Below are 230,686 nucleotides of genomic sequence, written 5' to 3'. Positions count from 1 at the left end.
ATACTTTATATACTCTATTCAACATCATTCTACAAAGGCCTGCATAGATCCAACAATATAGAAAGCTCATTATAAATATCGATAATATAATTTTTATATCCAAAGTTGTATGAACAGTAGGACCTAATACAGGAAAGCGAAAAATATCAAGAACGATCATAATACCTAAAAGTAAACATATTGCTGAAAAGGAAACAACCCAAATCCTCCTCTTGAATTGTATAAAGGATACTCCTAACGCTATACCTAATAAACCTGTAGTAAAGGGAAAGACAATCAGTTCACTTGGCTCAATAATAAATAGCAGGAAAATAGTTAGAATATAAGAGAATATTCCCTCACGAATAGAATAACAAATGGCTAGAAAGATCGGCAGCGTCGCAAATGGACTAATAAATAACCCAATACCGGGAATTAAGTTGCCTGCAGATTGAAAAATAGCAGCAAGTGAACCGAGTAATGCTGTAATGACTAATCTTTTTGCTGGCGTCATCTTTCTTTTATGAACAACATTCGTACCATGAGCGATCATCGGTTGATACCAATAGTTTCTAAAGTGATTCATCAAAATCCCCCTAAAGATATCTAATTATACAGTGGACGATTATATAATGAATAATTCCGATGATTCTGAGAGCGTCTATCATATTAAGGAACGATTTCAAAAATAGTACCTTTGTTCAAATCAGTTACTTTCATAGAACCGTAAACTCCTAAATATAATCTAGTTTGATCCAAATTTGTTCCCAAACTCATAAAATAAGCTGCCTGCTCACCGAAATCATAATGGGTTTCAATAACATGAAAGTCATTATGTTTACCATGCGTACCAGCTCTAGAATAAGCTAACGCACCTTTTACTGAAGACTGCGATTTTTCTTTTTTAGCCAGATCAGTAAACACAATACTACCAGTCAAACTAGGAATTGCAGTTCCCATATATGGTTGAACGCCAGTAAGTGAAGTTCCTTCAAATTTATCTGATCTGGAATCTTTATGATAATAACTAATTAGAGGCTGTATACGCTGCACTGATGTTTCTATAGTTTCATTATAATAAGCCATTATTCTCTCATCTAAAGTTGGATTCTCAGAACAGTGCCTTATAAAAGAAGTCGGTAATTCTCCTTCCCATCCTCTCCACCCAAAATTAATAAATCCATATTGATTAGGTGTATCTCTCATTAAATGGGTTTGAACGATTTCGGTAACTGGTATTGGTTTATATAGAACAAAAGAAAAAATAGACTCTACAATATCTTGTCCGACGTTACCGGCATATTTGATATGTTGATTATGAAACCTTTGAAATGAAATACCTGTTATATTACGAACACCTTTTGCAATTACTGTAAGTGTTTCTTGTATGGATAAAGAAAGTTCATTAAAGCGTGTAACTACTGGAGAATTGGTTATGAATGTATCTCTACTTACATCGATTTCAATTATTTTACCCGCTATTTCTAAATCATCCTGGCTTAAATTAAAAGGATCATAGCCTGAACCACCATCTCCATTTGTAAAAACAAGTTTTCCAGTCTCAGGTGAAAAGTTTAAGCTGTTTACGCCGTTATGATTAAAAAATGGCCTTCTTATATTAAGTAAAGTTCTTCTTTTTTGAGATTTACCGTTTGATTGTAAAATCCACTCTTCAATTGTATCGATATGATCATATTGAGTATCTCTATTTGTCCACTTTAAGTTTAAAGTTTTCTCGTCACAAGGATTCGGTTTAAATTGTTTTGAAAGCGCTCCCGGTCCTTGAGCCCCAGCTACTGAATAATGAATATAAAATAAGCCATTATGATTAAATTGCGGATGAAACGCTAGTCCTAGTAAGCCGCGTTCATCATAACCGCTACTAGCAACACCTTCTTCAAATGTGCCTAATTTAATAATTCGGTGACGAATATTTAAAAATGTCTTTATATCTCCGTCTCCTATGTAAAAAACCTCTCCTAATTGGGTTGCGATAAATAGTCTTTCAACTGATTCTCCTGGAAGTATTGCTGTTTTTATGACAGTCGGTAAATTTATGTTATGAACGATCGGCCGTAAATGAATCTTAACTTGTGTCAATTAACTGTACCCCCTTTTTTATTCTTTTAACGAATTTCGGTTTGGTAGTAGTCGAAAAATTTCGATAAAATAGCTGTATGAAGCTCTTTGATAACTTGATATATAACGTTGCAGGAAGAAAATAGCTTGCGAAAACCAAGCCATTCCGTTCCTGCGTAAAATATCAACCGTACCAAGAGTAGCATCCAAGCGTTGGTCATCTAGGGATGGAACGCCCCGAAGTAACGCTCAGGGAGACGAAAGGTTACTTTCGTCGTGGAACTGAGAAGCTCCCACTTCAAGCTTTGCTAAGTGGTGAATAGTTCACTAGAAGAATATGATTAGATTAGTTCAATTAGTCTCAAAACTATAACTATAGAGAAGGAATCGTAATATCCCTTTTCATATAAGTCTGTTTTCAGGAAATGTTAAACACTAATTCTAACATCTATTAACTTACATACCTTTTTATTACATTTTTTGATATGATAAAAGTATAAAATACAAATTAGGGGGACAATCCATGGCAATCTTACTACAAATCATCGTACCACTTATATGTGCAATATACTTATTTACCCTCTATCGTAATAGTACTATTGGAAAAGCTGCTTTTCTCTTAGCAGTCATGATAGGAATTTTCGGTTTAGAGAATATCTTTCAATATGCTAGTTTAACAGATCATGCTGTATATCCGTATTGGGGAAGTTTGAAGGCTGTAATATTTATTTTATCCGTGGTGTTTTTATTCAAAAGAACCCCCACTTCATATAGTAATTAAATATAAATAGACGTATCGCCAGCATTTCGGAGAAAAAACACGCTAAGTAAATTTTGACAAGAAAAAAACAGTTTTCTTACGTTAAAGGTACACATGTTTATGAACAATAAATTTGTTTTTTTTAATGAAGAACCGGCATCATAAACCTGCATTATTAATGTAGAATAGTGATGTCGGCTCTTCATCTACTAAACTAATAGGTTAGGGAATAAATGATTCAAATTTATTTAAAGCTTATTTTTGGGAAGAGGTTATGCAATGAGAGCGCCATATCAAGTATTAGTATTTCCTTATATGATAACTGATGATTCTATTCAATATGCTATTTTTAATCGAAGTGATTATGGTTATTGGCAAGGAATAGCTGGTGGTGGAGAAGATGGTGAGACTCCTTCTGAATCAGCAAAACGGGAAGCGTTTGAAGAGGCTGGTATTTTAAGAGAATTCCCTTATATAAAATTAGATTCTGTGTCTTCACTACCAGTAGAAGATGTAGTTGGAGAATTTCTTTGGGGAGATGATGTTTATGTAATAAAAGAATTTTCTTTTGGAGTTAAAGTTCCTACAAAAACCATTTCATTATCCAAAGAACACTTGAATTATAAATGGGTGTGCTTTGAGGAAGCAGTAAGGCTTTTAAAGTGGGATAGTAACAAAACCGCATTATGGGAATTAAACAAAAGATTATTAAAACAATTACAGTATTAGCTAACAAATGTGTCATTCAATCTCTTTTTATATTACTTATTTCTATAATACTATACATTATTAAGGTGCATAGTATTATAGAAATAATACAGTTTTACGCTTTAAGCGATGTGATCCCTATGTTGCTTAGCGTGGTTCTTTTTCCAATTCTCTGGCAGTAACCATAATAGGAATCCAAATTTCACTTTTCTGATTTTTACTAGCTAGTATTTCAGGTCCTTCTGCAAGTTGATAGGAAGAAGAAGGTAGCCACTCAGAATAGATTCGCTTCCAATGTTCTTCAACTTGTTGCCAGTCTCCATCTACTTCAAAAATAACCCATAATAGAGGAGGAACTTCTAATGTTGCATATTCCTTTATCTTTTCATTTTTTGTAGTAACCGCTCCTATATACTGTTCAAAAGTTGCCTTCCCGTTATCGTGTTCTGCGTAATTAACCGTTACATGTACAAGACCAAAGGGTTCATTGGTAGCAAGGGATTCTAATTCTTTCATTGTCGTCTCACTAATAGCTGTAAGCATATCTTCATAAGTAGGTGAAAGAGTCTCATTCACCACTTCAACATTATATTTAATTCCAAAAACCTCAAATCCTTCTTTTTTGACAATTCGATAATTCATTTCAATACCTCCCTGAATCGTTAGTTGAAAGGCCATTCTTGGATATGCTTTCAAGTTCTGTTCCAACTTCCGTGCTAATGATGGAGTAACACCATGAAAACTTTGAAACGCTCGTGAAAAGGCATCTGGAGAACAATAGCCATATTTAATTGCAACATCAATTACTTTTACATTAAGGTCTTTCAGTTCTAAGGCTGCCATCGTTAATCGACGTCTACGAATATACTCAGATATTGTAATACCCGAAAGAAGAGAAAAAAGCCGTTTAAAGTGATACTCCGAAAAGAAAGCTTTGCTCGCCACTTCTTTTAAATTAATATAGTTATCCAAGTTCTCTTCAATATAGTTTAATGCCTCATTCATTCCTTTTAACATATCCATAAAATAACCTCCCTTGTTACTAACTTAACAATAATCATTACATGAAACCCGACATTTTATGCTCAATTCTGTCGGTTACATAAACACCTAAGTTGGAATTGCTACACTTTTTTAATCAATATGTCGTTTGTTAACTTCAATCGTAATGAACTCCGGCAAATAGCTGGGAGTACATCCTCTTGCTACTATTACATCTTTGTAAAGACCCGTTTTCTCACCAAGTTTAATACAACGTGCACGATTCTTTTCATCATAAACGCCTATCCAGCCTGCGGTGAAGTTCATAGCCCATTGAACTTCCGGTTCTTCTTGCATAATATTAGCTTCTAATGCAGATAGCAAGTCTGCTGTGTTATCAGGCGGTGTTTGCCCAGTCCATCTCAAGCGCCCTTGATAATACCAAAAAGCTCGCCTTTGAAGAGCAGAAGGACTATTTTCCCATGACTCCATCAATGCAATTTTCTTCTTGTCTTTGGTGAGCTGATTAGCCATTAACCAATCCATTAAGTTATTTCGCTCATTAAAAGTGTGAGTTTGCATATCCTTATCAAGCTTATTTAGCACATCTTGTGAAAGAAGTTTTTTGTCCATAATTAAGATTGCTAATAGCCTGGGCAAAAACTCTTCGGTTGACCAAAGTTCCATAGCTAGTTCGTGATCTTTTTTAATGTCCTTCGCGATTTTTCGTAAGTCGCCTAGCTTAGTTTTACTATCGATCTGAGATAGAATGTTTTCTGCTTTTGAAGAGCGTTTTATTTCTGTATCTTTTTTTTCATTCATTTTATACAACTCCTTTATTTAAACACTGTTTCATAATATATCCTTGACGGGATATATCAAGAACTTAATTTCATTATAAGTCTTATTGCAAACGTTTTTTCATTTTGAGGGAAATTCGTCTCCTTAACTTGATTGCGATGTATGGTGACCCCTAACAATTAAGAAAAAGCTGATTTTATACATAGAAATAAATATAAGTCTATGACCTATTTTTACACGTATCTCAGCTGTACCCCAATTATACTCATCATATCTCGCCCACTTTTTCATCTAAATATTTCAAACACTCTTCCATTTTATCTTTTTTATATAAATTTCGCGATTTAAATCAATTGTCTTCAATTAACATAACCATCTTATTTGTAGTCAACGATGCATATTTTTAATGGGAGTAATTAAAAATATTAGCTTGATGGGTATGTCGTGCTACTCCAAATAAAAAAAGATTAGGAGCGAATCCTAATCTTTTTTTATTATTCAATTGCACCCGCAACGTCATAATCGTTTAAATCTAATTCAATTGTTTGGCCAAGTGCTAGTTTAGCTAATTCTGATCCTAAATATGGGCCGGCAGTTAAACCTGAAGCACCTAATCCGTTCGCAATGAGAATACCTTCAAAGTTAGGTAGTGGCCCAATAACAGGTAAGAATCCTGGTGTAAATGGTCTAAAACCAACTCTCGTTTCAAACATAGTACCATCTTCTAAACCAGGTGCAACTGTTAACGCTTTATGGAATACTTCATGTAAACCACCTGCTGTTACACGATGATCGAAGCCAGTTTCGTTTTCATGGGTAGCTCCAATTACGACATGACCATTGTCAAACGTTAAAATGTATTGATCGTTTGGAGGCATAACAACTGGCATATTCTCTGTTGCTGTATTTTCCGTTTGCAGGTGAACAATTTGTCCTTTTTGGAATGTAACTAAGAAATTGATCCCTAATGGATTTAATATTTCATTCGCCCATGCGCCTGCAGTTACAATTACCTTTTCTGCTACCATTATTTCGTCATTTACTTTTACTCCAGTAATATGATTACCTTCACGGACTAATATTGCATCGCCTTTAATAAAAGTTGCGCCATGTTTTTTCGCAGCACTTATTAATGCGTTACGTAATGATCTTCCGTTTACTCGTGCAGCGCCACTAATATGAACAGAACTGTATTCTTCTGATAATGCTGGGAATAATTTTTTCGTTTCTTCAGCTGATAAACGTGTAATTTCTCCGATCTCTGGTGCATCTTCACGTCGTTTATAAGCCCGTTCTTCCATTTTATCTAACTTTTTCTCATCAGTATGTAAACTAATTGCACCTACACGTTTGTATCCTGTATCCGTTTCACCGTCTTCTTCTAATTGCTGAATTAAAGAAGAATAGTAACGCGCACCGCCTTTAGCGATTTTATACCACGCTTTATTACGACGCTGTGAAAGCCATGGACATACAATACCAGCTGCTGCATCAGTTGCTTGACCTAATTGTTGGCGATCCACGATAGTAACGTTCGCACCTGCTTTAGCAAGATGATAAGCAGTAGACGCCCCTAAAATACCAGCTCCAACTACAATATACGATTTCATTTCAAACACCTTTTCTCTTTTGCTAATTATTTAAATATAAGAACATACTTTAGTATACTGAAAGGAATTCTTATTTCAATGTGCTAAGTGTAATTAATTGTTGCATCATTGTGACTTTCCTAATCGTTATTTTTTCTTCTTACGGAATAGTTCAATTGTTTTATAGCCTTGTGAAAGGATTTCAATCATTTTCTCAAGACGTTTATCGCGTGTTTTTTCTTGTTTTACAGAAAATAAATTACGTGCCCAATCTTTTTGATATCCAGGTGTTAAACTTTGATAAAACGTAAGTTCATTTGGATGATTAGCCAATAATGCTTCAACATCTTTAATACGATCTGCATAATCAGCAACACATTGACTCATAGCAGGCGTTTTCTTCTCTTTTTTCTTTTCACGCTTTAAACCTACAACAGTAAAGACATCGTCCATACTTACCATTCGTGCAAATTTAATATCACTTTGTCCTACATACCCATCTTCACCAACGTTTAATGCTGGAAACATTTCATCACGGTGAATAAACGTACTATATCGAGAATTACCTTTTTTCGGATACGCGAAGAATATGTAGCCTTTTTCAATTAGTAATTCTTCATTACTAATAATAAAATTCGTTTGTTTCACCATTTCATCAAGTGTTTCTACAAAAACAAAAATGGCATCGTGACCTTTGGAAAATGCAGTTTCTTCCCCGGTAAAAATGTCATAATCACTAGGTTCATTAATTACGACCATATTTGTATACTTATTAAGTTTCAATTTATCAATAATTGACATAAAAATCTTCCTTTACATTCAAAATTCATTGTTTATAATTTTTCATACTGTTCTAGTGTATTATATCTAATTAGAAAATCAAACTTTAATAGTAGTTTTAAAATAAAGTTAATAAAATAGCCGACTCTGCGTAAGAACCGGCTAGCTATTCGTTACATCACAACTCAATAGCAAATAAAGTATATAAAAGCTCTCTATATTGATCTTCTGTAATTTCACGTTTTACTTTTTCACCATGAATGATTTCAGTTAAACTAGTATTTGTTAAAGAAACATGGCCAGAGTCCGTTAATTTGACTGCAATTGGGCCCTTATTGAAAATAGATTTCTCATCTTCTATTACTCTTCTTTGAACATCGTTCACTACTGCCTCATCAATGATACGATTATAAAAAGCATGACAAACTTTCCACTCTCCGTCCGTATCTTTTCTTTCTAGAACGTAATTTCCTTTACTCGTGTCTCTTTTTTTCACTCGATACGTACCGTTTTTAGTGGAAACAGACTCACCAGTAAAAGGTACAGGGATTAAAGGTACTAATGAAGCAATACCTACATCAATTAAGTATTGTTCATTAGCATAATTTAAAATAATCGTTATATGCCCATCCTCAAGTGCCCATGCGTTTATATCATTTTTATATACAGTACCAAGTGCAAGCTGTACATCATAACCACAATCTTGTAAAAAGTAGTAAAAAAGAGTATTTAATTCATAACAAAGTCCGCCGCGGGATGTAGTTGAAATTTTATTCTGTAAATTTTCCATAGTAATTATATTCGCATTACGTGCTATAACATCTAAATTCTCAAATGGTATAGTGTGTGCAAATGCAAAAAGAATTGTATTTAATTCTTCAAACTTCACTTCAGTACGGTTTGTAAGATTCAATCTTGTAAAAATCTTATGTTGTAGACTTGTCATAGTCAGCACCCCTTAACATGTATAAGTTAAAATAGTATATGCTGATTGTAAATTTTATGGGGTACTGAAACAATGTACATTTCGTTTAACTGTACCGGTACAAAAAATCTAACTCGCAAGATTACTTAAGAAAAGAAGTTACAAATACAAATGTAATAGTTTGTCTTTAGGTAAATGATTATGATCACTTAAATCAACAAAATATTGAAGTTGCCACATTTGGCTCTTTTTAGCTTGGTTGCTAACAGGAGTATCCCAAACCGGGTAAACTCTCATAGCCATCTTTCCTTTTTGACTTTTCGTTTTCAATATTTTTTCTTTAAGTAGAATTTCTTTAGGGAAAATAAATTGTCCTAGTTTATTATCATCTAAACAAGTGATAACTAATAAGTCAGGAGCAGCGTCATAAGAAAATGCTTGATTTTGCATATTGTCATCTTTTTCCCAAAAAGAAACAAATTGCCCAATTTTATTAGGGGTAATTTTTGATATTCTAAAACGAATACTTTTATGATTTAAGTGAAATAAACATCCTGCATATTCTGCGTTTTGCTTTTCTTCTTTTAGATTCGTAATCATTAAATTGTTAGGTTTGTAAACTAAATTGTTTAAATTTCGGATTGTATCATTAAAATTGTACAAGAAAACTCCCCCTTTATTCATTTCTTAGTTTACCACAAACATTAGTTCTTATATGTTGTAAATAATTTGCTATGTGAAAAAGAGGGATATTTTACTGAGGTATTATTACTTTAATGTACTTAGTTTTTCAATTGCTTGTTGTTCAGTTGCTAAGTAAAAAATGTCTTTCCCTTTATTGCACTCATAAATAAAATCCTGTAAGCTTTTACTAGTATACATAGAGAAATCTCCAATGATAGCGATCTTTACCTTGTAGTTTATAAACTTTTGAAGAATATCACCAGCAAGGCGTGTTTTTAGGTCAAAAAAACTTTCGCTTATTAATGATTTGTCAATAATAATATGTTTCGCATCCACCTCATATTGAACTGTTGCCATAATATCCAATGCCGTTTGAACATCGGATATTAGTACCTTCTCATTTCTTATGACCGCAATATTGATTCCATCGATTACTACTTTCTTTATTTCCATAGTCCCACCCCTTTATAATTTACACAGTATGAGTAAAATTGTTTTACAAAACTTCGTATTAATCATAGATTAAATTAGCCGCAGCTATTAAAATCGCCTCTATTTTTTTATTGTAAATATATATTTTTTATTACTAATACGGTCAATGAAATTAATGATAGTTTTTCTTTTTTATATTTTCGAATATATATATGAAATTACTTTTACTTGTTATAAAAATATTGTGGAGTAACATAACTTAACAAACTATCCAAAGTGTTAATCTCGGCATATGGTTGTATTTTGGTAGTATTCTTGATTTTCTGAGGGTTAAACCACACGCCTTTTATATTTGCGTTTTGAGGACCAGCAATATCCTTTTCTAAGTCATCTCCAACAAATAATACATCATCTGGTTGCACATTAAGCTTATTTAAAGTTAGTTCGAATATACGCTTATCAGGTTTACTAAACCCCACTTCTTCAGAAATAATAATTGTTTCAAAGTAATTATTTAAATTTGTGTTAATTATTTTAGCCGTTTGCCTCTGCGTTGATCCATTTGTTATAATTCCAACTTTTAAGTGCTTCTTTATGTGATTTAAGAAATGAATAGTATTTTGGTCTATCGAAAAACATTTAGGGAAATTTTCATTCCAAAAATCTTGGATATAATTGCGCGATAATCTATATTTCGGCGCGAATTCATCAAATAATGATTCTAAAACTATCGTTTTATCACTACTGCCATATTCTCTTTTATCGTATTCTTTGAATTTCTGTAGCATATTGTTTTTGATTGTATCACTAACATCCTCATAACACTTTTCTAAAACTAATAAAAACAGATTATCTACTGCCTTATCTCTATCAAGTAACGTATCATCTAAATCAAACAGCATCGCTTTATAACCCATCAAATAATTTCACAACCTTTCTCACATGATTTAAATAATCCGTAGTTCGCACCTTAGGCCTTTACTAAATTAGCAAAAAAACTCCAAAGTTTGTGGCATACGCTCTAGAATTTCGCTGGCTTCTTTTATCTTTAAATTCATCTCCCTTCTATTAAAACTTCGAAAGTGTATTTTCAAAAAATTAAAAAACTTCACACATTTTACATTATTATACATTATTTTTTCGTAAATATTAATCGTTCAGCATTTTATATGATAAGTTTTTTCAAGCACACAAATATTTCTCCATAAAAAGGAATATGGGTAATAGTACTTTTTTATGGAGAATATAAAATCTTGAAAATCGAGTTAATACGTTAAACGTCCTATGAAGTTTCCTACTGTATCTCCACATAAACTACAGATAGTACGGCTATAATGACTACCAGAGGTGATATTATGAAAAACTATCATATCCTCGTGGTTGAGGACGATCAAGAAATTCAGGAATTAATTAAACAATTTTTAATGACCCAACAATATACAGTGGTAGTTGCTTCAGATGGACTAGAGGGTATGACACAATTTAATAAGCAATCCTTTGATTTAGTTCTTCTAGATGTAATGATGCCCAATTTTAATGGATTTGAAGTTGCTAAAATGATTCGAAATCAGTCAAACATACCAATTATTATGCTAACTGCGTTAGAAGAAGAGGAAGATCAAATGAAAGGGTTCGATCTTGGGATTGATGATTATATAACAAAACCCTTTTCGTTTCATGTTTTGATTAGACGAGTCGAAGCTGTACTTAGAAGAAGTTATGATGAAAATGTAAATAATCATTTGGTATTTAAAGAAGTGCGCATTGATGTTGATGCATATAGAGTATATGTAAATGATGTTGAAATTTTGTTAACGACAAAAGAGTTCGAAATTCTACAACTACTATTTCAAAATGAGAGAAAAGTACTGACAAGAGAAAATATCGTAGAAAAAGTTTGGGGATACGATTATTTTGGGGAAACACGAATAATAGATACACATATTAAAAACCTACGTAAAAAACTAGCTATCCCCTATATTAAAACAATTAAGGGTATTGGTTATAAAGTTGATGAATAAAATTTTAAAAGTCATGAAGATGAAGCAAATTACTTATAAACTCTTTATGACTACATCTCTCATTTTGTTATCCTTTGCAGTGTTAATTTATTTGACTTTATATTTCTTTCTCCCTACGTTTTATGAGCAATACAAAACAGATCAACTTCAAACAGGGATAAAAGATATAATTGATAAGTCCAAAGATCTTACGTTTCAAGATGCGATACCACTTTTTGATGAATACGCAAAAAAAAATAACGCGATGCTTTCGCTTCAAAATAAAGAAGGAGTAATTATTTACTCGCCTTCATTTTCTTTTATTCAAAGTGGTACACAAACAACAGTAGTTACTAAAGCCACACGATTTGAGAATGCAGGTACCATTAGCAATTCATATAATGTTACGGAACCAATTCAATTCCAAGATGGTAGTTTAACGCTTGTGGTGTTCGCAACATTTCAACCGATTGATGAAGCTTCGCAGGTATTAGTGCGCTTTCTCCCCTATATTAGTATCATCGTGCTCGTAATTGGTATAGGGAGTGCTTATTTCTATTCCAGATTTATTACAAAGCCACTTATTTATATTAATGAGGGTGCACAAAAGATGGCAAATTTAGATTTCTCCGAAAAAATTGAGGTTCGCTCTACAGATGAGTTAGGAGAATTATCTAATAGTTTGAATGACATGTCTATTAACTTACAACAAGCTATGTTTGATTTGAAAAAAGCAAATGAACAATTAAAAAATGATATTGAAAAAGAAAGAGAAATAGAAACAAAACGCAGAGAGTTTTTTGCCATTGTAGCACATGAATTAAAGTCCCCTCTTACTGTAATGAAAGGATACTTAGAAGGGATGATATACAATATTGGCCCTTATCAAAATCGTGATCAATATTTAAAGAAAAATCATCAAATTATTGAAAGTATGGAACAACTAGTTCGTGAAATTTTAAGTATGTCAAAGTTAGAACAACACACTTTTAAACTAAAAATAGAAGAAGTTAATCTTTCAAAGTTAATAGGTACAATCACAAAAGATCTCGAATTTTTCGCTTCTCAAAAAAACATCCAAATAATAAAAGAAATTGACTCTGACCTTTCTGTTTATACAGATCGTGTCCTTTTTGAAAAAGCATGTAAAAATATTATCCATAATGCAGTTATGTATTCACCACATAATGAAAAAGTCTATATAAAGTTAAGTGAGGATCCTAAACAAGGTCAAATTAAAATGCAAATTATAAATACAGGTATCAATATTAAAGATGAAGATATACAACAAATTTTCAAACCATTTTATCGAATTGAAAAATCTAGGAATCGAAATACCGGAGGAAGTGGTTTAGGTCTATATATTGTTAAACAAATTCTTGAAAGAATAGATATAAAGTATTCTATAAGAAATATGGAACATAGTGTGCAATTTAGCATGCGTATTCCATTATCTAAATACAAAAACAAACAAACTCTCCTTTAAATAGGACGAGTTTGTTTGTTTTTGTAGTAAGTATAAACTGATTAACAGGCTTTTCATTTAATGATATATGCTACTTCTTAAATTACGATTGTCATAAGTAGTGACAAACTGTATTCAATTTAAATATTCACCTTCTACTATAACAGCAAAAAAACGAAATTTCGCTTAGCAGCAAATTAGATTCTCTTATTTGAGATGCATTTCATCTATGCAACTGAAAAGGAAGATGAAAAATGCATATTTGCCTCCATTTTTCAGATTAATTTGGAATTCTTTTATGATAAGCTATATGTAAAGATTAAACATAAAACATAAAGGATGATTCGTATGCAAATAAGACCAAAGATAAGTGAATATAACTCCTATTATGCAACGTATACCAAATTGGTATCAGACGGAAATATCATACATATTCTAGAACAACAAATGAAGGAAACGAATCTATTATTAAAGAGAATTTCTGATAGTGAGGGACTTTTCCGGTATGCTCCTACTAAATGGAGCATAAAAGAAGTAATCGGTCATATAGCAGATACAGAACGTATTATGGCGTATCGATTGCTATCTATCGCTCGAGGCGAGACAGCAGAACTTCCAGGCTATAATGATGATATGTATGTTCTTAGAGCTGCTTTTGATAAGCAATCTATGCAAGATCTTCTTGAGAATTTAATAGTTGTTCGCCAATCTACCCTGTATTTACTTAGGAGCTTAGATAAAGAAGCTTGGTCACAAAGAGGAAATGCGAATAATTCTGAAGTTACAGTTCGTGCATTAGCATACATCATTGCTGGTCATGAGCTTCATCATCTTCAAATTATAAAAGAACGTTACCTTGGTTCTGATGCATATCCAGCAAGTTAATATTTGAAGAAAAAGAATCCTATTTATATAGGGCTCTTTTTCAGTATATATAAAGAATTAGCACTTAAAGCCATGGACAATTAAAATTCACCACAGAATATTTAAGTTATCCCCTTTATCAGTACATAATTTCCTTCAGGCTGATATACTATAAACACAATAGTTCTGGAAAGGTGATGATATTATGTATGAACAACAAAATAATAGAGATAGAGATCAAAAAATGATGTTTTCTATGCAGGGAGTTCCCTCAAATAAAATTAACATGAATCAATTACCTAAATGGATTAGAATTTTTGGCTATTGTGCGTTTGGTTGGATAATAGTATTTAGTTTAATTATGATTGTAGGTTTAATTCTGCAATAACTATACAGATACACAGTTAAACGGGACAGCATTTAGATTATATATCTAGGTAATGTCCCGTTTTTTATGTGTGATTATCCCATGATATAGGTAACCAATTATAATAAAAAGAACTTGTAGAGTATCCTACAAGTTCTTTTTCAACTATTATTAAAACGGGAACAACAAACTATTTTAACATTCAGTACAGGGAGACCATTTTGATTATGGCTTGATTTTATTATATATCAAATATAAGCTTTTGAAATAGATGGTTTTTGAAAATTATGTGAATTAAAAAGCTAAGATATTTGTATTAGATTTGGTTTACGACCAACTTCTTCTTACTTAAATACACTGCACGATCGGATTTTTTAGCAACTTCCTGTGAATGCGTTACAACAATAATACATTTATTCTCTTTATGTGCAAGTTCTTGAAACAGTTCTATAATATCCATTGCCGTTTCTTCGTCGAGGTTTCCTGTCGGTTCATCTGCAATCAGTAAATCAACATTACAAGATAGTGCTCGAGCAATTGCTACACGCTGTTGTTGCCCACCACTTAGTTGCAAGACGTTACGTTTCGCTTCCACTTCAGTGAGTCCTACTTTCTCTAATAATTCTAATGCCCTTACCGTCTTATTTTTCACTTTGACACCTGTGATTTCCATTGCTGTTAAGACATTTTGAAGAGCTGTCATATAAGTAATTAAATTATAAGATTGGAAAATTACAGATACATTTTGATTACGGTATCTATCCAAACCAATTTTTCGAATATCTTTGCCATTATACAGTACATAACCATTTTTAGGGACATCCAGTCCACAACCTAAGCTTAGAGTTGTAGTTTTACCAGATCCAGATGGTCCTAAAATCGTGTAGAAATGCCCTTTTTGAAAAGAAAAGTTGACATTTTCTAGTATTGCTACATTTTTCCCATTACTTTCATAATAATAATCCAAATTTTTAAATTGTAAAATCGTTTCCATATTAAGCCTCCTTATTCATCTTTTAAAAGAATTTGTTTTGGATTTAAACGTAGAATAGATAATGACGGAAGAAGCGTTGCTATTATAGCAATAGCTAGTCCAAGCCCCCCCATTTTCCCTACATCTTCTCCTGTTACACTTACATCAATTTTATCAATTGGATCCTCTTTTTGATTTTGTAGCGTACCACCAGGTCCAGACATCATTACAGTACTATTTCGCGTGGTGTCCGTTTCTTCGCTTGCTGTAGCAATTTCACTCGAAAGTAAATTATCCCCGATATATTGAGAAACCTTAGCTCCTGTTGTTATGGATAATCCAAATGCTAAAATAGCGACACATACTACTTCTACTACGAACTGCGCCATCAGTTTCCATTTTTTCTCTCCAATTGATAACAGAATTCCCATTTCCTTACGACGTCCTTTAATTGATAGCATAATGATTAACCCTAATATAATCGCACCTGCAATTGATACAATATAAATAATCATTTGAGAAGTAGAAGAAATATTTTCGATAGGACCAATCATTTGTTTGTACAATGAATCATGTGCATCTAATTTATAATAATTAAAATCAATATCAGATTTTGTTGCTTCTTTTTTAAATACATCAATGTATTGTGGATCATTCAAGAAATACACGACTTGAACACTACTTATCCCTTGATCTACTTCTAATTTTTTCATAGTTGAATGCGGCATATATAGTTTATTAGCTGGATCCATTATAGGAGGGGCCTGTTGACCCATTGCTTGCTCATTTGTTTCGTAAATACCGATAATTTCAATCTCGAGGGTTTCCTTCTTATCCCCTGATTGTACTTTTACTTTGTCTCCTACTTTCAAATTGTTTAATTCTGCTAATCGTTTTTCCATTAAAGCTACATTCTGATCTTTCATCTGTTCTGTAATTGGTTTCCCATCAATGATTTTACTTTTGCCGTTTTCAAAGCTTTCTTGTAATGCAGTCTTGCGAACTCCCTCAATCATAAAAGAAGCATTCATATCTATTTCTGTACGGGAACTTGAACCGCCTCGTACAGCCGCCATCCCTGCTTTACCTTTTCCCTCTTCTTCTCCTTCTGAAGCTCCTACTAGTTTAAGTCCATCCGAGATTCCGAAAGTATTGCTTATGTAATTATAGTCTTTTACATATTTTGACTCCGCTAATTGATCTGCTTCTTTTGTGTTAAGCTTCGGTGGATTAGGCATCTCTCCAGTTTCACGAGCTTGTTGACCTAATTTATCGAAATCAAGACTCAAAGTAACATCTGCACCTAGTTTTTTTCTTGCAGCATCCGCCGCTTTTTTTGATGCATTTTGGATTGTGAACCCTGAAAGAACCAAATTTGTAACAATCAGAAATACTGCCATCAAAATTAATGATGTTCCTATCCTTTTTTTCATACTGAGAATTGCACGTTTCATAAAATTCATTTTTTCTTACCTCCTTGATAACTTGTATTCTATATAGGTTATCTAGAGTCTATATGGAGCTAATCGGTAGTTTATCTAGAGATATAAGGAGTTTATGTGTAGTTATTCAATGACCTGGTCAAGAAAAAATGGAACACAAATTCAAAACGCAATCGTTTTTGAATATTGGTAAGGAGGTAGTCAATTTAAGGAACTTTAGATAGAGGTTAAGCTTCATTGAATAATAGCATATAGATCCATGCTTATTATGTAACTTCTATACAACAAATAAAAAGCACCCTATTTGAATGGTTATATGTGTGTTTGTTAAATATGAAAATTCATTAAAGATTTGTACTGTTCTCCTATATTAATGCCTGCCCATAAGTATTTCCCTGAATTATATATTAAGGAATGAAAATGTATTAATCCTTTCCGAATATGAATTCGAACAGGTATCCCTTGTAATATGTCATTAAAATAAAACGGATTACCTCTTGGTTCAATTAGAAAACTAAGTGTAAATAACTACAACTACATGAAAACACTTTACTCCTAAATCAATCACTTGTATTACTGGTTGCATGAAAATCCTTCTTGAGAAAGGTTTTAATTTCCGAATATTCTGTTGACTGCTAAGACATATCCAATTTACAATTTAATTGTGGTGTTCTTTCACAATTAAACTACTTAGAATCCACTTCATTTATTTGAAAACAATTACAAATAGAGGTGCTAAAATGAAAACTAGAGTAAATCCAGAATTATTACAAGGGTTAGAAATGTTTCCGGATCTCGATTTACGCCCGGAAAACTTGCAATCAATCAGAGAAGGAATAGCTCAAATGAGACCACCTACCGTTGTTGATGACTCCCTTTCTTTAACAGATAAAGTCATTGTTGGACCTGATGATAATCCGTTACCATTAAGAATTTATCGTCCAAAATCAAATCATGAACCTTTACCTGTCTTATTATGGATACATGGTGGTGGTTATATCTTAGGGTCTATAGATGATAATGATGATACTTGTATGAGGTTTGTAAAAGAAGCTGGCTGTGTGGTCGTTTCTGTAGACTACCGCTTAGCACCTGAACACCCTTATCCAGCACCAATTGAGGATTGTTATTCAGCTTTAAAATGGATTGCTGATAATGCAAATTCATTAAACATTGATTCAAATCGAATTGGGGTTGCAGGAGTAAGCGCTGGCGGTGGACTAACAGCAGCATTATCATTAATAGCCCGAGATCGAAAATATCCTTCAATTTGTTTACAAATGCCACTATATCCAATGATTGATGACCGAAATAATACACCTTCAGCGAATGAAATTAAAGAGGGATTTGTTTGGAACCAAAAGGCAAATGAAGCTGGCTGGAAAATGTATTTAGGAGAAATGTATGGAACGGATCAAATCCCTGCCTATGCAGCGCCTTCTCGAGCTGAGGATTATAGTGACTTACCGTATACTTACACATTTGTTGGTCAATTAGATCCATTCCGAAGCGAAACATTAACCTATGTAAGCAAACTAGCGCAAGCTGGTGTTGATGTCGAGTTTCATTTATATCCAAATGCCTATCACTGGTTTGAAGGGTTAAATCCAAATGCCGATGTATCTATTTATGCTGTGAACGAAATAGTACAAGCAATAAAAACTGGGTTCAAACGAGTATCTAAGGTTGAGGCTTAATCCCATTACAAGAGAAACACTCATAAATAGTATACATTTGTGAGTGTTATTTATCATTTAAATATAATAGCCGATTCTCATTTAAAATCGGCTATTAATATGTAAAATTCACCTAATATATCAAGGTTGAGAAACAGATATAAGATGTTTAGGCGATGTGTTTATTTCCTCTGCTAATGCTTTTATGTTCATCATGATTTGAAGTATTTCTTCTTTTGTTGTCCTTGGGTTGATAGAGCAAAGTCGAATTACTACTTTTTCTTTTAATTTAGTCGTACTTAGCATAGCAAATCCTCTCTGATTAATTTCTTCCACCAATTTTTTGTTTATTTCATGAATTGTATCTGTAGATGTTAGCTCACATGGAATATAACGAAAAGTAACAATTCCTAACTGTGCAGGTGTTACCACTTCCCAATCTTTTTCTTTCCTTAAAAACTCTTCAACTTGTTCAGCCAACATAATGCCATGATCAATTGCCTCGCGAAAAGCTGTGACTCCAAATACTTTAAAAGAAAGCCATACCTTTAATGCCCTAAATCTACGAGAAAGTTCAATTCCACGCTCCCCAAAATTCACCTTTTCTTCTATATTAGTTTCCGTATCCTTAATATACTCTGGAATCATACGGAATGTTTTACTTAAATATTGGCTATTTCGAATGAGTACACAACCAACATCATAAGGCTGAAAAAGCCATTTGTGCGGGTCTAACGTTAAAGAATCGGCACGATGAATTCCACTTAACAACCCTCTTCCTTTTTCGCTAAGAATTGCTGCAGCCCCATAAGCCCCATCCGCGTGTAGCCATATATCTTCATCACCACATAGATCAGCCAATTCATCGAGGGAGTCCACCGCTCCGCAATTCGTTGTCCCTGCATTAGCAATAACACAGAATGGTTTTTTCCCTTTTAATCGATCTTCTTTTATTTGCTTTCTTAAAGTACTAACTGAAATTTTTAAATCTTCATCTGTCTCAATTCGGCAAATTTGATGCTGTTTAAAACCTAATACTTTAAGTGCTCGATCTACAGAAAAATGAGTTTGGTTAGAAAAATAAACAATCGCATTTTCTATGTCATTATTCAACTTGACCTGTCTCGCTACAGTAAGTGCAGTCAAATTAGCCATGGAACCGCCACTGACAAATAGTCCTTCAGCTGAATCAGGAAATCCTAGCATTGATTTTAACCAGTTAATTGTCGTTAATTCAATTTGTTCAGCACCTGCACCTACTATCCAAGCTGTAGGAAATACATTAAACCCACTTGCTAAAAAATCTGCTAATACACCAACATAATTATTAGGACCTGGCACAAAAGCCATAAAATGAGGATGATCCACATGAGTAATTTGATTAAACACATTGTTATTAAGAAAATGAAGTAATTCTTTTGGATTAGATCCGTTTTCCGGAATCGTTTCAATTAGCTTGTCTCTAAAAATATTACTATCAATTGTTTCCGAAACTGGTTTACTTTTTAAATGATTCATATGATCAACAATTAAGTCAACCGCTTGATATCCTAACTGACGCATCTCTTCGGCTGATAACTGCAAGTTTTTTGTCATTTGGTTTACTCCTATTCTATTTAAAAAGGCGAGTTCTTGCTCGCCTTTTCACTTTTTATAATTTGTAATCACCGATTGCCTGTATTGGATTTTGAAGAATCATGTTGATTAACCGATGGATGTGATTTAATATTTCCTGTATTTTCTCCGCTTCATATACGGTTTGATCATATCCAAACTTTATTGTAAGTTTTTCTTCAGGGAAGCACATAATTCCATACTTTACATGCGGCTCATCAACAACTTCGTAATCTGTGATGGCAAAATGTCTGTTTTCATTTGAAGAAAAGATTGCTGGATTAGTTGGATAGTTTTCAAAAACCCAAAGATGGTCAGTCAACTCAGCTTTTAATTCACTTTGCTTTTGTATATCAACAAATGAATAGTATGCATACTCATTACATTTCAATGTTTCTAGCTGTGCTTTTTGCAGGAGGTCCACAAAAGATTGCGTTTCTGTCCATGCTAGTCGGATAGGCAAAACATTTGTGAACAGACCGAACATATTTTCAATTCCTTCTACTTCAGGAGGTCTGATTGATACGAGATTAGGTAATACTACTTCTCTCGTTCCATTGTATTTGCCAAGCAATATTCCCCATACAGCTAGTAATGCCGTATTCATAGTTATATTATTTTTAGTTACAAACGTCTGTAACTGACTAGTCAAATCCTTATCTAATGTTAAGTCCATAAATGTGAAGTTTAATTCTTCACTTTGAGTTGGTACTTTCTTTTTAGGAATACTAATTTTTCGATTGTATCCTGATAAATAATCCCGCCAAAAATGACGTGCTTTCTCATGATCTTGTGCTACAGTCCAATCTATGAATGTCTCAAAAGGTTTTACCATAGGTAACCCCGCCGTAGTGCCCGCATTTATTGTTTCATAGAGCTGGAATAATTCGTCTATCAAAATGCTGACGCTCCAACCATCACATAATAGATGATGGGAACTCCAAACTATCTTATGCTCGTTATTACCTAGTTGGAATATACAGAGACGTGTCATAAGTTCATCATTTTTGAATCCTCGACTTAAATTTTCATTCATCCACTGTTTTAGGAATTCTTGCTGTTCTTGTTTCGTCATCTCAATCAAGTTTTTTATCTCTGAAATTATTTGAACATCATATAGAACAGCTTGCCAAGGTTGTGCTTGTTCATCTTGCACAATTATTGTTCTTAAAGAAGCATGACGATCAACTAATTGTTGGAAACACTGAATAAAGAGTTTAATATCCAGCTCCCCCTCAAGTGCCCAAATTGTTTGTTCAAAATATGCATTTGTATCAGGTTCATTCGTAGCATGTTCATAAATAACTTCTTGGAAAGGTGCTAACGGGTAAATACGTTCTATTTTTATATCCGGCATTTTTTCTTGTATTTTGGTAAGTGTATGTTGATTAAGTTTTTTATCTTTAACATTTAGTAATGTAGCTTTATTATCGTTCATTATGTTTACATCATTTGTTTGTGAACTTGAAAAATGGTCTAGCTTTTTAACAAATTGAACCATGTCCCTTAATATAGGAAATGAAAATAGATTTTTTGGTTCAAGCTCAAATCCTTGTCGATACAGTCTGACGGACACTTGAATCGCTTTTATCGAATCTCCACCTAAGGCGAAGAAATGATCATTTACTCCAACTTGATCTATTTTGAGTACTTCTTGCCAAATACTAGTTAATATTTTTTCCATTTCAGTTTTTGGAGCAATAAATACTTCATTTTTTTGTTTCTCTGGAGTAGGGAGCGCTTTTCTATCTAATTTCCCGTTTGGAGTCAGGGGTAATTGGTCCAAATAAACAAAATAAGAAGGAATCATGTAATCTGGCAAGTGATCTCGCAAATGCTTTCGTAGTTCTGTTGTACTAATATTTTGCTCAGTTACCACATATGCAACTAAAAATTTTATTCCGTTCTCATCTGTTTGATCAATTACGACAGCATGTTCGACTTGTTTATAAGTTAGAAGACAATGAGAGATTTCTTCTAACTCTACTCGATATCCTTGAATTTTCACTTGGTAATCTTGGCGGCCTAAAAATTCAATATATCCCTCAGAATGCATTTTTCCACAATCTCCTGTTTTGTATATAAGACCAAAATCAGGATGTGACACAAACGCTTCATTTGTTTTCTTTTCATCATTTAAATATCCTTTAGCAAGGCCCACTCCCCCGATATATAAATCCCCAATTACACCAACAGGGCACATTTTCTTTTCATAGTTCAACACATAATACGTTTGATTTGCCAAGGGCATCCCGTATGGAATACTATTCCAATGTGATTCCACCTGTTTGACCGGATAATAAATTGACCAAATCGATGCTTCTGTTGCTCCTCCTAGTGAAACTACTTCTGCAATCGGAAAATGTCGTTTTATTTTTTCTGGTAAAGAAAGTGGAATCCAATCCCCACTATGTAAAACTAAACGCAAAGAAGAATGTTCAAAATGAGAACCTACTTGATCCAATGCCAAATCCATGATTGCAGGCACTGTATTCCAAATTGTAATCCCTCTACGCTCGACGGTACGGATTAATTCTTGCATGTTTCTTGGATCACGAATCATTACCAACATTGCACCTGTGCTTAAAGTTCCGAAAATATCGTATACAGATAGGTCAAAACACATGGAAGAGATACCAATAATACGATCATCTTCATTTACCTCATATTTTTGATTTATGTCTTGAATAGTATTTGTAACCGCTTGGTGAGTAATAATTACTCCTTTTGGTTTCCCTGTACTTCCTGAAGTGTATATAATATAGGCAATATCTTCTGGATCAGCAATAGCGGGCATATCTTCTGTTGTATAAAATGACAAATGATTTTCTTCATAAAGACTAGGTTCTAATAAAAGTTTGCATGAGCTATTTTTTAAAATATATGTTTGACGATCTAAAGGATGATCGGGATCAATCGGAACATAAGCGGCACCTGCTTTTAAAATACCTAGCATATTAACAATTGTGTCAACTCGCCTTTTTGCTAACAGACCCACTTTGTCACCTAGACCAATGCCTTGCTCTTTTAAGAAGTGGGCAATTTGATTGGAGCGTTTATGAAGTTCCGAGTATGTTAACCATTCTTGTTCAAATACCACTGCTACTTCATCTGGTGTACGTTTTACTTGGTCTGTAAATAATTGATACAGAGTAGTTGAAGGTATTTTTTCTGTTGTTTCATTGTATTGCTCAATTAAAGTTTGATCCGATTCTTTCATCTGCAAAGATGTTACATCGCTTTGTTTCACCAATTGTTCTAATAAGTCAACAAATTGGGAAAACATTGCTTCTATCACATCAACATCAAACAACTCTTCAACATAGTTCCAGCTAATTAATAACTCTCCATTTTTTTCAATTACTACATTATCCAAATACACTTGTGGAGTTCGAGCATGAATATAGCGAAGAGAACCAAGTTGTTCCCAAGAGAAAGCACCTGCACCTGCTAACATCGAGGTGAAAACGATTGGCATAACTGCTTTTGGCGTCATTTGGTGATATCGAGTAAAATCTCGAATAAAGTTAACTCCATCGTAATGACGATGTTCAAGACCATCTAATAAAGTAGATTGCGTTTCTTTTACTCTAGTAAAGAAAGTTTGCTCTGGTTTTACATCAACATCCAACAAAATAAGCGATGTGAAATCTCCCACAATCTGCTCTACTTCATCATGAACAGGATAACGGTTAAATACAGTCAAATTAATTGCCAATTTACGTTGATTACTCCAATATGCCAACACATCACCATATATTGTACAAAGTAGAGCGGAAGGAGTTACCTCTTTCTCTTGTGCTAACTTTCGTAGCTTTGTCCATTTTTCATTGTCCAGGATCTTAGTAAGTGATTGGAATTTAGGAGTAGCAATTTCTGCTGGATCCTTTTTTAACAGCAAAGAAGGTGCAAACGGAAAGTCAGGAAGCTTACTTGTCCAATAATCTTTTGCTGTTTTATATTCTTCGCTTTGTTCCATTTCATCATAGATAAACATGTAATCTTGAAAATCAAAAGATAGAGATTCTAATTTTTGATTTGGTTTATAATAATAATGCAACAAATCCTGTCCAACAATGTTCATGCTTGCTCCGTCCATTAATAAAGCATCGTATCGAAAACATAATAAATACGTGTCTTCTTTTAAAAGAAAGGCTTTTAATTCAAACAATGGCCATTGCCCCAAAGGGAATACATGGTTAGTCATTCGAGAACGCTCTTCTTGTAAGCGAGCATTTTGATTCCTATTATCTAAATCTATGAGACTCACTATTTCAATCTCGTAATCAGGAACGCTTTGTAATATTTGCTGTTTTCCCTCTGGTAAGATTACAGCTCGCAACATTGGATGACGATGAATTACCTTTTGAAAACTTTTTGAAAGACGATTGATATCCAATACTGTTTCATATTCAAAATATGTTTGAGGTGAAATACCACTTAATTCAAACTGTGAATTCCGTCCTAACATATACGCTGTCTGAACTTCTGTTAAGGAAAATGGCTTAGACAAATCTTTAACATGAGTTGGTCTACTTTCAAAATTTTCCTCTTTATGCTCTAACTTTACACAAGAACTCAGTTGAGCGATTGTAGGGTGCTTAAAAAAATCTGTTGTACTTATTTTTAAGCAGTCTTTTCTTAATAAATTAATTACCTGAAGTGCTTTAATGGATTCTCCTTTTAATGCAAAAAAATTATCATGAATACCGATTCCCTCAATCTCCATAACTTTTTCCCATGCACGCACTAATTTTTGTTCAATTTCATTGCGCGGGGCAACGTATGGAATTGATACATAATTCGTTTGTGTTATATCCAATAACCTTTTTCTATCCACTTTTCCATTTGGATTCAATGGAAGCTCTTCTACCTGAATCATTTTTTCAGGAATCATAAACTCAGGTAATTTATCACTTAAATATTTTCTGATTTCACCAAAAGACACCTTGTTATCCGATACATAGTAAGCAGCTAATAATTTCCTATTTCCATACACTTGATCAACAACGATAGCTTGATTTACTTCTGGGTATCCCCTTAATTGAGTTTCGATTTCTCTTAATTCAATCCGATACCCCCGAATTTTTACTTGATGATCCATTCGACCTAAATATTCAAGTTCTCCATTAGGCAACCAACGAACGAGATCCCCTGTATGATACATCATTTCTCCTGCCGTAAAAGGGCTCGGTACAAACTTTTCATCTGTCAGTTTATTTTTACCAAGATACCCTCGTGCTACCGCTACGCCAGCAATGCAGAGTTCACCGGGAATTCCAAATGGTTTTAATTGGCCATACTTATTCAATATATAGGAATGATAATTCGGATTAGGTTTGCCAATCGTAACTTCCTTGGAAGTGCTCAAGTCTTTTACTGTTGCGCAAATGGTTGTTTCTGTGGGACCATAAATATTTAAAATTGTCGCTTCACTGATACAACGAATTTTTTCAACCAAATCAATGGAAAATGCTTCTCCTGCTAATAAAATAGATTTTAAATCTTTTAGAAAATTTGCCCCTTCTGGATCACTCAAAATCACTTCCATTCGCGATGGCGTTGATTCCCATAAATCCACCTTATGTTTTTTGACCAAATGAGCCAATTCTTTTGTTGCAAACTGGTCCTCTGTAGCAATTATTACTTTTGAACCTTGCGTTAAAGGAAGACATATTTCTAACAAGGAAATATCAAAAGATGCACTAGCAAGAAACAAGAATGATTGATTATCCTTTACTTTTTCTCTCATTACATTTAAAAAATGAACTAGAGATTTTTGTTCTATCAATACCCCTTTTGGATTTCCTGTCGATCCTGATGTGTAAATAACGTAAGCCAAATCATTAGGATTATGTTCTCGTAATAAATTACTTTCTTCACCTTGGAAAAGATATTCTTTATCAAGATACAGTACTTCACCCGTAAATTGTGGCAATACTTCCCCTGTTCGCTTACTAAGTAAACATTTTGCTTGACTATCTTGTAACATATATTCAATTCGTTCAGTTGGGTAGTTAGGGTCGATTGGTAAATACGCTGCTCCTGCTTTTAAAATCCCCATCATACCAATAATCATTTCTAATGACCGATCTACCATAACGCCAATAATACTTTCTTTTGAAACACCTTTACTTTGAAGAATAGAAGCCAATTGATTCGCTTTCTTATTCAATTCTCTATATGTCAAAGATTGATCATTACAAACAACAGCAATTTGATCTGGAGTTTTTAATACTTGCGCTTCAAACAAATCTTGAAATGATTGAAACAAGTCTATGCCCGTTTGAAAAGTATTCAATCCTTCTAACAACTCTTTTTCTTCTTCTGCAATAATACAAATATCTTTCAATGCCAAATTCGGGTTTTGTGAAACTTGTTTTAAAACATAACAATACGAATTTACAAACTGTTGCAAAGAAGAGAATGAATGGGACTTACAAGAAATTTGAATTTCAAATTCATTATGTATTTCATTCCATTTTCTTCGTATCCATAGGGCTAAATTATTCTCTGCGTATTCTTCTAGCGAATTTTCATTATGTAATCCTTCCATCCCGATAACAATTTGAAAAGGAGTTAAATTGTGTTTAACTAATAATTCAGAGAGCGGATACTCCTGATTTTCATACCCGAATAAAGTCGTTTGTTCAATCTCATTTACTAATTGTTTAAAGGTGTGATGCGGATGGATTTCACTTCCTAAAGGAATCAATTTATTAAGATTCTCACTTTGTTCAAGATTCTTTTCAATTATAGGAATACCAATAGTAATTCTTTCTTGATCTGTATAATGTGCCAAACAAACCCTTAAAGCGGCTTGAAACCAGCTAAATAATAATAAATCTTGAGACTTACTTACTTTTTGTATACTTTTACTAAGCTCTACATTCACTATGACTTGAACGTACTCACAAGGTGTTTCTTTATTTAGTTGGTAATCGCTATTAAATACAGAAAAATCGAGAACCTCGGAAGATAATTGCTCCTTCCAGAACGCTTCTACTTCTTTATTTTCATGAATCGAACTTCGATCTTTAATATGCATTTTTATCTTTATCCCCCTAATATTCATTTCTTCTACTCGTTAATTTTCAAACCAACTTCAAGCCCATGAAGAAACACTTGATGGTTATCCAAACATAAAAATTGCTGAATCTCTTCAAATTTCATATGACCAACTGAACAAACCCCTAAATTTAATGTCTCAGCAACCATATTTAAGGTAGCAGTGATAATGCCTGACTCAATACAAGCAAATAAATATCCATCTGAACCGTATTTTGGGATGGAAGCGTTCGCATTATAAACCAAATAAACTGAGAAGGCAGATTGAGTAAATAAATCCTGATTAATTAACTCATGATCACTTTTGATTACTTGATCAATGTTGTTTACAATCACAAGACTATTTTTTGATGGGTTATAATAATAAAACCCAGCTTTCATACCCTCTATACGTTTTGGTTTTACATAAACAAAGATATCAATGGGATAGAGCCCGCCTGCACTTGCGTAATGATAGTATATTTTTTCTTCCCTAACCTGTTTTAGAGTTGATGTGAATTGGGAAAATTCCGAAAAACTAATATGTTTTTCCATATCAAATTGACGACAAGACCTACGTTTCTTGATTATAGTGGGTAGCTCATCTGTTGTTTCAAGTTGAATTTCGGTTGACCGTGCAGTAACGTGCGTGCGATTTAATTGTTCACTAATATACTTATCTAACTCTTCTTTAGAAAAGCGAATTTGGTCGCTATATGGATTTGGAAAAATTTTTTCTTGTGAAGAAAATACTTCTCTTGGGTGTAATATGTTACTTACTAACACACGATTTTTTATCATAAGCTCTATGGTTTTTTGTGTCTCTTCTACATTTCCTAACGAAAAGCGCTCTATTAGTTCACTAATTTTCACACCTTTTTGAGCCATAAAATAAAAATCAGGAAACCACTCAGACAGAATACCTGTGAATCTCATTTCCCCTATCAAAACTTCATTATGCAGCGTCTTCCAATGCTTAATAGGAGACCAATAATAAATTTGCTCGCTCATGTACTCCTCCATAAATGTTTAACTTATTTTTACAATACGCTTTTCCAAACTACAAAAAATCATCATTTCTCTCATGGTGGTTATAACATGTACTTCAAAGGAATTTTGGGATAATGAAATAACATTTTTCTCATTATTTTTTTTATTTCATCATAAAAAATGATTTTTTATTAGACATTTCACATCCTTTCCCACAGTATTCCTATAAGGTATAAACCATTTAAAACATTGGTAATATTCATTTATTTCCAATGTGAAATTATTGTAATGGATTGGAGAGCAGTTGAATATAGTTATTAAATCAAATAATATTGAGAAAGTTTTACTTATTATAGTAATAAAATTTTATAATGCGATTTATTACAAATAGATTAAGAAAAGAGTTTTAAATTTTTCTTAAGAATTTAGTGTAAAAATATAACATACTATTACATACAAGTGAGTTAATTACATATCATATTCAAAATAGAGAAAAGACACCCTTCAAGGTGTCTTTTCTCTATTTTGATTCCATATATTTTTTACGCCTTTGTTATTTTTAAACGATTTGTAGGAATTAATACAACTTGAACATCTAGCTTGTTATATGTTCAAATATATAATAAAAATTATATAAATTACGAATGGATTTCAGATAATTTTATCAATAAATGCAAAGATCACTTCTCCCCTACTGTTATAATAGCGATAACTTATTGCTTATTTTTTTATTGAATTTTAATATAATTACAGTATGTGAAATTATATTGCATTAACTTTAAAAGTGGAGCGAGAATAACCTTTACTTCACTTTTTTTTCATTTGCAATCCTTATTAAATTTGCTCAATTCAGTATTTATTTCCATATTCTTCGCTTTTATTTAATCGGTTTTTCTGATTTTAAAACTAATGAACTTAATGCAGGAACTTTAATTTTATTGTCATGGACAACATAAAGTGGTTTACTTCCCGCCTGCTTCCCGTCTACTAGTACTTTCCAAGGACCTTTCGATGGAAGTGTTATTTCAACCGCTTCTCTATTTGCATTGTGAGCCACCGTAAAGTATTCATTTTTATTCCCCTCTATTGTATAAGCTACAGTGTTTTTCGGGGCATCAATAAATGATACATGTGTTTTTATTTGCTCTACAGATGTCATTCGAAAAGCTGAGTACTTTTTGCGTAATTCTATTAAGCCCTTCATATAATCTACTTCATTATTAAACGATGCACGGCGCAACCAGTCCATCTGGTTAATTGAATCTGGAGATTTGTAACTGTTATGATCACCATATTTCGTACGCATAAACTCTTGTCCTGCATGTAAGAATGGAATGCCTTGTGATGTTAATAAAATCGAAGAAGATAATTTATGCATTTGTTTTCGCACTTCTTCACTGTCACCTGGATTAGTCAACTCAAGTTTATCCCATAATGTATGATTATCATGCGCTTCCACATAAGTTAGCACCTGCTCCGGGTCTTGATAAGTCGACGAATTTGTATCGTAGTCAATGCCTGCCATAATACCTTTTTTAATACGGTCTTCCATATTTTCCTTTCCATTTACAAATCCATTTTCTTTTTCCTCAAATACGCTACCTTTCAATCCATCACGTATATTATCGTTAAAATGTGCAATCCCTTTCATTTTCTCTGCATTTTTTTGATTTGCTTTCAAATCAGCTGCAAGAGGTGTATTTAAATCCCAGCCTTCTCCATGCAGTATAATAGAAGGATCAATTCGATTAACAGCTTTACGTATTTCATTCATCGTTTCATAATCATGAATACCCATTAAATCAAAACGGAATCCGTCTAAATTGTATTCTTTTGCCCAGTATGCTACAGAATCGACCATAAATTTCCTCATCATTTTTCGTTCTGAAGCAGTATCATTTCCTACACCGGTTCCATTTGCAAATGTTCCGTCTTCATTGTAACGATAATAATAACCTGGAACTAACTTATGAAAATTAGATTCAGCAGCATTATACATATGGTTATATACTACATCCATCACAACGCGAAGATTATTATCATGCAGTGTTTGAATCATTTGCTTTAATTCAGTTATTCGAACAGTTGGCTCATATGGATTTGTAGAATAGGATCCCTCTGGAACATTGAAATTTTTCGGATCATATCCCCAGTTATATTGTGGTTCGTTTAAGTTCTCTTCATTTACTGAAGCATAATCAAATATTGGTAAAAGCTGAACGTGTGTTACACCAAGATCTTTCATATGATCAAGTCCTGTTTTCACACCTTCAGGCCCTCTTGTTCCTTTTTCTGTTACACCTAAATATTTCCCTTTCTGTTTAATGCCACTTTCGGGCTGAATAGAAAGATCACGTACATGCAATTCGTAAATAATAGCATCTTCCGGATTTTTAAATTTTGGCTTTTTGTTTGCTTTCCATTTTTTCGGATTTGTTTCTTCCAAATCAACAACCGCACCTTTATCTCCATTTACAGAAGCAGCACGCACATACGGATCAACGGCCTCAGTCCATTTATCACCAATTTTCACCTTATACGTATAAAAGAGACCTTTTTGGTTCCCTTTAAGTTCTGCTGCCCAAGTTCCCTTTTCACCTTGTTGCATGTTTATTTCAGTACCTATTTTATCGCTCCATTTTTTATATGTAACTAACTTTGCTTCACTTGCAGTAGGAGCCCATACACGGAACCTCGTATGTTGCGGCGTATATATATTACCTAAATCGTTACCAGCATAATAAAATAAATTATCAAATTCCTCACTACGAATGACTTTACCGATTTCAGTATTCGTATCAGCTACGTTTTCAATTTTAACTTTGTATGTCTGTTTTAAATCAATTTTCTGCTCCGTAATTATTTTAACTTTATTAGTAACATTTCCATTGTTTATATCATAAGGACTAATATTCTTAATTTTAATGCCTTCAATTTCAATATTTCGTTCCTTAATATTAAACGGGACATTAGTCGTTACAGTAATTTCATTGAAACTATCAATAGTTGCTTTTTGAATTGATAGATCCGAAGAAGGCTTAGAGTTATATACTTTTTCATCACCCGAAAGAATCCATACTTCAGCACGACCGTCCTTTATATTTTCAATCCAACGATCGCCACCATCTTTTTCCCACTCATTTGTACGAATGATAAATCCTACACGATTATAGTCACCATCTATATTCATCTTAGCGTACTTTCCAAATTCATCTTCACCAGTAAATTCATATGATTTACCATTTGCGTTTTCTCCCCAAACCCAAAGGTTCCAGTCTTTTGTATTTCCAGACTGCTCTTTGTAATGAATGATAACTTCAGTTGTTTTCGAATTTGAAACTGCCTTTACACTTGGAAACGAGAAAACAGATGATAACATAACGATTATAGTAAGTAATAAAACTGATTTGTTAATTAATCTTTTTGTAATTTGCACCACATACACCCTTTCTTCAAATATTACTAGCGATTTATTATGCTTACACTGAATAACACTACTTAAATTAATCTAGAAATCTCTTTTAATTCACCTCCATATTGGCTATTTTCACGTATGTATTTCAATGACCTTTTAATACGAAAACGTTTGCATTAATAGTTAAAAAAATAGATTTGTGTATGCCCTCATATATTTGTAAATGCTAAAAGGTCAGGGAAATCATTTTAAAGCAATCGTTTGTTATCGCTTTCATTCTATAGCACTTACCACCAAGAGGTCAATATATTATTAATTTTCAGTTTTTAAATTTAATACTTATATATTTATCGCAACTTATTGAAGATAGACAGCTTTATTATCGCTTAGTAAGTTTATTTTCACTCATACATTGCTGCATAAAAAACAGCTACTATCTTTAAAATGACAGTAGCTGTTTTTCATAATGTAATAATATATGAATGATAACTATATTTCTAACTTACTTAATTTTTGCTGCATCAAATGCCTTTTGAACTGCTTGAACTTCAGCTGTATTTGCTCCATATTTATTCGTTGCCACTCGAATACATGCTGATCGTAATTCTTTGAAATTAGAAGTCATGTTTAACTCATCTGTATTTGCATAATAGAAGATATCAAACATTTTATCTTCACCAATCCCTTTAACAGTTACTCCGTTATGAGTTCCACCTTTTGCAATGAGATACGCAACTTTATTAATAATGCTTGAATTAAAATGAACCCCACCTTGATCCCATCCATTAAAATCATTAAATTCACTGTAATCATCTGGATAAGGTACTCCAAGTGAAGATGGAACAGAAGCCGGATTTTCCATATCACGGAAAACAGATCCAGTTTGTTCTCCCATCGTCCAGTTAAAGCTTCCATTATTTACGTATTTCTCAATAGATGTTCCCATAATATCAGATAGCGCCTCATTAATCGCACCAGATTCACCGTAATATTCAAGATTAGATTCGCTAGAAGTAACAGCATGTGTAAATTCATGTCCAGCTACGTCATATGCTTTAACAATAGGATCACCATATACAAGCATACTTCCATTATTAGCACTTAATGCATTCTGCCAATTCTTCGGATCATTCGTCTCTTCAGAATCCCAAGCGTGTACAACTGAAACTACCTTTTGTCCCTTATTATCAAAGCTATTACGCTTGTATTTATCTTTATAAAAATCAAATACTTTTGTTGCTAAGTAATGAGCACTTACCGCTTTTGGATCGTTAAATGTTGCCGAAGTACTAGTCGCTAATGTACCAGGATAATAGCTTTCTTCTTTAGTAATATCTCTGTAATTCACATCATATGTTTCAATTCCTTGCCCTCTTGTATAATCAGCAAGAGCATATTTGCCATTACTTTGTTTAGAGATACCAAATGAACGAGAAATACCTAAATCATCTTTTCCTGTTCCGGTTAATGATGTAAGACTGCTTTGTTTACTTTTCTTTAAAGCTCCAACTAGTTTGTCACTGGCCTTTAAGTTAGATTCTTGTACCATATTTTTTAACATATCACCATTTTGTGCATTTACTAAATAAGTACCAGAAACATAGTTTGGTGTTGCAGCTTCAAAGGTAACTTGGTATGCATTTTTAGCTTGTCCATTATTTTCATCAACAAAAATAACCTCTTTAACTTCTGGCTCAGTAATAAACTTGATATCGTTCCCGTACTTCGTATAAATAAATTGTCTTGCTTCATCTTTTGATAGATTAATAGGTTTTTTCAATTCTTCTTGTTTTAAATTTTGCGCGCTATCACCTGAAACACTTTTAATAACACCATTATTATCTACATGTGCAGTTAATTGATGGCCATATACTTCTTTTCCTTCGTATGTTTGCTGCATACGTACAAGTGTAGTTCCATCATACGAACCACGTTTTTGAAGGACTTTATAATCTACTCCTGCTTCTCCATTGACTTGTTTTTGGGATAGAGCTTGCTCTGTTTTCTCCTTAAGTGCATCCTTTACTACATTTTCTGGTGCCTTTTGTGACGGTTGTGTAAGTTCACCCGAACGGAACGATTCCTCCTGAATTTGAACTTGTAGCTGATCTGTTTCCTCTGCATGACCTACCCCATATGGTGCCACAGCTGTTAAAGCTAATCCTGTTGTTAATGCTACCTTAGTTAATGTCTTTTTGTTTTTCATTATTTCACCTCGTATAATTTTTGAAATAGAAAGCTTGTACAAAGTATACTGTCTATTACTGTCGGAAAAAAGAGAAAATACACAATTTATGTAACATTATGCAAAATTACATAAATTGTGGTCAATATTATAAATAATGAACGGAACACATATGTACATTAATTTGAATAAAAAAAGAGTCCTTTTAGGCGCTCATCCAATTGGTTAATTATTAATTATCTATATTCATTCTAATAAAAGTACACTTACATCTAAATAACAACATAAAAACCCACTCTTTACTATTTTAAGAGTGGGTTTAATGTTATTAAAATAACAATTACTATAAGAAACCTTATAATTTATATTTTTTTAGTAATCCTACTAAGTTTTTTGTAAAATTCACCTTTCGTTTTTATATGCTTAAACTGATTTGGATTAATATTTGCTTTTTGTGAGAGTGCTACAATCTCTTCTTTTGTAATTGAATCTTTAGTATTTATAGATGCTATATTTGTATATTTCCCATCTTCAGTTTTTGGAATTTCTAAAATCCCTTTATTTACAAGATCCACTACAGCCTTATGCTCTGAAGAATGTGTATTCACGCCAGTAATTTTCCAATTTTGCATAACTTTTGGTGTGTAAACACCGTTCTTTACCTCTTTTAAATATGTAATAGCAAGGTTACGAATGGTTCCACCAGTTTCCCCGAATGCATTCTCTTGTTTAGATGACCAAATTTGTTCAAACTTACGCCCCTCTAAAGCTCCCCCTTTTGCCTGAAGAGCCTCCATTCTATATGCATTCATTCCTAGCGTCATAACATCGTTCGGTTTGATTGGTTTATTTGTACGAATAGAACGTAAATTTGTAATTCTACTTCCATATGGTTTTGTTAAGTCAATTTCATATTTTACGCCTCCAAAGAAATCATTCGTACTGTATTTAGAAGCACGACGGGTTTTATCAAAGCTAACTGTTACATCTCCGGCACGAGATGAGTTAAAGTACCCTGCCGCCCATTCCATATAGTCTTTTAAGTCTTTCCCAGTTACCTTATATACCGTAATTTCACCCAAAGCATATTGATAATTATATGCAATATCTTTTTTCTTAATAGGACCTACATCCAAACGAGCATTATCGTTATCAATTTGATGGGCTACTACATCTGCTTTGCTGTAGTAGAGCATGACTTCATGAAAGAAATCCGATAAAGGTGTTTCTTGAATCTGAACACTTGGAATACCCTTTATTTTATTTTCAGGAACAAGATTTCTACCCTTTAATTGAGCGACTACAACATTTGCATCTCCTCTCGCATACTCATGAAAAGGTGTTAGTGTTTCCTCAAGTGTAGGATCAGATAATATCATTGTTCCATCAGCATTTTTTACAGGTATAGCGGTAGCAGTTTTATCTTTTAAAACCAACTTTCCATCTTGCTTTGTAAAAGTAAGGTCAATACGTGAAATATGTGTTCCATATTTATCTGGTTCTGTAATAATTACGCCATTTACAACTTCTTTTTTTACAAGTTTATGCATATGAGCCGCAAAAATAGCACTTAGTTCCGGACAAGCATTTGCAATATCTTGAACACCAGTACCAGGGATACCATTCTCATTTTCTAGTCCCATATGCATAACTCCTACCATTACATCTACTTTACCTTCTAATTCTTTAATTGCCTTTTTTGTCTCTTCTACCGGATTTTTCACCACTAGACCATCTAAATGATCGGTTCCTTTTTCAAAGTCACTAATCATTGGGGTATTCATACCAATAATCCCGACTTTAATTCCACCTTTTTCTACAATTGTATATGCAGGAAGAAAGCGCTCTCCATTTTCCTTATAAATATTACCTGCTAACGTTTTTCCTTTATATTGCTCACTAACTTTTTTCAATGTATCTAATCCAAAGTTGAATTCATGATTTCCAAATGCCCAGGCGTCATATCCCATTATATTCATCGCTACCATCATTGGCGATTGTGGCTTATCGTTGAATAATTCTACTGAGTTTCCTTGAATTGTATCCCCGGCATCTACTAATATGGTATTTGGATTTTCTTGACGGACCTTCTTTATAACCGTATAAAGCTGCGTCAAACTTCCACTCATATTTGCTCCATCAAGTGCATAATCCCAAGGCATAAATCTACCATGAATATCTGCAGTACCTAACAATGTAATATTAACTTCAGATTCCTCAGCCATAGAGATATTTGGTTTGGCTGTTACTGCTGTTACAAGAAGCATAAGAATAATAAAATAGCATACATAGTTCTTCCATTTCATTTTTTGCATAATAACAATATTTCTCCCCTTTTTGTACTTTCATAAAGTTGCTTGAACTTTAAAAATGTAACTTATTATTCGGAAAAATTCAACTACAAAAGATAATTTTGGAGGTGGTTCTGCTGTGAAAATATAGAGAATAAAATGCATATCCCCCCTAGCAGAATAGTATTTACTTCTTCCTCTAACGTGTGAAGAGCGCTAAACCAACGGTAGATGTATATGTACTGTCAAAATTATGGACATATAACTCATTTCCGGAAATCATTATAACTTAAAGATATAGTGTGTAATGCTGATTACATTTTCGGATTTCATTGCTAATTTATTTCCTTCTAAATGAAAATGCTGAGATCACTTCCAAAAATAATAACCCCGTTCTTCATTTAAGACGGGGTTACACTTATACAGTAATTCGGATTCAGTTTTTTTTGAATGTTCGTTTCCTATTCAAGAATAAAATCTGCTAGTTTCGTATTTTCTTCTGCTTATTGGCTGCTTTCAACTAAATTCATCATAATTTTAATCAAGACTTGTATTTTATCACTCGAACCCTTGATGCTATCCTAAATCGCTCAATAAATAGATAATAATTTTTACTTTTCAACTTCACAAAGCAATTTGACCTCTTTGATTTGTTCTATATGACGCTGTTCATGCAAATAGATTAATTCTATCCACTGATCAAGAAGTAATTCTCCAAGAGCTGGATGCATCACTGATTTTTTTGCCAATTTAGATTCATCTTCTATTGTACTGAGAAAACGCATCAATTCTTTTCTAGAGTCGTTTAACAAATCAATCATTTGCAGCACTTCAAATGGTTCTATACTTGGTTCAATCATTTCTGGTGCTATAAATTTTATCGATCTATCTAATACAATAGTATGAATTTCTTTACGCTCATTTTGGAAACTATCCATCTTTTTTAATCCTGACGAAATAACCGTTATAACTCTATCATCTAATAAAACTAAGTGATGACAAACTTGTGCTATACTCCATTTATCCTTATCTGGTTTTCTATTAAATTGAGCATCACTTAACAAAGTAATTTCCTCAAATAATTGATTTCTCGTTTCATAAAACTTGTCCTTTACAAATATATTCATGTGAATTCTCCTTTCATTAGAACCTATATACTTAGATTCCTGCGTTAGAAATATTCTCTATAGAAGAAAGATTTTCCTTCACTACTATTTCAATCGAATCTTTTCTTGCTTTAATAGTTTCTCTAATTCACGACTAAAGATATGAGTTTTCTCAACATCCTTGAAGATTTCCTTATGGTTATCATGTGCTACAGCTACACCATAATACTTTCCACGGAATCCTTTCAATACAACTACATAAAACGTTCCTAATTATCAATCTAGCATTAAATAAATGTAAAAAATGCCCCTATTCATTCATTTTTCATGCGTATGTATGTACATTTGTTAATTTATTCGATATATTATGTATATTGAATGATTACGAAAAGCTTATTGGTCGCTAAAAAACACCTTATATTTTTATATCCGAGAAAACTACAAAATGTATAAAATTCCATTTGTCAAATGAATTTAATGCGGAAGGAGGTTTGTGGTTACTTCATCGGGATATAATAATCAGTTTTGAACTGATAAAAATATAGGAGGCGACATAATGTTTCGTACGATTTCAAATTTCATGAGAGTAGCTGAGATAAGAAACAAAATTCTTTTTACGCTAGCGATGCTAATCGTTTTTCGAATTGGCACGTTTATTCCAGTTCCTCATACTAACGCAGAGGTATTAAAAGTACAAGATCAAGCTAACGTTTTAGGTATGCTAAACGTATTTGGCGGAGGAGCACTGCAACACTTCTCAATCTTTGCTGTAGGTATTACACCTTATATTACAGCTTCCATCATAGTACAATTACTACAAATGGACGTTATACCTAAATTTTCGGAATGGGCAAAGCAAGGAGAAATGGGCCGTAAGAAATCAGCTCAATTCACTCGATACTTTACAATCATTCTCGCATTCATACAAGCCATTGGGATGTCTTATGGTTTTAATAATATAGCAGGTGGACAATTAATAACAGATCAAAGCTGGACTACATACTTATTTATTGCGACAGTTTTAACTGCAGGTACTGCATTTTTACTTTGGTTAGGTGAACAAATTACCGCTAACGGAGTTGGTAATGGTATTTCGATGATTATCTTCGCAGGACTTGTAGCGGCAATTCCAAATGTTGCGAACCAAATTTATTTGCAACAATTCCAAAATGCAGGCGATCAATTATTCATGCACATCATAAAGATGGTCTTAATTGGTCTTGTTATTTTAGCGATAGTTGTTGGCGTTATTTACATACAACAAGCTGTGCGTAAAATACCGATTCAATATGCAAAAGCTGTTTCAGGAAACAATCAATATCAAGGAGCAAAAAACACTCATTTACCGCTTAAAGTAAATAGTGCTGGTGTAATTCCAGTAATCTTTGCTTCCGCATTTTTAATGACGCCGCGTACAATTGCGCAGCTCTTCCCTGATTCAGGCGTCTCAAAATGGATAGTTGCAAATCTTGATTTTGCACATCCAATTGGAATGACACTTTATGTCGGCCTTATCGTTGCTTTCACATATTTCTATGCATTTATTCAAGTAAATCCTGAACAAATGGCTGAGAATTTGAAAAAGCAAAATGGATATGTACCTGGTATTCGCCCTGGTAAATCAACAGAACAATATGTAACGAAAATTTTATATCGATTAACATTTATCGGTGCAATTTTCTTAGGGGCAATTTCGATCTTACCGCTCGTATTCACGAAAATTGCTACGTTACCACCTTCTGCACAAATTGGTGGTACAAGCTTACTTATCATCGTCGGTGTAGCCCTTGAAACGATGAAGACTTTAGAAAGTCAGCTTGTGAAACGTCATTATAAAGGGTTTATAAAAAAAGTAAATTAAGTAAAAAAACACAGTTGGTTATTTTTCCAACTGTGTTTTTAATTCTACTACCTTCAATTTCCCCACCAATATGTCAACCACTTTCTCCAAGTTCACTATTTTTTCTTCTAAAGCTTGAATTCGTTTATCACTATCGCCTACATCATTGTTTTTAAAATTATTAGTAGAGCCTTTGAACTGCTCCCCTATTTCAGGAATTATATTATCAATAGTAGATTTTGATTTTTCACCATTATCGGTTGCATATGTATTTGCTTTCAATTCAAATTGCAGTTCATATGTATTTCCAGTTAACTCTTTAGCTATTTCTGAAATTAAATTTTTATAAGAATGCTCAACCCATCCCTTTTGGAATTCATTTTCAAAATAAATGATCAATGAATTTTCATTTATTCTGGCTGTCGTTTCTTTAACCCATGTTTCATATGAAGGTCTTGAAATTATTAATTGCATTTTACCTTTTATTTCATTCCAAATTGTATTGGTCTCTTCTTGTATGGAAGTAAGTGGATTATTTCGCACGTGATGAATCTGCGCTATAGAAGTAGTATTTGATTTTATTTCAAACCAAATTTGATATTCTTCATTAGTAATTTTCTGTACGGTACTTGAAATTATATTTTTATACTCACCTTCAAGCAAATCACGATGAAACGCATCCTTACAAAAGATTATTAATGTATTATCTTCTATAGTAGCATTTGTATTTCTAACCCAGGTTATAAATGTTTTCTCTGCTAATTTTGGCCTTAACGCTTTCTTTACTTCATCCCAGCTATTTAGCCTTTTTTTTGGAACATCTTTCAACTTTGATGGTTCGTCATTACATAGATCAAACTGAATTTCAAACGTCGTATTAAACATTTCTCTTAATGTATGAAATACTAATTCTTTGTAGTGAGATTCTAATCAGTCACGAGCAAATTCATTTGGACAGTCAACTCCCCCCACTGAGATGAAACATTTCCGTGGGGGCTTGAGTTAGAACGTTAGGTCTTTTCGTCTATCGCTAGACAGTTGACGCTCTAGCATTCATGCCACCTTACGGTAACACCCCAAGTATGTTTTTGGTTGGTACTGGCAACGAACGATTGTTTTCCCACTTGCACCACCCTTTCGAAAAAGAGCAATTCTTCCTTATGGAAGAAGCCACCACTCAGATGAATCCGGTGTGTGCTACAAGCCCCGACAAGTCGAGTACACATGGATGGTTGACGCACCCACTAAGCTATGCGCGAAACAACAGCCTTACGTTTTTGCACTTCTAATAGAATCGGCGTTTTCACTTTGAGATTGTCATCCAATTCTACAACTCTTGATTTTTGCAATGTATTCAATGCACCATTAATATCAGCATGGATACATGTTCCTGCTTTACTTTGGTACAGACCACGAGTGATTCGTTTGCCACTAAAGCGATACGTCCTATCTTCCTTAGACCAAACTGGAACCGGATCTTTGTCTAGGAAACTGGCTTTTGAAGTATAGCTTTCTTCTTGTTTCAAAAATCGGACGCCTTCTTTTACACATTTATTCTCAATTGCTGCTATCAGTTTATGAAACGGAATTTGAACAAATGTTTGATTATTCTTTTTCCCCATATCAGATTTTTGTTTCCAACCAGCGTTATACCCTACGACAACCGTGTCTATGCCAAATGCTTTCACTTTTTTAAACAACAGGCCTACCGTTTGTGAAATGTAACCATTTATTTGTCTTTCGCGTTTATGCCAAAGTGCAGCCATTTGATTCGTTACAACTCGTTTCGAAAGTCCATTTCCCATATTTTTCAGTTGGAGATTACGTATCATTTTATTGAAGTACTGGTTAATAGATTTCAATTTTTTTCCATCGATTAAGAAGGTATCACCTGTATTTGTCACGCAACTTACTAATCTATCTACACCTAAATCGCAACTCAAAGCGTTACTTGTGGTCGTAGATTGTTTCTTCATTTGAGAAACGTGCACTTCATATGTGTAATGCACCTCAAAGAACCGACCTTCTTGCTTCGGTACAATCTCAATGTAGGAGATTTTTTTATTTCTTAAGTTTTTAGGCATACGTATTTTAATGGAACCGAATTTTTTCCTGAATGCCACATTCATCGGAATCATCCAATATCCGTTATCATCCAATTTTGGAACTTGATAGATTTCAATGATTCGTTTGTCAGTTGGACGAGAATAATTCGGAAATTTAGGACGCCCTGTGAACTTCTCAGGATTTTTCTTCCACTGTTCCAACGCTTTAAAAAAGCTATTCACTTCTGCATATAAGGCTCTACGAATCGCCTGAACAGAGTTTGATTGAATGCCCCAGTAATTCGTATCGGCTTGCATGGCAGTGTCCACTTCTTTTACAGTAGCCATTTTATTATGGATCAAATAACTTTGTTTAATGGTATACAATCCAACATTTCGCAATGCTTTTGAACTATGTGACATACGCTGAAGTAAGCGAAATTCTTTAGCTGTGAGGCAAGCTCGTCCGATATTTTGTTTCTGCGTAAATCGTTGCATGGTTTCTTTTTTCTTTTGTTTACGTAATACTTTCACGGCTTTCTTTCTAGCCATTGTTTTCACCACCTTTCTTAGAGCGTTCATTAAAATTATTCATTACTTTTGACAAAGCAATATTTGGAACAAAATATGAACATGTTCTTCATCGTAATTCCTTTTGGCTCAAGTAATAAAATGATTATTACTATCCAATTTCGTTGTCTTACGATATATTCCTTCCTTATCTACGGCAGATTATATCGTAAGACAAAAAACAAATATTCGCTCTCAAAAAATTTTTATATACGAGACAAAAGAGTTCAGTCTTCCTTCTTTTGGAAATTCATCGCCACCTGATTTGTTGAGTTTCACCCGTAACACAAATCAGGTGCGTCTTCTTGCCGAAAGGGATAAAATTAAAGTAGCCCTATTTTATACAGAGCTGCTTCTTTATACAACTACATTTCCTTCTCAAATAATTTCCCTTGTTTGAAATAGCTCCGGAGTGTGGATCGATTAGCTAAAAATACACCAACCAAAATAAAACAAGCACCTATTCCCATTGTAGGGTTTAAAGGTTCTCCTAATATGATATATCCTACTATAATAGCAATTAATGGTGATACATATAACCACGTGGATGGGAATACAGGATTTGTTTTTGATAAGAGCCAATAATATAATCCGTGCCCACCAATTGATCCGATAAAGATAAGATATAAAATAGGCCACTGTACACTCCATGAAGCTAATACAGATATATTCGGTTGTTCTACTATGACGGATACGATTAGTAATAATACCCCTCCGTAAAACATTTGAATACCATTTATGAGAAATGGTGATACACTTTGTAAATCCGAAAGTATTTCTTTTGAGCGAATAGAGCCTATTCCGTAAAATAACTCTCCTATTATTAAAACAAAACAAGCGATACTCCATATGAAACTTAATTCTTGGTGCATTCCTGGTAAAGAAACAAAAACAACACCTATTAGTGCAATAATTAAAGCTAGCAATTGCTCCTTTTGTAATTTTGTCTTATTTCTCTTTGCCTGTAATAACAAAATCATCATCGGTCCCGTTGCAGAAAGCACAGCAGCTAACCCTGAAGAAATATATTTTTCCGCCCAGTACAATGTTGCGAATGTCATAAACGTTAAACAAAATCCAGCATATATAATACGTTTTGAAAATACATATGGCATAATTTCTTTTCGCTTTAACTTAAATATAATCATCAGAATTACGCCCGCTAAAAAGAAACGAATTCCTGCTGAAAATAAAGGGGGTGCTCCTGCTTCAATTCCAATTTTTATCGTTAAAAATGTTGTTCCGAAAATAATACATACTAAAATATAATTGAATATGACCATTTTGCTTCCTCCTTTTTACTCTTACCATGAGTATAGAAGGTATCGTGTATAACAGTGTATCTATGTATATAACAGTTACCTAAAATCATAGTTGATTCTATATATATTTTTCGCTTTAATAAAATAAAAACGAAAAAGGTGAAGCCATGAAGATTGTCCTTCGTAAAGAATCCAACATACCGTATTACAAGCAAATATATATGCAAATCGTTGAAAGAGTACAAAGTGGCATGCTCTCGCATGGTGACTCACTTCCATCTTTACGCTCTATGGCCGAAGATTTGCAGATTAGCCTATTAACTGTTCGTAAGGCATATAAGCAATTAGAAAAGAAAGAATATATACGCATCCAGCAAGGTAAAGGTGCTTATATACATAAACATGTAAAGAAAGATTTCAAACCAATTCCGTATAAATGGCAACAAACAAAAACGATTAATGTTATGCGATCTCAATATGCAATAAATCGGCACCGGAAATATTACGATTTTTCACAAGCGGTTTTATATCCTCGCTTATTACCAAATCCATTCTTGGCAGATGAAATGCATAAAATACTTAATAAAGACCAGATGATCCTAGCAACGTATGGGCCAATTCAAGGTGATTATGAACTGCGAGTTGAAATAGCAAATTACTTACATGAACACCAGAATTTAGTGACCGATCCATCTCAATTATTAATTACAAGCGGCGCACAACAAGGAATTGATTTAATTGCTCAAACATTATTAAAACCTGGTGATATTATATTAGTGGAAAGTCCTTGTTACAGTGCTGCACTTGATATTTTCATCAATAAAGGTGCTAAAATTATACCAGTTTCTCTTGATAATCATGGAGTTCGCTCCGACTTAATCGATGATATTTGTCAAAGTAAAAATCCCGTATTATTGTATACGAATCCAACTTTTCAGAACCCAACAGGTACAGTAATGAGTAAAGCACGGAGAATAGAACTTTTAGAACTAGCAGAGTTATATGAGTTTTTTATAATTGAAGATGATTCTTTCGGAGAAATATATTTTGAGGGTGCTACTATTCCCTCTCCTATCAAAAATTTTGATACGAACGGCCACGTAATATATATAAAAGGATTTAGTAAAACGTTAGCACCAGGATTGCGTATCGCATCTATTATTGCCGATGGGCCTATTTTTGAATGGTTATATGCTGTAAAAGGTTCAATGGATATCGGTAGTCCTTTATTAACGCAAAAAGCACTCCTTCCTTTTTTACGTGCAGAACGTATGAAAAACCATTTAGAAAAATTACGTACTGCTTTACAAATTAGACGTGATATAACGATTGATATGTTATCACCACTTAAAGAATTACGATTTGAAATACCAAATGGTGGCTTTAATTTATGGATTACACTTCCGGATTCGATAGATCCCTTTACCTTATTACAAAAAGCAAATGAAGTAGATGTCTCTTTTTTACCAGGAACAGCTTGTCTATTAAATACCGATATAAATAATAACAAATTACGGATTAGCTATTCAATGTTAAATGAAAAAGATATGTTGATTGGTTTAGAGAAATTACATGATACAATACGAAACTTTATATTATAGAGATAATATTACATGTCCAATAAGAAATACTATCCAAAATGAAAATGTGACTTTTGGGATAGTATTTCTTTCTGAGTTTTTTGTGGTTCAACTTCACTTTCTCTACAAGCCACTATCTTCATTATCCTCTGACTTTCATTACAATTTTACCTCTAACATGTTGACCTTCACTCAAAATATGAGCTTCTCTAACCCCCTCTTCATTAAAAGGCACAACTTTACTTATAATTGGTTTTATTTTTCCGTGTACAATTAATTTTGATAATGCTTCTAATTGCTTTCCATTTGGTTTTAGCCATAAAAATCCTGATTTTATCCCTTTTACTTTTTGAATTGGCTCATGAACAATCGAAACTAACACACCACCAGATTTTATAATTTGAAAGCTTTTTCCTTGTACTTTGCCACCTATTGTATCTAATACAATATCGAAATCTGATAGTAATTCTTCAAATTTATCTTTTTTATAATCAATAACGAGATCTGCTCCTAAAGACTTTAAAAACTCTTCATTCTTACTACTTGCAGTTGTCGCAACAAAAGCCCCAAATGATTTTGCGATTTGGATTGCCAAACTTCCAACTCCACCAGCTCCAGCATGAATGAGTACTCGGTCATGTTCTTTTATTTTTGCGTAATCTACAAGACTTTGCCACGCTGTAAGTCCTGCAAGAGGAATAGAAGCTGCCTCTTCGAAACTTAGATTAGTAGGCATATAAGATACTAAATCCGATTTTACTGTAATGAATTCAGCATAAGATCCCTTCCCTATATTTTCAGGTTTCGTAAATACTTTATCTCCTACTTTGAAGCACTCTACCTCTTCCCCAACTTCTTCAATAACCCCAGCTACATCCAACCCTAAAATAATTGGAAATGAAAATCGCAACTGTTCTTGTAAATCTCCTTTTCTTATTTTCCAATCAACAGGATTAACAGATGTCGCGAGAATACGTATCAATACCTCGTCACCTTTAACAATTGGTTTTAAAACTTCTCTTTCTTTTAATTCTTCAACATTACCATAGTGATCTATAACAATTGCTTTCATTTCCATTCCTCCTTGCTATTTATTTTAATAACATACAAATATTTCTCAAAATTTTTTGCCTTGAATGGCTATATACTTATTTTTAGGGGTTATTGTACTATTAATTCCAAAACGAAACTTACATACACCTTAGAATCACTCAACATTGTATTTTTAATGAAATTCAAACGAAATGGGGAGAACACTATGACTGAAAAGATATTTAAAATAAACGGGATTGATATATGTACAGAAAGCTTTGGGAACCCTAAAAACCCAGCTATTTTATTAATTATGGGGGCTACGTGTTCAATGGTGTATTGGGATGAAGAATTTTGTGAACAGTTGGCTAACACAGGGAAATTTGTTATTCGTTTTGATAACCGTGATGTAGGGCGCTCTGTTGCATACGAGCCTGGTACTTCCAATTATACAGTTACAAATATGGCTGAAGATGCAATTGGGGTACTAGATGCTTATCAAATTGATAAAGCACATCTATTTGGTATGTCTTTAGGTGGTATGATAGCTCAAATTGCTGCTGTAAAATATCCTGAAAGAATATCGTCGTTAACATTACTAGCTACAAGTGTAATAGGCTCTGACGATAACACGCGCGATTTACCTCCGATGGACGAAAGAATTTTAACACATCACGCAAATGGCACGCATTTAGATTGGACAAATGAAAATGCTGTAGCAGAATATTTAGTTTCCGGATCTCGCCTATTATGTGGATCCAAACGAACATTTGATGAAAAAAGAGTCTATACTCAAGTAAAACAAGAAATAGAACGCGCAAACAATCTATTAAGTATGTTTAATCACGCTTTACTCCAAGGTGATGATGCTTATGAAGGTGTGCTTCACTCCATACAAGCACCTACATTAGTTATTCACGGAACAGACGATACAGCGCTCCCTTTTGAACATGGTCTCGCACTTATTAATGAAATTCCTAACTCAGTCCTACTAACCCTTGATGGCGCAGGACATGAAAAGCATCCTGATGACTGGGCAGACATCATTCATGCAGTTACTGAACATACATCTAAAATATAGATAAATAACGAATAGAAGGGGCACACCATAATTTGTGTCCCTTCTATTCGTTACATGTAAAAAAGCCCATCACTGTATCCGTATGTATAGTGATGGGCAATACTTATTTTTTTCTATGTTTAAAAAAACGGACAATCTAATTGATCAACAGATTCCCATGATTTTTTTTTTATATTATCGGTGGATTTATTAGCTTCTAGTGGCACATTTTTAAAGGGATTTACTTCGACCTTTAATAAAGATGATGGCTCCACGTATAATGAGAAAACATGGCTACTTGGTATAGCTTTTGACACATCAATATCTCCTACTTGTTTAAAGAGTTGCTGCGCTGCAAAGAAAAAGAAATTGGTTGGGTTTGATTGTTTATTCAGCCATGCAATCATTTCAGGTGATACTGATTTATGAATATTGATTTTTACTCGATCACCACGTTTATATCGCCTAGATCGCATACTTCCACCAACTAACTTATCGTTAAGTTTGTAAATCCTAACTCTTTTTGCTTATGCTCTCTATATTTTGGCGAACAAGTGTAGACTAATAATCCACGTGCATTTGTAAATAACGGATTATCTACAAAGATTACATTTGTTAGTCGTCCTTTTTGTTTTAAAATCATTTTTAAACTGTTTTTAATAATTACTGCGCCCCCGCCATAAATAAATACGTATGGATCGTCTTTCATGTCATCAATTTTGTTTATGATATCCGTTGCGACACGCGCTGCTAAACCTAATAATGCTGGTTGTGATTCTTCAACTAGTAACGCATTTCTTGGATGCTTTTCATGTAAATAAATTTGGTTAAACTCTGTAATACTATCAATCGTCTTTGTTGGATACTTCCGGTTCCATCTTGTAATAATTTGTAGTAACGTTTCTTTCACACCGTATGATAAGCCCTTACTTAATTGTGGTCTAAAGTTCACACCTAGTGAAACTACTTCTTCTGTCGTCCCTGCACCAATATCAAAAGACAATAAAGTTTTATCAACAAAATCAATTTCTGAAACTTGATTTTGTTCACATTCTATTTTATGTTTCACAACATTTCCTTCTTCATCATATACAATGCCCCACGTACCAGAAGCACCCTCAGGCAGGCATTTACAATATTCGATTGAAATATTAATTGTCACATCACGTCCGTTAGGATAATGGAACACAACCTTATGATTGCCCATATAACGTTTCGCATTTTCCGCAGCTATTTCTTGTGTAATAAGTTGCATAGGAAGAGCCACAGATAAATCATAACGAATATTAATATGACCAGAAGTTGGACTTTGACGCATAGCACTTACCGCTAAACCAGATAGAATTGTAATAACCATTAACTCATCAGTTGACTTATTTGATTTCTTCTCAACCTCAGTACCTTTTAATTGATCTTGAATGACTTTTTCCCCAACAATATAACGCACGTTATTTAACATTAGCGATGGAGAACTAATGGTCACGTCAATGTGATTTTCTAATTCAGATAATGAAACATCACTCTCATCTAACAATCCTGTAGGCTCTCCTATATATAAAGAATATATACTCGGAATAAAAATAGGGTCTTGCCCTTTCACCATTAACTTCAAACCGTTATTTCCTGCATCAGCACCAGCTTTTAATAGAATAGACATAACTACCCCCTAAATTAATCTGACATCCCTTCCAAATATATGCTAGCCCATTCTTTTACATTCAAATGTAATGTAATTTTTTATTAATCGTAAAAACAAAATATCATATTCTTGCACCATTTATGTAAAAAGTATTTGACATAAAACTTTCCCAATTTTATACTGTATTTGTAAAGAGTTTTTTACATTATAGGAGGTGTCATTTCTAAATTGAATCACAAGAAAGTTATTTTTATAATTATCGTATTATCACTAATCGGAGTTCTTATACATGGCACATATAAATATGTAACGGAAGGTTCGATTTTGGGAGGAACAATATTCGCTTTTTCGTTAATACTTGGTAATTTAATGAATCAAATTACTTGGGGAGATCCAAATGGAGTATCGGAAGAAAGCCAAGATGAAATGGGACAGCAAATTACATATAAAAGCTTTAAAATTGCTTATTTTGTACTTATATGTCTTATGTTTTTTATTTTACTATTGTCAGAAGGATTTGCATTCCTAGTACTCGATGAAATAAAGAATCTTCCTCTTTTTATCGCACTTTGTTCTTCATTCTTTATTTATCCTATCGTTGAGTTCGTTGTTGCTAAACAATATAAATAAAAAGATGAGGTTTTCTATAAACAGAAAATCTCATCTTTTTATATTTACATCCCCTCAACTATCGCTTTTAATTTATTCACAGTTCTCCAATTTCTTACTGTAGCTGGTGTATGTAGCTTCTGAAACTGATTCATTAATTTAAAATCTCGAATGCTGTTTTTGAATAACAAATACACAACTTTTTCATGTATATAACAATCTTCAGTTTCATTTGTTTGCATAAGCAGCTGATCCTTTTCTTTTTCAGAAAGTTCATTTGCTAAGAAGGCAACATGTATACTTTCCCCTTCAAGCAATGAATCGACTTCATAAGGACACCTTTTTATAATGTTTATAAATTCAGCATGCGTTCTTAACATGACCGGAACATCAAAACCAAAAACGTTTTTAATTTCAGATTGTATTCGTTCCTTTAGAAATGTTATATTTCCCTCAGATTTGAACACGATATTACCGCTTTGAATATATGTTTTTACTTGTTTTAACCCTATGGATTCAAACATTTCTTTTAAATCGGCCATTTTAATTACCTTATGCCCGCCTACATTGATTCCTCTTAGTAATGCAATATAAATTGTCATATCATTTCTCCTTGTTTAAATGTGTTTCAAAGTTGATGTAAAGTTATTTAATATAACAACCTATAAGAACCTTGCTACATTTTATTGTAGTAAGGTTCTTGGTGTTTTATTTCATTTAACGAAAGCACCTGTTTGTTGAATAAAAAGTGCTTTCGTTATAGAGCCGTTGACTTTTTAAACAAAGGTATGTACCCTCCACTAGGCCCATAAGCAACTCCAATTTCTTTCCATCCATATTTTTCATAATATCCGTTAAGATCCGAAGTAAGATAAAGAAATTTGTATCCTCTTTTTGCTGCTTCTATTAATCCATGATTCAACAATTTTGCTCCTATAGAGTTGCCCCTAAATTTTTCATCTACAAACAAACACGCTAGCCATGGGCTCAAATCTTGACGACTATTTAAATCATTGCGAATTAATGCATACGTTCCGACAATCTTATCATCTACTTTTGCAATGTAAAAACTCGGTATGTCATTTGGATCAGTTAAAGCATTAGTCATACAATCTTCATAAAATGCACGCCCACCTGCCTCCCCCCATTCTTTCCAAAAAACATCTATTGCCTTATTAAATAAGTCATCCTTCTTTAGTAATTGAATAATTTCCATAAAGCTACGCCCCCAAAAAGTATTATTTAATGATTGTAGAACTTACTAAATTTAAAGTTTTTCAAGTATCTTTATTTTTTATGTAACTAGCTATAATTTCTTTACTCTTAAATATAGCCTTTTCATATATATTCTCTTATCGTTCTAAATAAAAAAACTTACTACCTTGTTTTTCAAGAGTAAGTTTTTCTTCTCATTATTTTATGATAGGTAAATGCATTATAATTTGTTGACCAATTGGTCCCATTCTTCTAAAGCCTTTATCTTGGAAGCCGACTTTTTCATATAAATTTTGTGCCGGAATATTTTTTTCATTCACAGCAAGTACAACCTCATTTTTTATCGGGAAATAACATTTTACAAACTCTTGTAATAATGCCAATGATTTTTTAGCATATCCTTTTCTTTGTCTATTTTGATTTACAGAAAACGAAGTTAAAAGTAAAGCATCTTGATTGTTTGTGAACTCCTGTACTCTATCCCCTGTTTGCAATGCAAAAAGACCAACAGGTACCCCGTTGTAATCTAAAATAACAATCACATTTTTTGTTCGATCACTTTTTGCTTTCTCCAATAATTCACCTGGGTCTGATGTAAATCGAACTTGTTCACTTGGTAAAGTAAATGTTTGTATAACTTCTTTATATTTCTCCTTATACGGAACTAATTGAATTTCCCCTGTATGTATGTTCATGCGAAACTCTCCCATTTTTCAACTTATTAACTTAAACCTTGCTGCTCTTTTGAATGCACTTTTCCATCTAAAAAGGTAATTTCAACTAATGCAGTTGGATCGCTTCCTTTCCAAGCAAAAATTTGCTTAATTTGTGTAGAATCTTCTACACCTTCTTCTATAAGTAAATTACCATCAAAACCAATTACATCTTTCACTTCTGTATAAGTCATTCCTTCATTTATATTCGAGAAATGATTTATATTAATAGATTCTTTCTTCTCACTTTCCATCACAGTAGAAGAAGTCGCTGTTTGTTTTTTCACTTCTTTCTTCTGTTCGCACGCTGTCATACTGAAACCTAAGCATAAACTAAAAAATATTAATGCGCTTTTTTTCATCATAACAGTTGTCCCTCCCATCATAATTAAACCATATATTCCTTTGAAAATAAACTGAATATTTAATATTATATTAAAAAACCCTGTACAATTTTGTACAGGGTTAAGGTTAACTTTTTTTATTCAAATGATTATTTGATTGGTCATTCTGTTCTTTTCTCAGTTCTCGTTCTTCATCTTTTGGTAATTGTTTATCATTATCTTTAACTGGATCCGTTTCTCGATTTTCAATCATGTCATTTGGAACTTGTGGCATTACCCGGCCAACAATTGCAGCTAACTCATCAAGTATACCTTCACCTGTTTTTCCTTTTTTAATTTGCTTTCCAATTTGTTTCAGTCGTTCATACGTATCAACATCTGCTACAACGACTGCATTAGCACCCTCCGGATCGTTTTTTAAACTTTCTGCAACAGAGTATTTAATGGACTCCACGCGAGTTCGATCGAGTTTTGCTTTTACATCAATACCTACAATAGCATATTTCCCAACAACTACAGCAGTTGCATCATTCACACCTGGCACACTTGCGGCTAAAGATGCTAAATGGTCCGCTGCTTTTTCATTTGGTTTATTTGGTTTATTCGTATAGTTTACATTTTTCATCAAAACATTTTTTTGCTCTGGTTTTTCGTTTGGATTATCCTTTTTTCCAATACTACATCCAGTTATAAACAAGCAAATCATCAACATGTATATTAGGCTCTTCATTATTCTCACCACTTTACTATTAAAGTTTAATCATAAATTTTTTCAACAGCTTGCATTTTCTTCACTTTTTCCTCTGCGCCGCTATTTGCATTAATGAAAATTTGATACGTATCTTTCCCTAAAGTACCTATAAATTCATAGCAAAGTACTTCGTTATGCAAATCATTCACTACGACAGCTTTACGTTCTTCCATAACTTTAACATCTGGATTGATTTTCTTTCTTGCTTCTGCTGCAGTTAGCTTTGCTGATGGAACTGTTCGTTTTTGATGTGATGCTAAATATTCTTTAGCGGAGAATCCAACGATTGAACCGTCATCTAAAGCGATTTTCATTTGGATTGCCTCTGGATAAATTCGTACGCCATTCTCATTTACTACATACGTAAATACACCAACGTTATCATATTGTGAGCTATCATAAAGCTCCATATTATTAAACTTATGGTCCTTTAAGAATTTCAAACCTTTACTTCCTGCATCGTTTAAACTAATTTTCTGTTCTTTAATTTCTCGATTATTCATTACCCAAATTGGATATCCACCTTTTCCGGTAATATCCATATAAAACTCATTATTCGTTGCTGAATCTTTAATTTTCACACTATAGAAAGATTCTTTCGCACCTTTTCCGCTTTTCTCAACATCGACTTTTTCATTTCCTTTTAAATTCAAAAACGACTTTGCAATTTTCGCTGCTTCATCTTTAGAAATCACTTTTCCTTCAGCTTCAAACCCGCCTTTTTTATTTTTTTGCGCACTTGTAAAGGTTGGTCCGAAGTTTGTAGATGAATACGATGTTACATTTTTTTCTACTGTCTTTAATCCGTCAATAATTGTATTGTCTGCAGGATCACGATTTGATGCGAGTGCCATCTCAACATCCATCCAGCGTAAATTATTTTTCAAAACAAGATGTTGTACTTTTCTTAGCTCATCTTGAATGTTACCTGCGTTTGAATATAACGTTTGCAATGTTTTATATTCTTGATCGTTTAGCGGTTCTTTTTCTAAATCACGTATAGCCGCACGGTAACTAAAATCACCGATATTTGCTAAAAATTCTTCTGTTTTATTAAATGGCATTAATGTTAAAGGAAGTTGTCCTACATCTGAACGAGCTTCCGATGTTAATCTCCATACGTCTGCTAATGCAGGTGATAAAGATGCACGTGAATTCATCGCGAGCGTTGTTCCAATTTTGTCATGCAATAAATCAACCTCATATGCTAAATCATGAAACGCACGTTGATAGCTATTTTCTGCTCGAATTAATACTGCATTCTTCTCTTGATGCTCTTTATAACCCCAATAACCTGTTCCAACTACACCGACTGTTAATAATACAATTATAATACCTCGTAACATAGTTCCACCTCCGCTCTATTTACAGAAAATATGTTTCCCAATCTTTTTAATTTGTGGACGAGTCCAAATCCATTTACTTGTTGCTGTATCTGGATTGAAATAATACAATGCGTTTCCTGTTGGATCCCATCCATTTAGCGCATCTAATACAGCTTTTTTCGCTGTTTCATTTGGCGTTAAATATATTTGTCCATCCGCAACTGCGGTAAAGGCTCTCGGCTCAAATATTACACCTGATACGGTATTTGGGAACGATGCACTTGTAACACGATTTATAATAACCGCAGCTACTGCAACTTGTCCTAGGTACGGTTCACCACGAGATTCTCCATATACTGCGTTTGCCATGAGCTGAATGTCATTTTGAGAATAGCCATTTGGAACATTTGTCCCTTTATTTTGAGGTGGTTTATTTTCTTTTGCAGTACCACCACTATTCCCTTTATTGGCCGTTGACTTGTCATACTTCGTTGCCTTTACGAGCATTTGCTTTGTTTTAGCCCCTGCTAAACCATCAACTGGCAATCCAAATTTTTGTTGGAAATTTCGAAGTGCCCAATATGTACCCCATCCGAAAACACCATCCACTTTTCCCGTATAAAATCCGTTATATTTCAAACGAGATTGCAGTTCAATAACATCTTCGCCAGATGCCCCTCTTTGAATGACTTGGTTAGAAAAGGCTTCTACATTTTTCAGTTGTATACTACTGACCATCAAAGATAGTCCTATGAACGCAAGTAAAACTGCTATTTTAAAAATAGCTTTTTGGCGCATAATTTTCCCTCCTTAATTATGTAAATGATTTCTTGGTTATGTTTTGTAAAAGCCTCGCTTTTATGTAAAGAAGACAAAAAAATCCAAACTCATATCGTCAAAAAAATATGTAAACAATATAAAAAAAGATAAAAGGAGTTAATCATGAAGAAATTGTTAATGCGTGTCGCACTTGTCATTCTTTTCATAACAACAAGTTCAAATATATATACCGGTCCATCAATTGTTCATGCCCAGCCACCCTATGCTAAATGGGGGAAACTTGCTGTAGAAAAGACGAAAGAACAATACCCAAAAGCGGAGATTATTGATTACCTTCATATAGGTAGAAAACCAAAAACCGTTCAAATAACAGTTGAAAAATTTAAATTGTGGCTACGTGAAGATGGAAAAGAATATGGTGTTTTTGTTGATGTTGAGTTTGAAACGAAGACGGATAAATTTATAAAGATGTCGTTTCAGAAGACAAGTCGGTAAAGTAAAACTTTAATGGATATGGATTCTAAATTCCCGCCATCTTTAAGCACTTTTTACCATTTAAATCAAAGAAAACTCTGTCTTTATTTACAGACAGAGGTTTCTTTATATAAAAATTCAAGGAATGCTGGTATTTCATTTTCTTGTATACTAGCTATTTCCCTAAAAGATTTTCCGTTCTCTAATAAAATCCCAACAATCTCCCATCCAGCAAAGTATGCTTCTCTGTAATGATTCGTTGTACCTTTTCCAAAAGTAAACTTCATGGAGTATTCAGGAGAAGACTTATGTAGATAAGGATAAATTCCCGTTAAGATTTCATCCCTTACACTTTGACACGATGAAAACCAGCCTTCATAATGTTCAATATAAGATTCAACTTTATGCCCAGGGACTAAATATTTACTAACTTGAGTCGCTAATCCTTCTTGTAATACTGTAGAACCAATTGAACATTGCCAACTATTTGAAAGGTTTGCTGTTTTAGCGTGAACAATATGTGTCAATTCATGCGCTATCATAATTTGAGATTCAGCTGTACCGTTTTCAATAGGTAAACATAAAGCGACTCCTCCATCATAAGTTGGTGCTACAAAAGGGTTGTCATCAAAAGCACCTACAAAATAAACTACCGTTATACAAATGTTTTCTTTACAATTTAATAATTTCTTTACTTCCTTTAAATATGTCTCAATAATTTGTAGTTTTGGTTCCCAGTTTATTATATACTCCAACTTTTTTTCATATTTTGTCCAAGCATTTCTCAAAAGTTCTCTCGCTAAATTCGTTCCTTCATCTCCAGGTGGAACTGCAGCAAAATTATAATGCTCTTTCCAAAGTTCCCAACGTTTTTCTTCATCTATTTCTCCGTGACTAGCCTTCATATAAAAATCTAAAAACTGTGGTATCATGTTTAAAATTTCAATTTTATCCACTGGCAACCACTCCTTCACTTATTGTTTATTATTTCGTTATTCCTATGATAAACCCTTCCAAAAAGAAATCCCCCTTTAAAAAGGAGGATTTCTTTTTGATACTAAAAATTGATTTCCTAATATTCCTAATTAGGCACAAGACGCTAAATAAGGATATCATTTTCCACTCCTCATACATGCTCTCTTCTTATATGTGATTAGAATGCTCCTGTACATGCTCAATAAACACTTTCAATGGAACAAGTCCACGTTTTGGCATATGACTACTTATTACAGCAACGAGCTCTAACTGCGGAATGATAACGATGTATTGCCCGCCATATCCCATAGCAAAATATATACAATACGGTATGTGAAATCTTTCGTTATTCAATACCCACCAGTGATATCCATACGCCCCAACATGTTCATACGTTTCAAATAGAGCTGTACTTGATTCTTCTATCCATTTCGATGATACAATTTCATTACCCTGCCAATATCCATTCTGTAAACATAATATTCCGAGTTTTAATAAATCTTTAGATTTCATTTTCATACCGAAACCACCGACATATATTCCTTGGGGATCTTGCTGCCACTCATATTCGGCAATGTCTAGCGGTTCAAATAAATACCTTTTTGCAAATTGTTCTGTCGACATTCCAGTTACTTCTTGAATAATATAGCTGAGCAAATGCGAAGACCCTGAGTTATAATTCATTTTTGTAGCGGGTTCTTCAATTATTGGTTTTTCTACTATGTACTGCACCCAGTTTTCCGATTCTACAAAATCATTTGGAAACACTACTCCATTTCCGAACTCTTTCCAATCCTCACCTGTAGTCATCGTTAATAAATGGTACAGAGTCAAATCCCGCTTTTCCTTAGATACATTTTCAATCCACTCTGTAATCGGTTTATGTATATCATTTATATATCCTTTGTCGATTGCAATACCAATTAATATAGATACAATGCTTTTGGTAATCGAATTTATTTTAAATAGATTATTTTCACACTCTAACGTTTTATAATACTCAGTTGTTAACTCACCTTTTTGATAAACAAGAAATGTATTTACTTTTTTCTTTTCAAATTTATTTTCTAGTTGCTTGAAATCCAAACCTTTACCTCCAATTAAATCATTACTTGATTTATTATATCTTGTTACTTCAATTAAAACATAATTGTGATCAAATAAAAAAGAAACCTGTCAGTAGTGAACTGACAGGTTTCTTTTTTATAATTTCGTACGAACATTCCAAAGCTCTGGGAAGAAACGTTGATCAAGTACTCGTTTTAAATAAGATACACCAGAAGAGCCGCCTGTTCCCATTTTATGTCCAATAATACGTTCTACCGTTTTCATATGACGGAAACGCCATTGTTGTAGCCAATCTTCGATATCAATTAATTTTTCAGCAAGCTGATATAAGTTCCAATATTTTTTCACATCGGCATACACTTCTATCCATGCTGCTTCTACTGTTGCATCTTCTTCATAAGGCTGCGTAATATCACGATTTAACACATCTTTATGAATAGGGAATCCTTCTTTTACAAGTGCTTGAATTGCGACATCATACAAACTTGGTGCGTGTAGCGCCATATGAAGGCGAGCGTGTAATTCTGGATCTTTTTCATAAATTTTTAAAGCGTGTGGTGTTTTATAGCCAAGCGCATACTCAATCATACGATATTGATAAGATTGAAAACCAGAAGCTTGACCGAGTGAGTCACGGAATTCAATGTACTCTGATGGAGTTAATGTCGCAAGAATATCCCAAGATTGAATAATTTGAGACTGAATTTTTGATACACGTGCTAACATTTTAAACGCTGGTTGTAATTTATCTTGTTTAATAGATTCAATTGCTGCGTTTAACTCATGTAAAATAAGCTTCATCCAAAGTTCGCTTGCTTGGTGAATCACGATAAATAACATTTCATCATGATGGTCTGATAATCTCTTTTGAGAAGATAGTAAACTATCTAATTGTAAATACTCCCCGTACGTCATATTCTCTTTAAAGTCCGTATGAATTCCTTTTTCCATAATTACCTTTTCGTTTTCTTTCATATTAGCCAAACGCCCCTTTTATATAATTCTACTTATATTGGCCTAATAACTGCTCGAACTGGACTTCCATCTGCATCTGTTAAGGCAAGTGGTAATGCGATTAATTCATAATCTCCGTCTGCTACATGATCTAGTACGACATTTTCTAAAATGTGTATGCCATGTTTAAACAATTGATGATGCGCTGCTAATTCTTTATCGTCTAATGGATCAACTGATGGTACATCCACCCCGATTAAACGTATACCTTTCTCTGAAAGAAATGGTGCGATATCTGCACGTAAATACGGGATTACATCTGGGAATTCATTCGCTTTTCCGTGTGAAGATGTGCGTAATAGCAAGCGTTTCACGCCTTCTAAATGAAAGCTTTCTAATTCCTTTTTCCCAATGCTTTCAAGATTAGAAACATCAATGATTCGCGTAGGTCCGACATAAACTTGAATATCTAAATCTAACACTTTCTTTCCTTCATTATCAAAATGAAACGGTGCGTCAATATGAGTACCTGTATGAATACTCATCGTTAACTTTCCGACATTTACCGACCCGCTTTCTTCTTTTGACCATGAAACTTCATACGAGAACGGTGTATCCCCTGGCCAAGTCGCAATTTCATTATTTAGCGGTTGTGAAATATCAATCCACTCTGATGATTTCATGTTTATGCCACAACCTCTCGCTTATTTTCAAACTTCTTATATTCTTCATCTTTCATGATTTTCTTTAAAATTTGAACAGAATGCCATACTTCTTCATATGTGTTATATAAAGCAACTGGCGCAAGTCTTACACCATTAGGTGCACGGAAATCAGGGATAACTCCATTTGCTTTTAGCGCTTTACAAATGCGTGCTGCTTCTGCGTGCTCTAAATAAATGTGCCCGCCTCGTTTTTCATCCTCTAATGGATTTCCAATTATAAATCCGAAATCTTTTAATTCGTGATCAATTAAATTCAGCATATATCTTGTAATATGTAGCGATTTTCCGCGTAAACGCTCTATACCAGCATCTTTAAAAATTTCAAGAGAACCAATTAAAGGTGCAGTACTTAATACGTGCGGTGTACCAATTTGATAAGCACCTGCATGATCAGCAGGTGTTAATGTATGTTCCATATCAAACTGCTTATCTTTTCTAGAACTAAACCAACCTGATAATCCTGGAAGTCTATTAAAATGCTCTTTATTTACATATAGCCCCGCAACTCCACCAGGTCCTGCATTTAAATATTTATAATTACACCAAATAGCGAAATCAACATCCCATTCTTTGAAATAATGCGGAATAGAACCGATTGAATGGCATAAATCGAATCCGATATGAATACCACGCTCATGTGCTTCCGCTGTTAAACGTTTCATATCGAGAATTTGGCCGCTTCTATATAGTACAGAAGGCAATAAAATTAACGCGATATCATCTGTCATTGCGTGAATAATATCATCTTCTGAAAGTGTTCTACCATCGCGGCTCTTCACTCGTACTAAATGCTCATCTGGATCTAATCCTTTTAAACGAATTTGACTTTGAAGTGCATATATATCTGACGGGAATGTTAATTCATCCGCAAGAATTTTTGTACGTATTCCTTTTGGCTCATAAAATGTCGCAATTACTTGATGAATATTTGTAGTCGTGGAACCGGTTACAATAGTTTCTTCTGGTAAAGCTCCAATAAGAGGTGCAGTCAACTCACCTAATTTCTCCGAGAGGAAAAACCATGGATGCTCACCCTCTGTCCAGCCGTCAATGCCATACTCTTTCCATGAATCTAGCAAAGTGAGTAACGATTTCTCTGCTCTTTTTGAAAGTAGCCCTAATGAGTTTCCATCTAAATATATCGTTCCTTCTTTTTTATAGAATTCAGTTTGAAAATCTTTCAGTTCATCATGTTTATCACATTCAAGCGCATATTCATAAGTTGGTTGAAATGGTTCTTTATACATGGTGTCACCTTCTTTTAATTTTCTTTTTATTCTAACTAATTGAAATATATCACCTTAGTTGATATAACGTCAATGATATTATGTCAGTTGACTTTATATATGAATTTCTTTTACAATACAGTTATATTTTCAGATATTTCAGTATAAAGAGGTGGTTCTTTGAAAAACAATACTCTTTCATCAAGAAAACACCGCTCCTTAGAAACAAAGAAGAAACTATTACACGCTGGTTACACTATTTTTATACGTAACGGATTTCAAAAAACGACAGTTACACAAATTATTAAACATGCAGAAACCGGTTATGGCACCGCATATGTATACTTTAAAAACAAAGATGATCTTCTCATTGTTTTAATGGAAGATGTCATGAATCAATTTTATGATATTGCCGAGCGCTCCTTTTCGCCTCAAACGAAAGAGGAAGCACATAAAATGATCCAAAATCAAGTTAGAGCATTTCTGCAACTAGCAAAGAAAGAACGAGCTATTTTACAAGTAGTAGAAGAAGCGATCGGATTATCAAAAGAGATACGTCAAAAATGGGACGAGATACGGGAACGCTTTATAAACAATATTATGCAGGATATTACATACTCTCAAGTAAGTGGATTAGCAAAGACTGAATTAAATAAAGACATTGTAGCACGTGCTTGGTTTGCGATGAATGAGATGTTTCTTTGGACGATTGTGAAAAATGATAAAAAATTAGAGTTAGAAGAGATAGTATATACATTGACAGATATGTATACGACGGGGTTATATAAATAGCACACCTTCAATAAATAAGGTGTGCTATTTTACATCTATAAAAATATTTTATCTGGGTATGGTAACGCTAAAACTGGTTTTTACTTATGAAGTCTCAAATAATAGTATTGAAATTACTAGAGATCCAGGTCCAGGAAAAGTTTTACATACAGAGCCAATACATTTATCAAGTATGAAAGAACTCATTACAAAGTCTAATGATTGGCGTACATCTCCTGTATTCAAGAAAATTCAAATTTTCGGTTATATCGATAGCATTCCAACTTCTATTCATGATAATGTTTTAAAACGATATTTCCAAGGTAAGAAAAGAAAAGAGAACATAACCTTACCTCTTCCGAACTTGCTTATTGGATAACAGAAAAATTTCGTATTGATAAAGAAATATATGAAAGAACTATTAAGATTTTCAATGAAAAATCTTCAAATAAGAAAAGCGTTACTCAATCCTTTGAGTAACGCTTTTCCCTTAAGATCTCTTTAATATTAATTTTCTTTATTATAAGCAGTTTCTACACATTCTGCTAGACGCTCCATTTGTTCCATAGTTAAACCTCGTGAAATCCAGCCTGTTAACTTATACATAATTTTATAATAAAGATTACTAGGCTCATATTCTGAAATTAATGTTAATGCTGTACCTTCCTCATCTTCTTCTAGCATATAAGTCATCGCTGAATAACCTTGCTTCATTTCACTACCTAGTGAAATAATATGTGGTGCATCGTATTCAATGATTTCTACTTCTGCCTCAATTATTTTCTTACCGACTTTTTGAACAGATATATATTTATCTCCTACACACGGATTCTCTTTATCCATATTTGAAGGATAACGATTTTCTATTATAAACGTATTCCATTCTTTTATTTTTTCATCCTCTATTATATACTCACATACTACATCAATTGGTGCTTTTATTACTATTTCTAGTGCGAAACTCATTAAACTGCCCCTCTCAAATACCCTATCCAATTCTATTTTAACTAAATCATTATGCCATATTTTATATAGTGAAATACAAGTAGAATTTTCACTTTTATTAAGAGAATGTTTATCGTAATAAGAAAATCATTTTTCAGTAATTTAAATAGGTATTCATATACAATATTTTATAAACGATACAACAATTAAAAATAAAGCCACAAGTAGTAAAGCAATTCCTATACTTCTATTTTCTTTTTCATTATTTTTTAAATTTTGCACTCCCATACTAACTAACATAAACCCTAAAAGCGTTTGTAAAATTAGCACACTCTGTTTCGAAGCATCATTCCAGCTATAAATGACATACCCCATTACAATAATTGCAAGTAAAATCGTTAAGATCCTATTCATACGTAAATCCCTCCTATTCAAAAAGAAGCCGCTAAGTTTCCTTAGCGGCTTTATTAACAATTTATATTTACAAAATTGCTTTTTATGAATTTGATATAAGTTCAAAAAAATTTCTAACCAATATAACTACGTATGTTAGCACACCTTTTCTTTATTTAGTCTACTTACAATCCCAACTAAAAATTTATATTCAATCCTCCTCTTCTTAACCTTTTTAAACCCTTCTTTCGTATCAAAAATAAAACAAGTTTTCCGAAACCACATTCGTACATATAAAGACTCAAAGTAAATTGGTTTTATAATTCCTCGTTCCTCAAATTCAGTTCCATCTTTATTTTCAGTTTCCGTTCGAACGAACCACCTATTTCCGATGCCAATTTCAATATACTTCACATAAGTCCCCCTTCCGGAAATTAATTTCTAACTATTCTATTATTTCCCCGGTAAGCGCACATTCCGACAGAACATGAGCCCACAAAGAAAAAGTAGATTACAAAAATCTACTTTATAGCTTATATTTTTGCATTCGTTTATAAAATGTACTTCGAGGTACATCTAAAAGTTTTGCAGCTAATGAAACATTTCCGTTCGTCTTTTCTAGCGCTTCAATCATGCTATCACGCTGTATTTTTTCACGGAAATTTAATGTATGCTCTGTTTTGTTTTCTTCTTGCAATGCAAGTTGATTTTCATTTCCCATCATTGTTTGTAATAAAAAAGAGATTTGTTTTTCGCATATTTCCCGTCCTTGCGACAAAATGTAAATACGTTCTAATACATTTAATAATTCCCGAATATTTCCGGGCCATGTATGCTGTGAAAATTGATTACAAATACTCGTCGGAAATACAACATTCCAATTCTTTCGTTCACAAAAATCTTGTATGAAGTAGGGAATATCCTCTTTTCTTTCTATTAACGATGGAACATATAACGGATAAACATGTAAACGATAATATAAATCTTGACGGAATTTCCCTTCTTCTACTAATCGTAGTAAATCTTTATGTGTCGCAGTAATAATACGAATATTTACCGGTACCTCTTTTGAACTGCCAATTGGGGTTACTGTTCGTTCTTGTAAAACACGTAACAATGCTACTTGCATCTCTGGCGGTACTTCACCAATTTCATCTAAAAATATTGTCCCTCCGTCTGCTTGTTCGAATTTCCCTTTATATCCTTGGCGCCGTGCACCTGTAAACGCTCCTTCAGCATAACCGAACAATTCACTTTCCATTAATTCTTTCGGCAATGAACCGCAGTTAACAGCTATAAAAGGACCATTTTTTCTTGGACTATTTTCATGAATCGCTCTCGCTACATATTCTTTCCCTACACCTGTTTCACCACAAACATATACACTAGCATCAGTTGGGGATACTAGCTTAATTTCTTCTAAAGTATGTTGAAAAGCATTGCTTGTCCCAATAACTCCAGGGAAAGTAATTCCGTTTATAAATGGGGAGGTTGAAAATACATTTCCTTGTTTATTTTCCTTTACATAAATACATTTCCCGATCATTCTACCATTACTATATACTGGTACTCCTAATTTAGATTTCAATCCATATTGCATTAAATCTTCAAGTTTCATTCGTGACCAATTAGAAACTCGTTCTCGAACCTTCTTGCTTGCAGAAACGATAACATCACGATGATTACAAATGACAACTTGTTCATCACTGTCAATTACATCTAAAAAACGATGGATTAAATGTAGTTCATTTTGATCCACTCGAATACTACATTCACGTTCAATCGCATGTGCAATTGAAGTTACCATCCCGAGCATATATGGATGTGAAAATTCAATTGGACAGGAGAAATCTAGAACACCAATTAATTTCCCATCATCATTATGAATGGGAGCGGCCGCACAGCTCCAGCTATGAGATGCGACAGAGTAATGCTCTGTACCACTAATCATAATAGCCTCTTCAATCTGTAACGCGGTTCCTATCGCATTTGTACCAACAGCTGCTTCCGTCCATTTCACACCTTCAATGAAATTAATATGTTTCGCTCGTTTCAACGTTTGTTGATTTCCACTTAACGATAGAACGTAACCATCTGGATCGATTAATAATGCCATCATTTGCAGTTCATCAATGGTTTTTCTCATATTTTGTATTTGAGGTATTGCTATATCAAGGAAGATTTCACTCTTTTTCTTTTGATCCTGAAAAATATTAGAAGACAAAATTTTCTGACCTTTATTCATATGAGGATTCACATTTGCTTGTTTACATCGATGCCATGACTCTGAAATTCTTTCATTTATACGATTCGAATCAAGTACCCCTTCATCAACGAACTTTTTCCACGTATGTAAGTAAAACGGTGAAGCTAACATTGTATCATCTCCCTATTCATTGTTTTGGAGATTTGTAAAAACATACTTATATTATAAAACTGAATAAAAGCGTTTTCAATAAAACTAGAAAGACGACACAAATATGTTAATAATTTGAATATCTTATTGCGCTTCTTTATTCTTTTTTAGTAGAACTATATTTTGTATGATGGACGCAAAGAAAATACATAACCAAAACCACTTTTGTGGATTGCCGTTTATAAAGAAAACTGTCACCGCTATTGCAAATAAAATGGTAGATGCTAAACTAAAATATAATTTTGTTTTAATTCTCATTATCCCTCACTCCTCTATCGCTTTACAGTACATACTAACTCTTCATTTTTCAACTCTACTATGTACTTCTGTAAAACATATTCTCTTCCGCCATGTTTTTCATACCAATCATGTATTCTTTTAACATGCTTCTCATCACTTCTAATTTTCGATTCAATTTCTTTATACTGTTTATAACTATCATATTCCCATATGGCGAATATTTCAGTTGTACCATTATTATTATCTTTCATCCAGCGTCCTATTAGCTTGGAGCCATGTTTTAATTGATTAGGTAAGTTCGTGTTATTGAAATGTTCATTAAATATTTCTGTAAATTCATTCTTTACTATATAATACTTTCTTCTGTAGAACATGCCACTACACCTCTTTTATGAAATGTATGAATACACCTTCCCATTACAACCGTATTATAATACTTCCTATTCGACAACCTTTTATCATTTTTTAAAATACCTTCTACTTCAAAACCTAATTTTTTATAAAGTTGAATGGCTTTTTCATTTGTCTCTAACACTTGTAATGATATCTTTTTCACTTCATTTTTATCAGCCCACTGAATAGATTGTTGTAATAGACTCTTACCCATTCCATATCCCCAAAACTCTCTTAAAATACAAACACCAAACTCTACTTTATGGGATAATCTTTTCAAATTTGATCCTTCACATCTTGAAAATCCTACGATTCGGTTGTGCACTTCTGCAACTAAAAAGAGATTTTTCGTTTCTTCACTATCTGTTTTTATTATTTTTTTAAAACCTATCTTATCTATAAATCCCTCTCCAGCTTCTCTATCCATATTTTCAGTTTCGCCATCGATCTGAACTCTAATTTCCGATAACTGCTCAGCATCCGTTTCAGATGCAGAACGAATTGTATAAGTTAATCCATTTATATGAAACTCTTGTCCTTTTATAATCATTTCAAACTCCTTTTAAATGGGGTCAATTGACGCTATTACAATTTCTTTACCTTGTTTCTCAAATTGTTGAATCATTTCTTTACTAGCTTCTTCATCTGTTATAATAAGCTCAATTTCTATTAGTGACTCTCCTTTTATAAAGCAGTCTATTCCGAGTTTAGTATGAGGAGCTAAACAAATATTTCTTCTAGCAATTTTACTTACTGTTTTTCCAAAATAAGCAACTTCTGGCGTTGCAGTACTTATACCATTCAATGAAATGCCGCCACCTGTAGAGAAATACAGATCAATAGATAATCTACTTATCATTTCAGAGGCAAGTGTATCTGTCATATTTCCTGATGGTTTCACTTTTCCACCAATTAAATACGTTTCTACATTCTGATACTCCCGTAACTTACTAGCAATTTCTAAAGAATTCGTAATCACTGTAAATGATGTTTCAGGTAAATACTTTAACATTGCATAATGGATAGAAGCCCCGCCCATAAAAATGGAATCTCCTTCTTGTATGTATGATGCAGCAACTTTCGCAATCGCTTCTTCATCTAGTGAACTATCACGATAACGTTTAGATGGTTCTGCGGCTAAGTTTCTCACTCGCGTAAGTTCAACTGCACCTCCGTGCGTTCTTTTTAATAAACCAGCCTTCTCCATAATAGACAAATCTCTTCTTATTGAATCAATAGACATATCGAAACTTTCCGCAAGATCTTTAGCAATTACCCTTCCGTTTTTCTTAAGTAACCCTAAAATTTTCTCTCTACGCTCTTCAGTAAACATGTACCCACCTCCGTTATTGAAGATTCTGAAATTTAATCTTTGTTTTAATTATATGCATGTCTCTTCCGTTTTACAATATTTTCAATTCTTATTCACTCTGTTTTATTCAGCTTTTTCCCTCTTTCTATTCTATTAACTTGACAACGAAATAAATATATATTTGCATATTCCACAAATATACTTCCATTTACCTTCCTGTTGATGTAAAATTATCCCTATGTTTACTTTTTAACATAGAAAGGAATTATTATGAAATCTATAATTAAAGTAACTTGTACAGCATTATTATTTACAGGACTAATGGCAGGATGTAATGGGAATACTGCACCGAAACAAGAAAAGAGCGCTCTTGAAAAGAATGCAATGCACTATGGAGAAATATATAAAAATGAATACTATAGAGCAACTGTTGAAAATGCTAAATTCGAAAAAATAGACAAAGAGTGGCGTCTCACAGCTCGCGTTACTATAAATAACGCTCGTGTTGACGGACAAACGATAGATCTTTCAGAAATAAAATATTTCATAAAAGATGAAAAAACGGGTGAAAAATACGAAGGTGAAGTTATACAAAATGAAAATGCTAAAAAGGTTCCATCTGAGTTTTCTTTAACTACCGACATTGTATTTAATATGAAAGATTCTCCAAAAGATTTAAATACTATGTATTTATACATAGATAGCAAAGCTGCGCCATTAACAGATACATATTGGAAACTTGATAATTTAGCATCTAAATAAAAAACAGTCCTAAAAGACTGTTTTTTTGTTTGTAAAGTTTACTAGTTACCAATCTCAAGCAACACATCTTTTGCACAAATCGTCACTTCTTCAAATGGGCAATCAAATAAAACACCCAATTCGAAACCTTCATTCGAAAGATCTATTTCATGACATAACCACCAAGCACCTTCAAAATTTTCCGGAATTGAACATTTCGTTACACCTGTAAAAGTTACTTGCAGTTTATCAAATTCACTGAAAGTACCACTGCAATCTAAAGTAATAATTAGCGTGCCTTTTGATCTTCTCTCTACTGATTTGACTACACTGTCATGTAGTGAGTATTCATGTAACTGAATAACATTTGTTGGGAGTTTTTTCTTAATTGAATGGAAGTGCTCTAAATAGAATCGATCTAAATGAGCCCTTCTTTTCTCACACTCCCCTATCCACTCTTTCATAAGTTTTTTCAATTCACTAGAAGGATACTCTGAATTAATTGTGGTGCTATGAATAAATGGATGTATGGATTCAGGAAGGAATTTTAATAAATCTGTTTTCTTTTCCTTTATTTCCTCAATTAAACTTTGTATATCCATTTCTGACCATTCTTTTATAGACTCTATAAAACTTACAAATTCTATAATTTGCATTTCTTTATACCAATCTTTATTGAAATATTTCAACAGCTTTCCTCCTAAAACATTTTAACATCCAACAAAAGCGATATATCTATTTATTATATCATTCCAATAACCATTTTTTCTAAAGAAAAAATGCAAAACTGTAAATATTCCGCCTTTTATTTCTAAAACTTCAGAATATTTACAAAAATATATAATTAGAATACATTTTACTAGTACAAAGATTCACTTGTACAAAAATCTAAACAAAAAGGGATGGTTATATGTTGAAGAAATTAGTAGCAGGGACATTAGTAGCGGGATTTGCATTCACTGGAGGACTAGGTGCAGTAAGTGCTGAAGAAAAAAGTAACACAATTAAATCATTTGATTATTTAAAAGTGGATGAACAAAATGTTAGTTCATTTGCAAAATTAAATGATCAGGATAAGAAAGACATCCAAATTACTATGGTATTACCCGAGCAAAATGAAAATGGAGATTGGTTAGCTTACGGTTTTACTAGTAGAGAAACATTGGATGCTTATGTTGAAAAGGATAAAAAAGCACTTAAAAATCAAATTAATACTTTAGGCAGTGGTGCTGGTAGTACTGATTTTTATGAACATAAAAATAAAGGCGGACAATATATTTACTGGAGCAGCGGTTTTAAAAACTTACCTTCTAGCTGGAACGACAGAATTTCTTCTGTAAGTACAGCTTCACCTTCTGCAAGTTATTCAACGACGCTTTGGGAGCATACTTCAACACAAGGATATGGAAAAGGTGTTCTATTTAAACACGCTGATTGGTATGGTAAAACTGCTAATTTAGCTGCTGATTGGAATGATATTACTTCAGCTATCGAAATTAAAAAATAATTGGATATTTTATTACTAATATAAAATATCCAAACGACTATTCTCTAATCTAGAGAATAGTCGTTTATTTAATTTTCATTTAAACATGCACAGCATGTCCTATCGCTTGCAATAACGCTTCATGAATCGCTTCAGATAAAGTTGGATGCGCTGCAATATAATCTCTCATAATATCGGCAGTAACTTCCGTATGAATCATTACGGTTCCTTGTCCGATTAGTTCAGTTGCACGTGGACCGATAATAGAAATCCCTATAATTTCTTGATATTTAGGTTCCACAATAACTTTTACTTTACCCGTTTGTTCTCCAATAATAAGTGCTTTTCCGTTTGCTGTAAAAGGAAATTCTCCAATTTGTATGTCACCGTACCGCTCTCTTGCATCTTTTTCTGTTAAACCGACGCTAGCAATTTCTGGAGCTGTATAAATGCAGCGAGGCACAGCATGATAGTTTACTTTTACATCTTCTCCGCTCGCATGTAATGCTGCTGTTGTTCCTTCATGAAAAGCAACGTGTGCAAGCTGGATTCCACCAATCACATCACCTGCAGCGTAAATATGTGATACATTTGTTTGCATATGTTCATTCACAGAAATTCCATTATTTGAAAATTGAACACCTGCTTTTTCTACATCTAATCCTTGGACACGTGGTTTTCGACCTACAGAAACGAGAACAAATTCTGGATTAGCTTCTTGGATACTTCCTTCATATTCAAATGAAGCTTGCTTCTTATAATTATTTAATCCTTTTAAAGCTGCTCCTGTAAATATTTCTACGCCATCATTTTCTAGTTTCTCTTTTAATATTTGTGCGATACCTCCATCTTCACCAGGTAATAATTGCGGTGCCATTTCAATAATCGTAACTTTTGTTCCAAGGCGACTATAAATACTTGCAAACTCGCACCCTATTACACCCCCTCCAACAATTAATAATGATTTCGGTATATGTTCTAGGGACATTGCATGGCTACTATTTAAGATCCACTTCCCATCAAACGGAGCAAAAGGTAATGCAGTCGGTTCTGAACCTGCCGCAATAATGAACTGTTCTCCATCTACTATCTCTTCTTTATCACCGTGTGTAACTCGCACACGGTGATCTGTTTCAAATTTTGCTTTACCTTGTATAACCTTTATTTTATTTTTCTTCATTAAATATTGAATTCCTTGGACGAGTTGTGTTACGATTTGTGATTTTCTCGTCTGTATTTGATTCCAATCAATTGATATACTTCCTTGGTTAAGCGTAACTCCATAAGTATTCGCTTTTCTCACAATGTCATGCACTTCCGCACTTTCTAACAATGATTTTGTAGGCATACAACCAACATTTAAACAAGTCCCGCCAAGATTCGCTTCATCTATTAGGGTGACATCTTTTCCATTTTGAGCTGCGGTAATTGCCGCTACATAACCAGCAGGTCCGCCGCCAATAACAACTAATTTATTCATTCTCTCACCTTCTCTTTATAAAAGAATTGTTACAGGTTCTTCTAAATAACGTTTAATTGTACGTAAAAATGCAGCTGCTGGTGCACCATCTAATACACGATGATCGAATGTTAAACTTAAAGGTAACATACTTCCTTTTCTTAATTTTTTCCCTTTATATACCGGAACGTGTTCAATTGCACCTACACCTAAAATACCAGTTTCAGGCGTATTTAATATCGGCGTAAAATATTCAATACCGAAGCTACCTAAATTACTAATTGTAAATGTTGTCCCTTGCATATCATCACTACTTAAACTACCTGCTCGTGCCTTTTGTGCCACATTCTTAATTTCTTTAGATAACTCTACTAAAGATAGATTATTAGCAAAGCAAATAGCCGGAACGACTAATCCTTTTTCTAACGCGACTGCCATACCTAAATGAACATGTCCAAATTGATGAATGGCATCATCTATATAAGCGCTGTTCATTTCTTTATGCTCCCCAAGCGCTAATACAACAGCGCGAGAAACGAGATCCGTAATAGTTAGTTTGTTATCGTATCGTTTTTGTACAACTTCCGCTATGTCTTTATGTAAAGCAACTAAATCTGTAACATCTACTTTCATTGTTAATGTTAATTGCGCACTATTTTGTAAACTTGCATGCATACGGTTCGCAATTGCTTTTCGCATACCAGTAACAGGAACGACTTTACTTTCTTCTTGTTCAAGTACTTCTGGAATTGCTACTCTTTCTTCTAGCGCTTTTAATACGTCTACCTTTGTAATTCTTCCGCCAGGTCCTGTACCAACTAATGCCTTGATATCCAGATTTTCAAACTTTGCAATTTTCTTCGCTACAGGTGAAATTTTGATTCTTTGCTTTGTCACCTCTATCGCATATGGTTCTGGATGTTGGACCTTTTTCGGCTCTAGATTCGGTGTTTTTTCTTCTACAACTCGTGTACTTTCATTTACTTCTACTTTTTCGTTCGGTTTACCGATATAGCAGATTACAGTACCCGGCGGCACTCCCTCATCTTCACTTACAGCTATATCAAGAACAGTTCCATCCGCTGGTGCTTCTATTTCCGTTTCGATTTTTTCCGAGTTAATACTAGCAATTAGTTCACCTTTTGCTACATTATCACCTGTTTTAATATTCCAGCTCGTAATAATACCTTCTTTCATCGCCATACCTAACTTCGGCATTACAACTTCTACAGCCATGCTTCTCTCCCCTTTCTCATCATTTCATTACACATGTAATAAAGATTGGTCTCCGATCATTTCTGATACAGTTTCAATTACTTTCTCCGGCGTTGGTAAATATAACTTTTCAAGTGGTGGAGAGAACGGAACTGGTGTATGTGGTGCTGTAATTCGTTTAATAGGTGCATCTAACAAATCGAATCCTTTATCTGCTACAATTGCCGCAATATCTGTTGCGATACTACATCTTGGGTTCGCTTCGTCAATAATAATTAAGCGATTCGTTTTTTCAACAGATGCTAAAATTGTATCTTCATCAAGCGGTGATAAAGAACGTGGATCGATTACTTCTACTTCAAGTCCTTTTTTCGATAATTGCTCAGCAGCTGCAAGCGCTGTATGAACTTGCTTTCCGATGGCGACAATTGTTAAATCAGAACCTTCCCGTTTAATATCTGCTTTTCCTAATGGAATTGTATAGTATCCTTCTGGCACTTCACCTTTCATATTGTAAAGTGTTTTATCTTCAAAGAAGATTACTGGGTCATCATCTTCAATTGCCGCTAATAATAAGCCTTTTGCGTCATATGGAGTGGAAGGAACGACAACTTTAATACCTGGAATGCTCGTAAATAATGCGTATAAACTTTGCGAATGCTGAGCTGCTGCGCTAAAACCAGCACCATGCATCGTACGTACTGTAACTGGTACTTTCGCTTTACCACCGAACATATAGCGGAATTTTGCACCTTGGTTTAATACTTGATCAAGACAACTGCCGATAAAATCATTAAACATTAATTCAGCAATCGGACGTAATCCTGTTGCCGCAGCTGCCATCGCCGCTCCCATATAACCCGCTTCAGAAATTGGTGTATCTAAAATACGATTTCGGCCAAATTCTTGTACAAGTCCTTTTGTAACACCGAGTACACCGCCCCATGCTTCATCATCTTGCAGGTGATCAACTTGTGCACCACCTGCAACGTCTTCACCTATTAAAATTACATTTTCATCACGACGCATTGAGATTTTCATCGCTTCATTAATTGCAGTTGACATACTTACTGTTCTAGTCATAATTTTTCACCCTCCTCTTATTTGTAAGAAACGTATACATCTTTTAATAATTCTTCATCCTCTGGGTATGGACTATTTTCACTAAATTCAATGGATCTTTGTACTGCATCATCTACTGCTTTTTCCATATCAACAAGTTCAGATTCCGTTAATAAACCTTCATGAATTAAATGCTTACGGAAATTCACAATTGCATCTTTTTCATTTAAATGTTCTTCTTTTTCTTCTGTTGTTTTATATGTTTGCGCTTCCCCTTCGAAATGACCATAATTACGATATGTCATACATTCAATCATTGTTGGACCATCACCATTACGCGCACGTTCCACTGCTTCTGCAGCAGCTTTATATACAGCGAGAAGATCTTTTCCATCTACTTGAACACCTGGAATATTATAAGCTTTTGCACGATCGGCAATAGAATCACAACTTGAAGCATATTCAAATGTAGTTGCTTCACCATAACCATTATTTTCTGCGATAAAAATAACCGGTAACTTCCAAATCGCCGCTAAATTAACCCCTTCATGAAATGTCCCTTCATTATTTGCTCCGTCACCGAAGAAGCAAACACTTACATCCTTTGTTCCTTTATATTTAGCTGTTAATGCTGAACCGCAAGCAAGTGGGAAACCGCCACCTACAATGCCATTTGCACCAAGCATTCCTTTATCTAAATCGGCAATATGCATGGAACCGCCTTTACCTTTACATAACCCTGTCGCTTTCCCAAAAAGTTCAGCCATCATACCATTTAAATCACAGCCTTTTGCGATACAATGTCCATGTCCCCTATGCGTACTTGTAATACTGTCACTATCCGTTAAGTGGGCACATACACCAACTGCTACCGCTTCTTCACCTGCGTATAAATGAACGAAACCTGGCAGAACACCTTGCGCGAATAATTCATGTACCTTATCTTCAAACTTACGAATCTCTAACATTTTTTCATACATCCAACGAGCTTGTTCTTTCGTAATTTCATTCCCTTTACTTTCAGTTGTTTTTAACATGTCCAGCCCTCCCATTTTCTTGTTCATCTTTTATATTGCAAATACTGTGCCAAATTCTAATCCTTGATTTCATAGGTTTTCTCTATTCTTTCAAAATAAAAAAGTGGACAAAATGAGACACTTGTCTCGTTTTGTCCACTTTTGTTCACCTAATTTGAGAATTATAATCTTATTCATTATCAAAACTCTTCTGTAACTTCCGGATGTAAATAATTTGACCAATATGATAAGCATTATGAGTTGTTACATTTGCTAATACTTCCCACCACTTTGCAGAAACAGGAAATCCAACTACATCACTTTCAACCTTTTCTTCATTTATAAGCTTTTGCCATTGTAATAGTTTCTCTAGTAGTTTTTCTCTTAACTCATCGAAAGATTGATTATCTGAAAGCATAAAACTTTTGTTATTATCACCAATAGCGGGCACGGCATTCACATTCGATTCTTTGTACCTAGTTTGCCACGTTGAGTTCCAATACAATAAATGTTGTACAATTTCAGCTATACTATTACTCTCTTCATTCGGTTTCCAGAAAGCTTCTCTCTCAGGTAGATCTTTCACTGCATCTGAAAATGGAATATACCAACTAGGATCGTTTGCATTCGCCAACAATTGATCTGCTAATACATCTTTCACATGGGCCATTTTTATTCCCTCATTTCATTAACGTATTCATACTCACTTCTTTATATACGATAAGTCCGTATAATTCCCTCTTTTCAAAACCCCATAGACTATAGAATTAACATGAATTGCTCTCAAAGAAAGTGTAAGAATAATAGATTTTCTTATCATAACTCGTTATGATAAAAGAAAAAGAAAGCTGGCAGAAAATGAATAAAAAAATCGCAATTATTACAGGAGCCTCAAGCGGATTTGGACTATTAACTACACTTGAACTCGCAAAAAAAGAGTATTTAGTTATCGCTACAATGAGGAACCTTGAAAAACAAGGAAACTTAATATCTCAAGCTACTCAACTCAACTTGCAGCAGAACATAACAGTTCAACAATTAGATGTAACCGATCAAAACTCTATACGTAACTTTCAATTATATATAAAAGAAATAAACAGAGTAGACCTACTTATTAATAACGCAGGATATGCAACTGGGGGCTTTGTAGAAGAAATTCCAGTCGAGGAATACCGTAAACAATTTGAAACGAACCTTTTTGGAGCTATATCAATTACTCAACTTGTATTACCTTATATGAGAGAACAAAAAAGTGGAAAAATCATTAATATAAGCAGCATTAGTGGTCAAGTTGGATTCCCTGGTCTATCCCCTTACGTTTCTTCAAAATATGCATTAGAAGGCTGGAGTGAATCCCTTCGTTTAGAAGTACAACCGTTCGGAATAGATGTTGCTTTAATTGAACCTGGTTCTTATAACACGAATATATGGGAAGTTGGTAAACAACTAGCTACAAACCAATCTGATACATCTTCTCCTTACAAAGAATATATGGGTAAAATACAAAAACATATTAATAGCGGCAGTGATACATTTGGTAATCCGATAGATGTGGCTAATAAAATCGTAAAAATCGCTGAATCTAAGCGTACGAATTTACGATATCCGATTGGAAAAGGTGTAAAATTTATGATCTTTGCGAAGAAGATTCTTCCTTGGAGATTGTGGGAATACCTTGTATTGAGAACCTTTAAGAAAATGTAATAGACTTTTTGAAATCCATTTTGAAAGAGGTGCGAATTAAATGTTAGGTTTACCATATGGAAAAGTATTTTTAGTTCCATGGACTGAACAATGGCAAATTGAATTTATGAAAGAGAAACAATTCATTGAAGAACAAATTGGAAAACATATTTTAGCGATACACCATATTGGTAGTACCTCTATTCCACATTTAAGTGCAAAACCAATTATTGATATTGCAATCGAATTAGAAGATTATAAGGACGGTATAAAATGTATTAAAAAGTTAGAACTACTAAATTATAAGTACAGAAAAGATGTACTGCCTGAGCGATACTATTTTAATAAAGGAGAGCCAAGAACTCATCAAATTCATATGTATGAGCGAGGGAATACATATTTAATAGAACAATTACAGTTCAGAGATTACTTAATAAACAACAAAAGTTCTCGTATACAGTATGAACAGTTAAAGATTCAACTTTCACAAGCTAATCCTAATGATAAACATCAATATGCAGAGGATAAAACAAATTTCGTTACATCCATATTAGCCAAAATAAAGTGAAACTTTAATTAGTGGGGATTTTCTTCATCCCCACTGATTATTAGTTGAACCAATCGGACTTTAATGGGCAGTTGATCCCCCACCTAAATTCTTTGCTTTCGCTGAATTTTGAGGTGGGGATCTTACTGCCCATTAAAGTGGGATAAATGATGAATTTAAATAAGAAACCATTTAGTAGTAAATGGTTTCTTATTTAATAGTTATTTCATTATTTGTACCATCAATAATAAAATCTGCATATTCATGTGGCTTATGACTTTCTACATACATATCTTCAGCAACCATCCAATTGTTTTCCCACATATCGCGCGCTGCTTCCCCGTCTCTAGCAATCCCTCTTTTTATACGTGTTTCACGAGGACAATTCACCCATATTTTCAAATCGTACATTTCCGCCAGTTCCTGACGTGTTGCATATACACCTTCTATAATAACAATACCGTTTGCAGGGACCGTATGAGATTCTTCTAAAGAATCCGTTTCCCAATCATAACGTTTATAACATCCTTCAATGCCATTACTAATCGGATCTAAAACTCCTTGTAAAAGGCGTTTCCAATCAAAATCTGCACCTATCGATTTATTCGTAGGATGTTCATTTACAATTTGTGCAGATGGTAAATAAAAATCATCCATATGAACAATTGTTACAGTTGAAAACTTATTTTTTATATTATTAGCTAACGTACTTTTTCCTGCTCCGCCACAACCATCAACACCTATTATTAGTAGTGATTGCTCTACAAATTTCACTTGAATTCGTTCTAATATGTTATTTAACTCCAAACTTTTTCATCCCCTCGTTTTATTTATTTCTATAGACTTGCTTTTACGCTGATAACGGATCGAAGTAAAGTAGCAATGAAATCATAACTACAAATGCAAGTAAACCGATTGTTGAAAGGATGTATTCTTTCGATTCTCTATCAAATTTCCACTCCATCAAAATTTGTAACACCTGTGACATTCCAAAGAAAGTGAAAAGTACATAAGCTACATTTGCATTTTCATAACTATTAACATAAATGATACCACTTACAAAATAAATAAAAAACAAGCCTATTTTCAATTTTACATGCAGGCTATTTACATGCTTATATCTAAAGAGACCCCTTTTCTCCATATTCAACTTTCTTCTTAAAAACTGCTCTAAAAAATATCCGCCTATAGCAATTCCTATAATTATTATCCAAACAGAAGAATTCCACATGTTCAATCCCCTCCTATTACTACGTTGCATTATTTAAAATAAAGTGGATTACATGACAGTTATCCTTTTGTAAATAACTTACATTCCTTTCAAGTCATTTCATTATTTATACCACCAACAATCATTTTTTTATGCGGCAGATGGAAAGAAGTAAAAAAGCATCGAAGTCATAAAAGCAAATGTAAATACTCCGATCATCGAAAATATATATTCTTTCGAGTCTCTATCAAATTTCCATTCCATCCATGCTCTTAATACTAACGTTCCGCCTAAATAAGTAAAAATGACATAAGCAATATTAACGCTTTCGAATTTAACGAGAAAAATAAAACTAGTTATTAAATAAATAAACAATAATCCTATTTCTAATTTTTTATGTAAACTATTTACATGTTTTTTATATCCCCAAAAACCTTTATTCGGCATATTCAATTTTTTTCTTAAAAACTTATCAAAAAAATAGACAGCTATACAAAAAATAATACTTATAATCCAAAAAGTAGAAGTTCCCATTACTCCACCTCCTATTACTTTATTAATTTTTAGAAATAAAGTGGACTATATTACGGTTATCCTCTTCTAAATAACTTAAAATCCCTTCAGGGTATGTTGGCTTCGGTTTTAATTTTTCTATAATTTTTCATATTAATATAATATTCGGATGTTCTTTATGTCTTTTTTCATTGGTAATTATCTCTTCAACAGTTCCCCAATGTATCAATGTGCAATGATGTCCTTTTCCGTTGTTCCACTCAAAAATATCCTCATTTACAACAGCTAACTCTTGAACGTCAATCTTCAAATCGTATTCTTCCATTAATTCTCGCATGATTGCTTCTGTTGCTGATTCACCAAATTCAATAGAACCGCCTGGAAAACGATAAAATATTTCACTTAAATCACATTGTACAAGTACTTTAGAATGATCTTCATTTAAAATCATTACTTCAGTGCGTAATTTAGGTCTCCCCTTGCATTCCACATAGGATTAAATCTAATAGCTATAAAAGAAAAGATTAAGCATAATTCCTGTTATTATTAATAATGGAACCGTTCCTAAAGAAATGACATATTCCCTAGATTCTTTATCAAATTTCCATTCCATATACGATTGAAAGCAATATAAAGTTATTAAAAATAAAATGGGTAAATTACTAATATAAATAGGATTTAAAGTGGCACATATCATCGTTACTATTATATAAGAAATGATAAGAGCCCTAATGCCCCATTTATGAGCGTTGTTTACATATTTACTATTCCAGTCAGTTTGTTTCGGTATATTTAATTTTTTTCTCACTACTTTTTCCAAAATAACTAATAATATGATCCATAATACTAATAAAATCCCTTTAACTAAAAGCAGTGATGTCTCCTCCTTTACCTTTTATCCGGTTGATCACTCGGATATGTAGCATTCTCTTTGTTTTCAACGTCCCAACTAATAATTGTCGCACTATCTCGTCCGAATTGATGATGAACGTGCTCTAATACATGATGAACACTTTCTTCAAGTTCTATATTATTTCTATTCATATCATTATACAGATTCAATGGTGTTTCATAATGACATTCCCCGCATTCTAATACCCCATCTGTAACCATTACAATTCGATTCTTTCCAGCACGTAATTCACGAATTCCTGTTGAATAGCAAGGTACAGATAAATCAAAAGTATTTACATTTCCAATCCATTCATAAAAATGACGTTGATTTAATGCATATTGTCCTAACTTATGTAACTCTTCATGAAATACATAAACTAAACAATCGCCAATAGATAACCACCATATGTAGTTTTCTTTTCTTACACATATTAAGCACGCTGTTTCACCTTTTACTCTTTTGCACTTTTCTTTAAATGAGGGGGATTGCAAGATTGTAAGTAGCTGATTTTCAACAGATCGAAATACTGTATCAATTGATTCATTCATCATTACTTTTATATTTTCATATTCTTTTTGGATTGTATTTACTACTAAATCCACACTTTCCGCACTATTATGTCCATCTAAAATAGCTGCAAATTCCCAATCACCATTTGACCAAACTAACGCACCATCTTCGTTCTTTTTTGCTCCGGCGCTTATATTCCCGCCGTATTTTCCAAGTACAATGTCACCATATTGTTTAACTGAAATTTCTCCTAAACACATTTCTGTATTTCCAACCCATGAATAATGTCTATTATTTGTTGTATGCATATTCACTCACCATATACTTTCGTATTCTTTCGCATAGTTTTTTGATTTTTTCTGCGTCACCATAAGGCGCACCGGTCCATTTCGCTACTTCAGTCGGTGACCAAAACTCTTTTGGTGTATTTGCATAACGCGGTATGATGTGCATATGCATATGTGGTACACCATTTCCTGAAACAAAAGTGTAAATATGTTCCGCATCTTCACTTTCTTTTAGCGCTTTACTTACTCTACTTGTTATAAGTCCGAACGCTTTCGCTTCTTCATCTGTTAGTTCAGCAAGGCCAGGTACATGCCTTTTTATATCTATCATTACATAACCCAAGTATGTTTCTTCTCTATCCCAATGGACATGTCCAACCTATATAAGATCATCTTCATAAATAGCGCCACCTGGAACTATAATATTTCCTTTATGTTTTTCACAAATAAAGCACTTTTGTTCTACTTGATCGTTTGTTGACATATCCATCACCAACCTTTTCATATATAATATCATAAAAAAAGGAAAAACAGGGTTTGTATTCCGAATTTTCATTCTTTTAATACAACAATTTTTGAAATAAATTTACACCTCATTATTTCTTCAAAAACGCAATCCCAATTACAATTCCTATAACAATTCCGATTACTAAATTATTAGTAAAAAAACCTTGAAACACACCGATTACAACCCCTATACCGATACCTATTGCCAAGGCATCATTTCTTTTGTTATTTCTAGCCAAAATTGCATCTCCTCCCATCTTTTTTCCCTAAATAACATACATCTACTTGAATGTATTACTATATTCACTATCTCACTTGAATATTTCCAAAAAATGTACTTTAGCTTCACTTATAATATTTTCCATTTTCTGTACATACTCCTTTTATCATAATAAAATTTCAAGTAACCATTAATTATACATAGGCATTTACTATAAGAAAGCTTCGTAATTTATTGAAGGAGGAACGATTTAAATGCATCCTCACTGGAATCCAAATATAAATCAACAATATGTGTATTCCCCCCATCCCGTAAGGAATACATTGCATCATGATTCTCAATATATGATGCAGCGTATCGCAAGTCTTGAAAGCCAATTAGCGAAATTAATCTCATTAATCGAAGAAAATAATCATTTAATTAAATCAATGGAACAAAAACAAAACCTGGTTTGTGCACCAGCTGGTGGTTCTGTTATTGTTCGTATGTAATCTTTTCAAAGAAAAAACACACTTTGTATAATAAAGTGTGTTTTTTCTTTATCTTCTTTTTTGATGAAAACCTTGTGTAATACGGTCTAATATAATCGCAATGACAACAATAGCTAGTCCGGCTTCAAATCCCATTCCGATATTTACTTGTGTTACAGAGCGGTATACATCAACCCCAAGACCGGGTGCTCCTACAAGAGATGCTGTTACTACCATTGATAAAGAAAGCATAATACTTTGGTTCACACCAGCCATGATTGTTCCAGTTGCGAGTGGTAATTGTACTTTAAATAATTTTTGTGATGCTGTAGAGCCAAACGCATTCGCTGCTTCTATTAAATCTTCTGGAACTTGTCTAATTCCTAAGTCAGTAAAACGAATTGTCGGCGGCATTGCAAAGATTACTGATGCAATAATCCCAGGTACTACACCTACTCCGAAAAATGTAATCGCAGGGATAAGATATACGAATGCCGGCATTGTTTGCATAAAATCTAATGTCGGTTTTAAAATTTTTGAGAAACGTTCATTTTGAGATGCTAAAATACCAATTGGAATCCCGACAATAATTGAAATAATAACAGACGTAAGTACAAGTGCTAATGTTTGCATCGTTTGTGCCCAGTAGTTAATATTCAAAATAAATAATAAACCGATCAATGTAAAAATAACTAAAGATACTTTTCTCGTTGTGTACCAAATAAGGAAACAAAGGATAATAATCATCAATATAGCTGGTATTATTATTAAAAAATTAGTGAGTAAATCAACGAATCCGCCGATAATATAAGAGAACCCTCGGAATAAGCCTTCAAAGTTCTCATATAAACTTGCAACAAATGAGTCGACCCATTCCCCTAAAGGAATACGTGGTATATTATTCATCGTCTTTCACCTCTTCCTCAATGTTACCTGCAAGAGCTTGAATGACACTTTCACGTTTAATAATTCCTCTCAGCCTTTTCTTCTCATCAATTACTGGTAACGGATATTTCATCTCTGCCATTTTTGCATACGTTTCTTCAAGTAAAGTGTCTACATACACGTGCGGGATATCGGTAAGTAATAAATCGGCAATTGGCCACTGTTTTTGAACGGCTTTACTTGCATCATCCGCAGTTAATATACCTAAAAACTCATACTTTTTGTTAACAACATATACAGTTGAAACGCCGGCGTTCCTCATAATTTGAAGTGCTACACGTGGTCCACGATCAATTAATAAAGTCTCCGGTCGTTTTAATATAGATTCCGCCGTAATTACTTTTCCTAAATTCACATCCGCCACGAACTTCTCTACAAATTCATTGGCAGGACTCATCATAATTTCTTCCGGCGTTCCAATTTGGACAACTTCTCCATCTTTCATTAGAGCAATTCGATCACCAATCCGAAGAGCTTCATCTAAATCATGCGTAATAAAAATAATTGTTTTTTCCATTTTATCTTGTAACTCTAACAGCTCATCTTGCATTTCTTTTCGAATCAGTGGATCTAATGCACTAAATGACTCATCCATAAGTAAAACATCTGGATCATTCGTAAGCGCTCTCGCAATGCCGACACGCTGCTGCATACCACCACTAAGTTGACTTGGATAATTATCTTTATGATGGTCTAATCCAACTAATTTCAAAGACTCTAACGCTTTTCTCTCTCGTTCCTCTACTGGAACTCCTTGTATTTCTAATCCATATGCAACATTTTGCAAAACAGTACGATGCGGGAATAGAGCGAATTTCTGAAAGACCATGCTCATCTTCGTTCTTCTCACTCTTCGTAGCTCTTCTTTTCCCATCGTTGCGATGTCTTCACCATCTATGTATATATGCCCGGCTGTTGGTCTAATTAATTGATTTAACATACGAACTAACGTAGATTTCCCACTACCAGACAAACCCATAATAACGAAAATCTCTCCAGTGTATACTTCAAATGTTGCCTTTTTTACACCAACATTCATTCCTGTCTCTTTCAAAATTTCCGATTTGCTTTTTCCTTCTTTTAATAAGGTAAGCGCTCTTTGCGGATGTTTCCCAAATACTTTTGTTACGTTTTCAACACGCACCTTTGTATTATCCATGTCACTACTCCTTTTCTACCCATCTATTCACTTAGTGTTGCGATTTTGCAAAGAAATATTACATAAAAATTACATTCATAAGCTTTCTTTAAAATTCTCGTTTCCGTTCATAATAAGAATGCTTACTTATACATTTATTTAAAGAGGCAAATGCTTCTTAGGAGGTTTTCGATGCGAAAGAAAATTTGGTTTATATGCCTTGCATTATTTATTACTATGATTTTCACTTCATGTAATGCAACAAATGCAAATTCGAAAGGAAAAATTAAACTTGGTGTAACAAGCTGGAAAGAAAATATTGCAACGGCAAACATGTGGAAAGTTCTATTAGAACAAAAAGGCTACAAAGTTGAGCTCATGTATTTAGAAAAAGCTGCGATTTGGACTGGCGTTGCTCGCGGTGATGTTGATGCTAATTTAGAAGTGTGGCTACCCGTTACGGATAAACCACTAAACAATCGTTATAAAGATGATATTGTCTTAAAATCAAAATGGTATGAAGGTACTGGACTTGGCCTAGTCGTCCCCTCTTATGTGAAAAACATAAACAGTATCGAAGATTTAAATGCCCATAAAGATGAACTGGACAATAAAATTGTCGGTATCGAACCCGGTAGTAGTCTTATGAATTTAACGAATAAAGCAATGAAGGAATATGATATTAAACTAAAACTTGTCCAATCTTCTGAGGCTGCGATGATGAGTGAATTAAAGAAAGCATATACGAAAAAGAAACCAATCGCTGTTACGCTTTGGAATCCGCATTGGGGCTTTTCAGAATTTGACTTAAAATATTTAAAAGACCCTAAGAAAGTATATGGTGAAAAAGATGACATTTATTACTCTGTTCGTAAAGGTTTCGAAAAAGATCATCCGGATATCATAAAATACTTTGATAAATGGAAAATGAACGATGAACAGCTTGGTACATTAATGGTCGAGTTAAATAAAACGAAAGATCCCGAAGAAGCCTCGCGAAAATGGATTAAAAAGAATCAAGCGCTAGTTGATGAATGGGTAAATGATTAATAAAACAGGCTAGAGGATTAACATATCCACTAGCCTGTTTATCTTATTTTTTCGTAACAACATCATCTACTATCCCATATTCTTTCGCTTCTGCTGCAGTCATAAAATAATCTCTTTCTGTATCATGTGCTACTCTGTCAATTGATTGCCCCGTTTTTTCTGCAATCATTTTATTAATATCATGCTTTAACTTCAATATCCTTTTGGCTGTTATTTCAATTTCCGTCGCCTGCCCCTTTGCACCACCAAGCGGTTGATGAATCATAATTTCACTGTTAGGGAGTGCAAACCGTTTTCCTTTTGCACCTGATAATAATAACAATGCACCAAATGATGCTGCAAATCCCATGCATAGCGTTTGTACATCTGGTTTAATGAGATTCATCGTATCTAATATGGCAAAACCTGCTGTCGTTGATCCGCCTGGGCTATTAATGTATAAAAATATATCTTTCTCTGCATCTTCCGCTTCTAAAAATAATAATTGAGCTACGACACTACTCGCTACTTGATCATTAATTTCTGAACCGATAATAATTATGCGGTCTTTTAATAACCGTGAATATATATCATAGGAACGTTCTCCTAATTTCGTTTGTTCTACTACATATGGAATTGCGGTCATTTTATACCCCTCCAATAATTGTTATGCAACGCAAAGCATACAACTGTAGGAAGAAGGATTTTTTGCATTAAATAATAAGACTGGCTGTGTAGATGGTAACTTAGTAAAATCTATTGTCGGAAGAAGCTTTCTTAACAATTCTGGCTTTTCCTCACGTATAGACGTTACTACAACTTCAATATCATCTGTGAATTCGACTATCTCAATCCCTTCTTCACTTACAGCTTTTAGCCTATTTCTACTTCGAAATAAAGAAGCTTTCACTGCACCTTCCGATACGGAACATACTTTAGCAATATCAGCGATACTATATTGAAAAACATCCTTTAATAACAAAATTGTGGACTGCTGTACATTTAGTGACGATAATACTTTCCCTACCATTTCATGCAAATCTGCAATGTTCTCTTGTGGTTCTTCAAAAGTAATTTGTCCCTTTATTTTTTCATGAACTGATTTTAATTTCATCTGATCTATCCAACGATTTCGAGCTATTTTATATACAAGCGTCATACAAATATCTTTATTACTATATTTTTGAAGAACTTTACAAACTGTTTCTTGGGCAAGATCTTCGCCGTCCCATTTGTTTTTCGTTAAAAATGTACAGTACCTTTTCAATTCTCCATATTGCTCAATTAAAAAGTTTATATTTGAATGATTCATATCGATATGATTCTTGAAAATATGAGTTACTTTTGTGCACAAAATAACCACTCCTTTTCAGCGCTTACTTAATTAACGATTCAACAAACAAAAAAGTTACGGGGCATATAAAAAAATTATGTTTATGTTCAATAATTCGCGGTCATAAATATGTTATGTACAATTTTACTTGAGGAGGAACAAATTTGCCAAAATTAACAATTGAAGGTGCGGGAACTTTTGATGTAAAAGAAGGCACAAAGTTAGTATTAGCGATTGAAGATAACGGTGTACACATTCTCCATCGCTGCGGCGGGAAAGCCCGCTGCACAACTTGTAGAGTTGAAATAATCGCAGGTGAGTTTTGTGAAGCAAATTCTAATGAAAGAAATGCGATTACGGAAAAAGGAATTGAAGATCACTTACGTTTATCATGCCAAATGCACGTACATAAAGATATAGTCGTTCGTCCTATACTTACAGTAGAAAATTCAGGTCTTGATGCAGGCCCACGTCCAGCAGAATAATATGCTAAATTTAAAACAGCTCGCAGGTGAATATGCTGCTAACTTTGTAACAGATGGAATGACGGTTGGATTAGGCACAGGCTCTACTGTATATTGGACGATACAAAAATTAGGTGAGCGTGTAAAAGAAGGATTATCATTTCAAGCTGTACCAACGTCAAAAGAAACGGAAACTTTAGCTAAACAACTATCTATTCCATTAATCTCCTTAAATGAAATTGATATACTCGATCTTACAATCGATGGTGCAGATGAAATTGATTCAAATTTACAATTAATAAAAGGTGGTGGTGGCGCATTACTTCGCGAAAAAATCGTTGCCTCCTCCTCTAAAGAACTAATTATCATTGCTGATGCATCGAAACTCGTAACGCATTTAGGTACATTCCCATTACCAGTTGAAATTACACCTTTTTCATGGAAACAAACCGAAAAGAAAATTCAATCTTTAGGTTGTCAAACAAAGTTACGTTTAAAAAATAATGAAATCTTTATGACCGATAACAATAACGTGATTATCGATTGTGTATTCCCTCAATACATAACGAAACCCGCCAATTTACACACGCAATTAAAAATGATTACAGGCGTAGTTGAAACAGGGTTGTTTATTAATATGACTAATAAGACGATTATTGGAACAAAAAATGGGATAATGGAATTACAATGAAGGCTGACTCTTACAGTCAGCTTTTTATATTTTCTCTTTATTGTGTATCATTATGATATACTATGAAAACAAAAGCATATCACACTAGAAAGGGCTGAACAATTTGCACTCCAAACTCATAATAGAACTTACAGATTTAGAAACTGCCTTTCATATTCGAAAAGAAGTATTTGTAAAAGAACAAAATGTCCCTCTTGAAGATGAATTTGATACATTCGATGTAATCGGTGAGGAATGTAAACATATTTTAGTTTATTATAATGAGCTTCCTGTAGGTACAGGTCGTATACGATTTGTTGACGGTGCAGGAAAATTAGAACGCATCTGTATTTTAAAAGACTATCGTAAATACGGATTAGGAAAAGTAATAATCAAGGCGTTAGAAGAAATTGCTCGTGACAAAGAAGCTACAAAAGTAAAACTACACGGTCAAACACAAGCTGAAGGATTTTATACAAAACTAGGTTATCAAACTTCTTCAGATGTATTTATGGAAGATGGCATTCCGCACGTTCTTATGACGAAAGTATTATCATAATAAAAAGGGTAGTATATGAATTCATATACTACCCTTTTTATTAATAGAAAAGTGAATTCTCAAGATTTCCTTTTGCATCAAAGCCCATCATCTCTTAGTTCATACCTAGGTAAAGCTTACACTGTTTTCCATAATGATAAGGCATAGATCCAGTTTGGATCCCCATTTCCTTTATAACTCTGGACTGCTTCATATACTTTTCCCTCGTGTAGAACTCTATCTCCCTTTTCATATGCTTTCATTGCATCCCACTCTTCATATGAAGCGCTTTCAGTTTTTGTAGTAATTTTGAATATATCACTTTGTACAGATTCATTTCCAGCTATATCAACAGCTTTCACTACATATTTATAAGTAGTATTAGGCAATAAATTTTTATCCATATAAGAAGTCGTATTGGATGTTGCAATCTTTTTCATTGATCCTTCTGTTTCTCTATAAATATCGTAATGGTCTACACCAATATTATCATCAGATGGACTCCACATTAAATCTAAACTTGACGCTGTCGTTCCCATACTATGTAATCCTTTTGGTTGTGTTGGTGCTTCTGTATCAGGAGCCTCAACTGTTGTTTTTACTGTAAGCGCTGCACTTTCTTTCGAAACATTTCCAGCGGCGTCAATTGCTTTTACAGTATATGAATAGTCTGTACTTGGTTTTAATTTTTTATCAATAAAATGAGTTCCTGGTACTGTGTCAATCATCTCTCCGTTACGGAAGATTTGATATCCTTTTACCCCTATATTATCCGTAGAAGGGTTCCATGTTAGTTCTATACTATTCGCTGTTACTTTTTGTGCCTGAATTCCATTTGGACTACTTGGCGCTTCTATATCTGGTTTCACATCATTGATAAGATTAACATCAATTACATTATAGAATGCATTTGCTGTATCAGCTACATCCCATACTGCTAAAATCACATGGTATCCACTTCTATCAGTAGGTACATTAACTTTGTGAGTTAAATGATTTGAGGCTGCAGAACCATCATGTTGTACAGTTCCAATTGGTTCAAAATCCGCTCTTGTAAGCGTTTTATTTGAGTTCCATCCTTTTTTGGTAATATAATAATGCCATTTACTCGTTAAGTGAGGCGCTGTATATTTCCAAGTAAAACTATTTTCTCCGCCTGTGATTGTATTTTTAAACCAACGATTTTCAGTTTGTTGATCTAAAATACCACCAAATTTTCCGCCTGCAGAAGCGATTTGTCCATCAACTGGGCCACCTTGCGGGAATCCTTTTGGTGCTTCTAAGCTTTGCGGTTCATACATAACACTTCCGCAGTTTACATTTAGTGCGCCATAAGTTTGACTACATAAAGCAGATCGGCTGCCAGGCTTTTCAACAAAACCGTGCGCGTATGCATTTTGAGGAATAAGTGTCGAACCAATAATTCCGGCTGTTAATGCAACAGCTCCTAGACTTTTTTTGTTCATTTTCATGTTTTGTAGTTGTTTTAATAATCGATTATTCATATTCCTGTCCCCTTCTTGTTATACTTTGTAGTGCAATGTGGGCTTCGATGTAAAAGAATAACAAGAGACAATCTTGTATCGATGTATGTGTTAATTATGCATACATCGCAGTGAAAATATATTTCATTTCTTGTGAAATATTTCACTTGATGAATATATCATGACATAGAAACCATTAAAGTATGTGCAGAAGTTGTGCAGAAATGATGAAGACATTAGTAACACGTAAAACTATAGTCCGAATTTATAAAACAGAATATTTAACATTTCAAAACAATGAATTCTCCGCTTCATATAAAAGAAGAGTGTCTATATCATTTCATATAGACACTCTTCTCATGTATAATCTTCCATTTATTACTGACCTATAAATATAAAATTTTCATCATAATAGAATTAACCGGGTCAATGAATCTATTCAATTCTATCCCCCATGTTATTTCTTTTTATAATCTAACTATTTATAGTATCGTACTTCTCTAAAAATAGTCTTACTTCATTTGAAGATTTTAAAATAATAACATCTTTATCTTTACTCAATTGATTTAACCGCTTTAAAATTGAAGGTCGTTTCGTTTTAGGGTATTCCCATATCCATTTAAAAAATTGCAAATCAAACCTTTCTTTACATCCAGCACCCATATCCGGTCTTGTTTTATTCCGATATTGTACAATCCTTTTAAAAGCACGATAAACACATATTGTTCTATGAATATCAAGAAAGATAATTGTATCCGCTGCGTTAATTCTTATATCCATTGTCCCGCCATAATTCCCATCAATAATCCACTCATCCTCTTTAACTAATTCATTTTGAACCTTTCTTTGCTCTTCTTTCGGTACACCTTCCCAATTCGGTTTCCAAAATAACGCATCAAGATGATGCACTTTAATATTTAATTTATTACCTAACTGCCTTGCTAATGTAGATTTTCCTGAACCACCAGAACCTATTAATATTATTTTTTTCATTTTCGTACGATCCTTTCTATTGATTCTTCAATAGCTTCTTTATTTACAAAAATCCAGAAGAACATCTCTTCATTTAACTTTAATAAATCTTTTAACTGAACAAAATAAGTAATAAAGATAATTTGAATTGAAAGCATAACATACCAAATCGCTTGTAGTTCTTCTCTCGTTAAAATGCTTTACTTATTACTCGTTTTAACTAGTCTTTGTACTTTAATTCCTTTTTCATCAAGTTGTTCTAATACATTTAGTTCAACTAAAAGCTGTTCTATCGATCCCTTTTCCAAATCTCTTCTTTCTTCCGTAAAAGAAACTCAAAAAGAAATCCTACTCCAACACCGATTGTATAAGCAACTAAATCACTCCACAAAAATCCGTAACCGAATACAAGTCCACCTAAAGTCGTTGCACGAATGCTATCAATCCAATCAGCATGATACAATTGGCTCACTTCAATCCCGTAGCAAAATAACAAACTAATAAAAGCGACACTCTTCGTTTCTATTTTAGGAAATAAAAATCCGAATCCTGTAAAAATCATGAGTGCCCATAAAGCATCGCCTAAGTACTCATTTAGTAAATGAGGTAAAGCAAATGCAAATTTTCTAGAACAAAGACCTAACATAATTATAACTACAGTAAATAGCGCATATAATAATCTATTTCGTTTCGTTTTCATTACAAGATCTCCTAATTTGTAATTTGAAATTGTAAATAAGTAGTAAAATTTAATTATTTTACTACCTATTTTTTAATGGCTTTTATAATTAGAAAATGTGGATTTGTATTTAGATAATGATATGATTTTTCGTTTACTTCTCTCATCTTTTCAACTGGCCTCGGTTCCACCATTTTTTCTATCAAAAAACAATTTGTTGTTTCATTAATTACGTCTTGGAGTGACCTTCTAAAAAAGCTAACTTCTATTGTAATATTTGGTTTAACCCAAGTATCTACCAATAATTGCTTTTCGAAATAATTTTCACTAGTAAACTTTGTAAAATCCATAAAAGGATGATGTATGGAGTATATAAATTCACCACCTGGTTTCAATACTCGATGAAACTCTTGAAATACTTTATTCCAATTCTCTAAATAATGCAGCGTTAATGAACTTACAATAACATCAAAAGTATTATCTTCAAATGGTAATACTTCTTGCAAATCATGACAAAGAAACGTTGCTTTATTGCCCGTACTTTCCTTTGCATATTTCACCATTTCAGAACTTACATCAATTGCAGTAACATTCGCTCCTCTTCCTACAAATTGAGATGTATACCACCCAGCTGCACATCCAGCATCTAATATACTCTTCCCTTCTAAATTCTTTTGAATCATTTCCATCATCGCTGGTCTTTCGTAATAGCTGTTATATGGATTGGCCACATCTAAATTTTCTTTGTATGTACTCGCTAATTTATCATATGTAACTTTGATTGTGTCTTTCAATACATCCACCCCTTTTACATACTAATCTAATAACTCTTGCTGCTTTTTCTTTGAAAATGATTGTAGAACTAAATCATATGACCAATCAATCATCTTATTAAGTTGCTCCTGCTCTACATCTTTATGTATATACACTGTATTCCAATGTTTTTTATTCATATGATACCCCGGAATGATTGTATCTGAATACTCTTCTCTTAATCTAAGTGCAAGTTCTGGATCACATTTTAATGTAATCGCAGCTTTTTCTCCTTCTTCATGGTTTATTATCGCAAATATTTTATTATTAAGCCTCATACATGTTGCATTCCAACCATCAGGAGAATCTTCAGTCGCTTTTCTTTTTGATAAACAATATGTTTTAGTTGCATTCATTTTAATTGGCACCTCTTATTCTTTCACGATTTGATTACGATGCATTACAATTTGCTTTGTTGCTTGAAATTGCTGTTCGCCGTAAAACTTTATTAATTTCTCTCCGCAAAATAGACTAACAATATGAACATGAGATATTTCTTGAAATAATATTGTTAGCATTTTCTCTCCGATGCCTTTATTTCTTACACTTTCATGTACAACAACATCTTCTATGTACGCTCGAAAAACACCGTCAGAAACAACTCTAGCAAATCCAATTAATTCATTTTCTTCCCATACGCCAATCGCTATACTATTCTTTAACATTTTTTGAATATCAATTTCTTTTCTTTCTGACCACCAACCGACAGAGTCGTAAAGCTTTTTTATTTTTTCTACGCAGATTGGTTGTTCATGTTGCAATTTATACGTGTACATTTTCTTTCTCCCATCAAATTGCTCATTATATTTATTTTGTCTTGTTTTACTTCTTTCAATATAAAAACTATAGAATTCAACCTGTTATTAAAACCTTCATAAGATTAATTTATAATATCAATTTTACAATTGCAATCGTTACTCCTCCCATTCACATTCCTCATATTAAATATACAGAATAAAAGAAAACTAGTGAATATAATACCAAAAACATTTCTCATATACTATTTAACTATGAAAACTTGAATTTCTTTCAAGAACTGGTAAAGTTAATTAGGTAAAAAATACACAAAGTGAGGCAATCTTTTGAAAAAGTTTAGTTTATTACTAACAGCATTTGTCATAATCTTATCGTTATGCATCCCTAATTTTACAAGTGCTAAAGCTTTTCCTGATGTCCAATCTAATCATTGGGCAATTAAAGAAATTAACTATTTATCGGATAAAGGTATTATTAATGGTACGCCAGAAGGATATTTTAAGCCAAGTGATAATGTAACGCGTGGGCAAATGGCCTTAATGCTAGATTTATCCTTAAGATTAGAAAAGCCATCTAGTTATAATCATATTTTTTCTGATGTAACTAAAGGTATCTATTATTACGATTCTGTACATAAGTTAGCACACAACAACATTGTACAACGTGAAACAAACTACTTCCCGGATCGCTCATTATCACAGCCATTTTTAGATGCAGTGAAACCAAGTATCGCTGTGATCAGTGCTGGTGCAGGTAACCGCTATGGTCATCCTACACAGGAAACTTTAGCAAAGTTAAATGCAATGTCTGTTAATGTATATAGAACCGATTTAAATGGAACTGTAGTTATTAATAGTGACGGTTCAAACATTTCTGTAAGAACGGAGAGATAATTATGAAAAAAGGTATTATTGACCGTTTTGAAGGTGAACTAGCAGTTATTGAAATAAATAACGTAACAATTGATGTACCTAAATCCAAACTACCCTCTACTGCAAAAGAAGGTGATGTTCTTATAATCGAGGATGATACGTATACAATTGATAAGAACGAAACGGATAAAAGAAGACGTGAAATTCAAGATTTAATGAATAAGCTATTTGAATAGAAAAAAGAGCCCTCCTGTTGGATGGCTCTTTTTTTGCATACATAAGCTAGTTATTTTTTATTATTTAACTTCATACCACCAGCCTTTCCGATCAAGCCAACCTTTCATACCGTTTAATTGTGCATCGCTAGTTGGATCGGAAATAAAATACGTTAAGCCATCTGATTGTAAAATGAAAGTAGCAGTCATTTTTAAAGAAGTTAACGCCCCCATAACATCTGGAGTTTCATAAGGTGAAAAGGCTCCAGTTTGAATGATATTTTGTTTAGAAACTTGCGCTTGTATATTTTCTTGTTTTGGTACCGATTCAGTAAACCAAGAAAGTGGCTTATTTCCTATCAATTGGTTTAAATCACATTTACCGATCCCTGGTACATTACCTGTCTCAGTGTATTGCCAAATATCACAAGGATATGCTGGTCTATTACCGCCATATCTAGGAATCCATACAAAATCACTTTTTACGTTTGCCATACCGAAAGGTCCATACATATGATGGCCTACATATAATCCAACTTTTTTAGCACCTAGTCGGTGTAATTCATCGATAAATGCTTGTGTACCAGCTTTCATATCATCCATTGTTTTCACTTCTACATCAGCAACCCAAACTGTAGCTCTCTTATCACCACGATTCCAGAAATCTTGTGCTTCCTTCTTCGCATCAGCAATTGAAATAAAGCGGCAAAATGCATAGTTACCGAAAGGAATATTTCTAGTTTTCATTGCTTGGGCGTAATCTTTATATAAAGGGTCTACATAATTTGAACCATCCTGTACTCTAGCGATTACGAAATCTAGTTGTGGAGCTGCTACATCCCAATTAATGTTACCGTTCCATTTCGAAATATCTACAATATAACCCATTGCATAACACCTCCTTTATCATTATTATATTCAGAGCTCGTCTTCTTGCTCTTCCCCTTCTAAAAATTCAACAGTTATTGTTAGTTCATATAGTAATTACGACAATTGTCATCTACAAAGACAGTAACTCATTTCCATAAAAAAAGAAAATCATTGTTATACGAATCGTACTTTTCATTCCCAACATTGCATCAAAATGATTAGTTACCATAAACTAAAAAAGCATCACCTTGTTGGTGATGCTTTTAAAACCCACTTTTCTTGTAGAACAAAAAGACGATTCCTATAATCTTTTCTCTAAAAAGTGTTGACTATGTCCTTTAGGATGATCTTCAACAACACCATATTCTCGGTAGCCGTGCTTTTTATAAAAATCTGGCGCTTGAAAACTAAATGAATCTAATAATATTAATCTACATCCTTTTTCTTTCGCGATGTCTTCGATTTTATGTAACAGTTGACTACCATAACCATCATGACGAACTGTTTCATCAACCCATAAAAAATCTATATGAAGATGATAAAAATACATCGTTCCTGTTACCCCACCAAATATTTTTCCATCCTCATCTTTTAATACGAAATTTACTTGCTCCATCGGCTGTTTTGCTTCATCTCTTAAAATCGACATGTTATATTGAATTACTTTATTTTTTATGTATTCTCCTTCAGCGCGGGTACCATTCTCTATTTGTTTCATATATTTCTTCCTTTCAACTTAGTAAGCTATCTTTTTTAATAAACTAATAAATACGAAACCACCACAAGTAACAAAGCATGAAAAGCCAATGTTTCAATCACTCACTCCTTACATGCTTTTACTATATTCTTCATATATGTATTTTAATGCTACTGCAAAAACTTCATCTATTTCTTTATTTTCACTTCGATTCGGTAAATCTTCCCCCGCAATAACATAAAGAAGTGGAAATTCATTAAATACTCCTAGTATACCAATATTTATTATAGCTTTTGGCAATCCACCTGTCATATGGGCTAAATGCTTGTGCGGTATCCCCTCATATTCTCCTTGCTGCCTTACCATTCCATTTATTATTGGTTCCCATAATTCTGGCTCAGTTTTATACCCTCGAAAAATTCGCACTAAAAGGGAATGTATTTCATTTAACTCTCCAACATTTTGTTCATCTCTAGGGTTTTCTTGAACATATATGTTAGGGAAGTACATTGAAACATACTTTCTAATAGCATCCCATCCTCCGCAGTGCAATACAATCGCCTTTGCAATATAACTATCATGACACGCTATCATCACTTCAACAGCTTTACTAACTGATAATGTATCTCTCCCTTGCAAATGTGGGTATAATTGTGCGCTATCTTCTTTCGGATTAAAAGTAATTTGATGAAGTATATGATCCCAACTAATTTGTTTTTCTTTTACCATGTTTGCAACTGCAAATCCAATTACCACTTTTGCTGCTGATGCTAAAGGGACATAAAGGTCATTATTATAGGAGGCAATTATATTATCATATTTTGTTGAGGACACAACTAATCCAACTTGACCAGATTGTATTTCTTTTATTTTTTCAATGACAGTCTGCATATTCGCACCTCTTTTTATATTGTTTTATCACATTCTTAAATTTCGATTTCGAATATAAAAAACCTTTTTTATTACATGATATTTATGCATACAATAAAAAAGGTAGCATGAAATTTCCCCATGCTACCTTTCTAAAATAAATAATACACATAACGCAAACATCTACTCTTCCGTAGGTGTTTTAGGACCATTAAGCTCCAATTGATAAAAAGCTAAATCTAACCACCTATTAAACTTATAACCAGCCTTTTTGATTGTCCCTGCATGAATAAATCCATAGTTTTCATGTAAGGCAATACTTTTCTCATTATGTGCATCAATTCCAGCAATTAAAGTCATATATTCCCTTTCTTTTGCCACTTCAATCAATGCTTTCATTAAAGAAGTTCCTATCCCATTCTTTCTATATTCCTTGTGAACGTACACAGAATGCTCAATTGAATATTTATAGGCAGGCCAAGCTCTAAACGGACCAAATGTCGCAAATCCTACTACTTTATTATCTAGTTCATATACTAAAATTGGATAACCTTCAGTCTTTTTTTGTTCATACCAGTTTATTCTATTTTCAAGGGTTACAGGTTTATACGTATATACGGCCGTTGTATACAATATAGCATCATTATAAATATCTAAAATGTATGTTACATCTTGTTTCCTTGCTTCCCTTATCATCGCTTTCTTCCTTTCCTCTAATTTCACTCCTATATACGAATACGAGCTTTTCGGAAACCATCAAATATATTTAACGCAGCAGACAAAATGTAAATGATAATACCTCCACTAATTAACCAATTTTTAAATTCCTCTGAAGAAGTAGTAAACACATTTGCCACATACGTAATAAATCCTTCATTAAATAAATGCGGATTTACTACGATTACAATGAATACTATTGTTCCAACTATTTGAAGGATAGCATTCCCGATTGCCAACTTTTTCGTCCATTGTCCTTGTACTAACTTATAAAGAGATATACCTATTTCAAACACAATCATAATTACAACAATTGGCCAATACTGAAGTAACACATCTTGATTAAAAGTTGGCGCGACAAACTTCAATCCGCTTTCTGTACCATGATATACACCTACAAGATGGTTCGCATAAAAATAAAGTGTTGCCCATATTGCCGTCCACATTAACCCGCCAAATACTTCGAACTTTGAGATCGACTTTTTCTTTGGAACATACGAAGTATTTTTCAAATCATCAGGCGTCCATTTTTTTAAACTTGTCGTCAACGGTTGAGTACCTTTGTCTTTATCAGTTCTTTCTAAAATTGCAAATACAAGTGTCAACCAGAAAAATACATGGAGGCCTACTTCGATAATTTCCCCAATTCCTTTACCTATCACATTTAAAATAACATTTAATACCGCTTGCTCACCATAATATCCAACAAAATTTTCTGCAACCATTGCAATGAGTGCGATAACAGCTGCAATCGGTATAATCATTTTTAATAATGTCGTATATACATCAAAATAACGTGGTCCAATTAAATGCATCGGCCTATCCAAGTATCCATTTGCCAATGAAACTGGACTTCCCAATTTTTCAAGAACTCTTTTTTCATCATTTTCATTATAATCATCAGGTAACATATCCTCGATTGTCGACCGTAATTCAAGAATAATATCTTCACGATTTTTTTCAGGTAATCTCTTTGCTACTTCCTCGACATAAATATCAATCAAATTCATTCTTATCCTCCTCCTTTAATAAGTTATAAAGTTCCTTAGAATCTTTTATCCATTCCTTTTTCAACTGCAAAAATATCTCTAATCCGTATTCACTTAAAACATAATACTTACGTGGTCTGCTCTCTGTTTTATCCCAACTACTCGTCACTAGCTCCTGCTTTTCTAATCGGCGAAGTAGTGGATATAAAGTGCTTTGATCGATTGTAATCCCTGATTGTTCCAATAATTGGACAAGTGAATACCCATACTGCGGCGCTCTTAACTGGCTTAAAACTGCTAATGTTAAGGTTCCTCTTCTTAGTTCAGTAATTAACGAATTTAATAAAGCATCCATTCACTCACCTCATTTTCATTACTATATGTCATACAGTATGTATTTTATACTATGTATCATACAGTATTAATGTGATAAAAACAATAAACATTTACCAAAAAATAGATAATAAAAAAAGCACAAACTATATAATTCGTGCTTTTTAGCTAACTTAATGTCTACAATAATCTTAACTTTAACCTTCTTGTAAAATAAATTCTCCATTTATCTTTTAGATTTCCCAATTTCTATTAGATCGTTAATTCATATACCTTTTACTTATAATAAAGAGGATTTTCATGAAATATGAGAAAATCCTCTTTTAATGCTATTTTAATTTCTTTATTAAAGGTGATGCTTCTCCGCTATGGAAAATCCATAAATCATGAAGCGACCTTGTACATCCGACGTACAATAACTTCGCATCATGTTTTGTATTTTTGTAATGTTCTTCATCAACGTCAATTAGTAGAACCGCATCAAATTCTAGCCCTTTCGCCAAGTATACAGGTACTACTGAAATACCACCTTCATATTTACTTTGATCTGCTTCTATGACGTTTACAGCCAGTCCTGTATTTGTTAATTTCTCATATATATCGCGGCATTCATCGTCTGTTCTTCCTATTACCGCAATTGTTTTCACATCTTCATTTTGTAGATGCTTTAACGTCTTCATTATTTCATTAAATTGATCTTCTGTTTGGATTACTTTAACATCTTCACCACTACGAAAAACTGGTGTTGCGAGCCCAACTGGAATTTCTGCATTTTTAATAATCTCGTTCGCAAATTCAATAATTTCTTTTGTAGAGCGATAACTTCTCGTCAGTTCATAATAACCTGTTTCTTGGAATACTTCCTTAAAAGCCCCCCACTCTTCAATCCCTTGATAATCATAAATTGCTTGAGATAAATCACCTAATATAGTGAAAGAGTTACCTAGTGTAATTTCTTTTAATACATAAACTTGGAATGGCGAGAAATCTTGCGCTTCATCAATAACGACGTGATGGAATTTCTGTCCGATTTCAATACCTGTTATGTGGTGATGTATGTAAATTAAAGCTGGTAAATCTTCTACATACACTTCTTTTTTACGACAATTCTTTTCAGTTTCTTTCACAAGTTCTTCAGGCAATACTTCGAATATTTCTTTACTTTTCAATATTGAACTATAAATGGAAAGTGAGCTCATTTTCGGCCAAAACTTCATATAAGTGTTCAATCTCTTTGTCGCTTCTTTTTTTAGTAATTTCTTCTCGTTTGTTTCTCCATACTTTTTTAGTTCAATTTCAATCCAGCGCTTCATTCGGCCGACTAATCTTTCTCTTCTTTTCTTTAATGGATAATGTTTATATTCCACTTGCATCCATTTTTTTATGTCTTTCACTGGAATAATAGCTTTGTCCCATGCCTCAAAATCACTTGTTGGTACTAATTCTTTTTCAAATTGAACCATTCTCTCTTCAATAAAGGACTTAAATTCCAGCGTGCCTTTCAATTTACCGAGCATAACCTTTTCTTCATCACGATTAATAGAAAATGCTTCTTTCAATTTTTCTTTTGTCTGCTTTAGTTTCACCGAATCATCTAACGTTCGTAATGCCCAATCTGAAAATGTTGTTTGACTAATATTCCCTACACCTAATTCAGGAAGTACACTCGAAATATAATCTAAAAACAGACTATTTGGAGCGAATACAATCATTCTCTCAGCTTCTAGCTGCTCACGGTATTCATAAATTAAAAAAGCAAGGCGATGTAAAGCGATTGTTGTTTTTCCGCTCCCTGCAACCCCTTGAATAAGTAGTGGTAAGTTTCTTTCCGCACGAATAATATCATTTTGCTCCGATTGTATAGTCGAAACAATATCCTTTAGTTTATTATCTTTATTCTCACCTAATCGATATAGAAGAAAATCATCGGCATGTGAGACATCTTCATTTCCTTTTACATATGTATTAACAACACGTTCTAGTTCTCTTTTTCGAATAGAGATGTTTCGCTTTAAATAAACATCACCTTCTACTAATCCGTCTGGTGATTGATAAAACGCTAATTCATCTCCACCGGTAAATGAATAAAACATACTTGCGACAGGTGCTCGCCAATCAATTACAATTGGTTTCATTGTGTCTTTATGTGAAACACCTACTTTACCGATGTAGATCGGCATAACATCCTCCTTACCGTCCTCTTGAAAATCTAATCTTCCAAAGTACGGTTCTTGTACACCGATACGTAAATTTTGCCTATTAGATTCTCTCATACTTTCTAGAATTTGTTCTTTAAAATCATCTCCATAATAAACCGGAATGTTTTCGAGCTGTTCTAATTGATCATCCATCGTACGTAATGTATCTTTCATCCTTTGTAACTCTTCTTCAAAAATGTTGTTCATTTGATGATTCCCTCCTGTCCGTTCTAATTTTTCAGTCGAAATACAATTGTATTAAAAATCCATTTACAAAGTCAATAGTTTCAATTTAAATTTTCCGAAAAAACTCACTTTTCATCTTTCTAATTTTGAAATCTTATCGTTATTTTTACATTATAAGAATATAAAACATCTAAATTACAACACTTTACATATAATAAAATAATGCATATAAATGCTATTACTTTCTATTTATAATAACGATTTATTCACTAACTTACTAAACTCTCATCTACCTTTCTATCGATTCCCCCCTTTCACTCGTAAAATAATGAGAAGTGTCAATAGGTAAATACCAAAAATAAAAAAGGAGTTTATTCGAAATGACTACAACCAATAGAAAGCATGTAAAGTTACATTTAATTATTTTTGTGTTAATTGTGCTAGCAAGTGGTTGGATCGGTGTATTTCTTGATTCTCTTCTAACAGATCAGCCTGAAGGAAATTCTTTAGGCATGGGCTTATGGCTTATACTTCCTTTCTTCGTCAGCATATTACTTAGAGTTCTTAGCCGAGATTGGCATGATTTTGGTATTAAACCAAATTTAAAAGGAAGCTTTAAATGGTATTTCGTAGCGATACTTATTTATCCATTCGTTACACTAATAACTATAAGCTTAGCTCTATTTTTCAGAGTCGTTAACATATCTAACTTTGAGATTTCCTCATTATGTTCACTCATACTCATGTCTACTATAGGTAATTTTATTAAAAATATTTTCGAAGAGTTCACTTGGCGCGGTTATTTAACCCCAAAGCTTATTGAATTAAAGTTAAACGATTGGCTAATTTATTTAGTTTCTGGTTTAATTTGGGCTCTTTGGCACGCTGCTTATTATATAGTCTTTTTACCAAATGAGTATTTTGAATCCATTTCAAGATTAAATATCCTTTTATCAGGCTGTATACTTATGGTTTGTTGGTCTATTATGTATGTCGAAATATATAGACTTACAAAATCAGTGTGGCCATGCGTAATCATGCATGTAATTGAAGATGCCGTTCCTACCGTTTTAGTTACAATAACAGGTATTATTACACTTACCCACAACAGTGATTTTTGGTTAAACCCTATTAGCGGAGTTGTTGCTACTATTATATTTCTTGGAATTGGGATCGTACTGAGATCCATAAGAATTAAAAGAGAACGACAATTATATACGAGAGATAGTCAATTATTCACACTATAAAAGTAAAAAAGAGTAAGGAATTAATCCCTACTCTTTTTTACTTTTATACGATATGATAAACATTCATTTAATGACGCTTGCTCTTTATATTTTCTCTCTTCAAAGTCATACGCCCCTCCTGGGAAAATCCCAACTATACTGAAACGAGCCTCTGCACATAAATTATTAATCTCATCTATAGTATAGCAACGTAAAGATTGTGTCACAATATCATTTGAAGACTCGGTTTCCCACCAATGGTCCAGCATTCTAGCATTTTCACTATCATATTCATATTTTCGCATTGCAGAATATATCGGCATTTCTTGTCCATTTGCTTTTTCCCAATATAAAGGTTGATAAATATCAATAAGTGCACACCCATCATCTTTCAACCAACTATGGATGCGTTTTAATAAAAATAATTGTTCTGCATCCGTTCCTACACCAAATCCGTCCAAATAAGTAACGACATCAAACTTTTCTTCAAAATTAATTTTATAAAAGTCAGCACAGTGAATAACAATATCATTAGTAGAGTGTTCTTTCGCAAACATAACTAACTCTCGTACTAGCTCAACTGTAGTCATCTGTACATTCAAATTAGACATCGCTCTTGCAAATCCACCATTTCCTGCTCCTAGTTCTAACATAGACTGAAATGTATATCCAACTTGTTCTTGTACTTCTTTAGCAACTTCCTGTAACCAATTTTCATTATTTACATCATAGCTTAGTAGTTCAAATTGTTTTTTATAAAATTCTTTTACATTTAATTCGTTCATTAATATTCTCCTCCTGTATATTATTTTTCTGCTACAGGTGAGAAACTAAATTTCTGATACCCATGAAAAATCCTCCTTTTGATTTTCCTTTATTTACATTTTATCTAAATAATAAGAATTTTTAAAGTGCTAAAATAAAAAACAGATAATGGATGATTCCACTATCTGCTCTACGGCTGCCTTTATTCTCCTTGTTGATACTTCACCCAATCACCAGAAATGATAACTTTCTTTAGCATCTCTTTATCTTGAGCAACATACACAAATGCACGTATGTCTCTATCGGCTAAATAAATGGTTTCGGTAATTCGGTCATATAAATCACTCTCTGCATTACCTGCATATTCTTCAAGCTCATCTAATTTTTGCAGAACATCATCATTCACTTCGTAAACTTCTCCATATACTTTATCCTTATTTGAACAAATCATCGCTGGATACCCTTCGTTTGTATCAAATAATTTACCATACGTCCATGCTCCGTCTGCGATGCATATTGCACCTTGCATAAAATGAGCATTCGTTTGCTCTTTTCTTAACGTGCCATACACGAAAACGTGATACATATATCCCTATCCCCTTTATATGTCTCTACTTTCTAATTTGTAAATAAGCACGAATCATAAAGTAACTCACTTCATTTGGAAGTTGTTCCTTAATCGATTTCAGACCACCCTCTGCATTTTGAACGGCAGTTTCAATCAATGATTCATATTCTGCAGGAACAAAACTGTTCCAGTCTACTTCCATTCCATCTTCAAAACAACGAATTAAATGGTTTTCAATCGTTTGTCTTGATAAGCCACGTTCTTTCGCAATTTCATTTAGATCAATAGCTTGTTTATACATTTCATACGTTTCCAAATGAGAATTTGCTGAAGCTTTCCCTGACTTTTTCCGCTCTGTCACGACTTCTGTCTTAACTGTTTCAGCATAATTTGGATTTTCCTCAATAAAGTGCTGAACTGCTTGTAAGAAGTGAGAACCATACTTCACAAGTTTATGTTCGCCAATCCCTTTTACAGTTAAAAGTTCAGAGTCACTTTGCGGCATTTTCACACACATATCTTTCAACGTTTGGTCAGAGAAAATAACGAATGGAGGTACACCCTCTCCTTGAGCAATTTCTTTACGTACTTCGCGAAGCACTTCAAATAAAGGATGATCTTGAACAATTTGTCTCGTCTCTACTCGTTCTTTACGTAAAACATTCTCTTTACCAAGTAACACTTCTTTCCCTTTTTCCGTTACTTTTAATGTCGGATACGTACCATGTTCAACTGCGATTAACTCATCTGAAATTAAAAACTCAATAAATTCACTAACTTCTTTTACACTACGATTTGATAGTAAGCCGTATGTTGGTAAAGTATGAAAATTAAATTCAACAACTTTCTTATTTTTCGAACCAGTTAACACTTGGGCAATCATTTGTTTTCCAAATCGTTGGTTCGTCCTAATCATACAAGATAGAACCATTTGTGATTCTCTCGTCACATCGATACTTTCGCGGTCGTCCGTACAATTACCGCAGCGGCCACAATCTTCCTTCGGCTCTTCTCCAAAGTATTGCAAAATAAATGATTGTAAACATTGTTCTGTATGACAGTAGTCAGTCATATTTTGCAGTTTTTCAAGTTCATTTGAAAAACGAGATTCTCCTGTCGATTGGTCAATTAAAAAGCGCTGTACTTGCACATCTTGAGAAGAATATAGCAATATACATGCACTATCTAATCCGTCACGTCCAGCACGTCCTGCTTCTTGGTAATAACTTTCCATGTTTTTTGGCAGTTGATAATGGATAACATAACGAATATTTGATTTATCAATCCCCATCCCGAATGCAGATGTCGCTACCATTACACTCACTTCATCACGTAAAAAGAGTTCTTGCTGCTCATTTCGATCGTTATCACTCATACCTGCATGGTATTTTGATACAGAAACTCCTGCTTTCATTAAATCCTCATACAATTGATCAACTACTTTTCTAGTAGCCGCATATATAATCCCAGATTCTTTTCGATTTTGACGAATATAATCCGCCAAATATGCATGACGATCTTGTCCTTTAATAACAGAAAATGATAAGTTCTCACGCTCAAACGTTGTCATAATCGTGTTCTCTTGATTAATTCCAAGTGTGTTGCAAATATCATCACGAACTTGTGGTGTAGCCGTCGCAGTTAAAGCTAATACGAGCGGCTTTTCTGGAAGATAATCTAATATGCGATGTATATGTAAATAACTTGGACGGAAATCATGTCCCCACTGCGAAATACAGTGCGCCTCATCAATTGCAATCATCGGGATTTTCATATCGATAAGTTGGTCAACAAACTCCATTGAATCAAGTCGCTCAGGCGCTACATAAAGTAACTTATAATGGCCTTGTTTCGCTAATTGAATTCGTTGATTCGCTTCTGTAATAGAAATAGAACTATTAATATAAGTAGCTGAAATACCGTTTTGTACTAATGTATCTACTTGGTCTTTCATAAGTGATATTAATGGCGATATAACTAACGTCGTTCCTTCAAATACTAATGCGGGAATTTGATAACAAATTGACTTACCACCACCCGTAGGCATAATACAAACCGTATCTTTCCCATCTAATACATTTTTAATCGTTTCATCTTGTCCCCTTCGAAATGACGAATAACCGAAATAAGACGCTAAAAGTTCTTGTGCTTTTGTAAACAAAAAAGAGTCACCTGCTTTTCTTTATCTTTCATCTACTCCTATTATATCATCACTTATGTGACTTGAAAGTAATCAATACATGACTAACAGCTTGCTTTTTCATTATTTTATGCTTCTTTACGTTTTAAAAGTTGATAGCCATTAAAACGAATTTCAAAATAAATACACATTTTATTCAATCTCCTTGAATACTACTAATCTTATACATATGAATTCAGGAGGTTATTATATGAAACAGCAGAATATTAGTTCCATCCAGCAGAAAACAATACCGAATCAACTCCAATTCTCAAATAATGATGCGTGGAAATATGAATCATATTATAAATACCAGCCATTATTTTCTTATAGAAAACTTTTTCATTTTCTTTCTCGACTTTTTAAACGTTAATTCGTGTGCCAAATATATCATTCACAAAAATTTTCTCAATATATCCCTTATAGACTTACTACAATAAAGTTGATATATCATATGAAATATTCTGTTGGATAAACCCCTTAAGTTGACCTGCTTATTTCAGCAGGTCTTTTTTGATTATTATATATCAGTACACTTTTATAAATGCTTACATGTCTTTTCTACATTTTATAACCATACTCCACTCTCAACAAATGATGATAATAACAAGAAGTAAAATATAATTTCTTTACATCCAATGACGTAATTCTTTTTTTCTCAATACACAAACCGAATTTCACTTGTTACTATATAAGTACTCCAGATGAGTTTTTGCTCATCAACATTATCTAGTCAAAGGGATCTGCCGCGGGAAGCAGCTTCCTTTGACTCTATTAAAGTCCCACTTTATTTGGACACATTTACCAGGTTTTTTTAAGCGAATTTTATGATAATATTACTTAGTCGAGTCCGACATCTCGGCAATACCCTTTGAGGCTCTGCAACTTCCCTTGCAGAGCCTCTTTTACTTTATATTCACTTTATTTATATATACCACAATGAAATTCTTCATCATCTTCCACATCAATTTCTGAAATTAATCTAGGACACGTAACTAAAAATAAATTCCCAACATACTTTGAGTTATACATGTTCAAAGGAGTGTTACCGTTTATGTATTCTTATTGGCAATCGTATTACTCCCCCTATCATAACCCTTATGTACACTTTGATACATCTGTACGTAATTACCGAATTAGTAAAAACGAGAACTTTTTAAAAGGTTATATGCGTTCTTTATGGGAACAACATGTTGCTTGGACGAGATTAGCTATTATAAGTATTGTCTTTAATTTACCAGACGTTAACGTTACAGTTGGGCGGCTTCTTCAAAACGCAACACATATGGGACTATCACTTGAACCATTCTATGGTGAGGATGCTGTAAAAAAATATAGTGCTTTAATTAAAGACCACTTAGTCATTGCAGCGGATCTTGTTAAAGCCGCAAAAGCTGGTGATCAAAATGCAGCAGCTGCTATAGAGAAAAAATGGTACGCTAACGGTGATGAAATTGTGGCATTTCTTACTAGCATCAACCCCTATATAGAAAAAGAAGAATTTAGAAAAATGTTTTATGAACATTTAGCATTAACAAAAGCAGAAGCGCTGGCCTTCCTAAATAAAGATTTTGAAGCAAGCGTAAAACTATACGATAAAATTGAAAAAGAAGCATTAGAAATGTCCGACATGATAACAAACGCAATCGTAAAACAATTCCCGCAAGTGTTTCAATAATAATAAGCCGATTTGAAAAAACAAATCGGCTTATTAAACTTTGTATCAATGAAATTTCACCTCTCCTCTTTACATTTAACGTATATCGATATATTTTATTAATATCCGTTTTTTATAGGAGGAAATCTTTTGATTAACGCCATTGGTCTCGTATTTATACTCACAAATAAACACGAGAAAAAGAAGAAAGTTTATCTAAATGAAAAATTCGCATTAATAGACATTATTGATTCTAAGGAAGTAATTGATGATGAAGGGAACTCATTAGTAGAACTAACATGTAAATACAGTATTTATCTAGATGAAAAATATTATTGTAAATCTCTCGATGATTATACTGGACAAGTATTTCCGTTCTTGAGCGCTAAAATAGGAAAAGGTCTGCTCAGAAACTTAAATTACTATTTCTCTTACGTTGATGCCTATGATAAAAAACCACCCGTTAAAGAAATTAGACCACTTATGAAACAAGTAACGAACAGATAGTGAAAAATACGCAAAAAAGAAAGCATCTAACTTTGGATGCTTTCTTTTTTGAATCTAGAACTCGTTAAGTTCTATCCTTCTTCTAAAAGTATGTATTTAGGCATACTTTAAAGTGAACTACTCGCCACTTAGCAAAACTTGTAGTGGGAGCTTCTCAGTTCCACGACGAAAGTAACCTTTCGTCTCCCTGAGTGTTACTTCAGGCGTTCCACCCCTAGATGACTAACGCTTGGATGCTCTCTTGGTACGGTTGATATTATACGCAGGAACCGAATCGCTTGGTTTTCGCAAACTATTTTCTTCCTGCAACCTCATATATCAAGTTATCAAAGAGCTTCATACAGCTAATTTATCGAAATCTTTTAACTACTGTCAAACCGAAATTCATTAAAAACATTGGAGGATTAAACTGAATGAAATACTCAGAATCGATTGTTAGTAAACGGCTTCGAACACTTAAAATATTTAGTATGTTTATCATGCTAGTTTTAATTGCCTGGCTTGGATATACAAATATTCTAGTTTTATAAGTATAATTATAAATGTTATACTTTTCTATTAGTTGTATCTTATATATTTAAAGGGACTAGTACAAAGAAAAAAGCCCTATATTTAGGCTTTAAATTTATATGTATTTTCTTTCTTCTCCCTCACAATATATATAACTGAAAAGATCACGCAACAAGTTGGCTATAGTTCCTTCCCTTCCCCCACAGCCCCTTTCAACCTCTGCAACATATACCCAATCCCTTTACACCCTTCTAACGGATACATAATAATTTCTTCTGGATACAATTGTGTCACTACTTTCTTATGCTTCTTCCCTGCAAGTAAAACTACTTCATCAAACTGAAGCAACTCTTTTTCAATCATCTGTTGTTTTAATCGTTCCATGCTAATAATTTCATCGTTCTTTGAATCAAAGGCAAGATCATAGTTTTCTAGTACCATATCACTCGGCCTTAAAAACCCATGCTTCGCCGATAAAATAACCCAATTCTCGAAAAACAGAGTTGCATACGCCTGACAGGCTTTTCCGAACGGGCTAATATATACATCTTTTGCCTCCATCGGTCCGGAATCCGGATACTTATCCCAAATTTTCTTTTTTCCACATGGAATTATGCATAACTTTTTCATTTATATTTCTTACCTCTTCTCCCGCATAAATAAAATAAATTATTTTATACATTTTTCAATCAATATGCTATATAATGATTTTAAAAATAAAAAATTACATCTTTTACCACTTAAACAGCATTTTTCACTTATAATTTACTTTTTTAAGATTTGAATTCCCATTCCCCTATTTAAACATAGTACACTCCTTGTAAATATTATAATACTACGAAAAGAATAGTACTTTTACTTTTTAACACGGAAAATAAAAATTACAATATATAAATAAAGTGTTTTCAAAAGGAGGTGCACAAGTGAAAAATATAATCCCTGCACTAGTACTCTATATTATTGTTTGCATAATCGCTATGTTTGCTCCAGCATCTCCAGGCTATAATCATGTTGGCTGGAAGTTGTTTGTTGGGCAAGCGTATGCTATACCTATTTTTCTCATTACAGCTATTATTACATTTTATATAAACAAGAAAAAATCTACGAACAAACAGTTATAAGGATAGCTAATGCTATCCTTATAACTGTTTGTTAAAGATAAAAAAGGACAAGTAGCCAATCCGACTACTTGTCCTTACTGTTTATCTGTACGCAATAAAATTAAGCTTGGAATGCTTCTGTTAATACTGGTACGATTTGTTTTTTACGAGATACAACACCTTTTAAAGTAGCAGTGTTGTTTTCTAGAGATACGTTGTATGCTTTCTCAACAACGTTTGCTGCTTTACCGATCGCAAGACCGACAGAATCGTTAGTTAAGATATCAGTTACAACGAATAAGAATAGGTCTAAACCTTTTTCTTCTACTACTGCAGAGATAACTTTTTCAAGTTCCGCTTGGTGTACAAGAACGTCGTTTGTATCAACAGCGTTTACTTGTGCGATTTCAACTTTCGCATTACCCATTTGGAATTCTTTAGCGTCAAGAGAGATTAATTGCTCCATTGTTTTTCCGCTTAAGTCAGCACCAGCTTTTAACATATCTAAGCCGTAGCTATCAGCATCTACACCAGCGATTTCCGCTAATTCACGAGCTGCCGCTACGTCTTGCTCTGTGCAAGTTGGAGATTTGAATAGTAAAGAATCTGAAATGATTGCAGATAACATTAAACCTGCAACTTCTTTACGAATTGTAACGCCGTTTTCTTTGTACATTTTGTTTAAGATTGTAGCTGTACAACCAACTGGCTCACAACGGTAGTAAATAGGATCACTTGTTTCAAAGTTAGCAATACGGTGATGGTCAATAACTTCTAACACACGAACAGATTCGATATCGTTAGCACTTTGTTGACGCTCGTTATGATCAACTAAAATTACGTTGTCCACTTCGCTTGCTACTGTCTCAACAAAACGCGGTCCTTCTACTTTAAAATAGTCTAACGCAAATTGAGTTTCACCGCTGATTTCGCCTAAACGTACAGGCTCAGCATTCATTCCTAATTCTTTTTTCAATTCTGCATAAGCAATTGCAGAACAAATTGCATCTGTATCTGGGTTTTTATGCCCGAAAACTAGTACTTTTTCCATGTTTTCCACCTCTTCATGAAAAGGATATCTTAAAGAAGCAAATATGACAATATTTAAAGCCCAATTTTTTATAAATAATTGCACTTTCTTCTATATTTTTCATCGTTTTTCGTAAAAAAGATCATCTAAAATGAATTAGATGATCAAAATGTATATTTTATTTAAAATAGTGTAGGAACTTGCACTACATGATTTAGCTCGAAATTCGATGCCAAACCATTATTTACCAGGTTAACATCTATCACTTGATAAAATGCATTCCCAGTATCTGCAATTTCCCATACAGCTAAAATAAGGTGATATCCATTTCTATCAGTAGGTACATTTGCTTCATGTATTACAGAAGTTCCTGGTTTAGCCCCTCCGTCATTTTTCACATAAAATGGTACTAAATCTAAATCAGATCTTGTTAAAGGCTTATTTGGATTCCAATCTTTTTTCGTAATATAGTATTTCCATTCTTTCGTACTATGAGGTGCGGTTAGTTTCCACTTAAATGTATTCGTCCCGCCGTTTAACGTAACTTTCTTCCACCTATCAACTGTTTGAACGTCTAAAGCAGGAAAATGGCCAGCTCCTGCAATTTGTCCATCAGAAGGTCCTAATTGCGGGAATCCACCTATTCCTTCTACACTTTGCGGCTCGTATTGAATTGGCCCGCAATTTACATTTACCCCTTGTTTACATAAATAAGAACGGCTCGCTGGTGATTCAACATACCCATGAGCTGAAGCTTTTTCTGAAAAACCGAAAGTTAACAATCCCGTAAGTAATATACCACCACTTAATATAACTTTCTTCACCTTCTGTAAACCTTTCGTTTTCATCCCGTCATCCCCTTTCCCATAATAAAGCGAAAATAACTATAGTTGGCTAGTCATCTTCTCTACATTCATTATAAGTTGGAAGACCATACAAACAGAACCCCCTAAAAACTTTCTCAAATTCATTTAGTTCATTAAATAAATTTTATTGATAAATTCATATAACACCGCCAGAGAAATATAGACGGTGTTATAATAGTTGCTTATTATTCATTCACTTACAATTAGTCATTATAACCGTTTCACTACAGTTTAAATAATTTTATAATATATAACCGTTGCATCTAAATTACCATTTGGAGATATTGCGTATTCTGGTATTTTTCCAGCTTCTTGATAGTTTAATGATTTATATAATCTATTGGAAGGGTCTCCTTCTCTCGTATCTAGCACTAAAAGGGACCTTTTCTCTTGTTTTGCTCGCTCCTCTGCTTTTTGCATAAGTAAACGTCCAATCCCATTACGTCTAAAGTTTGGATGAGTCATTAATTTACAAATTTCAGCTCTATGAATCCCATTAGGCTTTGTAACTAAATGTAATTGAATACTCCCTACCACTTCATTATTTATTTTAGCAACATACAAGATCACTTCTGGTGCTAATACAGTTTCCCAATACTTCGCTGATTCTTTTTGTTCCAGTGGAGGTAAAAAACCAATTGACGCCCCCTCATCTACAACCGTTTTCAAAAGTGTAGAAAGCTCCTCCACATCATCTTTTATTTGCTTAATCTCTTCAATTACTACATTTTGCATTACTAATCCCCCTTTTGTTTCATTGTACCAATTTTAAACGAAGGAACAATGAAATACTAAGATGAAATTATTAGAATCTATAATTGGTAAGAGCATATACAAAATTCTTTCTGATGTAGAGAAATCAATTTATAAAGACATAGAATATTAAAGTGAATACAAATTTAATTTCACATAAAAAACGTTTTAAACATAAAGTTTAAAACGTTCTTTTCTATTCAATGATTTTGATTTTTCAGTTCTGTTAAACATTCCTGTACTAAAGTTACCGCTTGACTCATTGCAGCTCCACCAGCAAATGCTGCTGATACACCACATGCTTCCAGAATTTCTTTATCTGAGCATCCTTGATCAAGGCAACCCTTTGTATGATAAATGGTACAATATTCATCTTGCGTTGCTAAACTAATTCCTAATGCGATAAGTTGTTTTTCCCTTTTTGTTAAAGCGCCCTCTTGAAAACAAGCTTGCGTGAATGCATTATATGTTTCAGCAATTTCAGGAATTTGGTTTGTAAAACTACCGATACCTTCTTTATAATGATGTAGAACGTCATTTACTGAACTATGTTGTTCTTGTTCCATCTTATTATTACCCCCATTCCAATTATGTGTACCTATTGTAGTATGTGATGAAAAGAAGGCAATATACCCCTTTAAATAAAAAGAATATTCAGTTTATTTAATTTACAATTTTAGGCTGTCATCTACTACTGATTGTTCTTTATAGTTTTTCCTTTCAATCTCTTTACTTCTTTCTTCCCAAAATGTTAAACCTTCAATTCCTACATTTTTAGGATCAAATACCGGATCTTTCCCTTCTTTTTTCTGTGCTTCATAATCTTTTAACACTTTTAATGCGATTTTACTTAATAGTAGAATCGCGATTAAGTTTAACCATGCCATACTACCAATTCCTAAATCTCCAAGATTCCATAAAAGCGAAGCTGATTCTACACTACCGACGTAAACCATAATTAAAAATCCAATTTTTAAAACTGGTTTTAACCATCTATGTTTAAGATCACGATCTAAATAAGTAAGTGTCGTCTCAGCGATATAGTAGTATGCGAGTAATGTTGTAAATGCGAAGAAGAAGATTGCGATTGAAATGAATAATGGACCAAACCCTGTCATAACAGTTTCAACTGCTTGTTGTGTATAGATTGGACCAGCATCAACATTCCCTATATTCTTTACAATAGCGCTTTTTCCTTCAGGTATAACATTATACATGCCTGTTATTAAAATCATAAGAGCTGTCGCTGTACATACAACAATTGTATCGATATATACAGAAAACGCTTGCACTAACCCTTGTTTTGCAGGATGGGATACTTCAGCGGCAGCGGAGCTATACGTCGCTTCTCCAACACCAGCAACATTTGAAAATACAGCGCGCTTTACCCCCCATGCAATTGCTGCACCGACGATTCCGCCAAACATTTCATTTACACCAAAAGCACTAGAGAAAATTAAAGAGAACATACTTGGAATTTCTGTTACATTCGCAATTAATACGATACATGTAACAATTACATAACCAATTGCCATAAATGGAACAAGCATTTGGGAAACGCCAGCAATTCTCTTTACGCCGCCAAAAATGATTGCTGCTAATAATACGACTAACAATATACCAGTTATATATTTACTAATACCGTTAGAGTTTTCAAATCCAACTGCGATACTACTAGATTGAATACCTGGTAATAAAACGCCATATGAAAGTGTTACAACGACCGCTACAATAACTGCAAACCATTTCATTTTTAAGCCTTTTTCAATGAAGTATGGTGTACCACCGCGATATTCATTTCCCACTTTACTTTTATACACTTGAGATAATGTTGATTCAACAAATGCACTAGCTGCTCCTAAAAGAGCCATTACCCACATCCAAAATACCGCTCCAGGTCCGCCAAAAGCGATAGCTGTCGCGACCCCTGCAATATTACCTATTCCAACCCTACCAGATAACGCTAAACAAAATGCTTGAAAGGATGAAATTCCCGTCTCCGAGCTCTTCCCTTCAAATAATAATTTAATCATCTCTTTAAAATAACGGATTTGTAGAAAACGAGTTGCGATTGTGAAATACACGCCTGCCCCTAATGCAAAAACAACTAACCCAATACTCCATACTTGCCCTACTAACCACTCTACTAATTGCTCCATCCAAATCCCCCTTATCATTCTTTTGAAAGCTATTTTATATATAAGAAAACGGACAACTATTATAAAATCTTCCAGTTGTCCGCATCTCTTATTATTTCATCCCTCTATTTATTAATAGTTAGATTCTCTATTACTTTATATTCACCCAAACACTTTTCACTTCTGTATAGTTATCAAGCGCATATGAACCTAACTCACGACCGATACCAGATTGTTTAAACCCACCAAATGGTGCAGCTGCATTTTCTAAGTTATAATCATTAATCCATACTGTTCCTGCCTTTAGTTTATTGGCAACTTGATGTCCTGTTTTAATATTTTGAGTCCATACGCCGGCAGCGAGTCCGTAAGAAGAGCGATTTGCTCTTTCGATTACCTCTTCCGTTGAATCAAATGGAAGTACAACGACAACTGGCCCGAATATTTCTTCCTTAACTATCGTCATATCGTCGGTAACATCTGTGAATACCGTTGGCTGTACAAAATAACCTTTTTCAAATGCACGTTCACCACCAGCAGCAACAGTAGCCCCTTCAGCTTTCCCTTGTTCAATGTAATGTAGCACACGCTCTTGTTGCTTTTTAGATACGAGTGGACCCATTTCCGTCTCCTTCTCCATACCTGCTCCAAGTTTCACGTTATTCGCCATTTTTACTAGTTCATTTACGACTGTTTCGTAATGTTTTCGGTGAACGAATACGCGAGAGCCGGCACTACAATTTTGACCGTGATTATACATAATGCCTTGGAATGCGCCGTTAATCGCTTCTTCTAAATCAGCGTCTTCTAAAATGATATTTGGTGATTTACCTCCAAGTTCTAACGTTACATGTTTAATTGTTTCTGCAGATTGACGCATAATATATTTCCCTGTAACAGTTGAACCTGTGAAGGCTACCTTATCAATATCATGATGGTTTACGATAGCAGCTCCTGCTACAGGACCAAAACCTGGAACAAAGTTTACTACACCATCTGGAAAACCTGCTTCTTTAAAAAGTTTCGCTGTATATAATAATGATAAAGGCGTTTGTTCTGCTGGCTTTAATACGATTGTACAACCTGTTGCGAGTGCAGCTCCCATTTTCCAAGAAGACATAACGAGCGGAAAATTCCAAGGAATTATTTGACCTACAACGCCAACAGGTTCATGGCGTGTGTAATTTAAGTAATCTTTTGAAATTGGGATTGTTTGCCCGATTATTTTTGTAGCCCATCCCGCGTAATAGCGATAATTTTCTACTGTTGCTGCAATATCATCATCTAGTGCTACTTGATATGGTTTCCCGTTATCCAATGCTTCTAACTGCGCTAATTCTTCTCCATGCTCTTCAATTAAGTCTGCTAATTTATAAATAAGATGCGCTCTTTCAGCGGTAGTCATTTCTGCCCAAGGTCCTGATTCAAATGCAGATCTTGCCGCTTTTACTGCTGCATCAACATCCTCTTCTTGCGCTTCGCATACGACAGCTAGAACATCTTCTGTTGCTGGATTGTATGTCTCAAATGTCTTCCCGCTAATGGAAGGAACAAATTCACCATTAATAAACATTTTAATTTCTTCATTTAAAAACGCTTTCACTTTTGGCCTCAGCTCAAAATTTGTCGTTAACATATATGATCTCCTCCTTAGTTAAACAGCTGCATGAGCTGCGATTTTTGAAATAAGCATTTGAAGTTTTTGATCTTCTTCTTCAGTTAATCCAAGTCTCGGATAACGAGAAGGCCCCCCGGCTTGCCCGTGCAATTCCATGGAGCGTTTAACGATTTGTACATACTTTCCTGATCCTTCCAGAAACTCGCAAAGTGGTAAAATCGCATCGTTAATTTCCCAAGCTTTTTCTAATTCACCATTTTGGAAATGCTCATACATTTTCGTAACAAGTCCCGGTACGATATTTCCGGCTACAGAAACCCACCCTGTTGCACCAACTAAATATGATTCCATAACTAAATCTTCAGATCCGCAGAATACTTGAAAAGCACCTTCGCCTTGTCTTACTAAATCTCTTGCTTTTCGAATATCCCCGCTAGATTCTTTAATATGTGTAACATTTTCACATTCTTTTCCAATACGTAGCATGAGCTCTGTACTTATATCAACACCAGATGTAAACGGATTATTGTATAACATAATTGGTATATTTACAGCGTTTGAGATTTCTTTAAAATGAAAATAAATTTCCTCTTCTTTCGGTTTACAATAGTACGAGTTAATAATTAATGCGCAATCCGCTCCATGCGCTTCTGCATGTTTCGTATATTCAATCGTCTCTTTCGTCGTTTCTGCTGCAGTTCCAACAATAACTGGAATACGTCCATCAACTTCTTTTAATACTGTTTCTACCATTTTAAATCGTTCTTCTTTTGATAAACTAACAAATTCCCCTGTACTTCCATTAATAATAATGCCAGCTACTCTTTGCTCAATAAAATAGTTTACGTTTTGTTTTACACCGTTCCAATTAATTTCTTGCAACTCATCCATCGGTGTGATTAATACCGGAAATGCCCCTTTAATTTTTTTCATATTTATCTCTCCCTTTACCATTTTATTTTAATAAAAATCCTGTCGGAAACGGATCTGTAGGGTCTAATAGAAACGTCTGCATCCCTGTAATATACCCTCTACTTTCAAAACGGAAAATGTAACCCGTTTCTTCCTTCTTCACTTTTTCAACAGTTATAAAGCTATTAAAGATACTTTCATTTATAAAAGGTTTATCCGCTATATAATCATTTTTAAATAATGTATGAACAAAAGACACAATAGTAGAGACAAACCCCGGCGAACGTACGATAAAGTTATCTTCATGAAATGTAATCGACTTTATATGGTTCTTTTCTTTTTGCGTGGAATCTACTAAAATAAGTCTTTTTATAAGTGACTGTTTTTGTATAGCTTGAAGTGTAGCTTCTCCCCATTTTTTCAATTCTGAAATGCTTTCAATACGAATTTCTGGCGAATACGCACCTTTTTCTACAACTGCGTATACTTTATCTGCCTGTATGAGAGAGTAACTTATATTACCAACTTGTAAATTTTTCTCAATCATATAACATAGTTTACTTTCAAACGAAACAGATACAACTTCATCATTCTCTACATACGCATAGACTGAAAATATGCCAGATAACGTTTCGATTTTGTATTGATTCGTATCTCTCTTTTTTAAATAACCACTTTCTAGTAACATCGTTATTACTGCGACAATACCTCCATAATGAAGAGGAATGGATCCTTCATGATTAAAAAATAATACAGCTGCATCGACTTCCGTATGAATAGAAGGAACGACAATACATCCATTTAAACCGATAAAACCACGCGGTTCATTTAATAAAAGCTGCATTTCTTCTGCTAATTCACCCGAAAATTGTTCATTTAATTGATCTAAACTGCAGTAGTATTTACAAGGTACATCTTTCATTACACGAAATGCTTCACCATTTACATGTACGTCTACTGTTGTATACATTTTTTGAATGTTCATTTTACATCCTCCGTTTCATGTTCCATCGGCGGAATTAGCAAAAAGCCTTCTTTAAGTGGATCCATTTCATTGTAAAAAAATCTATGCATTCCCATAAGCCAAGCTGAACCTGTAATTTTTGTTACGACAGCTTCAATATTTTCAACATTTGTCGTATTTATGACGTACCCTTTAAATAGAGAGCCAACGATACTCTCGTGAATAAACCCTTCATTCATCTCGATTTTTTGATTAGCGTATAATACCGCTAATTTCGCTGATGTTCCTGTACCACATGGAGAACGATCAATTCCCCCTGGTGGAACAACAACTGTATTTTTCACATGCGCACTTTCATGAGTAGGACTTGTATAAAATTCAACATGGGTTAATCCTCTAATAAACGAATGCTCTGGATGAATGATTTCAAATTTTTCATTTATAATATTTCTAATATGAATAGCCTTATCGATGATTGTAGATGCATTTTCCGGTACTAACTCTAAACCTACTGACTTCGCATCAATAATGGCATAGAAATTTCCTCCATATGCAATATCTGCTTCAACAATTCCAATTCCTTCGACTTGTACAGTAATATGTTTCAGTAAAAAAGCCGGTATGTTACAGAAGGAGACTTCTTTTGCTTTTCCATCTTGAACAAAGATATCCACTTCAACTAAGCCGGCTGGCGTGTCTAACTTTAACGAAGTAATCGGTTCAACTACCGGAATTAAACCTGATTCAATTAAAGCTGTACATACACCAATTGTATCGTGACCACACATCGGTAAATATCCACCTGTTTCTATGTAAATAACACCAATATCTGCTTCAGGATGACATGGATCTGTTAATAGTGCTCCTGACATTACATCATGACCACGCGGTTCATTCATTAACAATTTGCGAATCCAGTCATACTCCTTTTTCATATGTAACATCTTCTCTGCCATCGTCTCTCCAATTAACTTTGGAAGTCCGCTTATCAATGTTCTCGTTGGATTCCCGCCCGTATGTGTATCGATTGTCGTAAAGACTCTTTGTGACCTCATCCGTTTAACACCCTTTCTGTAAAACGACTCAAACGAAGTGGTTCAATTGGAATGATTGTTTCTTTTTCATTTAATAACTCTTCAATCACTTTTCCAGTAACTGCTGCAAGGCTAATGCCATCCCCTTCATGCCCCGCTGCTATAAAGTAGGTCGGAATATGTTCCACGCGTGAAATAATTGGCAAATGATCTTCTGTCCATGGGCGTAATCCAGCGTATGAACGAATCACCATCATATCCGCCATTTTCGGATAAAAGCGAATTGCTCTGTTCGCAATACATTTAATAACCTCGTTATTTATCCTCGTATGAAATCCTACAAACTCTCTACTACTACCAATTAAAAAATTTTGGCTTTCTGTCGGCTCAAATACAAGAGCTACCCCATATTTTTCAGTTAAAGCATCCACTTTTCGTTTCCCACCAAATTTAGAAATTAAATAACCAAATTCCATTACTTTACGGCAACCAACGTGTTGTTGCCTTGAAGCTACAATAATATGGCCTTTTCTTGGTTCAATTGGGATATTTACATCCAACATTTCTCCGATTTTCGGAGCCCACACACCAGCTGCGTTCACCACTTGCTTCGCAGTAAACGTACCGTTAGTCGTTTCTACAATAAAGGAACCGTCTATACCTCTTTTCATTTCTTTTACTTCCGTATGATTAAAAGCTTTCGTACCAAATTTCTTCGATTCTGCAAGAAGTGAAAAAGCAAGAAGATATGGATTTACAGTTGAATCCGTTGCGCATTCTAAACCACCTAATAAATCGTCCGCAAAAAATGGCGATTCCGCTCTTATATCTTGCCTATCAAGCATTCGGAACGGTAAACCGGCTTCTTTTTGACGATTCACCCATTGCTCCGCTGCTTCCATTTCTTCGTCTGACTCACATACGAGAATACTTCCTGGCGCCCTATATTCAAATGAGTGCTCTAACTCTTCACTTAAATCAGTAACTAATTTTTGACTTACTAACGACATTTGACTATCAAACCCCGGATCTTTATCGATAGCCAAAATATTTCCGTCACACCGTGAAGACGTCCCACTGACAAATTCTCCTTTTTCAATGATTGTTACGTCTCTTCCGTATTTTGAAGTGTAATAAGCGATAGAACACCCTATAATACCACCGCCTATTATTAAAACGTCACAGTGCCTCACGTAGCACCCCTCCCTTCTTTTTCATCTCTCACTTTCTTTTATGCAATTGACGTGCCAACTGTACATATATACAATTTTTATTAATATTATTTTTATTTGTAAAAATATTTTAAATTTATCGTAAATAGGTGTATTATTTTTTTATCACTGTCAAAATTTTTATACATAACAGGAGGACAATATGGCATTCTCATTTCCCACAATAAAAGAATTTCTAAAAACTTTATCAATTGATCATACAAACAGCATGCAACATATTGAGCAAGTTAACGAAAAGTATTATTACCGCTCTTCTACTACAGAAGAATATAACTGTGCAGTAATAAATGAAAATGACTCATTCATCGCTTTAATTGACGCATTCTCCAATGAAATAGTCGTTATCATAATGAACGAAAATAAAGAGCCTATATACTGTATAACGACTCAGCAAATCATTCCGTTTCTAGTTAAGTCCTACAATGAACTACAATCTTTCTATAACACCGTAATTCAAACTACGGATTCTTCCGTTACAGTCATCGATGATAAAGAATGTGTTCGAACTTGGACAGATGGCGCCGAAAAGATTTTTTCAGTCAATCATAATGAAATTATTGGACAACCTATCACTCGCTTTTTTGACTATAAAGATTTGGAGATCCTACAATCATTACATGACGGAAAAAGCATAATCGCTCAGTTCCATCAACCTCGTCCAGATTTGTTCGTATTAATAAATTCAAACCCAGTTTATTGTAACGATGAAATTATTGGAGCAGTCGTTTCAGAAACAGATGTTACAAATCAAGTCGCACTTAATGAAAAACTATTTAATATGTCTCATGAAATGCACCGTTTAGAACAAGAGGTTGCAAAGTACAAAGAGGAATCAGATCCTTTCCTTGCCATGAATGGAAAGAGCCCTGTTATACAAAGAACGATTCAATTAGCTAGAAAGGTTTGTTCGGTGAAATCAACTGTTTTAATTCTCGGCGAAAGTGGTGTTGGGAAAGAAGTATTTGCGAAAGCGATTCATGAAGCAAGCGAGGCGGCTAAAGCACCTTTCATTTCAATTAACTGCGGCGCCATTCCAGAAGCGTTATTTGAAAGTGAATTATTCGGGTATGAGCGCGGGGCGTTTTCTGGTGCAAATAGTAAAGGTAAGAAAGGTAAAATAGAGCTCGCGCAAGGTGGCACACTATTCCTTGATGAAATAGGAGAAATGCCACTCGATATGCAAGTAAAGCTATTGCGTGTATTACAAGAACGAAAATATTACCGAGTTGGTGGAGAAAAAGAGATTCATATTAATTTCCGCATTATCGCTGCTACAAATCGTGATTTACAAGAGGAAATGAGAAAAGGCACGTTCCGAGAAGATTTATACTATCGCTTAAATGTAGTTAGCTTGCATATTCCACCGCTGCGCGAAAGACGCGAGGATATTATTGAATTAACCTATTCTTTCTTAAACGATTTTTCAATCAACTACAACAGACCAATTCGTGACTTACCTTCCAGCATTATGCATGAGCTACTTCATTACAATTGGCCAGGTAATATTCGCGAGCTTCGTAACGTTGTTGAAAGACTTGTCGTATTTGCGACTGACGGTATTATAAAACAAGAATATTTACCATTTCATACAACCGAAACGTTAGACAATCCTACGGCACATTCCCTATTACTCAGCAACAATCATACGATTCTCTCTTTGCAAGAAGAGATGGATGAGCATGAGAAGAAAGTCATTGAGAGGGCTTTACGCATATTAAATGGAAATAAATTAGAGTGCGCGAAACAACTCGGTGTAACGAGAGCCACTTTATATAACCGTTTAAAAAAGCTTGGATTACAATAACCGTCTCTCTCCTCTATATTGGCATAGTTTTTGCATAATAATTTGTGCAAACCGAACTAGAGGAGGAATACATATGACGAATAAAGATCACTTAATTGTTTGTCGATGTGAAGAAGTTACATACGGTCAACTTCAATCGACAATTGCTGAATATAAATGCTCGGCAAGAGAATTAAAACTAAGAACACGTGCTGGCATGGGATTTTGCGGTGGTCGCACATGTAGAATGATGATAGATCGAATGATTGAAAGTGCAAATCCTGACGTAACTACTAATGAAATTCCATTAAAATATCAACCACCTGTGCGCGCAGTCACCTTTGGAACGGTAGGTGAAAATCAATGAATAGAATTACCCATCACCCTATTTTAGGGAGTTTAAATAATAGTAAGCGCATCACTTTCCAATTTAACGGGCAACAATATGAAGCCTATGAATATGAAACGATTGCGGCCGCTTTACTCGCAAACGGAATACGAACATTAAGAGTGCATGAAGATAGCGGAACACCGCGAGGTATTTACTGTAATATTGGGCATTGTTCTGAATGCCGCGTCACAGTAAACAATCAAACGAACGTACGCGCATGCTTAACCGTTGTAGAAGACAACATGGTTGTTGATAGTGGTAAACAGCATCCAAATATCGTGAGAGAGATGGTGAAAAAGCGATGAACGATGTCATTATTATCGGAGCTGGACCAGCAGGTTTATCTGCCTCCATCTCTTGCGCTCGATTTGGACTGAATGTACTTGTTATAGATGAATTTATGAAACCTGGCGGAAGGTTGCTCGGACAATTACATCAAGAACCTACTGGAGAATGGTGGAACGGAATAGAGGAATCAAAACGACTTCATGAAGAAGCAAAATCACTTTCAGTTAATATTCGATGCGGTATTTCCGTCTATAATTTAGATAAAGATGAAAGTTCTTGGTTCGTACATACGAATATCGGTACGTTAGAAGCACCGTTCGTTTTACTTGCTACTGGCGCCGCTGAGTACTCTATCCCTCTTCCTGGTTGGACACTTCCAGGAGTCATGTCAATTGGGGCAGCCCAAGTTATGACAAATGTACATCGCGTTCAAGTTGGGCAAAAAGGAGTAATTATTGGTGCTAACATTTTGTCATTCGCTATTTTAAATGAATTACAATTAGCGGGAATTAAAGTGGAACATATCGTACTTCCTGAAAAAAGCGAATTAAGTCAAAAGGCTGGTGAACCAGAAGAAGTTTTAAATTCTCTCTTACATGCTTCCCACCTTGCCCCGTCACCATTATTACGTATAGGTAGTCGATTGATGAAATATAATTGGGCGAAACAAGCTGGATTAAACTTCTATCCAAATAACGGTATGAAAATAAATGGCACACCTCTTCACCTCCGAAAAGCAGCTCTTGAAATTATCGGTACAGATCAAGTTGAAGGTGTACGTGTTGCTAATATTGATACGAAAGGAAACATCATAACTGGAACGGAACAAATATATGAGGCAGACTTCGTTTGTATTGCCGGCGGCTTATACCCTCTTGCTGAGTTAGCCGCTGTAGCTGGTTGTCCTTTCCGTTACATTCCGGAATTAGGCGGGCACGTACCTCTCCATTCCGAAACAATGGAAACCCCTCTTACCGGTTTATTTGTAGCGGGTAATATAACTGGCATTGAAAGCGGGAAAATCGCAATGGCACAAGGAACTGTTGCTGGTTATTCAATCGTAAAACAAGCAAATAAAAAAGCTCATTCGGTTGAACAACACTTGCGACAAGCAATTCAAAATGTCCACACTGTGCGTCAACAAGCTGCCATTCAGTTTAACCCGATGGTTGATGTTGGTAGACGGAAGATAAATGAGATCTGGCGTGATTTTCATTCTAAAAAGGATACTTCATATAAACAACAAGAAATTATTTAATATACTTTCTATAACAAAAGGCTCCCCTTATCACCAATAATAAGGGGAGCTTTTCAAATTATTTCACTTCAATTGTCCAATCACCATCTGCTTGAATAGTGAAAATATGTATGCCATTTTCTTTTACAGGCATTTTTTTCGTTGTATCAGCTGCACCAATTTCATTAAATACTATACTATCATTTAATTCAACAATAAAATTACTTTCACCGTTCATATGTACACCATGTAACTCTTTCAAGCCTTTTTCAAGTTTTACAAAAACAGCATCAGATCCATGGCCACTAATTGTTCCCGGAGTTGTTATTACTTTATCCATTGGAATAGACTGTGACATATTGACTTTCCAATGACCATCCGCTGTAGGATTGATGAAATATTTACCGCTCTTTTTTACGAGAACTAACCTTTTTTCTTTTCCATTACCAATAAAATTTGAAAGTGAACCAGCGTCATTACCTTGTTCGTCTTTCAACTCAAGAATCGCATTACTTTCTCCTGTATGTTCTACCTCAGCAATGACAAATCCAGATTTTAATTCAAAAAAGTCAGAAGAATTCTCACCATCACCTTCTAATGAAACATTATTATCTTGAGATAATCTTTCTACTGTACTTTTCTCTGTAATTTCTTTAGCTTTTGGGCTAGTAGTTGCAGTTTGTTGTTCCACATTCTTATCTTTCTTTTCGTTCGTTTGTACATCTTTTGTTTGTTCTGTTGAATTACAAGCAGTTAAAGATAAACAAACCGCAGCTAATGCTACTAATAATTTCTTTTTCATTATATCCTCCTATTAACATAAAATATTCCTGCTTATAATAACATGTTTTTACCAATTCATTAGTTTATTAATAATTGGATTTTATCCCAAAAAAGGAAACATACTAATAATATTAATCAAAATAAAAAACTGTTAGAGCATAAGGCTCTAACAGTTTTATTGTTCATCATTATTAAATTTCGCTAATGCGTAAATGCCTTCTTCATCGTCTAATTCAAGTTGTAATCTTGCTGCAAATGAATTGACATTATATTCTCTGTCAAGCAATAAGCGTAGTGCTTCGATTAAATTCGCTTGAATTAAAATTTGTTTGCGACCATTTACCTCTACTTCAGCAGAGAAACCATAGTCATCATCATACATTAGTTCAACTAAAACTTCTTCTGGACCGACTTGTCTTTTTTCAGCGATATATACGCAAAGCGAATTGATAAGTTCTTGTTCAGAAATTTTTATTGTTTCCATGCTACTTCATCTTCCTTTTTCTTACGTTGATCTTTGAAGTATTTAAATGCACGAACTGCTAACATTACGATACCAGCCATTACTAACATATTTACCATAAACGCTAATACAGAACCAAGAGCTCCCATATTTGCAAATAAGCTACCCATTAGTAAACCACCAAGACCACCTAGTAATAAACCTTTCATAAAGCTTCCTTTATTACTTTTTGGTGCTGTGTTTGTTGCTTTTGTTTTTGAGTCTGTTGTCGTTTTTTGTGAATTCACGTTATTATCTTTTTTGTTCAAATCAACTTTTGACTTTTGACCAGAACTTGGTGTGTAAGATTTTTTACCAGATTTGTAACTCTTCGCTGCTGCGTGATCTACAAACATGAAGCTACTAGCTCCAAAGATAACCATGAATGCTGTCATGACTGCTACAAGTTTTTTCAACATATTATATCCATTCTCCTTTTATATAGATATATGTGAAATCTATCTTTCTCGTAAATGTAGAATGATAGATTTATTTTAAAAACATTTTAAAGGTTCTTATGAACTTATTATATGAACTTTTGTCGAAATATGCAAGTATTATTTACTTCCGACAGTTTTATGACATAAGGAAAAATTAAGCAAAACAGAATTGACTTTAAATGAAACAAAACATATTATAGGTTCATAAGAACTTTTATTATTTATGGAGGTGAAAAGATGGAAACATTTCATCTCACACGAAACGAAATGGCTACCCTTCTTCTATCACTAAGAGGATGGAATACGAAAAAGCCTCTCGGTATTTTACAAGAAGCGTGGGCGAAGTCACATAAAAAAGATATTGAAAGCGGACAAAGCGTTACTGCTTTTATTACTACCGCACTTTCACCTATTTTTGAAAAACTAATTAAAATTGACGATACAGACGTTGGTTTTTCATTAAATGAAATAGTTGCGCTTGGAAATCAGATTGAAAATACAAGTTTCTCAGTAACAGCTATGCAAAACTGGGTGAAACGAGATATAAAAGAAATGATTGGCTCTCCACAAAAAGGGAAAAAATATTCAATTGAACAAGCAGCCTTACTATTCATTGTAGAAGATTTAAAAACAGCACTTGATTTTGAATCTATTCGTAAGCTATTACGCCTTATCGTAAATGACCCAGCTGATCGAAGTGATGACTTAATCAATCCTGTTCATTTATATGGAGCATACTCTTCTCTATTTGAAGAACTCAATCAAGGGAACTGCTTACAACTAAATGCAACAGATACAGTTCATACAATTGAAAACATCGTAAAAGAAAAAGCAGATAAAATCGCAAGCAAGTTCGATCAAATTAATAACGAGCAACGTGAAGCGATTCGTAACGCAATTATTATCGCCACACTTTCTGTACATACTGCATATGTACAAATGTTAGCGAAACGTTACGTAACTGCAACGTTATTTTTACAGAACTTAGATGTGAAGCCGTAAAAAATAGGAGCAGAAATGCTTCTATTTTTTTATAACGAAAACAAGCATCTACCTGTTATATATTTAGAACAGGTAGATGCTTGTTTTTCTAGGTATTAATTTTGAAAAATTATCAGCGCCTATTATTAATTCAAAAATGATTATTTCATTCTATTAAATTTCGAACAGGTTTTCTCAATAAATTTAATCCATTCATCTTTGTAACTCTTTATAAATTTCGAATTGAGCTTTTGAACTATTAGCGAAATTTAACCAATCCTGTCTTACATTACTTATGTTTTCAGTTACCACAAGTTCAACAATATCTAGATGTGAAACATTCGTTGTTATCGGTTTATTTATACCATTAACTTTAGCACCTGACATATATTTAGCAATCTCAGGATTTAATGCGAAAGCAAAATCAATTACAGTAGAACCTTGCGGTAAGTTCACGGAATCTAACTTAGGAGTAAATGCTACAATGTTATCTTGGAATAGTTCATATGATACTAAATCATAAAATTCAATCACATCTTGAGTTACTAGATCATTTGTCTTAATAAAATGATCCATCAATTTATGAATTATATTTTGCATATCCTTATCAGTCATACTTTTTGTAAGTACATGAAATACTCCTTTATCTCGTATCTCCTGATTTATTTTTGTTTCAATACATATCACTATTTCATGGTTATTGATCACCACTTTAGTCTTTAAGTATCTGTTTAATACATCACTTTCAACTGCTATATTATCTTCAAATTGATATGGAATTGGTTGGTATAGTTGATGTATAACTCCCAATATTTTATAACAGTCTAAATTATTTGAGGCCGTGATAACTATTTTGGACACTGCTGTAATGTCTTGAATATCTTGGAGACGAGAATAAGCTGTATAAATAGGGCTTACTTCATAGTTAACTTCAAATATTAAAGATGGATTTAAAAAATTATTTATATCTTGCATGATATTTTGAGATAAACCCTCTAATAACTTAACATAATTTTGTAAAAGAATTTTCATTCCCTTATATTTAGAATGGTTAAGATAATAAAAACCTAAATCTTCTAACTCGTGTTGAATATGTGATAGCCCTAGTCTTTTACATATCGGAGCGAAAATTTTGAGTGTTTCATTTGCATAAGGAACTTGTTTCTTTACAGCTTTCACCTGTAAAGTTCTCATGTTATGTAGACGATCTATCACTTTTATAATAGCTACTCTTATATCTCCTTGCGTAGCTAACAATAATTTCTTTAAATTTGTTGCTTCATACTCTTCTTTATTACGGATTTGTTTTTTATCAATTTTAGTTAATCCTTCTACAATATCAGCCACTTTTTTACCGAATATATCACGTATATACTCAATTGTATAATCTGTATCCTCCACCACATCATGTAATAATGCTGCAACTAAAGTTATAATATCTGCCTTACAACCTAACAAAATTTCTGTAACTGCAAATGGATGAGTAATATACGGCTCACCTGAAACGCGAAATTGTCCTTCATGAGCTTTGTCGGAAACTAATATAGCTTTATGTAATTGTTCTAATTCTGCTTTATGTAGATATGAGGCCTTTTCTAATAATTCCTTTTTCATATTTTCACCTTCATAATGTTAATTTTCTACAAAAATTTTATTAACATTATAATTCGTTATTTGAAAGTGAATTACCTGTCTAAGTGATAAGAGAATATTTATTATCTCTTCATGAAAACTGGGCTTATATCCTTTACTAAACTACTAATGCAAGACATAAAAGAATTGAAATAGCAATCCCCTATACAAATAAGGTATAATCTACACATAGTGAATCTTTTATGTTATTAAGTATTAGGTTCACCTATTCAAAAATACATAAACTAGAAGGTGCAACAATGGTAAGTAGTTTTATTCACTCAGTATTAACATTTTTCGAAGGGTTAGGTTATTGGGGCATTATGCTTGGACTTATGATTGAGATTATTCCGAGCGAGATCGTCCTTGCTTATGCAGGTTATTTAGTATTCAATGGTAGTATCTCATTTGTAGGCGCAGTTATATTTGGTACAATTGGCGGTGTTATTGCCCAAATCTTTATTTATTGGCTTGGACGATACGGTGGACGCCCTTTATTAGAACGTTACGGAAAATATATTTTCATTCATAAAAAACATATAGATGCAGCTGAAGATTGGTTTAATCGGTACGGGACTGGTGTAATTTTCACTGCACGCTTTATTCCAGTAGTACGTCATGCGATTTCAATTCCTGCTGGTATTACAAAAATGCCATTACTACGCTTCACTACATTAACAGCACTTGCAATCATTCCTTGGTCTATCATTTTCATTTATTTAGGTGAAAAACTAGGTCAAAATTGGGAGAATATAAACGATATTGCGGGACCATATGTGAAGTCTTTCGCAATTGGCGGCGTCATACTTATCCTACTATACTTCATCCTTAAAAAATGGACAAAAAAACGTAAAAATCTTGCTTAAGATAATATAAAAACCGCTAAAATTCGTAATGAATGTATAGCGGTTTTTATATTAGACTTTATTATGTATTAAAAATTGGATTATTTCTTCTTTGTGCTTTAAGTCATGCTGAATGAGTGATGAAAAATAATGATTCAGCATGACTTTTTTAGTACCAATTTGAAAGTCATTATAAAAATTATCAGCAGGAATCCGCTCAATTTCGTCTACTAATTGTTTACGAGTATAGATAAACTGATTGATAAGCTTTTCTCTTGGAATACCTGATCTTGCATATATAATTGCACTCTTATTCATTTCCTCTACATCTGTTGGAAAATGGGGTACTGATTGAGTACTAACAAAATAAGGCATTCGATACTTCATTACAAAATCATCCCAAATAATAAAATGTGAAATCACATCTGCCATTCCCCACGAACTATTTTTAAATGATTGAAACCATATATCATCAGGTACTTCCTTCAACGTTTGACACCATTCTATTATATTTAACTTTTCTTCTAAAAATTTTTTTCTTCATTATGCATTCCTTTCTCGCACTTGTAATTCATTCATATTAATATCTTCTAGGAATTATATAAAAAGCCTCCATAATTATGTGGATAAGCAACAATTCACTCGTCCATTTCGTATAGTATCCAAAAAGGAGTGATTCCCCTATGCATTGGCAACAAAAAATACAATACTTAATTGGACGCCCTATCGGTATTTCCTTCATAAACGGGCAAGGAACTTCTGGTGTATTATGTTCAGCACATGATGGTCAATTATATGTGTATGAATACCTTTATCAAGCGCAGTTCGCAATGAAGCATTATGATTTTAGACAAATCCAAGATATACATGCCTTTCCGAATTGCCCACATCAAAATCCTCTATACTAAAAAAGGAACAGCTTATAGCCGTTCCTTTTTCTCCACACTTATTTCTCAGTATAAAAGTTTTGCACTGCTTCATCAAAATAAATCCAGCCTTTCCAGCCTAAATGAATTGTATCTTTTAAGAAATACTTATCATATTCATGGCCAGAGAAATCAACTACTGGGTATCCTGCTTTTTCAACTTGTTCCCGAACTTTTTTATAATACACTTCACGGCGCTCTTTAGGGAAACCAGCGTAATCATACCACGGTCCGTTTACAGGTACAGAAATAAAGAGTGGCTTTACATTTTTCTCTTTAAAAATATTTAAAACAATTTGTAAGTCATCATATTCAGGTGATTCTTCATATGATTCATTTGCTCTAAAGTTTTTTAAACCTTTTAATTTTTTCTTTAAATTATGTTTATAGTAATACGGATTTTCAATTCCGAATGTGTTTGTAGTAGATTCCGCTTTTCCTTCTTCCTCCGCATGTTTACGTGCATCTACCCAAGAAATCGAACGTAGTCCCACATTTGTTTTTTCTTTCATCGGTTCAATCCTAAATAAAGAGTTAAATAAATCTCTATGATCTAAAATATTTCGATGCATATAAGCAAGTGGTTTGACTAAACCTGCTTTTATGTTATGTTTCGTATCATTATACACAATACCTTCTAATGAATTTTTTAATATATCATCTTTTTGAACAACTTTATAGTCTAATAGTCGTTTCGCAATTTGCTTCTTCATTTCAACATTTATTTCATCATTAAAAATAAAATGATATGCTTGTTGTTTGGAGAAATTGTTCGTGAAATCCCCTTGTGATACACCAGTTTTAGTAAACCATTGTGGTGATAAAACAAAGACTACTTTTTTACCTTCTAACTCATCCATTGTAGACGTCATATTTAATATATGAGCTAAACTTTGTGTACCGCCAATCCCGATTAAATATGGCGTAAACCCTGAGGGATTTACTTTGAAGTAATTAGACGGATGATATGCATCCATTCGTAAAAATTCAGATGAACCATACATCGGTAAATACTGCGAATTCTCTAACATTTTTTGCTGTAAGAAAACGCTTTGTAGTTTTTCTTTTTGTAAAGAAGTCGCCGCATCTTCTACCTTCTTATCACTAATAAGTGATACTAAACTTTTCGATGGGATGAGTATGATAATGAAAAAAAGTACACATGCTAAAATTATGGGTCCAAAAGCATGCTTCATTTTCATCGTCTCTTCCTCTTTCTCTCGCTATTAAATTGTAACCCTTGTTTTTGACACGTCATTTTTTTCTCCTTTTTCTCTATACATGTTCCATTCTATTTATCTATTATATACATGTATGTATTTCTTTCCTTGTCCTATTAAGTCCCATAGAAATAGCACAAGAAAATGTTTCCATAGAAACACGTTAATTATACAAGATTCTACATAAATTTCACACTGGAATTTTAGCAATAATTTTATTTTTCAAAGATAAAAAAACATAAAAAAGTCTTTAAATTAATATTAAGAAATAAAATTATATAATCCTACATACGCATAACCCCGTTTTAAACTAGAACAGGGTTAAAAATAATAAAGTTTAATAGTTCAACAATTATCTCTTTTAATGAAGGTTAATCACCTACAATATACAAAATGTATACATCATTAAATCTATTACTATTCCATTTCTACTTGCTCCGTATAATATTCCATCGCTCGATTAAGCCATTTTTGTTCATCTTCTGTGAAGGGGGAAGGTATCATATTTTCAAACTCTTGAATATCCAGTTCTTCCACACTAGTATTAGCTAGCTTTTGTATCAAATCTTCACCGAGAAACGAAAAAGACGCTTCTAAATATTCCTTAATCATCTCTTGTACTTTCGAATCCTCTACTGGTTTACCATATAATTGTTTCACTTTTTTAGACAATTGAATAAACGTTTTATCTAAGTTAATTTTATCTTCTTCTGATTTCTTTGATAATTCTTCCATAATATCCGGTAATCTATGACGCTCCATCCATTCTTTATGCGTATGTTCTGTATTCATACCGTAAATAAGACTAAACAATACTTTACTATCTACTTCTCCTTCCTCCTTGACCAACTTAATTATTCTTTTAATTGCTTGCATTGAAAGCTCAATTTGTTCTTTTTCTCTCTCTAAAACTTGTAAATGGAGAGACAAACTGTCATTCAGTTCAACATTAAAGCTTGATTCATGTAACAAATTAGCGATTTTATCTAGATTATAGCCTAGAAATTTTAGACTTAGAATTTTTTGTACAGTTATAATATCTTGATACTTATAAATGCGGTGCCCTGAAAAAGGATTCTTTTCTGGTCGTAACAACCCGATTTCATCGTAGTAATGCAAAGTAGGAATTGGTATCCCCGTTTTTCCTGAAAATTCCCCTATAGAAAACTTTTTATCCTTTTCCATCAAAATCCCCCCAATAAAAGTATAAGTTCATTATAAAACCTCAAGTAACTAGAGGTTCAAGAGGTAATTCAAGAAAATCCAAAAATATTTAAGTGTATGTAATCAATATTTATTGCACTGTCTCTTTTCATTCCATAAGCCTCATTCTTGTTACTTAACAGAAGTTATAAAAAAACAGACTATCACACATGTGTAGTCTGTTTCCCCATACCTTTATTTTTGTACATCTGCCCATTTTAAACTTGTAGCTGGACCGAATTGATGTACATATAAATCTTTCACATATGGCTTTTGTAAGTACGATAATCCTCGCTGGAATACTGGTGCAATTACTGCGTCATCAAGTAACATTTTTTCAGCATCTTGCATTGCTTTCCAACGAGCTTTTTCATCATTACCTAATTCTGTTTTAATCTTCTTAATTAACGCATCATATTCTGGGTTTGCATATTCTGTATTGTTCACACTACTTCCAGAAAGGAATACTTCTAAGTAAGTCATTGGATCTGGATAATCCGGTAACCAGCGTGAAAGTGACATTTCATATTCTTTTTTCTTCTCTAATGCTAGTTTTTGCGTATGTGGTTGTAATTTTACATTTACCTTTAAGCCTGGTAAATTTTTCTCTAGCTGCTCTTTAATGTATTCTCCTACTTTTTTGAAGTTTTCTAAGTCATAGTTTAATAACTCAAGCGTTACTTCATTTGTACCTGTTTCTTGCTTCGCCTTTTCCCAATATTCTTTCGCCTGTTTTACATCAGTCTTATTAAACTCACCTGCCGTACTTCTAAAGTCTTTTTTATCTGGACCTTTTAAAAATCCTTTTGGTACGTAATAGTTTGCAGCAACCGAACCATCATTTAAAAATGAAGTCGCAAGTCCTTTCTTATCAAACACTGTACTTAGCGCAAGCCTTGCATTTTTATTTTTTAGAATCGGTACATTTTCATTGAATCGGAAGAAGTACATAACCGGATCTGTATATTGTTTAAGCTCTTTATTATTTTTATATTTATCTACAAATTCTGTTGAAATGACTGCTCTATCAACTTTATCTGTTTCATATAAATTTACCGCAGTTGAAATTTCTTTTACAATTTGATAGTTTATTTCATCTAGCTTCACTTCTTTTTTATCCCAATACTTATCGTTTTTCTTCATTGTAAAACTCGCTTCATGCTTCCACTCCGATAATGTAAACGGCCCATTATATACCGCTTTATTTGCTTCTAATCCGTATTTATCACCTTGTTCTTTTGCATATTTTTCGTTAATTGGATAGAAGGACGGTAAAATAAGTAGTTTCGTAAAATACGGTACTGGATGTTCTAACTCTACAACGAACGTTTTATCATCCTTCGCTTTTACTCCTAATTCCTCTAACCCTACTTGTTTCTTATTTATTTTCTCCGCATTTTTTACATCGTACGCAATGTATGCATATTGAGAAGCAGTATCTGGATTAATAAGCTGCTTCCAAGCGTATACGTAATCTTGTGCTGTTACTGGATCTCCGTTAGACCATTTCGCATCACGCAAGTGGAATGTATATGTTTTCCCGTCCTTACTCACTTCATATTTTTGTGCTCCAGCCTCAATCACTTCATCATTTTTCGATAAGCGGAATAGTCCTTCCATTACATTATTCAATACGTTAAACGATACCGCATCTGTTACTTTCCCTGAATGTAACGACGGAATTTCACCCGTTTCTAGTAACTGTAATACTTTCTTCTCATCTTTTGGCTTTGTCGTTGTTTTTTCTTTTGCGCAGCCAACTAAGAATGAAGAAACTAATAAAGTACTAACTAATGAGTAGCGAACAACTTTTTTCATTTGAAACCCCCCTCTATTTTTTAAGGTAAGTAACGACGAGCACCAGCGTATTCTTCTATATATCCTGGTGTATTTAGCGGTATAATCTCTACCGATCTTTCAGCTCTTGGCGAGTGAATCATATTTCCATCACCAATATACATCCCCACATGATGAACACTGCCTTTCCCCTGATCATGTGCAAAGAAGATTAAATCTCCTTTTTGTAAATGCTCTTTATCGATTGCAACTCCATTTCTCGATTGCGGACCGGAATCTCGCGGAATTGTAATACCGTGTGATTTATAAATCGTATGTGTAAATCCAGAGCAATCAAATCCGAAACCACTTGTACCAGCCCATATATACGGTAATCCTAAAAACATTTTCCCTGTGTTTATTAAATCATCGGCCGCCGGAGTTGGAATATCATTTTGAGAACGGTAAACCGTTCCATCATTTTTTCGTAGCCAAGCTTTCTGTCCGTTTGGTAACAACACGCGATATGAAATCGTATCTTCACTAAGTAGCGGCAGTCGCGTATTATAGCTCACTTCAAGTGATTTATGTTTTTCAGAAGGATTTATATATATAATGGCTGTCGGTTTCGTTACTAATACGAAAGGTTCATTTGTTTTATCTGCAAATTCTTGATTATATGTTAACTGTTTTTCAGGCATCCATCCTGGGTAGCCCTCTTCATTTCGAGGTGTTGGCTGACCATGGACTAACACTTTGACCCAGTCCCCTTTTTTATCCACAACTGTTACTTCTTGACCTAATAGCGCTTGTGTTTCTAATTTATTTGCATTTGTTAACCAAAGTTTCTCATCAAGCGTCATTGATTTCGTCCACTTCCACAAATCAACTGGATTTGTGGCACTCGGTGCATCAATTGGCCGTAATGAATTAGGCGTGGTCCAAAGTGTTGCGGCAGATACATCGATAAACGCTTTACTCTCTTTCTTCTCTTCAGCATTTGCTAATGTAAACGATGAAAATATAAATAAAGTTGTTAAAAATGCAGTTCCTACTTTTTTCATACATATCCCCCTTAAAAGATAGTTTACTAGTCTTTTCTCCTAATATTTACTATTCACTGTCGATTGAAGGTTTACCTTTGATCCAGAATAAGTCATTCCTTCTAGTTTTTCCATTAACCAAAGTGGTGCATCGAGATCGAAGTAATGAATATTAGGATGGGCAGCTGCTAAATGGGCTACAGCACTAACAGAAAGTGAAGATTCCATCATACTTCCGACCATACATTTTACACCAGCTGTTTCTGCGATATCGGCAATACGCCACGCTTCACGTATACCACCACATTTCATTAATTTAATATTAATTAAGTCTGCATATCCTCCTTGAACGATTTTCAATGCATCACTCGCTGAAAATATGCTTTCATCTGCCATAATGGGCGTTTGTACATGATCTTTGACGTACTTTAATCCATTCCAATCTTTCGCATGAACAGGCTGTTCAATAAATTCAATATTTAAATTGCGGTTTTCCATTTCTTTAATGATAGAAACTGCTTCTTTTGGAGTCCACCCTTGATTTGCGTCTAATCGTAACGTCGTATTTTTGGGTACGCTATTTCGAATCGCTTCAATACGTTCTAAGTCTAAAGGAGCAGCTTTCCCCACTTTAATTTTTAAAGTTTGAAATCCTTTTTCTACATGTTTCTTTGCCTCTTTCGCCATAATGATAGGCTCATCTACACTAACAGTAATATCTGTATGAATTTCTTTCTTCCCGCCTAATAATGCGTAAAGTGGAACGTTTTGATATTGACAATACACATCATATAAAGCGATATCTACCGCCGCTTTCGCACTTGGATTCCCAATACAACTCATTTGAATGTGCTGTAGTAACCTCTGAAATTGAATGATATCTTGACCAATTAAACAGGACCGCATCGGCCCTAAAATTGCCTCTTCAATCCCGTTAGCGAAATCACCTGTAATAACGGGTGTTGCAGCTGCAGCCCCCTTGCCAACAATTCCTTCATCAGTATGAATATATACATCTATACTTTCTATTTCAGTTACGGTACGAAGCGCTGTTTTAAACGGTGTGTGAAGATTAACACGTCTACGATTTACTTTTACATCAGTGATTTTCATATTGTTCATCCTTTCATGGTCTGACAAAGTGGAACCTTAATCCACAAAAATAAATTAGGTTTTTACGGGCAATTAATCACTTACTTTTCATGTAAGAAAGTTACTGCCCATAAATGTGAAATAAAAAAATCCAGCCATAAGAAGATTCTTATGGCTGGATTTTGTCTAGGAATAGGTAGACAAAGCAGCGATTTGATTATATTTTTTCTGTGCATCTTTTAATGCTACAAGTAGTGCTTTTTGAGACGAGCCGAAGTATCTTTTTTTTATTTCTGTTACTAATAATGGATCGTTAATATTTTTATGTAGAAACAAATATTTAACAAATTGTGATGTTAATTCAATTGTCGCTGAGCAATCTGCATCTACAATTTCCCCAGTCTCCTTAACAAGTACAAACGCTACAAAATAACTTTTAAACTTTTCAGTAATGGGATTATTTTGAGGTGCTTTCGCATCTCCTACGACATAAATTGTATTTGAAGCGTACACAGCTATCTTCCTTTCTAATACGGGATAACGGTTTTCTTAATAGTCGTATGAGTGATAAACTCAACCTTGATTAAAAAATGTATCCGCTTACCTTGTATTATAATACAATTGACAGAATTTTAACAACATTTATTTCGGTATATATTCCATTATGAAAACAGCTCAAACTCTTCATTTTTACAATATGTGATTGTTTCTTGTACCATGCCATTCATACATGAAAAAACAGTTAGCTATCACTAACTGTTCTACTACACTACTTCGGCAACACAAATATAGTTTCATTTGACTTAGAAAACTGATATTCTTTTCTCGCAAACTTCAAAATTTCTTCCTCATCATCTGTTAAATTTTCTATGTTAGTCTTTAAAGAAGCCTGATTTTTCTTTAAAGAAACCAATTGTTTTTGTTGATTCGTTATTGTATCTTTTTTTTCCAAGATTATTTCTTGTTGTTTCGTTAAAATAAATTGAACGTACAAAGTACCCGCCGCAATAAATATAAACATGAATATAAATCGCCTTAGTTTTTTCTTATTAATTGCTCGATTCTCATTAGACTGTGATAGTTGTTCTTGTATATTAGGAACATTTATTCGCTTGAGTTTCCTCATTATGAAATCCCCCTAACACATATATTTTCACTACCATCGGCATAATCTCTTACTAACTTTAATTCTATTCTTATAAAATAAGCTCCTTCACAAAAATATCTCACAAATTAACCAATTAAAGATAGCATTCGACGACATTTCCATATTTACATTGAATTTTTTTATGTATGCTGCCATAAAATAGTAGTTTCTGTTATTCTTTTTCTACTATTGTAGAAGAGTTTTTTTACATACGAAATTTCTCCTTGTAATAACATGCTTATAAGGAGAAAAAAGATAAATTGTCGTATATTCGCTAAAACTAAAATTACTGTTTCTGAACTAAATTTTTGAGCATAGATCACCTGTTAAGAAACTTTGCTAAATAAAAAAGCCCAAATTGGGCTTTTTTATTTTACAAATCAATATCATATTCCATACTTTTGGCTGTTTCCGCAGCAATCTCCACACCTAACAAATTTTTCACAATATGAAATGACATGTTAATACCAGCTGAAATACCTGCCGATGTAATAATGTGTCCTTCATCTACAAATTTCACATTCTCCATTACTTCTACATTCGGAAAATCTTTTTTGAAAGTTTGAATACTAGCCCAATGCGTTGTTGCTTTTAAATTTTCCAGTAAACCAGCTTTCGCAAGTAATAGCGCTCCAGTACAAACTGAAGTCATTAGCTTTACTTCTTTCATTTGCTGACGAACCCAATTTATTATAATATCATTTTTCATTTCACTTTCCCTAACACCTTTACCACCTGGAATGATTAAAATATCAACTGGTGGTAAATCTTCAATACTATAATCCGGCTGTACCTTTAATCCGTTTCTTGCTGTAATCATTTCTCCATTTTGGCTAACTGTATACACAGTAAATGGTTTTTCTTCATACGCTTCGGTTACAGAAAAAACTTCAAATGGCCCTGCGAAGTCTAAAACCTCTACCTCATTAAATAAAAATATGCCTACACTCCACTTATTTATCATACATTCACTTCCTGTTTTAAATGTTGTAAAAGGTGCTCGTATCCTTTTTCTAATGCAATATCATACGCTGTTTTTCCATCATTTTTCTTAATCATCTTACTAGCTCCATTTTCAAGGAGTAACATAACTATTTCTTCACTTCCTAATAATGCTGCTTCATGTAACCCTGTCCAACCTCCACTTTGTTTAACATTTACATCTGATCCTTTTTCAATTAAGAAAGCAACAAACTCACTTTGCTTATTCGCAATGGCAGCTTGCAAAGGTGTATTTTCACTTTTGTTTTTTGCTCTACTATGTATATCTGCTCCACTTTCTAAAAGAAAACTCGCTAACTCTTTTTGTCCAAAATAAGCCGCTAAATGAAGTAGAGTCCAGCCATCGTCACTAAATTCGTTAACAGCACTTGGATTCGTCTTTATAAACTCTACCACTTCTTCCTTATTACCACTTATAACAACTTGTACTATTGATTGTAAAATTCCCATAATAATCTCCCATCTTTCAAATATGTAAGCATACTCTTCTATATGTTCTATTGATTATTATATTTTCCTTTTCATACAACAGTTTACATAATAATATTATCGTTCTAATTTCTATCTTTTGTTTTAAAATATTAAAATTTTCTGTTAAAATAAAAATAATCATGTTTAATACGGAGGAGAAACTATGTTACAAGTAATGCCTTTAAATAGTGAAGACTATGATTTAATTACAGCTGCTGAAAAAGTAATCGAAAAAAACTATAGATATGGCCGTCATCATATCGGTTCAGCAGTAAGAACTACAACAGGTAATATTTATGCAGCAGTGCATGTTGAAGCGAACGTTGGAAGAATAACAGTGTGTGGTGAAGCTATGGCGATTGGAAAATCTATTTCAGAAAGCGATCATGAATTTGATACCATTGTAGCAGTTGCTCACCCACACCCTCATGAAGATATACAAAAATGTTGGGTTGTTGCTCCCTGCGGTATGTGTCGAGAATTAATAAGTGATTACGGAAAAAATACGAACGTTATACTTTCTTATAATGGTGAACTTGTAAAATGTAATGTGATGGAATTATTACCTGAAAAGTATACAAGCGAAGTAGAATAATCATTCATACTTTCAACATATCAAATAATATTATTCCAATAAAAAACAATCCATTTTTAAAACGGATTGTTTTTTTATTTCTTTTTTATGCAGTTTATTTTATTTTTCTATTTTTAATATTGATAGAATTATCATTAACTAAAATGAATCCCAAATAATTAAGCGCGCATCTCGGCGTATTTTTCATTTGAAAATAAAAATAGGTTTTCGCCTTCCGTTTGAAAAATATCAGTATAAATTCTCTAAAATCAGCAGTCTTATCATACCAATCTATAACAATTCTGTCTTCTTCCCTTACCTGTTTCCTTTAACACATATGATTTTAAAACAAGCGCCGTTAATGAATCTGTTAATGTTTTATATGATAAATTAGATAATGCTAATAGATCGTTCGTATATAACATTCTATGCTTTTCTAATAATAGTAGTACTAATCTTTCAGACGGTTTTAATGCCTCATCACTTTCTAGTATAAAGTCTATATTTTTCATTTCTCTAATTATTACTCCTTATATAAAAAAATAATTAAACAACTAATTTAATATAAAAATAATACACAACAAAATTTAAAATGTATTAAAATAACATCGTTTTAAAACACTATTATACTATAACATAGAAAAAGCATTTCCCGAAATAGGAAGTGCTTTTTTAAATTGCTTATATGTTTCATCCAAACTTACATTATATTTCGAATTCTTATCCATACAATTTCCTGATCATCCCGATATATTTGTAATAAATCAAGTACTTCTAAAATGATATAAACAAATAAAAAACGGTTAGTTCTACATGCTCTAAACATGAATGACTAACCGTTTTCCAGCTTCTTCTCAAATACATGTTCTACCTTAAATATTTCTTGCAATATGAGGCTTACTGTAATGACTTGTTCCACCACCGCCTACTACTACTTTACCGCCTTTTTCAAAAATTAATAATTTACTTGAACCATCTGCAAGAAGTACTATTACTTCAGCATTGTTACTTGTTGCTACATAAATTACATACCCACTTTTTGATATACAGGTTTCCCAATTCGCATCAAATTCTGATCTTAATACCCGATTTGAATACACTTGATTTTCAATTCTATCTTGTGCTTTGTTCTCCAAATTTATCCCCCTACTTCTCTAAAATATCATTTATAGAAAAATAACAGTTCTATTTAAATAAATGACTGCCTTTAATATAAATAGTATATGTATTTAGTAGAAGAATGCTTGGACAATGAAAACGTAATAACATGTAAGTAATATACAATTGAAATAAGGCAATCGATACTATATCGATTGCCTTATTTTCATAAATAGTTCTTTATTTTTCGTTTCGCATAGCTTCAAAAGTAAACATTTGATTTGCATTTGACGGTTCTTTTTCATAAACATAGTCAGCAGAGCAAGTAATATTAGAAAAACCTATACTTTCTAACAGAAGTTTAAACTCTTCTATTCCATACCAGCGCAGCGCGAAGCGTTGCAGTTCTGTTTGTACTAACTGCCCTTTACTCCATTTTTCATATTTTAAATATGATAGAGTAACTTGGTTCATCCAATCTATTTCAATTGATTTATTTTCTAATGTAATTCCGTCACCGCTCGGCAAAGAAAAAGTCGATGTATGAATCTCACCAGTCTTCCAGTCATGTGGAAGCATAATATCTACGATTAACCGACCACCTCGTTCAAGTTGTTCATAAAAACATTTCAATGCGTTTATAGAATCTGTACGATTTTCAATTAAACAAAAAGATCCAGTAGGAATGATAATTGCCTCATATTTATGTGGCAGTGAAAATTGTTGTACGCTTCCTTCATATAAATTAGGATGTAATCCTCTCTCTTTACATCGTATACGGCAAGAATCTAGCATTTCAGGTGAATAATCTATCCCATCTACTGTAAAACCAGCTTCAAGAAGTGGGATGATGACGCGCCCTGATCCTACTGCCGCTTCGAGAATTCTTCCTCTACAATTTTTTAAACGTTCTTGGTAATACTCAATATCACCATTTAAAGAATAACCGACAGGCTTAGTGAAATCATAAAGTTCCGTGCAAAGTGTACTATAAAAACTAAACATTTATTTACTCCTCCGTTTTTTACGTACGGAAGATTTTCTTTCAATTAATCTTCCTGTACCTTTATTTTTAATGAAAATTCGAAAGAGCTGACTGTCATAATATATCACTCGCTTTCCATAGAATATAATCATATTGTATAATATTCCCTTCGAAATGAAAATATAGAAAATGAAAATTCAGATTTTTCACTTCTACTGAAAGGAGGATATGATGAATTCATTAATTGGATTTGTTTTTCTTCTTATTTCTTTTAATATACTGATTTTCTTTATAGCAAAGAAATATGAACAAATATGGAAAATAGCCAGTGGTATTTTCATTCTTTCTTCCCCCATTGTTTTCTTCGCCGCTTTGCACGTAATTGGTGAAAAAGTAGGAGATGGATTTGCTGGAGGTTTTGCTGGGCTTACCTTTAGTGGCCTATTGATGATAAATGCCATTTTTTTATTTATTGTAAGCATTTTTGTATCTACCAATAAAGATTCACATTAAACTCCCCATTTCAAAAGGTAAAGAGCTTACTATACAGTAAGCTCCTTATCCATAACTATTTATTTCACAATTGGCAATGTCACTTCACTTAATTTCACTGTAAGCTTCGTGCCAGCTTTCGGTCTAATCGTATAATCATAGTCACTAGCGAGTAAAACAACTCCTATTTGATGCCCCGCTTTAAACACATAATCATCTGGCTGCATGTCCCATGTAAATGTATAATCTTTACCTGGTTGAATCGCTGTTGAATTTTCTATACTCGTTAAGTTTTGTGGATCCATCCAGCCTCTCGTTACGATTTCCGGCTTCGTTCCTCCATAATCAACAAGTAAAGCAGTTAAATTTGATACAGGGCGATCAATATTTCCTGTAATTGAAATCTTTGGTGTACCGCTTATACGCGTATCTTTTTGCAGTACAGGCATTGTATACACTAATCGATTAGCTACTTCTAATTCTGGGTTTGCTACTAATTGGTTTGATTTCATTTTTGCATCATCTACGAATGAGAAAACTTTATTTACAGAGCCCATACTTAATGGTAAATTAACTGCTTTGTTACTTAAATACATACGAACTTTTGACAGCACAGCTGATGGATCCGGCCAGTTTTTTAATTTTTCCCAAGTTTTATTTTCACGTTGCACATCAACCATTGGTTCATTCATAATTCCATTTTCAATTCCATACAACCAATAATCGAGCCATTTATTTTGTGTTCTTTGCCAGTCATTCGTTGATGTTCCACCATGTCCACCTTGATGTAACCACATTTTACGAGGAACATCATTTTCTCCAAGCGCATCCCACCATTGCGCGAACTGCTTCGTCTTAACATTCCAATCATTTAAACCATGCACCACAAATACGCTTGCTTTAACGTTTTTAGCATCTTTTACATAATTACGTTTATCCCAAAAATCATTATAATTACCAGTTTTTCGGTCCTGTCCAGCTGTTAGCTCTTTTATTACTTGTCCGCAAACTTCAGGATTTTCCCTTGTTAGTACTGCTTCAGCCATATTGTCTGTATCTTCTCCTTGGTATCCACCTGGCGCGATGACTGCACCGTTTGCACGATAATAATCATACCAACTACTAATCGCTGCGATTGGAATAATTGTTTTTAATCCTTCAACACCAGTCGTCGCAACAGCATTCGGTAACGTACCATTATAAGAAGCGCCAGTCATCCCTACATTTCCTGTAGACCAATCAGCCTTAACTTCCTCACCATTTTCTGTGTATGCTTTCGCACGTCCATTCACCCAATCAATAACAGATTTCGTTCCTAGTACTTCTTGTTCATCTCCAGTAGTCGGACATCCATCTGATTTTCCAGTTCCAATACTTTCGCCTAAAATAACTGCATAACCTCTCGGCACATAATAATTTCCGTATGAACCAAGATTAACAGCTCCATACGGTTTCCCTTCATACGCATACAATTCTTCATCTACATTATATACAGGAACATCTTTTAAGCCAGCTCGATATGGACTCATTTCATAAATAACGGGAACTTTCACATTCGAATCAGTTTTTGGACGCATAACTTTTACTGATACACGATCCTTTTTTCCATCTCGATCACTATCAACTTCCGTCTCTACAAATAGATTTTCGATAATTGCTTCATCAAGCGAGTAAATTGGTTTTGTCATCCCATTTTCTAATTCGATCTTCGTATTTGATTGTACCCCTTCTGAAACTTTCCCATTTAACTTCACATCATTCTCATTTATGTAGTTTGTTTCTTTATTGTCTGCATACGCAGTCATACTAGAAACTCCCGATGTAACTGATAAAGATAAAATTGTTGATAATGTAATTGCTATTTTCTTTTTCCCCATACTCTTTCCTCCCCATATATGTCTCCTTTTACTATACAATAAAATTACTGAAAATTCAGTTTATAATTTATACAAAAACTTGAGAAATTTATAGAACACTCTTCCAACGAGCGTTCAAGATTATATATCCTGATTTACCACTCTCTTATAATCAATAAAAAACATCGCCTAATAATAGACGATGCTCCTAATAGTATTAAATTAAACATTCTTCATATTAATATAAAATCGTATTTCTCCCTCTATAGTAGATACTCCATAGTCAAAACCATGTCTCTCTAAAATACTTTTCACTATCGCTAAGCCTAATCCTGTACCTGAATGGTCTTTACTGCGAGAAGATTCTAAGACGTAAAAAGGTTCCCAAATTTTATCGATATCTTTCATCTGTTCCGCATTCATACCATTTTGAATTTGAAAATATGCACTTTCATTTCGTTCTTCTAAAGTAATTTTTATATTTTGATTTGCTGTATATTTTATCGCATTAGATATTAAATTTTGAAACACCATTCTCATTTTATTTACATCTGCATAAACAACCGCATCACCAACATTATAGTTCACATGCAAATCTATTTCTTTCGACTCTAACTCAATCTTATGCTTATCTAATATACTTTGGACTAGTGATTTAATAGAGAATTCTTCTTTTTGTAAAACATCTCTTTCTAGTTTAGAAAATCGTAATAACTCTTCAATTAAGTTCGAAATTTGATCAGTTTGTTTAATAATAGTATCTATGTATGTACCATCATCTAAACCATCTTTTATTCCCATAGAATATGCTTTCACTAATGCGATCGGAGTTTTTAATTCATGCGTCACATCACCCATAAATCGTTTTAAATGTTCATTTCGATCTGTTAAATTTTGATGCGCTTCATGTAGTTTATCACTCATGATATTAATACTATTAGCTAAGTCTCCAATTTCATCATTTGTTTTCACTTTCGCTCGTTCAAATTTCAAATTTGAAATATCTTCTGCAACATCACTTAATTCTTTCAATGGTCTCGTAATTGTTTTTGAAAGTATCCATACAAGTACGACAATAAGAAAAATCGTAACACCTAATATGTACAAATAAAATGAGTTTAAAGTTTTTATCACTTCATTTGAATGTGCGATAGAAACTCCTACTAAAATCAGCAAATTGTCTTTCGCAATATATTTCACAAAAAAACTAGATTTCATCTTCTCTTGATCATATATTTTATTCGAATGCCCGAAGTTCTTTACTTTCATTATTTCTTCTTTTGTAATCCAAAGTTTATTAAGGGCAACTCTTTTCTTTGTAAGTTGCATACGTAACTCTTCATTAATATGATCTTCTGAATCGTTTATCGATGTATACGTAATCGTAACATTCCCCTCATTTTCAATGCTAGTAATTGCTTCATCCAGTTGATTGCTCGGTATGGATTGTATTTGTGCTGTTATACCTTCTAAACTTTCTCGCGTTTTGTAAATATTATATTTCGGTAAAAGATAGTTAATTAATAATAAAGATATCGTAAAAATAAGAACCACAGTTAAAGAAATACTGAGAAATAGCTTTTTTCCAAGTTTATTCACTTTGTTCCTCCAAACTATATCCTAGCCCGCGGTGCGTCTTTATAATATTTCCTCCTACTTTTTTACGTAATCTTCTTACATGTGTATCAACAGTTCGCTCTTCACCAAAATAGTCAAATCCCCATACGATATCTAACAATTTTTTACGAGTTAAAATCATGCCTTTATGATTTAAAAAACACTTTATTAATTCTAGCTCTGTTTTTGTAATATCTAACTCTTTGTCATTTTTATAAACTTTATTTTTAGTGAAATCTATTTTCAAATCTTGAACTTGAATGACATCATCATGTTGTATTAGCTTTTTCGCCCGAGTAATAAGTACACCTGGATGAAATGGTTTTTTTACGTACTCATCTGCACCACTTTGAAGCGCCGCTAATTCATCTTCGCTTTCACTTTTCGCTGTAAGCATTAATACTTTAACGCTTGAGTTCTTTTTTATTTCCTGACAAACAGTAATACCACTATGTTTCGGCATCATCCAGTCTAAAATAGCTAAATCAATTTTTTCATCATAAAATATTTGAAGTGCTTCCTCTCCATCTTTCGCTAATAAAACTTCGAAGCCTTCTTTCTCGAAATAAGCCTTTAAAATCCTTAACATATCTTGTTCATCATCTGCTATTAATACTCTCATACATGATCCTCCATTGCTTTTAAACAAAAACCAATTGTATTATACAACTTCTTTGTTACATAAATGTGACAGAAAAATATTTGAACCTTTTAAGGGTATAGTAAAGACGAGGTGTTGTATTATGATTAAAAAAATCGGGGTAATTACTCTTCTTTGTTTCTTATTATCAACAAATGCGCTTGCAAATAGTAATCAACAAATTGAAGTGTTTGATTGTCAAAAAGAAATGGTCGTTCAAAAACAATCTTTAGATCCAGCTATTCAAAAAGAAGCTGTTCAATATGCTAAATCCATTACTAGCCCGTTCAAAAACTTAAATGTCGTTCCAAAAGATGGTCACATGATAAAAATCCCATTATCTAAACCAGTTTCTATTACAAATCAATGGTTACATACAACAATTGATGAAGTACTAATTCTTCTACCACTTAATCAAAAACCTTATATTATGCTTTATGATGATGAAAATAATCCGCATTTTTATTATGTAAAAGGTGATCCGAAGGGATTGTTGAAAGAAATGAATGTTAAATTATAATGTAAGAAAGATCCCATAAATATCATTTGTGGGATCTTTCTTTATCAGTTAGCAACTACATTTTCATTTTAAAAATGAATAACCTGTCTTTTATGATGGTTATCATGATCTATAAATTCTTTAATAATATATATAAGAGAATACGGCGTTCCAGTATGAGGACAGTGTGATACTCCATTGGCTGTTACAGGTTTAAGATAAATTATAATTTATTAATTGATATGTTTGTATAACCACTGCTCAAATATCTTTAACTGTTCGGCAGTATGAAAATAATGTTCACCCGTCTCCATGATTTCTAATTCACAACGATGTTTTTTTCTAAAATCGTTAATAGTTTCAAATTCGCACAGTTCATCCTTGGCCCCGTACATAATATATGTATCCGTATCCCATGTATTAATAGGATGTTCTTTTACATAACATAAATAATCCCAATATAACTTTTGACCAATCGGTGTCTCTATAGTCATTTCTTTTTGCAAAATTTCTGGTGTTACATTAAACCATTTCATCATATTTTTGATAATTCGTTCCATATTAACTACTGGTGATAAAAATAATGCCTTTTCTATCACATCATTTTGATAGGCTACAAGGCTAAAATAAGCTCCGATACTACATGCAAACACGCTTACTTCTTTCCAATGTTCTTTTGCGTAATTCATAATTATAGATAATTCACTAACACAAACCTGTACTTTGCAAGGTGTATTATCATTTTTCCTTTCTCCATGCTCAGGTAAATCAAAGCTTAATACTTGATAACCTTTTTGATTGGCTGCTTCAGCTAATATTTGAATAATTGCATCTTCCTTATTTGACATATTTCCATGTACTGCAATAAAAATTTTTTCACTTTTATCTCCCCATAAAACCGTAGGAATATTACCAATTTTAAAATTATCTTTAAGCATATTTTACTCCTTGGAATACGACATATAGGAATTGGCAAAACTGCACACTTTATAATCCTCTACTCAGTTTTAAAACAAATCAAACTATTACTGATCTATCACAAATGAATTCTACTCCGTTAGTGAAAGAAGGCTTTTTATACAATTATATAATTTTTTAGAATGAATTATTTTCTCTGCACAATAGGCAATATCCCCTTCAACTCCAATAAATCATCTATTACTATATCAGCCTGAGCAAGTTCATCTTCTTGCGCAAAATCAAAATTGCATCCAATAGCAATCAAGCCATTATCTTTCGCTGCATTTATATCAGATAAACGGTCGCCAACTACTGCTGCTTCTTTTATATCATACTTGCTCAAAATACTTTTTACTAAGTCGCTTTTATTAAGTGAGTTTATTTGTTCAATACTAAACGTTTCAGTAACCCATTGGTCTAAATCATAATAAGATACAATTGCTCGTAAATATTCAGTTAGACCATTACTAGCAATATAAATTGAACAATTATTTTCTTTTATATATGTAAAAATTTCTTTTACGTTCGGATATAAAGCACCTTTTCCGCTTTTAATGTTTTCAATTAATCTTTCTACAAAATATGCATCCGTTTGTTCTCTTATTTCAAGAGAATGATCCGGTAATAAAGCTTCCCACACTTTCGGCAGAGGCACACCCATGATTTCACGGTACTTATCAATTGGTGTTACCGTATCCCATAATTGTAGTGATCTTAAGTGGTCAAATGTATCGTCTAATGATAATTCTAAAATTTTATCTGTTTGAAATAACGTTCCGTCCATATCAAAAATTAATGCTTGTAACATGTCATTCTCTCCTTTTGAACTATAAGTATTACTTGATTTATTTTTCAGCATCTCAACTATAATTTCTGAACAATAATTTGCGGCTGTTTTCGCGAAATCATCATAGGAAACTTGAGCTTCATCGTCTGCACTGTCAGAAATACATCTTATAACGAGAAATGGTACGTCATTTATATAAGCAACATGTCCTATTGCTGCGCCTTCCATCTCTGTACAATGCGGTGCATATTCGTCTATTAATTTCGCTTTTAGTTTTGAATCTTCAACAAAACATTCACCGCTAACAATTCTTCCTTCATGAAACTCCATATGTAAACTACTACTATTACATGCAATACGTGCTAACTCTATTAATTCCTTATTTGCATTAAACTCTTCTTGGAACGGGAATAAGTTTTTCATTTGAGTTTTACTTACATCATGGTGGGTAACATTCGTTGAAATAACGATATCACCAACTGTTACATCCGGATGTAACCCTCCAGCAACACCCGTATTGATAATAGCATCTACATTAAATTTATGAATTAATGTTTGCGTACATGCGGCTGCATTTACTTTCCCTACACCACATCTTGAAACAATCACTTCGGTTCCCATAAATTCTCCAACGTAAAAAGGCATTCCCGCAATTGTCTGTTCCTCTTGTATTGCTAGTTTTTCTAAAAGTAAGTCTATTTCAATTTGCATTGCTCCGATAATGCCGATTCTGTTCATGTATGTCGTCCCCTTTTTTACTTATAAGTCTGCCAATATATTATGTAAAGCACCGTAATTTTCAGCTATCCAATTCATTTCATCCGCAAAGCGTGAAGGTGGTACACTATGCTGATCCATGTTGACATGAATCCACCATGTACTCTCCATATACCAAAGCATTTGAATTGCCCGAACAATACTCCCAACTGGAAAGTCTAATTTATTTCGGTATCCCGCTAAAAATGATGCAACTAGACTTTTATTTAATACTCCATCATGTAAGGCACAAGATATAACTGCACGCCCAATATCCAACTCTACATAATCATAATCCATACGATCAAAATCTAGAATTGCTGAGACTTCATCGTTATGGAATAAGAAATTATCTACCCATAGATCACGGTGCACCCATCCTTTATTACTACTATAAAATTGATCTATATTTACTAATTGTGTTGCTTCTTGCTGTAATTTTATACGGGAGAGAATATGTTCTTTTCCTAGCTGTTCTGCTTCTCTCCTTTTATCTTCCCAATGTTTCAACCTTTCTTCTTTAGTAGGCGGAACAAATTTAGGTTTTTTTCCTTCTATTAAAGATCCATCATTTAACAATTTATGCATATGACCTATTGTCTTACCAAGAGAGTAGATTTCCTTTTCATTCAATTTTCCTGGTAAAATTAGATTACCTTCTTTATGTTCTAAAACTATAAATCTTTCATTATTTTTTGATGTATGCATTACATTATTTTTATAAGTTAGGAGCTTTGGACAACTTACACCATTATTATGTAGTCTTTGCTGTTGTTGTAATGCTTGTATTAAAAGTTCTGGGTTATACATTTTGTACCGTTCTTTATTATATTGCTTTAATACAAAAAATCCTGCATTCGTTTCGAGTTTCCACTTTAAATTTAGCCAACCACGATGAATAGGTATTGCATTTCGAATTTTAAACTTAAATAAAGACTCACACTCCACTTTCAGCTCTTGAAAAATCATTGCAGCTTTTTTATTACATAATGGCTCAATCATCTTACTTATCCTTTCTTAACTTGGCGTTCTTTACATCAGTTGCAAATATTCATCAACATCTTTCGAAATTTGTCTAAAAGCTTTATCCCAGAATGCATAGCTTGTTATATCAATTGCAAGATGTTTTTTCATAAGCTCTTCCACTGGAGCTTTTCCTGTTTCTCGTAAAAACTCTTTATATTTCGAATGAAAAGTACTTTTACTTTCTTGAGCTATTTCTATTAAACTAAAACTAGCTAAATACCCAAATGTGTATGGATAATTATAAAATGGAACATCTGCTATATAAAACTGAACATATTTCATCCAAACAAACGGCTGGTATTCTAATAATGCATGCCCGTATGCTTTTTCTTGTGATGCTATAGATAATTTCTCGATTTCATCAGCACTTAAAGGACCTTCTTTACACTTTTCATAAAAGTTCTTCTCAAATTCAAATGATGCTCTTATCGCCATTACATAATTAAAACTGTTTCTTATTTTCCAACTAAGCAATGACTTTTTTATATCTATACTATCTGTTGTTTGAATTAGATAGTTTATAAGCACGATTTCAAAGAATATAGACGCAGATTCTGCTGTACTCATTGGCAAATAATCATCTAAAAAAGAAGTAGATTGTTCAAAGCTCATACTATAAAAATGCCAAGCATGTCCTAGTTCATGCGCCAGTACTCTTACACTATCTATACTTCCGTCATAACGCATTGAAATTCGCGATTCTTTCTCACTGAAGAAAGGAGCGCAAAACCCGCCTGATGCTTTATTATCTCTTGGCTCCGCATCTACCCATCCACTCTCTATTGCGTTACGTGCAAATTCTGCTAATTCTTTATCAATATCTTGTAATGCATCATATATGTTCTGTACTGCAACTGAAAAAGGTATAAAAGTCTCATTATGTTCTTTTACTGTCATAAGTTCATGCCATGTGATCGAAGCTTCCCCCTTCTTAAACACGTTTAAAACACTTACTAATTTATCAAGATTTTCTTCTGTCGCATTCCACATTTTTAATAATACAGTTTCAGTAATACCATTCGCATGTAAAGATTGCGTTAAAATATCTCTGTCTCCTAATTCATTACTCTTTGTATTACGTAATCTCCCTATTTGATTCAATACAGTAGCAAAGATTTCTTTTTCCTTATGTAGGGCATTCGTTAATAACTCGAATACTTCTACTCTTTCCTTTTCATTATTACTATTCATTGCAATATTATTTGCTTGACCAAATGATATTTGTTTATTATTGTGCTCTATTTCTATCTTATTTCTTAATTGTATGTACATATTTTCCCATGCATGTAGTTCTTCTTTTATTAAATTAGTATTAATATTATTAGAAGTTTCCATTGCACTTTGCTGTATTACTTGCTGTACTTCCCTTTTCAGATTTTTTACTGCCGTAGTCAATATAGTAAGGTCAGATGAAACACTTTCTTCAGCCGATCGGCAATACAAATAATATTCAGCCTTTTCAATAGCTTGTATAAGTTTTGAAAGGATCCCTACATCATTTGTCGCATAATATTGTTCTTTCAACCCCAATATCGGAGTTAGAATATCTTCAATCAAATACAATCGATCTAAATTCCACCTAGCAATTTCATGCAATTTTTAGCCGCCTCCTATTTTTACAAATAGTTACAGTTGTTTCTCCCTACACAATTATATATGAAACAAGAAAATTTTAATATCTTTAAATATTTAGATTTCCACAAACGCATTCTTATTAATACTCCTTTCTTCTGCTACTGAAACGTACATAACATAAACAGATAAACGATACAGATACTGGAATCAGTATTACTCCTCCAATAAAAGGATAAATAACTACACAACATGTAAAAGCTACTATAGAAAAAATTTTACCTAACCTATTCTTTATTAATTTCATTCCAGCCGCAGTACCCACTATATATGTAACAATTCCTAACGAATTCGGTATTAATACAATTTTATCTATACTAATATGGAAAACGAAACTTATTAACAAACCTATTATTGCAGTGCAACCTACAACTTTTACTGCATTTGTTGGGGTTTCTCTTTTTTTATTTATATGTGCTAAATAACGTGGTGCAACTTCAGCTTTTCCTAATGAATAACCTAAGCGACCCATACTTGCGATAAATGCATTTGTCGTCCCTAAACAAATTATAAAAGCTACAAATCCAATTATCCATGCAAATTGCTCGCCTAATGTTTGTTTCATTACAAGCACGAGAGCCGTAGTATTATCAGCATTTATATAATAGGATTTCGTTCCAATTACCGATAACGCAATACCTATATATAAAACTCCAATAATAACAATCGCAAATCCCGTAGATAAAATAATATTTCTTTTTCTAGGTGTTTTAAATTCTGGAGCTAAACTTGCAATAGCTTCCCAGCCGAAAAAAGACCAAAAAATTAATAATGATGCCTCTAAAATTGGATTTATTTCATGCATAGAAATATGTACATTTATATTTTTCATTTCAATATAAGGTAGTGAGCTAATAATCGTTACAATTAAAATAAAGAAAGTTAATACACCAATACATACTTGAAACCAACCACTCATTTTTAACCCGTATAAATTAAAACCAATTGAAATACTTAAAATAATAAGCGCTATAACGTAAGAGAAATATGGTGATAAAGCAAACACTCTCACTATATACATTCCACCAGTCATTGAGACTACGATTTGACCAACGCTACCCGCAATAAAAAAACACCATCCTATAATAGCACCTATATTTTTACCGAAAGCTTTTTCTGCAAACGTGGCAATTCCACCTGCACTTGAGTACTCAATCGATAAAAAAGCGAACGTAAATGCAAGTGGAATACTAAATAATATCATAACAAGCCAAGAGACAATCGCATTCCCTTCTGCTATACTCGCTGTCATACCAGGTAATATAAGGATTCCCGATCCTAAAACTGCTCCGACATATAAGGCTGTTCCCCTTTTAATAGAAATTGTTTCGTCAAAATGATTAGACATTACAAGCACCTCCATTTATATTTTAATTATAGAAAGTTATCAGTCTATTCAATATACAAAAGTGTATGTATTTTTACATAAGGCTTTATATTATGTATTTGTTTAAGAAATTTACTTTCAATTTTGCAAAGGAGCATAATTCATGGATGAAATTGATAAGAAAATAACGCTATTACTACAAGAAGATGCCAGAATGACAATTACAGAAATGACCGAACACTTACACCTCAGCCGCCCTAGTGTTACCGAAAGACTAAAGAGATTACAAGATACTGGAATAATCGAAAAATATACCGCACGGATATCATTAGATGCAGTTGGAAAATCAATTCAATCATTTTTAAGAATTGAAAATCTAAAGATTCCTTGTAAAAAATTTGAGGAGAAAATCTACGAAGAATATAGAATACTCGAATGTCATCGAGTAACAGGTGAAAGTAGCTATTACTTAAAAGTTGCGGTTCACTCTATGAAGGAATTAGAGGAATTAATTGATTTCGTTATACCATTTGGAACAGTCAAAACTTCGATGATTTTATCTTCACCAATACCATATCGACCGATTATTACTGATTAATAAGAAAAAAGGATTGATCAAAAGATCAATCCTTTACTCTACCCCATTTAAGAAGAACAATGTTAACGCACCAGGTCCTGTATGAGCTCCGATTGCCGCTCCAATTGTATTTACGATAAATACTTCACAGCCAAATCTTTCTGTAATTAATGCTTTTAAAGCTTCAGCTGTTTCTAAGTCATCGCCATGAGTCATAGCGATTGTTTGACCTTTAAGGTCTTTTCCGCGCTCTTCCATAATATCTACAATTCGGCTTAGTACTTTCTTTTTTCCTCTTACCTTTTCAAGTGGTACAAGTTTTCCTTCTTCCACGTTTAAGATCGGCTTAATGTTTAGTAAACCACCGATAAAACCAGCTACTTTACTTAAGCGCCCACCTCTCACTAAGTACTGTAAGTCAGCTACTGTGAAGATATGTTCTATATGGTTCATTAGAAAATCAACACGTTTTAAAATATCTTCTTTTGATGCACCGTCTTTTGCCATTTTAGCAGCTTCTAATACAACAAGCCCTTGACCAAGCGAAGCACATTTCGTATCGATAATTTCTAAATCTAAATCAGCATATGTTTCTTTTACTTCTTCTTTAATAACTACTGACGATTGATATGTACCAGACAGTTCAGATGAAAAAGCTAAATATATACAAGGATTACCTTCTTTTGCATAAGAAACAAATTTTTCTTGGAAAGTTTCAAGTGAAGGCAAAGACGTTCTATAAACAGCGCCTTCTCTCATATTTTGCAATAATGTAACTGACTCTAATGTAACTCCATCTAAATACTCTGTTTCTGCTTCATCATAAACACGGAGTGGAATTAAATCAATATCATATGCTTGCAGCAATTCTACCGGTAAATCCGCCGCACTATCCGTAATGATTTTAACACCCATTTTTAAACCTCTATTCTGTTATAAATATAAAAAATATAAAATAAAAATAGTACTTTTAAATTATATACGTAAAACTTAAATGAAGAAAGGAAAAGACTTTATATTGTATGCACTATTCTTCAAAACTTGAACTGTTATTAAAATCATCTAAATTTAACCGCTTTACATTCTGTATAATAAAAATATATCGAATTTTCCAAAGGAGTGATACAAATGAGTATTCAACTAGCCACCTCTAATGATTTAGAATGGGTTAATAAACAATATAACGCTATAGGATTTGTACGAAGTGATTTAAATCGAGATATGGTGGCAATCATTACATACGAGAATGCTTATGCAGGTGTTGGTCGATTAGTCCAAATAGATGAAGATACAATAGAGATGGGCGGGATTTTTATTCTACCTAAATTTAGAGGTTTACAATTAGCTGGGGAGCTTGTTTCATTTTTAGTAGAAACTACGAAGAAATTACAAGTACAACATGTATATTGTCTTCCTTTTGAGGAATTAGAAAACTTTTATAAAAAATATGGCTATACAGAGGTCGATACTACGAAAGAAGCGGTTCATCCAATTATTCTAAAAAAATATAATTGGTGCTTAGATCATTATGAAAAGCATGTTTTATTATGTAAGCTGTAAGTGCGCCTAAAGAGAGGTATATCAAAATATAATTTATTTCCCCCACCCAAATAAAAACCTTACTTTATTTGGTCACCATCAGCTTCTACAAGAGATACAATTACTACATATATTTCCTTTTTCTCCCAGAATTACTTTTTTGTAATTGGTTAATTTGTTTAAAATTACCTTAAATCGTATTCCAACAAACTAATCAGAAGGCAAATTCCTATATAATACAATAAAGTAATTAAAAGGAGCGTTATTCATACTAGATGTAGTAAGACTTTTTATCTTTATTGCTGTTGCAATTGGTGCCATTATTAACATTTACCTAGAATTTAATAAACCTAAAAAAAGTATATTTTCAATCGTTTTTCTATCAGTACTCTTAATCGGAGCCTCAGGATTAATTAAAGATATTTTTTCTAAATTATTATAGTTTCTTGATTAAAAATCACTGTTCCGTTAATAATGTAAATAACATGAATGTATTTCTCCATTCCCCCTTGGAGAAGAGCAGTTAGCTTTTGCTAGCTGCTCTTTTATTTAAAAATAATTTCATCTATTATCCACAAAATAAGTATCATACGCCTTATCAAAAACATATCCTAGCTTTTCAGCTAGTTTAGCAGATGTAGTATTTGCTGCATCCCAGTTTGGGTATATCCCTTTGTCTAGACAGTCCAAAATTAAAGCCGCGCTAACTAAAGTTGCCAATCCTTTTCTTCTATGATTTTGATCAGTCGCCACTTCAATTTCAATCCCATTATCATAAATGCTATATGATGATGCACCGCATACAACTTCTCCGTTGTACAAAATACTATAACCTATACCTCGGTTTAAATAATCTTCTACTGATTGAAATTGACTTATAAAATCTTCAGAGACCTTATGTAGTGTAGGGATATTTACGATATGTTCATCTATTCTTCGTAACTCGTATCCTTTTGGAAGCGCTGATATAAAAGATTGCAATTTTGAACGATTAAAAACTTCCGCAATCCGTTTGAATTTATAGCGTAAAAACTTATCTATTTTTCTTTCGTAACATGTTTCTAAACGCTTTTTCCACTCTTCACTATTTACGATTACTAACATTCTATCAGGAATGTTACGCACTAATTCTTCAGTTTCTTTCGCATTCGAATCACCAGCGTAAAATGTAAAGATCCCTACCGTAACTTGCGCTACTGTTGGATTTTCAAGATCATTTACCCAAGCAGTACCCATATGTCCTTGTAAATAAGAAAGTAAAACAACGTTATTGAAATCTTCGAACATTGTAACTAATTTTTCTCTTGTATGTATATTCGCTTCATATATCATTCACATTCCTTCTTTCGTTAGAATCAATGTACTTCTACTTTTTTCTACATATAAGCAAATGTATACTAAACTCCATATACTTTTATATTATTCATAAATATAAAAGTATTATAACATCTAATGAATAGTAACAGATTATTATCTTCTATTATGTAGTACCCCTCAATACTCGTTTGAGGGCTCATTTAAAGAAATAAGTAATAACTCATTCTTATAAACAAATGATTCCGTTCCTCCGTTTTTATATACTTTAGTCACTTGAACAACTGATGTGTACGTATTATCGTCATTCAATATCATCTTTTTCATCTCTTCTATCTCAGTATTACCAGCTCCACTCTCGATTTTCAAACAGTTCGAGATGTTGAGGTATCCACTCGATGTGAAAAACTTGGATAATATAACTTTAACGTATGAATATAGTACCTACTCAGCACATTAAAAATGAGTAATAACACATAAATTCCCCTATAAACTCATATAACAATTTCATCTTTCATGAAAAAAACGTTATAATGAAGTGTAGCCTCTACGATTACGTTATAAAGGAGATTAAAACAATGGCTAAAATTAAAGTATACCAAGCAACAGAAGAAAATATGGAAACAGTAAAAAACATTATTGATGTTGAAGAACAAAACCCAACTGCTGAAAACTTACAAAATCTATACGCATGTGTATTAGATACGGAAGATATGGCATTGCCTGAATCATACATTGAAGAAGATATCTTAATTGATTCTATTGAAGTGATGGTTAACGTTTCTCAAAGCAAAGTAAGAGACTTAGGTGCTTACGATGTAATCGAAGTACAAAACAAAGGTAAGAAAACACAAATTTTATTATTAGCAGACGAAGAATACGAAATCATCGAAGGCTAATCTAAATCCGTACATACGAAAAAGCTCCCTTCCAATTGGAAAGGAGCTTTTTCATTACGCTTTTGATGTTTCGCTCTTTTTATTTGTTTGTTGTTTCTTAATTACCATGCGCTCATTTCCCATAAAGAAAATAAATATGAATGCTAAACCAGCTGGTACCAATGCCCACATAAATGTTTGGACAATTGAGCTAGAAAGAGCGTCAATAATTTTATCTAATATTTGCGGCGGGATTTGAGTTCTTGCCGATTCTGATAGAATAGCTCTTGAATCTCCTAAAGCGTTTGTATTCATTCCCCCGCTCATACCTTTAAACGCTTCTTCTAATTGATCTTGGAAACCTGTTCTTTGGATCATTCCGAAGATTGTAATACCTAGTGTCATTCCTAACGAACGAACGAATGAAGTTACTTGTTGAAGTCGCAGAACCTCGCTGTTCCATACCGAAGTTGTGAATAGCTGCCATACTTAGTACAGAAAATGAGAATCCAACTCCAAATCCGATAATAATCATATACACTGTTAATAATGCACGACTTGTTTCTGGCGTTAATGTACTTAATAAGAATAGTCCAATTAGCATAATAACCGCAGAAATAATCATAATGTTTCGGTAGCTAAGCTTCGTAGTTAAAAATCCGCCTAACTGCGCTGTTACGACTGATCCTAACATCATCGGTAAAAGTAATAATCCTGAGTTTGTTGCAGTGCCGCCGTATACACCTTGAATGAATAACGGTATGTACACAGTTGCCGACATAAACGCAGCACCGTAACATAAAGCAATAATAGTACTCATTCCGAATAAACGTTGTTTAAACATTTCAAATGAAATAATCGGTTCCTCTACTTTACGTTCAATACATATAAATGCAATAATTAAAATAGCGAATCCACCAAATAAACTTAAAATAAAACTAGAATCCCAATCATACTTTTGTCCACCAAGCTCTAAAGCAAACATTAAAGAAACTACTGCACCAACTAAAGTAATTGCACCAAACCAGTCAATTTTTTGCTTTCTATGAACTCGTGACTCTTTATAAAAGAATGTAATAAAAATAAGTGCTAAAACGCCAAGGGGTAAGTTAATATAAAATACCCAATGCCAGCTAATGTAATCTGTAATATACGCACCAAGCAATGGACCAAAAATACTTGATAAACCAAATACCGCTCCGAATAATCCACCCATTTTTCCGCGCTTTTCTGGAGGGAAAATATCAAAAACGATAGTAAACGCGATCGGCACTAATGCCCCGCCGCCAATACCTTGAATGGCACGATAAATACCTAACTGTGTAATATTTTCAGCAGTACCACAAAGTGCCGAACCAATCATAAAGACGATTAAACCGAAAATAAAGAATCTCTTTCTACCATACATATCTGATAGTTTACCGAATATCGGCATACCTGCCATTTCTGCGACCATATAGGCAGAAACGACCCAAACAAAGTTTTCAAGGCCTCCTAAGTCACCAACGATTGTTCCCATCGCTGTTACGACAATGGTATTATCCATTGATGCCATTAAAATACCTAGCAATAAGCCCGCCACAACAAAGCCGAGCTTATTATTCTTCTCAACCATAACCTTGCTCTCCCTCGTACTACTTATATTTGTTTATGTTCTTTTACGACTGCATTACCTTTTTGGTTAAAACTAGTATGATATTCTACAACACTAATTTCACAACCTGGACCAATGGTAACGTTGTTTCCTCTTACTACTTCAGCGATAGTATGCTCTAAATAAATCTCATCTCCTTCAATGATAGACGTTTGGAGGCTTCCAGCATGACTTGAAAATGGAATAAATCTCGCTTTTTTATGAACGGTAATCTTCTTACCACCAATCTCTCTCACTTTACTTCCTTCATAACGAAGTGAAATATCAATATTTTCAGCATTAAGTAATCCATCACTTTCAAGGCCACCAGTTAGTGATAGTTCTTCAACTTCAATATCTCCTTTCACATTTAAGGCGCCTTTCACATCTACGAAATCACCAGTAAACTTCCCTTTAACTTCTATCATACCTCTTACTTTCGTTTTTTCAATATGGGCATCACTATTCATTTGTGTATTTCCGTATACTTTTACATATTCCGCAGTTACATTTCCTTGTACTTCACTATCTCCATACACGACATAATTTTTCACTTTCATATTACCGCGTACTTCACTCGTTCCGTACGTTTTAAATTCATTACAGCTCATATCATTAGAAATCGTTCCTTCACCACGAATCTTCACTTTGTTATAATCCCCGCCTGCTGAACTACCAGAACCATTGACAGTAAGACTATGTGAATGTTCCATATTACTTACTCCCTCCCATTAAACCTGCTTAATTTCCTTTACATTTGCACTTTTATCAACAGTCAGAACACCGGTATATTCAATGAGTTCAATTTCACAATTCGGCCCTACTGTAACATTGCTTCCTCTTACCGTTCTTATATGAGCATAATCAATTTCGATATTGTCACCTTCTAACAGTTCAGCTTCTAATTGTAAACCAAATACTGATTTAAACAATCTACTAAAAGTACCCATCCTATGTTTTACTTTAATCGTTTGACCACCAATTTCTTTCGCTCGACATGTACCGTGAATATTAATATTTATTTCATCGGCACTTAATAATCCACCAATTGTAAATTGTCCTTCTGAAGAAAAAGTATCCACTTCACAATTCCCATCAATCGTTGCTTGACCATTGACTTTAAATTCTTCACCAGTGACATTTCCACCTATTGTACCTTTTCCTGCAATTTTCAAACTGTTTGCCTTTACATCTTGCGTAATTGTTGCTTTCCCATCAATTCGCATCGTTTCCGCATGTACTGTGCCTTCGACTTTACCAGATCCACTAATTCTTGCATTGCCGCTTTTCAAATTCCCAGTAACGGCACCGTAACCGTTACATTCAAATTGGTCACATTCAACATTTCCAGTAACAGTCCCTTTTCCGTTTAATTGCACTTTATGAAACTCGCCGCCATTCGATGAACCGTAACCATTTATAATCAAATTATCTGTACGCATACTTTTTCCTCCACTACAACAGTTTAGTTTTTAATGCTTCGGTATATTTCATAATCGCTTCGCGTAAAACAATTTTGGTGCCTTTTTCAAAAATTAAATCGTCTACGTTTGAAACTAAGAAACAAGTAGAAATCCCTAACTTTCGGACGATGATTAAATCACAAGTTTTATGCTTAATCGCTTCATAATTTTCACGTAAAACTTGTAAGACCATTTTTCCTTCTTCTAAACTAATCTCTCCTGATTGTAGTAATTCTTCAAGCATATACACATAAAGAATATCTACAAATTGAAACTCTGTTGTTTTATTCGTTTGTTCTATGAAGAATTGTAAAACTGGCTCTGATGCAATCTCTTTACGTAAAAGGTCTTCCTTTGTTAAAAGGATTTCTCTTACACTCGGTGAAAACATATTTGCTAGTTCATCAAGTGATAAATCCTCTTTCATCGTTTGGATTTTATCAATACGCTCTAATATCTTTTCTTTCGGAAAAAATGTCTCTTGACCCGTGAATGTTGACTTTCGTACAAACCAATCTTCCGGTATTAAATTTTTTCTTTTCCACCTATATAACTGTCCGTATGAAATACCAGTTAGTTCTAATAAATCTTTTTTTGAAATTAAATCTGTACTCAACTGTATAACACTCCTTCCTAACAACAATGTAACATAACACTGTTACGTTGTAAATGGACTTTTATCATAAGAAGCGTAACAATGTGCAAAACAACCTCGTTTCACACAAAAAAATAGGGTTCTCACGCATCCTATAAAATGCGTAAGAACCCTTATATATCAACATGTAAACCATATTTCATAAAAATCAATCCATCCTTGTGAATTAATCATTATATTTTGTACTTTTTCGTGAGAAGTTACTTGTTGTTTGTTACGGTATAAAGGAATAATATGAATGTGACGTAACAAAGTGTCCTCAATATCGCGTAACAATGTAACTCTTTTCTCTAATTGTTCTTGTTTAAAATAAGGGGACAACTTTTTATGAAAGTCCATGCTGCTTTGCCCATGAATAAAACTGTTTTTTGTCAGAAACATATATAGCAGACTATCTTCTATTCGCTCGCTAATTGTTGCACTATCATGCATCATATCAGCCTTTTGTATCGTACTCATTTCCAATAACTCTTCTATCTCAAGAAAATTAGTTTCTACACGAATCCCGTACTTCGCACACTCTTTTTGTATCCATTGTGCATCTTCAACGTGATCTTGTCCTGTAAATGTATAGAGTTGTAACACTTCATTATGATACGTACTCCTTTTCATTAAACAAGCTATATCTTCCTCAATCTCTACTATGCTTTCATTTACTAATATTAGTTTCTTTGCCACTTCTCCACGTTCTCCGCCGAGTTCTTGAACAATTTTATCGCCATGAATAATTTGATATAGTGCCTTTCGAAATAGCTCATCTTGCATCGGCCCTTCTTTTACAAGATTGCACGTTACGTATGTTACGTTCGATTCAAGCCGAGATAACTCTTTATTAGGCTTTTCTTTATCTTTATACTGCGCCTTGACTAACACGTCATACGTATTTACATTTTGCTCTACATTCATTAGTTCAATTCGGTCAAGAAAAGGTCTTTCACGATAATATAAATCATGTACTTCTAGTACAAATAAATGTGCATTCTTCTCTCGTAATATAAATGGGCCTGTACCAATGAAGTTTCCTGCCTCATCTTCATTTACGATAGAACACTGTTCTGCGCTAAGCATATGTAAAAACATCATATTTTCAGTATGTAATCGAATTTCAACAACATATTCATCCACTGCACGGACACTTTCAACATGTTGTAACATCCATGCGTGTGGGTTGTTTTCAGCTTTCATAAATCGATTCAATGACTGTATAACATGTTGTGCAGTAAGTCGTCTTCCATTATGAAGATAAACGCCTTTTCTTAAATAAAATGCCCAAACCTTATCAGCATCACTATATTCCCAGTGAAAAGCAAGCCTTGGTTCTATAGAATTTGTTTCCTCATTTACATATACGAGTGTATCAAAAATATGTTTAACCATATGACATTCTGATCGCATCGTAGCGTAAACCGGATCTAAAGCGATGTCTAGATTCATTCGTACTTGCAAACGAAGGACATCTTTTCTTCCTTCGGGCGTCCTTTCTATTTGATGGCCAAATAATGAATCTATCCAAGCTTCATACTCTTTCTTTACTAAAGGAAATTGTGAGCTGTAGCGTTCCACAAATGAGATTCCACTTTTCACATCTCCTTTTTTCGTTAGTTCTTTTCCTCTCTCTAAAATTAATGTCATTGGTTGCTTTTGAAATATTAATTTAGAACGATTCCCTCTCCCGCGCCCTGGAAACCAAGTGATCCAATGTAACTCTTCTAATTTTTTTATAATTAATTTACTATTACGCTCCGTACAAAATAATGTTTCTGCTATCATTTGTACGGTTACTTCTAATTGTTCTCCTTCTCGTCTCCCTTTACCATAGATACACCATAGTTCAATATATTGATCTAAAATAAACATCATAATCCCCCTAAAAGGTGAAAAATAACCCCTTTTGTTTCTACCCTTTTTCCATTTCTCCTTTCATCTTATCATTTCAATATAGAAAGGAGGAATTAATATTGAACAATCTCTTAATACGTTATAACAAACCAATTATTATAAGACTGTGCGGCGAATTATTAACCCGAACAACTGAATCTATGTTAGCTCTCATAATGATTATTTACGTTAATAAAATGTTAAACGGTAATATAATAATAACCATGCTTATTTTCGGTCTACAACCTCTTTCAGACATCGTATTTACACTTATTGCTGGGGGAGTGACTGATAAATATGGGCGAAAGAAAATTATGTTACTCGGCTTATTGCTACAAGGCGTTGCAATTGGCAGCTTCATCTTTGCTCAATCTGTTTTTATATTTGCATTGTTATACGTCATAAATGGGGTGGGCCGTTCCTTATATATTCCCGCTCAACGTGCACAAATTGCTGATTTAACAAAACAAAAACAACAAGCAGAAATTTTTGCTCTTTTGCATACGATGGCTGCAATTGGTTCCGTAATTGGTCCAATAATTGGCGCTATCTTTTATCGTACTCACCCTGAATATTTATTTATAATGCAAAGCATTACACTTATTGTATATGCAGTAGTTGTATGGACACAGCTTCCAGAAACCGCTCCAGTACTTACAAAGCCTAAGCAAAAACTTGAAGTACCATCTCCAAAACAATTTGTACACAAACATTACGCTGTTTTGGGACTTATGATTACTACACTTCCTATTAGCTTTTTCTATGCACAAACTGAAACAAATTATCGTATTTTCGCTAAAGATATATTTCCAGATTTCGTATTCATACTCGCTTTTATTTCAACATGCAAAGCTATTATGGAAATCATTCTGCAAATTTTTCTCGTGAAATGGTCTGAACGATTTTCCATGACGAAAATTATACTTATTTCTTACATCTGCTTTACAATAGCTGCAATTGGCTATGGGTTTTCAGCAACAATCTCGTCACTATTTTTCACATTACTCTTTTTAGTCATTGGAGAAAGTATTGCTTTAAACCATTTACTTCGATTCGTTTCAGAAATCGCTCCTACAGATAAGCGTGGATTGTATTTTTCAATTTACGGGTTACATTGGGATATATCTCGAACGTGTGGCCCTGTAATTGGTGCAGTTTTATTAAATCAACTAGATGGTAGTATGCTATTTTATATTTGTGCTTGTTTCTTAATAGTCGGAGGCATTATTCAAGCACTGTTTATTCATAGTGTAGAACGTAATAAAATAAATAAAGACGTTTCAGAGCATACTCCTCATATTTTATAGGATGCTTTCTTTATAAAAAGAAGGATGTCACAAAATCTCGAGACTATTGTGACATCCTTTTTTACCCTGCCATGTTATTAATACTATCTTCTGGCGAAAATACCGAAATATGATTTACCTTACCAGTCGATTTTGGAATAATGAATTTTAACTCAAACTGATTGTTTACTTTATATACATATATTTTGTCTTCCCCATTTACTTTAACTGAAGCTGCTCTTCCTAATGCTTTCTCTATTTCTTGTAATGTAATTGATTTTAGCTCTGCATGATAGGAGCGTACATCAAAAACTTGTGAGCCTTTATTAAAACCGAAGCTAACATTTTTATTTGTAAAGGTAGCGTACATTCCGTTACCTGCTTGTTCCGTTTTATCTGCTTTCCCCCACGCTTTTTCTATTTCTTCAATATCTCCTGTATGTGCTGCAAACGGAGCGTTAGGTACTTTTCCTTCTTTCGCTAGTTCGAACAAATCTTTAATGTGGTTAATTGATTTTTGATTTATTACTGTATCTTTCGTGCTTGAATCTGTCTTTGGTTTTGTTGATCCTTCATTATTTGATTCTGCTTCAGGCTCCTTCTTGTCTTCAGAAGAATTATTCTGTTCGTTTTTACTATTTTCTGATGTTTGGTTTGTTTCCTTCTTTTCATCTGTCCCTTTACATGCTGCTAATGAAAATAGGCATGTAAAAGAGAGTAATAATATAACTACCTTTACATACACTTTCATACATTTCAGCCCCCTATCATAATCTTATTCATCTTGATAACCAATCCATTACACTACTTTTCAAATCGTGTTTGTTCCAAAAAGTAAATGCTTCACTCTCTCCTAATGCTTGCACAACATATTCTACATAAGCTGTTCCTAAAAAATAACCAAGTCGGTTGTATCCAAAATATTGCCCGCCAGATAACCGGAACCACTCTTTCTCTTTTTCTAACGTCCATCCTTCTATATAATCTTCCAAAAAACGTTTCTTTATATGTTCTTCATTTTCTATATAGCATTGTAACCAACGTTCACCATCATCGTTATATGAGTAATACACTGATTCATTTAAACCTTTCATAATTTGTTTTGATAAATATGTTGCAACACCTTCACGATACAAACTAACTGCCGCGTCAGTCCACTCGGCTTTACTCCAATCCATTCCATCATTTTGTAACTTAACATTATGATATATATGTCCTATTTCGTGAGCAACAATTACACGAAGATGATTCAAATCTGGAGATAATTTTTCTACCGCAAAAAATATGTCTCCAATGATTTCCCTTTCCACAAATGCATTTGAACCAAACCCTCCAACAAATAAATGAAATTTCATATTTAAATCAAAGTTATATTTATAATGATATTCATTCGTTATCTCTTGAATAATGGTCGGTAATGTTTCTGCAATGATACGAATATCTTCTATTTTTGCAGGATATTGTTTAATGGCATTCGAAAGACGTTCGCTCGTATGTGGACAATGATACTTAAAGTATTCTTCAAATATCTCTGTATTCGAAGTAAAGTATTGATTGAGGACTTCTAATTCTAAATCGTCACTTTCCCATAATTTTAAAAAACTTGGAATTGTATTATTTATCATTTTTCTCATCTCCTTATATATCCCTTCTCGTCATTTACACAGCAATCCTTCCTTAAACGTAGAAAAAGCAACAAAGAAAGATGAGCCTTCTTTGTTGCTTTTTCTGTTTAATCAAACCATTTATCACCATCAGAAATCCATTTACCATTATGCAAATCGTAACATTCATCATAATCATGAAAACTAAAGTACGATGGTAATGTAACATTCATGCCACCAGCTTTATTCCAGCAAGTCGCAAACCATTCTACTATAACTTTCATTTCAATTTCAGATAACTTTTCATCATTTTTTTCGTAAAAATCCCAAAATTCATCAGATTCTTCACCACTGAACGTATAATATGTAACATCGTCCATTACATTATAGCTACCAGAAAAAATCCCTTTACCAGTTCCTTCATAAAAAACTTCATTCGCTTCCCCATCCATTGAAAACATAACGATAGACAGTTCAAATGACTGAACAAAAGCAGTAAAATCTAATAAATCTATTCCTTTATAATAATTATGCTCTGTTGTTACCTTTAACTTTTCAATCAAATCAGAGGATTTTGCTTCGAGTCCATTTATTATCGAATTTTTATAGCTCTCAATCGTAAACAAATACTTCACTTCCTATTCATTTCATATATTTATCGAGATATATAAAATTATAGCAAAAGTTTTATATATTTTGCTTTAGAAAATGAAAAAAGCTGTCCAAAAAGGACAGCTTTACATATGTATTTTTACACTTCGATTGACTTACCATCTTCAACAATATGATAAAGTAAATGAGCTAAATGATGAATTGGACCATACTCTTCCTCTTCTTCGTCTGTTTCACCTTGGAACTCAAGATCATTTAAGTATAGTGCTAAAAATTGATAGTAAAGTTTTAAATCAAATCCGTAGCACGCAGTTGGCTCTTCATGATCGCCTTCGTATTGTAACATTAAGTATTGATCGTTTCCTTCTGCATCTTCTGCATCAAAGAATACGAAGAAGCCAACGTTTGTATCTAAATCAAATAGATGACGAGTGCCTTTTTCTGTTGCTTTGTTGAAATCCTCTTCACTTAATTTATGTACTGTTGTCGCTTTAGCATTATCTTCTTGATGGAAATTTACTGTAAATGTTTTCAATGCTGACACCTCCTGATTGTATAATACTAGCATAACATATAAAAAGGACTGCTTACAAATGTAAACAGTCCTTGCATTCATTTCCGCATTGCTCGTAATAAGAAACTTACAATGAAAATTAAAATAATCGCTCCAATTAAAGCTGGAATAATTGCAAATCCGCCAATTACTGGGCCAAAACTCCCAAGTAATTTCGTACCAATCCAAGAACCGATAATACCAGCAATAATATTGCCAATTACACCACCAGGTACGTCCTTTCCAGTAATTAAGCTTGCAAACCATCCTAATATACCACCGACGATTAAAGACCAAATCATATGATAACCTCCTTTATATTTCACAAATCAAATTATAATTAGAAACAATTGCTTACCATTAGTTATGTTACATTTTTCATTAGTTATTCATACCGCTCAATCATTAAGTTCTTTCAGAAAAATGAATGATCTTTTTAGAACTAAAAATTTATACTGATCCACATATTAAGGACAATCTGGCTTTAATATCGTTCGCATAAATTCTTCTTTAAAAGCCGGATAGTTAAAACCAACCGCAATTTTTTGAATAGGCCTATTATCAAACGTTGTCGGCTCAGCTATTTTTCTAAAGTCTGCCACACTTTGTCCTCTTGTTACATCATTTGTCGTACTAATCCAAACTGCAGATTTTTTATATTCGAAAATATCATCATTTATAAAAGAAATGAACGGAAGTAAATCGTGAATCGGACTTCCAGCAATACCCGGGTATTCTTTTTTATAAAAGTTCTCATAATAAAAATCAATCATCGGTTTAATCAGTTTCGCCTGCCCGGTTCCTTCTTTATTAATAATATCCACCATTTCAGGAGTAATTAGTGCTTCTTGCGTTACATTTAGCGGATAAATAGTCGCATTCTTTGCATACTTCATTACAATGTTTGCGGCAATTGGATCTCCGTAAAAATTTGCTTCTGATACAGGAGTAACGTTACCAGGAAATAAAAAAGCACCTCCCATAATATAATACGCACATACTTTATCCATTACATTTGGATATAATAAAAATAACGTTGCCAAAGTTGTTAATCGTCCTGTCGCTACGATAATAATATCTTCTGGACAAGGCTCAATTAATTTAATTAATTCACAAAAATTTTCCCGTTTACAAATCCTCATATCAGGTGGAATAATTGGTCCTAAACCGTGATCCCCATGAATTTCAGGAAAAAACAAAGGTTCTTCAGCTGTCATCGGTCTTGCTGCACCCTCAATGATTTTTACTTCTGTAGCATAGTATCTTTCTAAAAAATACACATTTTCCGTTACAATATCTCGCGATACATTCCCATATTCAGCAACAATACCTATAATATCTAATTTACATGTTTTATTTGCATATATTAAAGCCACCGCATCGTCAATACCAAAGTCTCCAAAAAAGATGATTTTCTTATTAACTATCCTCACCCCTCTTCAGCATAATCTACTATTATTATTATGTGAAAAAGACAAGGCTGTGAAACGGTGCAAACTAAAAAGCCGCCTATTTATTGGCGACTTCAATCTTTTTATAAGATAAATATGCTAATACATTTTTACTTGAATCGTATTTTGGATTATTTCCTTTTCTCGGTTCCCTCATGTGTGTTTTCTCAAAACCAGGAATATCCGGCATTTTCTCCATAAATTCAAGCATCTCTTCTTCAGTTCCTTCAATACGTACGCGAATCATTATTACTTTTCCTCAATTCTCATTTTCTTTGTACTAAGTATAACGCACTTTGAAAAGACTGCAAGAAATTTATCTTTTTAATGTCGAACTTTTTTTACATATAAACAATGCCATTTCAATATAAAACGATTTAATTTTATTATTTTCATATTGAATGTCAAAGAATTCTTGCATCTCAACTGATGTTTTCATCATACATTCTGTTAACTTCATACGTTTCTGCGAAGGTACATTCATCATATCGCACCACCAGTCAAAATCAAATTTTTTATCAAAAGTAAGACATGTCTGCATTTGCAAACCGTTCTTTTCTAACAAGGCAATCCATTCTGTTTTTTTCAACGCACGTTCATGACTCGGGTCCCGCTTTTTTTCTATAAAATTATAAAATGTATCGCATTCATTATTTTCCGGTGAAATATTATCTATTAAAATAAACAACCCATTATCTTCTAACGTACGATTTACTTCATAAATAAACTGTGCTGGATTCGTAAAATGATGCGCTGCAATCCGGCATGTTATCGTATCAAAAGAATGATCAGCAAACGGTAAACTTTCAGCGTTTCCAGCGACAAAAGATACATTTTCATGTCCATTACTTATAATGAAATTTTTCGCATTCTCTAACATTTTTTCTGTTAAGTCTAAAGCAACTACTTCTTGAAACAATGGAGCTAATACATTCGCAACATGTCCTCCACCAGTAGCAATATCAAGAAGACGTTTATTATGACGAGACTCAACTTGTTGAACTACATATTGTAAATCCGGTCCTTTAGCATGAATTTTACTTTTCACATACTTTTCCGCATTATTACCAAACTGTTGTTTTACAAGCTCTTCTTTACCCATTTCATCATCTTCTCTCTATTGTTATTTGTACACGATTCAGATAACTAATAAGTTCTATTTCATATTTTCAATTCCTCTTTTAAACATTTGACATTTAGTACTTTGAAAAAATAATAAAAAACTGTAAGAATGTATCTCACAGTTTTCTCAGTATGCCAAAATCTGTTTTTAAATCTTACTATATAGTTTCTTTTCCCTTTTTTCATTTTCTGAAGTTATGCTACCAATAGCATCCGCCGTTACTTCAACTACAAATTCACAAATACCTGCTACTACTTCTCCAATTACTTCATCCACCTTTTTCCCCCCTTATTTTATGTAACTTATTTGTAGTATAGAAGAGAGTAATTGTTTTTAACTATCGGAAACCGTGACAACAACATTACATTTTTGTAAGCTTTTTCAATTTATTTAGCTTCTATTTCCAAATATGATTGACTAGCATATAGGCCATCATAAAATTCGATAAGTAACAATGCTCATTGATCAGACGTGTAACATTAATTAAAGGTCTATCGTTCTATTCTTTTCAATTTCATTTCTAAATGTCTGAAGAAAAAGAAAGTGTTTCCGAGAAGATTTATAATTACTTACAGCATAATGTTTTTTGAACTACGTATAGAGGATTACTCTTCTTAATTTACTAATAATAAAAAGGTCAATCTCCTCTTACATGAGAGGAGATTGACCTTTTTCGTTCCCTATATCAATGTTGATATTTTGCTTTATATATTTATATATTTCTAATTCTAACTTCGTTGCTTTCCTTCTATTTAATCCGAATTCATTCACATTAATCCATAACCAACCTTCAAACAACTCTTTTCTTAATTGATTAGTTAGAATAATCCCTGATTTAATAGCCTTGTCTTCATGTAATAACACATATTCCATTTCATTTACTACTATACATAGGCTTTCTCCCACTAATTCATTTTTACGAAGAAGAAATGTATAAACTTCACCTTGGACTGGAGTTTTAATTATAAACACATTAGATGGATTTACCTCATATAAATGGATTTCTACTATACTCACCTCCGTTCACTATTTATAATTATAACATTCAAATATAAAGATTTATATTAAAGATATGTAAAATACATATTATTTGATTAGGATAAACTATCGGAGACCACAATAATTACATTACAGTTTTGTAAAACTTTATAATTTATTTAGCGTCTCTTCTTCTATCCTTTGAAACTTCAAGTATGATTCACAAGCATATAGGCCATCATAACATTAGGTAAATACCAATTATGCGAGAGGAGGCGTGTAAAATATACTACGTAAAACTAATTAAAGGTCAATCATTCTATGCTTTTGATCATCGCTTCTTAATGTCTGAAGAAGAAGAGGTTTCCGAGAAAGTTTATAATTACTTACGTCGTAACGAATTTTTCGAAGTACGTAAAGAAGAATTTTCGGCCTAAAGTATAAAAAGCATCAAGAAAAATATCATTTACTCGGGATATTTTCTTGATGCTTTTATTTTATTTATCCTCACTTTCAATGAATATCTAATCAGAAGTTTTTTACATTTTGATTTACTTATTTCATGTATTAACACATTGAATATTTGACAAATCAAAAAGATTGAAATCCACTCATGAAACACGTAATATAGACTCTGACTCTAAAAAAGTTCGTTAATAATAATACATAAAATAAGGAGGTTTTATATACGAGTTTTTCATTTTAAAAGACGGAGAGGTTTTATATTATGTGGCGCAATAAAAATGTTTGGATTGTGTTAATTGGGGAGTTTATTGCTGGTCTAGGCTTATGGCTTGGTATTCTTGGCAACCTTGAATTTATGCAAAAATATGTCCCTTCTGATTTCATGAAATCCGTTATATTATTTATCGGATTATTAGCAGGAGTTCTAGTCGGTCCTATGGCTGGTCGCATTATTGATCAGTATGAAAAGAAAAAAGTTCTTCTATACGCTGGGTTCGGCCGCGTTATTAGTGTTATTTTTATGTTTTTCGCTATCCAATTTGAAAGCATTGCCTTTATGATTGCATTTATGGTTGCTCTTCAAATTTCAGCAGCATTTTACTTCCCTGCATTACAATCTGTAATTCCACTTATCGTACGTGAGCATGAATTATTACAGATGAACGGTGTACATATGAATGTCGGTACAATCGCTCGTATTGCAGGTACTTCACTAGGTGGAATTCTTTTAGTTGTAATGAGTTTACAGTATATGTATGCCTTCTCAATGGCAGCATACGCTTTGTTATTCCTCTCAACTTTCTTCCTACAATTCGAGGATAAGAAAGCAACAACACCAAGTAAACAAGCTGCAAAAGATAATAGCTTTATGGAGGTATTTCGTATATTAAAAGGAATTCCTATTGCTTTTACAGCACTTATATTAAGTATTATCCCTCTATTATTTATAGCTGGATTTAATTTAATGGTAATTAATATTAGTGAAATGCAACATGATCCAACGATTAAAGGCTTTATATATACCATTGAAGGTATCGCATTTATGTTAGGGGCCTTCGTTATTAAACGTTTATCTGACCATTTCAAACCTGAAAAGTTACTATATTTCTTCGCTGTTTGTACCGCTTTTGCACACTTATCATTGTTCTTTAGCGATATAAAATGGATGTCTCTTACATCATTTGGTTTGTTTGGCTTTAGTGTCGGTTGCTTCTTCCCTGTTATGTCGACAATCTTCCAAACGAAAGTGGAAAAAAACTATCACGGCCGTCTCTTCTCATTCCGTAATATGTTTGAGAGAGTTATGTTCCAAATTGTCTTACTTGGTACAGGTTTCTTCTTAGATACGATTGGACTGCAATATATGGTTCTTATCTTCGGAGTTATTTCATTATTAATTATTTTCATATCGCTATCTAAACAGAAACAATATGAAAAACAACCTTCGCAATCTGCGAATTTATAACATAATTAAAGAAGCATGGATCATTAGATTAATCCATGCTTCTTTATTATATAAAATCTTATTTATTACGCTTATTAAAATTATTTAAAGGAGTACCCCATTTTGCTTTCGAATATAATATATAAATATGGTATATAGAAGGTGCAAAATGGCTGATGGCATCCAGTTATTTATTATCCTTTTTGTTGTATTCGTTATGTTTAGCATCATAAACTTTTTAGCAATTTCCCTATCCCAACATAACTTTAAAAGAAGAATTGTGGCAGGCTTCCTATTTTTACTGCTAACGCCTATTATTTTTTTGACAACCACGACACTCACTTCTTTATTCGATAACGCTGGTTTTGGAGTAATTAACCTAACCTCTTCTATTGTAAATATGTATATTTTAAACGGCATTGTCATTCTTCTTTCCGCTTCATTTATCCTCAAAAAACAAAATGTAAAATAGCGTACTAGGCATGAATCTGATGTAATACAGATTCATGCCTTTTTATTTTAAAAACCTTACCTTTCCCAATTTTTATATGAAATTAAATAATTCTTTATAAAAATTTAAACTTTATTTATTATACTAGTCCTATCGTATTCGCACGTTTATTGAAAATGAAAAGAAAGGAGTACAAAATGAAAAAGGTTTTATTAATTATCCCCATATTCATCGTTCTACTTAGCGGATGTAGCAATAATGATATATACGGTTCTTGGGAAGTCGTTGACAACAAAAATGGGCTTTGCCCTGCCTCTTATAAATTTGAAACAATTGTAAAAGAAGAAAAGAAAGAAAAAATTGTTCAAAACTTAGTGGAAATGCAAACAACAAAGAAAAAAGAAGATTTATACAAAGGTTCATTTGTCAAAAATTCTAATGTATATCACATTGATTATGGTAACTCGTTTACATCGGATCAAACTTTAAATGTTGTTGATGGCAACTTAAATGTATACTTTTATGCAGTGGAAAAATTATGTACATACAAAAAGATATGATTACACTTCATATAAAACGCAGAAAATATTTTCTGCGTTATTTTAATTTACAATGCTTTCTCAAAAATATTTCCCTCTTTTAAATCTTTTAATTTGAATGTAATATTAAATAATAACAATATTTTTACTGTGAGGTGTTTTTTTGAGAAGTTTAAGTTCATTAATTGTATCAACAATCTGTTCTATTATTCTAATCCTTTGGAATGCACTTTCATTTTATGAAAAATTTACGAAAGGGAATTCATACTATTGGCTTAGTGGTATATTAGGCCTCGTTTTCGTGTTCTTTTTCATCCAAAATATACGGGATATACTTAACAAAAACTATAAAACATCCTAAACCGTATAGACAGTTCAGTTAACCGATCTACCTTATTTACAGCGCCTCTTTCAAAATAAACTAATCCTCCCTCCAAATTTGTCAATCGTTTTAATTTTCATAAAAAAATGATAAAATGTAAATATGTGTTTTCAGAATAATTAAATACGCAGAAAGAAAACACTGTTTTTAGGAGGGGTTTTGATGACTTACACGTTAGCAACTAGAATGAAAGCATTCCAATCTTCTATATTTAGTGAATTAGGGGCTTATAAAAAAGAAAAAATTGCAGCAGGTCACAAAATGATTGATTTAAGTATCGGGAATCCTGATATGCCACCTGCTGACTTCGTAAGAGAAGAAATGGTATATACAGCAAGTGAAAAAGAAAGCTACGGATACACATTAAGTGGTATTCAAGAATTTCACGAAGCTGTAACTGAATATTACAACAACACTCATAACGTTACATTACATGCCGATAAAGAAGTTTTATTATTACTGGGTTCACAAGACGGACTCGTTCATTTACCTATGGTTTATGCAAATCCGGGAGATATTATATTAGTTCCTGATCCTGGATATACAGCTTATGAAACTGGAATTCAAATGGCTGGTGCAACCTCGTATTACATGCCTTTAAAGAAAGAAAATGAATTCTTACCTAACTTAGCAGCTATCCCCGAAGATATTGCTAATCAAGCGAAGATGATGATTTTAAACTTCCCAGGAAATCCAGTTCCAGCAATGGCTCATGAAGATTTCTTTAAAGAGGTAATCGCATTCGCGAAAAAGCATAATATTATTGTTGTCCATGATTTTGCTTATGCTGAATTTTATTTTGATGGTAATAAACCAATTAGCTTCCTCTCTGTACCTGGGGCTAAAGAAGTTGGCGTAGAAATTAACTCTTTGTCAAAAAGTTATAGTTTGGCAGGTAGCCGTATTGGATATATGATTGGAAACGAAGAAATTGTTCGTGCGCTTACTCAGTTTAAATCTAATACTGATTATGGTGTGTTTTTACCAATTCAAAAAGCGGCATCAGCTGCACTAAGAAATGGTGCTTCGTTTTGCGAGAAAAATCGCGGTATTTATCAAGAACGTAGAGACACTTTAGTTGATGGATTCCGCACATTTGGCTGGAATGTCGATAAGCCAACTGGTAGTATGTTCGTCTGGGCCGAAATTCCGAAAGACTGGACTTCTATAGATTTCGCTTATGCGTTAATGGATCGTGCGAATGTCGTTGTTACACCAGGTCATGCATTTGGACCTCACGGAGAAGGGTTTGTACGTATTGCACTGGTTCAAGATAAAGAAGTGTTACAACAAGTTGTTGAAAACATTAGAAATAGTGGCATTTTTTCTCTTGAAAAAGTAAATGAATTAGTTAAAAATTAATGGTAACTCCCCTGCTTAACTGTAGCAGGGGTATTATTCATTGGAGGTACTTTCATATGCATATTAAAGACACACTTCCCCATCGTTTTCCATTTTTAATGATTGATAAAGTAACCAATGTAAAACATGGTGAGTCCGTTACGGGATATAAACTCATTACAAATAATGAGTGGTTTATAAATGATAATCAAAAACATATGCCTCATATGTTAATTGTAGAGTCACTTGCACAGCTTAGTGCATTTGTGCATACAAGTGACTCTGAAGGTTTAGGCTTCCTCTCCTCATTAGATGGGGTTGAATTTCACGCAAAAGCATACCCTGGTGATAAACTTGATTTACATTATGAGCTAACTCGTAATCGCCGAGGTTTTATTCTCGGTAAAGGTACTGCAACTGTTAATAATCAGCCGATTGTAACTGTGGACAAGCTATTAATATATCAAGCGGAATAAAGATAATTTAATCCGCTGGGCTATCTATTTCCTACAAATTCGTCTCATCATTATGAACAAAATAAACAAATTACATAGTTAGGAGCAGGAAAATGGAAAGTACTATCGGTATTGATGCTGGAGGAACATTAACGAAAATTGCTTATTTGAACGAGCAAAAACAATTAGCTTTTGAAAAATTTTATTCAAATGAACAAGATAAAATAATAGACTGGCTTAAGAAAAACACTCGTATAAAACAAATATGTATAACTGGTGGTAAAGCAAAACAATTACAGCAACTACTTTCGGATTCATATAATATAGTAGAACTAAACGAATTTGAAGCTACTCTTGCAGGTGTCCGGTATATATTAAAAGAAGAAAAACATGCTATAAATAATTTTATTTTAACAAATATCGGTACAGGTACTTCCATCCACTACGTTTATAATGACCAATATATTCGAGCTGGTGGAACTGGTGTTGGTGGTGGTACTATTATGGGACTTTCAAAATTATTAACAAATATAGATCATTTTGAAGATGTGATTCCTTTAACAAAAATAGGCTCTAGAAAAGAACTAGATATTACGGTTGGAGATATTTATGGTGGAATTCTCTCACCTATTGATAATAGCTTAACTGCAAGTAATTTTGGTAAAGCTACTAATACAGAATCAAATTATAATAGCTCAGATATACTTGCTACTGTACAAGGACTCGTCGGTGAAGTTGTTACTGCATTAAGCCTTCAATTCGCTGAAACCAAAAACATTGATCATATTATTTATATTGGTTCGACTCTATGTAATAACGTACACCTTCAAAATATTATTAGTAGCTACACAAAATATCAAAATAAAACACCAATCTTTATACAAGACGGTGGTAATAGCGGTGCCATTGGTGCTTTACTTTATGTTACGAATAAAAAAAGCTGACTTTTGTCAGCTTTTTTGCAACGGTACTTCAAATTCAATAATTGATTCCCCGTTTTCTCCAATTCGCTCTACACTAATTCTATCAATTACACATTGTAATTTTTCAGGGAAACTCTGAATTTCCTTAGCTACTTGAGCAGCTAACTCAGTACTTTCTTTTCTCCCGACTGTTACATGCGGTATGTACGGAATATCTTCTTTCAAAAATTGTAATAAAGCGCCTGTATACAGCATATTATGAAGTTCTTCTATTTGTTTTTGCCCCTTTTCAACTCGTAAAAATAAATATTCTCTTTCACTCGTAAGTTGATTCGCAAATTCAATTTCTATCTCCTGTATCCCTTTTGATAATTTTAAGATATGTAATTTCAGCTCATCATTTGAAGTCGAGCTTTCAAATGGGAATACAATTGTAATATGCGGTGGGATTAAACCGAATAAAGGATCATGTTGTTTCCTAATATCCTCTATTTCATTAATAGACATGTCGTTTAGAAAAAGTAAAATTGTACGCATTTTTATATCCCCTACTTTCTCTTTTTTATATTCATCATATTGTATGGTAGCTTGCACTTCAACAAATGATTTCAATTACATATAAAAAGAAAAAACTTCTCAAAAGAAAAGTTTTTTCTTATAAAGCATGATTACTATTTTCCCGCCAAACTTTCTTAAACTTTATATAACTAGCTATTCTCCACGGAATAATATACGATACTGCTACTACGTAAAATAATAAACCAATCGTTTGTTGATCTAAGTCAACAATATATTGTCTTGAACCATATCTTAAAACGACAAGTCCAATAAAAGTAATTAAAAAGGCTGCACTTTTTTTCGTATAAATATTCCCATCATCTCTTCGTTCATAATTTGTTAAAACTATAAGTGGTACAGCGAGAAGAATTCCAATTAATACCGCTATAACTACTTGTAATATAGCTGGATGTACGGGACCAAAAAACCATAAAACACCAGGTGTTAAAAATAGTAATGGCCACAAAATACGTATCCCACTGCCCTTTATTGGCTTATACATAGAACGATAACGACGCCAGAGTATTAGTAGTGCAATGCATAAAAAGACTGTAATGAGTGAATATGTGTCTCCCATTTGCTATCCTTCTCTCTATAGTAATCTAATACTATTTCAAATCGTTTTTTCGAATGATACTTTACGAATAAATATACTACTAGTTATGATATAAAGAACAGTTAATCCAATTGAAATAACAGTAAAATACGGTATATCTACTAAAGATCCATCACTCGTAAATAATAAACCGGTTACCCCCGCTTCCCCATAAAGCACACTATTTGTTGATAAGAAAAGGGATCCACCAATCATAAGACCAATCCATTGAAATCGTTGTTTAAAAACTACTACCACTTGGAAAAAACATGCTGTTGTAACATAAAATAAAAATTGCAAAATAAATTGTTGTACCGATTGCTCCCCAAAACTAACATTTACTAAATTATATTTTATATCTTGCAAAAGCATTACTTGAAGAAACGAAAACATTGCGGATTGCAATACGATATAACAAATGGCTCCGATAAAATATTGGATTCTCGTTACACCGAATGAAACAGCTAAACGAAATAGATCATCTTGTATGATGAAAACACTCCCTACTATAAATAACATAATTGCTATTGAAGGATTATTTATAATTTCGGGTAAATAACCAATGTTCGCTCCATTTAAATGAGCAGCATTTAAAGCCCCTTTTATTAATAAAGCTACAATCCAAAATATTATAATTGCTTTATAATGAAAATTTATATGTAACTTCAACTGCTTCATTAACATCTTCATTTCACTTCACCACCAGTTATGTGTATAAATAGTTTTTGTAATGTAATTCTATCAATTACTAAACCTTCTTTTTCAAGAGAGTAATAATCTTCATTAGAAAGTTCTTCCCCTATAACATTAATGCCTTTATTCCCATAGACTTCTCGATTTATTACTTTCTTATTTATCGAAAATTCATCCACTTTATCTTTTTTCCCTGAAATAATATGACCCTGTTGTAATAAATCTTCCACTGATGATTGAACAACTAACCTTCCTTCTTTTATAATGATTACATCTTCAATTACATGGGTTACTTCTTCTACTAAATGTGTTGATAATATAATTGTTCGTGGATACTCACCGTAATCTTCTAATAGTACACTATAAAACAACTCTCGATGTGCTGCGTCCAAACCGGTAGTCGGTTCATCAAAAATGGTAATTGGCGCCCTACTTGCTAACCCTTGAATAATTCCGACGACTGTTTGCATGCCGTGTGATAGTTTATGATATTTCACTGTCATATTAAGCTGAAATTTATCAGCGAGTTCTTCAGCATACTGTCCATCCCAATTTTTATAAAACATGCTGCACATCTTAAAAATTTCTTTTACTTTATAACTTAAATGTGCTTCCTCTTTCACTCTAACAAAACAAATATTTTGCATTGCTTTACTATTTTCAAAAACACTTTCACCAAATATTGATACTCTTCCACTACTTGAAGTAATTTGGCCTGCAAGTAAATTTAATAGTGTCGTTTTGCCTGCTCCGTTTCTACCGAGCAAACCATATATTTTATGCTCTTCCAATGAAATCGTTATTTCGTTTACTGCTACTTTCTTTTTATATTTTTTCGTTACATCTTTCGTTTCAAGTGCAATCATCCCTATTTCCCCTCCTTCGTAATTTTTTGAATCATATCCATCAATTCGTCTTTTGATATTTCTAGTACTTTTGCTTCTTCCCATACTTTAGGTAAATATTCGGTCATAAAAGTATTTTGTCTTTTTTTAAGCACGACTTCTTTCGCTCCCTTTGCAACAAACATTCCGATCCCTCTCTTTTTATATAGAATCCCTTCATCCACTAGTACATTTACCCCTTTAGCTGCAGTAGCTGGATTTATTTGTAACATCTTCGCAAATTGATTTGTTGATGGAACTTGTTCTTCTTCCAGTAATATGTCTTTTAAAATATCAGATTCAATCGTTTCTGCAATTTGTAAGTATATTAATTTATTTTGCTCCAGAGTAGGTTTCACAATTTCACCACCTTAGGTTCACAGGTTCATTACTTATGTAATTAACCATACCACATAAAAATACTTATTTCCATAAATTTCTTTTATAAAAAAAGAGAGTCATTCGTTTAAGAATGACTCTCTTTCTAAAAGTTCGAAGTTTCAACTCTTGTTCTCAAATTCTTTTCATTTATACCATTTTGACAAAAATTAAATTGTTGTCCCATTATAGACTTTGTACGATCTACTACTTGCCCTAAATGATAACTTGTATGCTCCACTAAATGTAATAAACTATGAAGATCAATATGTCTTTTTTCTTCCCATGCTTGTATATATGCTGTTCCCCATTCATCAAATACTTCTACAACGTACTGTAGCAAAACTTCAGTACGTTGTAGTTTTACTGGAAAATACTCCTCGATTCCCTTTTCAAAAACTATATTGGGATTTTTATAACGACTAGCATTTCTCTGTATATGTTCACAAATATGCAGTACGATTCCACCAATTGAATTAACAGAATCCCCTTGTTTCCACAAATCTTCTTCACTAACGAGGCTAATTGTCTGTAATAACTTAGATAAATAATGATCTTGCATTCTATGATAAGTAATTTTGTATACTAATTCCACCTTTTCTCCTCCTATCATTTCAACTACTGCACTGGATATTTAACAAATAAAGATTTCCGAAAATCTTTATCATTTATAAGCATTGTAATTTTTTCGTTATTATCGTTAAGGATCTTTACCACTTTCCTTTTACCCCATATATCATCTTCTTTTGGAAAATCATTAAATTTTTCATATAGGATTGATAATAGTTCTCCCCTTTTTATGGTAAACTTTTTATTTTCTACTTGTAACTCGTAACTCTTCGCATTTGGTACTAAAATTGATAGATAAATTACGTTAAAAAGAAAATTTTTCTCCAACGTGTCCTTACCATCAAACCAATACGTCTCAACCATGTCTTTTGACAGAGTTCCATTTCCATTTGCACCATAGTTCACCTTTATACTTTCATTCTCCAAACTAATACTTTGAAATGTATCACCACCAGGTAAATTTTTTACAATAGCAACCACATCTGAGTTATTACCAACGTATGTCCCAGCATATTCCTTAAAATCACCAGGTTCAACATCAGATATTTCTCTTATTCTTTCTCCGTTAGAACAAGCAGAAATAAATAAAAAAATTGTTAGCATAACAATTATATTACGATGCATATATTTCATTTAGCATCCCCCATTTTTATCGATATTTCGTTAATTACAATACATCTTCTCAAAACCCTTTGAAATATACGCATTTTAATCAAAATTAAAAATTTTCAATTTTCCTGTTTACAATTATCCATTAATTGTATATACTTACTAACGTAAGAAAAAATTCTAAAAGGAGGTCGAAGGAAATGATGAAATTACAATTACATGCTTTAACTTTAGCGTTAACTGCACCTGTGTTTTCTGGACAATTAAATATGAATTCGACCACCCTAATGGAGAATTGAAAATCGCACACTATTTCTTTTAATTCATAAATTCGCCACAGGAGGTCGTATACTTTCCTGTGGCTTTTTCACGCCCAGCCATAGGAGAACTGTATCTTCCTGTGGTTTTTTTGTGCGATTTTTTAGTCTCTTACATTATTTTTTTAAGAAAGGAGCAACATTCGATGACTATTAACGTATTGTTTTTAAGTATTACGATTCAAAGAAATACAATTTCCAAAGATGAATTACTTCATAATGGGCAAATCGAAAAAGCTATGAATGACGTTAAGGAGCGCCAAGCGCTTTATTGTGATCACCTGTAATTCCTTTTCGAAAGGAGGAATTCATTTATGACTTTTCATATTTTCTTTTTTACGACTGTACTTCAGAAAAACACTTTATCTGAAGATGAAATCATTCGTAAACAACAATTTAAACAACTGACTGATAAAATGACCGACATTAAAAGTTCATACTATACGCAAATGTATTAAAAATATATTTTTAAGGAGAAATACCTTCATGAAATTTAAAGCATTCTTTTTAACAATTACCATTCAAAAACGTAAGCTTTCTCAAAACGAAATTTTGCGTGAGCAACACATTCAAACCATTATGGACGAAGTAAAAGAGCGTCAAGCTTCTTTTTACAGCCGTCTTTTCTAAATAACTTATAAAGGGGCAATATGTAATGAAATTTAAAGTATTATTTTTAACGATAACAATTCAAAAAACTAAGTTCTCAGACAGTGAAAGATTGCATGACCATCAAATTAATAAAGCTATGGACGATGTAAAGGAACGTCAAAGTCACTACTGTAGCCATCTATAATTCCTTTCGAAAGGAGGAATGCATAATGAAGTTTCACCTTTTCTTCTTAACGATTACAATTCAGAAAGAAACCCTTTCTGAAACTGAATTAAAACAAGAACAACAATATAAACAAATTATTGATGACATTCGTGACCGTAGAAGCAAATACTATACTCACCTATAATTGTTAAATATATAAAATTGAAAGGAGTCGATTAAGATGTTGATAGCACGCTGTAAGGAAATGATTTGGATAGTTCAGAGGGATTCCACATAGTTTTAGCTTATATCACACAAGTTTACTGCTGAATTTGATATATAAAAAACATATAATAAAATTACATTAATACACTTTTTAATATTCTTTAACAAAGAAAGATACACCACTTAAAAAAGCGGTGTATCTTTCTCAACTTATACTATTTTCGATTACTTCGTTTCGTCTTAAACAATCTCACTAAATTCGATACAACTGTTTTTGTTACTGCATAAACTGGCACTGCTAAAATCATTCCGATAATTCCCGCAAAGTTCCCTACCCCTAAAATTAAAATAATAATCGTTAACGGGTGGATATTTAATTTTGAACTCATAATACGCGGTGAAATGATGTTACTTTCAAACTGTTGTACAATTGTTACGATAATAATTACGTACAACGCTTGCATCGGAGATACGAACAGACCTACAATAACAGCTGGTGCTGCACCGATAAATGGCCCTAAGTTAGGAATGATATTTGTAAATGCTGCTATAATTCCTAAAACGAAAGCGTAAGGTAAATCGATAATTAAATAACCGATAAAAGTAAACGCACCTACAAATATACAAACGAGCGCTTGCCCTTGAATATATGCAGATAATGTTTCATTCGTTTCCTTAATGATACGAAGTCCTTCTTCACGGTAAGACTCAGGTAATAGGCTTACTGCTTTACCTGGAAAGGCATGTCCATCTTTAAACATATAAAATAAAATGAATGGTACTGTGAAGATCACTAATGCGACGTTCGTTATAATACCAAATAAAGCCGTTGCACTCGACGTAATAGTGTTTGGTATATCCTTTAAGTATTCAATCGCATTTTTTTCAATTGTTTCAATGGAAACATAATTTTGTGTAGATAACCATTCAAATAGTCTGTGGTGGGATAAATCTTGTATGTATAGTTTTCCCTCTTTAATATAACCTGGCATATTTTTTACTAAATCCATTAGCTGTTGTGAGATTGTTGGAACAACTACCCCAACTCCAACCGCAGTTAATGTTATGATAAAAAGATATAACAGTAAAATCGCTAAACCTCTAGGTACTTTTTTGTTCTCCAAAAAGACTAACAATGGGTTAAATATGAAGTATAAAAATAATGCGATTAAGATTGGGAAAAACAACGTTGATACGAAGATACCAATCGGTTGAAATAGAAACGATATTTTTGTGCAAATAAATATGATTCCTACAACCATTAGCACTTCTAATGTCCAAAAGTGCACTTTCGATTTCAAAAAAACTTCCTCCTTTAAACTAGCACTTCTCTTCATTGTACCAAAATAAGCAAGAATTTCACATAATATTTTCCTTTACAATATTCCAAAATGCCAATAAATACACTACAATGAGATTACATACAAATTTGTAGGTAAAGGTGATAAAAATGACACAATGCATCATTTGCAGAAAAGATACGAAAGAACTTAGTGAACAATATGTCATCCCCGAAATATTATGTGGATATTATTTCACAAACTCAATTTGTGATACTTGTCATGAACAAATGATAACAAATATCGATCGTCCCTTAATTCGGCATAAATTAAGTCAATTTAAGATTGAGCAGATGAAAAAACAAATTGATTCCCCGCTCTATACGAATGAACATGGTGAGGAACTTGCGGCTGCTGAGACAGATGTTGTTGAAGTAAGTGATGAAATACTTTATTCCAATGCATTAATTATGAAACTATGTAAAAAGCACGATATTTCACTACATAATGAAATTTGGAAAGAAGAACGTGTAACGAAAGTAGCTAGCTCTATTCAACGTGAATTACTTTTAGATAACCGTAAATACAAAATGAGTGTATTAAAAATGGCTTATACTTTCGCTGTACAAGCTGTTGATGGCTATTTTGAAGATCCAGATGCGATTGATATTTCTAACATTCTAGCAAACGCCGATTTCATGGAATTAAAAGAAAAGAATATTGTTCGCGATTTAAGCAAAAGTTCTTTATGGAATACATTAAATACAAATAGTGAAAACCATTACTTTATTTTATTAAGCGATAAAGATGGCCTGTTCTGTTTCATTCGTCTATTTGATATCTTTGATGTTGTCGTTCATTTATCAGAAAAAAGGTATGAACTTCCATCACCAATTGTCGGCGTAAATAATGTAAGTAAGCAGGAATTTTATGTCCAAACTTTAAAACAGTATATGGATGGGCTATTTAAAGAAAAAACCCCTTCTATTTAATCGAAATCAGAACATACGGTCTCCTTTCTTGATGAAAAGACACTGTGTTATAATAAGTATGAAAAGAACAATACAATCACATAAACTAATTATTAATTGTATATAAATAAAAAAGACTAGTGTGCGGCTACACACTAGTCCACGTAACTTAGCAGATTGGATTGTTCATTTATCCTATTTGTTTCTTACAAACAAAACAACCCACATTCTATTGGCATAGGTGGGTTGTTATTTTTTGAGCTTGTCTATTAAAACGACGACGAACGTTAACAATGCAACGAGAAACAGTCCACCCTGCAGTAGCAACGCTATTTCACTCATGTATTATCACCCCCCTCCTATTCGGAGAAGTGATAATTGAACAACCAACCGTACCTTAAGTTACTTTTTAATTTTACCATATTTTCTAATAGTTTACGATGAAAACCCGCAAGTGAAATACTTGCGAGTTTTTTTATCCCGTATTAACAGGCAGTAAACAAAATGAAGCAAAACATAGGTGAAACTGCCTGTAAATGCCCGATTGGTTCAACTAATAATCCTTTGGGACAATTCACCCAAAGGATTAAAGTTTCACTTTATTTCTCACTACTTTTTTAATGCATACGCATCAGCTATCATTTCACCAACAATTTTATTTTCTTGTTTCTTATCTTCTTTCAATAAAGGAAATAACAGTTCTGCCACTTCATATGCTTCTTCTAAATGAGGATATCCTGATAAAACAAACGTATCAATTCCTAACGCTTCATATTCTTTTATTCTATCTGCTACTGTATGCGGATCTCCTACAAGCGCAGTACCTGCACCACCTCTTACAAGCCCAATACCTGCCCACAAGTTAGGACTTATCTCTAACGACTCTCTCGTACCTTTATTTAAATGTGTCATCCGTTTTTGACCGACTGAATCATATCTTGCAAATGTTTTTTGAGCGAGCTCAATTGTTTCATTATCTACATATTGAATTAACCTTTCAGCCTCTTCCCATGCTTCTTCTTCTGTCTCTCTTACAATTACGTGTAGTCTAATACCAAATCGTACGTTACGCCCCTTCTCTTCCGCAAGTTTTTTTACTTCATCTATTTTCTCTTTTACTTGCTCTGGTGGCTCTCCCCACGTTAAATACACATCACTATGCTCCGCTGCAACTTCTTTACCTGCAGCGGAAGATCCGCCAAAATAAATTGGTGGATACGGCGTTTGAACCGGTGGAAATACAACTTTACTATCCGTAACTTTAATATGTTTTCCTTCTAAAGAAATACTTTCACCTTGCAAGGTCGATTTCCAAACTTTTAAAAATTCATCTGCTGCTTCATACCTTTCATCATGTTCAAGATATAATCCATCTCCTTGCAATTCAACAGGATCCCCTCCAGCTACTACATTAATAAGTAACCTTCCTTCTGAAATTCTATCAAATGTCGATGCCATCCTCGCTGCTACTGTTGGTGACATTAGTCCTGGTCTAACTGCTACTAAAAATTTTAATTTCTCTGTCTCAGCTGCAAGTGCCGATGCCAATACCCATGGATCTTCACATCCTTGACCAGTTGGGAGTAACACACCTGTATATCCTAAATAATCAGCTGCCTGTGCGACTTGTTTATAATAACCATATTCAGCTGCTCTTCCTCGTTTTGTTGTTCCTAAATATCGACCATCTCCATAAGCCGGAATAAACCATAACAATTCCATAACTTTATACACCCCTTTTTTATTGTAAAACGTATACTAAAATGCTCTATATAAATTACCCCTAATAATTTACCCCGCATTAACGGGCAGTAAGATCCCCACCTCAAAATTCAGCGAAATCAAAGAAATTAGGTGGGGGATCAACTGCCCGTTAATGCCCGATTGGTTCAACTAATAATCAGTGTGGGATGCCCCCACTGATTAAAGTTTCACTTTATATGTTAATTCCCTGTCTCACCTTTAAAATTATCTCGCCACCTTAAAAACTTCACTTCAAGTAAACGTACGAGTGAATCAGAAAACTTCCCAACGAATGCAAAGATAATAATACCGACAAATACAATATCTGTATTTGAAAATTGCCTTGCGTCCATAATCATATAGCCAATACCTTCTGTAGATCCCATCAGTTCTGCTACTACTAAACTTACCCATGCAACTCCTAAAGATAATCTTGCTCCAAGTAATAGGTTCGGCAATGCGGCAGGTAAAATCAATTTCGTAATTAATTTTCTTTTACTAAACTCTAACACTCTCGCAACATCAAAAAGCTTTGAATCTACACCCCGTATCCCTAAAAACGCGTTTACATATAAAGGAAAAAATGCACCGTCCGCAATTAATAATACTTTCGATGTTTCTCCAAAACCGAACCATAATACGAAAAGCGGTGCAACTGCTAAATGAGGTACAGTTCTTAACATCTGTACAGACGGATCTAAATATTGCTCACTTCTCGTTGAAAATCCAACAATCGTTCCTAAAATAATTCCTAAACTCCCGCCGATAAAGAAGCCAGCCGCAGCCCTGAATACACTAATACTTAAATGGCCGAATAACTCTCCTGTTTTTATAAGCTCTTGAAAAGCTAGAAATATATCCAATGGCGTTGGTAATACTGTTTTAGAAACTAGATTGAATACGCCCGCTAACTGCCAAATAATTAATACGATAATCGGTATCGTAATCGCTCTTACTATCACTTTCACATTCGTCTTTCGCACTTTCTTTACATTGTTTTTGCCAATCGTTATACTCGCTCTTTTCATAACAGCTTTCGTATTCTCCAATTTACAAAACCTCTTTTCATTTCGCCTTTACTGCTTTTTCTACGAAAGAATTATCTACAACTTTATCTGTCTTGATTTCTTTCTTTATAGAACCGAGTTTATATTGAAAATCCGCTGTCTTTTGCTGTTCCTCTATTATTTCTTTCGTTACTGGAACTAAAATTGGTTTGTCATGATTAAACACTTCTTTTACAATGTCAGCATCTATTTTCTTTGCAGAAGTATATATTTTTATTGCTTCATCAATGTTTGACTCTTGCCATACACGTGCTTTTTCATAAACTTCAAGGAATTTCTCAACTAATTCTGGATGTTCTTTCGCAAACTTTGTTCTCGCAATTAAAAATTCTGGAGAAGATACATTTAATATTTCACCATCTACAATAACCTTCGCTCCTTTATTTAACGTATGTAATGAAATGAACGGGTCCCAAATGGCCCATGCATCTACTGATCCTGATTCAAATGCAGGTTGCGCTTCATCTGGTTGCAATTGAATGACATTTACATCTTTCGCATTGATACCTTCTTTTTCTAATGCTCGATACAATAAATTAAATGCGCTACTTCCTTTTGCTACTGCGATTTTTTTACCTTTTAAATCTTTTACACTCGTAATTTTGCTATCTTTTTGTACAAGAATGCCTGTTCCTTTTCTCGCATAACTTGTATTAGCAATTTCGGTAAATTCAATACCAGCTGCTTGCGCTGAAATAACCGGGGAGTTTCCAACTTCGCCAAAGTCTAATCGATTTGATGCGATCGCTTCAAAATAGGGAGGTCCGCTTTGAAACTCTGTCCATTTCACTTTAACTCCTTCTTTTTTAAACTCCTCTTCAAACCATCCTTTTTTCTGTGCTAATAATAGCGGGCTTAACCCTTGCTGTATACCAATTTGAATTGTTACATCTTCTTTCTTGCTACTTGCTGTGTTTTTTTCACACCCTAATAAAAATATAGATATAGCTAATGCAAAAGAAAGAACTTTACCTTTTTTATACATATATAATCCACCCTTTTCCTATATACTCGTTTGAATCAGTCCCCCATGTTCAAACTGCTGTAATACTTTCGTACGAATTTCTTGGAATAATTCCGAAGTTTTACTACGTGGATAAGGTAAATTATTTTCAATCACTTTATGTATTTTTCCAGGCTTTGCACTCATGATAATAATTTGGTTTGAAAGATATATCGCTTCGTCTATATCATGAGTAACAAATATCATTGTCGTTTTCTTCTGTTCCCAAATATTTAAAAGCACTTCTTGCAAATGACTTCTAGTAAAAGCATCAAGTGCTCCGAATGGTTCATCAAGTAGTAATACATTCGGATCTCTTAATAAAGCTCTCGCAATCGCAACACGTTGCGACATACCGCCTGAAATTTCTTTCGGATAAGATTTTTCAAAACCGTCTAATCGAACGATTTCAACCCATTCCTTTACCTTATCTTTTACATACTTATCTTTTAGTGACAAATCTGCAGCAATATTTTCTTCAACTGTTAACCACGGAAATAAGCGATGTTCTTGAAAAATAAAACCTTGTTTCTTACTCGGTTTTACGATTTTCTCCCCATCGATGATAACTTCACCTTCAAATTCGTTATCTAATCCCGCAACAATTTTCAACAGCGTACTTTTCCCGCAACCACTCGGTCCGATTACAGTGACAAAATCGCCTCTCTCTAATTGGAAATTAATATCTTCTAGCACTTGAACCGTACCAGTTTGTTTCGAAAAATATTTTGATACCCCATCAATTGAAACAGTCACTTCTTCCCCTCCTTGGAATGATTCATTTAAATGAATAGATACAACATTTGTACAATAAAAAAACCAAAGGCATTTCATCTTGTAATGAAATGCCTTTGGTTTCTCCAATCAGCTATACGTTATAGAATTAACTACATACTATACAAATATTTCCGATAAGTCAACTAGGTTTTAAAGAACATTATTTATTTTTAAAAATAGTAGCAGTTTCTGAAATAATATTTGGAAGCGATTCTTGAATTGTATTTTTGACTGTATGAAGAGCTTTTTCTACATATCCGTCTTCAAATTGTTCTAACGGCTCGGTTAATTCATCCTCATCCAAAATAAAAAATTCTCCACTTGGAAGTACCATAATATCAACGATTAAATCTTCGAAAGACACCATTTGGTCCGTTATATATGTATGCTTTACAATATTAAAATAAGAACCTAGATAACCTCCATCCTGATCTCTCCAAACGTATAAATTATATGGACGATTCCTCCAGTAATATGCAACTGTATAACTTCCTTTCGGGATCGTTAACTTCTTATCATTCGCTTCCATTGTAAAAGAGTACTGTACTTCATGGTATAAAACAATTTCTTCCTGCTGCGCTTCTATTAGTAAACAAGCATGATCTACAGTTGTACCATCATAGCGTATTTTCCTTTCAATAATTTCAATTCCTGACGTATGTAAACAACTCAATTTTAAAATTCCCCCATTTATTTTAGTTCTTTCATTATATCCCTTTATATTTCCACTTAGAAAGCGTTCAGCCAATTCGTTACTTGTTTTTAAAGATATAAATTCATTTTCTACTTCACAAAAAAGCCCCTTCTAAATTAGAAAGGGCTTAAATAACATTATTATTTTATAACCCATGATTTATAAACCTTTACTTCTAAATGAAACTTAGATTCTGTTAACCAATCCACAGCACTACATACAAGAGGAGATGAATTATCTTCAGTAATACTTTTTATTGGAATCCATCTAGCTCCTATTGAATCTTGTCCTTCAAATTGTTCCGGTACTTTGAATTCACCTTCGCACCTTTCAACAAAGTAAAAAACTGCGATATGATGAACATGTGTGTACTCCTTGAATTTTGATGGAAATTGAAAATCAACTGTACCTATTTGTTTTACTACTGTTACCTTTAGACCAGTCTCTTCTTTAATCTCTCTATGAAGTCGAGCTAATAATGATTCCCCATCTTCTAGACTACCACCAGGTAAATCATACCGATTTCTATATGGACCTTTCATTTTATCAATTACTAATAAGTTATTGTTTTCGATACAAATGCCATACACACCAAACGCATGATGAAAATTAGTAACATTATTCATGTTTCAAATTCTCCATCACCGCATCATAAAACTTCCGTTCCTCATCAACATTTAAGTGAACACGACTTACTGTTTTAGAAAATCCATATAACAATTGTGCTTTCATTGGCTCTTTAAGTATTATTTCAAATGTTGGAGGTTCCTTTATAAATTCCATCACCGTTGCATCAAGAACCTCTTTCTCTTTCTTTAAAAGTTCTCCTTTATAAAACGTAATTTTATCAATTTGTTTAAATGGTATAATAATTTTCTTTCCTAATCCAATTTGAATGATAATCTTTTCTTCCGCAACAATAATTGGATTTTTTCGCATTGCTTGTATTTCAGCTAAAAAATAAAACATTGCATACACGTTTAAAATAAGTAAAATCCATGCTATTACTGGATTCCATTGATGAAGCAAATAATGAAAACCGATACTTTCTATTAAGGTTGCATGGATGATCATGATATATACACCTATTGCACCAGTCTTTTTATGGTATGAGTATACACCTTCACCTTCTGGCACTTTTTCACGCCACGATAAAAATGCATAATAAATTAACTTACACTCTGTTACAATGATATCTATTAATTTATTTCTTTTCATAGTGTCGTCAAACGCAGCATCAATTGCATAAGAAAATGAAGAATACTCCCTTTTATATTCTTTATATTTTTTTATTATGTTAGGAAGCTTTCTAACAATTTTATATAGAAGGAATAACTCTAAACATACAAAAGCAATTTCTCCTGCAACTATAATATAAGAAACGTATGAAAAAGCTTGTAAATAGTCGCTTGGAATAATAAATCTTGCAAATATATAACCAGCTATTACGACAGGGAGTATATATGTTAACGAGTATCTTTTTCGAATAATAAAGAAATACGTAATGATTGGAATTACAAACATACAATCTAATAATGATCCAAGCACTACTTCTTTCGGAGCAGCTGGTACAATCGGAAGAGCATATAATAAATAGTTTGATAACAAGATGAAAGATATTAGTCCAAACCAAATACCTTTTCGCCTTCGTGATAATGCAAAATTCATACATTCACCCTCTTATTTAAAAACCTCGTTTAAATGGTCTTTATAAAATGAAATGGCACGTTCAAATTCTTTTACTTCCTCTGCTTTTACGACTGTTTCAAGTAATAATTTCATTGCAGTTTCATGTTCGTTTACGTTATATTTTGCTAAAGAGAGAAACACCTTCATCACGTCATTATCCGGAAACTGCTGCAAACCCGTTTCTAAAACTGTAATTGCTTTGTCATATTCACCTATACAACGATATGTACTGCCAAGACCGATATATGCATCGCAAAGTGACTCACCATCAAGTCCATTTACAATTGCCTGTTCATAATACGGCACTGCCTCTGTTTCAAGTCCCATTACATCATGTATCCAGGCGCATTGAAATAGCACTTCTGCATCCCTCGTAAAGTTTGTTAGCCCAATAAGTATCTCTCTGGATTGCGCATATTTCTTTTCGTTTCTTAGTTTAATAGCTTGCTTTAATAAATGTTCCATAGAATCCACTCCTCACCAATTATGCTATGTATCGATCTTGAATGGTTAATGTTCGTGTAAAAGTTAAATTCCCATAAATTAAAGTTTCACTTACCTATATATATTATGCGGATTCATTCTTATCCAAATACTAAAAATTATAAAACAGTAATGTGATTACAAAGTACTTCTAACCTTTTGACAATTTCTTTCGCTGTTTCATCTTTCCCATTACATAACTTCCCTTTACCGTCATGTCCAATTACGTAGTGCACTGCTCCGCGTGAATATAAAGAATGTGGTGAATTTGCAATCATTACACTCGCCTTCGCTTCCTGCATTCTATTTTTCGCTCTTTCGAACAGTTCTTCTTCATTTAGATCACTTTCAAGCTTAAAGCCAACAAGTACCGTTTCTGGATCCCACTGTTTTATTTGCTTTAATACTTTCGGTGCCTTTTGAAAATGTATAATTGGCGCTATATCACTTGAGATTTTTCCATTCATATCAAGAACATTGCCCTCTTGATCACAAATTTTATCTACAATCCAATCTGATCCAGCCGCTGCCATAATGACCGCATCGACTTTTTCATGTGTAATGATACTTTTCATTTTATCCTGCAAATCAACAATTCCTTCAAACGGGTGTAATTCCAACTGATTATTTATATCTTTTGGTTTCTCAGCAAAATAACCGTGTAAATATATAACATGTGCTCCTTTACTTATAAGCTCTTCGGCGATTATTCTACCAATTGTTCCTTTTGCCATATTCGTATGACCACGCACTTGGTCCCATTTTTCTAAACAACCACCACTCGTAATTAATACCTTTTTTCCCTTCATTGTAACCATCCCTTACTGATTTTTCTTAAGAAACCATTCTGTTCCAAAGTCAACGATATCCCGTTGCTTCATAAAACGGCACGTTGCATTTCCTATTTTTCCATTTGTTACAGTTCCTTTTCGCTCAAACTCTACACCGATTTCTACAAACTTATCAGAATCGTAATCCATATCAACAAACTCTTTCCATACTCTTTCACCATTTTCTATAATAGGCGCCCCTACTTTTATTAACTCACATGCACCAGAACGTACTTCAGATAAATGTACAGACGTATTGGAATCATATCCAACACCTATTAATAATATGTATCCGTCTAAATCATATATTTTTCTTAATGGAGACTCTTCTCCTAAACTCATTGATAGTGACTGATTCATCGTTATTTCTTCTGCATATTTTCCCCATGCCGCAAAACTTCCTAATGGATGGTTGCTACGTACTACATTCGGATATGTACGAAAACATTCAACTACCTTACCCATTGCTCTTGTTGGTGTAATATGTGGCTCAAATGCTGGTACGTTATCCCTGATAATTTGCCACCATTCTTCAGGTACAGGTGGCCTTGACCAATGTTTCGGATCAGATAAATCCGAAGATTGTGTTGGCATAATAATTGTTCCCTCTTCCGTAATAACTTTCATTAACGCCTCTACTACCGCAACTGCTCCGCCAGATACCCAGCCAATAGAACTTAGCGAAGAATGCACAATAACCGTCATTCCTTTTTCTAATCCTAATTTTCTTAAATCATTTGTAATTGTTTTGATTGTATTTGGCAATGGTGTACTTGCCACTATGTCATTCATTTTCACAATTGTTCCCCCATTTGTATTAAACTACTACATACATATATTATCATATTTTTCTTAATTTTTAACTTAATCGTTTTTATGAACATAAAAAATGGTAATCCACTCACATAGAGCTTAGTTATATGTTACATCACAAGAAAAAAAATCACTATATATAAACGAAAGAACCCATCAAAAATGATGGGCTCTTTGTTTCATTTATCCTTCAATTGTAACCCCTGTAAACATCGATAAGTTTCCCGTTATTTTCTCACCTACACGTAAAAATATCCCAGCAGCTCTCCCGCTAATGCAGTGTGAACCAATTAATAGTTTTCCAGTATACGGACCATCCCATGTGTCAATTGTGTAGTCAGGCATTTCTATGTATTGCTGATATATTTTCCGCTGTTCAAAGTAATAGGCTGTTTTGTCTTCTGCTAAAAGCTCATCATTTTCGTATATAGATACCCCTCCGCCTTCACGGCCATATAAAGGTTTAGAAACATATGATTCATTTCTTTCTATAAATGGTTTATTTGTAAAATAGGTTGGTAAGAAGTAGTTCTGAATGATTTCTCGCTCCTCTTTTTCAAAGAAAACTTCCTCTTCGAATAGTTGCCAAATTAATGCGAGTACACTTTTATTTTGCATAAGAAAGGCAGCCGGTGGATTTATGATTTTCACTCTTCCTTGCGCTATATGATTTAAAAACTGGAGACCAATTCTTTTCCCTTTTTTATCAACATCTGAAACTAAATATTCAATTGGATATAGTCTATATAAATAATGAATTCGTTCACCATTTGCCGTATATATACCATCATCTGCAACAACGATATCTTGTATACCTATATAATCCGTTGATTGATCTAAACAATAGTTTCTTATAAATTGAACTGTTTGATGGTCTTCATCGTGCCAATCATAACTAGTAAAATATATTGTCTCTATAGGACTTATATTATAGTCATGTTTAATTTGTTCCCAAGCCTGCACAATATGCTCTTCTATATGATTTGGGTGATTTACATTATGATAACGACATAACACTTCATTTGCGACAGACGGCTCTAAATAACCAGTTGGTGTGTCACAATTTACTTCTATTAACTTTATATCTTCACCATTTACGATAAAGTCAAACCTTGTAAAATATGAAAACAAACCAGTATGTTTCATTCTCGCAATTTCCCACGTTTCAGCTGGAAATCCTAGTTTTTGAAAATCTTCTGTCGTATTGACAATATATTGATACGTTCTATATAACACATACATAATTTCCTCTGTCGCTTTTGAAATAGCAGTATATGTGTTTACTGGCATACGATACATACCCGTTGCCATATATTGATTCCATTCTTCCTTCTCTAAAAGGCTTGGCCATGTAAATCCATTCCTACCAACCTCTTCCGCAAGTGAAAACCATACTTTCATATACTCTTTCTGCTCTTGTTCTGTATACATTATTCCATTATCCTTTCGTATTATGATCCGGCCGGCGCTTTTGCATTCCCAATTCCACTGGAACCAGAATTCACTTTCGGCGTTTGAGTCGTAGATGATTTCGGTGTATTCGTATCTGGCGTCACTTTATTTGATGAATTTGGCTGCTGTTTATTTAAATCCACTTTATTGGAAGAGTTATTATTGTTACTGTTAGTTCCGCCGTAGTATCCGCCTCCACCGCTGCCACCAGTTCTACTTTGGTCTTTTTCACGATATGGAATAATATTATTTGCATACGGTTTCTTCATTATATTTGGTTTTGCTGTATAATTCATATTTGAAGTTCTGCTTGCTAATAAATATCCTGCTACGAATGGAAGTATCGGTAAATGTGAATTTTCATTATACGATGAAAATGACGGATTCATTTCTTTACATAACTCATCATTTTCTACATTTTCATTAGTAGGAGTTTTATCATCACAATTTAATGTTTCTTGTTCATTTCCTTGTTTTCCACCATCTGTTTTAACAGCAGTACTTTCTTGTTGAGCAGTATCTTCTTCATAATCTCCACAGCCAGTTAATAAAAAAGATGATACCCCTATTGAAGTAGCAATTTTTATAAATTTACTTTTATCCATTCTCATGTGTTATACACCTATTTTCTTTTATCTATATTTTTCCAGATACCTTTATTATATAATGTATATGTTAATTTTTTCAAACTAAACCCTATATGCGCATTTGCATATTTTATTCCCAGAATAAAAACGAACTATCATTAGATTATAATTTTATATATAGAATATAAAAAATTGAAAGACACCCTAATATCGGGGTCGTCTTTCAATTTTTTTATTTTTATATACTAAACGTCTCAATAAAATCTCTAATGGTCCATTCAGATTGTTTTTTTCCATTATTGCAGCTAATAGGACAGACAATATCCAAATACTTATTGCTATCAATGCAGCAAGAGCGTTACTTACATGCCCTCCTAAATCAAATGCTACAGGTGATAATAGTATAACAAGCAGTGCCTCATTCAAAACAAAAAATGTTAATGAGCGCTTTCCCAGAGCAATTAATGAAAGGCTAAAGTACCCTGGATTTTTTAATCTACTCCCTATTATTCCGAAACCCGTTGCATATGCTAATCCTCCAGCAATTCCAGTTAAAATATGGATTCCATTTATCATTCCAGCTGTAAATACACTTGGATACCATATAGTCCCTATAAAAGATAGAGGCAAAGCACCTATTAAGGAAATTGCTAATCCTATAATTGTTATAAAATATAATTTTTTCAAATGTTGCTCTGGTTTTATTAATAACTGATATCTAGCAATCCACAAACCAAGAATTACAGAAGGAAGAATCGGGAACATAAAATGGATGAGAACAGGTATAACAGGAAAGAAAAGTAATCGTAACATTGTAGTACTTAGATACGTGTCTTTTGCTGAAACATCTGGTGAAAAACCGTAATCGCCTATTGCTTGCATATTAAATCCCCATATTATTGGAATAAAAATGATATACAATATAGTGATAATCATAAGTGTTCGAATTAATGTTTTCATTTTACACTTTAATAGTGGACTAACAAGAAGCCCAGCTAAACCATAGGCCATTAGAATATCTTGCCCTCCAATTAAGACCGCTAACACAATCCCAAACAGTATTAAATACCAAGAGCGTTTTCTTACTATTTTTACAGCATGATTTTCATTTTTCCCTTTTGATATTTGCCCTTCAAATGCTAGAACCAAACCGTAGCCTAATAATACGGCAAACATTGCTCTTGCACGATTATCAATTATGAATATACCAAAAAGGTTTACAATTTGATCGAAGAAGCTACCGCTTTCCACCCTATGCATAATTCCAGGATCTGCAGCATATAAATAAAGCGGTGCATGAGCAAGTACGATTAATAGTAACATAGTGCCTCTTGCTAAATCTAAAGAGACCGCACGCTTCTTCTCTATTGTTTCATTATTTATTGATTTACTCATATTTTACTTCCTTCCTTATAATCAACTGAATATTCTAGCTTTTTTGCATTTTTGTCAAAAACTAATAACTAGTTGCTATTAAAATTAGAACAGATAAAGTGAAACTTTAATCAGTGGAGGTTTTGTTCATCCCTCACTGATTATTAGCCCGGACCAATCGAGCATTTATGGGCTGCAGGGCTGCCACCTAACTTCCTTACTCCAGCTGTTTTGAGGTGAGCGTTTTATTGCCCGTAAATAGCACCGGAAAAATAAAAAACGAACTATTTCTTCAAATCCTATTCCGGATATTATATTCTAAGATTAATTCAATATGTTTTATTTTTAAAATACAAATGAAACCTTTCAATCCCCGGATATTTTTCTCCTAAACTTTTAACCTGAAAACCAATTTTTTTATAAAATTCTACTGCCTCTTTGTCTGTCTCTGCTTCTACATAAGTCAATTGATGTATTCTTAATACTTCCTTTGTCATTTGCAACGCAATTCCTTTATGACGATCTTGTGGAGCGACTGCTATGTGACATATTCTCGCTTTATTTGCTCCAATTATTTCAATACCTATGCAAGCCTTTTCTTCATATCTGTACAAAATCCCTTTATTACTTCGATAATATAAAACTACTTTCTTTAAGCTAGTTTCACTGGGCCCGACTGCATACTGTAGCACATTTAATATTGGATTTTTCTCAATTTGTTCCACGCGTTGCAAATTCATTTTATCATTCCTTTCAATGAAAAAATTAGCTCTTAATATAAAGAGCTAATCTCATTACGCCGTTATTTTTTCTTCTTTCTTCACAACGATCGCTACATAACTATGTAGTATCATTCCAATAATAACGAGGCTCATACCAATCCAAGATAAAGATGACGGAATTGGCGCTGATAGCAAGATGAGTTCTCCTACTAACGCAAATAAAACTTCACCGGATTGTGTTGCTTCTACTGTTGCTAGTTTTTGTGGATCATCTTTTACAAGATCTGTCGCAAAGAAGAATAATACTGTCGCGATTAAACCAGAACTAACTGCTACAATAAAACATTGGAAAACTTGGTTACTTGAAGGTAAACCGCCTGTTGATACTTCATAACCAGATAATAAAAACCAAAATGGTAAGCTTGCTAACGTCATACCGAGAACTCGCTGGAATACATCTAATTCCCCTTTACAAACTTGCATCATTTTTCGATTTCCAAAAGGATACGCAAACGCTGCAATAAGTACAGGAAATACACATAAAACAGTTTCACGAATTCCTAATGAAGAAGCATGTTCTACTTGCATAAGTACAACACCACATAAAATAATACCCGACATAACTAATTCCTTCATTGGAAGTTTTTTATGTAATGGATCTACTGCAAAAAATGGTGTTAACAAAATACCTGCGACGATCGTAATTTGCCATGTTGATGCAACGAGCCAACCAGGCCCAAAAGCTCCGGCAAAACTAAGTGGTGCATAGAAGAGGCCAAATCCAACGATACTCCACACTAACCATTCTTTCGGATTATTTTTCATATATTGAAAGAGTTGCTTTAAGTTACCTCTATACATGACAATAACTAAAAGCATCGGAACCATAAAGTAGTACCGTAATGATGCACTCCAAATCCAGCTCCCACCTTCTAAGTCCATCGCCCGGTTTAAAACGAAGGTAAAGGCAAAGAAAAATGATGCCAATATCCCTACTACAATAGCTTTCATTATAAAACCCCTTATAATAGTTTTTTATTACATAACTCTCAATCTATTCGGATGCAAAATTTTTTAACACCACATTAACTTATAACAATAATAGTGTTTTCATTTATTATACAATATATTAAAATAAAATCAGAAGGAATCGCTACATCATTCGTTCCATAGATTCCGCTAATCGAGATCTGTATACATTTTATATCTGCTATATACATAATTGTTGGTGCATATCGTACAGATGAAGAGTTTTGGCTTAAGAAATAAATTAGTTATTTGGATGTGATTATATTGAAAACATATAAAATTTCCATAGTATTCACCTTATTGATGTTAGCTGCAGGACTTTCTTTTCTATTCATTTGTATTTTAGCTTTAATAGATGAATTTTTCTTCCTTGGTATTCTAATCTTAATCATCCCAGGCATTTTTATATACTATAGTTTTTATCTTTTGAAAAAAAGAAGAGAGAATACCGGTTTTTATTGGGATGATGAAGGTATTATAATTGATTTAGATGGGAATAAAGTTTATTGGTATGAGATAGAAGATATTGTATATAGCGGTTTCCCAGACACAAAAGCGACTGTAATTTCCACTCACTATACTCATCACGAAAATATAAGAATACGCCATAAAAAATGGCAGCCTACAATTGCGCATATAATTTACTGGTATTTAATGGCGCAACCAAAAGACTACCATAAAAATTTGATTTTAACTTGGGAAGAAAAGAAAAAAAAGCCCATTTAAAATGAACTCCCCCTAATCTATTAATTACGGGGAGTTTCTCACACTTACATTTAGATTATATGTAGTTGATATTCTTTGTACAATTTTCTCAACCGACTAATATGAGCTTGATGGTACCGATTATGATCAGCTATATGCCATATCCCCCACCTTATAGTCGCATTTTCTCCCTTTTCGTAAAAAACTTCTCGTGTTAAATCAGCTTCTGTTAGTTTCATACATTCCTCATAAAACATTTGTTGCACAGCTTCATAATCTTGCATTAATTGTTGCAGCGTATGTTTTCTTAAACTTGGCAGTTCTCCTACTTCATTTAACATAGGTCCATATATATTTTCAAGTGTCAGTGGAACTACTTCTCCTTTTAAGCGGTACACCCAGTGTAAATCGACAACTGCTAAATGTTGAAGTAGTTGTCCGATGTTATTTTCATTATTTTCCGAACTTTTAAAAGACAGTTCTTTCTCATCAATACCTTCTACTAACTTTTGCAATCGTTTAAATGTATCAGTAACCGTCGCATACAAAATCGCAACTTGCGGGTTCATATTTTTTTCTAAATGGAGGTCTTTCATACTAAACTCCCTTCCTTAAAAGAACAACACCATATATTCATCGTCACTATATACACCGTTCATTTTTAAAGCTCTTTTTTCGATTCCATACGTTTTAAAGCCCATTGATTCATACAATTTTTTTGCTGGTTCGTTTGTGGACACAACACCTAATGTCAATTGTTCCAAGTTTATTTCTCTTGCTTTTTCAATTGCCTTACGTATTAGTTCACGTGCAAGGCCACTTCTTCGATTACTTGCATCTACATACATCGCAACGATATGACCTTTATGCTTATACGCCTCTTTTTCTTCTGTTAGTAAAGTAACAACTCCAACTAATTGATGATCCTCATTAAAAGCACCGAGTGTACAACTAGTAGTAGCTGTTAAATTACTTTCCACTCGCTTAATAGGATTTTCCTGACGAATCGCCTCTTCATAAGTTGTTACAAATGCCTCCGGATTTACTTGTAATGCTTGTAAACGTAAGTCCCAATATTGTTTCGCATCTTCTTTCGTAAGTAATCGGATCATATTTCTCCAGCCCCTTTTAGTTAACATAATATTTTTATAAGCTATCATTTAAAAATTCGTATTCTTCTCTTAACATACTATAACGATAACGATGAATGAATTTCCCTTGACGTAATCGATCATTTCTCATTAGTCCTTCACAAACAAAACCAGCCTTTTCATAACTCTTTCTAGCTTGTAAATTATCTTCATCTACACGTAGCCAAACTTTTTCTAATTCAAATTCAAAGAATGCTAGGTGTAACATACTGTATAGGGCTGCTATTCCATACCCTTTACCCCAGTACTCTTTATTACCAATCGCGATTCCCAGTTCTGCATTATTATTTGTTTTATCAAAGTTTTTAAGATCTACCCATCCAATATGTATGCCGTTCTCCGCAGTGATAGCTCTTTGTTCATAACCATTTTTTCGGTTTATACATGCTTCAATCCATTTTTTTGTATCTTCACGAGTGAACGGTGGATATTGATCTGGTACAACTAAATGTTTTGTTACTTCTCGATCTAATGACCATTGATATCGATCTTCTACATCAGCTAGTGTCAATTCTCTTAATTGAACGAATGGCACATTCACTTTGCTATCCCCTTTTTATTTTCCTATAGAAAACCCTTCGAACATTCTTCCTCCATACTGTTCTAGCATTTTTTCTACAAAAGTAATTAATTTTCTTTTCTCTCCCGTTGTATAAAAATGATCAAACGCCGCTACAAATTGATCTGCATATTGTTCATCATATGTTCTAAGTACCCTTATAAACCACTTTGAATTTCCAAGCCACCTACCATTTACTCTTAATACATATTCATGTAATAAATCAGCTAATAAATTCGCAATAAACAATTCTTCTTCTCTTTTTGATGCACCAATAAAATCATCCAAAGTATCTGTAATAAAATACCGTTTCTGTTTCATCATTTCTTCGGTCCATTTAGCTGGTCCTGTATTTAGTAAATCATTTGCTTCTCTTTTTAATTCCTCAACAATTTCATTTTCACCTTTTAATACAATAGCCTCTGAAACTAATTGTGGCAACGAAGGTCTTCCGCGATCACAATCCATTTTAAAAAAGGTTTTATACGTTTCAAAATTATGTACAAACACCTCAACGGGCCATCCATTACTATAAAAAGATTCCCTATAACAAGATGACAAATTACGATCTATAATTACAATGTCCAAATCAGATGTTTTTGTCGCTTCTCCTCGTGCAATACTTCCTCCAAGTAAAGCTACATCACAATTCGGAAATTGTGATGTAATTATACTTTTTGCTACTTCCTTTGCTTTCATAACCGTTCTCCTTTTCTTATTTCACTTTCTTTTTTTCAGCTCTTTCTCTCGCTTTTTTTATATACGGCTCTGCATCTGGTGTTTTGCATGATGTTGCCCCATGATCAACCTGCACTTTTCCAATTTCATGTGCAATTTCAATCGCTTTTCTCTCCAAGTCTTCATTACGAATTCCTATCGCAATTAAAGCACTATTCATCGCTTCTTTTTTTCTATTTTTTTCATTATGTATATTTGTTTTAACCTCTTCTAAATACGGAGAGAAGAAATCATCATGTAACGTTTTATTTTTAATCGCTATATTTGCTAATAAAGACCAGCCTGCTCTTCCAATCCATTCATCATCAGACTTTGTCCATTCTTCCATTCTTTCTATCGCGATTGGCGACGTACAAATAGCCGTCATCAAAACGTCCATTAAACAATAATAATCAACTTCCTGTACCCATTTATTTAACTGTTCTGTCGTAACTTCCTTCGGATCTACAATCATCGTTGCTAAAGTCATTGCATCCATATTTTTTGTTTCCCATAATAAAGTCGCTAAATCATGATCTTTTTTAATCTTCTTTTTTAACAATTTTAAATTGGCAAAACTAACTCCGAATAGTGGCTCTTTCGCTCCGTGGTTTTTATACGTTTTACGATTTTGTTCTGTTCCATATTCCTCTAATTGCTGCATTACTTCTTCAAGTAACATATGCCCACCTCTTTATCTTTTCTGTTGACTTCATATATGTATGTACGATATATTCTACATTACTTTTTGGTTTTCCTATATTTATTTTTTAAATACGGTATGTGAAATTATATAGTTACTACAAATAACTAGAACAAATATGAAAACCTGTACATTGTACATATACAGGTTTTCATTTCATCAAATTCCCATAGTGTAAGAAATAAAATTTGAAAGTACTTTTATTTGTTTGATCCTCTTTTTATTTTTTGTAAGCTCTTTACATCTGACCACTCTTCTATAGAACCTGCGTCTGGAAAAACTGTAACTACATTAAAATCCGCACCTTTTCCTTTTCCAATTTGTTTAGCAGCTAATAAATTCGCCGCTGCAGACGTTCCTATTTTCATACCAGTTTCATTATAAAAACGTGCCATTTCATACAAGGTTTCTTCATATGAATATGTCCATTGTTTTTCTATCAAATTGTCTTCCTGTTCTATGAAATGTTGTTTCCTTCCTAGGCCGAACCCACCTGATCCAGCATATTTCTTTAAATGATTTGGTGGTTGTCCGGAACCATAAGGCAATTCAGCAGGCATTACTAAATGTAGCTCAACTTTTTTTGTATAATTCTTTACTGCTTTATAGACCCCCATTAGAGTTCCACCAGTACCAGCAGATGCTACCCATGCGTGTATTGGTTTTCCATTCATTTGTGTAATAATTTCTCGTCCTGTTCCTTCTATATGACTTAATAGATTTGCATTATTATAATGTTGGAATAAAAAGTATAACTCTGGTTTTTGTTTGCTAATCTCAATTGTCTTTTCAATTACTGCGTAAAAACCCATACATTTATCAACTAAAATCACGTTAGCTCCATAATGTTTAAGTTCATTTAGTAGTGATTTACCAGTTCCAGAACTTAAAACTAACGTGCATTGAACTCCTAAACAATAACAAATATAGCCAATTGATCTCGCTAAGCTTCCACCGCTATACTCTAAAATAGGTTGTTTTTTGTCCGCTTCTTGTAAATATTTATTAATCATTCCAAGTGCGGCTCTATCCTTAATCGATTCTGTAGGGTTATGCCATTCACATTTAGCATAAACAGAAAGATCCTTCGTTTCTTCGCATTCTAATTTAATGAGAGGTGTATTCCCAACATTTTTAGCGAACTCATTAAAATGCTTTAATGTCATACTTCTATTCCTCCTACATAAATCATATTTATTTTTAGCTAAAATACTTTCTACATCTTCATAACTCTCTTAGCTAAATCTTTTTATATAAAAATCCCTACAAATGCTGTAGGGATTTATGACTAAATCATTTTGTTACACTACATTACATACGAAAAGAGCTTCCTTATTCAAATGCGTTCATAAGCACAATTCTCCAGTCATCTGGATCCTCTATTGTGGTCCCTTTCTCTATCCAATACGGATTTTCTGGTTCCACCTCATGATAGCCCATATTACTTAATCGATTCACTATTTTTTCAATTTCTTCTTTATTAGGCATATAAAATACTAGTAAATTATCTTTTGTCGGTGCCGGACATGGACTTCCATTAACGTGCGTTGTAAACTCCAAATGATACTCGGCATCCGGTAATCCAAACATAACCCCATCATATCCTTCATGATTATGAAATTCTCCTATACGCTTTAACCCTAACCCCATCTCATAAAAATTAATAACTTCTTCAAATTTATCCGTTGGTCTTGCAATTCTAAATTGAACCCAATTCTTCATGCAAATTTCCTCCTTTTCATTTTCCAAAGCTTTATAGTAATTATTATAGGTTACATATATTTCCTTTCATATCCCTCATTGGAGTGAGAACTACCTAAGTTGAAAGACCTATTAGTTTATAAATAGTAGGACTTTAGTATTAAATGCATATAAAAGTGGTTATATGAATATTGAGATGAAATAAATAGTTCTTCCTTATATTTTATTACGTATGAAAAAGTTCTCCTTGCAGAGCCTTTATATACCGATCAGCAGATCTTTGTACAGCCTTATTCGCATCTTCCACCACACCATGAAATGCATTATATAGTCGACTAAACTGGACATCTTTTACTTTCTCTGCCATATCTCTAACTTTATTCGCTGGTAATGGGATGAGATTTGGATAACTATACATAAAACTTACCCATTTTTGATCGGAAACTACTTGTATAATATCACCTGATAATAAAATTCCTTTCCCTTCGTTACCTTCTTTCCAATGCATAACAGTCCCGCCCTTAAAATGTCCTCCTAAGCGATGCAATGTAAGTTCTTCCGATAATATCAAATGTTCCCCAGACCAAAATTTAATTTGTTTACTCGGGCGAACCACCCACTCTTTATCATCTTCATGAATATAGATAGGTACATTGAATGTTTCCGCCCATTTTACTTGTGTAGAGTAATAATGTGGATGAGAAAGTGCTATTGCTTGAATACCACCTAAATCATATATACTCTTGATCGTTTTATCATCTAAATAGCTAATGCAATCCCACATAACATGTAGAGTTTTACTTTGTATTAAAAATGCTGTTTGTCCAATTGCAAATTTAGGTTTTGTAGTAATGCTATACAAACCACTTTCTTCTTTTATTATTTCATTTTTGTATAAATTGCTATTTTGCATAGTTTCTAATGTTGTCCATGACTGCCCAATTGGATTCACATATTGCCTTTCCTCATTGCAAATATTACAACGGGAAGGTGCTTCTTCATTTTCGGGATACTGTACTCCACATGTAGTGCAAATATAATTAACCATATTCCCACTCCCTTTTTAAATTTAATTGTTCTTATACCAATATTTTAATAGAAAACAAAAATATTCGAATCAATAATTGGAATGAAAATGAAGTAATACGAAAGTATGATTAGCCCCCTTCCTTTTAACACTTTAGTCTAATTTCTTTAATTTTTTATTTGCTGCTTCCGAGAAAATAGAGTTTTTAATATATTAAAACTTTCTAATATACTTAACTCTTTAATCGTTAAAAGAAAGAGCAAATCTTCATAAAATACATGAAGCAATTGAAAGATTTTGTTACAACTTTATCACTATAATACTTACTAATACACATCAGGGGGATAGTAGATTTAAATTAAGGAGAGAGTATAATAAAAATTGTAATTATACTGTACGAAGTATGTAATACAGAAAGCAGTAGCAACATAAAGTTTGTTGATAAAACTATCGGGTGAATTTAATTTGATGATTGAAGAGTTTGTAAAGATAAATGAATATTGATTTCAAGCTTCATTTTAGGGGAAATAAACATCACAAACTACACGAATTAAAAAGTAGCCTTAAGACAAAATTTATATCCATGAAATATTTAAATGCATATACAATTTTATACAACCACTTTTTTATAAAGTAAGAAAAGTGGTTGTATATTTTAGAAAATATTCTTCGTTACAAAATCACGTTACATATTTCATTAAACTACAACTACTCATTTTCTTTTTTCTTCTTTTGTTCTTCAGAAGGCTCTTCCGTTGGATCTGGCTCTTGTTCATCCTTCTTGTTTAATTCATTATTTTTTTCCATAGAAGGATCTTGTTTTTCATTCTTTTCCTCCTGCCTTTGCTCAGAAGGTTCCTCCGTTGGATCTGGCTCCTGTTCATCCTTTGGAGCTGGATTACACCCAAATAACATTCCTACTGTAAATATGCTCATCATAAATATAGAAAGCATTTTTTTATAATTCAATTAAAGCACCTCCTAAAATTAATTTCCGTTGTAGTGTTCCAATTTAAGATTAAAACTATCCACCTTTTGTTCCATTTCTTTAAAAGTGTCATTCCTTTTAAATCTTGCATAATTTTGGACAAACTTTTTTGCAGTAGTTAAAAAGTTTTTTTGCAATTACCTCCCTATAATTGCTAATATAGTAGAGTAGAACTTTTATAGAGAGAAGGAAAATTATGCACAATGGAATTCGAATGACAACTTTAGTAAAAAGGGCTATGGTGATTTGCGCGGGGGTATTATTTACATACGAAGCCGCTTTAGGATCAGCACATATTGCTCTAGCAAGCACAGAGGATGAAGCAAAATCTGTTCAACTTGTAAGTGAAATTCAATCATCTCTTGCACCGAAAGAAGCTCCAAAACAATATAATGGGCAAGTTAGAAAAGTAGCTTACTTAACATTTGATGATGGTCCTGGAAAATACACAGCTGAGCTTTTAGATATGTTAAAGAAAGAAAATGCAAAAGCAACATTTTTCCTAATTGGTTCAAACGTAAAAGCTTTCCCTGATCTTGTAAAACGTGAAGATGCTGAAGGCCACTATGTTGGGATGCATAGTATGACTCATAACTACAAGAAACTTTATACAGAAGGTCGTTATGTAGATGAAATGAAGGAAGATCAAGGCTTAATCGCTGGTGTTCTAGGTAAATCACCAGTATTAACTCGTCCATCTTACGGCTCAATGCCAGGATTAAATGAAGCTCTTCGTAACAAAGTTGTTGAAAATGGGTTGAAAGTTTGGGATTGGACAATTGATTCTTTAGACTGGACATACAGCAAAATGCCTGTTGATGCTGCATCAGCTAAAATTGTGCAAAACGTTGTAAATGGAGCTAACAAGCCAACAGAAGTAATTCTAATGCACGATATTCATCCACAATCCGTTAAAGCAGTACCAGGAATTATTAAAGGGCTGAAAGAAAAAGGATATGAATTAGAAAGTTATAGTGAGAACGAACACTTCCCATTAAACTTCTGGCACGATAACCGTATGTAATAAGAAAGACTCTATTTCCTCTAGTAGGTTATTGAGTCTTTTTTTATCGTATTGTGCAGTACTTCTCGTAAATTCTATCCCCCCTCCTTCCTTTATATCAATAGAAACAAAAGTGATAACTGGGACAATAGAAGAGAAAATCGTATTAAAAAGATGAATCGGAAATTAAGAAAGAGAAACGAAAAGCAAAAAATATCGCAAGAGCGATTGATTCCAATTTAAAATACATATACATATTAAAATATATCAGGAAATTTAGGATTGAATATACAAATTCAATTCTATTTTTTATATTATCAACACTTTAGCACATATTACTCTTAAGGGGTGATGTGTATATGGATTTTCTTTCAGCCGAATATTTGTCTGCCTTACTTGCCATCATTGTAATTGATTTAGTGTTAGCCGGTGATAATGCCATTGTAATTGGGTTAGCAGCAAGGCGATTACCGAAAGATCAACAAAAGAAAGTTATTATATGGGGAACTATCGGGGCAATCGCAATTAGAGCCCTCGCTACTTTAGTTGTCGTTTGGTTGTTAAAAATACCAGGGCTACTTCTAATTGGTGGTGTACTCCTTATATGGATCGCTTACAAATTAATTGCTGAAGGCAAAGATCATGATATTAAGGCAGAAGAAGGATTTTGGTCTGCTATTAAAACCATTATTATAGCTGATGCGTTAATGGGAATTGATAATGTTCTCGCTGTTGCCGGAGCTGCGCATGGCAATTTTTCTTTAGTCATCATCGGGCTATTAGTGTCCATTCCAGTAGTAGTATGGGGTAGTACATTAATTTTAAAATGGGTTGACCGTTTCCCTGTCATCATTACAATTGGAGCAGCTGTTTTAGCTTATACTGCTGCGAAAATGATTGTAGATGAGAAATGGTTCGCTGCATTTTTCGAAAGTAACCCTTTCATAAAATGGGCATTTATCATTATTATCATTGCTGGTGTAGTATTCTTCGGAAAGGCAAAACAAAAAACAAAAAACGGTTCTACCTAATAATGTTTTTAAATTTACGAACAAAAGGCGCTACTCAAATGAGTAGCGCCTTTTGTTATTTAGTTTCCTCTTCCGGAGCTGTTTTTACCTTCGTTTTGTTTTTATCACGATTGTTATAATTATACTTCGAACGATCTACTGGAGTGAAGCCTTCTGGTGTGTAGAATCGTAATAAGTCACCATTTACGACTTGGTCAGAATATTTTAACGAACTTTGAACCATTTGTTCATTTTGTTTTATTTCATCTGTAAATTCAACTGGTTTTCCAGTCGTTGTATCATAGTATTTGCCATTTAGTGCAGTAACTGTTGGACTTACGTAGTTACCGTTACGGAATGGAACGACTTGTTTATGCTCTGGTGATAGTAAATCAGATCCGAACTGGACATAATTTTTCGTATCTGTACCTAGTAAGTGTAATAACGTTGGAAGAACATCAATTTGTCCGCCGTATTGATGTTGTACGCCGCCCTTCATTCCTGGAACACGAATGATTAATGGTACACGTTGCAGCTGTGCATTTTCAAATGAGTTCATTTCTTTACCCATTACTTGAGACATTGCTGCGCTATGGTTATCTGAAATACCGTAATGGTCACCGTACATAACGATAATTGAGTTATCGTATAAACCAGATTGTTTCAAGTAATCCATAAATCCTTTTACAGACTCATCTAAATAACGTGCTGTTTGGAAATACGTATCTACTGATGAGTCACCTGTTTTAGCTGGTTCAATCGTTGCTTCCGCTTTATCAATCGGATACGGGAAATGGTTCGATAACGTAATGAACTTCGTATAGAACGGTTGTTTCAATGTTTGTAATAACGGAATGGATTCATTAAAGAAAGGTTTATCTTTTAATCCATAGTTTACTACATCTTTTTCATTCATATCATAATAAGACGCATCAAAGAATTTATTGAAACCAAATGATTTATAAATATCGTCACGGTTCCAGAATGTTTTATAGTTACCATGGAATACAGCTGATGAGTATCCTTGTTGTCCTAAAATAGCTGGTGCTGATTGATACGTATTATGAGATTTTGTTGTAAAAACAGATCCTTGTGGTAAACCAAACATTGAATTCTCTAACATAAACTCCGCATCAGATGTTTTCCCTTGTCCTGTTTGATGGAAGAAGTTATCAAAGTAAAGCGTATTCGCATCTTTTGTGAATGAGTTTAAGAACGGTGTTACTTCTTGACTATTTAATTTATAATCGATTAAGAAGTTTTGGAATGACTCTAGATGAATATAGATTACGTTCATTCCTTTTCCTTTACCGAAATACTCAGGATTTGGACTTGCATAAGTTGACGTTAAATAGTTTCTGACTTCTGTCATGTTATCTCCATCAGCTAATGCTCTTTCCGTTGATGCTTTCGCACTTTGAATACCATCATAAATTGTATAGTTATATGCCCCTAAATATTTCACAATATAATTACGATCGAACGTTCTTGTTAATAATTCAGGACGGTCAGATTCTGCAAGTCCTAAGTTAACACTGAATAATAAAATACCTGCTACAAATACTAGCGATACTTTATGTTTCGCAACACGAATTGGTTTTGGATTTGCAAATTTCGTTGCTACTAACACAATTAAAATGATTGTATCTAAGAAATATAGCGGATCATAAGGATGTAGCAACGCAAGAATACTACCACCTAAATCTCCAAAGTTATTCGTTTGTGTTAACGTTGGGAACGTAATAAAGTCACTGAAAAAGCGATAATATACTACGTTTGCGTATAAAAGAATCGACAATAACAAATTAATGATAATTAACCAAATATAAGATCGTTTCCCTTTTGCAAGTAATGCAAGTCCTAAAAATAGAACTGCTGAACTAAGCGGGTTAAAAAACAGCAAGAATTTTTGGATTGTGTTTGAAATTCCTAAATTAAATTCCGTTATATAAGCTGCGTATGTTTTAAACCAAAATAAAATTACGGCAAACAAAAAGAACCCAAAATGATTGCTTAACACACTTTTGCTCTTTAATAAGAACTGTTTCATCTCTCCACCTCTTTTAGTCATCCAAGGCTTATTTTGATATAAGTCTATCTCTCTATTCAATTTTTCATCTTCAAATAGATTTTATCTGTTTAACTATATGAAGAATATTAGTAATTATAATTTGAAGCTTTTATTTATTCAACTATTTCTTTTCAAATTTTTTGACCTTGGTTTCTATTTAACAAAATAATTTTGTAACATTTCTTGTTTTCTCCCGAGGTCCATCCACTAATTATGACACCACATACTATAAACCTTTATTCACTGCTTCGCAAATAAATATGTCTCCAATTCTGGAACATTCATGTAATATAATGAAATTCACAATAGATAGCATTAGTTTTTTTCGGTGTATATTACTTTCATGTATTTCAACTTTATTCATGCTGTAGCCATTTCTCAATATGCAATATCAAAATATCATTTTCATCTCTAAAGCTATCCTTGTATAATTATTCATAACATATAAAATCATTGATTATAAAAAAACCTCGCTCTCATTACGAGAGCGAGGTTTTTCATCATTTATTATTGACCTTTGTACATTGCATCTACTTGTTTTTGAAGTTCTTCATTTTCTAAGAACTCATCGTAAGTAGCCTCTTTATCGATTACACCGTTTGGCGTTACTTCGATAATGCGGTTTGCAATTGTTTGTACGAACTGATGGTCATGAGATGTGAATAACATTGTACCTTTAAATGCGATTAAACCGTTGTTTAATGCAGTGATAGACTCAAGGTCTAAGTGGTTCGTTGGATCATCAAGTGTGATTACGTTCGCACCACTTAACATCATTTTAGATAGCATACAACGAACTTTTTCGCCTCCCGATAATACAGAAACGTTCTTCTTAACTTCTTCACCTGAGAATAACATACGGCCTAAGAAACCACGTAAGAAGCTTTCTGACTCATCTTGTGGAGAGAATTGACGTAACCAATCAACTAAGTTAGAGTCACTGTTCTCAAAGTATTTAGAGTTATCTCTTGGGAAGTAAGATTGAGAAGTTGTAACGCCCCATTTGAATGAACCGCTATCTGGCTCCATTTCACCCATAAGAATTTTAAATAATGTAGTCATCGCAATATCGTTACGACCGATAAATGCAACTTTATCACCTTTATTTAAAGTGAAGTACACATTATCTAACACTTTTTCACCATCAATTGTTTTTGAAAGACCTTCAACAGTTAATAAGTCATTTCCTACTTCACGTTCAGGTGTGAAGCCAACGAATGGGTAACGACGTGATGATGGTCTAATATCATCTAATGTAATTTTATCTAATAATTTTTTACGAGAAGTTGCTTGTTTCGCTTTAGATGCGTTTGAGCTAAAGCGTGCAATGAAGTTTTGTAACTCTTTTACTTTCTCTTCTTTTTTCTTATTAGCATCTTGCGTTAATTTTAAAGCTAATTGGCTTGACTCATACCAGAAGTCATAGTTACCAACATAAAGTTGAATTTTACCGAAATCAAGATCAGCCATGTGCGTACAAACTTTATTTAAGAAGTGACGGTCATGGGATACAACGATTACTGTATTTTCAAAGTTCATTAAGAAGTTTTCTAACCATTGAATCGCTTTTAAGTCCAAGTGGTTGGTAGGCTCATCTAGTAACAGAATGTCTGGTTTACCGAATAAAGCTTGAGCAAGTAATACTTTTACTTTCTCTGCCCCAGTTAATTCTGATAATTTCTTATCATGAACATCTTCACCAATACCTAAACCTTTAAGAAGGATTGCAGCTTCTGATTCTGCTTCCCAACCGTTAAGTTCAGCGAATTCACCTTCAAGTTCAGCAGCACGCATACCATCTTCATCACTAAAGTCTTCTTTCATGTAAATGGCATTTTTCTCTTGCATTACTTTGTAAAGTTGCGTGTGACCCATAATTACTGTTTCTAATACTGCGAACTCTTCATATTCGAAGTGGTTCTGTTTTAATACTGCTAGACGCTCACCTGGCGTAATATGTATGTCACCTGTTGATGGTTCAATTTCTCCAGATAAAATCTTTAGAAATGTCGATTTACCAGCACCGTTTGCTCCGATTAAACCGTAGCAGTTACCTGGCGTGAATTTTATGTTAACATCTTCAAACAATTTGCGATCCGCGAAACGCAAACTAACGTTACTTACTGTAATCATTTGTGTCCTCCTACTAATACCGCTTATTTCAGCGTTTTCTCACCGATTGTCTTAAAAAATCGCATATTACGACTCAATTATTGTAGACTATAGCTATTATATAGTAGAAGATGGATGAATAGCAACGGTTGATTGCTATTCGTCCCTTTTCTATCTTGAATAAAATGTATGTTTTTAACGAATCAATATTATATAGAAGCAAAATTCATAATGTAAGGCGTCATTATTTTGAAGAAAATATTTATTATTGGAGCATTATGTTTATCTCTTACTTCCTTAACTGCATGTAGTAATAACAATGCAAAAACACCTACTGAATCAAAACAAGAGAAAAAAGAAACGAAAGTAACTGTCGATTCAATTATCTCTGAATTTAAAAATGCTGGTCTTCAAGCAGAAAATCCTACCAATCTTCCTCAAAAAGAATTCGGCAATCTTCGAAAAGAAAAAAAAACGTATTATCGTACCTGCTCTTGGTGAAGACAAAGGTGATCGTTTATTCGAAATTACAAAGAAAGAATACCTAGAAAAAGTTAAAAAATATTACGATGAATTAGGAAATTCTGCTCCTATGTTATTCTCTCATACTCACGAAAAAGGCAATTTTCTTTTATAAATGAATGGCGATATGAAAGATGAAGAATTTGCAAAATATAAAGATGTGATGGACAAGTTTATTAAATAAGAAGAATCCCCTTTTAAAAGGGGATTCTTCTTATTTTCTTTTACTTAATTTCTTCGTATAATACTTCATTTTACTCGTTAACCCTATTAAAGCAGGTAATAATATTGGCATTACAATGATTGCTAATAGTAACAGTGCAACACCAACAACGGATGCTACTTGTATAAGCGTCAATACACCTGAAGGGATTAATGCAGCAAATGTACCACCTAAAATAAGCGCGGCTGATAATACAACTCCGCCTATGTGACGAGAGGCATTAACAATTTTCGTTGCTGGGTCTCCCTTTAGCTCATTGTATCGCATCATTACGAAAATGCTATAATCCACACCTAAAGCGACAATCATAATAAAACTAAAGAATGGTACATTCCAGCTTAATGACTCTACATTTAATACGTGTGTACTAATTTGTTCACTTATGCCAAGTGATGCAAAATAGGCTAATATTAAAGATCCAATAATGAAGATTGTATTTAAAAATGACCGTGTAATAACGAGTAATACAATCGCAATTCCAATTAACATTATCGTAGCTGTACGTAAGAAGTCTTGACCTGTTACTTCTTTTAAATCAACGTTTCTAGCTGTTGTACCTCCGATTGCTTTTTTCACCGAATGTAATTCTGTACCATTTAACGTACCGTCTATCGTTTTATTAATTTCTTCAATAATTGGCATCGCTTCTTTTGAATACGGATTTACGTCTAAAATGATTGTCATTTTAGCAGTCTTTCTATCATGTGACATGTACGTATTCAATGCTTTTTGGAAATCTTCTCCCTCTAAAACTTCTTTTGGAATATAAAATTTCTCAGAACTTTTTGATTCATTCAGTTCTCCTAAATATTTCTGAGCATCCCCTAGTCCGTTACTTACCTTTTCGAGCCCTTCTGTACTTTTAGATAATCCTGATTGTAATTGCCCCATCTGTTCTTGCAAGTCTTTCAGCCCTGATAATAGCTGCCCTTGCCCATCGTTTATTTTCGTTAATCCCGTTTGTAACTCAGATGACCTGTTCGCAATTTGTTTTGAACCTGAAGCACCTTCATCTAATCCAGATTTAAGATCAGCCGCTCCTTTTTGCAATTTAGTAACTCCATTGTTCATTTCTTTTAAACCGTTATCCACTTTCAATAACGATTGATTTGCTTCTTTAAATGAGCCCATCGCTGCTTTATGCTGCGTTGCTAATTGATTTAATTCATTTGAAAGCACACCTAATTGCTTTTGAGCCTCTTTAGCAATTCCTATCGTCTGTAGTATGTTCGGATCATTTGCTAATTCTGGTTTCGTTTGAATGAAATTGGTCATTAACATTTCAATTTGTTCGTAACCTTTTTTCGCCCCATCAATCGCTTGAGAAATACTTCTAAAGTATTGATCGTAAGAACTTAATCCTTTTTCTAACTGCGCATAGCCAGCATGAAGTTGTGAAGTTGCATTAGATAATACACTAATATTTTCATTTACTGAAGTTAACCCACTCTCAATTTGCTGCGCACCTTGTGCTCCGTCATTTATACCATTTGAAAGTTGATTTAAAGCTGTTCCTAATGCTGTTACACCATTTTCCGCTTCCGTTGTTCCATCAATTAACTTTTGAACGTTTGCAAGACTATTTGAGTCTTTACTACCCATTTTATCTTTCGCAGTAGTTAACCCATCATTAATTTCCTTAATACCACCATTAGCATCTCCTAAACCTGTATTTAGTTCTCCAGCTTGTTTATTTATATATAGTTCTTTTATCCTTTCACCAGTTGGACGCGTCGGTGAATATACTTCTGAAACACCTTTCACTTTCAAAATCTTATCTGTTAGTTCATCTAAAGTTTGCAGCGAACTCGACTCGTCTAATTTGTTATCCGATTGAATAACTAACGTACTTGGCGAAGAAAAACCAGGTGGGAAATGATCTTCTATTACGTTAATCCCCATTTTGGATTCATATTTATTATCTACTTCAAATAAATCATTGTAATTCAGTGTGTTAGAGTATTTCATTACGAAAGGAATCGATATCACAAATACAATGATTAAAGCGACAAATGGTCTTGCTACTGAGTTTTTCGCAAGAAATCCCCATAAGCGACTATCCTCATGACCTTTAAATGTTTTAACTGGATAAAACATCCCTTTTCCTAAAAGCACCATAAAAAATGGATTTAATGTAGTTAATACAAGTAACAATACTGCGACACCAATTGCTACGGCTGAAGTAGATTGATACAGTTTAAAACTTGCTAAAGCGAGAGATGCAAAACCGATTAGTACTGCTATTCCGCTATATAAAACGGTTTTTCCTGCTGATTTAAACGTTTCTTTCGTAGCCAAAAATGCATTTTCTTGTTTACTTAATTCTTCTTTAAATCTTGTATATAATAAAATGTTATAGTCTGTTCCAACTCCAAACAGGACAACAACTACAAACACTTGTGTAAAGTTGGAAAACGGAAAATTAAATCGATCAACTAAATGGGCGATAATCCCCATTGAAACTAAATAGGATACACCAACTGTAAGAAGAGAAACGATTGGAACAATTGGTGAACGAAATACAATGATTAATACAACTAAAATGAAAATGATAGAAATAACTTCTGTCTTTTTCACTCCCTCTTGAGAGGATGTAAGGAAATCACCCGCTATTAAATCACTTCCTGTTAAGTACGTTTTAACACCCTTCGTTTGCACTTTTTTATGAAGATCATTTGCAACTTTTGATATTTCACCATTTTTTTTATCTACTGAGATTTGCGTTAAAATAGTCGTATTGTCTTTAGATATCAACTGTTTTTCCAAATCTTTATTATCTAAATGTGAAACAACTTCCTTAATTCCTAATTGCTCTTTTTCATTTTGTAAAGCCTTGATTGTTTTTATTATTTCATCTTTTTGTTCAGATGTTAAAGCTGCTTTACTTCCACTATTAAAAACAGCTATAACTTCATATTTTTCTGTCCCGCCTTTATCCATCTCTTTTATCATTTTGTCAGCAATACTACTTTGCTCTGTATTAGGAATCGTAATATGCCCTTTTTCTTTCACTAATTTATCCATATTAGGCATCGTTACGATCATTGTAATAGTAATAACTATCCATAATAGAAAAGATAAACTTCTCCAATTTTTTAGCTTACTCATTTTAATCATCTCCTGTTTTGAAAATTAAAGGGGAATGAATATTCATTCCTATCCCTTTAAAAATACTTTTTAGGAATGAACGTTCATTCCTATCATTCTATTACATTATTTTTTAAACTTTATTAAACTACCTTTTCCGGAATGAATGTTCATTCCTATTGTTACACAAATATCCTCTCCTACTCTCATGTTTTAAATATATTTAGGAATGAATATTCATTCCTATACTTATTAGCTATAGAATCAAATGATTCTAATAGCGTTCCAAGAACTTTCTTCCAATTCTTTTACTAATTCTTTTGAGTATTCTAATTGCCCTGTTGCAATTACCTTCGTTAGTTTTTCTAGCGGTTGATATACAATAATAATTAAAGCAACTGGAGGCAATGGACGAAGAAAACCTTTTGCGATTCCATCTTCAATAATATTCATAAAGAAGCCTATAAAATCGTCAAATATTTTCTTACTCTGTTCGTCAAGAAAATAACTATCGCAGTGAGAATTTGTAAATAAAAAAGCGTCCACATTGTTTCTCGCAAATTCAAATAAACGGTTGTACGTATGACTAAACTGTTCACGAATATTTGCTTCAACAGGAAAATCCGTTTTTATCATTTCAGAAAGCTCTAACATACTTTTTGAAAATAATGAGTTAACAAGCGCCTCTTTATTTTCAAAGTAGCGATAAATAGTACCCGCACCGACCTTTGCTTTTTCAGCGATCATTGGAATTGTCGTACCATCGTAACCACGCTCTGCGAAAAGTTGCATCGCAGCATCAAAAATATCCTCTTGTTTATTTTTAGCCATTTTTTCCACCTCTATTTTCAGGAATGAAAATTCATTCCGTTTTTAATTATAAATTACATCGATTAAAAGTCAAGTGCGTGACCAGTATCGCTTCGGTTTTAATCCCTTGTTTGTAAGAAAATTATATCAGCGATTTTCAAGATAAATCGACTTACCGACAAAAACTGACAGTATAATTTGAAGCCGTCCCAAAATTTTGTTTGGGACGGCCCAATTTCCTATTTAAAACTTAAAAGAAATCATAAATAAATGCTTTACGTACCGGAACTATATTCTCCAACGCTCGTATTTCCTCTTCACTTCCGCTAATTAATTCTATTTCATTAAGTTGTAACGGACGTTTGTATCCAAACATTATTGTAGATAATGCATTTATATCTAGCCTAATTCCTTTATCCTTTATTTCTTCTATAATTATTATTTCATGATTTGCAAGTCTCACTGTTACGTTATTCCATGGTGCAAATGAATCTGTAATATGTAAAATTACTTCTTGCTGTACATTGTTCCAATTCAACTCATATTGTTTTAAGAACTGCTCCACATCTACAATTCTGCCCATAAAATATGGCTTTATTTCTGCCTTCAAGCGTGGCTCTTGCAGTGTATATAATAACGGTTCGTTTTCACTTACAGTCATTTCAAGTTCTTTAATCATAGAATCATGCTGGCAAATAAAGTTCCACAGGCCATTTCGCGCTTCATTATGCAGTGGAACAAATTCTTCTACTGTCATTTTATAGTTTTCTATTTTATATAGCATGTAGCCAGCTGCCGTTTTATTTTTATCGTAATAAATCGCTAATGTTAAATCATCATATACAGCCTGGAACCACCATTTTTCACCGCGAACTAGCATACCGGAAAAACGTTCTGCAAATGTTTCATAAATTTTCTCAACTTCTTCTGGATGATTTTCTTTATTGTAACGTTTCACAGTACCATTCACTTGTTTTTTCATAACTAAATCACTCTTTGTCATATGACATACAAGGAGATTCGCACAAAGTTCCCAGCCGTATTTACGGTAAAATGAAACAGCAAATGGATGTAGCATCGATACTGTATATCCGTCTTTTTTCATCGTTTGAAGTGAATGTTGAAGCAACTCTTTCACGTACCCGCTTCTTCTATACTCTGGATACGTCGCTACCCCTGCAACGCCTCCCATTTTAAATTTCTCTTTGCCTATGTATATATGAAACGGAATAAGATGCAGTTTTGCTGCTAAATCTTCCCCTTCCATAATACCGTATATTTCATGACTTTCTTTCATTTTTGTAAGTTGTTGCTGCAATCGCTCCTCATCAACTTTATATTGAAAAGCGTATTCTGATAGGCGCAATGCTTCTCTAAATTTATCTTCTTTTAATCTTAAAACGTTCATATATTTCTCCTCCATTCCTTGTTTGAATTGTACCATAATTCTCAATTTTACAGTTCGGTGAATGAAATTATATCGACTTAACGACACGAATCCAATATAAAAAAAAGCAGATACATTGATCCCGTATCTGCTTCTCATTACTTTATTTAGCTAACTTTTGAAGTTCTTCGAAGAATGTAGGATATGATACGCCTACTGCTTCTGCGTCTTCAATTGTTGTTTTTCCTTCTGCGATACACCCGGCGATCGCAAGCATCATTCCGATGCGGTGATCACCGTAACTATTTACTGTATTACCTTTTAGTGCTGATTTTCCGTAAATAATCATACCGTCATCAGTTGCTTCTATGCGAGCTCCGAGTTTCGTTAACTCCGCAACAACTGTATCAATACGGTTCGTTTCTTTTACTTTTAACTCGTGTGCGTCTTTAATAACTGTAATCCCTTCTGCTTGCGTTGCCGCTAAGGCGATAACAGGAATTTCATCAATTAATCTTGGGATAATATCTCCGCCAATTTCGATTCCTTTTAATGAAGATGTTTCAATCGTAATGTTTGCAGCTGGTTCTGATGCTCCTTCGTTAATTGGCTCTTCAGTGAACGTAGCACCCATTTTCTCTAAAACATCAATAATACCTGTACGAGTTGGATTCATCCCTACATTTTGTAATACTAGTTTACTATTTGGAATGATTGCACCCGCTACTAGGAAAAATGCAGCTGATGATACGTCACCTGGCACTTGAACGTCTGTTGCTGTTAACTTTTGTCCACCTGCAAGTTTTACTGTTTTTCCCTCGCGAGTTACTTTAACGCCAAATGCTTCAAGCATTCTTTCCGTATGGTCGCGTGAAATATGTGGTTCTGTAATAGCTGTTACACCTTCTGCACGAAGCCCTGCAAGTAAAATAGCTGATTTTACTTGTGCACTTGCTACAGGCGACGTGTATTCAATTGCTTTTAAATCTCCACCACGTATTGTTAGCGGTGTAAACGTTCCTTCTTCGCGGCCATCAATGTTTGCGCCCATCTGTTTTAATGGATTTGTAACACGTTTCATCGGTCTTTTTGCGATAGATGCATCACCTTGTACGCAAGAGAAAAATGGTGTATTTGCCAAAATCCCTGACATTAAACGTATTGTTGTACCAGAATTACCAACATCTAATACAGCTTTCGGTTCCTGTAAGCCTTCTAATCCTTTACCAAGTACAGTGACTTCATCACCGTTTTGCACGATTTCTACTCCCATTTCTTTAAAGCAAGAAATTGTACTTAAACAGTCTGCACCGGGCAAGAAACCTTTAATTGTTGTTTTTCCTTCTGCAATTGCGCCGAACATGACAGCGCGGTGTGAAATGGATTTATCTCCTGGAATTGTAATAATACCATTTAATCCGTTATTAACAGGTTGTATCGTTCTTTCCTTCACGTTTTCACCTTCTCATTTAAATTGTTTCATAAGTTTGGTATTTTTCTTCTCCAAGCGCTAGCTTTGCTTTCATACGATCTTCTTCTCTTTGGAAGCTAATACGTAATACCCCAAGCAATCCTTCACGTGCTTCTAATATTTGCAAGTTCGTAATACTAATTTCTTCTCGCGCCAAAATACTCGTAATATGAGCCAATGCCCCTACTTTATCTAAAACATCGACGTATAAGTCGTGATAGGCAGGAATTGCCCCTCTCTTTCGTACTGGTAAAGAGTCACGATATTCTTTCGCATCTGCAAAATAATTTTGAATCTCGCCTGCATCTCCGGTAGAAACTGTATCATATAAATCTTCCATTTCAGAGATCCACTCTTTTAATAATACCATTAAATGCTCGCGATTTTGCTTAACAATATCACTCCACATTTTTGGACTACTAGATGCAATACGTGTAATGTCTTTAAACCCTCCGGCAGCTAGTTGATGAATAAGCGGATTATCTCCTGCATGTTTCTCTACTTGCTTTACTAATCCAGCTGCGATTAGATGTGGAAAATGACTAACAATCCCTGTTACATAATCATGTTCCTCCGTATTTAAAACGAGAAAATGAGATCCTGTTCCTTGTAACCATACTTTAAGTTCTTCCACATGTTCATTTGGTACATGATTCATCGGCGTTAAAATATAAAATGCATTTTCAAATAAATGTGCTTTTGCACTTTCAACTCCCGTTTTATGAGAACCTGCCATCGGATGTCCACCAATGAAAGAAACTTCCTTTGAAAATAAAGCTTCCGCTTCATTCATAATCGTCCCTTTTGTACTCCCAACATCGGTTACAATCACATCTTCTCGTAAACGAAATGACGCTAATTTGTGTAATAACTTCTTCGTTTCTTCAACTGGAGAAGCAAAAACAATTAAATGCGCCTCTTCACATGCACGCTGTAAATCTACCGCTACTTCGTCTACTACGTGCAACTCTTTTGCACGCTCTACTTGTTCTTGAAATATATCATAACCTGTTATCGTTACATCGTGCTCTTTCTTAATTGCTAATGCAAGAGAGCCTCCTATTAAACCAGTTCCAATTAAAACTACCTTTTTACACATTTGCCTCATCTCGAGACTTTCTTTTTTTATTTTCAAAGTGTTGTTGTAACACTGAAATCACTCCTTCATTTTGCTCCCTTGTTCCGACTGTAATACGGACACCATTTGGGAACGGACGAATAATAAATCCTGCGTGTGCACAAGCTTCATAAATCTCCCCAGCATTCTCAACTGGCAAGAAGATGAAATTGGTTTGCGATGGATAAAATGGAATTTCATTTTCCTTACAAAAGCTCTCGTATTGTTGTAATCCCTCTGTATTCACACGAACTATTTCTTCAATAAACTCATCATCACCAAAAGCAATTGTCGCTGCTTTTTGCGCTAATGAAGATACGTTAAATGGCAAACGTACGACATTTAATTTCTCGATTAGCTCTTCCTGTCCAATCGCATATCCAACGCGGAAAGAAGCTAATCCGTATGCTTTAGAAAACGTTCTAAGTACAAGAATATTTTTATGTTTTTCTAAAAGCGGTAATGTCTCCGGGAAATCTTTTGCTGTTACGTATTCATAGTACGCTTCATCAATGACAATTAACGTATTTTCACTAATACCTTCAATAAATTGAGTCAATTTTTGCTCATTCACATATGTGCCTGTCGGGTTGTTCGGATTACAAATCCATACGATTTTCGTATTATTATTTACCGCTGACGAAATTTCGTCTAAATCGTATACACCGTTATTTAAAGGTATTTCTTTCACTTCACAACCTTCAATAATTGCATGATGACGGTACTGCGGGAATGTTGCACCTGCCGTTACGATGTTATCTCCTGCTTCTAGTACTGCACGACTTATGATTTGAATAACTTCATCTAATCCACTACCGCAAAGTACTTGTTCCATTTGTACATGTAACTTATTTGCAATTGTTTGACGAAGCGTTGTAGCACCTCCGTCAGGATATAAAGCATGTTCCAACCACGTTTTTTGCAACTCATCTAAAACACGTGGGGAACAACCGAATGGATTTTCATTTGATGCTAATTTCACAAATGAATGATCTCCGTACACTTCTTTCATTTGTTCAGGTGATTTACCTGGTTTATATGGTTGTAATGATGATAGTTGATCTTTTACTTGCATGTTAAAACCACCTTTTATTAAAATTCTTTTGCGTATTTGTTATGTTGCGTAATGTTTTGCTGAATTAAATCCATACGATCTTTTCCGAATTGTTCGACTAGTGCATGTGCAAGTTCCCATGCTACAACAGATTCAGCTACTACACCTGCTGCTGGTACTGCACAACTATCAGATCTTTCAATACTCGCTTGGAATGCTTCTTTCGTATCAATGTCAACACTTGCTAACGGTTTGTATAATGTAGGTATTGGTTTCATAACACCTCGTACGACAATTGGCATTCCTGTTGTCATACCGCCTTCTAAACCGCCTGCATTATTCGTTTTTCTCGTGTATCCATTTTCTTCATCCCATAAAATTTCATCGTGCACTTTACTTCCTGGCTGTCTTGCCGCTTCAAAACCAACGCCAATTTCAGCACCTTTAAATGCATTAATACTCATAATCGCACCAGCAAGTTTTGCATCTAATTTACGATCGTAATGAACGTAACTACCAATGCCAATCGGCATGCCTTCTGCAATCACTTCAACAATACCGCCGATTGAATCTCCGCTACTTTTTGCGTTATCAATCGCATCCATCATTTCTTGTTCTACTTCTTTATCTAAACATCGAACTGGTGAGTTTTCAGTAATTGTTTGAATTTCTTCAATTGATAAGTTTGAAATATGTGTTGCTTTTACTCCACCAATTTCGAGTACATGCCCTGCAATTTCCACGCCTAATTCTTTTAAAACTTGTTTTGCAACTGCACCAGCGGCTACACGAACTGTCGTTTCTCTTGCAGATGAGCGCTCTAGTACGTTTCTTATATCACGATGTCCGTATTTAATTGCGCCGTTTAAATCCGCATGTCCTGGGCGTGGTTTTGTAATTGTACGTTTCATATCTTTACTTTCTTTTTCCGAAATTGGCTCTGCACCCATTACTTTCGTCCAATGTTTGAAATCATCATTTTTAACGATTAACGTTATTGGTGAGCCAAGTGTCATCCCATGACGAACACCACTTACAATTTCAACTGTATCCGTTTCTATTTGCATACGTCTTCCGCGTCCGTGCCCTTTTTGTCTTCTTAATAATTCTTTATTAATATGTTCCGCTGTTAATGTTAAACCTGCTGGTACACCTTCTAAAATTACTGTTAACTGCGGTCCATGTGATTCTCCAGCTGTAATGTATCTCATTTCTCTTGCCCCTTTACTATTTTTTTGTACAAAAAAGTCCCTACTGAGCGCTCAGTAGGGACGATATTTATCGCGGTACCACCCTAGTTGTAGACAACTATCGTCTACCTCTCTTCTTCTTTAACGATCGTTAGACCGTCTTCCCTCCAAAAGTTGGCGGAAAAGATGCTCCAAGGCTGTAATTCATGCTTACCTTTGTACTGATTCACACCGACCATCAGCTCTCTTTAACAGGGAGATAAGCACTACTGTTTCCTCTTCAGCGCATATATGATATGGAATTAAGATAATTTATTTTTGAAACCTTTTAACTCATCCATGAATCTATGGAATTCTGGAATATCCATTTGTTGTGCAGAATCTGATAATGCAACAGCTGGGTCTGGATGTACTTCAGCCATTACTGCATCTGCGCCAATTGCAAGTGCTGCTTTCGCTGTTGGTAATAATAAGTCTCTACGTCCAGTTGAATGCGTTACGTCAACGATTACTGGTAAATGTGTTTCTTTCTTTAAAATCGGTACTGCTGAAATGTCTAATGTGTTACGTGTCGCTCTTTCGTATGTGCGGATACCACGCTCACATAGAATAATTTGGTCGTTACCTTGTGCAATGATGTATTCAGCCGCGTTAATGAACTCATCAATTGTTGCTGCTAATCCACGTTTTAGTAATACTGGCTTGTTAACTTTACCTACAGCTCGTAATAAATCGAAGTTTTGCATGTTACGTGCGCCAACTTGAATGACATCAACGTAGTCTAGCGCCATTTCAACATCGTTCGGATTTAAGATTTCACTAATGATCGCTAAGTCGAACTCATCTGCTACTTGGCGTAAAATTTGTAATCCTTCTACTCCTAAACCTTGGAAATCGTATGGAGATGTTCTCGGTTTGAAAGCACCACCGCGCATTAATTTTAGACCTTGGTCTTTCATCGCTTGCCCTACTTGGCGAACTTGCTCTAAGCTTTCTACCGCACAAGGTCCCATGATGAATGTTTGTGTTCCGTTTCCAATCAATTCACCTTTTACATTAACGATTGTGTTTTCTTGTTTCTTTTTACGTGATACTAGTAATGCTTTACGGTTATCATCTTCTTGTAATTCTAAGCTAGCTTTGAAGATTGTTTTGAAAATGTGTTGAACTGTTGACGTTTCGAATGGTCCTTCGTTATGCTCTGCAATCATATCAAGCACTTCACGCTCACGTACTGGATCAAAACGTTTCGTACCTTGTACTTGCTTTTGTTCCCCAATTTTTTGAACGATTTCACCGCGTTTATTTAATAAGTGTAATAGTTGTAAGTTAATTTCATCTACCTGTTTACGTAATTGATCTAATTCATGATTTGCCATTTGGAAATCCTCCTCTAATGTTTTAAAAGTATAGTAAGAGAATGAAAGATTCTCTATTTTCTGAACTGATAAATTATACAAATTTTAAGTGGAATCGATACCTCTTCTTATTTTAAACAAATACTTACTATAAGGACACTATCAAAGAAATAAAAACCCACTTTTTTGTACAAAAAATCCCTACTGATTCAATCAGTAGGGACGATATTTATCGCGGTACCACCCTAGTTGTAGACTTCTTTCGTCTACCTCTCTTCATTGTTAACGATCATCTGACCGTCTTTCCCTTCATAAAGACAATACTATCTTTACTACGAAAAAGATGCTCTAGGACTGTAATTCGCTCTTGTTTTTGTACTGGTTCGCACCAACCACCAGCTCTCTGTTACAGGGAAACAACAACTACTGCTTTTCCTTTCAACGCATGTATATTTAATTTTCAAGTTGGGCCACTAAAATACAAAAAGTCCCTACTGAATAAATCAGTAGGGACGATATTTATCGCGGTACCACCCTAGTTGTAGACTAACTTTCCGTCTACCTCTCTTCACTGTTAACGATCAATTGACCGCTTTTTCTTCATAAAGACGAAACTATCTTTACTACGAAAAAGATGCTCCAAGACTGTAATTCATGATTATCCCTGTACTGGTTCACACCAACCACCAGCTCTCTGTTACAGTAAGACTAACCACTACTGTGATCTCTTCATTGCACTTTGTTTATTCAAATGTTTTTGAAATTGAATAAGTATGATTCGTATTATAGAACGCTTTTCAAAACACTGTCAACAACTTTTTATTTATTTTTTAAAATTCCACTTTCGCCCTACATTTCTTCTTGTAAATTCTCCATAACAATTCCGATGCGAATTACCTCATTATCTATTGCATTTAATACATATTTGTCTACTCCATACTGGATTAATATTTCTTTTATTTGAATGATTTCAGTTTCAAGTAAATCGGCTTCCTGAAGCGTTTGTAGTAAGATAAAAAATACATTTGCATACAATTCTTTATACATCTTTATACTTTCTGTCTTTGCAAGTATTTCATTAAACAACTGTTTTAACTCCGTTTGATTCCCTTTCCCACCTACATCCGAAAATGATTTACATATTATCGATAATCCTCTTTCTACTATTTCACCCATAAATAAAATAATACGTATAATCATTACATATTCTCTAGCTGTGATTTCCCCCATTTTCGGTCGTTCTCGCAAAAATATACTGAGCCAAGATGCCCAAAATTTTTGTTGTTCTTTTGCACTTAACGTTTTGACGTAATAGCATAAAAACTGCATAAATTTAATTTTATTTTCTTCATTTTCTTGTATAAGTAACGGGTATAACCAATCTGTTTTTTGCTCCCAATACAGTACACATTTAATAAATACAAAACTAAGCCATTTCAAGAAAGCTTCCCTCGTATGCGGATGTAATACTTCCAAATGTTCTACCGCATACTTAATAAATCGCTTCATCTCTGTAAATAAAGGTAAATTGATTTGCGTGTAACATAAGCCTGCCCATGCATATTTCGTAATCTCATTTTCCTTCTTTAAATCTAAGTACGGTAATAAATATTTTCGGCACCATTGCTTCTCAATATGATAAAGAAATGTAATATCAGCTACTAAACGCGCTAACATAAAATTTGTCCGTTCTGTACTAATTCTTACTTGTTCTTCAAATAAAAATAAATATTCATACACATTACGATCGTATAAATGATCATATGATAACAGTTTTAATAATACAGCTGTCATTTTCCCAACAGGATGCTGGATCGATTCATTGTAAAAATCTTGTTTTCCAAGCTTAAAATTTGTACCGCTTTTCATTACTTGAGGGAATACCGAAAAAGCAAACCGTTTCACATTGCGTATACTATTTTCCTCTAACTCTTCTAATCGATTACTAATTTCATATAGAAAGCTACTAATTAACCAATGAAAATCAGTATTTCTAACAAATTTCTGCAATAGCGGTATAACTTTTTGGATTTGTTCATTTGTCAATCCTCGGTTATTTCGCCACTCTCTAATACAAACAAACCATACTTCATTACTTATTTCATGCATACCAACTAATTGATAGGCAAATGAAATGCTCCATTCTGTATTCAATTTACACGCTTTCGATAACATCTCTAAAAAATGACGTTGTTCAAAAACACCGTCTTGAGAAAATTGGCGAACTTGCTTCATAATTTCATCGTCTTTCAGCTGTAATAATCCATCAGCAGTTACATTACAAGTAATACTTTGTTCTGTGATTTCTTTCTTTTGTACACTGTATCGCTCAGAATGAAAGTGAGGATGCTTTTGCTTCATTAGCTCATAACCTTTTGCTGTAGATGGACTATTTGGATCACAAGTGAATAATAAATCTAATACTAAGCAAACATCAAATGCCCTCTCCTCTGCAAGGTCTTTCAGTACAATTTGAATGACTTCTTCCTTTGTTTTTTCTAAAGAAGATGCGAAATGATTTTTTATAAGTTGAAAAACTTCGTGTTTATACGTGACATCTAAAAGAAGTCCTTCCTGTAACAACCATTTCACTTTGTCATCAGCGCTAAAGAATATATTTTTATTCATCGCATCAATTGCAATTCGATGTTGTAGTATGCTGTTTGCTTCTATCATTTCTGTAATATAATAATTTGCTTTTTTCTCATTGTTTTCACATAAATAAGCTAAACACTCTTTTACAATTTGAATTAAAAATGTAAGATCATTTTGCTGAAACTCTTTTTCTACATTTTCTTTATCCTTTTTTTTCAATGCCGTTTGTCTTAGTGATAACATTCGCATCTTCTCTATTCCCATCATCATAATTGGTACGGCGTAATAGGAAATATGCGGTTTCATCTTCTCATTCCAAATTTGCTCCACATAAGAAAATGTAGACACTGGTAATCGACTCGATTCCTCAAGTTCTATTGATTCTTGCGTATCATTTCCCCATTTTCTCTCCCGCTTCAACTTAAGCTTTCCATCCAAAATAAACGTTAGTAATAATAAAGCAATTTCTTTATGCTCAGGAAAAGAACATTTTTGCAGTAAATAAGAAATTTTTTCAATTGATTTACTATCTTTTTCAGCTGTTTCTAATAAAAGAAGTGTCCATCTTGCAAACAATAACGGGTTCATTTTAATTTTCGTTTCGCTTAGGTAGCTACAAATTGTTCTCCATAATAACGGAGATAGTTTAGAATGATTTTTAAAAATTAATTGAAATAATTCTTTTTGATGACTAAAAAGAAATTGTTCCACTAACCATTCCGCAAGTAGTTCATCTACTTCATTATCGTTTGATGTAACTAAAAATAAATTTTGTAATTTCCCTTCTGCTTCAAGCCATTCCACCCATTCATAATCATGAGCAAATTCAACAAAGTAACGGACTGTTTCAATTTTTTTTATGGATTGTTTTATGTATGATAATTGTTCCTGCTCTACTGACGGCGGAACTGTTACTATGTCACGAATTCGCATTCGTTTTGTAATATAATTATCGCCCATTAATTCCGCCCATCGCTTCACTGCTTTAACGAGAGATTGATGATTATTTCCTTTATTCGGATACACAATCGGTCGTATTCCTAAATGCTCCCAGTGGTACGTATTTTCCCCTTGTGCAACAAAGGCAAAACGCCTTGTACTTGGTGGTAAACCAGTCGCTAAATATTTCATTACCGGGTCATTATGGCTATATCCAACGAATAAAACGGTATAATTCGAGAATAAATCAACTAAAAATCTTCTTGCCCATCCTTCCGTCAAGTAAGCCCTTCCAAAATCACCATCTGTTAAAATTAATGCTTCTTTCTCTTGTTCTATATTGCCATGTATGTAAGCGAGTCCCTTAAACGCTCTACCTGTAGGTAACGCAGGTGCATAATATACGTTTAATTCTCTATTCATTTCTTTCATCGCAGTTGTAAAATGTCGATCAAAATTTGTCGTTACAATGCGGACTTCCGTATCTAAAGGAAACAACCTTGGAATCGCATAATGAAGCGGATTCGGCTTTGACTTTTCAGTATGAACTAAACCTCTTGCAACTTGATGTACATCTTTTGTTTTCGCAATTTTACCAAGATAATAATCATGAGGTTCTGTTATTTCACGCGTTTCTACATATAAGGTTTTCGCAATTTCGTCAACTAGATCATCAAAATTCGGTAAGTTTGATTTCCCTTTCATAGAAACTCCCGCTCCAACAAATAGTACTAACTTTCCTTGTTCAAGATGATCGATTAACTCATCTGGAATTTCTACTTCTGAAGTAATCCACACCTAGGATTCCCCCTTACCTAAAAATGTCATATACTCTCATTTTACTATAACATTTTTTCTTTATTTTTATAATATTTAGACTACAATTTAAACATGAAAAAGTTTTATGTAAATAAATCCGTAATAATGTATGAACTCCTGAATTTATTGCAAAACTATGTATAAATCGGAGGTGTAAATATTGAATGATTTTACTGTAGTACTTATCAAGTTTATATCGTGCGTTATCGCATTTAGTATTGGACTCGCTTTATTTTTCCCTGCAACGTTCGTCCAAATTATTTCATTCAGTCTTTTTGTTACAATCGTATCCTATATGTTCGTTGATAAAATCATATTAAACCGAATAGGCAATACTGGTGCCATTATGTCGGATTTCTTACTAACGTATTTAAGCGTATGGATTTTCGGTAATATTTTATTAGACAATTATATGCAAATTGCATGGGGTAGCATCCTTTCTGCCATTGTCTTTACATTATCTGAAGTAATCGTTCATCGCTTCTCTAACTCACACACAAGGCACAACAATGATAACATTCATATTAATCGCCGATTTGCATATGGTACGGAATTTGCTGAAGAACAAAATATATTGGATAAAGATAAGAAGAAGTAACATTTTGATGTAGGAGCACCCTTTTTAATTATGTGGTGCTCCTTTTTACGCTTTCATTTTGGTACGTGAAATTATATGAACGATTATTTCAAAATATTGATCTACCGACACTATTTCTTATACTAAAAAGCTGCCTCTTATTTAGAGGCAGTCACTTTCAAATTTTTTAACATAACAACATCAGCAAACGCTCCAAACACTACATTATGATGCTTAACAATGTCTTCAGCACGTAACACTTCTGTGTCAAACGTACTATGTGCATCACTTACTAACGTTACTTTATACCCTTCACTAAACGCTCTTCGCGTTGTCGTATCCACACAGTACTCTGTTTGCATTCCTGAAATAATAACGTGTTCAATCCCTTTTTCTTGTAGCACTTCGTTTAAGTTCGTCTTATGGAATGAATCTGGCGTCGTCTTTTCAAAAATGCTGTCCCCTTCTTGCGGAGCAATCGCCTCATGTACTTTCCATCCCTCTGTACCTTTTTCTAACGGATGATCTTTCGGCCCGTTATGTTGTACATAAATAACTGGAATATCATTTGAACGACATTCCCTAATTAGTTCTTGCAATATTTCTAAAAACTTTTCCCCGTTATGTACTGGCATTCCTGCTGTATACATACCTGCTTGCACATCAATTACTATTAATGCTTTTTTCATTTCGCGCAGCTCCCTTTGTTTGTACTCCATCATCCAACAATCTTCTAATTTCCCCTCATGTAGCTCATGTTCTTTTAAAATCTTCACCTTTTTAAATCCGCATTTTTCATAACATTTTAACGCGCGTTCATTATTTACTTTCGGGTCCATTGCGATTGCTTCTGCTCCCGTGTTCTCCATAATATATGTAATTGCTTCCTGAACGAGTTTCGTTCCAATTCCTTTTCCCCAATAATTCGGTTCTCCGATAAATTGATCCATTCCCCATACATGTTGTGATTCTTCATAGCCATATAATGTTTTCCACTCAGAATCAACTGGATACATTTGAATATAACCAATTGGCACGTCATCAAACTCTATTAAGCATCTTTTTTCATGACTATTTGGATTATGTATAAAATGATCCAGTACCATTTCTACAGATTGCGGATTATCTCGCCCTTCGTAATACCGTAAGACTTCTGGGTCAGTTAACCATTTTGAAATGATCTGTGCATCCTCTTCTTTTACGTACCGTACCGATACGTTATCTTTTTGAAATAACATAGAATACCTCTTTTTAATTATTTATATTTTTCCTTGTTGTGAAATCTTTCATTACACCTAATAGCGCGTATGGTAACAATGTAACCGCAAAAAGAGCAGTAAACAAATTAAAATGAGGGATTTCATATGGAGTGAACCATTCCGTGAAAAATTGAGAATGTAAAATTCTATTTAAAAATTCCCCACTAGGCTTAAAGTTTGGTGCCCATCCAGTAACCTCACAAATAATAAACAGCAATTGAACAATTATAAATACTCCTAGATAGCGAAACCATGTCCGTTTCCAAATCGGCTGCACCTTACTTAATTTATGTTCCATCTAACTCCCACCTTTTTATTTCCATCCTATTAATTATACACTTCCCACACTTTATTTGTTAAAATTTTCTATATACTCATTCACACTGGGGGAATACATTATGTCTAATCCTATACTTAAATCAACTTTAATCATTCTTAGAGGAAACTCCGCAAGTGGTAAAACAACAATTGCAAAGCAACTACAAGAACATTTCGGACAAGGTACACTTTTAATTTCACAGGATCTTGTACGTAGAGATATGCTTAGAGTACACGATACGATGGGTAATTTATCGCATGATTTACTATTTGAAATTACAAAGTACGGAAAAGGAAAATGTGAGTTTGTTATTTTAGAAGGTATTTTAAACAGTCGAAGATACGGTGAAATGTTGAAAGAATTAATACATTTTTTTGAAGGAAACGCCTATACATATTACTTTGATTTATCATTAAAAGAAACGATTCGACGACATAATACAAGGGACAAACGACATGAATTTGGTGAGGATTCCCTACAAAAATGGTATAATCCGCACGATACGATTGAAGTTACTAGAGAAACTATTTTTACAGATAACTTCACGCAAAAAGATATATTTGATGCGATTCTTACTAATGTTGCGATCAAAAAATAAGACTAACATAATATGTTAGTCTTATTATGTACTTTGTATTTCAGTTTTTATAATTGAACAATCTTTACATAAATAATAGTATATATTCATTTCCCCAAACTGGAAATCAACTACTGAAATCAGCCCGCGTTCCTCGATATCTTGTGTAATTGTAGCAACATACTTCATCTCTTTAGAACAAGTTGGACACGCCAAATTCTCTGGAAGATCATCATATAATGGTGCCCCTAATAATCTACATACATATTCAGAACCGAATAAGTCGAAAGCTTCCCAGTAACTATCTTCATCAGAAGGTATATCTTCATTTTTCATATTTATAAGCCTTACATTTATTTTTGGGAGGGGAACTGGTAGCTTATATCCCTCTTCCATTATCCATTCTTCTGTATTTTGCTGCTGTATGATTTGAACTGTTTTACCTCCATCACTTAACTGAAAATATTGCGGTTCCCACACCATCGCGCAGTTCAAACATGAAACAAATGGTAAAATATTCATTTCATTACTTTTAAGTTCAGCAAGTCTCCCATCTTTTAAATCAAAACAGAGAATTTGATGCATCTTCTCACTACATAACTTACATACTGGCAAATTGCAATCTTCACCACCAAAGTAATGATTATAGGAATCTTTCCCCTCAATTACTCTATACCCTTTCAACTCATTGCAATGTGCGCCATATAATTCTGTTGTCATATTCTATCCTCGCTTTAAATAAATCTAATCCACTTCATTATAAATAAAACTAACACTAGAATACACCTATACTTTAAACTTAATTACACTATTACGAGTGAAAGTACATAGTCTTTCAATCAATCATATTCACTCAAAAATAAAAGCCAGTCTCAATAAAGAGAACTGACTTATTTCTATATAACTATATTTATTAAAGAATTTTAACTTTAACAGTTTGTCTTCCCCAATTCATAGCTTTACTTTTTGAACCCATTAAAACATCAATACGATTTCCTTTAATAGCACTTCCCGTATCACCAGCGATAGCTTCTCCATAACCTTCTACCCAGACTTTAGATCCTAATGGGATTACTTTCGGATCAACTGCGATAATTCTTATATTCGGATTAGCCGTTAAATCATGCCCCATCGCAGTTAAAACACGTCCACCATAAGTACCATTCTCACTTGGATCCGCTGTATATGCTGTCGCTACTACCGTTAATTCACGTTTAGCAGACTGTATGTTATTTTTAGACTCTTCTTTTACTTTTGCTTCTTCTTTAGCCTTCGCTATTTCTCTTGCTTTGGCCTCTTCCTTAGCCTTTGCTATTTCTCTTGCTTTCTCTTCTTCCTTAGCTTTTGCTATTTCTCTTGCTTTCTCTTCTTCCTTAGCTTTTGCTATTTCTCTTGCTTTCTCTTCTTCTTTAGCCTTTGCTATTTCTCTTGCTTTCTCTTCTTCTTTAGCTTTTGCTATTTCTCTTGCTATCTCTTCTTCTTTAGCTTTTGCTTCTTCTTGGGCTTTCACGTCTTCTTTAGG

At 33.6% G+C, this 230,686-nt stretch carries 237 protein-coding genes, 12 pseudogenes and 3 other annotated features (1 of these 252 cut by a window edge); of the genes and pseudogenes, 65 read left to right on the top strand and 184 right to left on the bottom strand.

Annotation, left to right across the window (positions count from 1 at the left end; all coding sequences use genetic code 11):
- Window positions 1–565 carry the 5' portion of a hypothetical protein gene (locus ACTFOB_RS01245; protein ID WP_440024046.1) on the bottom strand. 8 nt of this gene lie to the left of the window's left edge, so the window shows 565 of its 573 coding nt (coding positions 1–565); it begins with the start codon at window positions 563–565; its stop codon lies off the left edge, out of view.
- Between the two features lie 83 nt (window positions 566–648).
- Complete coding sequence (locus ACTFOB_RS01240; protein ID WP_440024044.1) at window positions 649–2,079, bottom strand: PQQ-dependent sugar dehydrogenase; 1,431 nt, start codon at window positions 2,077–2,079, stop codon at window positions 649–651.
- A gap of 502 nt (window positions 2,080–2,581) precedes the next feature.
- On the opposite strand from ACTFOB_RS01240, the gene ACTFOB_RS01235 reads away from it, so the two are divergent.
- On the top strand, window positions 2,582–2,839 hold the full coding sequence (locus ACTFOB_RS01235; protein ID WP_440024043.1) for a hypothetical protein: 258 nt from the start codon (window positions 2,582–2,584) through the stop codon (window positions 2,837–2,839).
- A gap of 258 nt (window positions 2,840–3,097) precedes the next feature.
- The gene (locus ACTFOB_RS01230; protein ID WP_440024041.1) at window positions 3,098–3,547 is read left to right on the top strand and encodes an NUDIX hydrolase; all 450 of its coding nucleotides are present in this window, start codon (window positions 3,098–3,100) and stop codon (window positions 3,545–3,547) included.
- 126 nt (window positions 3,548–3,673) lie between these two features.
- Here ACTFOB_RS01230 and ACTFOB_RS01225 read toward each other — a convergent pair whose 3' ends face one another.
- The 8 genes from ACTFOB_RS01225 to ACTFOB_RS01190 form a co-directional block, all read right to left on the bottom strand.
- Window positions 3,674–4,549 (bottom strand): AraC family transcriptional regulator, encoded by an 876-nt coding sequence (locus ACTFOB_RS01225; protein ID WP_440024040.1) that lies wholly within the window; start codon window positions 4,547–4,549, stop codon window positions 3,674–3,676.
- Between the two features lie 111 nt (window positions 4,550–4,660).
- A complete protein-coding gene (locus ACTFOB_RS01220; protein WP_440024038.1) occupies window positions 4,661–5,329 on the bottom strand; it encodes a DNA alkylation repair protein in 669 nt (222 codons plus the stop codon).
- A gap of 473 nt (window positions 5,330–5,802) precedes the next feature.
- Window positions 5,803–6,918 carry an NAD(P)/FAD-dependent oxidoreductase gene (locus ACTFOB_RS01215; protein ID WP_440024036.1) on the bottom strand — a complete coding sequence of 372 codons (1,116 nt, stop codon included), beginning with the start codon at window positions 6,916–6,918 and terminating at the stop codon, window positions 5,803–5,805.
- 126 nt (window positions 6,919–7,044) lie between these two features.
- Complete coding sequence (locus ACTFOB_RS01210; RefSeq protein WP_440024035.1) at window positions 7,045–7,698, bottom strand: YdeI/OmpD-associated family protein; 654 nt, start codon at window positions 7,696–7,698, stop codon at window positions 7,045–7,047.
- A 157-nt stretch (window positions 7,699–7,855) separates the two neighbouring features.
- Window positions 7,856–8,623: an arylamine N-acetyltransferase family protein gene (locus tag ACTFOB_RS01205; RefSeq protein ID WP_440024033.1), complete on the bottom strand. Its 768-nt coding sequence runs from the start codon at window positions 8,621–8,623 to the stop codon at window positions 7,856–7,858.
- Window positions 8,624–8,761: 138 nt separating this feature from the next.
- Window positions 8,762–9,265 carry a MepB family protein gene (locus ACTFOB_RS01200; RefSeq protein WP_440024032.1) on the bottom strand — a complete coding sequence of 168 codons (504 nt, stop codon included), beginning with the start codon at window positions 9,263–9,265 and terminating at the stop codon, window positions 8,762–8,764.
- Window positions 9,266–9,370: 105 nt separating this feature from the next.
- Window positions 9,371–9,739 (bottom strand): DUF4180 domain-containing protein, encoded by a 369-nt coding sequence (locus tag ACTFOB_RS01195; protein ID WP_440024031.1) that lies wholly within the window; start codon window positions 9,737–9,739, stop codon window positions 9,371–9,373.
- 203 nt (window positions 9,740–9,942) lie between these two features.
- The gene (locus ACTFOB_RS01190) at window positions 9,943–10,635 is read right to left on the bottom strand and encodes an HAD family hydrolase (protein ID WP_440024030.1); all 693 of its coding nucleotides are present in this window, start codon (window positions 10,633–10,635) and stop codon (window positions 9,943–9,945) included.
- A gap of 438 nt (window positions 10,636–11,073) precedes the next feature.
- Here ACTFOB_RS01190 and ACTFOB_RS01185 point away from each other — a divergent pair, with 438 nt between their 5' ends.
- The 4 genes from ACTFOB_RS01185 to ACTFOB_RS01170 all read left to right on the top strand — a co-directional run bounded on the left by ACTFOB_RS01185 (window position 11,074) and on the right by ACTFOB_RS01170 (window position 14,435).
- A complete protein-coding gene (locus tag ACTFOB_RS01185; RefSeq protein ID WP_440024773.1) occupies window positions 11,074–11,739 on the top strand; it encodes a response regulator transcription factor in 666 nt (221 codons plus the stop codon).
- Window positions 11,732–13,204, top strand: a complete 1,473-nt coding sequence (locus ACTFOB_RS01180) for an ATP-binding protein (RefSeq protein ID WP_440024028.1) — start codon at window positions 11,732–11,734, stop codon at window positions 13,202–13,204. The genes ACTFOB_RS01185 and ACTFOB_RS01180 overlap by 8 nt, the downstream gene beginning before the upstream one ends.
- Window positions 13,205–13,531: 327 nt before the next feature.
- Window positions 13,532–14,068: a DinB family protein gene (locus ACTFOB_RS01175; RefSeq protein WP_440024026.1), complete on the top strand. Its 537-nt coding sequence runs from the start codon at window positions 13,532–13,534 to the stop codon at window positions 14,066–14,068.
- Window positions 14,069–14,252: 184 nt separating this feature from the next.
- On the top strand, window positions 14,253–14,435 hold the full coding sequence (locus ACTFOB_RS01170; RefSeq protein ID WP_000273229.1) for a hypothetical protein: 183 nt from the start codon (window positions 14,253–14,255) through the stop codon (window positions 14,433–14,435).
- Window positions 14,436–14,730: 295 nt separating this feature from the next.
- Here the strand turns inward: ACTFOB_RS01170 and ACTFOB_RS01165 are convergent, their stop codons facing one another.
- Window positions 14,731–15,408, bottom strand: a complete 678-nt coding sequence (locus ACTFOB_RS01165; RefSeq protein WP_440024025.1) for an ABC transporter ATP-binding protein — start codon at window positions 15,406–15,408, stop codon at window positions 14,731–14,733.
- 11 nt (window positions 15,409–15,419) lie between these two features.
- A complete protein-coding gene (locus tag ACTFOB_RS01160; RefSeq protein ID WP_440024024.1) occupies window positions 15,420–16,850 on the bottom strand; it encodes an ABC transporter permease in 1,431 nt (476 codons plus the stop codon).
- Between the two features lie 719 nt (window positions 16,851–17,569).
- On the opposite strand from ACTFOB_RS01160, the gene ACTFOB_RS01155 reads away from it, so the two are divergent.
- Window positions 17,570–18,526, top strand: a complete 957-nt coding sequence (locus tag ACTFOB_RS01155) for an alpha/beta hydrolase (RefSeq protein ID WP_440024022.1) — start codon at window positions 17,570–17,572, stop codon at window positions 18,524–18,526.
- A 120-nt stretch (window positions 18,527–18,646) separates the two neighbouring features.
- On the opposite strand, the gene ACTFOB_RS01150 is transcribed toward ACTFOB_RS01155, so the two are convergent.
- The 7 genes from ACTFOB_RS01150 to ACTFOB_RS01120 all read right to left on the bottom strand — a co-directional run bounded on the left by ACTFOB_RS01150 (window position 18,647) and on the right by ACTFOB_RS01120 (window position 37,174).
- Entirely contained in the window at window positions 18,647–20,101 is a 1,455-nt protein-coding gene (locus ACTFOB_RS01150; protein ID WP_440024020.1) for a pyridoxal phosphate-dependent decarboxylase family protein, read from the bottom strand.
- Between the two features lie 55 nt (window positions 20,102–20,156).
- The gene (locus tag ACTFOB_RS01145) at window positions 20,157–27,167 is read right to left on the bottom strand and encodes an amino acid adenylation domain-containing protein (RefSeq protein WP_440024018.1); all 7,011 of its coding nucleotides are present in this window, start codon (window positions 27,165–27,167) and stop codon (window positions 20,157–20,159) included.
- Between the two features lie 32 nt (window positions 27,168–27,199).
- The gene (locus tag ACTFOB_RS01140) at window positions 27,200–28,177 is read right to left on the bottom strand and encodes a SagB/ThcOx family dehydrogenase (RefSeq protein ID WP_440024017.1); all 978 of its coding nucleotides are present in this window, start codon (window positions 28,175–28,177) and stop codon (window positions 27,200–27,202) included.
- A gap of 856 nt (window positions 28,178–29,033) precedes the next feature.
- On the bottom strand, window positions 29,034–31,592 hold the full coding sequence (pulA, locus tag ACTFOB_RS01135) for a type I pullulanase (protein WP_440024772.1): 2,559 nt from the start codon (window positions 31,590–31,592) through the stop codon (window positions 29,034–29,036).
- A 481-nt stretch (window positions 31,593–32,073) separates the two neighbouring features.
- Entirely contained in the window at window positions 32,074–33,777 is a 1,704-nt protein-coding gene (locus ACTFOB_RS01130) for a M4 family metallopeptidase (RefSeq protein ID WP_440024015.1), read from the bottom strand.
- A gap of 341 nt (window positions 33,778–34,118) precedes the next feature.
- Entirely contained in the window at window positions 34,119–36,071 is a 1,953-nt protein-coding gene (locus tag ACTFOB_RS01125; RefSeq protein WP_440024013.1) for a bifunctional metallophosphatase/5'-nucleotidase, read from the bottom strand.
- A 587-nt stretch (window positions 36,072–36,658) separates the two neighbouring features.
- Window positions 36,659–37,174: a DinB family protein gene (locus tag ACTFOB_RS01120; protein ID WP_440024011.1), complete on the bottom strand. Its 516-nt coding sequence runs from the start codon at window positions 37,172–37,174 to the stop codon at window positions 36,659–36,661.
- Window positions 37,175–37,709: 535 nt separating this feature from the next.
- On the opposite strand from ACTFOB_RS01120, the gene secY reads away from it, so the two are divergent.
- Entirely contained in the window at window positions 37,710–39,014 is a 1,305-nt protein-coding gene (secY, locus tag ACTFOB_RS01115) for a preprotein translocase subunit SecY (RefSeq protein ID WP_440024009.1), read from the top strand.
- A gap of 18 nt (window positions 39,015–39,032) precedes the next feature.
- Here the strand turns inward: secY and ACTFOB_RS01110 are convergent.
- From ACTFOB_RS01110 to ACTFOB_RS01100, 3 genes and pseudogenes are all read right to left on the bottom strand, one after another.
- Window positions 39,033–39,950, bottom strand: a pseudogene (locus ACTFOB_RS01110) (DnaA N-terminal domain-containing protein); the annotation flags it as partial.
- Window positions 39,951–40,237: 287 nt separating this feature from the next.
- Window positions 40,238–41,590, bottom strand: coding sequence for an RNA-guided endonuclease TnpB family protein (locus ACTFOB_RS01105; RefSeq protein ID WP_440024007.1), 1,353 nt, complete (start codon window positions 41,588–41,590; stop codon window positions 40,238–40,240).
- Between the two features lie 383 nt (window positions 41,591–41,973).
- Window positions 41,974–42,891: a DMT family transporter gene (locus tag ACTFOB_RS01100; RefSeq protein WP_440024005.1), complete on the bottom strand. Its 918-nt coding sequence runs from the start codon at window positions 42,889–42,891 to the stop codon at window positions 41,974–41,976.
- Between the two features lie 146 nt (window positions 42,892–43,037).
- On the opposite strand from ACTFOB_RS01100, the gene pdxR reads away from it, so the two are divergent.
- Window positions 43,038–44,471, top strand: coding sequence for a MocR-like pyridoxine biosynthesis transcription factor PdxR (pdxR, locus tag ACTFOB_RS01095; RefSeq protein ID WP_440024003.1), 1,434 nt, complete (start codon window positions 43,038–43,040; stop codon window positions 44,469–44,471).
- 121 nt (window positions 44,472–44,592) lie between these two features.
- On the opposite strand, the gene ACTFOB_RS01090 is transcribed toward pdxR, so the two are convergent.
- On the bottom strand, window positions 44,593–45,522 hold the full coding sequence (locus ACTFOB_RS01090) for an NADP-dependent oxidoreductase (RefSeq protein ID WP_440024002.1): 930 nt from the start codon (window positions 45,520–45,522) through the stop codon (window positions 44,593–44,595).
- A 186-nt stretch (window positions 45,523–45,708) separates the two neighbouring features.
- On the opposite strand from ACTFOB_RS01090, the gene ACTFOB_RS01085 reads away from it, so the two are divergent.
- Window positions 45,709–46,563 (top strand): alpha/beta fold hydrolase, encoded by an 855-nt coding sequence (locus ACTFOB_RS01085; RefSeq protein ID WP_440024000.1) that lies wholly within the window; start codon window positions 45,709–45,711, stop codon window positions 46,561–46,563.
- Between the two features lie 119 nt (window positions 46,564–46,682).
- On the opposite strand, the gene ACTFOB_RS01080 is transcribed toward ACTFOB_RS01085, so the two are convergent.
- Both ACTFOB_RS01080 and ACTFOB_RS01075 read right to left on the bottom strand, forming a co-directional pair.
- Complete coding sequence (locus ACTFOB_RS01080; protein ID WP_001257747.1) at window positions 46,683–47,018, bottom strand: hypothetical protein; 336 nt, start codon at window positions 47,016–47,018, stop codon at window positions 46,683–46,685.
- A gap of 11 nt (window positions 47,019–47,029) precedes the next feature.
- The gene (locus tag ACTFOB_RS01075; protein WP_000025616.1) at window positions 47,030–48,199 is read right to left on the bottom strand and encodes a ParM/StbA family protein; all 1,170 of its coding nucleotides are present in this window, start codon (window positions 48,197–48,199) and stop codon (window positions 47,030–47,032) included.
- 210 nt (window positions 48,200–48,409) lie between these two features.
- Between ACTFOB_RS01075 and ACTFOB_RS01070 the strand changes: the two genes are divergently transcribed.
- Window positions 48,410–48,811 (top strand): hypothetical protein, encoded by a 402-nt coding sequence (locus ACTFOB_RS01070; protein ID WP_440023998.1) that lies wholly within the window; start codon window positions 48,410–48,412, stop codon window positions 48,809–48,811.
- A 44-nt stretch (window positions 48,812–48,855) separates the two neighbouring features.
- On the opposite strand, the gene ACTFOB_RS01065 is transcribed toward ACTFOB_RS01070, so the two are convergent.
- The 7 genes from ACTFOB_RS01065 to sleB form a co-directional block, all read right to left on the bottom strand.
- On the bottom strand, window positions 48,856–49,392 hold the full coding sequence (locus ACTFOB_RS01065; protein ID WP_440023997.1) for a DUF1697 domain-containing protein: 537 nt from the start codon (window positions 49,390–49,392) through the stop codon (window positions 48,856–48,858).
- Between the two features lie 155 nt (window positions 49,393–49,547).
- Entirely contained in the window at window positions 49,548–50,006 is a 459-nt protein-coding gene (locus ACTFOB_RS01060) for a GNAT family N-acetyltransferase (protein WP_151582935.1), read from the bottom strand.
- A gap of 196 nt (window positions 50,007–50,202) precedes the next feature.
- A complete protein-coding gene (locus ACTFOB_RS01055) occupies window positions 50,203–50,700 on the bottom strand; it encodes a GNAT family N-acetyltransferase (RefSeq protein WP_440024770.1) in 498 nt (165 codons plus the stop codon).
- A gap of 26 nt (window positions 50,701–50,726) precedes the next feature.
- Window positions 50,727–51,083, bottom strand: coding sequence for a hypothetical protein (locus tag ACTFOB_RS01050; RefSeq protein ID WP_151582939.1), 357 nt, complete (start codon window positions 51,081–51,083; stop codon window positions 50,727–50,729).
- A 106-nt stretch (window positions 51,084–51,189) separates the two neighbouring features.
- Window positions 51,190–51,792 carry a YhcN/YlaJ family sporulation lipoprotein gene (locus ACTFOB_RS01045; RefSeq protein WP_440023996.1) on the bottom strand — a complete coding sequence of 201 codons (603 nt, stop codon included), beginning with the start codon at window positions 51,790–51,792 and terminating at the stop codon, window positions 51,190–51,192.
- A gap of 26 nt (window positions 51,793–51,818) precedes the next feature.
- Window positions 51,819–53,159 (bottom strand): germination protein YpeB, encoded by a 1,341-nt coding sequence (gene ypeB, locus ACTFOB_RS01040; protein ID WP_440023994.1) that lies wholly within the window; start codon window positions 53,157–53,159, stop codon window positions 51,819–51,821.
- Between the two features lie 15 nt (window positions 53,160–53,174).
- Window positions 53,175–53,936, bottom strand: coding sequence for a spore cortex-lytic enzyme (gene sleB / locus ACTFOB_RS01035; RefSeq protein ID WP_440023992.1), 762 nt, complete (start codon window positions 53,934–53,936; stop codon window positions 53,175–53,177).
- Window positions 53,937–54,080: 144 nt separating this feature from the next.
- Between sleB and ACTFOB_RS01030 the strand changes: the two genes are divergently transcribed.
- Entirely contained in the window at window positions 54,081–54,413 is a 333-nt protein-coding gene (locus ACTFOB_RS01030; protein ID WP_440023990.1) for a DUF3889 domain-containing protein, read from the top strand.
- Between the two features lie 83 nt (window positions 54,414–54,496).
- Here the strand turns inward: ACTFOB_RS01030 and ACTFOB_RS01025 are convergent, their stop codons facing one another.
- The 5 genes from ACTFOB_RS01025 to kynU all read right to left on the bottom strand — a co-directional run bounded on the left by ACTFOB_RS01025 (window position 54,497) and on the right by kynU (window position 59,361).
- On the bottom strand, window positions 54,497–55,348 hold the full coding sequence (locus tag ACTFOB_RS01025; protein ID WP_440023988.1) for a DUF2268 domain-containing putative Zn-dependent protease: 852 nt from the start codon (window positions 55,346–55,348) through the stop codon (window positions 54,497–54,499).
- Window positions 55,349–55,535: 187 nt separating this feature from the next.
- Entirely contained in the window at window positions 55,536–56,453 is a 918-nt protein-coding gene (locus tag ACTFOB_RS01020) for a serine hydrolase domain-containing protein (protein WP_440023987.1), read from the bottom strand.
- Between the two features lie 117 nt (window positions 56,454–56,570).
- The gene (gene kynA, locus ACTFOB_RS01015; RefSeq protein ID WP_440023986.1) at window positions 56,571–57,410 is read right to left on the bottom strand and encodes a tryptophan 2,3-dioxygenase; all 840 of its coding nucleotides are present in this window, start codon (window positions 57,408–57,410) and stop codon (window positions 56,571–56,573) included.
- A gap of 32 nt (window positions 57,411–57,442) precedes the next feature.
- Entirely contained in the window at window positions 57,443–58,072 is a 630-nt protein-coding gene (kynB, locus tag ACTFOB_RS01010; RefSeq protein ID WP_440023985.1) for an arylformamidase, read from the bottom strand.
- A 2-nt stretch (window positions 58,073–58,074) separates the two neighbouring features.
- Window positions 58,075–59,361, bottom strand: coding sequence for a kynureninase (kynU, locus tag ACTFOB_RS01005; RefSeq protein ID WP_440023984.1), 1,287 nt, complete (start codon window positions 59,359–59,361; stop codon window positions 58,075–58,077).
- 159 nt (window positions 59,362–59,520) lie between these two features.
- Between kynU and ACTFOB_RS01000 the strand changes: the two genes are divergently transcribed.
- Together ACTFOB_RS01000 and ACTFOB_RS00995 are read left to right on the top strand one after the other, a co-directional pair.
- Complete coding sequence (locus ACTFOB_RS01000) at window positions 59,521–60,132, top strand: TetR/AcrR family transcriptional regulator (protein ID WP_440023982.1); 612 nt, start codon at window positions 59,521–59,523, stop codon at window positions 60,130–60,132.
- Window positions 60,133–60,211: 79 nt separating this feature from the next.
- Window positions 60,212–60,591 (top strand): annotated as a pseudogene (locus ACTFOB_RS00995) (hypothetical protein); the annotation flags it as partial.
- Window positions 60,592–60,618: 27 nt separating this feature from the next.
- Here the strand turns inward: ACTFOB_RS00995 and ACTFOB_RS00990 are convergent.
- The 8 genes from ACTFOB_RS00990 to ACTFOB_RS00955 all read right to left on the bottom strand — a co-directional run bounded on the left by ACTFOB_RS00990 (window position 60,619) and on the right by ACTFOB_RS00955 (window position 65,831).
- The gene (locus ACTFOB_RS00990) at window positions 60,619–61,077 is read right to left on the bottom strand and encodes an SRPBCC family protein (protein ID WP_440023980.1); all 459 of its coding nucleotides are present in this window, start codon (window positions 61,075–61,077) and stop codon (window positions 60,619–60,621) included.
- Window positions 61,078–61,230: 153 nt separating this feature from the next.
- Window positions 61,231–61,470, bottom strand: a complete 240-nt coding sequence (locus ACTFOB_RS00985; RefSeq protein WP_440023978.1) for a DUF3953 domain-containing protein — start codon at window positions 61,468–61,470, stop codon at window positions 61,231–61,233.
- A 135-nt stretch (window positions 61,471–61,605) separates the two neighbouring features.
- The gene (locus ACTFOB_RS00980; protein WP_440023977.1) at window positions 61,606–61,863 is read right to left on the bottom strand and encodes a DUF3977 family protein; all 258 of its coding nucleotides are present in this window, start codon (window positions 61,861–61,863) and stop codon (window positions 61,606–61,608) included.
- 112 nt (window positions 61,864–61,975) lie between these two features.
- Window positions 61,976–63,826, bottom strand: coding sequence for a sigma-54-dependent Fis family transcriptional regulator (locus tag ACTFOB_RS00975; RefSeq protein ID WP_440023975.1), 1,851 nt, complete (start codon window positions 63,824–63,826; stop codon window positions 61,976–61,978).
- A 123-nt stretch (window positions 63,827–63,949) separates the two neighbouring features.
- Window positions 63,950–64,123: a hypothetical protein gene (locus ACTFOB_RS00970; RefSeq protein WP_192797589.1), complete on the bottom strand. Its 174-nt coding sequence runs from the start codon at window positions 64,121–64,123 to the stop codon at window positions 63,950–63,952.
- Window positions 64,124–64,137: 14 nt separating this feature from the next.
- Window positions 64,138–64,479, bottom strand: a complete 342-nt coding sequence (locus ACTFOB_RS00965) for an NIPSNAP family protein (protein ID WP_151582967.1) — start codon at window positions 64,477–64,479, stop codon at window positions 64,138–64,140.
- Window positions 64,452–65,048 (bottom strand): N-acetyltransferase family protein, encoded by a 597-nt coding sequence (locus ACTFOB_RS00960; RefSeq protein WP_440023973.1) that lies wholly within the window; start codon window positions 65,046–65,048, stop codon window positions 64,452–64,454. The genes ACTFOB_RS00965 and ACTFOB_RS00960 overlap by 28 nt, the downstream gene beginning before the upstream one ends.
- Window positions 65,049–65,060: 12 nt before the next feature.
- A complete protein-coding gene (locus tag ACTFOB_RS00955; RefSeq protein ID WP_440023972.1) occupies window positions 65,061–65,831 on the bottom strand; it encodes a DeoR/GlpR family DNA-binding transcription regulator in 771 nt (256 codons plus the stop codon).
- A 249-nt stretch (window positions 65,832–66,080) separates the two neighbouring features.
- On the opposite strand from ACTFOB_RS00955, the gene ACTFOB_RS00950 reads away from it, so the two are divergent.
- A complete protein-coding gene (locus tag ACTFOB_RS00950; protein ID WP_440023971.1) occupies window positions 66,081–66,572 on the top strand; it encodes a hypothetical protein in 492 nt (163 codons plus the stop codon).
- 41 nt (window positions 66,573–66,613) lie between these two features.
- Here ACTFOB_RS00950 and ACTFOB_RS00945 read toward each other — a convergent pair whose 3' ends face one another.
- Entirely contained in the window at window positions 66,614–67,240 is a 627-nt protein-coding gene (locus ACTFOB_RS00945; protein ID WP_440023970.1) for a DUF4085 family protein, read from the bottom strand.
- Between the two features lie 221 nt (window positions 67,241–67,461).
- On the opposite strand from ACTFOB_RS00945, the gene ACTFOB_RS00940 reads away from it, so the two are divergent.
- Window positions 67,462–68,058, top strand: coding sequence for a hypothetical protein (locus ACTFOB_RS00940; RefSeq protein ID WP_151582979.1), 597 nt, complete (start codon window positions 67,462–67,464; stop codon window positions 68,056–68,058).
- 79 nt (window positions 68,059–68,137) lie between these two features.
- On the opposite strand, the gene lpdA is transcribed toward ACTFOB_RS00940, so the two are convergent.
- From lpdA to ACTFOB_RS00915, 5 genes are all read right to left on the bottom strand, one after another.
- On the bottom strand, window positions 68,138–69,517 hold the full coding sequence (gene lpdA / locus ACTFOB_RS00935) for a dihydrolipoyl dehydrogenase (protein ID WP_440023968.1): 1,380 nt from the start codon (window positions 69,515–69,517) through the stop codon (window positions 68,138–68,140).
- A gap of 15 nt (window positions 69,518–69,532) precedes the next feature.
- On the bottom strand, window positions 69,533–70,732 hold the full coding sequence (locus ACTFOB_RS00930; protein WP_440023966.1) for a dihydrolipoamide acetyltransferase family protein: 1,200 nt from the start codon (window positions 70,730–70,732) through the stop codon (window positions 69,533–69,535).
- 27 nt (window positions 70,733–70,759) lie between these two features.
- Window positions 70,760–71,794, bottom strand: coding sequence for an acetoin:2,6-dichlorophenolindophenol oxidoreductase subunit beta (gene acoB / locus ACTFOB_RS00925; RefSeq protein ID WP_440023965.1), 1,035 nt, complete (start codon window positions 71,792–71,794; stop codon window positions 70,760–70,762).
- Between the two features lie 17 nt (window positions 71,795–71,811).
- Window positions 71,812–72,810 (bottom strand): acetoin:2,6-dichlorophenolindophenol oxidoreductase subunit alpha, encoded by a 999-nt coding sequence (acoA, locus tag ACTFOB_RS00920; protein ID WP_440023964.1) that lies wholly within the window; start codon window positions 72,808–72,810, stop codon window positions 71,812–71,814.
- A 169-nt stretch (window positions 72,811–72,979) separates the two neighbouring features.
- Window positions 72,980–73,459: a DinB family protein gene (locus ACTFOB_RS00915; protein ID WP_151582989.1), complete on the bottom strand. Its 480-nt coding sequence runs from the start codon at window positions 73,457–73,459 to the stop codon at window positions 72,980–72,982.
- Between the two features lie 188 nt (window positions 73,460–73,647).
- Between ACTFOB_RS00915 and ACTFOB_RS00910 the strand changes: the two genes are divergently transcribed.
- Window positions 73,648–74,493, top strand: coding sequence for an oxidoreductase (locus ACTFOB_RS00910; protein WP_440024769.1), 846 nt, complete (start codon window positions 73,648–73,650; stop codon window positions 74,491–74,493).
- Window positions 74,494–74,533: 40 nt separating this feature from the next.
- Window positions 74,534–75,040: a GrpB family protein gene (locus ACTFOB_RS00905; protein WP_440023962.1), complete on the top strand. Its 507-nt coding sequence runs from the start codon at window positions 74,534–74,536 to the stop codon at window positions 75,038–75,040.
- Window positions 75,041–75,229: 189 nt separating this feature from the next.
- Here ACTFOB_RS00905 and ACTFOB_RS00900 read toward each other — a convergent pair whose 3' ends face one another.
- The 8 genes and pseudogenes from ACTFOB_RS00900 to ACTFOB_RS00865 form a co-directional block, all read right to left on the bottom strand.
- Complete coding sequence (locus tag ACTFOB_RS00900) at window positions 75,230–75,826, bottom strand: uridine kinase family protein (RefSeq protein ID WP_440023961.1); 597 nt, start codon at window positions 75,824–75,826, stop codon at window positions 75,230–75,232.
- A gap of 43 nt (window positions 75,827–75,869) precedes the next feature.
- The gene (locus ACTFOB_RS00895; RefSeq protein WP_440023958.1) at window positions 75,870–76,250 is read right to left on the bottom strand and encodes a DUF4181 domain-containing protein; all 381 of its coding nucleotides are present in this window, start codon (window positions 76,248–76,250) and stop codon (window positions 75,870–75,872) included.
- Between the two features lie 129 nt (window positions 76,251–76,379).
- Window positions 76,380–76,763, bottom strand: coding sequence for a DUF4181 domain-containing protein (locus ACTFOB_RS00890; RefSeq protein ID WP_440023957.1), 384 nt, complete (start codon window positions 76,761–76,763; stop codon window positions 76,380–76,382).
- A gap of 22 nt (window positions 76,764–76,785) precedes the next feature.
- A pseudogene (locus ACTFOB_RS00885) lies at window positions 76,786–77,193 on the bottom strand (NUDIX domain-containing protein).
- A 51-nt stretch (window positions 77,194–77,244) separates the two neighbouring features.
- A complete protein-coding gene (locus ACTFOB_RS00880; RefSeq protein ID WP_440023956.1) occupies window positions 77,245–77,562 on the bottom strand; it encodes a DUF4181 domain-containing protein in 318 nt (105 codons plus the stop codon).
- Window positions 77,563–77,630: 68 nt separating this feature from the next.
- Entirely contained in the window at window positions 77,631–78,455 is an 825-nt protein-coding gene (locus ACTFOB_RS00875) for a PP2C family serine/threonine-protein phosphatase (protein ID WP_440023955.1), read from the bottom strand.
- A pseudogene (locus ACTFOB_RS00870) lies at window positions 78,439–78,924 on the bottom strand (HIT family protein). The gene ACTFOB_RS00875 and the pseudogene ACTFOB_RS00870 overlap by 17 nt, the downstream one beginning before the upstream one ends.
- A gap of 106 nt (window positions 78,925–79,030) precedes the next feature.
- Window positions 79,031–79,198, bottom strand: a complete 168-nt coding sequence (locus ACTFOB_RS00865; RefSeq protein WP_440023954.1) for a septum formation initiator — start codon at window positions 79,196–79,198, stop codon at window positions 79,031–79,033.
- 217 nt (window positions 79,199–79,415) lie between these two features.
- Between ACTFOB_RS00865 and ACTFOB_RS00860 the strand changes: the two genes are divergently transcribed.
- Window positions 79,416–79,652: a hypothetical protein gene (locus ACTFOB_RS00860; RefSeq protein ID WP_440023953.1), complete on the top strand. Its 237-nt coding sequence runs from the start codon at window positions 79,416–79,418 to the stop codon at window positions 79,650–79,652.
- A 48-nt stretch (window positions 79,653–79,700) separates the two neighbouring features.
- Here ACTFOB_RS00860 and ACTFOB_RS00855 read toward each other — a convergent pair whose 3' ends face one another.
- Complete coding sequence (locus tag ACTFOB_RS00855; protein WP_151635381.1) at window positions 79,701–80,537, bottom strand: ABC transporter permease; 837 nt, start codon at window positions 80,535–80,537, stop codon at window positions 79,701–79,703.
- Window positions 80,530–81,735 (bottom strand): quaternary amine ABC transporter ATP-binding protein, encoded by a 1,206-nt coding sequence (locus ACTFOB_RS00850; protein ID WP_151635379.1) that lies wholly within the window; start codon window positions 81,733–81,735, stop codon window positions 80,530–80,532. Before ACTFOB_RS00850 ends, ACTFOB_RS00855 begins: the two co-directional genes overlap by 8 nt.
- 171 nt (window positions 81,736–81,906) lie before the next feature.
- Between ACTFOB_RS00850 and ACTFOB_RS00845 the strand changes: the two genes are divergently transcribed.
- Window positions 81,907–82,764, top strand: a complete 858-nt coding sequence (locus ACTFOB_RS00845) for a glycine betaine ABC transporter substrate-binding protein (RefSeq protein WP_151635377.1) — start codon at window positions 81,907–81,909, stop codon at window positions 82,762–82,764.
- Between the two features lie 43 nt (window positions 82,765–82,807).
- On the opposite strand, the gene clpP is transcribed toward ACTFOB_RS00845, so the two are convergent.
- Both clpP and ACTFOB_RS00835 read right to left on the bottom strand, forming a co-directional pair.
- Complete coding sequence (gene clpP / locus ACTFOB_RS00840) at window positions 82,808–83,389, bottom strand: ATP-dependent Clp endopeptidase proteolytic subunit ClpP (RefSeq protein WP_440023951.1); 582 nt, start codon at window positions 83,387–83,389, stop codon at window positions 82,808–82,810.
- A gap of 21 nt (window positions 83,390–83,410) precedes the next feature.
- Window positions 83,411–84,097, bottom strand: coding sequence for an RNA polymerase subunit sigma-70 (locus tag ACTFOB_RS00835; protein ID WP_440023950.1), 687 nt, complete (start codon window positions 84,095–84,097; stop codon window positions 83,411–83,413).
- A gap of 143 nt (window positions 84,098–84,240) precedes the next feature.
- Between ACTFOB_RS00835 and ACTFOB_RS00830 the strand changes: the two genes are divergently transcribed.
- The 3 genes from ACTFOB_RS00830 to ACTFOB_RS00820 all read left to right on the top strand — a co-directional run bounded on the left by ACTFOB_RS00830 (window position 84,241) and on the right by ACTFOB_RS00820 (window position 85,769).
- Complete coding sequence (locus ACTFOB_RS00830) at window positions 84,241–84,561, top strand: 2Fe-2S iron-sulfur cluster-binding protein (RefSeq protein WP_440023949.1); 321 nt, start codon at window positions 84,241–84,243, stop codon at window positions 84,559–84,561.
- A gap of 1 nt (window position 84,562) precedes the next feature.
- Complete coding sequence (gene rpiA / locus ACTFOB_RS00825; protein ID WP_440023948.1) at window positions 84,563–85,231, top strand: ribose 5-phosphate isomerase A; 669 nt, start codon at window positions 84,563–84,565, stop codon at window positions 85,229–85,231.
- A gap of 103 nt (window positions 85,232–85,334) precedes the next feature.
- The gene (locus tag ACTFOB_RS00820; protein WP_440023947.1) at window positions 85,335–85,769 is read left to right on the top strand and encodes a GNAT family N-acetyltransferase; all 435 of its coding nucleotides are present in this window, start codon (window positions 85,335–85,337) and stop codon (window positions 85,767–85,769) included.
- A gap of 116 nt (window positions 85,770–85,885) precedes the next feature.
- Here the strand turns inward: ACTFOB_RS00820 and ACTFOB_RS00815 are convergent, their stop codons facing one another.
- The 7 genes and pseudogenes from ACTFOB_RS00815 to ACTFOB_RS00785 all read right to left on the bottom strand — a co-directional run bounded on the left by ACTFOB_RS00815 (window position 85,886) and on the right by ACTFOB_RS00785 (window position 90,472).
- Window positions 85,886–87,253: a lytic polysaccharide monooxygenase gene (locus ACTFOB_RS00815; protein WP_440023946.1), complete on the bottom strand. Its 1,368-nt coding sequence runs from the start codon at window positions 87,251–87,253 to the stop codon at window positions 85,886–85,888.
- A gap of 453 nt (window positions 87,254–87,706) precedes the next feature.
- Window positions 87,707–88,225 carry a DNA topology modulation protein gene (locus ACTFOB_RS00810; RefSeq protein WP_440023945.1) on the bottom strand — a complete coding sequence of 173 codons (519 nt, stop codon included), beginning with the start codon at window positions 88,223–88,225 and terminating at the stop codon, window positions 87,707–87,709.
- A pseudogene (locus ACTFOB_RS00805) lies at window positions 88,222–88,404 on the bottom strand (aminoglycoside phosphotransferase); the annotation flags it as partial. The gene ACTFOB_RS00810 and the pseudogene ACTFOB_RS00805, both read right to left, overlap by 4 nt.
- 89 nt (window positions 88,405–88,493) lie before the next feature.
- Window positions 88,494–88,904: a DUF2809 domain-containing protein gene (locus ACTFOB_RS00800; RefSeq protein WP_440023943.1), complete on the bottom strand. Its 411-nt coding sequence runs from the start codon at window positions 88,902–88,904 to the stop codon at window positions 88,494–88,496.
- Between the two features lie 65 nt (window positions 88,905–88,969).
- The gene (locus ACTFOB_RS00795; protein ID WP_440023942.1) at window positions 88,970–89,686 is read right to left on the bottom strand and encodes a class I SAM-dependent methyltransferase; all 717 of its coding nucleotides are present in this window, start codon (window positions 89,684–89,686) and stop codon (window positions 88,970–88,972) included.
- Window positions 89,687–89,698: 12 nt separating this feature from the next.
- Window positions 89,699–90,052 (bottom strand): MmcQ/YjbR family DNA-binding protein, encoded by a 354-nt coding sequence (locus tag ACTFOB_RS00790; RefSeq protein WP_440023940.1) that lies wholly within the window; start codon window positions 90,050–90,052, stop codon window positions 89,699–89,701.
- Between the two features lie 15 nt (window positions 90,053–90,067).
- Entirely contained in the window at window positions 90,068–90,472 is a 405-nt protein-coding gene (locus ACTFOB_RS00785) for a GNAT family N-acetyltransferase (RefSeq protein ID WP_440023938.1), read from the bottom strand.
- A 306-nt stretch (window positions 90,473–90,778) separates the two neighbouring features.
- Between ACTFOB_RS00785 and ACTFOB_RS00780 the strand changes: the two genes are divergently transcribed.
- Together ACTFOB_RS00780 and ACTFOB_RS00775 are read left to right on the top strand one after the other, a co-directional pair.
- Window positions 90,779–91,345, top strand: coding sequence for an S-layer homology domain-containing protein (locus ACTFOB_RS00780; protein ID WP_440023937.1), 567 nt, complete (start codon window positions 90,779–90,781; stop codon window positions 91,343–91,345).
- Between the two features lie 2 nt (window positions 91,346–91,347).
- Complete coding sequence (locus ACTFOB_RS00775) at window positions 91,348–91,560, top strand: DUF3006 domain-containing protein (RefSeq protein WP_440023936.1); 213 nt, start codon at window positions 91,348–91,350, stop codon at window positions 91,558–91,560.
- 60 nt (window positions 91,561–91,620) lie between these two features.
- Here ACTFOB_RS00775 and ACTFOB_RS00770 read toward each other — a convergent pair whose 3' ends face one another.
- From ACTFOB_RS00770 to ACTFOB_RS00740, 7 genes are all read right to left on the bottom strand, one after another.
- Window positions 91,621–92,427, bottom strand: a complete 807-nt coding sequence (locus ACTFOB_RS00770; RefSeq protein WP_151635351.1) for a GH25 family lysozyme — start codon at window positions 92,425–92,427, stop codon at window positions 91,621–91,623.
- Window positions 92,428–92,710: 283 nt separating this feature from the next.
- Complete coding sequence (locus ACTFOB_RS00765) at window positions 92,711–93,127, bottom strand: GNAT family N-acetyltransferase (protein WP_440023934.1); 417 nt, start codon at window positions 93,125–93,127, stop codon at window positions 92,711–92,713.
- 108 nt (window positions 93,128–93,235) lie between these two features.
- Entirely contained in the window at window positions 93,236–93,997 is a 762-nt protein-coding gene (locus ACTFOB_RS00760) for a serine hydrolase (protein ID WP_440023932.1), read from the bottom strand.
- A 162-nt stretch (window positions 93,998–94,159) separates the two neighbouring features.
- Complete coding sequence (locus ACTFOB_RS00755) at window positions 94,160–94,672, bottom strand: N-acetyltransferase family protein (protein ID WP_440023931.1); 513 nt, start codon at window positions 94,670–94,672, stop codon at window positions 94,160–94,162.
- Between the two features lie 29 nt (window positions 94,673–94,701).
- Window positions 94,702–95,703: an HAAS signaling domain-containing protein gene (locus tag ACTFOB_RS00750; protein WP_440023929.1), complete on the bottom strand. Its 1,002-nt coding sequence runs from the start codon at window positions 95,701–95,703 to the stop codon at window positions 94,702–94,704.
- Window positions 95,690–96,037, bottom strand: coding sequence for a PadR family transcriptional regulator (locus ACTFOB_RS00745; protein ID WP_151635341.1), 348 nt, complete (start codon window positions 96,035–96,037; stop codon window positions 95,690–95,692). The genes ACTFOB_RS00750 and ACTFOB_RS00745 overlap by 14 nt, the downstream gene beginning before the upstream one ends.
- A gap of 307 nt (window positions 96,038–96,344) precedes the next feature.
- Complete coding sequence (locus ACTFOB_RS00740; protein ID WP_440023926.1) at window positions 96,345–98,420, bottom strand: HelD family protein; 2,076 nt, start codon at window positions 98,418–98,420, stop codon at window positions 96,345–96,347.
- A gap of 359 nt (window positions 98,421–98,779) precedes the next feature.
- On the opposite strand from ACTFOB_RS00740, the gene ACTFOB_RS00735 reads away from it, so the two are divergent.
- Complete coding sequence (locus ACTFOB_RS00735) at window positions 98,780–99,646, top strand: CPBP family glutamic-type intramembrane protease (RefSeq protein ID WP_440023924.1); 867 nt, start codon at window positions 98,780–98,782, stop codon at window positions 99,644–99,646.
- Between the two features lie 20 nt (window positions 99,647–99,666).
- Here the strand turns inward: ACTFOB_RS00735 and ACTFOB_RS00730 are convergent, their stop codons facing one another.
- The 3 genes from ACTFOB_RS00730 to recQ all read right to left on the bottom strand — a co-directional run bounded on the left by ACTFOB_RS00730 (window position 99,667) and on the right by recQ (window position 103,119).
- Window positions 99,667–100,410: a class I SAM-dependent methyltransferase gene (locus ACTFOB_RS00730; RefSeq protein WP_440023922.1), complete on the bottom strand. Its 744-nt coding sequence runs from the start codon at window positions 100,408–100,410 to the stop codon at window positions 99,667–99,669.
- Window positions 100,411–100,592: 182 nt separating this feature from the next.
- On the bottom strand, window positions 100,593–100,976 hold the full coding sequence (locus tag ACTFOB_RS00725; RefSeq protein WP_440023920.1) for a gamma-glutamylcyclotransferase family protein: 384 nt from the start codon (window positions 100,974–100,976) through the stop codon (window positions 100,593–100,595).
- A 25-nt stretch (window positions 100,977–101,001) separates the two neighbouring features.
- Window positions 101,002–103,119, bottom strand: a complete 2,118-nt coding sequence (gene recQ / locus ACTFOB_RS00720) for a DNA helicase RecQ (protein ID WP_440023918.1) — start codon at window positions 103,117–103,119, stop codon at window positions 101,002–101,004.
- A gap of 1,072 nt (window positions 103,120–104,191) precedes the next feature.
- Between recQ and ACTFOB_RS00715 the strand changes: the two genes are divergently transcribed.
- Window positions 104,192–104,815: an acetylglutamate kinase gene (locus ACTFOB_RS00715; RefSeq protein WP_440023915.1), complete on the top strand. Its 624-nt coding sequence runs from the start codon at window positions 104,192–104,194 to the stop codon at window positions 104,813–104,815.
- Window positions 104,816–104,944: 129 nt separating this feature from the next.
- Entirely contained in the window at window positions 104,945–105,301 is a 357-nt protein-coding gene (locus ACTFOB_RS00710) for a hypothetical protein (protein WP_000606238.1), read from the top strand.
- A gap of 690 nt (window positions 105,302–105,991) precedes the next feature.
- Here the strand turns inward: ACTFOB_RS00710 and ACTFOB_RS00705 are convergent.
- Entirely contained in the window at window positions 105,992–106,441 is a 450-nt protein-coding gene (locus ACTFOB_RS00705) for a DUF6884 domain-containing protein (protein WP_440023913.1), read from the bottom strand.
- 293 nt (window positions 106,442–106,734) lie between these two features.
- Between ACTFOB_RS00705 and ACTFOB_RS00700 the strand changes: the two genes are divergently transcribed.
- Window positions 106,735–106,932 carry a DUF4017 family protein gene (locus tag ACTFOB_RS00700; RefSeq protein WP_440023912.1) on the top strand — a complete coding sequence of 66 codons (198 nt, stop codon included), beginning with the start codon at window positions 106,735–106,737 and terminating at the stop codon, window positions 106,930–106,932.
- Between the two features lie 100 nt (window positions 106,933–107,032).
- Here the strand turns inward: ACTFOB_RS00700 and ppaC are convergent, their stop codons facing one another.
- The 3 genes from ppaC to ACTFOB_RS00685 all read right to left on the bottom strand — a co-directional run bounded on the left by ppaC (window position 107,033) and on the right by ACTFOB_RS00685 (window position 109,542).
- Window positions 107,033–107,962 (bottom strand): manganese-dependent inorganic pyrophosphatase, encoded by a 930-nt coding sequence (gene ppaC, locus ACTFOB_RS00695; protein ID WP_151635314.1) that lies wholly within the window; start codon window positions 107,960–107,962, stop codon window positions 107,033–107,035.
- Window positions 107,963–108,123: 161 nt separating this feature from the next.
- On the bottom strand, window positions 108,124–108,789 hold the full coding sequence (locus ACTFOB_RS00690; RefSeq protein ID WP_440023911.1) for a lytic polysaccharide monooxygenase: 666 nt from the start codon (window positions 108,787–108,789) through the stop codon (window positions 108,124–108,126).
- Between the two features lie 249 nt (window positions 108,790–109,038).
- Window positions 109,039–109,542 (bottom strand): N-acetyltransferase family protein, encoded by a 504-nt coding sequence (locus tag ACTFOB_RS00685; RefSeq protein WP_440023909.1) that lies wholly within the window; start codon window positions 109,540–109,542, stop codon window positions 109,039–109,041.
- Window positions 109,543–109,612: 70 nt separating this feature from the next.
- Here ACTFOB_RS00685 and ACTFOB_RS00680 point away from each other — a divergent pair.
- Window positions 109,613–109,693: pseudogene (locus ACTFOB_RS00680) on the top strand (HD domain-containing protein); the annotation flags it as partial.
- A gap of 67 nt (window positions 109,694–109,760) precedes the next feature.
- Here ACTFOB_RS00680 and ACTFOB_RS00675 read toward each other — a convergent pair.
- From ACTFOB_RS00675 to ACTFOB_RS00645, 7 genes are all read right to left on the bottom strand, one after another.
- A complete protein-coding gene (locus tag ACTFOB_RS00675; protein ID WP_440023908.1) occupies window positions 109,761–110,126 on the bottom strand; it encodes a carboxymuconolactone decarboxylase family protein in 366 nt (121 codons plus the stop codon).
- 102 nt (window positions 110,127–110,228) lie between these two features.
- Complete coding sequence (locus ACTFOB_RS00670; RefSeq protein ID WP_440023907.1) at window positions 110,229–111,719, bottom strand: alanine/glycine:cation symporter family protein; 1,491 nt, start codon at window positions 111,717–111,719, stop codon at window positions 110,229–110,231.
- A 130-nt stretch (window positions 111,720–111,849) separates the two neighbouring features.
- A complete protein-coding gene (locus tag ACTFOB_RS00665; RefSeq protein WP_440023906.1) occupies window positions 111,850–113,334 on the bottom strand; it encodes an aldehyde dehydrogenase family protein in 1,485 nt (494 codons plus the stop codon).
- Between the two features lie 18 nt (window positions 113,335–113,352).
- Window positions 113,353–114,270, bottom strand: a complete 918-nt coding sequence (gene dapA / locus ACTFOB_RS00660) for a 4-hydroxy-tetrahydrodipicolinate synthase (protein ID WP_440023904.1) — start codon at window positions 114,268–114,270, stop codon at window positions 113,353–113,355.
- 1 nt (window position 114,271) lies between these two features.
- The gene (locus ACTFOB_RS00655) at window positions 114,272–115,213 is read right to left on the bottom strand and encodes a proline racemase family protein (RefSeq protein ID WP_440023903.1); all 942 of its coding nucleotides are present in this window, start codon (window positions 115,211–115,213) and stop codon (window positions 114,272–114,274) included.
- Window positions 115,210–116,247, bottom strand: coding sequence for a proline racemase family protein (locus ACTFOB_RS00650; protein WP_440023902.1), 1,038 nt, complete (start codon window positions 116,245–116,247; stop codon window positions 115,210–115,212). The genes ACTFOB_RS00655 and ACTFOB_RS00650 overlap by 4 nt, the downstream gene beginning before the upstream one ends.
- A complete protein-coding gene (locus ACTFOB_RS00645) occupies window positions 116,244–117,419 on the bottom strand; it encodes an NAD(P)/FAD-dependent oxidoreductase (protein ID WP_440023900.1) in 1,176 nt (391 codons plus the stop codon). Before ACTFOB_RS00645 ends, ACTFOB_RS00650 begins: the two co-directional genes overlap by 4 nt.
- 181 nt (window positions 117,420–117,600) lie before the next feature.
- Between ACTFOB_RS00645 and ACTFOB_RS00640 the strand changes: the two genes are divergently transcribed.
- The 4 genes from ACTFOB_RS00640 to ACTFOB_RS00625 all read left to right on the top strand — a co-directional run bounded on the left by ACTFOB_RS00640 (window position 117,601) and on the right by ACTFOB_RS00625 (window position 121,178).
- On the top strand, window positions 117,601–119,262 hold the full coding sequence (locus ACTFOB_RS00640; protein WP_440023898.1) for a sigma-54 interaction domain-containing protein: 1,662 nt from the start codon (window positions 117,601–117,603) through the stop codon (window positions 119,260–119,262).
- 73 nt (window positions 119,263–119,335) lie between these two features.
- On the top strand, window positions 119,336–119,608 hold the full coding sequence (locus ACTFOB_RS00635) for a (2Fe-2S)-binding protein (protein ID WP_440023896.1): 273 nt from the start codon (window positions 119,336–119,338) through the stop codon (window positions 119,606–119,608).
- Complete coding sequence (locus ACTFOB_RS00630; RefSeq protein WP_440023895.1) at window positions 119,605–119,937, top strand: (2Fe-2S)-binding protein; 333 nt, start codon at window positions 119,605–119,607, stop codon at window positions 119,935–119,937. The genes ACTFOB_RS00635 and ACTFOB_RS00630 overlap by 4 nt, the downstream gene beginning before the upstream one ends.
- Complete coding sequence (locus tag ACTFOB_RS00625) at window positions 119,934–121,178, top strand: NAD(P)/FAD-dependent oxidoreductase (protein WP_440023894.1); 1,245 nt, start codon at window positions 119,934–119,936, stop codon at window positions 121,176–121,178. The genes ACTFOB_RS00630 and ACTFOB_RS00625 overlap by 4 nt, the downstream gene beginning before the upstream one ends.
- 58 nt (window positions 121,179–121,236) lie before the next feature.
- Here ACTFOB_RS00625 and ACTFOB_RS00620 read toward each other — a convergent pair whose 3' ends face one another.
- The 3 genes from ACTFOB_RS00620 to ACTFOB_RS00610 form a co-directional block, all read right to left on the bottom strand.
- Window positions 121,237–121,959, bottom strand: coding sequence for a hypothetical protein (locus ACTFOB_RS00620; protein ID WP_151635284.1), 723 nt, complete (start codon window positions 121,957–121,959; stop codon window positions 121,237–121,239).
- 156 nt (window positions 121,960–122,115) lie between these two features.
- The gene (locus ACTFOB_RS00615; protein WP_440023893.1) at window positions 122,116–122,424 is read right to left on the bottom strand and encodes a YxcD family protein; all 309 of its coding nucleotides are present in this window, start codon (window positions 122,422–122,424) and stop codon (window positions 122,116–122,118) included.
- The gene (locus ACTFOB_RS00610; RefSeq protein ID WP_063259931.1) at window positions 122,412–122,861 is read right to left on the bottom strand and encodes a hypothetical protein; all 450 of its coding nucleotides are present in this window, start codon (window positions 122,859–122,861) and stop codon (window positions 122,412–122,414) included. Before ACTFOB_RS00610 ends, ACTFOB_RS00615 begins: the two co-directional genes overlap by 13 nt.
- 258 nt (window positions 122,862–123,119) lie before the next feature.
- Here ACTFOB_RS00610 and ACTFOB_RS00605 point away from each other — a divergent pair, with 258 nt between their 5' ends.
- Complete coding sequence (locus ACTFOB_RS00605) at window positions 123,120–123,884, top strand: DUF1836 domain-containing protein (RefSeq protein WP_000447227.1); 765 nt, start codon at window positions 123,120–123,122, stop codon at window positions 123,882–123,884.
- A 192-nt stretch (window positions 123,885–124,076) separates the two neighbouring features.
- Here ACTFOB_RS00605 and ACTFOB_RS00600 read toward each other — a convergent pair whose 3' ends face one another.
- The gene (locus ACTFOB_RS00600) at window positions 124,077–125,477 is read right to left on the bottom strand and encodes an HD domain-containing protein (RefSeq protein WP_440023892.1); all 1,401 of its coding nucleotides are present in this window, start codon (window positions 125,475–125,477) and stop codon (window positions 124,077–124,079) included.
- Between the two features lie 278 nt (window positions 125,478–125,755).
- Here ACTFOB_RS00600 and ACTFOB_RS00595 point away from each other — a divergent pair, with 278 nt between their 5' ends.
- Window positions 125,756–126,361 (top strand): DedA family protein, encoded by a 606-nt coding sequence (locus ACTFOB_RS00595; protein WP_440023891.1) that lies wholly within the window; start codon window positions 125,756–125,758, stop codon window positions 126,359–126,361.
- 51 nt (window positions 126,362–126,412) lie between these two features.
- Here ACTFOB_RS00595 and ACTFOB_RS00590 read toward each other — a convergent pair whose 3' ends face one another.
- Window positions 126,413–126,829, bottom strand: coding sequence for a hypothetical protein (locus ACTFOB_RS00590; RefSeq protein WP_440023890.1), 417 nt, complete (start codon window positions 126,827–126,829; stop codon window positions 126,413–126,415).
- A 194-nt stretch (window positions 126,830–127,023) separates the two neighbouring features.
- Between ACTFOB_RS00590 and ACTFOB_RS00585 the strand changes: the two genes are divergently transcribed.
- Window positions 127,024–127,248 (top strand): hypothetical protein, encoded by a 225-nt coding sequence (locus ACTFOB_RS00585; RefSeq protein WP_000558703.1) that lies wholly within the window; start codon window positions 127,024–127,026, stop codon window positions 127,246–127,248.
- 38 nt (window positions 127,249–127,286) lie between these two features.
- Here ACTFOB_RS00585 and dltD read toward each other — a convergent pair whose 3' ends face one another.
- The 9 genes from dltD to ACTFOB_RS00540 form a co-directional block, all read right to left on the bottom strand.
- Window positions 127,287–128,468 (bottom strand): D-alanyl-lipoteichoic acid biosynthesis protein DltD, encoded by a 1,182-nt coding sequence (gene dltD / locus ACTFOB_RS00580; protein WP_440023889.1) that lies wholly within the window; start codon window positions 128,466–128,468, stop codon window positions 127,287–127,289.
- A 435-nt stretch (window positions 128,469–128,903) separates the two neighbouring features.
- The gene (locus ACTFOB_RS00575; protein ID WP_440023887.1) at window positions 128,904–129,671 is read right to left on the bottom strand and encodes a MerR family transcriptional regulator; all 768 of its coding nucleotides are present in this window, start codon (window positions 129,669–129,671) and stop codon (window positions 128,904–128,906) included.
- Between the two features lie 213 nt (window positions 129,672–129,884).
- A complete protein-coding gene (locus ACTFOB_RS00570; protein WP_440023886.1) occupies window positions 129,885–131,507 on the bottom strand; it encodes a peptide ABC transporter substrate-binding protein in 1,623 nt (540 codons plus the stop codon).
- Between the two features lie 20 nt (window positions 131,508–131,527).
- Window positions 131,528–132,529, bottom strand: coding sequence for a C40 family peptidase (locus ACTFOB_RS00565; protein WP_440023884.1), 1,002 nt, complete (start codon window positions 132,527–132,529; stop codon window positions 131,528–131,530).
- Between the two features lie 39 nt (window positions 132,530–132,568).
- Window positions 132,569–133,630 (bottom strand): dipeptide epimerase, encoded by a 1,062-nt coding sequence (locus ACTFOB_RS00560; RefSeq protein WP_440023882.1) that lies wholly within the window; start codon window positions 133,628–133,630, stop codon window positions 132,569–132,571.
- Between the two features lie 156 nt (window positions 133,631–133,786).
- On the bottom strand, window positions 133,787–134,113 hold the full coding sequence (locus ACTFOB_RS00555) for a DUF3870 domain-containing protein (protein WP_151635271.1): 327 nt from the start codon (window positions 134,111–134,113) through the stop codon (window positions 133,787–133,789).
- A 256-nt stretch (window positions 134,114–134,369) separates the two neighbouring features.
- Entirely contained in the window at window positions 134,370–134,726 is a 357-nt protein-coding gene (locus ACTFOB_RS00550) for an FtsB family cell division protein (protein WP_151635269.1), read from the bottom strand.
- A gap of 394 nt (window positions 134,727–135,120) precedes the next feature.
- Entirely contained in the window at window positions 135,121–135,711 is a 591-nt protein-coding gene (locus ACTFOB_RS00545) for a DJ-1/PfpI family protein (RefSeq protein WP_440023881.1), read from the bottom strand.
- Window positions 135,708–136,199: an ankyrin repeat domain-containing protein gene (locus ACTFOB_RS00540; protein WP_440023880.1), complete on the bottom strand. Its 492-nt coding sequence runs from the start codon at window positions 136,197–136,199 to the stop codon at window positions 135,708–135,710. Before ACTFOB_RS00540 ends, ACTFOB_RS00545 begins: the two co-directional genes overlap by 4 nt.
- A 184-nt stretch (window positions 136,200–136,383) precedes the next feature.
- Here ACTFOB_RS00540 and ACTFOB_RS00535 point away from each other — a divergent pair, with 184 nt between their 5' ends.
- The gene (locus ACTFOB_RS00535; RefSeq protein ID WP_440023879.1) at window positions 136,384–136,815 is read left to right on the top strand and encodes a cytidine deaminase; all 432 of its coding nucleotides are present in this window, start codon (window positions 136,384–136,386) and stop codon (window positions 136,813–136,815) included.
- Window positions 136,816–137,075: 260 nt separating this feature from the next.
- On the opposite strand, the gene ACTFOB_RS00530 is transcribed toward ACTFOB_RS00535, so the two are convergent.
- From ACTFOB_RS00530 to ACTFOB_RS00520, 3 genes are all read right to left on the bottom strand, one after another.
- A complete protein-coding gene (locus ACTFOB_RS00530; protein ID WP_000789031.1) occupies window positions 137,076–137,306 on the bottom strand; it encodes a hypothetical protein in 231 nt (76 codons plus the stop codon).
- A 360-nt stretch (window positions 137,307–137,666) separates the two neighbouring features.
- Entirely contained in the window at window positions 137,667–137,930 is a 264-nt protein-coding gene (locus ACTFOB_RS00525) for a hypothetical protein (protein ID WP_440023877.1), read from the bottom strand.
- Window positions 137,931–138,132: 202 nt separating this feature from the next.
- Window positions 138,133–138,897: a class I SAM-dependent methyltransferase gene (locus ACTFOB_RS00520; RefSeq protein ID WP_440023876.1), complete on the bottom strand. Its 765-nt coding sequence runs from the start codon at window positions 138,895–138,897 to the stop codon at window positions 138,133–138,135.
- 208 nt (window positions 138,898–139,105) lie between these two features.
- Between ACTFOB_RS00520 and ACTFOB_RS00515 the strand changes: the two genes are divergently transcribed.
- Complete coding sequence (locus tag ACTFOB_RS00515; RefSeq protein ID WP_440023875.1) at window positions 139,106–139,390, top strand: hypothetical protein; 285 nt, start codon at window positions 139,106–139,108, stop codon at window positions 139,388–139,390.
- A gap of 59 nt (window positions 139,391–139,449) precedes the next feature.
- Here the strand turns inward: ACTFOB_RS00515 and ACTFOB_RS00510 are convergent, their stop codons facing one another.
- From ACTFOB_RS00510 to ACTFOB_RS00500, 3 genes are all read right to left on the bottom strand, one after another.
- Window positions 139,450–141,246, bottom strand: a complete 1,797-nt coding sequence (locus tag ACTFOB_RS00510; protein ID WP_440023874.1) for a Xaa-Pro dipeptidyl-peptidase — start codon at window positions 141,244–141,246, stop codon at window positions 139,450–139,452.
- Window positions 141,247–141,447: 201 nt separating this feature from the next.
- Window positions 141,448–142,824: a sensor histidine kinase gene (locus ACTFOB_RS00505; RefSeq protein ID WP_151635257.1), complete on the bottom strand. Its 1,377-nt coding sequence runs from the start codon at window positions 142,822–142,824 to the stop codon at window positions 141,448–141,450.
- On the bottom strand, window positions 142,817–143,464 hold the full coding sequence (locus ACTFOB_RS00500; RefSeq protein ID WP_078417962.1) for a response regulator transcription factor: 648 nt from the start codon (window positions 143,462–143,464) through the stop codon (window positions 142,817–142,819). Before ACTFOB_RS00500 ends, ACTFOB_RS00505 begins: the two co-directional genes overlap by 8 nt.
- Window positions 143,465–143,585: 121 nt before the next feature.
- Here ACTFOB_RS00500 and ACTFOB_RS00495 point away from each other — a divergent pair, with 121 nt between their 5' ends.
- Window positions 143,586–144,002, top strand: coding sequence for a hypothetical protein (locus ACTFOB_RS00495; protein WP_440023873.1), 417 nt, complete (start codon window positions 143,586–143,588; stop codon window positions 144,000–144,002).
- A gap of 68 nt (window positions 144,003–144,070) precedes the next feature.
- Here ACTFOB_RS00495 and ACTFOB_RS00490 read toward each other — a convergent pair.
- The 6 genes and pseudogenes from ACTFOB_RS00490 to ACTFOB_RS00465 all read right to left on the bottom strand — a co-directional run.
- Window positions 144,071–144,196, bottom strand: a pseudogene (locus ACTFOB_RS00490) (DinB family protein); the annotation flags it as partial.
- An 18-nt stretch (window positions 144,197–144,214) separates the two neighbouring features.
- Window positions 144,215–144,919, bottom strand: coding sequence for an alpha/beta hydrolase (locus ACTFOB_RS00485; RefSeq protein WP_440023872.1), 705 nt, complete (start codon window positions 144,917–144,919; stop codon window positions 144,215–144,217).
- 167 nt (window positions 144,920–145,086) lie between these two features.
- Complete coding sequence (locus tag ACTFOB_RS00480) at window positions 145,087–146,466, bottom strand: 5'-methylthioadenosine/adenosylhomocysteine nucleosidase (protein WP_440023871.1); 1,380 nt, start codon at window positions 146,464–146,466, stop codon at window positions 145,087–145,089.
- Between the two features lie 21 nt (window positions 146,467–146,487).
- A complete protein-coding gene (locus tag ACTFOB_RS00475; RefSeq protein WP_440023870.1) occupies window positions 146,488–147,486 on the bottom strand; it encodes a phosphotransferase in 999 nt (332 codons plus the stop codon).
- A gap of 30 nt (window positions 147,487–147,516) precedes the next feature.
- Window positions 147,517–149,106: a M3 family metallopeptidase gene (locus ACTFOB_RS00470; RefSeq protein WP_440023869.1), complete on the bottom strand. Its 1,590-nt coding sequence runs from the start codon at window positions 149,104–149,106 to the stop codon at window positions 147,517–147,519.
- Window positions 149,107–149,224: 118 nt separating this feature from the next.
- Window positions 149,225–150,490, bottom strand: a complete 1,266-nt coding sequence (locus ACTFOB_RS00465) for an APC family permease (RefSeq protein WP_440023867.1) — start codon at window positions 150,488–150,490, stop codon at window positions 149,225–149,227.
- Window positions 150,491–150,632: 142 nt separating this feature from the next.
- On the opposite strand from ACTFOB_RS00465, the gene ACTFOB_RS00460 reads away from it, so the two are divergent.
- A complete protein-coding gene (locus ACTFOB_RS00460) occupies window positions 150,633–151,067 on the top strand; it encodes an Lrp/AsnC family transcriptional regulator (protein ID WP_151635246.1) in 435 nt (144 codons plus the stop codon).
- Window positions 151,068–151,100: 33 nt separating this feature from the next.
- On the opposite strand, the gene ACTFOB_RS00455 is transcribed toward ACTFOB_RS00460, so the two are convergent.
- The gene (locus ACTFOB_RS00455) at window positions 151,101–151,961 is read right to left on the bottom strand and encodes a DegV family protein (RefSeq protein WP_440023866.1); all 861 of its coding nucleotides are present in this window, start codon (window positions 151,959–151,961) and stop codon (window positions 151,101–151,103) included.
- Between the two features lie 213 nt (window positions 151,962–152,174).
- Between ACTFOB_RS00455 and ACTFOB_RS00450 the strand changes: the two genes are divergently transcribed.
- The gene (locus tag ACTFOB_RS00450) at window positions 152,175–152,606 is read left to right on the top strand and encodes a GNAT family N-acetyltransferase (protein WP_440023865.1); all 432 of its coding nucleotides are present in this window, start codon (window positions 152,175–152,177) and stop codon (window positions 152,604–152,606) included.
- Window positions 152,607–153,146: 540 nt separating this feature from the next.
- On the opposite strand, the gene ACTFOB_RS00445 is transcribed toward ACTFOB_RS00450, so the two are convergent.
- Window positions 153,147–153,917 carry a GNAT family N-acetyltransferase gene (locus tag ACTFOB_RS00445; protein ID WP_440023864.1) on the bottom strand — a complete coding sequence of 257 codons (771 nt, stop codon included), beginning with the start codon at window positions 153,915–153,917 and terminating at the stop codon, window positions 153,147–153,149.
- 162 nt (window positions 153,918–154,079) lie between these two features.
- Window positions 154,080–154,304 (bottom strand): annotated as a pseudogene (locus tag ACTFOB_RS00440) (hypothetical protein); the annotation flags it as partial.
- Window positions 154,305–154,477: 173 nt separating this feature from the next.
- On the opposite strand from ACTFOB_RS00440, the gene ACTFOB_RS00435 reads away from it, so the two are divergent.
- A complete protein-coding gene (locus ACTFOB_RS00435) occupies window positions 154,478–154,798 on the top strand; it encodes a hypothetical protein (RefSeq protein WP_151635240.1) in 321 nt (106 codons plus the stop codon).
- A 54-nt stretch (window positions 154,799–154,852) separates the two neighbouring features.
- On the opposite strand, the pseudogene ACTFOB_RS00430 reads toward ACTFOB_RS00435, so the two are convergent.
- From ACTFOB_RS00430 to ACTFOB_RS00410, 5 genes and pseudogenes are all read right to left on the bottom strand, one after another.
- Window positions 154,853–156,392: pseudogene (locus ACTFOB_RS00430) on the bottom strand (MDR family MFS transporter).
- Between the two features lie 23 nt (window positions 156,393–156,415).
- Complete coding sequence (locus ACTFOB_RS00425) at window positions 156,416–157,123, bottom strand: cytoplasmic protein (RefSeq protein WP_440023863.1); 708 nt, start codon at window positions 157,121–157,123, stop codon at window positions 156,416–156,418.
- Window positions 157,124–157,141: 18 nt separating this feature from the next.
- On the bottom strand, window positions 157,142–157,852 hold the full coding sequence (locus tag ACTFOB_RS00420; protein ID WP_440023862.1) for a bactofilin family protein: 711 nt from the start codon (window positions 157,850–157,852) through the stop codon (window positions 157,142–157,144).
- A gap of 13 nt (window positions 157,853–157,865) precedes the next feature.
- Complete coding sequence (locus ACTFOB_RS00415; protein WP_440023861.1) at window positions 157,866–158,489, bottom strand: YhbD family protein; 624 nt, start codon at window positions 158,487–158,489, stop codon at window positions 157,866–157,868.
- A 159-nt stretch (window positions 158,490–158,648) separates the two neighbouring features.
- Window positions 158,649–160,385: an ABC transporter substrate-binding protein gene (locus ACTFOB_RS00410; RefSeq protein ID WP_440023860.1), complete on the bottom strand. Its 1,737-nt coding sequence runs from the start codon at window positions 160,383–160,385 to the stop codon at window positions 158,649–158,651.
- Between the two features lie 101 nt (window positions 160,386–160,486).
- On the opposite strand from ACTFOB_RS00410, the gene ACTFOB_RS00405 reads away from it, so the two are divergent.
- The gene (locus tag ACTFOB_RS00405; protein WP_440023859.1) at window positions 160,487–161,713 is read left to right on the top strand and encodes an MDR family MFS transporter; all 1,227 of its coding nucleotides are present in this window, start codon (window positions 160,487–160,489) and stop codon (window positions 161,711–161,713) included.
- Window positions 161,714–161,774: 61 nt separating this feature from the next.
- Here the strand turns inward: ACTFOB_RS00405 and ACTFOB_RS00400 are convergent, their stop codons facing one another.
- From ACTFOB_RS00400 to ACTFOB_RS00355, 10 genes are all read right to left on the bottom strand, one after another.
- Window positions 161,775–162,443, bottom strand: a complete 669-nt coding sequence (locus ACTFOB_RS00400; protein WP_151635225.1) for a YjgB family protein — start codon at window positions 162,441–162,443, stop codon at window positions 161,775–161,777.
- 28 nt (window positions 162,444–162,471) lie between these two features.
- Window positions 162,472–163,317 carry an aminopeptidase gene (locus ACTFOB_RS00395; RefSeq protein WP_440023858.1) on the bottom strand — a complete coding sequence of 282 codons (846 nt, stop codon included), beginning with the start codon at window positions 163,315–163,317 and terminating at the stop codon, window positions 162,472–162,474.
- 107 nt (window positions 163,318–163,424) lie between these two features.
- The gene (locus tag ACTFOB_RS00390; protein ID WP_440023857.1) at window positions 163,425–163,922 is read right to left on the bottom strand and encodes a hypothetical protein; all 498 of its coding nucleotides are present in this window, start codon (window positions 163,920–163,922) and stop codon (window positions 163,425–163,427) included.
- Window positions 163,923–164,047: 125 nt separating this feature from the next.
- Entirely contained in the window at window positions 164,048–164,443 is a 396-nt protein-coding gene (locus ACTFOB_RS00385; RefSeq protein WP_000847587.1) for a hypothetical protein, read from the bottom strand.
- A 77-nt stretch (window positions 164,444–164,520) separates the two neighbouring features.
- Complete coding sequence (locus ACTFOB_RS00380) at window positions 164,521–164,763, bottom strand: GlsB/YeaQ/YmgE family stress response membrane protein (RefSeq protein WP_088096705.1); 243 nt, start codon at window positions 164,761–164,763, stop codon at window positions 164,521–164,523.
- A 165-nt stretch (window positions 164,764–164,928) separates the two neighbouring features.
- Complete coding sequence (locus ACTFOB_RS00375) at window positions 164,929–165,894, bottom strand: nucleoside hydrolase (protein ID WP_440023856.1); 966 nt, start codon at window positions 165,892–165,894, stop codon at window positions 164,929–164,931.
- A 76-nt stretch (window positions 165,895–165,970) separates the two neighbouring features.
- Window positions 165,971–166,159, bottom strand: coding sequence for a DUF3970 family protein (locus tag ACTFOB_RS00370; RefSeq protein ID WP_000621879.1), 189 nt, complete (start codon window positions 166,157–166,159; stop codon window positions 165,971–165,973).
- A 69-nt stretch (window positions 166,160–166,228) separates the two neighbouring features.
- Entirely contained in the window at window positions 166,229–167,014 is a 786-nt protein-coding gene (locus ACTFOB_RS00365; RefSeq protein ID WP_440023855.1) for a class I SAM-dependent methyltransferase, read from the bottom strand.
- A 168-nt stretch (window positions 167,015–167,182) separates the two neighbouring features.
- Entirely contained in the window at window positions 167,183–167,311 is a 129-nt protein-coding gene (locus ACTFOB_RS00360) for a hypothetical protein (RefSeq protein WP_440023853.1), read from the bottom strand.
- 372 nt (window positions 167,312–167,683) lie between these two features.
- A complete protein-coding gene (locus ACTFOB_RS00355; RefSeq protein ID WP_440032707.1) occupies window positions 167,684–168,052 on the bottom strand; it encodes a hypothetical protein in 369 nt (122 codons plus the stop codon).
- Between the two features lie 245 nt (window positions 168,053–168,297).
- Here ACTFOB_RS00355 and ACTFOB_RS00350 point away from each other — a divergent pair, with 245 nt between their 5' ends.
- The 8 genes from ACTFOB_RS00350 (at window position 168,298) to coaW (ending at window position 174,034) form a co-directional block, all read left to right on the top strand.
- Entirely contained in the window at window positions 168,298–168,450 is a 153-nt protein-coding gene (locus ACTFOB_RS00350) for a YqbF domain-containing protein (RefSeq protein ID WP_078418146.1), read from the top strand.
- Window positions 168,451–168,740: 290 nt separating this feature from the next.
- On the top strand, window positions 168,741–169,943 hold the full coding sequence (locus ACTFOB_RS00345) for an MFS transporter (protein WP_440023849.1): 1,203 nt from the start codon (window positions 168,741–168,743) through the stop codon (window positions 169,941–169,943).
- A 148-nt stretch (window positions 169,944–170,091) separates the two neighbouring features.
- On the top strand, window positions 170,092–170,394 hold the full coding sequence (locus ACTFOB_RS00340; protein ID WP_440023847.1) for a hypothetical protein: 303 nt from the start codon (window positions 170,092–170,094) through the stop codon (window positions 170,392–170,394).
- A 176-nt stretch (window positions 170,395–170,570) separates the two neighbouring features.
- Complete coding sequence (locus ACTFOB_RS00335; protein WP_440023845.1) at window positions 170,571–170,933, top strand: hypothetical protein; 363 nt, start codon at window positions 170,571–170,573, stop codon at window positions 170,931–170,933.
- 142 nt (window positions 170,934–171,075) lie between these two features.
- Complete coding sequence (locus ACTFOB_RS00330; RefSeq protein ID WP_440023844.1) at window positions 171,076–171,273, top strand: DMT family transporter; 198 nt, start codon at window positions 171,076–171,078, stop codon at window positions 171,271–171,273.
- A 183-nt stretch (window positions 171,274–171,456) separates the two neighbouring features.
- A complete protein-coding gene (locus ACTFOB_RS00325) occupies window positions 171,457–172,656 on the top strand; it encodes an LL-diaminopimelate aminotransferase (protein ID WP_440023842.1) in 1,200 nt (399 codons plus the stop codon).
- A 56-nt stretch (window positions 172,657–172,712) separates the two neighbouring features.
- Window positions 172,713–173,111 (top strand): 3-hydroxyacyl-ACP dehydratase FabZ family protein, encoded by a 399-nt coding sequence (locus tag ACTFOB_RS00320; protein ID WP_440023840.1) that lies wholly within the window; start codon window positions 172,713–172,715, stop codon window positions 173,109–173,111.
- A 92-nt stretch (window positions 173,112–173,203) separates the two neighbouring features.
- Complete coding sequence (coaW, locus tag ACTFOB_RS00315) at window positions 173,204–174,034, top strand: type II pantothenate kinase (RefSeq protein WP_440023838.1); 831 nt, start codon at window positions 173,204–173,206, stop codon at window positions 174,032–174,034.
- A gap of 6 nt (window positions 174,035–174,040) precedes the next feature.
- On the opposite strand, the gene ACTFOB_RS00310 is transcribed toward coaW, so the two are convergent.
- From ACTFOB_RS00310 to ACTFOB_RS00280, 7 genes are all read right to left on the bottom strand, one after another.
- Complete coding sequence (locus ACTFOB_RS00310; protein WP_440023837.1) at window positions 174,041–174,550, bottom strand: 2'-5' RNA ligase family protein; 510 nt, start codon at window positions 174,548–174,550, stop codon at window positions 174,041–174,043.
- A 118-nt stretch (window positions 174,551–174,668) separates the two neighbouring features.
- On the bottom strand, window positions 174,669–175,148 hold the full coding sequence (locus tag ACTFOB_RS00305) for a CcdC family protein (protein WP_440023834.1): 480 nt from the start codon (window positions 175,146–175,148) through the stop codon (window positions 174,669–174,671).
- A gap of 36 nt (window positions 175,149–175,184) precedes the next feature.
- A complete protein-coding gene (locus tag ACTFOB_RS00300) occupies window positions 175,185–175,856 on the bottom strand; it encodes a DUF4052 family protein (protein WP_440023832.1) in 672 nt (223 codons plus the stop codon).
- A complete protein-coding gene (locus tag ACTFOB_RS00295; protein ID WP_440023831.1) occupies window positions 175,853–176,725 on the bottom strand; it encodes an ABC transporter ATP-binding protein in 873 nt (290 codons plus the stop codon). Before ACTFOB_RS00295 ends, ACTFOB_RS00300 begins: the two co-directional genes overlap by 4 nt.
- Window positions 176,726–176,727: 2 nt before the next feature.
- Window positions 176,728–177,102 (bottom strand): GntR family transcriptional regulator, encoded by a 375-nt coding sequence (locus tag ACTFOB_RS00290; RefSeq protein WP_000805192.1) that lies wholly within the window; start codon window positions 177,100–177,102, stop codon window positions 176,728–176,730.
- A 125-nt stretch (window positions 177,103–177,227) separates the two neighbouring features.
- A complete protein-coding gene (locus ACTFOB_RS00285; protein ID WP_440023830.1) occupies window positions 177,228–177,716 on the bottom strand; it encodes a DinB family protein in 489 nt (162 codons plus the stop codon).
- A gap of 23 nt (window positions 177,717–177,739) precedes the next feature.
- A complete protein-coding gene (locus tag ACTFOB_RS00280; RefSeq protein ID WP_440023829.1) occupies window positions 177,740–178,324 on the bottom strand; it encodes a DUF4825 domain-containing protein in 585 nt (194 codons plus the stop codon).
- A gap of 439 nt (window positions 178,325–178,763) precedes the next feature.
- Between ACTFOB_RS00280 and ACTFOB_RS00275 the strand changes: the two genes are divergently transcribed.
- From ACTFOB_RS00275 to ACTFOB_RS00255, 5 genes are read left to right on the top strand one after another with little or no spacing between them, the layout of a single operon-like run.
- Entirely contained in the window at window positions 178,764–178,904 is a 141-nt protein-coding gene (locus tag ACTFOB_RS00275; protein WP_440024767.1) for a YrzI family small protein, read from the top strand.
- A gap of 27 nt (window positions 178,905–178,931) precedes the next feature.
- Window positions 178,932–179,075: a YrzI family small protein gene (locus tag ACTFOB_RS00270; RefSeq protein ID WP_440023827.1), complete on the top strand. Its 144-nt coding sequence runs from the start codon at window positions 178,932–178,934 to the stop codon at window positions 179,073–179,075.
- A 28-nt stretch (window positions 179,076–179,103) separates the two neighbouring features.
- Entirely contained in the window at window positions 179,104–179,247 is a 144-nt protein-coding gene (locus tag ACTFOB_RS00265; RefSeq protein ID WP_440023825.1) for a YrzI family small protein, read from the top strand.
- A gap of 25 nt (window positions 179,248–179,272) precedes the next feature.
- Window positions 179,273–179,413 carry a YrzI family small protein gene (locus ACTFOB_RS00260; RefSeq protein WP_440023823.1) on the top strand — a complete coding sequence of 47 codons (141 nt, stop codon included), beginning with the start codon at window positions 179,273–179,275 and terminating at the stop codon, window positions 179,411–179,413.
- A 25-nt stretch (window positions 179,414–179,438) separates the two neighbouring features.
- Window positions 179,439–179,579, top strand: a complete 141-nt coding sequence (locus ACTFOB_RS00255) for a YrzI family small protein (RefSeq protein WP_440023821.1) — start codon at window positions 179,439–179,441, stop codon at window positions 179,577–179,579.
- A gap of 235 nt (window positions 179,580–179,814) precedes the next feature.
- On the opposite strand, the gene ACTFOB_RS00250 is transcribed toward ACTFOB_RS00255, so the two are convergent.
- Window positions 179,815–180,900 (bottom strand): AI-2E family transporter, encoded by a 1,086-nt coding sequence (locus ACTFOB_RS00250; protein WP_440023819.1) that lies wholly within the window; start codon window positions 180,898–180,900, stop codon window positions 179,815–179,817.
- Window positions 180,901–181,049: 149 nt separating this feature from the next.
- Here ACTFOB_RS00250 and ACTFOB_RS00245 point away from each other — a divergent pair, with 149 nt between their 5' ends.
- Window positions 181,050–181,871, top strand: coding sequence for an HNH endonuclease (locus ACTFOB_RS00245; protein WP_151635181.1), 822 nt, complete (start codon window positions 181,050–181,052; stop codon window positions 181,869–181,871).
- Between the two features lie 228 nt (window positions 181,872–182,099).
- On the opposite strand, the gene ACTFOB_RS00240 is transcribed toward ACTFOB_RS00245, so the two are convergent.
- The 16 genes from ACTFOB_RS00240 to ACTFOB_RS00165 form a co-directional block, all read right to left on the bottom strand.
- Window positions 182,100–182,192 carry a putative holin-like toxin gene (locus tag ACTFOB_RS00240; protein ID WP_001289320.1) on the bottom strand — a complete coding sequence of 31 codons (93 nt, stop codon included), beginning with the start codon at window positions 182,190–182,192 and terminating at the stop codon, window positions 182,100–182,102.
- 267 nt (window positions 182,193–182,459) lie between these two features.
- A complete protein-coding gene (gene ssuD, locus ACTFOB_RS00235) occupies window positions 182,460–183,572 on the bottom strand; it encodes an FMNH2-dependent alkanesulfonate monooxygenase (protein ID WP_440023816.1) in 1,113 nt (370 codons plus the stop codon).
- A gap of 221 nt (window positions 183,573–183,793) precedes the next feature.
- Window positions 183,794–184,642 carry an ABC transporter permease gene (locus ACTFOB_RS00230; protein ID WP_151635177.1) on the bottom strand — a complete coding sequence of 283 codons (849 nt, stop codon included), beginning with the start codon at window positions 184,640–184,642 and terminating at the stop codon, window positions 183,794–183,796.
- Window positions 184,643–184,658: 16 nt separating this feature from the next.
- Window positions 184,659–185,645, bottom strand: coding sequence for an aliphatic sulfonate ABC transporter substrate-binding protein (locus ACTFOB_RS00225; RefSeq protein ID WP_151635175.1), 987 nt, complete (start codon window positions 185,643–185,645; stop codon window positions 184,659–184,661).
- 18 nt (window positions 185,646–185,663) lie between these two features.
- Window positions 185,664–186,419 carry an ABC transporter ATP-binding protein gene (locus ACTFOB_RS00220; protein WP_440023813.1) on the bottom strand — a complete coding sequence of 252 codons (756 nt, stop codon included), beginning with the start codon at window positions 186,417–186,419 and terminating at the stop codon, window positions 185,664–185,666.
- Window positions 186,420–186,600: 181 nt separating this feature from the next.
- Entirely contained in the window at window positions 186,601–187,113 is a 513-nt protein-coding gene (locus tag ACTFOB_RS00215; RefSeq protein ID WP_440023812.1) for a DUF402 domain-containing protein, read from the bottom strand.
- A 161-nt stretch (window positions 187,114–187,274) separates the two neighbouring features.
- Window positions 187,275–187,760, bottom strand: a complete 486-nt coding sequence (locus ACTFOB_RS00210; protein WP_440023811.1) for an NUDIX hydrolase — start codon at window positions 187,758–187,760, stop codon at window positions 187,275–187,277.
- Complete coding sequence (locus tag ACTFOB_RS00205; protein ID WP_440023809.1) at window positions 187,753–188,802, bottom strand: hypothetical protein; 1,050 nt, start codon at window positions 188,800–188,802, stop codon at window positions 187,753–187,755. Before ACTFOB_RS00205 ends, ACTFOB_RS00210 begins: the two co-directional genes overlap by 8 nt.
- A gap of 12 nt (window positions 188,803–188,814) precedes the next feature.
- On the bottom strand, window positions 188,815–189,288 hold the full coding sequence (locus ACTFOB_RS00200) for a tetratricopeptide repeat protein (protein WP_440023806.1): 474 nt from the start codon (window positions 189,286–189,288) through the stop codon (window positions 188,815–188,817).
- 137 nt (window positions 189,289–189,425) lie between these two features.
- Complete coding sequence (locus tag ACTFOB_RS00195) at window positions 189,426–190,115, bottom strand: phosphopantothenoylcysteine decarboxylase domain-containing protein (RefSeq protein WP_440023805.1); 690 nt, start codon at window positions 190,113–190,115, stop codon at window positions 189,426–189,428.
- A gap of 12 nt (window positions 190,116–190,127) precedes the next feature.
- Window positions 190,128–190,928 carry a BA2930 family N-acetyltransferase gene (aacC, locus tag ACTFOB_RS00190; RefSeq protein ID WP_440024766.1) on the bottom strand — a complete coding sequence of 267 codons (801 nt, stop codon included), beginning with the start codon at window positions 190,926–190,928 and terminating at the stop codon, window positions 190,128–190,130.
- Window positions 190,929–191,132: 204 nt separating this feature from the next.
- The gene (locus ACTFOB_RS00185; RefSeq protein WP_440023803.1) at window positions 191,133–192,380 is read right to left on the bottom strand and encodes a glutathionylspermidine synthase family protein; all 1,248 of its coding nucleotides are present in this window, start codon (window positions 192,378–192,380) and stop codon (window positions 191,133–191,135) included.
- A 20-nt stretch (window positions 192,381–192,400) separates the two neighbouring features.
- Complete coding sequence (locus tag ACTFOB_RS00180; protein WP_440023801.1) at window positions 192,401–193,012, bottom strand: hypothetical protein; 612 nt, start codon at window positions 193,010–193,012, stop codon at window positions 192,401–192,403.
- Between the two features lie 180 nt (window positions 193,013–193,192).
- Complete coding sequence (locus tag ACTFOB_RS00175) at window positions 193,193–194,383, bottom strand: DUF418 domain-containing protein (RefSeq protein WP_440023799.1); 1,191 nt, start codon at window positions 194,381–194,383, stop codon at window positions 193,193–193,195.
- A 308-nt stretch (window positions 194,384–194,691) separates the two neighbouring features.
- Complete coding sequence (locus ACTFOB_RS00170; RefSeq protein ID WP_440023797.1) at window positions 194,692–195,102, bottom strand: GNAT family N-acetyltransferase; 411 nt, start codon at window positions 195,100–195,102, stop codon at window positions 194,692–194,694.
- Between the two features lie 54 nt (window positions 195,103–195,156).
- Window positions 195,157–196,095, bottom strand: a complete 939-nt coding sequence (locus tag ACTFOB_RS00165; protein WP_440023795.1) for a DMT family transporter — start codon at window positions 196,093–196,095, stop codon at window positions 195,157–195,159.
- 273 nt (window positions 196,096–196,368) lie between these two features.
- Between ACTFOB_RS00165 and ACTFOB_RS00160 the strand changes: the two genes are divergently transcribed.
- Window positions 196,369–196,839 carry a hypothetical protein gene (locus tag ACTFOB_RS00160; RefSeq protein WP_440024764.1) on the top strand — a complete coding sequence of 157 codons (471 nt, stop codon included), beginning with the start codon at window positions 196,369–196,371 and terminating at the stop codon, window positions 196,837–196,839.
- A gap of 50 nt (window positions 196,840–196,889) precedes the next feature.
- Here ACTFOB_RS00160 and ACTFOB_RS00155 read toward each other — a convergent pair whose 3' ends face one another.
- The 9 genes from ACTFOB_RS00155 to ACTFOB_RS00115 all read right to left on the bottom strand — a co-directional run bounded on the left by ACTFOB_RS00155 (window position 196,890) and on the right by ACTFOB_RS00115 (window position 203,645).
- Window positions 196,890–197,414 (bottom strand): DinB family protein, encoded by a 525-nt coding sequence (locus tag ACTFOB_RS00155; protein ID WP_440023793.1) that lies wholly within the window; start codon window positions 197,412–197,414, stop codon window positions 196,890–196,892.
- A 15-nt stretch (window positions 197,415–197,429) separates the two neighbouring features.
- On the bottom strand, window positions 197,430–197,930 hold the full coding sequence (locus tag ACTFOB_RS00150) for an N-acetyltransferase family protein (protein WP_440023792.1): 501 nt from the start codon (window positions 197,928–197,930) through the stop codon (window positions 197,430–197,432).
- 34 nt (window positions 197,931–197,964) lie between these two features.
- Window positions 197,965–198,510 carry a GNAT family N-acetyltransferase gene (locus ACTFOB_RS00145; RefSeq protein WP_440023790.1) on the bottom strand — a complete coding sequence of 182 codons (546 nt, stop codon included), beginning with the start codon at window positions 198,508–198,510 and terminating at the stop codon, window positions 197,965–197,967.
- A 15-nt stretch (window positions 198,511–198,525) separates the two neighbouring features.
- Window positions 198,526–199,227: a nucleotidyltransferase domain-containing protein gene (locus ACTFOB_RS00140; RefSeq protein WP_440023788.1), complete on the bottom strand. Its 702-nt coding sequence runs from the start codon at window positions 199,225–199,227 to the stop codon at window positions 198,526–198,528.
- A 16-nt stretch (window positions 199,228–199,243) separates the two neighbouring features.
- A complete protein-coding gene (locus ACTFOB_RS00135) occupies window positions 199,244–199,927 on the bottom strand; it encodes a DNA alkylation repair protein (protein WP_440023787.1) in 684 nt (227 codons plus the stop codon).
- Window positions 199,928–200,148: 221 nt separating this feature from the next.
- The gene (locus ACTFOB_RS00130; RefSeq protein ID WP_151635143.1) at window positions 200,149–201,114 is read right to left on the bottom strand and encodes a PLP-dependent cysteine synthase family protein; all 966 of its coding nucleotides are present in this window, start codon (window positions 201,112–201,114) and stop codon (window positions 200,149–200,151) included.
- 166 nt (window positions 201,115–201,280) lie between these two features.
- Window positions 201,281–201,670: a VOC family protein gene (locus ACTFOB_RS00125; RefSeq protein ID WP_440023785.1), complete on the bottom strand. Its 390-nt coding sequence runs from the start codon at window positions 201,668–201,670 to the stop codon at window positions 201,281–201,283.
- Window positions 201,671–201,875: 205 nt separating this feature from the next.
- Window positions 201,876–202,697, bottom strand: coding sequence for a hypothetical protein (locus ACTFOB_RS00120; RefSeq protein WP_440023784.1), 822 nt, complete (start codon window positions 202,695–202,697; stop codon window positions 201,876–201,878).
- Window positions 202,698–203,384: 687 nt separating this feature from the next.
- Window positions 203,385–203,645 carry a hypothetical protein gene (locus ACTFOB_RS00115; protein WP_120340984.1) on the bottom strand — a complete coding sequence of 87 codons (261 nt, stop codon included), beginning with the start codon at window positions 203,643–203,645 and terminating at the stop codon, window positions 203,385–203,387.
- 215 nt (window positions 203,646–203,860) lie between these two features.
- Between ACTFOB_RS00115 and ACTFOB_RS00110 the strand changes: the two genes are divergently transcribed.
- The 3 genes and pseudogenes from ACTFOB_RS00110 to ACTFOB_RS00100 all read left to right on the top strand — a co-directional run bounded on the left by ACTFOB_RS00110 (window position 203,861) and on the right by ACTFOB_RS00100 (window position 205,698).
- Window positions 203,861–204,688 (top strand): peptidoglycan-N-acetylglucosamine deacetylase, encoded by an 828-nt coding sequence (locus tag ACTFOB_RS00110; RefSeq protein WP_440023782.1) that lies wholly within the window; start codon window positions 203,861–203,863, stop codon window positions 204,686–204,688.
- Window positions 204,689–204,793: 105 nt separating this feature from the next.
- Window positions 204,794–204,910: pseudogene (locus tag ACTFOB_RS00105) on the top strand (DUF3841 domain-containing protein); the annotation flags it as partial.
- Window positions 204,911–205,026: 116 nt separating this feature from the next.
- Window positions 205,027–205,698: a TerC family protein gene (locus ACTFOB_RS00100; protein ID WP_440023779.1), complete on the top strand. Its 672-nt coding sequence runs from the start codon at window positions 205,027–205,029 to the stop codon at window positions 205,696–205,698.
- Between the two features lie 55 nt (window positions 205,699–205,753).
- Here the strand turns inward: ACTFOB_RS00100 and ACTFOB_RS00095 are convergent, their stop codons facing one another.
- Window positions 205,754–207,727, bottom strand: a complete 1,974-nt coding sequence (locus tag ACTFOB_RS00095) for an LTA synthase family protein (protein ID WP_440023777.1) — start codon at window positions 207,725–207,727, stop codon at window positions 205,754–205,756.
- 528 nt (window positions 207,728–208,255) lie between these two features.
- On the bottom strand, window positions 208,256–209,881 hold the full coding sequence (locus ACTFOB_RS00090; RefSeq protein ID WP_440023775.1) for an ABC-F family ATP-binding cassette domain-containing protein: 1,626 nt from the start codon (window positions 209,879–209,881) through the stop codon (window positions 208,256–208,258).
- 237 nt (window positions 209,882–210,118) lie between these two features.
- Here ACTFOB_RS00090 and ACTFOB_RS00085 point away from each other — a divergent pair.
- Window positions 210,119–210,566 (top strand): annotated as a pseudogene (locus ACTFOB_RS00085) (stress protein).
- A 30-nt stretch (window positions 210,567–210,596) separates the two neighbouring features.
- Here the strand turns inward: ACTFOB_RS00085 and ACTFOB_RS00080 are convergent.
- The 9 genes from ACTFOB_RS00080 to ACTFOB_RS00040 all read right to left on the bottom strand — a co-directional run bounded on the left by ACTFOB_RS00080 (window position 210,597) and on the right by ACTFOB_RS00040 (window position 226,411).
- Complete coding sequence (locus ACTFOB_RS00080) at window positions 210,597–213,713, bottom strand: MMPL family transporter (RefSeq protein ID WP_440023774.1); 3,117 nt, start codon at window positions 213,711–213,713, stop codon at window positions 210,597–210,599.
- A gap of 243 nt (window positions 213,714–213,956) precedes the next feature.
- The gene (locus tag ACTFOB_RS00075; RefSeq protein ID WP_061666510.1) at window positions 213,957–214,523 is read right to left on the bottom strand and encodes a TetR/AcrR family transcriptional regulator; all 567 of its coding nucleotides are present in this window, start codon (window positions 214,521–214,523) and stop codon (window positions 213,957–213,959) included.
- A gap of 229 nt (window positions 214,524–214,752) precedes the next feature.
- On the bottom strand, window positions 214,753–215,910 hold the full coding sequence (locus ACTFOB_RS00070) for a GNAT family N-acetyltransferase (protein ID WP_440023771.1): 1,158 nt from the start codon (window positions 215,908–215,910) through the stop codon (window positions 214,753–214,755).
- Between the two features lie 142 nt (window positions 215,911–216,052).
- Window positions 216,053–217,342 carry a 3-phosphoshikimate 1-carboxyvinyltransferase gene (gene aroA / locus ACTFOB_RS00065; protein ID WP_440023769.1) on the bottom strand — a complete coding sequence of 430 codons (1,290 nt, stop codon included), beginning with the start codon at window positions 217,340–217,342 and terminating at the stop codon, window positions 216,053–216,055.
- Between the two features lie 16 nt (window positions 217,343–217,358).
- On the bottom strand, window positions 217,359–218,459 hold the full coding sequence (gene tyrA, locus ACTFOB_RS00060) for a prephenate dehydrogenase (protein WP_440023767.1): 1,101 nt from the start codon (window positions 218,457–218,459) through the stop codon (window positions 217,359–217,361).
- A complete protein-coding gene (hisC, locus tag ACTFOB_RS00055; RefSeq protein ID WP_440023765.1) occupies window positions 218,452–219,552 on the bottom strand; it encodes a histidinol-phosphate transaminase in 1,101 nt (366 codons plus the stop codon). Before hisC ends, tyrA begins: the two co-directional genes overlap by 8 nt.
- Window positions 219,553–219,569: 17 nt before the next feature.
- On the bottom strand, window positions 219,570–220,742 hold the full coding sequence (gene aroC, locus ACTFOB_RS00050; protein WP_440023764.1) for a chorismate synthase: 1,173 nt from the start codon (window positions 220,740–220,742) through the stop codon (window positions 219,570–219,572).
- 53 nt (window positions 220,743–220,795) lie between these two features.
- Window positions 220,796–221,014, bottom strand: a binding site (T-box leader).
- Window positions 221,015–221,023: 9 nt separating this feature from the next.
- Window positions 221,024–222,100, bottom strand: coding sequence for a bifunctional 3-deoxy-7-phosphoheptulonate synthase/chorismate mutase (locus tag ACTFOB_RS00045; protein ID WP_001273578.1), 1,077 nt, complete (start codon window positions 222,098–222,100; stop codon window positions 221,024–221,026).
- A gap of 194 nt (window positions 222,101–222,294) precedes the next feature.
- Window positions 222,295–222,530: a binding site (T-box leader), on the bottom strand.
- 54 nt (window positions 222,531–222,584) lie between these two features.
- Window positions 222,585–222,821, bottom strand: a binding site (T-box leader).
- A 107-nt stretch (window positions 222,822–222,928) separates the two neighbouring features.
- Window positions 222,929–226,411 (bottom strand): DUF4020 domain-containing protein, encoded by a 3,483-nt coding sequence (locus ACTFOB_RS00040; RefSeq protein WP_440023761.1) that lies wholly within the window; start codon window positions 226,409–226,411, stop codon window positions 222,929–222,931.
- Window positions 226,412–226,592: 181 nt separating this feature from the next.
- Here ACTFOB_RS00040 and ACTFOB_RS00035 point away from each other — a divergent pair, with 181 nt between their 5' ends.
- The gene (locus ACTFOB_RS00035) at window positions 226,593–227,030 is read left to right on the top strand and encodes a YndM family protein (RefSeq protein WP_440023759.1); all 438 of its coding nucleotides are present in this window, start codon (window positions 226,593–226,595) and stop codon (window positions 227,028–227,030) included.
- A 137-nt stretch (window positions 227,031–227,167) separates the two neighbouring features.
- Here the strand turns inward: ACTFOB_RS00035 and ACTFOB_RS00030 are convergent, their stop codons facing one another.
- The 3 genes and pseudogenes from ACTFOB_RS00030 to ACTFOB_RS00020 all read right to left on the bottom strand — a co-directional run bounded on the left by ACTFOB_RS00030 (window position 227,168) and on the right by ACTFOB_RS00020 (window position 228,566).
- On the bottom strand, window positions 227,168–227,698 hold the full coding sequence (locus tag ACTFOB_RS00030) for a cysteine hydrolase family protein (RefSeq protein ID WP_440024763.1): 531 nt from the start codon (window positions 227,696–227,698) through the stop codon (window positions 227,168–227,170).
- A 15-nt stretch (window positions 227,699–227,713) separates the two neighbouring features.
- Window positions 227,714–228,247, bottom strand: a pseudogene (locus ACTFOB_RS00025) (GNAT family N-acetyltransferase); the annotation flags it as partial.
- 13 nt (window positions 228,248–228,260) lie between these two features.
- Complete coding sequence (locus ACTFOB_RS00020; protein WP_440023757.1) at window positions 228,261–228,566, bottom strand: YfzA family protein; 306 nt, start codon at window positions 228,564–228,566, stop codon at window positions 228,261–228,263.
- Between the two features lie 100 nt (window positions 228,567–228,666).
- Between ACTFOB_RS00020 and ACTFOB_RS00015 the strand changes: the two genes are divergently transcribed.
- Window positions 228,667–229,185 carry a kinase gene (locus ACTFOB_RS00015; RefSeq protein ID WP_440023755.1) on the top strand — a complete coding sequence of 173 codons (519 nt, stop codon included), beginning with the start codon at window positions 228,667–228,669 and terminating at the stop codon, window positions 229,183–229,185.
- A 24-nt stretch (window positions 229,186–229,209) separates the two neighbouring features.
- Here the strand turns inward: ACTFOB_RS00015 and ACTFOB_RS00010 are convergent, their stop codons facing one another.
- Entirely contained in the window at window positions 229,210–229,884 is a 675-nt protein-coding gene (locus ACTFOB_RS00010; protein WP_440023753.1) for a hypothetical protein, read from the bottom strand.
- A 193-nt stretch (window positions 229,885–230,077) separates the two neighbouring features.
- Window positions 230,078–230,686 (bottom strand): 3D domain-containing protein (locus ACTFOB_RS00005; RefSeq protein WP_440032705.1); only part of this gene is annotated, 609 nt, incomplete at its 5' end.

Origin of the sequence: Bacillus cereus group sp. MYBK79-1 (assembly GCF_051915365.1) — a bacterium.
Lineage (GTDB): Bacteria > Bacillota > Bacilli > Bacillales > Bacillaceae_G > Bacillus_A.
The sequence above is the reverse complement of the archived record's forward strand: the minus strand, read 5'-3'. Positions and strand labels throughout refer to the sequence as shown.

Excerpts from the sequence above, each read along its gene's own strand:
- ACTFOB_RS00985 (WP_440023978.1), bottom strand. The coding sequence starts at position 61,470 with ATGAATAGGATCTTAACGATTTTACTTGCAATTATTGTAATGGGGTAT.
- ACTFOB_RS00690 (WP_440023911.1), bottom strand. The coding sequence starts at position 108,789 with ATGAAAACGAAAGGTTTACAGAAGGTGAAGAAAGTTATATTAAGTGGT.
- ACTFOB_RS00335 (WP_440023845.1), top strand. The coding sequence starts at position 170,571 with ATGAAAAAGGTTTTATTAATTATCCCCATATTCATCGTTCTACTTAGC.
- ACTFOB_RS00895 (WP_440023958.1), bottom strand. The coding sequence starts at position 76,250 with ATGTGGAATTCTTCTGTTTGGATAATAATTATAGGAATTGCTATAGGC.
- ACTFOB_RS00600 (WP_440023892.1), bottom strand. The coding sequence starts at position 125,477 with ATGAAAAAGGAATTATTAGAAAAGGCCTCATATCTACATAAAGCAGAA.
- ACTFOB_RS00865 (WP_440023954.1), bottom strand. The coding sequence starts at position 79,198 with ATGGGAGGAGATGCAATTTTGGCTAGAAATAACAAAAGAAATGATGCC.
- ACTFOB_RS00550 (WP_151635269.1), bottom strand. The coding sequence starts at position 134,726 with ATGAGGAAACTCAAGCGAATAAATGTTCCTAATATACAAGAACAACTA.
- ACTFOB_RS00655 (WP_440023903.1), bottom strand. The coding sequence starts at position 115,213 with ATGAACATTCAAAAAATGTATACAACAGTAGACGTACATGTAAATGGT.
- aroC (WP_440023764.1), bottom strand. The coding sequence starts at position 220,742 with ATGAGATACATTACAGCTGGAGAATCACATGGACCGCAGTTAACAGTA.
- ACTFOB_RS01210 (WP_440024035.1), bottom strand. The coding sequence starts at position 7,698 with ATGTCAATTATTGATAAATTGAAACTTAATAAGTATACAAATATGGTC.
- ACTFOB_RS01170 (WP_000273229.1), top strand. The coding sequence starts at position 14,253 with ATGTATGAACAACAAAATAATAGAGATAGAGATCAAAAAATGATGTTT.
- ACTFOB_RS00210 (WP_440023811.1), bottom strand. The coding sequence starts at position 187,760 with ATGAATAATGTTACTAATTTTCATCATGCGTTTGGTGTGTATGGCATT.
- ACTFOB_RS00955 (WP_440023972.1), bottom strand. The coding sequence starts at position 65,831 with ATGTTTACTGAAGAGCGTAGAGAGAAAATTTTAGGGTTACTTAAGAAA.
- ACTFOB_RS00300 (WP_440023832.1), bottom strand. The coding sequence starts at position 175,856 with ATGAAGATGTTAATGAAGCAGTTGAAGTTACATATAAATTTTCATTAT.
- ACTFOB_RS00225 (WP_151635175.1), bottom strand. The coding sequence starts at position 185,645 with ATGTATAAAAAAGGTAAAGTTCTTTCTTTTGCATTAGCTATATCTATA.
- ACTFOB_RS00280 (WP_440023829.1), bottom strand. The coding sequence starts at position 178,324 with ATGAAATATATGCATCGTAATATAATTGTTATGCTAACAATTTTTTTA.
- ACTFOB_RS00175 (WP_440023799.1), bottom strand. The coding sequence starts at position 194,383 with ATGAGTAAATCAATAAATAATGAAACAATAGAGAAGAAGCGTGCGGTC.
- ACTFOB_RS01050 (WP_151582939.1), bottom strand. The coding sequence starts at position 51,083 with ATGATGAAAAAAAGCGCATTAATATTTTTTAGTTTATGCTTAGGTTTC.
- ACTFOB_RS00790 (WP_440023940.1), bottom strand. The coding sequence starts at position 90,052 with ATGAATGCAACTAAAACATATTGTTTATCAAAAAGAAAAGCGACTGAA.
- ACTFOB_RS00395 (WP_440023858.1), bottom strand. The coding sequence starts at position 163,317 with ATGATAAATAATACAATTCCAAGTTTTTTAAAATTATGGGAAAGTGAC.
- ACTFOB_RS00480 (WP_440023871.1), bottom strand. The coding sequence starts at position 146,466 with ATGAACAGAATCGGCATTATCGGAGCAATGCAAATTGAAATAGACTTA.
- ACTFOB_RS00325 (WP_440023842.1), top strand. The coding sequence starts at position 171,457 with ATGACTTACACGTTAGCAACTAGAATGAAAGCATTCCAATCTTCTATA.
- ACTFOB_RS00940 (WP_151582979.1), top strand. The coding sequence starts at position 67,462 with ATGTTGAAGAAATTAGTAGCAGGGACATTAGTAGCGGGATTTGCATTC.
- ACTFOB_RS00950 (WP_440023971.1), top strand. The coding sequence starts at position 66,081 with ATGAAATCTATAATTAAAGTAACTTGTACAGCATTATTATTTACAGGA.
- ACTFOB_RS00810 (WP_440023945.1), bottom strand. The coding sequence starts at position 88,225 with ATGAAAAAAATAATATTAATAGGTTCTGGTGGTTCAGGAAAATCTACA.
- rpiA (WP_440023948.1), top strand. The coding sequence starts at position 84,563 with ATGCTAAATTTAAAACAGCTCGCAGGTGAATATGCTGCTAACTTTGTA.
- ACTFOB_RS00270 (WP_440023827.1), top strand. The coding sequence starts at position 178,932 with ATGACTTTTCATATTTTCTTTTTTACGACTGTACTTCAGAAAAACACT.
- ACTFOB_RS00380 (WP_088096705.1), bottom strand. The coding sequence starts at position 164,763 with ATGATTTGGTCTTTAATCGTCGGTGGTATATTAGGATGGTTTGCAAGC.
- ACTFOB_RS00515 (WP_440023875.1), top strand. The coding sequence starts at position 139,106 with ATGATGAATTCATTAATTGGATTTGTTTTTCTTCTTATTTCTTTTAAT.
- kynA (WP_440023986.1), bottom strand. The coding sequence starts at position 57,410 with ATGAAAGAAAACGAAAAGGTAATTATGGAAAAAGGAATTCATACGGAC.
- ACTFOB_RS00750 (WP_440023929.1), bottom strand. The coding sequence starts at position 95,703 with ATGAATTTGATTGATATTTATGTCGAGGAAGTAGCAAAGAGATTACCT.
- ACTFOB_RS00370 (WP_000621879.1), bottom strand. The coding sequence starts at position 166,159 with ATGATTCGCGTACGTATTGAAGGAACTGAAGAAGAGATGCTTGAATTT.
- ACTFOB_RS01140 (WP_440024017.1), bottom strand. The coding sequence starts at position 28,177 with ATGAGCGAGCAAATTTATTATTGGTCTCCTATTAAGCATTGGAAGACG.
- ACTFOB_RS01205 (WP_440024033.1), bottom strand. The coding sequence starts at position 8,623 with ATGACAAGTCTACAACATAAGATTTTTACAAGATTGAATCTTACAAAC.
- ACTFOB_RS00460 (WP_151635246.1), top strand. The coding sequence starts at position 150,633 with ATGGATGAAATTGATAAGAAAATAACGCTATTACTACAAGAAGATGCC.
- ACTFOB_RS01045 (WP_440023996.1), bottom strand. The coding sequence starts at position 51,792 with ATGAAGAGCCTAATATACATGTTGATGATTTGCTTGTTTATAACTGGA.
- ACTFOB_RS00140 (WP_440023788.1), bottom strand. The coding sequence starts at position 199,227 with ATGAAAGCAAAGGAAGTAGCAAAAAGTATAATTACATCACAATTTCCG.
- ACTFOB_RS00180 (WP_440023801.1), bottom strand. The coding sequence starts at position 193,012 with ATGAGAATGGATAAAAGTAAATTTATAAAAATTGCTACTTCAATAGGG.
- ACTFOB_RS00685 (WP_440023909.1), bottom strand. The coding sequence starts at position 109,542 with ATGCAAAATGTAGTAATTGAAGAGATTAAGCAAATAAAAGATGATGTG.
- ACTFOB_RS00100 (WP_440023779.1), top strand. The coding sequence starts at position 205,027 with ATGGATTTTCTTTCAGCCGAATATTTGTCTGCCTTACTTGCCATCATT.
- ACTFOB_RS00170 (WP_440023797.1), bottom strand. The coding sequence starts at position 195,102 with ATGAATTTGCAACGCGTGGAACAAATTGAGAAAAATCCAATATTAAAT.
- ACTFOB_RS00620 (WP_151635284.1), bottom strand. The coding sequence starts at position 121,959 with ATGAAAAAGAAATTATTAGTAGCATTAGCTGCGGTTTGTTTATCTTTA.
- ACTFOB_RS00310 (WP_440023837.1), bottom strand. The coding sequence starts at position 174,550 with ATGCGTACAATTTTACTTTTTCTAAACGACATGTCTATTAATGAAATA.
- ACTFOB_RS01080 (WP_001257747.1), bottom strand. The coding sequence starts at position 47,018 with ATGCGATCTAGGCGATATAAACGTGGTGATCGAGTAAAAATCAATATT.
- ACTFOB_RS00755 (WP_440023931.1), bottom strand. The coding sequence starts at position 94,672 with ATGATAAGGGAAGCAAGGAAACAAGATGTAACATACATTTTAGATATT.
- ACTFOB_RS01185 (WP_440024773.1), top strand. The coding sequence starts at position 11,074 with ATGAAAAACTATCATATCCTCGTGGTTGAGGACGATCAAGAAATTCAG.
- ACTFOB_RS00770 (WP_151635351.1), bottom strand. The coding sequence starts at position 92,427 with ATGGGTTATATTGTAGATATTTCGAAATGGAACGGTAACATTAATTGG.
- pdxR (WP_440024003.1), top strand. The coding sequence starts at position 43,038 with ATGAAGATTGTCCTTCGTAAAGAATCCAACATACCGTATTACAAGCAA.
- ACTFOB_RS00765 (WP_440023934.1), bottom strand. The coding sequence starts at position 93,127 with ATGAAACAAATAGAGAATGGTACCCGCGCTGAAGGAGAATACATAAAA.
- ACTFOB_RS01175 (WP_440024026.1), top strand. The coding sequence starts at position 13,532 with ATGCAAATAAGACCAAAGATAAGTGAATATAACTCCTATTATGCAACG.
- ACTFOB_RS00455 (WP_440023866.1), bottom strand. The coding sequence starts at position 151,961 with ATGGGTGTTAAAATCATTACGGATAGTGCGGCGGATTTACCGGTAGAA.
- ACTFOB_RS01225 (WP_440024040.1), bottom strand. The coding sequence starts at position 4,549 with ATGGATATGTTAAAAGGAATGAATGAGGCATTAAACTATATTGAAGAG.
- ACTFOB_RS00990 (WP_440023980.1), bottom strand. The coding sequence starts at position 61,077 with ATGAGTTTCGCACTAGAAATAGTAATAAAAGCACCAATTGATGTAGTA.
- ACTFOB_RS00650 (WP_440023902.1), bottom strand. The coding sequence starts at position 116,247 with ATGAGGTCACAAAGAGTCTTTACGACAATCGATACACATACGGGCGGG.
- ACTFOB_RS00905 (WP_440023962.1), top strand. The coding sequence starts at position 74,534 with ATGTTAGGTTTACCATATGGAAAAGTATTTTTAGTTCCATGGACTGAA.
- ACTFOB_RS01100 (WP_440024005.1), bottom strand. The coding sequence starts at position 42,891 with ATGGTCATATTCAATTATATTTTAGTATGTATTATTTTCGGAACAACA.
- ACTFOB_RS00540 (WP_440023880.1), bottom strand. The coding sequence starts at position 136,199 with ATGGGAATTTTACAATCAATAGTACAAGTTGTTATAAGTGGTAATAAG.
- ACTFOB_RS00735 (WP_440023924.1), top strand. The coding sequence starts at position 98,780 with ATGACTACAACCAATAGAAAGCATGTAAAGTTACATTTAATTATTTTT.
- ACTFOB_RS00135 (WP_440023787.1), bottom strand. The coding sequence starts at position 199,927 with ATGTTACTTGAAGAAGTAATGCAGCAATTAGAGGAATATGGAACAGAA.
- ACTFOB_RS00495 (WP_440023873.1), top strand. The coding sequence starts at position 143,586 with ATGATTAAAAAAATCGGGGTAATTACTCTTCTTTGTTTCTTATTATCA.
- ACTFOB_RS00425 (WP_440023863.1), bottom strand. The coding sequence starts at position 157,123 with ATGGAACATTCACATAGTCTTACTGTCAATGGTTCTGGTAGTTCAGCA.
- aacC (WP_440024766.1), bottom strand. The coding sequence starts at position 190,928 with ATGAATGACATAGTGGCAAGTACACCATTGCCAAATACAATCAAAACA.
- ACTFOB_RS00800 (WP_440023943.1), bottom strand. The coding sequence starts at position 88,904 with ATGAAAACGAAACGAAATAGATTATTATATGCGCTATTTACTGTAGTT.
- ACTFOB_RS00365 (WP_440023855.1), bottom strand. The coding sequence starts at position 167,014 with ATGGGTAAAGAAGAGCTTGTAAAACAACAGTTTGGTAATAATGCGGAA.
- ACTFOB_RS01065 (WP_440023997.1), bottom strand. The coding sequence starts at position 49,392 with ATGACAATTTATATTGCATTACTAAGAGGAATCAATGTAGGCGGGCAT.
- ACTFOB_RS00295 (WP_440023831.1), bottom strand. The coding sequence starts at position 176,725 with ATGATTGCACTTGAAACGAAAGATGTAACGAAAAAATATAAAAAGAAA.
- ACTFOB_RS00445 (WP_440023864.1), bottom strand. The coding sequence starts at position 153,917 with ATGATATATGAAGCGAATATACATACAAGAGAAAAATTAGTTACAATG.
- ACTFOB_RS01160 (WP_440024024.1), bottom strand. The coding sequence starts at position 16,850 with ATGAATTTTATGAAACGTGCAATTCTCAGTATGAAAAAAAGGATAGGA.
- secY (WP_440024009.1), top strand. The coding sequence starts at position 37,710 with ATGTTTCGTACGATTTCAAATTTCATGAGAGTAGCTGAGATAAGAAAC.
- ACTFOB_RS00585 (WP_000558703.1), top strand. The coding sequence starts at position 127,024 with ATGCATTGGCAACAAAAAATACAATACTTAATTGGACGCCCTATCGGT.
- ACTFOB_RS00960 (WP_440023973.1), bottom strand. The coding sequence starts at position 65,048 with ATGATTATAAAAGGACAAGAGTTTCATATAAATGGATTAACTTATACA.
- clpP (WP_440023951.1), bottom strand. The coding sequence starts at position 83,389 with ATGACCGCAATTCCATATGTAGTAGAACAAACGAAATTAGGAGAACGT.
- ACTFOB_RS00410 (WP_440023860.1), bottom strand. The coding sequence starts at position 160,385 with ATGTTTATTTTAGATCAATATATTGAACTATGGTGTATCTATGGTAAA.
- ACTFOB_RS00125 (WP_440023785.1), bottom strand. The coding sequence starts at position 201,670 with ATGAAGAATTGGGTTCAATTTAGAATTGCAAGACCAACGGATAAATTT.
- ACTFOB_RS00860 (WP_440023953.1), top strand. The coding sequence starts at position 79,416 with ATGCATCCTCACTGGAATCCAAATATAAATCAACAATATGTGTATTCC.
- ACTFOB_RS01075 (WP_000025616.1), bottom strand. The coding sequence starts at position 48,199 with ATGTCTATTCTATTAAAAGCTGGTGCTGATGCAGGAAATAACGGTTTG.
- ACTFOB_RS00130 (WP_151635143.1), bottom strand. The coding sequence starts at position 201,114 with ATGACATTAAAGCATTTTAATGAGTTCGCTAAAAATGTTGGGAATACA.
- ACTFOB_RS00670 (WP_440023907.1), bottom strand. The coding sequence starts at position 111,719 with ATGGAGCAATTAGTAGAGTGGTTAGTAGGGCAAGTATGGAGTATTGGG.
- ACTFOB_RS00610 (WP_063259931.1), bottom strand. The coding sequence starts at position 122,861 with ATGTTGAAAAAACTTGTAGCAGTCATGACAGCATTCATGGTTATCTTT.
- ACTFOB_RS00075 (WP_061666510.1), bottom strand. The coding sequence starts at position 214,523 with ATGGCTAAAAATAAACAAGAGGATATTTTTGATGCTGCGATGCAACTT.
- dapA (WP_440023904.1), bottom strand. The coding sequence starts at position 114,270 with ATGGTAAAGGGAGAGATAAATATGAAAAAAATTAAAGGGGCATTTCCG.
- ACTFOB_RS00010 (WP_440023753.1), bottom strand. The coding sequence starts at position 229,884 with ATGACAACAGAATTATATGGCGCACATTGCAATGAGTTGAAAGGGTAT.
- ACTFOB_RS00910 (WP_440024769.1), top strand. The coding sequence starts at position 73,648 with ATGAATAAAAAAATCGCAATTATTACAGGAGCCTCAAGCGGATTTGGA.
- ACTFOB_RS00530 (WP_000789031.1), bottom strand. The coding sequence starts at position 137,306 with ATGAAAAATATAGACTTTATACTAGAAAGTGATGAGGCATTAAAACCG.
- ACTFOB_RS00875 (WP_440023955.1), bottom strand. The coding sequence starts at position 78,455 with ATGCATACAACAAATAATAGACATTATTCATGGGTTGGAAATACAGAA.
- ACTFOB_RS00850 (WP_151635379.1), bottom strand. The coding sequence starts at position 81,735 with ATGGATAATACAAAGGTGCGTGTTGAAAACGTAACAAAAGTATTTGGG.
- ACTFOB_RS00510 (WP_440023874.1), bottom strand. The coding sequence starts at position 141,246 with ATGGGGAAAAAGAAAATAGCAATTACATTATCAACAATTTTATCTTTA.
- ACTFOB_RS00265 (WP_440023825.1), top strand. The coding sequence starts at position 179,104 with ATGAAATTTAAAGCATTCTTTTTAACAATTACCATTCAAAAACGTAAG.
- ypeB (WP_440023994.1), bottom strand. The coding sequence starts at position 53,159 with ATGTTACGAGGTATTATAATTGTATTATTAACAGTCGGTGTAGTTGGA.
- ACTFOB_RS00520 (WP_440023876.1), bottom strand. The coding sequence starts at position 138,897 with ATGTTTAGTTTTTATAGTACACTTTGCACGGAACTTTATGATTTCACT.
- ACTFOB_RS01060 (WP_151582935.1), bottom strand. The coding sequence starts at position 50,006 with ATGGAAATTATTCAATTACTAAAGAAGGATGACTTATTTAATAAGGCA.
- ACTFOB_RS00845 (WP_151635377.1), top strand. The coding sequence starts at position 81,907 with ATGCGAAAGAAAATTTGGTTTATATGCCTTGCATTATTTATTACTATG.
- ACTFOB_RS00725 (WP_440023920.1), bottom strand. The coding sequence starts at position 100,976 with ATGTATCACGTTTTCGTGTATGGCACGTTAAGAAAAGAGCAAACGAAT.
- ACTFOB_RS01125 (WP_440024013.1), bottom strand. The coding sequence starts at position 36,071 with ATGCAAAAAATGAAATGGAAGAACTATGTATGCTATTTTATTATTCTT.
- ACTFOB_RS00560 (WP_440023882.1), bottom strand. The coding sequence starts at position 133,630 with ATGAACAATATGAAAATCACTGATGTAAAAGTAAATCGTAGACGTGTT.
- ACTFOB_RS00545 (WP_440023881.1), bottom strand. The coding sequence starts at position 135,711 with ATGATAAATAAGTGGAGTGTAGGCATATTTTTATTTAATGAGGTAGAG.
- ACTFOB_RS00240 (WP_001289320.1), bottom strand. The coding sequence starts at position 182,192 with ATGAGTGAAATAGCGTTGCTACTGCAGGGTGGACTGTTTCTCGTTGCA.
- ACTFOB_RS00275 (WP_440024767.1), top strand. The coding sequence starts at position 178,764 with ATGACTATTAACGTATTGTTTTTAAGTATTACGATTCAAAGAAATACA.
- ACTFOB_RS00485 (WP_440023872.1), bottom strand. The coding sequence starts at position 144,919 with ATGCTTAAAGATAATTTTAAAATTGGTAATATTCCTACGGTTTTATGG.
- ACTFOB_RS00080 (WP_440023774.1), bottom strand. The coding sequence starts at position 213,713 with ATGAGTAAGCTAAAAAATTGGAGAAGTTTATCTTTTCTATTATGGATA.
- ACTFOB_RS00785 (WP_440023938.1), bottom strand. The coding sequence starts at position 90,472 with ATGTACACGTATAAATTGCAACATGAACAACCAATCTGCGTAGAAAAA.
- ACTFOB_RS00500 (WP_078417962.1), bottom strand. The coding sequence starts at position 143,464 with ATGAGAGTATTAATAGCAGATGATGAACAAGATATGTTAAGGATTTTA.
- ACTFOB_RS01150 (WP_440024020.1), bottom strand. The coding sequence starts at position 20,101 with ATGACAAAAAACTTGCAGTTATCAGCCGAAGAGATGCGTCAGTTAGGA.
- ACTFOB_RS01130 (WP_440024015.1), bottom strand. The coding sequence starts at position 33,777 with ATGAAAAACAAAAAGACATTAACTAAGGTAGCATTAACAACAGGATTA.
- ACTFOB_RS00965 (WP_151582967.1), bottom strand. The coding sequence starts at position 64,479 with ATGTTCTACAGAAGAAAGTATTATATAGTAAAGAATGAATTTACAGAA.
- ACTFOB_RS00615 (WP_440023893.1), bottom strand. The coding sequence starts at position 122,424 with ATGGAAACAATAAAAATTTCTGAACAAGAACTTATCAATTCGCTTTGC.
- ACTFOB_RS00475 (WP_440023870.1), bottom strand. The coding sequence starts at position 147,486 with ATGATTGAGCCATTATGTAATAAAAAAGCTGCAATGATTTTTCAAGAG.
- ACTFOB_RS00630 (WP_440023895.1), top strand. The coding sequence starts at position 119,605 with ATGAATAGAATTACCCATCACCCTATTTTAGGGAGTTTAAATAATAGT.
- ACTFOB_RS00200 (WP_440023806.1), bottom strand. The coding sequence starts at position 189,288 with ATGGAACATTTATTAAAGCAAGCTATTAAACTAAGAAACGAAAAGAAA.
- acoA (WP_440023964.1), bottom strand. The coding sequence starts at position 72,810 with ATGTTAAAAACAACTGAAAGTAAAGGGAATGAAATTACGAAAGAACAA.
- ACTFOB_RS00305 (WP_440023834.1), bottom strand. The coding sequence starts at position 175,148 with ATGGGAGACACATATTCACTCATTACAGTCTTTTTATGCATTGCACTA.
- ACTFOB_RS00120 (WP_440023784.1), bottom strand. The coding sequence starts at position 202,697 with ATGGTTAATTATATTTGCACTACATGTGGAGTACAGTATCCCGAAAAT.
- ACTFOB_RS00465 (WP_440023867.1), bottom strand. The coding sequence starts at position 150,490 with ATGTCTAATCATTTTGACGAAACAATTTCTATTAAAAGGGGAACAGCC.
- ACTFOB_RS01215 (WP_440024036.1), bottom strand. The coding sequence starts at position 6,918 with ATGAAATCGTATATTGTAGTTGGAGCTGGTATTTTAGGGGCGTCTACT.
- lpdA (WP_440023968.1), bottom strand. The coding sequence starts at position 69,517 with ATGAATAAATTAGTTGTTATTGGCGGCGGACCTGCTGGTTATGTAGCG.
- ssuD (WP_440023816.1), bottom strand. The coding sequence starts at position 183,572 with ATGGAATTGTTATGGTTTATTCCGGCTTATGGAGATGGTCGATATTTA.
- coaW (WP_440023838.1), top strand. The coding sequence starts at position 173,204 with ATGGAAAGTACTATCGGTATTGATGCTGGAGGAACATTAACGAAAATT.
- ACTFOB_RS00260 (WP_440023823.1), top strand. The coding sequence starts at position 179,273 with ATGAAATTTAAAGTATTATTTTTAACGATAACAATTCAAAAAACTAAG.
- ACTFOB_RS00760 (WP_440023932.1), bottom strand. The coding sequence starts at position 93,997 with ATGCAGACTGTCATTGAAAAAATAAAAGAAATACAATCTGGTCAAGTT.
- ACTFOB_RS00320 (WP_440023840.1), top strand. The coding sequence starts at position 172,713 with ATGCATATTAAAGACACACTTCCCCATCGTTTTCCATTTTTAATGATT.
- ACTFOB_RS01145 (WP_440024018.1), bottom strand. The coding sequence starts at position 27,167 with ATGCATATTAAAGATCGAAGTTCGATTCATGAAAATAAAGAAGTAGAA.
- ACTFOB_RS00890 (WP_440023957.1), bottom strand. The coding sequence starts at position 76,763 with ATGGGAACTTCTACTTTTTGGATTATAAGTATTATTTTTTGTATAGCT.
- acoB (WP_440023965.1), bottom strand. The coding sequence starts at position 71,794 with ATGACTAGAACAGTAAGTATGTCAACTGCAATTAATGAAGCGATGAAA.
- ACTFOB_RS00775 (WP_440023936.1), top strand. The coding sequence starts at position 91,348 with ATGAAAAAAGGTATTATTGACCGTTTTGAAGGTGAACTAGCAGTTATT.
- hisC (WP_440023765.1), bottom strand. The coding sequence starts at position 219,552 with ATGCAAGTAAAAGATCAACTATCATCATTACAACCATATAAACCAGGT.
- ACTFOB_RS00970 (WP_192797589.1), bottom strand. The coding sequence starts at position 64,123 with ATGAGAATTAAAACAAAATTATATTTTAGTTTAGCATCTACCATTTTA.
- ACTFOB_RS01055 (WP_440024770.1), bottom strand. The coding sequence starts at position 50,700 with ATGAACATACATACAGGGGAAATTCAATTAGTTCCGTATAAGGAGAAA.
- ACTFOB_RS00340 (WP_440023847.1), top strand. The coding sequence starts at position 170,092 with ATGGCTGATGGCATCCAGTTATTTATTATCCTTTTTGTTGTATTCGTT.
- ACTFOB_RS00605 (WP_000447227.1), top strand. The coding sequence starts at position 123,120 with ATGGAAACATTTCATCTCACACGAAACGAAATGGCTACCCTTCTTCTA.
- ACTFOB_RS00675 (WP_440023908.1), bottom strand. The coding sequence starts at position 110,126 with ATGGAACAAGAACAACATAGTTCAGTAAATGACGTTCTACATCATTAT.
- ACTFOB_RS00400 (WP_151635225.1), bottom strand. The coding sequence starts at position 162,443 with ATGAAAGTGTATGTAAAGGTAGTTATATTATTACTCTCTTTTACATGC.
- tyrA (WP_440023767.1), bottom strand. The coding sequence starts at position 218,459 with ATGTGTAAAAAGGTAGTTTTAATTGGAACTGGTTTAATAGGAGGCTCT.
- ACTFOB_RS00930 (WP_440023966.1), bottom strand. The coding sequence starts at position 70,732 with ATGGCTGTAGAAGTTGTAATGCCGAAGTTAGGTATGGCGATGAAAGAA.
- ACTFOB_RS00435 (WP_151635240.1), top strand. The coding sequence starts at position 154,478 with ATGGCTAAAATTAAAGTATACCAAGCAACAGAAGAAAATATGGAAACA.
- ACTFOB_RS01105 (WP_440024007.1), bottom strand. The coding sequence starts at position 41,590 with ATGGCTAGAAAGAAAGCCGTGAAAGTATTACGTAAACAAAAGAAAAAA.
- ACTFOB_RS00345 (WP_440023849.1), top strand. The coding sequence starts at position 168,741 with ATGTGGCGCAATAAAAATGTTTGGATTGTGTTAATTGGGGAGTTTATT.
- ACTFOB_RS00715 (WP_440023915.1), top strand. The coding sequence starts at position 104,192 with ATGTATTCTTATTGGCAATCGTATTACTCCCCCTATCATAACCCTTAT.
- ACTFOB_RS00245 (WP_151635181.1), top strand. The coding sequence starts at position 181,050 with ATGACACAATGCATCATTTGCAGAAAAGATACGAAAGAACTTAGTGAA.
- ACTFOB_RS01085 (WP_440024000.1), top strand. The coding sequence starts at position 45,709 with ATGACTGAAAAGATATTTAAAATAAACGGGATTGATATATGTACAGAA.
- ACTFOB_RS01165 (WP_440024025.1), bottom strand. The coding sequence starts at position 15,408 with ATGGAAACGATTTTACAATTTAAAAATTTGGATTATTATTATGAAAGT.
- ACTFOB_RS00730 (WP_440023922.1), bottom strand. The coding sequence starts at position 100,410 with ATGAACGAATTAAATGTAAAAGAATTTTATAAAAAACAATTTGAACTA.
- ACTFOB_RS00020 (WP_440023757.1), bottom strand. The coding sequence starts at position 228,566 with ATGGAACATAAATTAAGTAAGGTGCAGCCGATTTGGAAACGGACATGG.
- ACTFOB_RS00255 (WP_440023821.1), top strand. The coding sequence starts at position 179,439 with ATGAAGTTTCACCTTTTCTTCTTAACGATTACAATTCAGAAAGAAACC.
- ACTFOB_RS00665 (WP_440023906.1), bottom strand. The coding sequence starts at position 113,334 with ATGTTAACGACAAATTTTGAGCTGAGGCCAAAAGTGAAAGCGTTTTTA.
- sleB (WP_440023992.1), bottom strand. The coding sequence starts at position 53,936 with ATGCGCCAAAAAGCTATTTTTAAAATAGCAGTTTTACTTGCGTTCATA.
- ACTFOB_RS00705 (WP_440023913.1), bottom strand. The coding sequence starts at position 106,441 with ATGAAAAAGTTATGCATAATTCCATGTGGAAAAAAGAAAATTTGGGAT.
- ACTFOB_RS01190 (WP_440024030.1), bottom strand. The coding sequence starts at position 10,635 with ATGGGTTATAAAGCGATGCTGTTTGATTTAGATGATACGTTACTTGAT.
- ACTFOB_RS00070 (WP_440023771.1), bottom strand. The coding sequence starts at position 215,910 with ATGAACGTTTTAAGATTAAAAGAAGATAAATTTAGAGAAGCATTGCGC.
- ACTFOB_RS00595 (WP_440023891.1), top strand. The coding sequence starts at position 125,756 with ATGGTAAGTAGTTTTATTCACTCAGTATTAACATTTTTCGAAGGGTTA.
- ACTFOB_RS00185 (WP_440023803.1), bottom strand. The coding sequence starts at position 192,380 with ATGTATACAGAACAAGAGCAGAAAGAGTATATGAAAGTATGGTTTTCA.
- ACTFOB_RS01180 (WP_440024028.1), top strand. The coding sequence starts at position 11,732 with ATGAATAAAATTTTAAAAGTCATGAAGATGAAGCAAATTACTTATAAA.
- ACTFOB_RS00205 (WP_440023809.1), bottom strand. The coding sequence starts at position 188,802 with ATGAATTTTGCATTATCACGAAGGCGAAAAGGTATTTGGTTTGGACTA.
- ACTFOB_RS01155 (WP_440024022.1), top strand. The coding sequence starts at position 17,570 with ATGAAAACTAGAGTAAATCCAGAATTATTACAAGGGTTAGAAATGTTT.
- ACTFOB_RS00565 (WP_440023884.1), bottom strand. The coding sequence starts at position 132,529 with ATGAAAAAAGTAGGAACTGCATTTTTAACAACTTTATTTATATTTTCA.
- ACTFOB_RS00015 (WP_440023755.1), top strand. The coding sequence starts at position 228,667 with ATGTCTAATCCTATACTTAAATCAACTTTAATCATTCTTAGAGGAAAC.
- ACTFOB_RS00575 (WP_440023887.1), bottom strand. The coding sequence starts at position 129,671 with ATGGAAAAGGATAAAAAGTTTTCTATAGGGGAATTTTCAGGAAAAACG.
- ACTFOB_RS00155 (WP_440023793.1), bottom strand. The coding sequence starts at position 197,414 with ATGAAAGACCTCCATTTAGAAAAAAATATGAACCCGCAAGTTGCGATT.
- ACTFOB_RS01195 (WP_440024031.1), bottom strand. The coding sequence starts at position 9,739 with ATGGAAATAAAGAAAGTAGTAATCGATGGAATCAATATTGCGGTCATA.
- ACTFOB_RS00815 (WP_440023946.1), bottom strand. The coding sequence starts at position 87,253 with ATGAATAATCGATTATTAAAACAACTACAAAACATGAAAATGAACAAA.
- ACTFOB_RS00855 (WP_151635381.1), bottom strand. The coding sequence starts at position 80,537 with ATGAATAATATACCACGTATTCCTTTAGGGGAATGGGTCGACTCATTT.
- ACTFOB_RS00625 (WP_440023894.1), top strand. The coding sequence starts at position 119,934 with ATGAACGATGTCATTATTATCGGAGCTGGACCAGCAGGTTTATCTGCC.
- ACTFOB_RS00635 (WP_440023896.1), top strand. The coding sequence starts at position 119,336 with ATGACGAATAAAGATCACTTAATTGTTTGTCGATGTGAAGAAGTTACA.
- ACTFOB_RS01120 (WP_440024011.1), bottom strand. The coding sequence starts at position 37,174 with ATGAATATATTTGTAAAGGACAAGTTTTATGAAACGAGAAATCAATTA.
- kynB (WP_440023985.1), bottom strand. The coding sequence starts at position 58,072 with ATGAAATCATCAGAGTGGATTGATATTTCACAACCGCTAAATAATGAA.
- ACTFOB_RS00095 (WP_440023777.1), bottom strand. The coding sequence starts at position 207,727 with ATGAAACAGTTCTTATTAAAGAGCAAAAGTGTGTTAAGCAATCATTTT.
- ACTFOB_RS00420 (WP_440023862.1), bottom strand. The coding sequence starts at position 157,852 with ATGCGTACAGATAATTTGATTATAAATGGTTACGGTTCATCGAATGGC.
- ACTFOB_RS00640 (WP_440023898.1), top strand. The coding sequence starts at position 117,601 with ATGGCATTCTCATTTCCCACAATAAAAGAATTTCTAAAAACTTTATCA.
- kynU (WP_440023984.1), bottom strand. The coding sequence starts at position 59,361 with ATGTATAAAGAACCATTTCAACCAACTTATGAATATGCGCTTGAATGT.
- ACTFOB_RS00150 (WP_440023792.1), bottom strand. The coding sequence starts at position 197,930 with ATGATCCGATTACTTACGAAAGAAGATGCGAAACAATATTGGGACTTA.
- ACTFOB_RS01230 (WP_440024041.1), top strand. The coding sequence starts at position 3,098 with ATGAGAGCGCCATATCAAGTATTAGTATTTCCTTATATGATAACTGAT.
- ACTFOB_RS00450 (WP_440023865.1), top strand. The coding sequence starts at position 152,175 with ATGAGTATTCAACTAGCCACCTCTAATGATTTAGAATGGGTTAATAAA.
- ACTFOB_RS00030 (WP_440024763.1), bottom strand. The coding sequence starts at position 227,698 with ATGAAAAAAGCATTAATAGTAATTGATGTGCAAGCAGGTATGTATACA.
- ppaC (WP_151635314.1), bottom strand. The coding sequence starts at position 107,962 with ATGGAAAAAGTACTAGTTTTCGGGCATAAAAACCCAGATACAGATGCA.
- ACTFOB_RS00045 (WP_001273578.1), bottom strand. The coding sequence starts at position 222,100 with ATGGCAAATCATGAATTAGATCAATTACGTAAACAGGTAGATGAAATT.
- ACTFOB_RS00570 (WP_440023886.1), bottom strand. The coding sequence starts at position 131,507 with ATGAAAAAAGTTGTTCGCTACTCATTAGTTAGTACTTTATTAGTTTCT.
- dltD (WP_440023889.1), bottom strand. The coding sequence starts at position 128,468 with ATGAAAATGAAGCATGCTTTTGGACCCATAATTTTAGCATGTGTACTT.
- ACTFOB_RS01090 (WP_440024002.1), bottom strand. The coding sequence starts at position 45,522 with ATGAAAGCAATTGTTATAGATCACTATGGTAATGTTGAAGAATTAAAA.
- ACTFOB_RS00535 (WP_440023879.1), top strand. The coding sequence starts at position 136,384 with ATGTTACAAGTAATGCCTTTAAATAGTGAAGACTATGATTTAATTACA.
- ACTFOB_RS00915 (WP_151582989.1), bottom strand. The coding sequence starts at position 73,459 with ATGGCCCATGTGAAAGATGTATTAGCAGATCAATTGTTGGCGAATGCA.
- ACTFOB_RS01235 (WP_440024043.1), top strand. The coding sequence starts at position 2,582 with ATGGCAATCTTACTACAAATCATCGTACCACTTATATGTGCAATATAC.
- ACTFOB_RS01030 (WP_440023990.1), top strand. The coding sequence starts at position 54,081 with ATGAAGAAATTGTTAATGCGTGTCGCACTTGTCATTCTTTTCATAACA.
- ACTFOB_RS00195 (WP_440023805.1), bottom strand. The coding sequence starts at position 190,115 with ATGAAGGGAAAAAAGGTATTAATTACGAGTGGTGGTTGTTTAGAAAAA.
- ACTFOB_RS00090 (WP_440023775.1), bottom strand. The coding sequence starts at position 209,881 with ATGATTACAGTAAGTAACGTTAGTTTGCGTTTCGCGGATCGCAAATTG.
- ACTFOB_RS01220 (WP_440024038.1), bottom strand. The coding sequence starts at position 5,329 with ATGAATGAAAAAAAAGATACAGAAATAAAACGCTCTTCAAAAGCAGAA.
- ACTFOB_RS00975 (WP_440023975.1), bottom strand. The coding sequence starts at position 63,826 with ATGTTAGCTTCACCGTTTTACTTACATACGTGGAAAAAGTTCGTTGAT.
- ACTFOB_RS00110 (WP_440023782.1), top strand. The coding sequence starts at position 203,861 with ATGCACAATGGAATTCGAATGACAACTTTAGTAAAAAGGGCTATGGTG.
- ACTFOB_RS00745 (WP_151635341.1), bottom strand. The coding sequence starts at position 96,037 with ATGGATGCTTTATTAAATTCGTTAATTACTGAACTAAGAAGAGGAACC.
- ACTFOB_RS00165 (WP_440023795.1), bottom strand. The coding sequence starts at position 196,095 with ATGAAAGCTATTGTAGTAGGGATATTGGCATCATTTTTCTTTGCCTTT.
- ACTFOB_RS00740 (WP_440023926.1), bottom strand. The coding sequence starts at position 98,420 with ATGAACAACATTTTTGAAGAAGAGTTACAAAGGATGAAAGATACATTA.